The sequence below is a fragment of the Pseudomonas sp. IT-P218 genome (assembly GCF_949767605.1).
Taxonomy (GTDB): domain Bacteria; phylum Pseudomonadota; class Gammaproteobacteria; order Pseudomonadales; family Pseudomonadaceae; genus Aquipseudomonas; species Aquipseudomonas putida_AE.
In genome coordinates, this window is the sequence record NZ_CATKQQ010000001.1 from 56,153 (window position 1) to 227,081 (window position 170,929).

Sequence of the window (170,929 nt, forward strand, 5' to 3'; positions counted from 1 at the left end):
ACGGTGAATTCTTCGTAGGCGAACTGGTCCTGGCGCAATTTACCCAGGCGCACGTTCGGTTCCAGCATGACCTGGCCGCCGGACGGATCAAGGTCGCTACCGAGGATTTTCATGAAGGTCGACTTGCCGCAACCGTTGGCGCCGATCAGGCCGTAGCGGTTGCCCGCGCCGAATTTGACCGACACGTTTTCGAATAGCGGCTTGGCGCCGAACTGCATCGTGATGTTAGCTGTAGAAATCAAAGGTTTTTCCTGCGAAGCATTCAGAGTAGCTAGGGTTGCGGCAGTACCGAATCAGTACCCGTTTCCGTCATTCGGATCACGGGAAATGCATCCCGGTCAGAAGCGGAAGATCCATCTGGCAATAAGTGGACAGCAGCATATGGAGCGCTTGGCCCGAGTCGAAGTGCGCTGAGGCCGGGATCGTTCCCGTCATCAACCAAGGGGGGCGCGTAAAGTTTGGCGGCGATTGTACTGGTCTGGCTCTTTAAACGATAGGGCAATAAGGCCGCACCGACGCATTGCCGGTATCAACGGACAGATTTTCACATTTGAAAGCTAACAATTGGTTACAGACGATGGCTAAAATGCCATCTTTCACTTGATGCCGAACGTCGGCATCGGCTCAAGGACGGGTCATCGGGCCCGCTGTTTGGTTTTCAGACGCTGCACAAGCCCCACAGGCCATTGGCCGCCAGGGGGCGCAGTTTGTTCACCTCTGACGTGTGACGATTTCCGTGAAGCTCATCATTGCCGCTGTGTACCTTGTTTCCATCGCCTATGTCCACCTGCGCGGTCGCGTGCGCCACAAACTGGGCCGTCAACTGAGCGACCACTCGACGTTCCTGGCGCCGATCAATTGCTTCCTTTATCTGTTCTCGAAGATCCCCAACAGGCCGTTTCTCAACCCGGCGGATTTTCCCGACCTGACGCCGCTGCAGACCCACTGGGAAGAAATTCGCGCCGAAGGCCAGAATTTGCTGAAGGCGGGGGAAATCAAGCGCTCCAACGATTACGACGACGTTGGTTTCAACTCCTTCTTCAAGACCGGATGGAAGCGCTTCTACCTCAAGTGGTACGGCGACAGCCACCCGTCGGCGATGAAACTCTGCCCGCGCACCACCGAACTGGTGCAGGGCATCGGCTCGATCAAGGCGGCGATGTTCGCCGAGTTGCCGCCGGGGTCGAAACTGGTTCGCCATCGCGATCCGTATGCCGGTTCCTATCGTTACCACCTGGGCCTGGAAACGCCCAATGATGCCGGTTGCTACATCAATGTCGATGGCGAGAACTATCACTGGCGCGATGGTGAGGCGGTGATGTTCGACGAAACGTTTATTCATTACGCGGAAAACACCACCGGGCAGAACCGCATCATCCTGTTCTGCGACGTTGAGCGACCGATGAAATACCGCTGGGCGGCGGCGTTCAATGGCTGGTTCAGCCGCAATGTCATGTCGGCTGCCGGTGCGCCGAACGAGGCGGGGGACAAGACGGGTGGGATCAACCGGCTGTTTGGCAAGATCTACAAGGTTCGCCTGCACGGCAAGGCGTTGAAGAAGCGCAATCGCAAGCTGTATTACCTGCAGAAGTGGGCGTTTTTTGGTGGGTTGCTGGCGATTTTTGTTGTGATCTGAGGACGCCTTCGCTGGCAAGCCAGCTCCTACAGAGATTGGCGGTGCACACAAAACCTGTAGGAGCTGGCTTGCCAGCGAAGAGGCCGGAACATCCAACACATCACTTGCTGACTTTCTTCCTCGCCGCCGGCTTGGTAGTCGACTTGGGCTTGGCAGGCGCCTTGGCCGCCCCCTTGCCCCCCAGGCTTCGCTTGAGCAACTCGGTCAAATCAATCACATCCGCCGTCTTGCGCTCCTCTTCGCCCGTGGCCGTTTCAACATCCTCGATCTTGCCTTCATGGGCTTTCTTGTCCACCAGGGCCATGATCTTGTCTTCGAATTCGTCCCGGTAATCCTCCGGCGACCACTCGACACTCATGTCCTGCACCAGGCGCTTGGCCATGTCCAGTTCGCCCTTGGCCAGCTCGGCCTTTGTCACATCGGGGCCCAATGCCAGTTCGTCCAGGCTGCGAACCTCCGCCGGCCAGCGCAGTTTGACCAGGACCATGGCCTTTTCCAGCGGCATCAAGGCCGCCAGGTACTGGCGGGTATGCAGCACCACGCGGGCGAGCGCGACTTTGTTGGTCTTGGTCAGGGTTTCGCGTAACAGGGCGTAGACTTTGCCTCCGCGTTTGTCCGGTGCCAGATAATAGGGCGTGTCGATGTTCTGCAGCGGGATCTGCTCGGCGTCGACAAAGGCAAAGATATCGATGGTCTGGGTCGACAGGGGATGCGCCGAGCGAATTTCTTCTTCGCTGAGCACCACGTATCGGCCTTTTTCGTACTGCACGCCTTTGACGATGTGCTCCTTGGTGACTTCCTTGCCGGTGACCTTGTTGACGCGCTTATAGCCCACCGGGTCCATGCTGCGGCTGTCTAGCCAGTCGAAATCCACCCCTTGGGAGGACGTCGCCGAGACCAGCGCCACAGGAATATGCACCAGCCCGAAACTGATCGCGCCTTTCCAGATTGCCCGTGCCATGGTCGTCTTCCCGAAAGTGATGATCAGGTGACCTTGGGCTCTGCGCAAAAGTTTCAGCGGCCTGCGGCCCGGTCCTGGCCACGCATCAACTTCGTGTTACATCTTGCCGGCAAGGTTTGTGTTAACAAATCCGAACCCCAGGCGTAGCGTGCTATCGAAGACTTTATTCACGCACAGGTCGAGAGGCATCCCATGAATCAATACGTACCTGGCCTTATCGTGCTGGCATTGAGCGGCGTACTCGGTCATGCGGCACAGGCCGACGTCGCTTCGCCCGGCGCTCCGTTGCAGGTGGCGCAAAACCTTCCGGGCAGCACCAACAATAATCCCTACAACAGCCCGATCCGCCGGGCCAATCCAAACAGCATGCAGGGCACGCAACCCAATGCCCCTGCCATCCATGGGCCGAATACCGTGCCGGTGCCACGTCCGCCCACCCTCGACAACGGTGGCATCGGCAATCGCTACCCCCAAGGCTCGGCCCCCACCAGTGCCCCGAAGTTCATCCCCAATCCACCTCCCCGCAGCCCTTGAAAGAGAGGCAGCTGCCTGTATCCCATGACAAAAGGAATCGTGCATGTTGCGTAAAACCCTCCTGGCCACTTTCTGCGCCAGCACCTTGTTCGCCGTCAGCCTGCCTGTTCTCGCAGCGACTGCCCGGGACATGCAAAGCGAGCAGGGCACCCTTGAGCTCACGCCGATCGCGACCGGACTTGAGCATCCCTGGTCATTGGCCTTTCTGCCTGATCGCCAGGGCATGCTGGTCACCGAACGTCCGGGCAACCTGCGCGTGGTAACGGCCGAGGGCAAATTGTCGGCGCCACTCAATGGCGTGCCCAAGGTCTGGGCCAAGGGGCAGGGCGGCTTGCTGGATGTGGCGCTGTCACCCGACTTCAAGCAAGACCGGATGATCTACCTGTCCTATGCCGAAGGTGGCGGTCAGGGTGACAAGGCCGGTACCGCGGTCGGTCGCGGACGGTTGTCCGAAGACCTGACGACGCTGAAGGATTTCCGGGTGATCTTCCGCCAGGAGCCCAAGCTCTCGGTCGGCAACCATTTTGGTTCGCGGCTGGTGTTCGACCGGGATGGCTATCTGTTCATTACCCTGGGGGAAAACAACGACCGGCCCACCGCTCAGGACCTCGACAAGTTGCAGGGCAAGGTCGTCAGGATCTATCCGGACGGCAAGGTGCCCGAGGACAACCCCTTTGTCGGACAAGCCGGCGTGCGCCCGGAAATATGGGCCTACGGTGTGCGTAACCCGCAAGGGGCGGCGCTCAACCCCTGGACCGGCACGCTCTGGGAAAACGAACACGGTCCGCAGGGCGGTGATGAGGTCAACATCATCGAGCGCGGCAAGAACTACGGCTGGCCGCTGGCCACCCACGGCATCAATTACTCGGGTCAGCCAATCCCGGAAGCCAACGGCAAGATCGCCGAAGGCACCGTCGGGCCGCACCATGTCTGGGAAAAATCCCCTGGCCTGAGCGGCCTGGCCTTCTACGACGGCGACCGCTTCAAGGCCTGGCAGCACAACGCGTTTATTGGCGCGCTGGTCACCCGGGAGCTGATTCGCCTGCAGTTCGACGGCGACAAGGTGGTTCACGAAGAGCGCTTGCTGGGCGAACTCGACAAGCGCATCCGTGATGTCCGACAGGGCCCGGATGGATATTTGTATGTACTGACCGATGAAGAGGATGGTGGCCTGTACAGGGTGGGATTGAAGTAAAGGCATGGCTCCCACATTCGACCGAGATCAAGTGTGGGAGCGAGCTTGCTCGCGATGGCTATCTTGAAATCGAACCATTGACTTGCCATCCACGCCCGGATATTTTCCGGACATGACTTCCACCGTATTGCGCTGCCAGCCAAGCATTATTACCGCCATTCCTCATTTGGCGGGCTAGCTCACGACTGCAGCACCCAACCCGCCCTTGAGGCGGGTTTTCATTTTCTGTCTCGGGGCTCTGATCAATGTCAGGAGACGATCATGACCAGTGTGCCCGCCCAACAAACCCTGCTTGAGCATTACGTCAAGAAAATCCTTGCCGCGCCGGTCTATGAACTGGCGGTGCGCACTCCCTTGCAACCAGCTCCGGCGCTGTCCGCCGCCTTGGGTAATCAGATCCTGCTTAAACGCGAAGATTTGCAACCGACCTTTTCCTTCAAGATCCGGGGTGCCTACAACAAGCTCGTACAATTGAGTGCTGAGCAACAGGCGCGGGGCGTGGTGACGGCTTCGGCAGGCAATCACGCCCAGGGGGTGGCGTTGGCGGCGCGTGAGCTGGGGATCGAAGCGACAATTGTGATGCCCGCGACGACACCGGAATTGAAGGTGCTCGGAGTGAGCAGTCGTGGCGCACAGGCGTTGTTGCACGGCGAGAGTTTTCCGTTTGCCCTGGCCTATGCGCTGGATCTGGCGGAAAAAACCGGCAAGACCTTTGTTTCGCCCTTCGACGACCCTGATGTGATTGCGGGGCAGGGCACCGTGGCCATGGAGATCCTGCGCCAGCACCAGGGCCCGCTGGATGCGATTTTTGTACCGGTGGGTGGTGGCGGTCTGATCGCCGGCATCGCGGCGTACATCAAATACCTGCGGCCAGAAGTGCGCATCATCGGCGTCGAGTCGGAGCATTCCGCTTGCTTGAAAGCGGCGCTGGAGGCCGATCAACGTGTCGTCCTGCCTCACGTCGGCACTTTCGCCGATGGGGTGGCAGTGGCCCAGATCGGTGCTCATGGATTCGAAGTGTGCCGGTTTTGCGTCGATGAGGTGCTGACGGTCAGCAACGATGAGCTCTGCGCTGCAATCAAGAATATCTATGACGATACCCGCTCGATCGCCGAACCTTCCGGTGCGTTGGCGGTGGCTGGCATCAAGAAGTACGTGGCGAGAAGCAATACCCGTGGCCAGACGTTCATCGCCATCGAGTCGGGTGCCAATATCAATTTCGACAGTTTGCGCCATGTCGCCGAGCGTGCCGCGTTGTGCGACACGCTCGCTTGATGCATGTAAGGCCTACTCCGCGACGGCTTTATCGACCTTGCTGGAGGCTGACCAGACCCGGTAGCGCACCTCGATGTCCTTGGGGACGTAGAGCACGATCGGCAGCTTGCTGTTGTAGCGCAGCATGAAACCGTCGCCGACCACCGGCACGAACGCCTGCGTGCTCTTGCCATCGGGGCAGGCCATCAGGGTGCTCATCGGGCCGATGACTTTGTCCAGGCGATAGAACGGATAGCCCCAGCCTTCGAGGTTCTTTTCTTCGAGAATGCCGCCCAGGCGCTGGCGATTGCAGTCGACTGCCAGGGTCTTGCCGGCAAGGATCTCGATCTGGAAATCGTCTTCACGGGTTTGTGGCGTGAGGTGGATGACCTGGCGGGTGAAACCGCTGTCCGGTTTCGGGAAGGGCGCGACGTCTTCGAGTTTTGCCCCGTGGACGATGCCGGACAGCGTGACGGCAATCAGCCCGACGGTGGTACTGATGGTCGATGAACCCATGATGCCTCCTTGCGAATGTGTGGGGTGAGCGGATACTGGATCGGCTGGCGGCCATTCTCGACGGCGCCGGCGGTCAATGCAAATCCTTCGCCCAGCGTGCAAATTGCAGGGCCGGCACAAGCCGTTTTTTGCAGATTGCACGACCATTTTTACGAGACCTTACAATAAGCCCTTGATTTACCGATGAGCTGCACAGCGAAATTCAGGGCATGTTTTATGCTGTAGCTGTTCTCAAGCTGACCGGGATTCCATATGAGTCAGCGTCGATAGTTAATTGGCAGTCTCACAACGGAGAGGGTCGCCATGTTTCTTTCTGCCTTGGAACTTCGCAATATCATTGAAAGCAGTTTTCTACCAAAACGCTGTCAATGCACGCTGTCGCCGGACTTGTCCATGACTGTAAAAGTGTTTGCCGATGGTGAAACCGATCAACTCGATCTTCTGAAAACCGGTATCGACGCCCAGCAACTCAATGGCTGTCGGGAAATAAACGAACTGATCGCCGTTCTGCGTTCCGATCTCCAAAACCATTACACGGAACCCGGGCATAGCCAGGGCATGCGCAAAGCACTTTAAGCAGTTGTTTCAAATTCTGCCGATTCGCGCCGGGTCTGGAAAAACGCCAGGCCCAGCGCCAGTTCAACCCCGACTGCCAGCAGGATGCCCGGTCCGGCATGGCCATTGAGCCATTCGCCGAAACCCAGTATCGCCAGCCCCCAGCAGCCCACCACAAAGCCAATGGCCAATGCCTGGCGAGACGCGGAGGGCGCCTGGTTGCGCACCAGATAGAACATCACCCCCAACGCTGCGAACAGTACTGCTATGCGTCGTGCAATGAGGCCTGCGGTCGGCGAGTATTCAATATCCCAAGTGGCCAGCAGCCACTCGGGCATGACGCCCCAGGCCAGTGCCAGCAGCAAACACAAAGCGGCGGTTGATGTCGATAACGTACGAAACGACAACTGCATGGCGAATCCTTGCGGCAGTGAGGAAGCGCCTGAGCATAGCGCCTGAAATTCCCCACGAGTACCGCAAGGCGTTAAATCAGAATTTTCCTTCAGTTCTGATAACTGCAAGCGTCAGACAGTTTTCGGTAGGCGACTTCTGCAGGCTGGCCCGATTGTGAGTCGATGTACTTCATCGTCGCCGTAATCACTTCGCAGTCCAGGGTCGTGGGTTCGCTCAGCGCAATCACTTTGCCCACGTGCAACGGCATGCCGTAGTGATAGGAGGGCACGTTTTGTGTGGCGGGGTCATTGGCCTGGGCAATGCCGGTCGATGCGGCACAGACAAGGGCGATTGAAACGAGCAGGGCGCGCGAGTTCATGGGGTGATCTCCAGTGCAGGTGCAAGTGAGCTCGACGTATCGTCGAGCCTGCCGCACTGGGCGTCAGAGGACTCTGAGGGCGTGCGGTCCAGTAGAGTGTTGGACTGCGCGATTAAGCATTGGTTAAAGCCAGTTGAATGCCGCCTGTCGTCAAACCACTACCGTTCGGCGAAAAACAATACGGTCACTTTTCAGACTAAAGTCGTCTGCAGCAAGAAAAAGCGTTCTGCCATCATTGTCGTTCACCCCGCGTTTCACTTCAGCCCGGTCTGTTACCTGACCGGATGAAGGCTATTTCTGGCTGATTGCGCCCTGGCGCAAACGCTGCATTGTTGGAGCTTTTTAATGCGTCCCCCCTTTACGTTCATCTTCGTGCGCCAGTCATTCGGCTTCGGCGCCCTGGTGCTGTGCGCCGGTTTTACCGGGCCGGCCCAGGCGAGCGGCTTTATCGACGACACCACGGCGAACATCGAATCACGCACGGTGTATTTCAACCGCGACTTCCGTGACGGCCACACCTCCAACGAGCAGGGCGCGTCCAAACGCGAAGAGTCGGCCCAGGGTTTCATTCTCAATCTGCAATCGGGGTTCACCGAAGGCACACTGGGTCTTGGTGTCGATGCATTGGGCATGGCGGGGTTCAAGCTCGACTCCAGTCCCGACAGCAGTAACAGCGGCCTGCTGCCGTCCAGCGGCAGTAACCCGCGGGGTTCGGCGGACGAATACACCAAGCTCGGCCTGACCGCCAAGGTGCGCGTGTCGCAGAGCGTACTAAAGTACGGCGCGCTGCTGCCGGATGTGCCGCTGCTCAAGTACAACGATGGCCGCCTGCTGCCGACGATGTTCAATGGCGCGATGCTCACGTCCAGGGAAGTGAAGGACCTGAATGTCATGGCCGCGCGCCTGGACAAGTACACCGCCCGGGACTCCACTGATTCCCAGGACATTCGCGTGCACTGCAAGAACAAGCGTTATGCCTGCAACATCACCGCCGATCATTTCGACATGTACGGCTTCGACTACAAGATCAACGATCGGCTGACGGGGCAGTACCACTATGCCGAACTGGAAGACATCTACCGACAGCACTTCCTCGGCTTGCTGGCCAACCAGCCGCTGGCTGGCGGCGTGCTCAAGGCCGATCTGCGTTTGCTCAAGAGTGCCGACAGCGGAGAGGCCCGCGCCGGTTCCATCGACAACCGCGCCCTGAGCACCTTGCTCGCCTACGCCATCAGCGGCCATACGTTCAGCGCTGGCTGGCAGCGCATGAACGGCGATAACTCGATGCCGTACCTCGATGGCAGCAATCCGTACCTGGTCAACTACGTGCAGGTCAACGACTTCGCCGCGGCGCAGGAACGCTCGTGGCAGTTGCGCTACGACTATGACTTCAAGGCCATCGGCCTCAACGGCCTGACGTTCCTGACCCGCTATGTCAACGGAGATCACATCAAGGTGCCGGGTAGCGATCAGGAAGGCAAGGAGTGGGAGCGCGACAGCGAGCTCAAGTATGTGGTGCAGGGCGGGACGTTCAAGGATGTCAGCCTGCGGTTGCGCAATGCGACCTATCGCAGCAATTACGCGCAGTACGCCCGGGATGTGGACGAGACGCGGTTGATCGTCAGCTACAACTTCTCGGTGTTGTGACCTTGAGTTTGGCGGTGTGAGGTATACCGCTTTCGCGAGCAAGCCCGCTCCCACATTGGATATCGGTGGACACGAATTTGTGTTCAACAACGATCCATTGTGGGAGCGGGCTTGCTCGCGAAGGGGCCGTCACATTCAATGCAAATCCAGCTGATGCCGATATGGCAAATCCGGCCCGGTCTTGCTGCATGTCAATGCCGCCGCCTGCACCGCAAACCTCAGCATCGCCTCGATCTGCTGGCGACTCAATTGCCTCACCCCCTCGACCGAGTCCAGCCGCTGCTCGGTCAGCCAGCTGATCAATGCGGCCTGGAAGGTATCGCCGGCACCCACGGTGTCGGCAATCTTCACGGCACAGGCCGGCACCGACCACGAACCGTGGACCCGACTGAACACCGTCGCACCTTCGCCACCACGGGTGAGGAACACCAGTTGGCAGCGGTGTTGCAACCAGCCCTCGATCACCCGCGCCGGGTCCTGTTCGGGGTACAGCAGGCTCAGGTCCTCATCACTGACCTTGATCAGGTCGGCATGTTCGACCAGAGTGGCCACCCGCGAACGCCACAGCGCGATGTTCGGCTCAGGGTTGAGCCGCACGTTCGGATCAAGGCTGATCAGGCGCTTGCCGCTTTCCCGGCGTACCAGCTCCAGCAGCGTGTCGCCGATCGGTTGCACCACCAGGGAAAACGAACCGATGTGCAAACCCCGCACTTCAGGTCCCAACGCCGGCAAGTGCCCGGGCTGAAGTTGTCGATCGGCGCAGCCTTCGCCGCGGAAACTGTAGTGCGGCGAGCCATTGGCCCCCACGGCGACCATCGCCAGGGTGGTCGGTGCGGCGAAATCCACCAGATAGTCCGTGCATACGCCTTCCTCCTCCAGCACCTGGAGCAAACGCCGGCCGAGGTAGTCGGTGGACAACCCGGCAAACAGCGCAGCGTCCACGCCCAGGCGGCACAAACCCACCGCAACGTTGAACGGCGAGCCGCCGGCAATTGCCTTGAAATTCACTTTTGAAGCCAGGCCGCTGACCTCGTTTTCACTGAAGAAATCGAACAGCGCTTCGCCACACACCAGATACATAGTTGATCGCTCTTTAAAGGGTTGCGACATGCCGTTGATAGCGTTCGTAGGCCAACTGGGAGGCGGCCACGTTTTCTGCAATGGGCCAGGTTTCACTGGCCGGATCGAGCCTCACGCAGCGTTCGCACAGATCCGCCAGACTGTCCTCATGCCCGTTTGCCGAGGACGTGCACCACGCCGCCTGGATCGCCGCGCCCAGGGCGGCGGCTTCGCTTTGCTCGGGGCAGACGACGGGCATGTTCAGGGTGTCGGCGACGATCTGCCGCCACACCGCGCTTTTCGAGCCGCCACCGATCAGGCAGATGCGCAGGCTTTGTAAGCCATTGTGGTGCAGCAGGTCCAGCCCATGACGCAAACCGAAGGTCGTGCCCTCGACCACGGAGCGACACAGATTGGCCCTTGTCAGGTTGCCCATGGTCAGGCCCAGCACGCTACCGGTGGCGTGGGGCAGCGCGGGGACACGTTCGCCGTTGAGGAACGGCAGCATGCTGACCCCTTCGGCGCCAATGGGGGCCTGGGCAACGAGGGCGTTGAAAGTTTCGATATCCAGTTCGAGCAGCTCGCGAACAGCCGTGGTGGCGTTTGTCAGGTTCATGGTGCAGATCAACGGCAACCAACCGCCGCTGGAGGAACAGAACGTAGCGACGGTCGTGTCCGGGCTGATCTTCGGTTGCTCGGCGTAGGCATACACCGTGCCGGACGATCCGAGGCTCATGGTGATGGCGCCAGGCTTGATGTTGCCGGTGCCGATGGCGCCCATCATGTTGTCGCCACCGCCGCTCGATACCAGCGCATGCGGGTTGATGCCCAGGTGTTCGGCGATCCCCGGCAGCACCGTGCCCACCGCGTGATGGGCATCGATCAGTTCCGGCAGCGCGGCTTGCAGACGCCCGGTGGGATCGATGTCGCGCAGCAGCTGCAAATCCCACTGGCGGGTGCGCACATTGAAATAGCCGGTGCCCGAGGCATCGCCGTACTCGCTGCAACGGCGACCGGTGAGCCAGAAATTCAGGTAGTCGTGGGGCAGCAGAATGTGTGCGATTCGGGCAAATACCTCGGGGTGCTGCTCTTTGGTCCAGAGCAATTTTGACACCGTGTAGCCCGGCGCAATGACCACGCCGAGGCGTTCCAGCGAGCCTTTTTCGCCGCCCAGATGCTTGAGCAGTCGATCGTTCTCTGCTGTGGTTTCGGTGTCGCACCAGAGCTTGGCCGGGCGCAGGGCCTGGCCTTGATCGTCGAGCAGTACCAGGCCATGTTGCTGGCCGGAAACGCCGATGCCGAGGATGTCCTGGCCGTCGACCTGCGCCGCCAGCAACGCACGACGGGTGGCGAGGGTGAAAGCGTCCAGCCACTGCGCCGTGTCCTGTTCGCGGCGACCGTTGGCGCCGCTGATCAGTTCATGCGCGGCGGCACCCTGGCCCAGCACCTGGCCGCTGAGCGCATCGAGAATGATGGCTTTGGTGCCTTGGGTGCCGCAGTCGATGCCGAGGAATAATTGTTGGTTTGCCATGGCAGGTCCTTGGTGTGTCAGGTTGATCTCGGTTAGCCCGATCGCGAGCAAGCTTGCTCCTACAAGTTTTGTGTCGATCATTGCTAAGTGGCACGACACAAAACCTGTAGGAGCAAGCTTGCTCGCGATGACGGCAGTCAATTCACCGCTGAGCTCAGACCAGAATCCGCTCCAACGTCCGCGTCACCCCAACCTCGCGCAAACTGTTGCAACACCACTCAAACGCCGCCACAAACTCCGGCGAGCGCGGAATCGCCTTACCAAAAATCTCCTCAACCGCCAACAATCGTTGGGTAATCAATACATCATCCACCACCAGCGCCTGACAGAACGCCGCCCGCGGGTCCGCAATGGCGTAGGTATCGCCATTCTCATCCACCCCCTTCAGATACAAGGCCCACGCCGCCACCACCAGCGCCGCTCGCCGGGTGTCCCTGCCATCGGCCAGCAAGCGGTTGATGGTCGGTACGGTGAATTTGGCAAACTTCGACGAGCCGTCCGAACACACGCGCTCCAGTTGATCGGCAATCGCCTGGTTGGAGAAGCGCACCACCAGGGTGTTCTTGTACTCGGTCAGGTCGATGCCCGGCACCGGCGACAGTTGCGGCGTGACGTCCAGGTCCATGTAGGCACGCATGTAGCGCACGAACAGCGGGTCATTCATGGTCTCGTGGACGAAGCGGTAACCCTTGAGAAAACCCAGATAGGTCAGGGCCAGGTGACTGCCGTTGAGCAGCTTGATCTTCATCTCTTCATAGGGCGTGACGTCGTTGGTGAACTGCACGCCGACCTTTTCCCAGGCCGGGCGACCGTTGACGAACTTGTCCTCCAGCACCCACTGCACGAACGGTTCGCAGACCACCGGCCAGGCGTCGTCCACTCCGTGCTGGTCGGCCAGTTGCAGGCGGTGTTGGGTGCTGGTCATCGGCGTGATGCGATCGACCATGGCGTTGGGGAAGCTCACGTGGCCCTCGATCCAGTCGCGCAGATCGCAATCGCGCAGGGCAGCGAAGGCCAGCAGGGCCTTGCGGGTGACCGCCCCGTTGTGCGGCAGGTTATCGCAGGACATCAAGGTGAAGGCGGGTGTGCCTGCCGCGCGGCGTTTGGCCAGTGCGGCGCACAGGAAGCCGAACACGGTTGTCGGCGCATTCGGGTGCGCCAGGTCGTGCTGGATCTGCGGCAGGTGGGCCATGAACTCGCCGTTGCTGTCATCGATACAGTAGCCGCCTTCGGTGATGGTCAGTGAAACGATGCGGATCTCGGGGCTGGCGAGTTTGTCGATCAGCGCCTGGGCATCGTCTTCGGCCAGCAGCATGTCGCGGATCGCACCGATGACGCGCACTTGGGTGTCGTCGCTGTCGCCGAGTTCGAACAGGGTGAACAGGTAGTCCTGTTCCCGCAGGTCATCCCGGGCGCGACGATCTTCGCTGCGCAAGCCGATGCCGCAGATGGCCCAGTCCAGTCCAACGCCGGTGTTCATCAGCGCATCGGTGTAATACGCCTGGTGGGCGCGGTGGAAACCGCCGACGCCGATGTGCGCAATGCCCTGGCGGGTGTCACTCAGGGCGTAGGCGGGCAGGACCACCTCGGGGGCGAGGCGCTGCAGGTGGTTTTTATCGAGTTTCATCACAGGCTCTCTGAGTCAGGCGGCGACGCGCAACGGGCGGGTCAGCGCCACGCCGTCGGCATCGAACAAATGGCAGTGGCTGGCGTCCAGGTGCAGGCTCAGGGTCTCGCCGTAGCGGCTGGCCAGGTCGCCGCGAACGCGCAGGGTCAGCGCTTCGCCGGACGCGGTGCGCACGTGGCAGAAGGTGTCGCTGCCCAGGCGTTCGCTGACGTCGGCGGTGACTTGCAGCGTGCAGTCACCGGGCGTGGCCAGTTGCAGGTGTTCCGGGCGAATGCCCAGGGTGACTGCGCCGCCGACCCTCAGGCTCGCGCCGCTGAGCGGCAGGCTGATGCGGGTGCCGGCGTCCAGTTGCACGTCGCAGCCCTGGCCGTCGATCCGGCTGACCTGGCCCTTGAGGAAGCCCATTTTCGGTGTGCCGAGAAAGCCTGCGACAAACAGGTTGGCCGGCTGGTGATAGAGGTCCAGTGGCGAGCCGACCTGTTCGATTCTGCCGCCATTGAGCACCACGACCTTGTCGGCCATGGTCATCGCTTCGACCTGGTCGTGGGTCACGTAGATCATCGTCGCTTGCAGGTCCTTGTGCAGGCGCAGCAGTTCAAGGCGCATCTGCACCCGCAGCGCGGCGTCGAGGTTGGACAGGGGTTCGTCGAACAGGAAAATCTTCGGGTTGCGCACGATCGCCCGGCCGATCGCCACGCGCTGACGTTGTCCGCCGGACAGTTGCTTGGGCTTGCGTTCGAGCATCGGCCCGAGTTCAAGGATGCGCGCCGCCTCACCGACTTTTTTCTCGACCTCGGCTTTTGGCACTCCGGCCAGGTCGAGGGCAAACGACATGTTCTTGCGCACGCTCATGTGCGGGTACAGGGCGTAGGTCTGGAACACCATCGCCAGGTCGCGTTTGGCCGGGCTGACTTCAGTGATGTCGCGGCCGTCGAGTTCGATGGTGCCGCCGCTGACTTCCTCCAGCCCCGCGATCAGGCGCAGCAGGGTGGATTTGCCGCAACCTGACGGGCCGACGAATACCACGAATTCCTTGTCGTTCACTTCAAGGTCGATGCCCTTGATGATGGAAAAGCCTTCGAAGCCTTTTTGCAGATTCTTGATTTTCAGGTTGGCCATGATCATGGGCCTCCGATTGTTGTTATTCGTTACACCGGACGGTTTTCTGTAGGAGCGAGCTTGCTCGCGAAAAACATCCAGACAATGAGTTCTTTCAGGCAGCGCGCGTCATCGTTCACGCCCATCGCGAGCAAGCTCGCTCCTACAGGGGATCGCGTGGGGCCGGCAAATCGCGTTATTTCACGGCGCCAAACGACAGCCCGCGGACCAATTGTTTCTGGCTGATCCAGCCGAAGATCAGGATCGGTGCACAGGCCAGGGTCGACACTGCCGACAACTTGGCCCAGAACAAGCCTTCGGGACTTGAGTACGAGGCGATCAACGCGGTCAGGGGCGCGGCTTTCGAGGAGGTCAGGTTCAGCGACCAGAAGGCCTCGTTCCAGCACAGGATCAGCGACAGCAGCACGGTCGAGGCCAGGCCACCCTTGGCGATCGGCAGCAGGACCCGGAGCATTTCCTGCGCCAGCGTTGCGCCATCCAGTCGAGCGGCTTCGAGGATGTCCCTGGGGATGTCCTTGAAGTAGGTGTAAACCATCCAGACCACGATCGGCAGGTTGATCAGGGTGTAGATCACGATCAGCGCGATGCGCGTATCGAGCAGGCCGAAACTCTTGGCCAGCAGGTAGATCGGCATCAGCACACCCACCGGCGGCAGCATCTTGGTGGAGAGCATCCACAGCAGCGTGCCCTTGGTGCGCTGGTTTTCGTAGAACGCCATGGAGTAGGCTGCCGGTACCGCGATCAGCAGGCACAGCGCCGTGGCGCTGAAGGAAATCACCACCGAGTTCCAGGCGAAACTGAAGTAGTCGCTGCGCTCGTTGATGTGCAGGTAGTTCTCCAGGGTTGGGGTGAAGATGAACTGCGGCGGCGTGGCAAAGGCATCGATTTCAGTCTTGAAACTGGTCAGCACCATCCAGAAGATCGGGAAGAAGACCAGGATCGCGATAGCCCAGGCCAGGGTGCCCAGCAGCAGGCTCTGCAGGCGACGGGATTGTTGAAGGGTCATGGCGCGGGCCTCAGGCTTTGTCAGTCAGGTTTTTGCCGATCATCCGGATCAGGACGATGGCCGCGATGTTGGCGATCACCACGGCGATCAGCCCGCCCGCGGACGCCATGCCGACGTCGAACTGCACCAGCGCCTGGTTGTAGATCAGGTAGGCGAGGTTGGTCGAGGCGTAGCCGGGGCCGCCGTTGGTGGTGGTGAAGATTTCGGCGAACACCGACAGCAGGAAGATGGTTTCGATCATCACCACCACCGCAATCGGTCGCGCCAGGTGCGGCAGGGTCAGGTGCCAGAAGATCGCGATCGGCCCGGCGCCATCGAGGCGCGCGGCTTCCTTTTGTTCCTGGTCGAGGGACTGCATTGCCGTCATCAGGATCAGGATCGCGAAGGGCAGCCATTGCCACGCGACAATGATGATGATCGACAGCAGTGGGTAGTGCGCCAGCCAGTCCACCGGTTGCGCGCCGAACAGCTTCCAGACGTAGGCGAGAATCCCCGACACCGAATGGAAAATCAGGTTCTTCCAGATCAGCGCGCCGACCGTGGGCATGATGAAAAACGGCGAGATCAGCATGACCCGCACGATGCCTCGACCGAGAAACTCACTGGCCTCCAGCAGGGCACTGATCAATACGCCGAGCACCACACTGATCAGCAGCACGCTGCCCACTAGCAGCAAGGTATTGGTAGCCCCGGGCATGAAGCCCGAGTCGGTCAGGAAGTAGCTGAAGTTTTCCAGCCCGACGAACTCGTTTTCACCTGGATTGAGCAGGTTGTAGCGAATCAGCGAAAAGTACAGGGTCATGCCCAGCGGCACGATCATCCACAACAGCAGCAACGCTACCGATGGGCTGACGAGGAACCAGCCGGGGTTTGCCAACCGGCTTTTGCGCAGTGGCTGAGGTATTTCCATGTGAGCTTTGGCAGTAGACGTATTCATGGTGATCACAACCGATTAATGGCAGGCATATGAAGATCAACTGTGGGAGCGGGCTTGCTCGCGAAAGCAACATTCCAGACGCTGAAGATGCATCGGATGTACCGGCCTCTTCGCGAGCAAGCCCGCTCCCACATTGAATACGGGGTTACTTCGGATAACCCGCGCGCTTCATCTCGCGTTCAGTGGTTTGCTGGGCCGCTGCCAGCGCCTGGTCAACGGTGGTCTGGCCGATCAGCGCCGCCGAGAACGCTTTGCCCACCTGGGTGCCGATGCCCTGGAACTCCGGGATGGTCACCAACTGAATGCCGATGTAGGGCGCCGGTTTCAGGGTCGGCTTGCCCGGGTCCGCCGCCTTGAGCGATTCCAGCGTGACTTTGGCAAAGGGCGCGGCGCTCAGGTAGGCCTCGCTGTAAGTGGACGCCCGGGTGCCTGGCGGCACGTTGGCGATGCCGTCTTTTTCCGCGACCAGTGCCCCGTATTCCTTTGAAGTGGCCCACGCACTGAAGGTCTTTGCCGCTTCCTTGGCCTTGGAACTGGTGGGGATCGCCAGTGCCCAGGAATACAGCCAGGCCGAGCCTTTGTCGGTGACCTCATGGGGCGCGTAGGTGAAACCGACGTGGTCGCTGACCTTGCTCTGGGTCTTGTCGGTGACGAACGAGCCGGCAACGCTGGCATCGACCCAGATCGCGCACTTGCCGCTGTTGAACAGCGCCAGGTTTTCGTTGAAACCGTTGCTCGACGCACCCGGCGGGCCGGACTTCTGCATGGTGCCGACGTAGAAGTTCAGCGCATTTTTCCATTCAGGGCCGTTGAATTCCGGCTTCCACTGCTCGTCGAACCAGCGCGCACCATAGGCATTGGCCACGGTGGTGATCAGGGCCATGTTCTCGCCCCAGCCGGCCTTGCCGCGCAGGCAGATGCCGTACTGTTCTTTGTCCTTGTGGGTGAGTTTGGCGGCGAACTCGGCTATCTGAGTCCAGGTCGGGCGCTCGGGCATGGTCAGGCCGGCGTCCTTGAACAGGTCGGTGCGGTAATAGGTGATCGAGCTTTCAGCGTAGAACGGCAAGGCATACAGCGAACCGTTCACCGACAATCCTTCGCGCACGGATGGGAACACATCGTCCAGATCGTAAGTGGCGGGCAAGTCCTTCATGGGTTCCAGCCAGCCCTTGGCGCCCCACAGTGCCGCTTCGTACATGCCGATGGTCAGCACGTCGAACTGCCCACCCTCGGTCGCGATGTCGGTGGTCAGGCGCTGACGCAGGACGTTTTCCTCGAGCACCACCCAGTTCAGCTTGATGTCCGGATGCTCTGCCTCGAAAGTTTTCGACAGCTTTTGCATGCGAATCATGTCGCTGTTGTTGACGGTGGCGATGGTCAGGGTCTGGGCGCCAAGGCTGACGCTACTGAGGGTCATGCAGGTGAGGGCGAGCAGGGCTTTTACAGAAGGTTGCATCGTGCACTCCTTTTCTGCACCTGGAGGGCCACAGAAGGACAGTTATTGTTTTTGTGTCTTCCGAAGGTTGGAAGAATGTGCAGCGATTACAGCCTTGAATGGCGGGCGAGACAAATCATCCATCGCACTTGGACTGATACTATTTTGCACCTGCAAAAGCAAAAATCGCAGCCTGCGGCAGCTCCTACAGGGGAATGCATTCCAATGTAGGAGCTGCCGAAGGCTGCGATCTTTTGATCTTTGCGCTATCCCTGATTCTGCTCGGTCAACCGCTGCACCACCAACCGCCGATAATGCGAAGGGGTCATGCCCTTTAGCTGCTGAAAACGCCGGTTGAAGTTGGAAATATTGTTGAAGCCCGATTCGAAGCACACATCGGTCACGGGTTTGTCGCCATCGGCCAGCAGCTCACAGGACTTGCTGATGCGCAGTCGATTGACGAACTCGATGAAGCAGCGCCCGGTGGCCTGCTTGAACACGCGACTGAAGTAGGTCGGCTTCATGCCAAGATGCCCGGCAACTTCCTCAAGCGGCAACTCGCGGGCGTAGTGGGCGAAGATGTAATCCACCGCGCGGTTGGTGCGGTCGATGCTGTGCTCGTCGGCCAGCTGCGGCGTCGTGGCGCCGGACAGCAACTGGTAATCGTCAGAAGCGGCCAGCAGTTCCAGCAGAATGAAAAAGTGCCCGAGGCGGGTCACGCCCTGGGTGTCGGCGATGCGCTGCATCAGCTCCATCGCCTTGCCGATCGTGTGCTTGCAGCGAAACTCGATGCCGTACTGCGCGCGCTCCAGCAGGGGCGCCAGGGTCTTGAGCTCGGCAAATACCTCATAGCCACTGTCGAACAGCTCGTCGGTGAAGTTGACCAGCATGTCGCGCTTGGGCACCACTTCATCTTCGGCCACCTGGCTGATCCAGTTATGGGGCAGGTTGGGGCCGGTGAGGAACAGGGTTTGCGGGTGGAAGTTACCGATGTAGTCGCCGATGAACACCTTGCCTGAACTGGCGACGATCAGGTGCAGCTCGTACTCCTTGTGAAAATGCCAGCGTACCAGGGGACACGGGAATCCGTGCTGGCGATAGATGATGGACAACCCGTTATGGTCGTCCATCAGTTCATAGGAAGGGTCGGTAACGCGGGTGGCTCGGCTCATGTCGGGGCGCTTATATTGTTATCGCACCTCGATCATGCCTCTTTCACGGGCGAATAGGCCAGGGCGTTATGTGGATAGAGGTCGCGACAACAGGGCGCTGCCATAAACGGCCTTCATGCTCGTGGCACTCCAGCAATAACGCACGATGTTGGACTCTTCGAAGAAGTCGAGGTTGATGATGCTGCAGCGTGTGACCCAGTCGCGTGTTGGGTTGAACCAGTCGTTGATCTCGTCCTTGATCTTCTGCGGCCCGCCCAAAAAGCCATAGCTGGTGGCTGACAACGACCAGAGGAAGGATGTGAAAGGTACGGATGCCAGCGTGCTGGAGATGTGGCGCTTCAGGTCCCGGGTATCGGCAAAGGACATGCCGCTCCACTTGTGGGTGATGGAAGGCCAGAAATAATCATCGTCCAGCTCGCGGACGACAGGTGCAGCCAATATCAACCTGCGTCGAGTGCTGGTGCGCATGAGCTCGGCCACCGTTTTAGTGGCGTCGCCAGGGGGGATGATGCGTTGTCCGAGACGCCTTATCAGCAGGTCACTCAGCTTTTTATGGGCAAAATACTTCTGGCCGTCGCCCAACTGATGAAAGTCAAACACGATGAACTCGTCAGGATTCTGATCAAGGAAAGCTGTTGTTGCGTCGATCAATTCATCGAGGGTGCGATGGGACTGGTGACCATTGTGATGGAAGTAGAAGACAGGTTGGTCGAGACCTTCGGTATAGCCAAGTCGAATATCAAACACCCGCGCGCCTTTTGACAATTGCCAGGCAAACGAATCGTTTTGGCAAGTGGTCCAGTTGCCGACGACGACTTCGTAGTTGGGGGCTTGTTTGTCCATGCCGGCGTTATGGGCGCCTGGCCAGACAATGTCAGTCAGTTTCAGGCGTTCGATTTCGAGGCAGTTACTCATCCATCTGTTGGTGTCCAGAGCCCCTCTTTCAGATTGTGTCATTGTCATTCCTTGCGGTTTATTCCACCCCTGCCTTGGGGTGGAGAATAATAAATGGCAGCCATTTATAACCATGTTCAACGGCTGCAACCAACCAAGGCTTGATGCAAGAAATGTCTTTTGCTGTCAGCTATCTGCCTTGTGGCGATTCTTGGCTTCAATCCATTGCGCCATGTATTGGGTACTCTTGTGCTGATGATGACGCAGCATACTGCCGGTAAAGTTGTCTCTTCTGATGGCCGCCAGGTGTCGGCGGCAATCTTCGAGCCGTGCGATCAGTGCCGGGCCATGAATACGTGGCTGATAACGACTCGCCAGCAAGTCCAGGCCCAGGGCCTGGGCGCTGAGCCACTGCGCCTTGTCCTGGTAAAGCTCAACGGCACTGTCGGCAAACGACCGGGCAGTGCGGGTGATCGCCCCCGGCCAGGGTTCGTCTGCGTGCATGGCTTCGGCGCCGACGGGTGTGGTGACATTTGGCGTGCCACAGAGCATTGCATCGACAATCTTGCCTTTGATGCCCGCGCCAAAACGCAACGGCGCCATGCACACCCGCGCCGCCGACATCACTTGCAAGGCGTCTTCAGCCCAGTTCATCACATGAAACCCCTGTGCCGCGTTATGCAGCGCGGTGGCCTTGGGCGGTGTGTAGGCGCCGTAGATGTGCAGCTGTGCAGCGGGTAAATGCTGGCGAATCATTGGCCAAATGGTGGTTTTCAACCAGAGCACCGCATCCCAATTGGGGGCATGGCGAAAATTGCCGATGTGAATAAAGTGCGCCCGGTCTTCGAACGGCGCAGGCGCATGGGTGGGCAGGTCCACCATCAGCGGGCACCAATGCAGCAAGCTGCGCGGCAGCTTGAAGTGCTCGACCAGCAACTCGATCTCCACTTCGGAGATCATCAGGTTCAAGTCGCAACGATAGATCGCGGCGATTTCCCGCTTGGCCACGTCGGTCACGGCCATGAATTCGAACTCCTGGCGCAGCGCCGGCGCGAACAGATCGTTGAAGTCATTGTCATCGTCGCTGCCCTTCAACCGATCCTTGAGCCGTTGATGACGGGCATGGCGCAGGCTTTGCAAATCCTGGGTCCCCAGCACGCGCAAGGCATTCGGGCAGTGCGTTTCGACCCGCCAGCCGAATTGTTCTTCCATCATGAATTGTTCGAACAGCACGATATCCGGGGCCAGTTCGCTGATGAATCGGTCGAAACTGCTGTCGTTCAGCTCGATCGGTACTTCACGAATGCCCAGCACCGTCAGGTCTTCCTGATGCTCGCCAGCCCCGGCGGGGCTGCTGAAGGTGACGTCCCAGCCCTGTTGCAGGAAAGCCCCGAGCAGTTGCATCACATACCCACCGGCCGCAGAAGAGCGAGGCTCGGGCCAGACGTAACCAATGACCAGGATTTTGGTTGCGCGGGGCTGATCCATGATTGCGAATTCCTTGATGCGGCCAGGGGCGGGGGAAAAAACGCGCGCATTAAACCACAGCCGGCGAACAGGAGACGGATAGCTGAGCTGACGAAGGGCAGCGCCCTTGATGTGCACCGCCCGTCGACGTCGCTGTTGGGTCAAGTCAAACGTATTGACTCACTCCGCTTATCTCCCGGAAATTGGTGATCTTCCCGCCTCTGGCCCGATTGGAATTAAGTGAGAGTTGGTACCAGTTGTTCGCTGTGTTGCAGATCAGTACATCCGTTGCTTGAGAAAGCTCGCCAATATCCCCCAGGCGGGCAGCTTTCACATCTGCAATATTCAAGGACTTTGCCGCGTTAAATGCATCGAGCGTTCCGCTTACGGATCGAATTTGTCGGGTGGCTTTGCCGGAGGTCTTGATGCCTTGACCCGTGATGAGCAACACGCCATTTTTGCTAATCTTCCCGCCCTTTTTCAAGAGGCTCGGGATGCCATCCAGTGGGTTAATCAGACTCAACGCAAAATTGCCACTGAGCCTGACCAGTTTTACCGATTTTGAAAGAAGGCTACCCGACTTCAAAGCGACGCTGGCAAATTTAGAGGCGACGCCTGCTACAGAGCCAACAACCGCCAGCGCGTCCAGTGCGCATCCAAAAATTCCGGATGCTTCACGGTCAGGGTCAGCCGAAGTCAGATCTTCGATACAGCCCTTGAACGGAATAATCAAATTGAGAACCAGGTCTATATTGTCTTTTGTATTCTTTCGCGCAGCTTCAAGGGGAGCTATGCCATAACCGGCATCGAAAAGTTCATTGTATGTGGCCGGTGGGAAGTGTGAAAGTATTCGCGCTACAGTGCTGCTTGTTCTTTGCGAAAAGAAAGTTTCAAGTTGGCTCCTGGTTTGCGGGGCGTGTTGTGGGGTTTCGTTGGATTCCCATAATTTCTCGACCACCAATTTACCGGAGGCGTTTTTAACGGGTGCCGTGCCCTTGATATAGGCGTTTATATCCAAAGGCCAATCAAGGGCTTGCGTCTGCCATTGCAATCGGTCTTTATCAGTATTGATGCTAGGCTCGAAATATTCAATGGAAGTAGTCAGGAAAATATCGCCAAGATCCTGTCGGCTGTAGCATTCGGCTCGCAGGGTAAATAGTTCATAATAATATTTTTGAAAGTCGTGTTCAGCGCAGATGATCACGCCATAGCGCCCTCTGTGTTTGTCTCTCAATCGTTGTGTCTCATGTGTTGCGTGATCGGAGAATTTTTCGCGGACTGTATAAAAGGTCAGGGCACCATATTCCAGGCGAATTCGATCTGTCTCGGGGATTTTTGATAAGGCGAGCTTTAATGCTGTGGATGTTCCTTGTTGTATTTTTTTGAAGTAGTCGTCGAATGTCTTGGCGTATAGAGTCTGGATGTTTTGAAGCATGTAAAAATAAGGTTGGGCTAATTTCAGTCCGTCATGGTAGTCAAGAGTAAAGATGTCTGCGGACATATGGGTTCCAGTCCAGCCCTTATGCATCAAGTCTCCCGACATAAACAACTCATGAATCGATATTGCCTTGCTCCTTGGAAGGTCCTTGTGACCGTAACGTTTGTCGGTCAGGTATTCACCATCCGGCAAGGCTCTTTTAAGTTCGGCCAAGGCGACTTCTTCGCGCGTAGGAAGGGGGGTATTTATGGCATTGCTGCATTGCTCCAGGGCCTCGGTGTATTGGTTGTAATGAGTCTCGGCGGTGCAGAAGTTTTCAACGGTGTATTCACCGTCAGGACTGTAGGGAAAAAGGCCGTTCACTGCGCCCCAATTAAGCATGTGTGTTATCACGCCGAGCCCGAACAGTTGCTCGAGTTGCTGATCGAAGGGCCCCAGGTCGGCGTAAGACTGTATTTGGTCATAGGTCATGCCCCGCGATGAACCTGGGGCAATGATCTCAACTTTTGCGACAGCAAAGGTATGCATGACCCACGCCGGTGAGCTGATTGTCATGCTGTCCGGAATTTCGTTTACCAGGAATTCAGGTGCCTCGTCAGCGACTAGAATATACGCGGCGAGGGGCGATGCTTTAGCAAGAACAATATTATTGGCAACAAGATGCTCTTCCAGGTTCAGCAAGATTTGAGTGGGGTGTAGATCCGCATTGGCCGGTTGGTAAAGCTCGTAGCCCTGCACACGACCTTTGCTTTCAATTTCACCTATATTCGGATCGATGTTCAGTATGATAGCTGCGATGAGGAGTTGTCGGAGATCCTCATGGCTGGAGAGTTCATCCGAGTCGGTGCCGTACCACTCTAACGCTACAAGGCAGTCTTGCGCGAGATTCATGCCGATCATGCCTTCCATGAACTCGTTGATGTATCGGTCCGGGTCGACTTTCAAATCGACTTGTGAATTTTTGTTTTGCTCGACCAGGCTGTTGAGTAATTGGCCTGTTTCACTTAGTTCATACGTTGCCGTTGTGTTTATGATTTTTTCGCGCTGGACAAGAGATAATGCAGTTGGGGAAATTTCCGGGTCTTTTAGAATCTCATAATAGTTTCCTGTGCCTGATAATGCAGGGCGTTCTTTGTTGAAAAAGTCCGTGAGGTTTGCAAGTTGCTGCGCCGTGGACGGCAGAGGATGCCCATAAAATCTGATCCACTGCTCTACGTTGATTTCGTCGGAACTGTAAATGAAGCCGCCCGCGTTTTTCGCGTATTCACTGAGCTCCTCCAGGTGTCGATTGAGGATTTCATTCTCCTTGAGAAGGTCATCGATCTGCATGGGGGTGTCGTCAATCATTACGTGTAGCTCTTTGTTCGAGTTGCACACGTAGATGGCGGATTCGGGCAGGCTCGATAATTCATTCAGGCGATTGAATTCGTCGCTGTTCAATAAATCGTTCAGTTTCGCTTGCCCCGCACGTTGAGCTATTTCTAAAGAGCTTCCAGGGGTGGCAGGGATAAGCAAGTTGCAGAGTTTGAACTCGGCGTTTGCATCGGGAAGGTCATTCACATAACCCTCCAGCGACTCAGTGATGAAATTTTTTTCCAGTTTGTTTACCGTCATTAAGGCATCGATATCGGATTTTAAATTATCAATAGTCGATGTTTTGCGGAAGTCGTATTCAAGGGTGTTCATCAATAAATCCTTTTTTTGATGATTTCACAACAGGGCGCGAGTCTGTGAAGATAGCTGGGTAATTGTTTTGCAGGAGGTTTTGGGGTTTCGATGCTCAAAGGGTCAGCTGGATATTCATCTGCGAGGGGCTTTAAGTCGATCAGCAAGTACGCCTTTGACCTTGTCGAGCAACTGGTCGATGGGCACCAGGTCGGTATAAGACTGTACTTGGTCATAGGTCATGTCCCGCGATGATCCCGGGGAAATGATTTCGATTTTTGCGACAGTAATACTATGCGCGACCCATCCAGGCGAGCTGATGGTCATACTGCCCGGAATATTTTTCACAAGGAATTCAGGTGCCTCGTCAGCCATTAGAATAAAGGCGGCAAGGGGCGCTGCTTTAGCGAGAATAAGATTAGTGGCGACAAGATGCTCTTCCAGGTTCAGCAAGATTTGAGTGGGGTGCAGGTCCGCATTTTTGGGTTGGTAAATTTCATAACCCTGCACGCGACCTTCGCTTTGCATCTCACCCATGTTCGGATCAATATTCAAAACGATCGCTGCCATGAGGAGTTGTTGCAGATCCTCTTTGCAGGGTGGCTCATCCACGTCGCTGCCGTACCACCCTAACGCTTCAATGCAGTCCTGCGCGACATTCATACCGATCATGCCTTTCATGAACGCGTCAATACATTCAGCCAAGTCCAGTTTCTCGTTGACCAGCGTGTTCTGGTAATGTACGAAAAGGCTATTCAAGAGTTGGCCTGTGCCACCCAGCCCAAACGCTGTCGTTATGTTCCTGATTGTTTCGCGCTGAACGAGAGACAATGCAGTCGGGGAGATTTGCGGGTCCTTGAGTATCTCGTAATATTTTCCCGTTCCAGATAATGCAGGGCGTCCTTTCTGGAAAACAACCATCAGGTGGGCAAGTTGCTGGGCCGTGGAGGGCAGAGGATACCCATAAAATCTGATCCACTGCTCTACGTTGATCTTGCCCGCGCTGTAAATGGAGCCACCCGCGTTGTTCGCGTATTCACTGAGTTCATCCAGGTGTCGGTTGAGAGTTTCATTCTCCTTGAGAAGGTCATCGATTTGCATGGGCGTGTCGTCAATCACGACGTGAAGCTCTTTGTTCGAGTTGCACACGTAGCTGGCGGATTCGGGAAGGCTGGATAACTCCTCCAGGCTCATGAACTCGTTGCTTTCCAGCAGGTCGTTCAGTTTGGCTTGGCCCGCACGTTGAGCTAACTCCAGAGCGCTTCCAGGGGTGGTAGAAATAAGCAGGTTGCTTAGTTTGAATTCGACGTTTGCATCGGGGAGGTCATTGACATATCCCTCCAGCGACTCAATGATGAGGTTTTTTTCTAACCTGTTTGCCTCCAGCAAGGCATCGATGTCGGATTTTAAATTTTCAATAGTCGATGTCTTGCGAAAATCATATTTAAGAGTATTCATCAATAAATCCTTTTGTTGATGATCTCGCAGGCGAGCGCGAGTCTGTGGAGATAACCGGGTAGGACGGTTTGCAGGGTGTTTGTGATTGTTCAGTTGCAGAGTAGGGCCGGCGATATTGAATTTGCCAGAGGGTATGTTGTGCTTTTTGTTTCTTGCGGGGAGTTGGTTTTCAAGGCGGCCAGGTTTCTGGCCGGCTATGGCAATGATTATAAATAAATGGGGTATTCATTTGGGCAGGGTTGTAAGCGGCTCAGCCAGTATACCTTTAACCTTGTCGCGCAACTGATCGATGGAAAAGGGTTTGCCAATCAGGTGCATGCCATCCGGAACATCGATATTTTCTGCGTAACCACTGGCGAACAGGATGGGCAGGGCGGGGCGCAGGGTACGCGTTTCAACGGCCAGCTCGCGGCCGTCCATGCCCGGAAGACCGACATCGGTCATCATCAGGTCAATGTGCTGGCCCATGTCCTTGATCAGCTCCAGCGCCTGTTCGCTGCCATCTGCTTCAAGCACCTTGAACTCCAGCTCCTCCAGCACGTCGACAATCAACATGCGCACGATGGCATCGTCTTCGACGACCAGGATGGTGGGGGCGTTGGTGATCATGATGGCGCTCTCGAAAGGGTGGTTAGGTTTTCGGCCGATCAAAATCGCCGGCTCTCTTGCATGAGTAAGTGACGGATCCCGACAAGTTCCCCATGCGCTATAAAAAGAATGGCGGCATACGCCTGGGCAAAGGATAACCGCTGTGCAGGCGCGGCAGCAGTGGAATGTGGGATTTTGCGCCCATCGCTGTGAGAAAATTCGATCATTACGTCAGTTTTGGGGCAAACTCCTTGGTTTTCATCGGTTCAACAAGGCTTAACTATGACCTCTGAGTCTTCGGTTGATGAGCAGCGATTCCGTAAGCTCCTGAGTCGCAACATCAGCCTGCCGCTGGGCGTCGGCGCCATCAGTGCGGTTTTCTTCGTGTCGCTGATCACCTATCTGCTGTCGACCATCCAGTGGGTCGAACACACGGACCGGGTGATCAATAACGCCAATGAGGCGGTCAAGCTGACGGTCGATCTGGAAACCGGCATGCGCGGTTTCCTGCTCACCAGCGATGACAAGTTCCTTGAACCCTATGAAACGGCCAAGCCGCGCATCGAGGTCGTGCTCAAGACCCTGCTCGAGCTGACCGCCGACAACCCGGTCCAGACTGACCGCTTGCACAGGCTGGAGTCCTTGCAGCAGGAGTGGGCCGGTTACGCGCAATCGATGATCGAACTGCAGCGCGCCAACGGTGACTACCGCGGGGCGGTCAGGACCGGGAAAGGCAAGCGCCTGACCGATGAGATCCGCAAGCAGTACGAAGACGTGATCGACATGGAGCAGCAGTTGCGCGCCACGCGCAACGAGGAAGTGCGTCGTACCACGATCTGGAGCATCACCCTTTATCTGTTGTTCATTGCCGCTATCAGCGCATTGCTGGCGTACATCGGTCGTCGCGATCTGGTCAATCTGTCGCAAAGCTTCGCGGCGACCCTGGCGGCGCAACAGGCCAGTGCCCACCGGCTGGAGCAACAGGCCTGGCTGCGCAACGGCCAGACCCAACTGGCCGAACAAGTGCTGGGGCAACTGTCGCTGAACCTGCTGGGGCGCAACATCCTGCAGTTCTGCGCGCAGTACCTGGGCACTGCCGTGGCGGCCATTTATGTACGCGAAGAACACGGCGGTCTGCGCCGCGTGGCGTCCTATGGGTTTTCCCGTGAGCAGCAGGAGCGTGAGCAGCAGATCTACAGCGACGAAGGCATTGTCGGCCAGGTGGCGCAACAGGGCCGCCTGATTCGCCTGGACGATGTGCCCAGCGACTATTTCAAGGTCAGTTCCGGTCTCGGCGAAGGCTTGCCGCGCAGCGTGCTGGTGGTGCCGACCAGCGACGACGACCGGATCAACGGCGTGATCGAATTGGGCTTCCTGCGCCCGCTGACCGAGCGGGACATCGATCTGCTGGAGCTCATCGCCGGCAATATCGGCACCTCAATCGAGGCCGCGCGTTATCGCCAGCGCTTGCAGGAGGTGTTGGCCGAAACCCAGCAGCTCAACGAAGAACTGCAGGTGCAGCAGGAAGAACTCAAGACCGCCAACGAAGAGCTTGAAGAGCAGTCAAGGATTCTCAAGGAATCCCAGGCCCATCTGGAAACCCAGCAGGTCGAGCTGGAACAGACCAACGAACAGCTCGCCGAACAGGCGCAGGTGCTGGCCGACCAACGCGACGCCATGGACCTGAAGAATACCGAGCTCAATCAGGCCCAGACCCAGCTCGAAGAGCGTGCCGAAGAATTGCAGCGTTCGAGCAAGTACAAGTCCGAATTCCTTGCCAACATGTCCCACGAGCTGCGCACGCCGTTGAACAGCTCGCTGATCCTGGCCAAGTTGCTGGCGGAAAACCCGCAGGAAAACCTCAGTGCCGAACAGGTCAAGTTCGCCGAGTCGATCTACTCGGCCGGCAACGACTTGCTTAACCTGATCAACGACATTCTCGATATTTCCAAGGTCGAAGCCGGCAAACTGGAGATACGCCCGGAAAACACCAGCGTTGCGCGCCTGGTGGACGGCTTGCGCGGCATGTTCCAGCCCCTGGCGGCGGACAAGCAACTGGAGTTTGCGGTCGAGTTGCAGGACGGCGCGCCATTGATGATGTATACCGACCGCCAGCGCGTGGAGCAGGTGATCAAGAATCTGCTCTCAAACGCCGTGAAGTTCACTGAGCGAGGCCGAGTCAGCCTGACCGTGAGCGCGGCGCCGAACAACGGCATAGCCTTTATTGTCAGCGATTCGGGGATCGGCATTGCCGACGATCAACAGGAAATCATTTTCGAAGCCTTTCGCCAGGCCGACGGCACCACCAATCGTCGTTATGGCGGGACAGGCCTGGGCCTGTCGATTTCCCGCGACCTGGCCGCGCTGCTCGGCGGCTCGATCAACGTCACCAGCACGCCGGGGCAGGGCAGCGCGTTCAGCCTGATCCTGCCGCTGCAATATGTCGAACCGGGCGAGGAGCCCGTCGAGCCGATGCGTGCCTCGCCGACCCACACAAGCACCCGGGTTGCGCCCGTCGCGATAGCGCAGGCACCGGTCCAGGAGATCGCGCGTTTCAACGATGACCGTCTCAAGGCACCTTTCGACGTGCGCTGTATCCTGGTGGTGGAGGACGAGCCGAATTTTGCCCACATCCTCTATGACCTCGCCCATGAACTGGGTTACCAGTGCCTGGTGGCCCACGGCGCCGACGAAGGCTACGACCTGGCCCGGCAATTCGTTCCGGATGCCATCCTGCTGGACATGCGCCTGCCGGACCATTCCGGGCTGACCGTGTTGCAACGCCTCAAGGAGCACGCCGAGACCCGGCATATTCCGGTGCATGTGATTTCCGTCGAAGACCGGGTCGAAGCCGCGATGCACATGGGGGCCATCGGTTATGCGGTCAAGCCGACCACCCGCGAAGAACTCAAGGAGGTGTTTGGGCGCCTGGAAGCCAAGCTGACCCAGAAGGTCAAGCGTGTGTTGCTGGTCGAGGACGACGATCTGCAACGCGACAGCATCTCCCGGCTGATCGGCGATGAAGACATAGAGATCACCGCCGTTGGCCTGGCGCAGGATGCCCTGGCACTGCTGCGCACCACCGTGTTCGATTGCATGATCATCGACCTCAAGCTGCCGGACATGCTCGGCAACGATCTGCTCAAGCGCATGTCCACCGAGGACATCTGCTCGTTCCCGCCGGTGATTGTCTATACCGGGCGCAACCTGACCCGGGACGAAGAGGCCGAACTGCGCAAGTATTCGCGCTCGATCATCATCAAGGGCGCGCGTTCCCCCGAGCGCCTGCTGGACGAAGTGACACTTTTTCTGCACAAAGTCGAATCACGGTTGTCCCATGACCGGCAGAAGATGCTCAAGACCGCCCGCAGTCGCGACAAGGTGTTCGAGGGGCGCAAGGTGCTGCTGGTGGACGACGATGTTCGCAACATCTTTGCCCTCACCAGTGCGCTGGAGCAAAAGGGCGCCGTCGTGGTGATCGGCCGAAACGGCCGTGAAGCGATCGAGCGATTGAATGAATTCGAAGACATCGATCTGGTGTTGATGGACGTGATGATGCCGGAAATGGATGGTTTCGAAGCCACCACCTTGATCCGCAAAGAGCCGCGCTGGCGCAAGCTGCCGATCATCGCGGTGACGGCCAAGGCCATGAAGGACGATCAGGAGCGCTGCCTGCAGGCCGGCGCCAACGATTACCTGGCCAAGCCCATCGACCTCGATCGCCTGTTTTCGCTTATTCGTGTGTGGTTACCGAAGATGGAACGCATTTAGTGGAGCGTGATTATTCAGGGGAGCGCAGCAGCGAAATCGAACTGCGCTTGTTGATCGAGGCGATCTACCTCAAGTACAGCTACGATTTTCGCGATTACTCCGGCGCATCGATCAAGCGTCGGGTGGCGCACGCGTTGAGCCAGTTCGAGTGCAACACCATCTCGGCGTTGCAGGAAAAAGTCCTGCACGACCCGACGGCGTTCATGCAGCTGCTGCAACTGCTGACGATCCCGGTCAGTGAAATGTTTCGCGACCCGTCGCACTTCCTGGCGATCCGCCGCGAGGTGGTGCCGCTGCTCAAGACCTATCCGTCGATCAAGATCTGGATCGCCGGGTGCAGCACCGGCGAAGAAGTCTATTCGATGGCCATCCTGCTGCGCGAAGAAGGCCTGCTCGAACGCACCATCATCTACGCCACCGACATCAATCCGCGCTCGCTGGAAAAAGCCAAGCAGGGGATTTTCTCCATGGAGAATGTCCGCGCCTACACTTCCAACTACCAGCAGGCCGGGGGCCAGTGCTCCTTCGCCGACTACTACACGGCGGCCTATGGGTACGCGATTTTCGACAAGTCGTTGTGCGAAAACGTCACCTTCGCCGATCACAGCCTGGCGACGGACAGTGTGTTTTCAGAAACTCAATTAATTTCATGTCGCAATGTATTGATTTACTTCAATAAAAAACTACAGGATCGCGCTTTCGGGTTGTTTCATGAGTCGCTTTGTCACCGTGGTTTCCTGGTGCTGGGCAGCAAGGAAACCCCGGATTTTTCGGCCTTCGGCAACCAGTTCGAGCCGTTGGTCAAACAAGAACGGATCTATCGCAAAACATGAACAGCGCAACGGGCTTACCTTCCATTGAAGCGATTGTGATCGGTGCGTCGGCCGGCGGGGTAGAGGCGCTGCTGAACATCCTCGGACCCCTGCGTGAGGGGTTCGCATTGCCGATCATCGTGGTCCTGCACCTGCCGGACGAGCGCCGCAGCCATTTGGCGGAAGTTTTCGCCCGGCGTGTGTCGCTGCCGGTCCTGGAAGCCCGGGACAAGACCCCGGTCGAAGCCGGGACCCTGTATTTCGCCACGCCCGGGTATCACTTGTCGGTTGAACGGGACCGCAGCTTTTCCTTGAGCCTGGAGGACCGAGTGCATTATTCGCGGCCAGCCATCGATTATCTGTTCGAATCGTCCGCCGATGCCTACGGTCCGACCCTGGCCGCGGTGTTGCTGACAGGCGCCAACCAGGATGGCGCACGAGGCTTGTCCCAGGTCAAGCAGCGTGGCGGGCTGACCATCGTCCAGGACCCGGAGGACGCCCAGGTCGCGACCATGCCCCAGGCGGCGCTGGATATCCTGCAACCCGACCACATACTCACCCTACGCGGCATCGGCCGTTTGCTTGTCGAGCTGGAAAGAATCGCATGCTAAGTAATATTCAGGCCAAACTGCTGATCGTCGACGATCTGCCGGAAAATCTGCTGGCGCTCGAAGCGCTGATCGCCCGTGAAGACCGTCTGGTCTACAAGGCGCTGTCTGCCGATGAGGCCTTGTCGCTGCTGTTGCAACACGAATTCGCGATGGCCATCCTCGACGTGCAGATGCCCGGCATGAATGGCTTCGAGCTGGCCGAGTTGATGCGCGGTACGGAAAAGACCCGAAACATCCCGATCGTGTTCGTCAGCGCCGCCGGTCGCGAACTGAACTACGCGTTCAAGGGCTACGAAAGCGGCGCCGTCGACTTCCTGCACAAACCCCTGGATATCCAGGCGGTCAAGAGCAAGGTCAACGTCTTCGTCGACCTTTACCGCCAGAGCAAGGCCATGAAACAACAGGTCGAAGCGCTGGAGCGCAGCCGCCGCGAGCAGGAAGCGCTGCTCCAGCAGTTGCAGAGTACCCAGCTGGAGCTGGAGCAGGCGGTGCGCATGCGCGATGATTTCATGTCCATCGTTGCCCATGAGGTGCGCACGCCGCTCAATGGCCTGATTCTCGAAACCCAGTTGCGCAAGATGCACCTGGCCCGGGACAACGCCGCGGCGTTTACCCTCGACAAGATGCACGCCATGGTCGATCGCGACGAACGGCAAATCAAGAGCCTTATCCGCCTGATCGAAGACATGCTGGATGTGTCACGCATCCGCACCGGCAAGTTGTCGATCCGCCCCACACACTTCGACCTGGCGGCGCTGGCTCGGGGTTTGGTACAGAATTTCGCCCCGCAGATCGAGGCCGCCGAGGCGTCGGTCAGCCTTGACGCCGAGCAACCGGTGATGGGCGATTGGGATGAATTTCGCATTGAACAGGTGATTTCCAACCTGCTGACCAACGCCTTGCGTTATGGCGCCAAGAGCCCGATCAGCCTTAAGGTGTACAGTGAGAACGGTGAGGCACGGGTCGAAGTCCGTGATAGCGGAATCGGCATCAGTGAAGAGAACCAACAGCGAATTTTCCAGCAATTCGAGCGCGTCTCGGCCAACCATGTTGCCGCCGGGCTGGGCCTGGGGTTGTTTATTTCCGAACAGATAGTTGCCGCCCATGGCGGCACCATTACCGTCGAAAGCCGGATTGGCGAAGGCGCCCTGTTTCGCGTTTGTCTGCCGCTGTAGGAAAACAGCCAGATAAACGCAACCTCTGATCGACCCCACGGTCGTATCAGCAGCTATTGACCGAACAAAGGCTTCCCATGAGTGAAGATGCACAAGATGTAGTCCTCGTCGTCGAGGACGATCCCTCTATCCTGATGGTGCTCTCGGCCTACCTGTCGGGGGAGGGCTACCGGGTCCTGCAGGCCGAGAACGGCGAGCAGGCCTTTGAGATCCTCGCCAGCAAGCCGCACCTGGACATGATGATCACCGACTTCCGCCTGCCGGGCGGGATCTCCGGCGTGCAGATCGCCGAGCCCGCGGTGAAGCTGCGGCCCGAGCTCAAGGTGATTTTCATCAGCGGCTACGCCCAGGAAATCCGCGAGACGGACAGCCCGATCACGCGCAAGGCACCGATTCTGGAGAAGCCCTTCGATCTCGACCGATTGCAGGAAATGATGCAGGAAATGCTGTCGTAGGAGCTGCCGAAGGCTGCGATCTTTTGACCTTGCTTTTTTATAGATCAAGATCAAAAGATCGCAGCCTGCGGCAGCTCCTACACAGGGAGTGGTGTGTTCTGAACGGGATCAGGCGCGAATCATCTCCTGCACCTTGGCCGTCAACAGGTCGAAGGTGAATGGCTTGGTGATCATCTGCATGCCCGGATCGAGGAACCCGCCGCGCACCGCCGCGTGCTCGGCATACCCGGTGATGAACAGGACCCTCAGGTCCGGCCGCAGCTGCCGGCCGATTTCCGCCAGTTGCCGACCATTCATGCCGGGCAGGCCGACGTCGCTGATCAACAGGTCGATACGCTGGGCCGAGTCGAGGATCGGCATCGCCGTGTCGGCATCGCAGGCCTCGACGAAGGCATAGCCCAAGTCGCCCAGCACGTTGCTGACCAATTGCCGCACCGCCGGATCGTCCTCGACGATCAGCACGGTCTCGCCGTTTTGCGCGTAGGGAGGATGTTCCGTGTCGATCGGCTGGTCCTCGGGCAGGTCTCCGCCAAAACGCGGCAGATACAGGTTAACCGTGGTGCCTGTGCCGACTTCGCTATGAATGGCGACATGCCCGCCCGATTGTTTGCTGAAGCCATAGATCATCGATAAGCCCAGGCCGGTGCCCTGGCCGATGGGCTTGGTGGTAAAGAACGGGTCGAAGGCTCGATTGATCGTACTTTGCGGCATGCCGCAGCCATTGTCGGTGACGCTCAGTACCACGTAGTCGCCGGGCTTGAGGTTGCCGTGGGGCTGGGTGAATTCGGCGTCCAGGTGGCGGTTGGAGGTCTGCACCAGCAGTTTTCCGCCATTGGGCATGGCGTCGCGGGCATTGATGACCAGGTTGAGCAGGGCGCTTTCCAGTTGATTGGGGTCGGCTTCGGCGACCCACAGCTGCTCGTCCAACTGCATGTCCAGGTGAATGCTTTCGTTGATGCTGCGCTGCAACAGTTCGCCCATGGACACCACCAGGGTGTTCATCTGCACGGGCTTGGAATCGAGCGACTGGCGCCGGGAAAAGGCCAGCAGCCGGTGGGTCAGGCTCGCGGCGCGGTTGGCCGAAGTCACGCCGAGGTCGATCAGGCTGTCGAGATCCTCGGTGCGCCCCCGGGCCAGGCGTCGGCGCAACAGTTCCAGGCTGCCGATGATGCCGGTCAGCATGTTGTTGAAGTCATGGGCGATGCCACCGGTGAGTTGGCCGACCGCTTCCATTTTTTGCGACTGACGCAACACTTCCTCGTTGTGGCGCAGTTGTGCGGTGCGCTCTTCGACCTGCTGCTCCAGGGTCTCGAGGGTGTTTTGCAGGCGCAGCTCGCTTTGGCTCAGGTCCACCAGCCGATCCCTGGCTTCATATTGTCGTCGGCGTCCGCGCAGGGCGGCGGCGACCATGCTGATCAAGGTTTCCGGGTGGAAGGGCCGTTCCAGGTACGTGACATTGCCCAGGAGGGGGCCAAAGCGTGACGCCGGATTTTGTTCCGGGCCACCGTGGTGGGTCAGCAGCACGATCGGCAAATCGGACCAGGCCGGTTGTTGCTCGATCAGCGCGAGCAGCGGCTCAAGGTCGCTGTGCAGCAAGGCTTCGCTGGACATGAGCAACAAGCCGGCGCCTTGCTCCAGTTCCTGGCAAAGCCCCGGCAGGTCGTTGCTGACGACTCCGGCGAAGCCTGCCTCGTTGAGCAGCATCATGGCGATCTGACTGTCGCGCCCGAGCGGTGCAAGAATGATCGCTCGCTCGGACGTCGCTTCATGGACGATCACGGGCTTTCATCCCCGAGCAGGGGATTGCTCGCGCCCAGGTAGGTTGGCACACCGCGCAACACGCCCTGGAAGGTTTCCAGCGGCTCGCCGATGGTCATGCCGTTGCCATTGATCTTGTATTCGCGGATGGTCGATTCATGGCTGCCGGTGCGTTTCTTGATGATCGAAATGGCTCGCCGTACCTTGCCCAGGGCTTCGAAATAGCGCAACAGGATGACCGTGTCGGCGAGGTAAGTAATGTCCACCGGGGCCTGCATGTCACCGACCAGGCCATGCTGGGCGACCGTCATGAAAGTCGCCGCGCCTTTGCGATTGAGGTACAGCAGCAGCTCGTGCATGTGCAGCACCAGGGCGTTTTCTTCGGGCATCGCCGCTTGATAGCCGTTGATGCTGTCGATCACCACGGTCTTGATGTCGCCCTCGTCGACGCAGCGCCGCACCCGGTGGGAAAACTCGCCAGGAGAGAGTTCGGCAGCATCCACTTGCTCGATCAGCAAATTGCCGGTGTCTTGTAAGACTTTCAAGTCGATGCCGATGTTCTTCATGCGTGCGAACAGCAGGCCCAGTTCTTCATCGAAGATGAACAGGGCCGCTTTCTCGCCTCGGGAGACGGCAGCGGCGGCAAAAATCATCGAGATCAACGACTTGCCAGTGCCGGCCGGGCCGAGGATCAGCGTACTTGAGCCGGTCTCGATGCCGCCGCCGAGCAGCGCATCCATTTCGCGGATGCCGCTGGTCAACTGTTGACGCAGGTAGTCCCCGCGATGCTCGGCGGCCACCAGGCGCGGGAACACGTGGACGCCATCGCCCATGATGGTGAAGTCGTGATAACCGCCGCGGTATTTCTGGCCACGGTACTTCACCACGCGAACCCGGCGGCGCTCGGCGCCATAGTTGGGCGTCAGCTCCTCCAGGCGAACCACCCCGTGGGCCACGCTGTGCACGGTCTTGTCCAGGGATTCGGTGGTCAGGTCGTCGAGCAGCAGCACCGTGGCCTCGTAGCGCACGAAGTAGTGCTTGATGGCGAGGATCTGCCGGCGGTAACGCAGCGAGCTTTGCGCCAGCAGGCGAATCTCGGAGAGGCTGTCGAGCACCACGCGGGTTGGCCTGACGCGTTCGACCACTTCAAAAATCTGTTTGGTGGCCTCGCCCAGTTCCAGGTCCGAGGAATACAGCAGCGATTGCTGGTGCTCGGCCGTCAGCAGGCTTTCGGGGGGCGTCAGTTCGAAGATATGGACATTGTCGTCCAGCTCCCAGCCATGGGAGCGCGCACCCTGGCGCAATTCGCGTTCGGTTTCCGACAGGGTGATGTACAACGAGCGTTCGCCGGCTTTGGCGCCGGCCAACAAAAAGTGCAGGGCGACCGTGGTCTTGCCGGTACCGGGTTCTCCCTCAAGCAAAAACACGTGGCCGCGGGACAGTCCGCCATTGAGGATGTCATCGAGACCATCAATCCCTGTGGCGGCTTTTACGCTGATCAACTCGTTGGATGTAGACAAAAAATGCCCTCTCATGACTAGGGGAAGCGAGGCAGCACGTAAAGCATAGTCGGCTACCTGTTCACTTGACCTTTGGCGGCAATGAGCGTTCAACTTTTTGTAAGGAGAAGGCGTTGGGTGTTCGCAACCATTGTAGGAGCCGGCTTGCCGGCGAAGGCGATCTCAAGGACGCCTTCGCCGGCAAGCCGGGCTCCTACAGAAGCGCGCAGAAACATGGCATGGCGTTGTGTATTGGATCTTCTAGAGCCCTTGCTGCAACGCCGGATCATCCGGATTCATCTGTTCCAGCTGCGCCAACAATATCTGCACGTTCTGCAACTGCCCGCTTTCCTTCCAGTAATTGATCAGCAGCACCCGTGCCCGACGATCGTTCGGATGCCGCTGAACGATTTCCTGCAGCTGTTTCTGCGCCGCTTCCAGCTCCTGTTCGTCATGCAGCATCGTGGCCAGGTCGTAGCGGTAATCCCTGTTGTTCGGCTCCAGCTCCACCGCCTTGGACAAACCCAGCAGGGCGAACTCGTTTTGGCCGTGATGCAGCAACCACATCCCCAGCGCATGTTGCAGATAGGCCGAATCGGGTTGGGCCTTGAGTTGTTTGGCCAACAGTTGGCGGGCGGCGTCGACCTGGCCCAGTTTGTCCAGGACCTCGATCTGCATCACCAGTGCCGGCAGGTTGTCTGGCGCAAGGCGCAAGGTATGCTCAAGGGCCTGCTGGGCCTCCTTGAATTCGGCATTGTGCAGGTACAACCGGGCCAGCTGATATTGGTTGTCGGCGCTTTCCGGGGCGCTTTTCAGTACCTGTTGCCAGGCATCGATGGCCTGCTCCAGCGGGCCAAAATACAGGCCAAGATCATCGGGCGACAAGCCCAGCAGCGCATTGACGGCGGCGAAGCGCACGCTCTGCTCGCCGTCATCGAGCAACGGCCCCAGCAACAGGCTGCGTTGACCGCTGGGCACCAGCCCGCTGATGCTCCTGATCGCCGCGACACGGACCTGCGGCGCCTCATTCTGCAAGTCTGCATCCGCCAGTTTCAGCGCCACGGAACTGGGGTAGTTGGGCAGTTCGGCATGCAGCCAGACGCGCCGCTTGGGCGAAATGTCCGGGCGGGCCAATTGCTGGTAGAGCACCCGCGCGGCCCCCGGTTGGCCATTGCGGGCCGCCGTCAGCGCTTCGCTGTAGCCGCGCTTGATCGCTTCGGGCACCACCGGGGCGCTGCTGCGCAGGAACATCCAGGCAAGGCCGACGGCAAACAGGACACAGAGGCTGATGAGCAGATAGCGGCGGGACTGGGGCATGCAAAATCCGGAAGCTGGCAGGCTTGGGCAAAGCTGTCAGCTTCGGTCAGGCACGGCCTGGAGTCAAACCCTGACTGCGATACTCAAACCTGTCGAGACTGCGCCGCAGTGACTACGCTTGCTGGATTGGACTGGACAGGCGTGCCCATGCAAGCGCTGTTGTTATACTTCAAGGCAATGCTCAACCCCGGGCGCGGCGTGCTGCTGTTCGCCCTGCGCACCATCGCGGCCGGGCTGTTGACCCTGTACCTGGCGTTCGTATTCGATCTCGAGCAGCCCAAGTGGTCGATCATGGCCGTGGTCATCATCAGCCAACCCTTGGCCGGCATGGTGCTGGCGCGCAGTTTCGGCCAGGTCATCGGCACCACCCTGGGGGCGGCGGTGGCCGTGGTGATCATGGCGATCTTCCCCCAGGCGCCGCTGCCTTTCCTCATCACCTTGTCCCTGTGGCTGGCGCTGTGCACCGCCGGTGGCACCTTGTTGCGCTACACCAGCTCCCAGGCTTTTGTCCTCAGCGGCTACACGGCGGTGGTCGTGGGCCTGCTGGCGGTCCCCGACCAGGACGGCACCTTCATGCTCGCCGTTACCCGCGTGACCGAGACGCTGCTGGCGGTGGCCTGCGTCTGCGTCGTCAGCCTGCTGACCGCGCGCCCGGAGGCGGTGGCCAAGGAGTATTTCGACAGGATCGATCAGGTCATCAAGCTGCTGGCAACCCATGCCAGTGCCGTCATCCGCACCGAGGAAAGCGAGGCCGACTTCCACCGTCGGCAAATGCAGCTGCTGGGGCAAATCAGTGCGCTGGAGGGGGTACGCCGGCATCTGTATTACGACGCGCCGCGACTGCGCAGCGCCGACGACCTGGTGCAATTGCTCGGCAACCAACTGTTGCTGCTGACCGCCCGACTCACCGCCTTGCGCCACCAGCGCGAGTTGCTGCTGGAGCGCTGGGAAGGCGAGATCCCGAGCGAAATACAGCATTTGCTCGGCGAAGAACTGGTGTTCCTCGATGAACTGGCCCGCCAGGGACGTGCGCTGCCGGCTGAGCAGCGGCGCCAGTTTGCAGCGTTGCAGCAGCGTTTCGATGCGCTGGCCTACCGCTCCGAGCAACTGACCGAGCCTTTGAAGGCGACCTTGCGCTCACTGTCCTGGTCATTGCGTTGGGAACAGGCGCGAATGCTCGAGCAGCTGGAAACGATTCTGGAGCTAAGCGACGTGATCCAGAGCGGACGCAAGGCCAGCAGCGTGTTTCGCGGCCAGGCCAATCCGCTGCACCTGGATTTCACCCTGGCGACGATGAATGCCATCCGCGCCTGGTGCGCCCTGATGGTCGCCGGCCTGATCTGGATCGAAACCGGTTGGGACGGGGCGCGGGGCGGGATGGTGGTGACGGGGATCCTGTGCTCGCTAATGGCGACGTTTCCCCGGCCGTTGCTGGCTGTGCAGAGCTATGCCCGGGGGCTGGGCCTGGCGCTGGTGGTGTCGTCGGTGCTGCAGTTCGCGCTGGTGCCGATGATCAGCAGTTTCGAACTGCTGGCCCTGCTGCTGGTGCCGTTGCTCTATGCCGTCGCGGTGGGGTTGTCCAGCCCGCCGACCACGGGCACGGGGATTGGCCTGGGGTTGACGACTTTCCTGTTGCTGGGCCCGGCAAACACCGGTCTGGGGCAAAACACCGCGATCCAGTGGTTCGAGTTTGCCGGTGCCTACACCTGCGCCGCCGCGCTGGCATTGAGTGTGTATGCCTTGATCTTTCCGTTCCGGCCGGTCCTGCGCCTGCGCCGGTTGCATCAGGAGAATTGCGAGCAGGTCTACGCGTTGTTGAAATCCCCGCCCACCGATAAAAACCAGTTCGCCTTCGAAAGCCGCATCGTCGACCGCCTGACCACGATGCTCGGCCTGCTGCCGGCCATCCAGGACAAGCCAACAAAGGACCTGTTCGAAGTCAGTCTCGGTTGCATGGCGTTGGGCATCGCCTTGAACCAGCTCCGGCAGCAGGGGCAGGGCAACGCGCTGCTGAGTCCCGAGACGCAGGGTCGACTGTCCGCCACCGTGCGCGAAACCGGTCGGCTGGTCGCCGGGCGGCCCGGCATCGAAGTCGATCGCGTGCTCGACAGCCTGCACGGCCTGGGCGATGAACTGGACGCGCTGCACTGCAGTGTCCATGAACAGCTGTGGTCAGTGTTTCGCATGCGCGTGGCGCTGTTGATCGTGGTGTCGTTCCTGGAACGCCACCGTGCTCACTTCGAGCCCGAACCCTCGCCAGGAGTACCTGAACTTGCCCATTGATGTGGAAATAGGCGGTGTCTACCTGCCGCCGATCGCCCAGGCGCTATTGCTGGGGCTGCCGATTTTCCTGGTGCTGGATTGGCTGCTGCGGCGCCTCGGTGTGTTGCAGTTCGTCTGGCATGAAGCCTTGTTCGAAGGCGCGTTGTACGCCTGCGTGTGCGCGACGCTGATCCTGGTGATGGGAGCCTGATGCCGTGAAGAAGATCCTTGCCCATCTCACCACGCTGGCGGTGGTACTGCTGGCCTTCGTGCTCGGCTGGTTTGCCTGGGAGCATTACACCCGCGCCCCCTGGACCCGCGACGCACGGGTGCGGGCTGATGTGGTGACCCTGTCCGCCGATGTCGCCGGACGCATCGTCAAACTTGCCGTGCACGATAACCAGCATGTGGAGAAGGGCCAGTTGCTGCTGGAAATCGATCCCTCGCGTTATGCCCTGGCGGTGGAACACGGCAAGCGCGCGGTGGAAGTGTCGAAGGCCTCGTTGGGGCAGTCGCAGGCGACCATTGTCGCCAGCCAGGCGTTGCTCAGGCAGCGGCAAAGCGAGGAGCGTCGCCGGCGGACGCTCAAGGAGCGTTCGGCGATCTCCGGCGAAGAGTGGGAAAAAGCCAGTACCGATGTGGCGGTGGCCGAGGCTGATCTGCTGCGCAACCAGGCCAACCTGGGGTTTGCCCAGGCCAATGTGCAACTGGCGAGCGCCGCATTGGCCGAAGCCGAACACGACCTGGAACGCACCCGGGTCGAATCGCCCATCAGCGGCTACGTCACCAACCTGCTGACCCGCCAGGGCGACTACGCCACCGCAGGCGGTCCCTTGGTGGCACTGGTAGACAGCGATTCGTTTTATGTCAGCGGCTACTTCGAAGAAACCAAGCTGCCGCGCATCGAGGAGGGTGATCGGGTCGACATCGAGTTGATGAGCGGCGAACGTTTCGGTGGCACCGTGCAAAGCATCGCCTTCGCCATCGCCGACCGGGAAAACCTGCCGGGTGGACGCTTGCTGGCGAACATCAACCCCAGCTACACCTGGGTCAAGCTGGCGCAACGGGTGCCGGTAAGGATCAGGATCGATGATGACTATGCCGGTAAAGCGAAATTACGGGCGGGAACAACAGCGACCGTCACCGTCCAGGAAAAACACTAACCCTGTAGGAGCTGGCTTGCCAGCGAATGCGGTGGTTCAGTCACCTCAATGGTGAATGTGCCTCCGTCTTCGCTGGCAAGCCAGCTCCTACAGGGGGTGTTGTGGATTCAATACCGCGCACGCAAAAAAAGCCCCGCGACCGAATGAGACGCGGGGCCAAAAAATTGGTTGGTTGCGGCCAACCAAAGGAGCTCTGTAGAAAATCGTGTTACTTGCTGGCGACCGTCTCCGGCTGCCAGCCGCCACCAAGGGCCTTGTAGATCGCGACAATGCCGCGGTACAGGTCGACTTCAGCCTGGGCCTGGGTGTCTTCCGCGGCCAGGCGCTCACGCTGGGCATCGAGCAGCACGAGGAAGTCGGCGGTGCCTTCGCGGTAGCGGATCTCGGCGAGGTCGGCAGCCGAGCGGCTCGATTCGCTTTGACGGATCAGCGAAATCAGCCGCTGCTGACGTTTACCGTAATCGCTGAAGGCGTTTTCCGACTCTTCCAGTGCCAGCAATACCTGCTGCTCGTAAGTGGCGAGAGCGCCTTCGGCATCGGCATCGGCGCCGCGCAAACGGGCGCGCACGCTGCCCAGATCAAAGGCCGCCCAGGTGATGCTCGGGCCCAGTGCCCAGGCATTGGCCGCCGAGGAACCGATCTGCGAGCCGCGCCCGGCGGTAAAACCAAGGAAGCCACTGAGGCTGACGCGCGGGAACAGATCCGCCTTGGCCACACCGATCCGTGCCGTGGCCGATGCGAGTTGGCGTTCGGCACTGCGAATGTCCGGACGGCGTTGCAGCAGCTCGCCCGGATCTCCGATCGGCAGGGCCTTGGCAATGGCCGGCAAGTCCTTCGGACGCAAGTCGACCGTGAGCTTGTCCGGACGCTCACCCAGCAGGGTCGCGATGCGGTTTTTCTGCCGCACCTGCTCGGCCTGCAATTGCGGCACGCTGGCTTCGACCGAGGCCAGGCGTGCGTCGGCGCGTTCCACGTCGAGCTGATCGCCGACGCCGGCATCGCGCAGGCTGATGGTGATCTTGCGCGACTCCTGCTGGTTCTGCAGGTTGGCCAGGGCGATTTTCTCACGCAGCTGCGCACCCCGCAGTTGGCCGTAGGCATCGACCAATTCGGCAATCATGGTCACTTGCAGTTGGTACAGGTCGGCTTCGAACGCCTGTTGCTCGGCGTTGGCCGATTCCAGGTTGCGCTGGATGCGGCCGAACAGGTCGATCTCCCAGGCCATGTCCAGGCCCAGGTCGTAGCGCTCCTGATTGACCCGGTCGGTGGTTTCGCCCGGAATCTGCCCTTTGCCAATGTCACTGCTGACGCGGCTGGTGATGGTCGGCATGGCGTCATTGCTGACGTCATCGCGAATCGCCCGTGCCGCTTTCCAGCGGGCAAACGCGACGCGCAAGTCGCGGTTGCCTTTCAGGGATTCGGTCACCAACTGGTTGAGCGTCGGGTCTTCGAACTGCTGCCACCAGATACCTTCGAATCGCGAGCGGTCGAAGTTCTTCTGCCCGGCAGCGCCGTCAGTGGCCGTGGTGATGTGGGCCGGTTCAGTGGCTGGGGTCTGGTAGTCCGGGCCCACGGCACAGGCGCTCAGCGCCAATGCCAGCAGGCTCGGCAGGAAAGCTTTCAAACTCATCAGTGCGACTCCAGCTTCAAGTTGGCCTTGGCTGCTTTGCGCGCTTGGCCGCGTTCGACAAAGTTGCGAATCAGTACGTAGAACACCGGCGTCAGCAACAGACCGAAGAAGGTCACCCCGAGCATCCCGGAGAACACCGCCACACCCATGGCGTGACGCATCTCGGCACCGGCACCGCTGGAGAACACCAGGGGCACCACACCCATGATGAACGCGAAGGAAGTCATCAGGATCGGCCGCAGACGCAGGCGGCAGGCTTCCAGGACCGCGGCCAGCGGGTTCATGCCTTCTAGCTGTTTGTCCTTGGCGAACTCGACGATCAGGATCGCGTTCTTACACGCAAGCCCCACCAGTACGATCAAGCCGATCTGGGTGAAGATGTTGTTGTCGCCGCCCGAAGCAATCACCCCGGTAATGGCCGACAGCAGGGTCATCGGCACGATCAGGATCACCGCCAGTGGCAGGCTCCAGCTTTCGTACTGCGCCGCGAGCACCAGGAACGCCAACAGTACGCAGAGCGGGAACACGAACAGCGCGGTGTTGCCGGACAGGATCTGCTGGTAGGTCAGGTCGGTCCATTCGTAGGTCATGCCGTTAGGCAGTTCTTCCTTGAGCAGTTTCTCGATGGCTTTTTCCGCCTGGCCGGAGCTGTAGCCGGGGGCTGCGGCACCGTTGATTTCCGCGGTGACGAAACCGTTGTAATGGGAGACGCGATCCGGGCCCGAGGTGTCGCTGACCTTGATGAAGGTCGCCAACGGGATCATCTCGCCCTTGTTGTTGCGCACTTTCAACTGGCCGATCTGGTCGGACTCGAGACGGAACTGCTGCTCAGCCTGGACGTTGACCTGATAGGTGCGGCCGAAGCGGTTGAAGTCGTTGGCATACAGCGAACCCAGGTAGATCTGCAGGGTGTCGAAGATGTCGCTGACGGCCACGCCGTGGGTCTTGGCTTTTTCCCGGTCGATGGCGGCATCGACCTGCGGCACGTTCACCGTGTAGCTGGTGAACAGGCCCGCCAGTTCCGGAACACTGTGGCTCTTGGCGATGATGTTCATGGTTTCCTTGTACAGCTCTTCGTAGCCCAGGTTGCCCCGGTCTTCGATCTGCAGGCGGAAACCACCGATGGTGCCCAGGCCTTGTACCGGCGGCGGCGGGAAGATCGCCATGTAGGCTTCCTGGATGTCCGCGTACTGGCCGTTCAAGGCACCGGCAATCGCACCGGCGGACATGCTCGGGTCTTTACGCTCATCGAACGGTTTCAAGGTCACGAACACGATGCCGGCGTTCGGGCTGTTGGTGAAACCGTTGATCGACAGGCCAGGGAAGGCCACCGCGCTTTCCACGCCTGGCTGTTTCAGGGCCAGGTCGGACATGCGCTTGATCACGTCTTCGGTGCGGTCCAGGCTCGAGGCATCCGGCAGTTGCGCGAAGGCCACCAGGTATTGCTTGTCCTGGCCGGGTACGAAACCGGTCGGGGTGCTGGAGAAACCGAAGAAGGTCAGCACCATCAGGCCGGCGTACAGCAACAGGGCGATGCCGCTCGAGCGGATAACCCGGGCAACGGTGCCGACATAACCATGGCTGGCCTTTTCAAAGAAGCGGTTGAACGGACGGAACAACCAGCCGCCAAACAGTTTGTCCAGCACCTTGGAGAAACGGTCTTTGGGTGCGTCATGACCTTTGAGCAACACGGCAGCCAGGGCCGGCGACAGGGTCAGGGAGTTGAAGGCCGAGATCACCGTCGAAATGGCAATGGTCAGGGCGAACTGCTTGTAGAACTGCCCGGTGAGGCCGGAGATGAACGCGGCCGGTACAAATACCGCACAGAGCACCAGCGCCGTGGCAATGATCGGGCCGGTCACCTCACGCATGGCGCGCTTGGTGGCTTCAACCGGTGTGAGTCCAAGTTCGATGTTGCGCTCGACGTTCTCCACCACCACGATCGCATCATCCACCACGATACCGATCGCCAGTACCAGGCCGAACAGCGACAGGGCGTTCAACGAGAAGCCGAACAGATGCATCACGGCAAAGGTACCGATCAGCGAGACCGGCACCGCCACCAACGGAATGATCGAGGCGCGCCAGGTCTGCAGGAACAGGATCACGACCAGGACCACCAGGATCAGCGCTTCGAACAGGGTGTGAACCACCGCCTCGATGGAGCCGCGCACGAAGATGGTCGGGTCGTAGACGATGCTGAAGTCCATGCCTTCGGGGAAGCCCTTTTTCAGTTCGGCCATTTTCGCCCGGACTTCATTGGAGATCTCGATGGCGTTGGAGCCAGGGCGCTGGAAGATCGGGATCGCCACCGCCGGCTGGTTGTTCAGCAGGGAACGCAAGGCGTACTGGCTGGAACCCAGCTCGACGCGGGCGATGTCCTTGAGGCGAGTGATTTCACCGTTTTCGCCAGAGCGAATGATGATGTTCTCGAACTCTTCCTCTGATACCAGACGGCCCTGGGTGTTGACCGACAACTGGAAGCTTTGCGCATTCGGGGCAGGGGGCGCGCCCAGTGCACCCGCGGCCACTTGACGGTTCTGCTCACGAATGGCGGTTACAACATCAGTTGCAGTCAGGTTGCGCGAAGCGGTCTTGTTCGGATCGAGCCAGACACGCAGCGAATAGTCGCCCATGCCGAACAGCTGCACATCACCGACACCGCCCAGGCGCGCCAGCTCGTCCTTGATGTTGAGGATCGCGTAGTTGGACAGGTACAGCATGTCGTAGCGTTTGTCCGGCGAGGTCAAGTGCACCACCATCGTCAGGTCGGGCGACGCCTTGTCCACGGTGATACCGATGCGCGTCACTTCCTCGGGAAGTTTCGGCTCGGTGCGGGTCACGCGGTTCTGCACCTGTACCTGAGCGTTGTCCAGGTCCGTGCCCAACGCGAAGGTGATGGTCAGGGTGATCTTGCCGTCGGCGGTCGACTGCGAGGACATGTACAGCATGTTCTCGACGCCGGTGATCGCCTGCTCCAGGGGAGCGGCTACGGTTTCACCGATGACTTTCGGGTTGGCACCCGGGAAGTTGGCGCGCACGACAACGGTCGGCGGTACCACTTCCGGGTATTCGCTGATCGGCAATTGGAACAGCGAGATGGCACCGGCGATCAGGATCAGCAATGACAGCACCGCTGCGAAGATCGGCCGTGAAATGAAGAATTGGGAAAAATTCATCGGAGTCGTTATCCCTTAACCGCGTGGAGTCGCGGCAGCCACTTTCACAACCGTACCCGGTGCGACCTTGGCAGGCGCGACTTGGGGCAGGTTGCTGGCTTCCAGCGCTTGTCGTTGTTGGGCCAGGGCCGCGAGGGTTTGCTCCGTGGCCATCGGGATCACTTCAGGGGTGACTGGCGAGCCCGGGCGTACCCGCTGCAGACCCTTGACGATGATGGTGTCGTCCTTGTTCAGGCCGTTGCGCACGATGCGCAGGCCTTCGATTTTCGGACCCAGCTCCACGGCGCGATAAGCCGTCTTGTTGTCGGCATCCATCACCAGCACGAATTTCTTGCCCAGGTCCGTACCCACCGCCTCATCGTTGATCAACATGGCGTTGTAGGTACCGCTGCCCACCAGTTTCAGGCGCGCGTAAAGGCCCGGGGTGTAGCTGCCGTCGCTGTTGTCGAACACGGCGCGACCGCGGATGGTGCCGGTTTTCGGGTTGACCTGGTTGTCGACGAAGTTCATCACACCCTGGTGCGGGTTGCCGTCTTCGTTGGACAGGCCCATGTACACCGGGGTGGTGGCGCCGCGTTTGCCCTGGCGGGCGAGCTGGGTGTACTTGAGGAACACACGCTCGTCGGCATCGAAGTAGGCGTAGACCTTGTCGGTGGAGACCACACTGGTCAGCGGGGTGGTATCGGCAGTCACCAGGTTGCCGGCGGTGATTTCCGCACGGCTGACTCGACCGCTGATGGGCGCGGTGACACGGGTGAAGCTCAGGTTCAGTTTGGCCAGGTCGAGCTGTGCTTGCAGGGCACCAACGGCGGCGCGGGCTTCCTGGGCAGCGCTGGTGCGCGAGTCGGCCAGTTCGGCAGAAATCGCATTGCTGGTGCGCAGGCGTTCGCCACGCTGGGCTTCGTTTTCGCTGCGGGTGGCGTTGGCGCGGGACTGGGCGACCAGCGCTTCGAGGCGACGGACCTCAGCCTGGAACGGACGCGGGTCGATCTGGAACAGCAGGTCGCCTTTCTTGACCAGGGCGCCTTCAGTGAAGGCCACTTCATCGATCTGGCCCGAGACCCGTGGACGAATCTCCACGGTTTCCGGTGCTTCGAGGCGTCCGGTGAATTCGTCCCACTCGTTGACCGGTTGCTCCAGCACCTTGGCCACGCTGACCTTGGCTGCGGGCAGGCTGGCGGCAGTCTCTGGCGCCTTGCCGCAGGCGCTCATCACCACGACGGCCAACAGGGCCAACGGCAAGCGCAAATGTTTGAATGACTGTTCCATGGATGCATCCGCCAATGTATTAAGATTGGCGAATGATGCTCGGCAGGGTGGTATCGCACGAATCGAATGGGGCGAAGGTAACTATCATTCGGAATGATAGGAGAGGCCTGGGCAGCTCTCTAGCCTGCGCCTTGCGTCAGGAGGCAATCAACCCGGTTGATGGAAATTGTGTGTTTCCGGATTCGCAATGGTCCCCTGTACCAATCCCCTCACGACTGTACCCGATCTACTGTAGGAGCGAGCTTGCTCGCGATGGAGGTCAACGATGACGCGGGTCGCCTGACCCCCCGCGGTGATCTCAGGTTTTTCGCGAGCAATCGAGCGTCGACCGGCTGCTCCTACACGGAGCTCAATCTATGGGCATCCTCAACAATCAGATCGACCGCCAATTGAGCGATGGGCGCAAGCGTTCGCCCCGCATGGCACACCACGGCGTTCCTGATCGTCAGCAAATCCGCCGGCCAGCCCGGCTGTATGAAAGGCATCAGGTCCACCAGGCGGCCGTCGCGCAGGTCCTTGTCGAGCCAGGAGCGCCAGGTCATCAGCAGCGAATCACTGGTGAGTGTGGTTTCGCGCAGCAGATCCAGATCGTTTGAGCTGAGTGTCCAGGGCAGCAGGGTGCCTGGCTCCAGGTCGAACAAGGCGTACACCGATGCCTCGGTGGAGGCGACGACACCGCTCCACGGATACTCCAGGATCTGTGCACGTGAAACCGGTTGGCGCTGTTGCGCCAAGGGGTGGTCGCGACGGCAGAAGATCGACGCCGGTTGCGGCGGCAGATGAGTAATGGACAAGCGCGGATCAAACTCCTGATCAGCCCTTAAGGTTGCCACCACAAACTCCAGCCGATTGGTTTCCAGCTGATGGGACAGATGCTCCCAGAAGTTGACCTGGACGTTCAACACCAGCCGGGGGATTTCCTGCCTTAGCTTGACCAGCACGCTGGTCGTGTTGAGGTTGGCGGCCATGGGGGTCACGCCAAAACTCAACTCCCCACCTTCCGCGCCGGACAGGTCATTGGCCTGCGCCAACATCTTACTGGCACAACTGAGCAGCTCATGAGCCCGCCCGATCAGTTGCTGTCCCGCAGTGGTGAGCCGCACCGTGCGCGTATCCCGATCGAACAACCGAACCCCCAGATCCGCCTCCAGCGACTGAATGCTGCGGCTGAAGGCAGTCTGTGACAAGTGCGCTCGCGCGGCCGCCCGGGAGAAGTGCAGTTCTTCACTCAGGTAGACCAGATGGCGAACCCGTTTCAAATCGATTGAGTCGTTCATTGCATAAATAGCCGCTCACCTTTGCATTGGACACTCTTATCACGCTGCCAGAAGATTCACCAGCGCCAACATCGCCCGGCAGGCGACAGGCACTGCCAGTAATAATAAAAACGATGGGAAAGCTTATGGCAGACCAGTTCCAGTTCGATCGGCTTCAGTCTTTGACCTTGACCACGCTCCTTGCGGTCGGTGTTTGCACCCAGGCCCAGGCCGTCGCTTTCAACGTCGGCGAAGTCCAGGGGCATTTCGATTCTTCGTTATCCATCGGCACCAGTTGGGCGCTGCGCAATGCAGACCCGAGTTTCGTCGGTACCTGGAATGGCGGTCACGCCTCCAGCCAAAGTGCTGACGATGGCCGCATGAACTTTCGCAAGGGTGAAACCTTTTCGAAGATCTTCAAGGGTGTGCACGACCTGCAACTCAGCTATGGCGAAACCGGTGTGTTCCTGCGGGGCAAGTACTGGTACGACTTCGAACTCAAGGATGAAACCCGGCGTTACCTGCAGATCAGCGACGACAATCGCAAAGAAGCGGCCAAGTCGTCCGGCGCGCAAGTGCTCGACGCCTTCGTCTACCACAACTACTTCATTGCCGATCAGCCGGGGAATGCGCGGTTGGGCAAGCAAGTGGTCAGTTGGGGGGAGAGCACCTTCATCGGCAACGGCATCAACGTGATCAACCCCACGGATGTCGCCGCGTTTCGCCGGCCGGGCGCGGAGATCAAAGAGGGGCTGATCCCCGTCAACATGGTGTATGTGTCTCAGGGCCTGGGCGAGAGCCTGTCTGCCGAGGTTTTCTATCAACTGGAGTGGGATCAGACGGTTGTCGACAACTGCGGCACGTTCTTCGGCTCGGACGTGCTGGCAGACGGCTGTGACACCCGCATGGGCTTTTCGCCACCCTCGGACCCCAACGGCCAGTACCACTTCACCCGCCGCAGTGATCGTGACGCTCGTGACAGCGGCCAGTTCGGTATTGCCCTGCGCTGGCAAGTCGAGGCGCTGGACAACACCGAGTTCGGCGCCTATGCGCTGAACTATCACAGCCGCGCGCCTTACATGGGTGGCAAGGTGGGGGTGAGCCCCTTTGCCATCAAGCCGGGCACCCATGCGGCGACGGCTGAGTACTTTCTCGAGTACCCGGAGGATATCCGGCTTTACGGCCTGAGCTTTTCGACGACGGCAGGGGCGATCGCCGTGGCGGGCGAAATCAGCTACCGGCCCAACATGCCGTTGGCCCTCAACAGTAGCGATGTGACCATTTCTGCGCTCGCCGGCTCGATGGCGGCGGCCCTCGGCAGCCCGATTTTTACCAGCGGGTTCGCCCAGCCCCGGCCCGGCGAGGAATTCCACGGCTATGTGCGCAAGCCGGTGAGCCAGGCTCAAGTAACCGTCACACAATTTTTCGATCAGGTGTTGGCGGCCGAGCGGCTGACCCTGGTTTCCGAAGTTGGCTTCAACCATCTGGGCGATATCGACGGCAGCGCCCTGCGATTCGGACGCGACAGCATCTTTGGTAACGGCGAACTGCCCGATAACCGTAATTGCACGACCATCGCCAACCCGGTCAACCCGCAAAACTGCGACGACAAAGGTTTCTACACCGCCAATTCATGGGGCTACCGGGCCCGCGCCAATCTCGATTACCCGAATGTGTTCGCCGGGGTGAATCTCAAGCCCAGCGTGGCCTGGTCCCACGATGTGGACGGGTACGGACCCAACTTCAACGAGGGCAGCAAGGCCGTCAGCGTGGGACTCGATGCCGACCTCAGGAATACCTACAGCGCGAGCCTCTCGTACACCGATTTTTTCGATGGCACCTACAACACTTCGACGGATCGCGACTTCGTTGCGCTCAGCGTCGGCGTGAGCTTTTGAACCCGCAATCAGAACAGGGAAGCAAGTGATGAGATTTTCGAACTCGGTTTTTCATGGCGGTGCGTTCACCTTACTGTTCAGTACCTGCGCGTTGGCGGCGGTCCCGCCCGAGGAAGCCGCCAAGCTGGGCACCACATTGACCCCGATAGGGGCCGAGCGGGGCGCCAATGCCGATGGCTCGATACCAGCCTGGGCTGGGGGATTGCCGAAAAACGCCGCGGCCATCGACAGTAAAGGCTTCCTGGCTGATCCCTTCGCCAACGAGCGTCCGTTATTCACCATTACCGCGCAGAGCGCTGACCAGTACAAAAACCGCTTGTCCCCAGGCCAACTGGCCATGTTCAAGCGCTACCCCGAATACACGATGAACGTGTATCCCACCCACCGTAGCGCCAACGTGCCGCCGGGCATCGTCGAGGCCGCGCAAAAAAATGCCCTGAATACCCGCTTGGTCGCCGGCGGCAATGGCCTGGAGAACTTCACCAAGGCGTTTCCATTCCCCATTCCCAAGGACGGCCTTGAAGTGATCTGGAATCACCTCGCTCGCTATCGTGGCGACAGCATGAAGCGCCAGATGGTGCAGATTGTCCCGGACGTCAGGGGTGTCGGGACACCGGTGACCTTCGACCATCAATACGTACTGCGTGAAAGCCTGGCCGATTACGACCCGTCCCAAGCGAGCAATGTGCTGTTCTACAACAAGCAGACGGTGACCGCCCCGGCGCGCCTTGCGGGTAACGTCGAACTGGTCCACGAGACCCTCGATCAGGTCAGGGAACCTCGCCAAGCCTGGATCTACAACGCCGGGCAACGCCGTGTACGCCGGGCACCGCAGGTGGCCTATGACGGGCCGGCCGCCAGCACCGATGGCCAGCGCGTGGTGGACAACTACGACATGTTCAACGGTGCCCCGGACCGCTACGACTGGCAATTGGTGGGCAAACAGGAGCTGTTCATTCCCTACAACAGCTACAAGCTCGACGCTCCCACGCTCAAATACGCCGACATCACCAAAGCCGGCCATATCGATCAGGCGCTGGCGCGTTATGAGCTTCACCGCGTATGGCATGTGGTCGCGACGTTGAAACCGGGCCAGCGCCACGTGTACGCCAAGCGCGACTTCTACATCGACGAAGACTCGTGGCAGGCCGCCGTCATCGATCACTACGACGGGCGCAACACCCTGTGGCGCGTCGCCGAAGCCCATCAGCAGTCCTACTACAACCACCAGGTGCCGTTCTACACCGCCGAGACCTTGAATGACATGGTCAGCGGCAGGTACCTGGTGTTGGGCCTGAAAAATGAAGAGAAGAGCAGCTTCCAGTTTGACGTCAAGGCGGTGGAGGCCGAGTTCACCCCGAATGCCTTGCGCCAGGCCGGGGTGCGTTGAGCCTGCGTGTTTTTTGTCACTCGCCACTTTTTTGGGACGTATTCATGAAAAGCACATCGGCTCCTTCCTCGTCGTTTGATTACGCACCCGCAGACCTTGCCGCACCGCCTAGCGGCAAGATGCGCCGTGTGGTGGTGGCTTCGTCACTGGGCAACGGCCTGGAGATCTACGACTTCACCGTCTACAGTTTTTTCGCCGTGATCATCGGCCAGCTGTTTTTCCCGGCCAACTCGACCCTGGCATCCTTGATGATGTCGCTGGTGACGTTCGCCCTGGGATTTCTGGTCAGGCCCCTGGGAGCGGTAGTGATCGGGCGCTTTGCCGACCGCTACGGACGTAAGCAAGCCTTGTCCCTGACCATCAGCCTGATGACCGTTGGCACAGGCATCATCGCGTTTGCGCCGACGTATTCCAGCATCGGGATCTTCGCCACTTTGTTGCTGGTGTTGGGGCGCTTGCTGCAGGGCTTTTCCGCCGGCGGTGAAGTGGGGGCGGCGTCGGCTTTTCTCATGGAGTCCGGGCGCACTGACAATCGCTGCTTCATGGTCAGTTGGCAGGGGGCCAGTCAAGGAGCCGCTGCCTTGCTGGGTGCACTGACCGGGCTGGTGCTGACCACTGTCCTGTCCCAGGAGGCGCTGCACAGCTGGGGCTGGCGAGTGCCGTTCATCATCGGTTTGCTGATCGGCCCAGTGGGTTGGTACATCCGCAAGCACCTGGATGAAACCCACGAGAAGATCGACCACCCACAGCCATTTCGCGACTTCGTGAAAACCCATGCCAGGACGTTGGGGCTGGGCATGTTGCTGATGGCAAGTTCCACGGTAACCTCCTACGTGGTGGTGTTCTACATGCCGACGTACCTGACCCGGACCTTGCACTACCCCGGCAATTTCGCCTACGCGTTGGTGGCCTTGGCCTGTGTGCTGCTGGCCGTCATTCCGCCCCTGGCGTCGCGCTTCGCCGATCGCCTGCTGCGGCGCAAGCCGTTGTTGTACTGGTTGGGCGGCTTGCAACTGGTGTTCGCCTATCCGGCCTTCATGTTGCTCGACCAGCAAAACACCCTGCTGTGCCTGCTTGCCGTGGTGCTGCTGATTGCGCCAATGGCCGCCGGTGGCGGTGCAGGCCTGGCGCTGATGATGGAAGCCTTTCCCCGAGATGAGCGAGTCACGGGCCTGTCGATCGTCTACAGCTTCGGCGTGACCTTGTTCGGCGGATTTTCTCCGTTGATCGTGACCTGGCTGATTGCTGTGACGGGCAGCGCGCTCGTCCCTGCCTGGTATCTGTGCGCCGCCATCGTGTTGAGTGGTGTAGCGCTGTGGTTCTACCCCGAACACCCCGGGCGTGCCTGAGCACGCCGTTTCTTCTGCCCTGAATCCAAGAACAAGGAATGCGCCATGAACCAAGCCCTTCTGCAAACCCGACTGCACGCCAGCACCGAACGTTTTGTCTCGATTCGCCGCGATATTCACGCCCAGCCTGAACTCGGGCAAAACACCCGCGACACTGCCGCGCTGGTGGCGGGCCTCCTTGAAGACTGGGGTTACGAGGTGCATACCCACATCGGCGGCAGTGGTGTGGTAGGGGTGCTGCGCCGAGGCAACGGCACGAAAACCCTGGGCCTGCGGGCGGACATGGATGCCTTGCCGATCCTGGAAAGAAACGGACTGCCCTGGGCCAGCCGGCGCGAGGGCGTCATGCACGCCTGTGGCCACGATGGACATACCGCAACCCTGTTGGCCGCCGCCGAGCAACTGGCGTTGCACGCGCAGTTCGACGGCACCCTGAACCTGATTTTCCAGCCAGACGAAGAAGGCTTGACCGGGGCCAAGGCCATGATGGAAGACGGGCTCTTCCGCCGTTTTCCCTGTGATGCGGTGTATGCCTTTCACAACATGCCGGGGTTTCCCGTGGGGCAGGCGATCATCAAGAGCGGCGCCGTCATGGCTTCATCCGAGCGTGTTTGCATCACGCTCACCGGACGCGGCGGGCACGGGGCGATGCCGGAGCGCAGCATTGACCCGATTCCGGCGTTGGCCGGCATTATCAGCGCCCTGCAAACCGTGGTCTCGCGCAACATCGGGGTCAACGATTCGGCGGTCGTCAGTATTGGCCAGGTGCATGCCGGGACCGCAGTCAACATCATCCCGGAGACGGCCACGCTGGAGTTGAGCGTGCGCACGCTCGACCCCCAGTTGCGTGATTTCGTCGAGCAAAGGATTCGCACCCTGGTCGAATGCCAGGCCGCTTCGTTCGGTGTGACGGCGACGATCGATTACCAGTTGCTGGCGCCGGTCCTGGTGAACACGGTCACCGAGACACAACACCTGCTCAATGCGGCCCGGTCAGCGCTGGGCAGTGCCAATATCATGGACGCAGTCGGACTCAAGGCCATGGGCAGTGAAGACTTCGCCTGGATGCTGCACGAAGTGCCTGGCTGCTACTTCGGACTGGGCAACGGCACCGGTGAGTTCAATGGCTGCTCGGTGCATAACGATCATTATGACTTCAACGATGAGTTGATTCCGTTGGGGGCTGCCTGCTGGGTGGCGCTGGTCGAAGATTACCTGTCCTGACATCACTGACTGGCGAGGGCAGGGGGCTGTCCCCCTGCTGCGCAACACAAGGATCATTGCCATGACACAGGCTACTGCCATTGCGGACATGAGCGCCGTCGAGCTGCTCGCGCATTACCGTGCCAAACGACTGTCGCCGGTGGAGGTTGCCGAAGACACACTGGCCCGCATCGAGCGCTTCAATCCGCAGGTTAACGCGTATTGCTACACCGATCCGAAAGGCGCACTCGAGGCGGCACGCGGTGCCGAACAACGCTGGCTCAAGGGTGAGCCTTGCGGTGCCCTGGACGGTTTGCCCATTTCGATAAAGGAGTTGACGGCCACCTGTGGCATGCCCACCCGCAAAGCATCGTTGCTGATTGGCGAGGAAGGGCCGTGGGATGTCGACGCGCCCATCACCGGCTTTCTACGTGAAGCAGGCGCCGTCATCGTGGGCAAGACCACCAGCCCTGAGTTCGGCTGGAAAGGTGTGACCGACAGCCCGATCTACGGCATTACACGCAACCCCTGGGACACCCGCATGACCTCGGGTGGCTCTTCGGGTGGCGCGGCTGTCGCGGCCTCGCTCAATCTGGGTGTGTTGCACCAGGGCAGCGACGCAGGTGGCTCGATTCGCATACCCAGCAGTTTCACCGGCACCTTCGGCTTCAAGCCGACATTTGGCTATATTCCCCAGTGGCCGGCCAGCGCCACCACCCTGGTGTCCCACCTGGGACCCATGACCCGCACCGTAGAGGATGCGGTGCTGTTCCTGCAGACCGTCGCTCGTCCTGATCCGAGAGATGCCCTGTTGGGGGCTCCACGGCATACGCCATGGTTAGCGCAAAACACCGACCTGCGTGGCCTGCGCATCGCCTACAGTGCGGATTTCGGCTATGTGGACGTCGATCCACAGGTGGCGCGAGTGGTCGATCAGGCGGTTGAAAGGCTGGCGCAATTGGGCGCACAGGTCGAGGCGGTCGATCCAGGCTTCAGTAACCCGTTTGAACTGTTCAAGACGGTGGTCCATGCGGGTTCCGTCGGTTTGGCCGGGCAACTGAGCGAGGCCCAGAAGCACTTGCTCGACCCGGGCCTGCTGCGCTTTACCGAACAATGCCAACACACCACCCTGGCGCATTTCACCGCCGCCCAGCAAGCACGTGCCGAGCTGATGGCGCACATGAACGCCTTTCACGCCCGTTACGATCTGCTGGTGTGCCCGATGATGCCGATTACCGCATTCGAGGCCGGTCACGATGTACCGCCAGGCTCCGGGCTTGATGACTGGATGAAGTGGTCGCCCTTCAGCTATCCCTTCAACCTGACCCAGCAACCTGCCGCTTCAGTGCCCTGTGGGTTTTCCAGCGAAGGTTTGCCCATCGGGTTACAGGTGGTTGGCGCGCGGTTTAACGATGATCAGGTGCTGCGGGTATGCCGGGCCTTTGAGCAGGCGTTTCCAACCACGCATCCGCCGGCGCCAATAATCAGGAACTGACCTAAGCTGGCTGACACCCGCGGACCTTCATTGACGGAACGACAAGACCATGACCGCACCTGTATCTCTCGCCCGGCTGATTGATATCGAAGCCCTGGAACAACAACAGCCACTGGCACAGCGCGACCTGCCTTCCAGCACCTATGAACTGTTGCAACGTTCGGCACGCCGCTACGCCGAGCTGCCCGCCCTGAGCTTTTTGCCGACCGGCAGTATCGAGGACCAGCCCTGGACTATCAGTTACGCCGAGCTGTTCGCCAAGGTCACGCAAACCGCCAATGCCCTGCATCGCCTGGGTGTGCGTCCAGGCAAGGCGGTGTCCTTTCTGCTACCCAACCTGCCACACACCCACTTTGTCATCTGGGGTGGCGAAGCGGCCGGGATCGTCAATGCCATCAATCCGCTGCTGGAGCCGCAACACATCGCCGAACTGATCCGCGCTTCCAATACCACGGTGCTGGTCACCCTGGCGCCGTTCCCCGGTGCTGACCTGTGGCAGAAGGTCGCCACGTTGCGCGAGAGCCTGCCAGAGCTGGCGACTATCGTGACCGTCGATCTGGCGAACCTGCTGCCAGAGCCGCAACGCAGTGCCGTGAAGGCCCAGCGCCCGGCCATGCCGGAAGGTGTGCTGGACTTCGACGAACTGCTGGCTGCCTGCCCCGATGACCATCTGGAAAGCGCGCGAGTGATCCGCCCGGACGACATCGCCTCCTACTTCCACACGGGCGGCACCACGGGTACGCCGAAGCTGGCACCCCACAGCCATGCAAACGAGGTGGCGATGGCCGAGATCATTGGCCTGCACGGTCGCTATGTGCCCGATGACGTGCTGCTATGCGGGCTGCCGTTGTTTCATGTCAATGGGGTGATGGTCTCCGGGCTCGCCGTCTTTGCCTATGGCGCCCAAGTCTTGCTCGCCGGTCCGCAGGGCTATCGCAATCCGACCCTCATCAAGGATTTCTGGAAGCTGGTGGAGCGATACCGGGTCAGCAGTTTCAGCGGCGTCCCTACCATCTATGCGGCACTGGCCCAGATCCCCAACGACGGCATCGATGTCTCGAGCTTGCGCTTTGCCCTGTGCGGGGCGGCCCCCATGCCCGTGGAACTGATCCGTCAGTTCGAATCCCGCACGGGACTGAAAATCATCGAAGGCTACGGCTTGACTGAAGGCACCTGCGCCACAGCGTGCAACCCCAGCGACGGAGAGCGCCGGCCCGGCTCCATTGGCCTGCGCCTGCCGTATTGCCAGGTCAAGATCGTCGTGCTCGATGGTGACGGCCATTACCTGCGTGACGCCGCGACGGATGAGGCCGGCACCTTGTGCCTGCGCGGCCCTACGGTATTCAAGGGCTACCTGCAAGCGGACAAGAACCAGGGTCTGTGGCTCGACGGCGACTGGTTCAACACGGGCGATCTGGGGCGCATCGACCGCGATGGCTACATCTGGTTGACCGGTCGCAGCAAGGACTTGATCATCCGCGGCGGCCACAACATCGACCCGCAGGTGATCGAGGAAGCCCTGCATCACCACCCCTCGGTCGCGCTGGCCGCTGCGGTGGGCAAGCCTGACATCAAGGCCGGCGAACTGCCGGTGGTCTACGTCCAGCTCAAGGCCGGTGAGCAGGTGGGCGAAGCCGAGTTGATGGAGCACGCCATACAACACATTCACGAGCGTGCCGCGCTCCCCAAGAATATCTGGCTGATCGACCAGATCCCGTTGACGGCCGTGGGCAAGACCTTCAAGCCCGCCTTGCGCCTGGATGCGATCCGCCGGGTGTTCGAGGAGGAGGTCTGGCAGGTGGCAGCCGATGGCCAAGTGGAAGTGCTTAGTGATGATCGCCATGGGCAGCGGGTGGATATTCGAGTGCCCGGTCTGGATGCTGGGCGGCGCGAACAGCTGGAGCAACGGCTTGGAGGCTACTCCGTGCACTATGTGCTGCATTCGGCGTGAGCCATTCGGCAGGGTGAACCCAAATTAATATTAATTCCTGAATTGTGTGGTTTATCCGGTTCATTAGAAAATAAGCCACAATTAAAGGGAATTATGTTTCTTGAATTCGATGGATGATAATTCTATAATTTTGGGTATTAAGTGGCGTAAATCGACGGAAGACCCGTTATGTTGGATTTAAGCTTCAGTAAGCCGAATGAGATCGTCAAGCGGCTCTGCGAGCGCCTGCGCACGGAGCGGCTGGCTCAGCAGATGACACAAGCCGATGTGGCCGGTCGCGCCGGTATCGGCACCAATACCGTGTCGAACCTCGAAGCCGGGCGCAATGTCGGGTTGGAGAACGTGATTCGTGTGGCCATGGTCCTTGGACGAACCAAGGAGCTCGAAGCACTGTTCTTGCCAAAGCTGGACAGCATTGAAGACATTCGCCGCTACGAGAACACCGTCAATCGTCATCGGATCAAAAGGAAGACCGACCATGCTTGAGCAGGTTGACGTCTACTACGATGGTTGGGGTGAGCGTTGGTTGTGGGGCACGCTCGTGTCTACGACTGCCATCACCGGTCGCCCACAGATTGTGTTTGAGTACAGCAATGAAGCGAAGACTAGAGGCCTGGAGCTTTCGTCCTACACGCTTCCATTGGCGGGACCCCAGTTGCGTCGAGGCTTTGCGTCCCACCAGCTGGCACTGCCAGGGCCAGTTTATGACTCACTGCCTGACGGCTGGGGCATGTTGCTGATGGACCGGTTGATCCGGCGCCGCGGCCTCAATACGGCACGCATAGGACCTCTGGAGCGGCTGGCTTTTATTGGCAACAACGCCATGGGGGCAATGTCGTTCGAGCCCCTAGCGCCCGAGGGGCAGCAGCCGCAAGCGCATATCCCCCTTGAGTTGCTGGCGGCTGAAGTTCAGGAAGTTCTCAAGGGTGAAGGCGGGGAATTCCTGCAGACATTGCTTCTGGTGGGGGGCTCGCCACAAGGCGCAAGGCCAAAGGCGTTGGTCTATCGCAATCCTCAAACGGGGGCTTTTACCACCGCCGCCAAGCCGGACCTCGAAGCCTGGCTGATCAAGTTCCCGGCAAAGGAAGAGCATCCTGAAGTCTGTGCTATCGAAATGGTCTATGCCGAGTGCCTGCGCAGGTGCGGCATCCAGACCCCGGACACGCAGCACTTCAATCTGCCCAATGGGCTGGCAGCCTTCGCGAGTAAACGCTTTGATCGCCTGGACGGCCAGCGCGTGCCCATGCAAAGCCTTGCAGCCTTTACCGGGGCTGACTACAGGTCGCCGGGGGCCCTGGACTATGTCAACTTCTTGCGGGCGACACAGATGTGCACCAACGACGTACGAGAGAAAGCCATCGCCTTCAAGCGTGCCGTCTTCAATGTCGCGTTCAACAACCGGGACGACCACCCCAAAAATTTTGCCTATGTCATGTCGCGGTCCGGTGCTTGGCAGCTGGCGCCAGCCTACGACGTGACGTTCTGCGAGGGACCGGGCGGTTATCACCAGATGGACGTGATGGGCGAGGCGATGGCGATTGATCGAGGTGCGATGATCAGGCTTGCAGATGAGGCAGAGGTCTCAGTGGAGATTGCTGGCGGCATCATTGACAGCATTTGCCGCGTCGCGAGCCAGTTCGTTGCCATCGCCCAGGACATGTACCCGCGCGATATTACCCAGGACACCCTTGATACCATTCAAGGCCGAATCGACGAGAACGTCGAGTTGCTGAGCTAACGCCGTTTTAATTCGGCCAGCGTCACGGGTGACGCTCAGGCGCCTACGCCAGGCTATCCGGATCCCCAAAAAACATCTGAATCCGCGACCGCAACCAACGCTCCCCCGGATCATTATCCTGGGACCCACGCCACGCCATGTGCAATTCAAAGCTGCGCACCGGCAACGGCGGGTCCTCAGCCCGCACCCCGCCAGCCGCCGTCAGCGCATCGGCCGTATAGTCCGGCACGGTGGCGACGATATCGGTACCGCTCAACAGGGTACTCAAGCCGTTGAACTGCGGCACCGCCAGCACCACGTGACGTTTGCGCCCGAGCTTTTCCAGCTCTTCGTCAATAAAGCCACTGAGGTCGCCGGCGAACGACACCAGCGCATGGGGGCGCGTGCAGAAGTCATCCAGGCTCAATGGGCCAGGCACGGTGTCGGCTCGCAACAGTTTTGGCATGCTGCGGCGCAACACTTTGCGCTTGGCATTGGCGGGCAGGTCGGTGGTGTAGCTGACGCCGATGGAAATTTCGCCGGAGGCCAGCAAGCCGGGCATCAGGATGTAGTTGACCCGTCGCACCACCAGCACAATGCCCGGCGATTCGGCGCGCAGGCGCTTGAGCAGCATGGGCAGCAGGGCGAATTCGACGTCGTCCGACAGGCCGATGCGAAACACCGCGGTGCTGGTGGCCGGGTCGAACTCGGCGGCACGGCTGACGGCGGTGGAAATCGAATCCAGCGCCGGAGAGAGCAGGGCGAAGATCTCGACCGCCCGCGCGGACGGTTCCATGCTGCGACCGGTGCGCACGAACAACGGGTCGTCGAACAGCCCGCGCAGGCGCGAGAGCGCCGCACTGATGGCCGGCTGGCCGAGGAACAGCTTCTCCGCGGCGCGGGTCACGCTGCGTTCGTGCATCAGGGTTTCGAATACGATCAACAGGTTCAGGTCGACACGACGCAGGTCATTACGATTCATCTTGAGTCCTGGCAGAGTCAGCAAACTTGACGTGAGCGGCCATATGGGAACAATGGCCAGCAGGAATATTACGGGCAAAGGCTGGTACTCTGCACCGGGTAATTCAGTTTTCCCAAAAAGGCTGCTTCGGTTTCTTGCGACATTTGACGATGTCGCCGCAGCTGCGGAATCAATGACAGGCATGTCGACTATTAATAGCCACTGATAGTGTTGGGTTGAAAGCCCAGCTAGAGTTCAAGGCATTAGAGGTTCAATTGGCGAGGTTTGCGATGTCCCGCACGATCCGTTTTCACAAGTTTGGTTCAGCCGAGGTGCTCAAATGCGAAGAGCATGCGGCGGCCCTGCCTGCACCGGGCGAAGTGCAGGTGCGCGTCGAAGCCATTGGCATCAGCTGGTACGACACGCTCTGGCGGCAGAACCTGGCGTCGTCACACGCTCGCTTGCCAGCCGGTATTGGCCAGGAAATGGCCGGTATCGTCACCGCTGTCGGTGAGGGTGTCGATGACCTTGCGGTCGGTGACAAGGTCGCCAGTTTCCCGGCCCAGAGCCCGAACGATTATCCGGTCTACGGCGAGCTGATCGTGCTGCCGCGCTCGTCGCTGTCGCGTTACCCGGACGTGCTCAGCCCGATCGAAGCCAGCGTGCATTACACGCCGCTGTTGATTGCCTATTTTGGCTACGTTGATCTGGCGCGGGTCAAACCCGGGCAATTTGCCCTGGTCACCGACGCCAGTCACTGCGCCGGCCCTTCGTTCGTACAATTGGGCAAGGCCCTGGGTGTTCGAGTGATCGCCGCGACCAAGACCGCGGACGAGCGTGAATACCTGCTGTCGCTGGGTGCCGAGAAAGTCATCGTCACCGAGGAAGAAGACCTGCTGATGCGGATCAACAAGATCACCGACAACCGCGGCGTCGACGTGGTGTTCGATGGTTTGGGTGGCCCTCAGATGTCCCTGCTCGGCGACGTACTGGCGCCTCGCGGCAGCCTGGTGCTGTACGGCCTGCAAGGCGGCAACCAGACGCCATTCCCGGCGTGTGCGGCGTTCCAGAAGAACATTCAGTTCTTCGTGCACTGCATCGGTAACTTCACCGGCAAGCCGGAATTGGGCATCATCCAGGATCAGGTCGCACTGCAACGTGCCTTGCGCGACATCAACCAGATGACTGCCGATCGCGTATTGCTGCCGCTCAAGACCCGGGTCTTCCCGTTTGCCGAGTTTGTCGAGGCGCACCGCTACATGGACGAATGCCCATGCCGGGAAAGGGTTGCCCTGCAAGTCGAACCTGCCTGATCCCCCCTCAAAGAGTCCGTGCCTGCACGGACTCTTGCGTTTGAGCGCCTTTCCCCCCGACATGAGACGTCCCACCAGCCTGAAGGTGGGTCGGTTCAGCAACTGAACCGGTTTTTGCTCTCGATCTGTAGCTTCTAATCAACATCCAAGTACTGATAATTGCATGATTACTTTCATCTCAAGGAATGAGTCATGGCCAGGTATCTAGCCGAAACTTTTCAATGCGCGTCGTTGACCCATGTTCGACAACTAGTGAATCGTTGTGCGGTCGCCACATTATTTCGAGAAGCTTCTTTCCTCATTATTTGTATTAAATGTCTGTGGGACGCTGTCAGACATTTCCTAGGATGCCGAAGGCAATCGTCACAAGCTGCGGCCAAGAGCCTGCGCGCAAGCCATTGCGTGGCTGTCTCGCTTCTGGCGATCAATTATTTCAAATGTTGACCAAAAACTTTAGCGTTAGCATTTGGTAATAAAGTCCAGTAATTAATCCCCATTCAGGCATCCCTTTGCGCTGTGCGTGCAGTTGTTTGCGCTGTGTCGAACTTACGAATATCAGGTAAATAGAAAATGACCCATATCCATGATCAGGCGATGAACTATGTCTATCAACAAGTGCTGCAACGACTGCTGAGTTTTTTTTCCCGTGCCGAGCGCACGGCATTGCAGTTGTTGATACAGCGCCTGGCTGTCGCCGCCGGAGGAATGGATCGGATCGGTGGCTTCAAGGTATTGGCCATCCAGTGTGGCTCGCGTGACAGTTGCTACACCTTGGCACTGCTGCGTGCCGCGCAGCTGACGATCGCCAGTCGGGCGCCCGCGACATTCCAGTTGCGGGTCGCGACCCTGCGGCTCAATGGCATGAGCCAATTGGCGCTGGATAACATCCATCGCAGCTACAGCGCTTTGTTCCTCTACGACGATCCCCGAGTCGAAGTGTTGATGGTGGATAACCGTGAGGTAATGCCGTTCGATCACCAGGCACCGGTGACCAGCGCCGGGCGTGAAGCCAATCGGACGAACCTGCTGATGATCGGCCATCGTCGTGCCGTGGACGGGCCTCTTGATCTGTTGGACGACGGGTATCTGGCCACGGGCGAGTTCCATGGACAGATCGCCCGCTGGAACCATGGCGTCGATGCCTTGGTCAGTGGCGACTCGCCGCGCCAGCAGAAGCGCTTTATCGAAGGGCTCAAGCGCGCGGCCGCCAAGGCAGGTCTCGAGACGTCGAACCGTCACGAGGCGGATTACGGCGGGTTGTTCATGCTGCTCGATGAATTGGGCAGTGACTGTTACCAGGCGTTTTATGCCGACTACGGCCAGGAGACCTGGCGTCCGGCTGAACAGTTTGAAGCCTGTCGTCGTACTACCTACATCGATATTCACGACGTACTGGTCAGCCACCTTGAAGATCGTTGGCCGTTGCTGACCGAGTTTCTCGGTTTCCAGGCCGATGAACTGGCGGTTCATCTTGGCGAAAACCAGTTCGTCAGCGTGGCTGTCTCGGCGCACCTGCGCGGGTTGCAAGCCGGCTTCGTCCAGGGCGGCACCTATGAGGCAGGTGTTGCTCACTACCTGCAGCGCGCCCTGGTGATGATGCGTCGTAACCAACTGGAGGAATACTTGTACGAACGGGCAGAGGAGGCGTACGGCAACCCGGCGATCCTGGCCGGCCAGCGCGCACGCATCGCCGAGGAGGCGCAGCAGAACTTTGGCCTGAACGAGGCGCAATGGGTGTGCCTGCTGTTTGCCCCTTTTGTCGAGCAGGGCGCGGCCCTCGAGCGCTTCCTGCGTCTATGTCACCCGGGCATGCTCGTGGCCTTGCCCGAGTTGCACCGGGCCATGCAGGGGCATCCGGTCGCGGAGCAGATCCTGCAGTGGATGGTCGATGTCAGCGGCTTGCCTGTGAGCCTGATCGGCAGGTTGTATCGCATGGGGCCGGTGGCAGAACAGGGCAGGTCGATGAACCCGCCCGCGAGCGAGGCCTCGGTGCCAGTGCAGGCAAGCGACGAGGCGTCGATGACCGCTCAATGGTCGGCAGGACGTTGATCATGCGCATGTTGCCGGCCCTTTCGAATGTGCGTGGCGGCCACCGCCACGGATGGGGCCCCCTGTCATGAAAGGACAGCGTGAAACCGATTTCGCCTACCAGGCGGTCTACCGTTACCTGACCTGCCTGATCAGCGAACCCGTGAGCGACAGTCGCGTACGCCTGCCATCCTTGCGTGAGCTGTCCGAGCGCCTGGGCGTGTCGATCTCGACCATCCAGTACGCTTATTCGCTTCTGGAAAAGGAGGGGCGGGTCTATTCGGTGGCCAAGTCCGGTTATTACGCGCTACCGGTCGCGCCCAGCAGCATGCTGTACGATGGCAATGACTTGCTCGAGAGCGTCTATGTCAACGCCCGTCTTCCCGCCATGCTGGTCCTCAGCGCGGATGAACCGGCCTTGCTGCAACCGCTCGACAGCCCGCTGTTGCTGCTGGAAAGGGAGCTGCTGCGCCAATACCCGCGCCAGCCGCAGCCGTCTGCGCAGCCCTGCGGCGAACTGGAGCTGCGTACCGCGTTGGCGGCGCGCTATACCACCTCGCCGGTGCGCTGCTGGCATGCCGATGATGTCTACATCGGCGCCGATCTACGCGGTGTGCTGGAAATACTGATCGTCGTATTGGCTCTCAAGGACGCGACGGTGGTGGTCGAGTCGCCGTGTGACTGGGCGATTCTGCGCCTGTTCCAGGCAGCCGGCGTGAAGGTGATCGAATGGCCGCTGCTGGGCGACGGTGGCCTGGACTGCAAGCGCCTCAGAGACCTGCTGGAAGAGCAGCCGGTGCGATTGGTGATGGTGTCGTCCGGGCTGAACATGCCCCGGGGCAGCAAGGCACCCGATGATAACCGGCAAGCGATCGCGCAATTGCTGGGCCGACATGACACTTGGGTGCTGGAAAACGATAGTTATGGCGAACTCGGGTTTGAGCCCGATCTACTGCGATTTCGCGAGCTGTTGGCCCCGGAGCGCCTGATGGTGTTTTCCGCATTCGAAAAGATCATCGGCCCGGAAGCGCCTTACGGTTATCTGCTGTCTCGCCATATGAGCGGCGAGCTGCAGCGGCAATTTCTATTACGAGCCTTTCGCCTGTCGCCGATTCGCCAGAAAGCCATCGCTCGCCTGTACAGCAACGGACGCATCGATCAACACCTGCAGGTATTGCGTCGGCGCCTCAAGGACGGCAAGGACCAGATGACCCGGCTGCTCCAGGAGCGACTGGGCGACGCCTTGCAGTACGTCGAGCCCCAGGGCGGCGCGACGATCTGGTTGCGTTCGCTGCGCCGGGTCGATATGAGCCGGGTGTTCCAGCGTTTGCTCAGGCAACAGGTGGTGGTTGCGCCCGGCGAGCTGTTCAGTCTGCAAGGCTTGCATGGGCAACACTTGCGTTTGAGCCATGGCGTTGGCAGCGATCAGGACCTGGCCGCCGCGCTGGGCTTGCTGGGGGACGCCTTGCGCCTGGAAGCCATTGATTGAGCCCAGGTAAAATCATGCCGATGGATCGATTCCATCGCGCTTAGGTCAAACTGCCAGTAAACTCCGTTCCAATTCCTGAACTCTATCTCAGAGGTTGCGCATGACACTCAGTCCTTTTGCGGGCAAGCCGGCATCGGCAGAATTGTTGGTAGACATCCCGCGACTGGTCACGGCCTATTACACCGGCCAGCCCGATGCCGCCATCTCGACCCAGCGAGTGGCCTTCGGCACCTCCGGGCACCGGGGCAGCTCGTTCGATTTGAGTTTCAACGAATGGCACGTCCTGGCGATCAGCCAGGCCATCTGCCTGTATCGCGAGGCCCAGGGCATCGATGGCCCCTTGTTCGTCGGCATCGACACCCACGCCTTGTCCACGCCGGCCGGCGCCAGCGCCCTGGAAGTACTGGCTGCCAATGGCGTGACAGTGATGATCGCCGAAGGTGACGAATACACGCCGACCCCAGCCGTTTCCCATGCGATCCTGTGCTACAACCGCGGGCGTACCTCGGGCCTGGCGGATGGCATCGTCATCACCCCGTCCCACAACCCGCCGCAAAGCGGGGGCTACAAATACAACCCGACCAATGGCGGCCCGGCCGATACCCACATCACCAAGTGGATCGAAGCCAAGGCCAATGAGCTGTTGGCGAACAAACTCGCCGGGGTCAAGCGCATCAGCTACGAGCAGGCGCTGAAGGCCAGTACCACCCATCGTCACGACTACCTCAACACCTATGTCGCCGACCTGATCAATGTGATCGATTTCGACGCCATCCGTGATGCCAAGCTGCGCCTGGGCGTCGATCCGCTGGGAGGCGCAGGCGTGCGCTACTGGTCGGCGATCGCCGAGCACTACCGTCTGGACCTGGACGTGGTGAACAAGCAGGTCGACTCGACCTTCCGCTTCATGACCGTCGACTGGGATGGCCAGATCCGAATGGACCCATCGTCCAGCCACGCAATGCAGGGGCTGATCGGCCTCAAGGAACGCTTCGACGTGGCCTTCGCCTGTGACCCGGATCACGACCGTCATGGCATCGTGACCCCCTCTGGCGGTCTGCTGGCGCCGAACAACTACCTGGCCGTGTCTATCGATTACCTGTTCCAGAACCGCCCGCACTGGCGAGCAGATGCCGCGTTGGGCAAGACCGTGGTCAGCAGCGGCTTGATCGACCGCGTGGCCAAGCGCCTGGGACGCCGCCTGTACGAAGTGCCGGTGGGCTTCAAGTGGTTTGCCGATGGCCTGTTCGACGGCTCCCTGGGATTTGGTGGCGAAGAAAGCGCGGGGGCTTCGTTCCTGCGCAAGGACGGTAGCGTCTGGTGCACCGACAAGGACGGGCTGATCCCGGCCTTGCTGGCGGCTGAAATGACCGCCCGTACCGGTCGCGACCCAAGCCAGGCTTATCGTGCCCTGACCGATGAACTGGGCGAGCCGTTCTCGGTGCGGGTAGACGCCAAGGCCAACCCGGAACAAAAGGCACTGCTGAGCAAGCTGTCGCCGGATCAGGTCACCTCGACCGAGCTGGCGGGCGAACCGATCCAGGCCATCCTCAGCCACGCCCCGGGGAATGACCAGGCCATTGGCGGCCTGAAGGTCATGACCGAAAACGGCTGGTTCGCGGCGCGTCCGTCGGGCACCGAAGACATCTACAAGATCTATGCGGAAAGCTTCGTGAGCGACGACCACCTCAAGCAGTTGGTGGCTGAGGCCCAGACCCTGGTGGATGGCGCTATATCTTCGAAATAAATGATGGCCCCTTCGCTGGCAAGCCAGCTCCTACAGGATTGAGGCAACCTTGTAGGAGCTGGCTTGCCAGCGAAGACGGTAGTCCAGGCACCAACGGTGCTTAGGATTTACCGAATCAAGCCAGATCCACCAACACAATCTCACTGTCCTCAATCGCCGTCACCCGCAACACCTGCTCCTGGGCAATCGCAACACCGTCTCGAGCTTGTGCTCGCAAGCCATTGACTTCAATGACCCCCGTGGCCGGAACAAGGTAAGCGCGACGGCCGTTGTCCAAGTGATATTCCGCCGTTTCACCAGACTTCAGGTTCGCCGCCACCAGTCGCGCATCTGCGCGGATTCGCAGGCTTTGATCGTCCCCGGCCTTGCCGCTGGCCAAGGTCACGAACCCTTCGCGCTGGCCTTTGGGAAACGGCTTGGCGCCCCAGGAGGGTGCCAGGCCGGATTCGTTCGGGATGATCCAGATCTGGAAAATCCGCGTCGGTGTCGCTTCCAGGTTGTATTCGCTATGGGCGATCCCGGTGCCAGCACTCATGACCTGAACGTCACCGGCTTCAGTGCGACCCTTGTTGCCCAGGTTGTCCTGGTGGGTAATCGCCCCTTCACGGACATAAGTGATGATTTCCATGTCCCGGTGCGGGTGCTGCGGGAAACCGGTGCCCGGGGCGATCACGTCATCGTTCCATACCCGCAGGTTGCCCCAGTTCATGCGCTTGGGGTCATGGTATTCGGCGAACGAAAAGTGGTGATGGGCATCCAACCAGCCATGGTGAGCGCCGCCGAGCGAGTTGAAAGGTCTGAGTTCAAGCATGATCGTCTCCTGTAAGGTTCGTCATGGGGCGCAAGGGCCTGGCCACGAATCGAGACCGGTGGTTGATGACGGGCATCATCCATCAGGCAATAATCGATAAAAAGCGTAAAAAGTGCCTCATAATCATCGAATAGTTTGATAGGAAGTTACCTCAAATGGATCTTATACAACCTTCAATATCGCGCATAAGTCGATGAGTCCTAAGCATTTCACTAGAACTGAACGGCAAATACAGACACCATAGCCCTCAACAGCCTCACACCCTGGAGTCCGTCCGCGTGCCGCAACACACCCCCGATCTTCCGCCTGAACTTCGCCCCCTGGCTGAAATGCCACTGCTCAAACGCCTGGCCGCGCGCTTTTTTGGTCATGGCCTGACACGCCTGCGCGCGCAGCACCGCGCGTCCTGGTTGCATGGCCAGGCAGACGGTTTTCGCAGTGGGCATATCGCCGGGGTGGATTACGGATATAAGGAAGGCAAGCTCGAAGGACTCGAAGAGGGCCGGCAGGTCCTGCTGATTCGCGACTCGCGCAGCACCGAGCACCGGCCACCGAACATCGATGAGCATCTGTTCGACGATTGGCGCCTGCCATTGAGCGCCGAATTGAAGAAGCGCGTGAAGGCCGACGTCGCCCGGCTGCTGCCGGCATATGCCCAGCCCAGCGCCGCGCAGTGGAAGATGATCTTCAGTGACACGCCTTCGACCTCCGTGATTGCCGGAGCGGGCGCGGGCAAGTCGACGACGTTGGTCCTGCGCATTTTGCTGCTCCACCACTACCTGGGATTCGAGCTGGGCTCGATGACCGTGGTGACCTTTACCCGCGAGTCGCGCAAGGATTTCATCAATAAACTGATCGAGCTGTTCGCGCTCTGGGGGCGGGTAATCAGCTTCAGGGACGCGCGTGACCTGGTGCGCACCTTCCACTCGCGGATCCTGCCGATGGTTCGCAGCCTGCCGGGCTTCGAACGGCTGCAAGCCTTCGAAAACCTCAGTCACCGCGCCCAAGGCGCGGATGACGAAGTGGACAGCAACCCGTTCGACCTGCGTATCAATGACGCCCAGCGTCAGCAACTCAACGCCTGTTATCACGCCTTGCACAGCCGCGATCAGCGTTTTCGCGAGCTGATCCAGCCGTTGTCGCGCCACGCCTTGCAACTCAAGGAGCTGGAGCGCGACCACCCCGATGTGCAGAAACGCGTGGCCGTCACCGAGTTGGCGGCCAAACGCGATGAAGAACTCTGCGACCTGGTGGAAGACCTGTGGTTCCGCGCCGGCGCCTGGCCGATCAAGGGTATCGAACCCAACCGCCAGGCTTTTGATATCAATGGCAGCGCCTTTCATTGCCACGGTTACATTCCGTCGCTTGATGCTTGGGTGGTGCTGGGTTTCGACCCTGGGGAAAATCCACAACTGACCCGGCCCAACGCCAAGCTGACACTGCGTGCGGAATCGGCGGTGAAGCGAACCCTGTTTCAAGCTTTCTGTCGTAAGCCATTGATATGGTTGGATAGTTACGAATCGTCGAGGCGTGTCCTGGCCTCCCTTGGCGGCGACGCCAGCGCCGGGCCTGGCTTCGATTACAAGGTCAAGGGAGAGCTTGCGTCTGCGCCGTTGCTGGACTGTTTTGTCGCCGCCGCCGGGTTCATCGAAAACCTCGGCCTGGATGTGCCGACGGCGGTGGGCCAGATGAGCTTTGCCAAGGATGACCCGGACCGGTTTTTCTTCGAGGCCCTGAGCCTGTACTGGCGAGCCCTGGAAGATCACTTGCTCGACCAGAAACCGCCGGTCATGACCTACAACCGCATGTTCGCGTTGTTCAGCGAACATTCACCGGAGAACCTCAAACTGCTCAGCGACGAGCTGTTGCGGCCGCTGTCGCACTTGATGATCGACGAGTTTCAGGATGTCTCGCCGCAAATCGTCTCGTGGATCCGCGCCAGCCTGGTCGAGATCCGCAGCCGCGGCCCGGCCATGCACACAGGACGCGGCGCCCAGCACTCGTCATTGCTGTGCGTGGGGGATGACTGGCAGTCGATCTACGGTTGGCGCGGCAGTTCGCCCACCTATTTCATGGAATTCAACAAGACGTTCTCGTCGCCCAGCACCACCAAGGTCATGCTCAGCGACAACTATCGCAGCCACCAGCACATCATCGACGCCGCCGAACACATCGTGCGGGCCGCGCCGGCGATTGCCGGCAAGAAGGCCAAGGCCAGCGGCGAGCCGAAGACTTTGCTGCCGGTCAATGTGCTGGACCGGGACGACCAAGGCATGGCCCAGCGCCTGATGGAGCACTACCGCAAGGGTGATTCAATCTTGATGCTTTATCGAAAAAGCAGTGATAAGTCATTGATTGAGCAGCATATTCAATCCGTAGTTAATGTGGATTCTAGCTTGCCGTATGAAGCCCGGCGCCTTAAGCAACTGACCTATCACAGCGCCAAGGGGCTTCAGGCGGACGCGGTGTTCCTGCTTGGCGATTGCCAGCACCTGACCCGTTCACCGTACAAGAACCAGGTATACCGCATGGCGGGCCTGGGCAAGGCTGGCGATAGCGAGCCTTACGACAATGCGCAGAAAGACGAGATCCTGCGCCTGGCCTACGTGGGCATTACCCGGGCCGTGAGCCATTGTTATTGGTATGTAGACGCGCAGGACACCCAGGCGGTGAACATGCCCAAGGCGTCGGATCGGATCAGCCAGGGCAAGGCGTTCTTTGCCGATCATCGACAGGCCAAGACCCCGGCGTAATCCATTCAATCTCCCGCGGCCGTACCCGATCTCCTGTAGGAGCTGGCTTGTCGGGTCGCCGCATCGCAGCGATGGTCGACAACGATGACGCGTGCCGTCTGAATGAATGCGTTGTACAGATGAGCCCGCTCCCACAGTTGATCGGGTACATCCGCGAGTGATGGTTCGGCTGTGAGGCCGCCTTCGCTGGCAAGCCAGCTCCTACAGTTGATCCTCGGGAGACGGTCTGCACCCCAATCCATAATTCTGTAAAAAACAAAAAAGCCCACCATATCGTGGGCTTTTGGATGGGGAAGGCCTGCCTTCAGGCATAACTCCTGAGGGCCACCGGAGGAATGAACGCTTCAAGCTCATCCTCCACGGCTTCGATTATTCGCTCGACGTCGGCGGCATTCATGACCGTCGAACAGGGGATACCGGCGATGGCGATCATGGTCTCGCCACTGGCCCGATCAAACAAACGGGCAATCATGCTGCCCGGGGCGTCCATGCTTGCCTCGAAACCCATGGGATGGAAATGCCAGCGCATCAGCTGGCAGGCATTTGGAAAAGTGACCTTGCTGAACCCTCTATTCATGTGTTGCCCGCCTTCTTTATCGAGCGCTTCCGTTAGCTCACGTTAGGTGGGAAGAGCCTTCATTGGCTCAACCAGTGACAGTCTTTAAAAGTAGCAGCTGGATGTGAAAAAAATGTGTTTTTTTCAGGCCGTTTGGCAATTGCTGCGATTCTTTTGATGCAGGTCACGTGCGCCAACGTTTGCGCAATGGCCAGCCACTGTTAGCCATTGAAGGCGCGGGCAAACTTGGGCAAGCTCGGCACTTTTTAACGAGACTTACCATGCATGCCGAGGATGATGGCCCGCTGCAAACCCAGGCCACGGGCGAGACGGTCATGCGTTATCACTTGCGCTGGAAACACCGCGATCTGGACGGGGTCATGGCGCTGTATCACCCCGAAGTCCAGTACAGCGATTTTTTCCAGAACCGGGTGATGGGGCTGGCTGAGTTGCGGGACTATGTGCACAGCAGCATGCCCCGTGACCCGGACGAAGCCCTGGAACACACGGACCGCATCCGCCTGGACGGCAACACTGCGTTCATCCAGTACCGCATCACCCTGCGCGGCGGTGAGGGGTTGGTGTCGTTTCGCGCCAGTGAAGCGATTACCGTGAAGGACGGGCTGATCTGGCGGGTCAACGAATACGCTTCGCTGGTTCACGAACAGCCAACCGGTAAAAACACCGCCAGCCAGCGCCCGGCGGTCAGTCGACTGGGCCTGTCGCCGCGGCAGTTGAGCTTCATGGCCGACGACCTGCAACAGTACTTCCAACGCCAGCAGCCTTATCTCGACCCTGAGCTCGACCTGCAGCGGGTGGCGCAGGAGTGCGGGTACAGTCGCAACCAGATTTCCTATCTGCTCAACCAGGTGCTGGGGCAGAGCTTCTATCGCTACGTCAACCAGGCACGGCTGCAGCACCTGCTCAGCGCCCTGGACAATGCCACGCCACCGGTGCGTATCGACGAGCTGGCGTTCGCTGCCGGGTTCAATTCCCTGTCGGCGTTCTACAGCTGTTTCCGCCAGCACACAGGCCTGTCGCCCAAGGCCTACGTCAAACAGATTTCCTTGCGTGCACGCGCGCAAGACAGTGTCTGAGCCCGAGCATTAGGATCAACGCCATCGAAGTCTGAGTGGCGGAGTCTTGCATGTCGGCGTGGCGCACTATCAGTTTGTGGATGGACCAGCTCGACGAGCCCCTGGTGGCGCGTGCGGCGCTGGAACAGGATCTGGACGTCGACGTCGCCATTATCGGCGCGGGGTATACCGGGCTCTGGACCGCGTACTACCTCAAGCGCCAGGCGCCCGACCTGAACATCGTCATCATCGAGGCGCAAACCGCCGGTTTTGGCGCCTCCGGGCGCAATGGCGGGTGGTTGATGGGCAATCTGCTGGGCGAAGACCGGCTGCTTGCCGCCTCGTCACCCGAGCAACGTCGCGCCTCTTACGATTTGCTTCATGGCATTCCCGATGAAGTGAAAAACGTCATCGATCGTGAAGGCATCGACTGCGATTATCGCAAGGGTGGCGCGCTTTATTGCGCAGCCCGCTATCCCGAGCAGGAGGCCAGCCTGCGCCAGTACCTGGACAAGCTGTACAGCCAGGGGCTCAACGAGAACGATTACCGCTGGTTGAGCCCGGAACAGTTGGCGCAACAGATCCGCGTGGCCAAACCTTACGGTGGTATCTACGCGCCACACGTCGCGACCCTGCACCCGGCGAAACTGGTCCGCGGGCTGGCGCGAGCGGTCGAGCGCCTGGGCGTCAGGATCTACGAGAACAGCCCGGTGAATCATTGGCAGTCCGGCAGCCTGCGAACGGCCCGGGCCTCGGTGCGCAGCCGCTGGGTGGTGCCGGCGGTCGAAGGCTATTCGGTGACCTTGCCGCCGTTGGGGCGTTATCAGTTACCGGTGCAAAGCCTGATCGTGGCCACCGAGCCATTGTCGGCCGCCACCTGGGACGAAATCGGCCTGAGTCGTGGCCAGGCTTTCAGCGAAAGCAGTCGCCAGGTCACCTACGGCCAACGCACGGCAGACAACCGGTTGATCTTCGGCGCCCGTGGCGGCTACCAGTTTGCCGGCAGGCTGCGCCATGACTTCGACCTGACGCACAGCGAAATCGAATTGCGCCGGTATCTGTTCGGCGAACTCTTCCCACAGCTGCGCAATGTGCAGATCACCCATGGCTGGGGCGGCAACCTGGGCATGTCGCGGCATTTCAAGCCACACATGCTGTGCGACCAGGCCAGCGGCATCGCCGTGTCCGGCGGTTATGGCGGGGAGGGCGTCGGCGCCAGCAACCTGGGCGGCAGGACCCTGGCCGACCTGATCCTGCAACGCGACACCGAGCGGGTCCGGCAGCCTTGGGTGTTAACCCGGGGTGGACTGAACGCACTCAAGGCCTGGGAGCCCGAACCCTGCCGCTGGCTCGGCTACAACGCGATCATCCGCAGCTTCGTCCATGAAGACCAGACCCTGGCCAACCCAACCAGCGCGCCCTGGCGGCGAAAGCTCGCCAGCGGGGTTGCAGGGTTCATGGAAGGTTTCATGCACTAAACAGCGTTTTCTTCACTGACAGGTACTCCCATGCGCATCACTCAATTCAAGAACACCGCCACCCTGCAACTGCAAGAGTCGAACCCGGTCGCCGTGCCTTTGGGCACGCCGGTGGCGGTGGCTTCGACCACCAGCGTCGAACGCGACGACGGCGTCGAGACCGGCGTCTGGGAATGCACCCCGGGACGCTGGCGGCGGCAGATCGTCGCCCAGGAATTCTGTCACTTCATCCAGGGGCGTTGCACCTTCACCCCGGACGAGGGTGAAACCCTGCACATCGAAGCGGGCGACGCCCTGATGTTGCCGGCCAACAGCCTCGGCGTCTGGGATATCCAGGAAACCGTGCGCAAGACGTACGTCCTGATTTTCTGAACGCAGGCCCCTTGATTGCCTGCCGAACTCCAACAACAAAAACAGCCCCACAGGAATCGACCCATGTCCCCAAAGTCACTAGTCCTGGCGCCGCTGATGCTGTGCGCTGCCATCAGCCAGGCGGCCGAGACCGTCAAGATCTACAACTGGTCGGACTACATCGCGCCGGACACCACGAAGAACTTCCAGAAAGAGACCGGCGTTGCCTTCACCTACGACGTCTACGACAGCAATGAAACCCTCGATGGCAAGTTGATGACCGGAAGGTCAGGGTACGACGTGGTGTTCCCGTCCAACCACTTCATGGCGCGGCAAATTGAAGGCGGCGCCCTGAAAAAGTTCGACAAGGCGCAGTTGCCCAACTGGAACAACCTCAACCCGGTGTTACTCAAGGCGTTGCAGGGCAACGATCCGGGGAACGAACACGGTTTCCCTTACCTGTGGGGCAGTACCGGCATTGGCTACAACATAGCCAAGGTCAAGGCGGTCCTTGGCGAAAACGCGCCAGTGGACTCCTGGGACCTGATCTTCAAACCCGAGAACATGCAGAAGCTGCAGAAGTGCGGCGTGGCGATCCTCGACAATGGCCCGGAACTACTCCCTGCGGCACTTAACTACCTGGGTCTGCCACACCACAGCAAAAACCCGGAAGACTACAAGAAAGCCGAAGCGCTGCTGCTCAAAGTGCGGCCTTATGTCAGCTATTTCCACTCGTCCAAGTACACCAGTGACCTTGCCAACGGTGATGTCTGCGTGGCGGTCGGTTTCTCCGGCGACATCCTGCAAGCGGAAAACCGCGCCAGGGAAGCCAACAACGGCATAGAGATCGGCTACGCGATTCCCAGGGAAGGCGCCGCCATCTGGTTCGATATGGTTGCCATGCCCGTGGACGCCCCGGATGAAAAGGCCGGTTACGCCTTCATGAACTACCTGCTGCGGCCAGACGTCATGGCCAGCATCAGTAACCATGTGCACTACGCCAACGGCAACGAACAGGCCGACAGCCTGATCGACCCGGACATCAAGAATGACACCAAGGTTTATCCGAGCCCGGACATGATGGGGAAACTGTTTGCGCTTGAGGCGATGCCGTTGAACATCGACCGCATTCGCACCCGGGTCTGGAACAAGATCCGCACTGGCAGCTGAAAACTGACCCTGGCCATCGGGACAGGACGTCCCGGTTGCCTTTTATTCAAGCGCGACGCAGATCAAGCTGCCGGATCGACCGTACAAGTCATTGCTCCAGCGCCCGGCATTTGTAAAAGGGTCTCACTGCCGTTTTGCCAGAAGCTGTAGTCGCCGCGGAAGTCCTTGCCCTTGTACTGGTTGCCGGAATAGTTCGACACCTGGTCAAGGATGACTGAGGCGTTCGCCCATTTCAGGTAGACGACGCCCGGCCCTGCATTGAAGAAGGTCGCGGTGAGCACCCCGTTGAATCCGGTGCAGCGATAGGCGACCGGGCCTTCAGTGAGTCTGCTGGGATCCTTGGTCCGCGCAATCGCCGAGCCTTGACGCAGCTGGTGCGCGCGCTCGGCATAGCTGCGGACCACGCACGCCTTGGCTTGTGCCCCGGCACACTGATTACGGGCGTGGACCCAGAACTGCTGATCAAGCTCGACTTTGTCCGGGGGCGGTACCGAATGTGCATCCGTGAGCGCCAGCAGATAAAGGCGTTGCAGCTCCCTGTCCATTTGCGCCAGTTGGCTATCGCGACAAATCAACTTTTCAATGGGCTCCCTGGCCGAGGCGCAATCGAAGCTGGTGTTGAAGGTTCGCGCGGGCGTCGCGGCATTTGCACAAAGACACGTGGAAGCCCAGGCGCCGACCGCGAGGAGGGAAGTCAAAAGTGGCGTGACCATGTTCATTTCGACACCATCATCCGGTCGCACTGGGTCTATCGCAGTGTAAGGCAGTGCTCGAAACCTGCCACACCAGCAGAGCAGAGCAAAAATGATTCGCGGACTCAGTCTTCCTCTCGAACCGTGGCCACTTCATCAGCCCTGACCTTCACCGTCGCCCCGGAAATATCCTCGAACTCGTAGAAGCCGTCCTTGCTCTTGGTTTTCGGCATGTCCTTGGTCAGGTACTGGGTGCCGTTCTGCAGGGTAACCACCGTGGGTGTCGAGCAGCCAGCCAGGGTAAAAAAGGCTGCTACCGCCAGGGGAAAACCCAGAGTCTTGATGTTCATAGTCACCTCTCATTGTTCATTGAAACCGGACGGCTGCCGCAAGCGAGTGCAGCTCCATGGCGATTGGTGCGATGGAACGGCGGAAAGTTCGCTGCCCGGGATAAAAAACCCTTACAGCGCCGCCGCTTATCCTTTTCCGTTTGCATGGGGCAGGGCGTTACTGGTATCTGTATGCATAACCAGTGCTCGCACTACATGGCCCTTTTTCCCGTGACTGCAAATCCTCTCGACGATCCGTTCTACTATCTCAACAACTTCATGCAAGTGCTTGATTGGCTTGAGCATCGCTATGCCGACGTGTTGAGCGACGAAGAGCATCGCTTCATTCGCGACTTCAATGGCTTGCCCCGCGAGTCCCGTGCGCTGCTGGTCAGGATGGTCATGCGCAAGGGAGTTCATTTCAGGGCCAGCAAGCTGTATTACGCCGAGATCGGTGACATCCCCAGCGCCGCCCAGCCATTGCTGGCGCTGGGTTGGCTCGACGACCGCCAGCCGTTACCGGTAGAGGCGTTGTTTGAAGTGTTGCTCAAGGCGGAAATACTGCAATGCCTGGGCAACGCGATTGTTAAACCCAAGGGTAAAAAGACCGACTGGCTGCCGGATTTGTGCGCGCAGTTTCCTCAAGCGCAGCCCTTCGACGACTGGTGTCCGGCGCTGAACGACCGCTTGTTCAGCCTGACCATCATGGGCCTGTGCGATCGCCTGCGCTTGATGTTTTTCGGCAATGTCTACCAGGACTGGTCCGAATTCGTCCTCGCGGACCTGGGTATCTTTACCTATGAAAAAGTGGAGTTTAGCGACGATTCCCGGGGCTTGCGCAGTCGTGAGGACGTCGATGCCTGCCTGTTCCTCTACCAGTGCCAGCAGCTGTTCGAGGCTGGCGAGGCGGTGGCCGACATCGCCGTGCAGATCAACGGCCTGGCGCTGAGCAATCCCTGGCTGCAGAGGCGCCGCGACAAGCAGTTGTTCCAGATGGGCCAGGAGTGCGAGCGCGTCGGTGATTTCCCTGCCGCGTTGAGCCTGTACCGTGACTGCGCGTATCCCGGCGCGCGGGTGCGCATGATCCGGGTGCTGGAGCGTTGCGGCGAGTACCAGATGGCCCTGGACCTGGCTTGTATGGCCGAACAGTCACCGCAAAACGCCGCGGAGCAGCAGCACCTGTTGCGTGTCCTGCCCAGGCTGCGGCGCAAGCTGGGCGGGCCGGCGGTCAAGCGTGTGGCTCCCCGGGAGATGTTGCGCCTGGACCTGCAACTGAGCAGGATCGACCCTTTGTTGTCGGTCGAGGACCATGTACAGGCGCACCTGGGCGAAGAGTCGGCACCGGTTCATTACGTCGAAAACAGCCTGATCAACTCGCTGTTCGGCCTGCTGTGCTGGCCGGCGATTTTTGCCCCGCTGCCGGGGGCGTTTTTCCATCCGTTCCAGCGCGGTCCGGTGGACCTGTTGAGCGAAGACTTCCATGGCCGCCGGGCCGAGTTGTTCCAGGCCTGCCTCGGCGAACTCGACGACGGGCGCTATCGTGCAACCATTCGCGCGCGTTATGCCGAAAAATGGGGGGTACAGTCGCCCTTCGTGTTCTGGGGCGCACTCAACGAGGCGTTGCTGGAGCAGGCGTTGGACTGCTTGCCGGCCGAGCACCTCAAGCACTGGTTCAACCGCTTGTTGCTCGACATCAAGGCTAATCGCGCGGGCATGCCGGACCTGATCCAGTTCTGGCCGCAGGAAAAAACCTACCGCATGATCGAAGTCAAGGGACCGGGGGATCGCCTGCAGGATAACCAGCTGCGCTGGCTGGCGTTCTGTCATGAGCACCGGATGCCGATTGCCGTGTGTTATGTGCAATGGGCGGAGCAGGGCGCTTGAGCTACAGCATCGCGGTACGGGCGTTGTGTGAGTTCACCGCCAAGGTCGGAGACCTCGACTTGCGTTTCACCCCGTCGCCGACCGCGCTTGAAGGTATCGTCGGGCACCGCACGGTGGCGTCACGGCGCAGTGATGGCTACCAGAGTGAAGTCGCTCTCGAAGGTTCGTTTCAGGGCCTGACGGTCAGGGGCAGGGCGGATGGCTACGAGCCCGGGCAAAACTGCCTGGAAGAGGTCAAGACCTACCGCGGCGACTTGAGCAAGCAACCGGCCAACCACCGTCAACTGCACTGGGCACAGGCTAAAATCTATGGCTGGCTGATGTGCCGCAAACTCGACCTGGCGCAGATCAACCTGGCGCTGGTGTATTTCGATATCGTCAGCGAAAAGGAAACCTGTCTGGTCGAGGCCTTCGACGCCGCCGAACTCGGGCAGTTCTTCGAACACCATTGTGGCCTGTTCCTGCACTGGGCCGAACAGGAAACGGTCCATCGCCAGGGGCGTAACCAGGCGGCGCAAGAGCTGGCGTTTCCCCATGCCGACTTTCGCCCGGGGCAGCGTCACCTGGCCGAATCGGTGTTCAAGGCCGTCAGCACCGGCCGCTGCCTGATGGCCCAGGCCCCCACGGGGATTGGCAAGACCATCGGCACCCTGTTTCCGCTGCTCAAGGCCCTGGCGCCACAGCAACTGGACAAGGTGTTCTTTCTCACGGCGAAAACCCCTGGACGCAAGCTGGCCCTGGACGCCGCGCAGGTGATCCTGGCGCGCGCCGATGCGCCGCCCCTGCGGGTGCTGGAGATGATCGCCCGGGACAAGGCCTGTGAACACCCTGACAAGGCCTGCCACGGTGAATCCTGCCCGTTGGCCCAGGGCTTCTATGATCGCTTGCCGGCGGCGCGCCAGGCCGCCAGCGAGCTGAGCCTGCTGGACCAGAGCGCATTGCGCCAGGTCGCCCTTGAGCATGAGGTCTGCCCGTATTACCTGAGCCAGGAAATGGCCCGCTGGGCCGACGTGGTGGTAGCCGATTACAACTATTACTTCGATTTCAGTGCGCTGTTGTTTGGCCTGGCCCAGGCCAATACCTGGAACGTCGCCGTGCTGGTCGACGAAGCCCACAACCTGGTGGAGCGCGGTCGGCAGATGTACAGCGCCAGCCTCGATCAATCGACCCTCGATAGCGTACGAACAACCGCCCCCGAGGCTTTGAAAAAGCCGCTGCAGCGGGTCAACCGCGAATGGAATGCCCTGCATAACCAGCAACTCGGTGCCTATCAGGCCTACGACAAACCGCCGGAAAAACTGCTCCAGGCCTTGTCGTCTTGCAGCGCCAGCATCGGTGATTACCTGAACGATCATCCCCAGGGGCTGGACAGTGCATTACAGAGCTTCTACTTCGAGGTGCTGCAGTTCTGTCGGGTGGGCGAGCTGTTCGACCAGCAGTACCTGTTCGACATCAGCAAGCGCGACCTCGAACGCAAGCGCAACCTTTCGCAACTGTGCCTGCGCAATGTGGTGCCCGCCGGCTTCATCGGGCCGCGCCTGAGCGCTGCACGCAGCACCGTGCTGTTCTCGGCGACCCTCAGCCCTCGCCACTATTACGCCGATTTGCTGGGTACCCCGGCGAATACCGTGTGCATCGACGTCGAGTCACCCTTTCATGCCGATCAGTTGCACGTGCAGATCGTCAACCAGATCTCCACGCGCTTTGTTCATCGCCAGGCCTCCCTGGGGCCGATCGTCGAGTTGATCGCCCAGCAGTTCCGGCAGCGCCCCGGCAACTACCTGGCGTTCTTCAGCAGCTTCGATTACCTGCAGCAAGTGGCGCAGTTGCTGGCCGAGCGCTATCCCGCAATCAACCTGTGGTCACAGTCCCGGGGCATGGCGGAGGCGCAGCGCCAGGAATTCCTCGACCGCTTCACCGCCGAAAGCCAGGGTGTGGGCTTCGCGGTGCTGGGTGGGGCGTTTGGCGAAGGCATCGATTTGCCAGGCGCACGCTTGATCGGCGCGTTCATCGCCACCCTGGGGCTGGCGCAGCTCAACCCGGTCAACGAGCAATTCAAGCGACGCATGGCAGCCCTGTTCGGCGCAGGCTACGACTACACCTACCTGTACCCCGGCGTGCAAAAAGTGGTGCAAGCCGCAGGCAGGGTGATTCGTACCCAGCAGGACCAGGGCGTGGTGATGTTGATCGATGACCGGTTTGGCGAGAGCAAGGTCAAGCACTTGTTGCCGCGCTGGTGGTCAATTGCACCGGCGACTGTTCAAATGGACGGTTTATCGCATACTTCAGAAAAACAGCAGTGGATGTGAGGGATCAATGAGCGAAGTTCGAACCCAGGCCGAGATCAACGAAGACAGGCGCCTGCGCCTGCTGATCGATGCAGTGGTGGACTATGCGATCTACATGATTGATCTGGATGGCATCATTACCAGCTGGAACGCAGGGGCCCGGCGTTTCAAGGGTTATGAGGAAGCGGAGATTCTCGGCCAGCATTTCTCGCGCTTCTATACCGATGAAGATCGTCGTGCCGGCTTGCCCCAGCGGGCGCTGGACACGGCCATCCGCGAGGGGCGTTTCGAAGGCGAAGGCTGGCGCGTGCGCAAGGACGGCACGCATTTCTGGTCCCACGTGGTGATCGATCCGATCTACGACCCGACGGGCACGCTCCTGGGGTTTGCCAAGATCACCCGTGACCTGACTGACCGCAAGATGGCCGAAGAGACCCTCAAGCAGAGCGAGCAACAGTTTCGGTTGCTGGTGCAGAGCGTCACCGACTATGCCATCTACATGCTTGCCCCGGATGGCCGTGTGACCAACTGGAACCTGGGGGCCCAACGCATCAAGGGTTATTTGCCCGAAGAAGTCATCGGCCAGCATTTTTCCATGTTCTACACCCCCGAAGACCAGGCTGCCGGCTTGCCAGCTTGGGCACTGGAGATTGCGACGCGCGAGGGACGCTTCGAGAACAAGGGTTGGCGGGTGCGCAAGGATGGCACGAGGTTCCTGGCCCATGTCGTGGTCGACCCGATCCGGGGAGACACCGGTACCTTGCTCGGGTTTGCCAAGATCACCCGCGACATCACCGAAGCGACCGAGGCGCAGCAGGCGCTCGAGCAAACCCGCGAAGCACTGTTCCAGGCGCAGAAGATGCAAGCCATCGGCCAGCTCAGCGGCGGGATTGCCCACGACTTCAATAATCTGCTGACCGTCATTCTTGGCAACCTGGAAATTGTGCGCAAACGCCTGGCCGACGACCCGAAAATAGTCCGTTTGCTCGACAACGCCACCCAGGGTGCTTTGCGCGGCGTGTCCCTGACCCAGCGCATGCTGGCCTTTGCCAGGAAACAGGAGCTCAAGACGGAACCTGTGGATCTCGCCGATCTGGTGCAAGGGATTTCCGGGCTGCTGCGCAGCTCTCTCGGGCCTTCGGTGGCATTGGAAGCCCGTTTTCCAGCGCAGCTCGAGCCGGTCATGGCCGACGTCAATCAGCTCGAACTGGCGGTGCTGAACCTGGCCACCAACGCCCGCGATGCCATGCCCAATGGCGGCAGAATCGTCATCAGTGCCCGGGTCGAAACCATCCCTGTTCAAAATAGGTCTTTCCCGAAGTCGGGACGTTATGTGTGCCTGAGTGTCACTGACACCGGCGAGGGGATGGATGAAGCGACACTGGCCTCGGCGATGGATCCGTTTTTCACCACCAAAGGGCTTGGCAAGGGCACAGGACTGGGCTTGTCGATGGTCCATGGCTTCATCGAGCAATTGGGTGGGCGATTCATTTTGAAGAGCCAGAAAAACCAGGGCACTACCGCGGAGTTGTGGTTGCCAGTGGCCTCGGCAAACGCCGTGATGGCGCCCGTTATCGAAGAGCCGGCAGAGCCGGAAGTTCCTCGGTTGTGCATACTGGTGGTGGATGACGACAGCCTGGTGCTGACCAGCACCTGCCTGTTGCTTGAAGACCTCGGCCACCGCGTGATCACCGCGACGTCCGGTGTACAGGGCCTGGAGCAATTCGAGAACAATCCGGCCATCGATCTTGTCATCACCGACATGGCCATGCCGCACATGAGCGGCGCGCAGCTGGCGGATGCGATCCGAACGCTTAAACCCGATATGCCGATTATCCTGGCTACCGGTTATGCCGATCGGCTGGAAGGCTTTGCTTCCGGGCTGCCGCGATTATCCAAGCCGTTTACCCAGCTGAACCTGGTGGAGATCATCGCGACGGCCCTGTAGGAGCCCGGCTTTCCGGCGAAGGCGTCGCTGAACATGGCGTTGGTCTCAAGGACGCCTTCGCCGGCAAGCCGGGCTCCTACAGGTATGGGCTGCCGCCGTTACAACACACCATCATCAAGCAGCCATATGCGAAGCCGCCATTTCCTTTTTCAGGCGGGCCTTCAAAGCCTCCATTTTTTCCCCAAGCTCATCCAGAGTCGCTTTCCCCAGCAACTTTTTAGCCTGGGGAAACATCTCGGTCTCTTCCTCTTCAATGTGGTGTTCGAGCAATTCCTTGACCACTTTGACGCGACCGGCGAATTCAGGTGTAGACGGGTCGGTGACTTTCAGGTCCGGCAGTACCAGGGAATCCACGGTGCGGTGTTCTTCCTTGGCTTCGTAATACATGATGTCCTGCTCCTTGCCGCCGGCTTCCTTGTAGGCCGGGTACAGGATGTCTTCTTCCAGGCGGGTATGGATGGAGATTTCCATTTCCAGCTTTTGAAGGAGATCGGTGCGCTTTTTCAGGCCGCGCTCGGTGGACTCGCTCAGTTGGCTGAGGATGCCTTTTACGCGTTCATGGTCGGCTTTCAACAGGTCTATGGCGTTCATGGTCAGGTCTCTCAAGTTGAGGGCAGCGCGAACGGTTTGTACCGCAGGTCACTCATCGTTGTAGAGCATTTGTCGTGCCGCTTTAGCTGCCTCAATAAAGTGTTTTGAAATCAATGGATTATTCGCGCTAATGGCCAATTGGGGCCATGCAGGCTGCATGAGGCAGGGCTTTGACTCATGCACTTCGCCACGGCAAAAGGATCCATCAGGCCGGTGGCGGCTTGTGCCGTTCATAGTGAGCGAGGATCGGTTGGGTACTGATCCCGTGAATCAGGATGCTCAGCGCCACCACCGAGAGCGTGAGGTCGGTGCACAGGGTCGCCATCGACGGCGCGAGGTCGTGGTTCAAGGCGTAGAACAGGTAATAGAAGCTGCCGATGCCGCGAATGCCGAACCAGCCGATCAACAGCCGTTGCTTGCCGTCCAGCAGATTGCCCCAGGGCGCCAACCCTACAATCAGCGGCCGGATCACGCAGAACAGCGCCAGCGCAATCGCCAGCGCGCGCCAGTCCCAATGACCCACCAGCACCACCCCGAGCAGCGTCACCAGAAACACCTCCATGGCCCGCTCGACCAGGCTGCCAAATGACAACATGTCGCCCATCATGATCCCGGCCGCCACCTGCGCGTCCTCCAGATTCGTCACATCGCCATGCACGGCGGCATCGGGTTCGACGTTCTGATGACCGACCACCGGCTGCACCAGGTGTTCGGCCGGCACCTGTGAATGCCCCATCGACTTGACTTCGGCCCGACGCAAGCCCAGGGCCGCCGCGAACACCGACAGGAATCCGTAGCCGTGCACCGCCTCGGCGGCGACATAGGCCAGGGCGATCAGGGCAAAGGTCAGGTAGTCGTTGGGCGACAGGGTGCTGTCGGCATTCCTGATGCGCATGGACAACGTCAGGCGCCCAATGACACGGCCCATGATGTAGCCGACCAGCAAGCCGGCGGGCACCGCCCACAGCAGCCGCTTGAGCGCCCAGTCATCGAGCCAGGCGGTCGAATCACCGCCGCCTTGCTGGATAAACAGCAACCCCAGGATCACAAAAGGAAACGCTATGCCATCGTTGAGCCCGGCCTCCCCGGACAGACCGAAGCGCACGGCGTCGTCGTCCTTGGCATCGTTGACCTGCACCAGCGAGGCCAGTACCGGGTCGGTAGGGGCCAGAATCGCGCCGATCAGCAGGGACGGCCCCCACGGCAGGTCGAAGGCGTAATGCAGCAACAGGCAGACACCAATGATGGTCAGGACCATCACCGGTCCCGCGAGCCCGAAGGCCACGCGCCATTTGCGGTCCCTGAGGGGCAGGCGCAGCTTGAGTCCACAGACGAACAACGAAAAGAGCACCGCGACTTCCGTCAGGTGCTCCATCCAATAGGCGGCATCCTTGATGTCCAGCCTCAGCCAGCCCAGACCTGCCGGCCCGATGGCCACCCCGAGTGTCAGGCACACGGCCGAGGTGGTCACCGGCATCCAGCGCAGGAATGACGAGGTCAGTGCCAGCGTCAGCAGCACGGCGCCCAGCACCGCGACCCAGACAATGAAGCTCATGGCCCGGGGGTCATTGAGTGACGGTAGCGCGCAAGTACTCCGGCGTCAGTACGTTGAACCACAGCAGGATCATGCTCACCAGAATGGTGACCAGGACCAGCAAGCCGACGCCCCAGACGCAAACGGCATTGAGCACGCCTTGCTCCTTGCGCTCGTGCATGAAGGTCGGCAATCCGACAAACAGCAGGAATGTCGAGTAAGCCGAAGCCGCCGCCAGCACCAGGATCGCCAGCCAGCGACTCGGGTACAGGCCGGCAATGCCCGCCAGGAAAAACGGCGTGACCGTGTAGGCGGCAAAACCGATGCACTGGTTGAGCGTCGGGCGTGAGTCGAAGGTGCGCGACATCCAGCGGATGAACACCCCCATGACGGCGACTCCAGCGAGCGTGCACAGATACAGCAAGGCGCACAGGTGCAGCGCGCTACGGTGGCTGAGGCGGACTGTTTCGTTTTCCGCCAGGCTCCAGCCGACGTAGGTGGTGCCAATGAACAGGCAGACGGCGGGGATCAAGGCCAGCAGGATCAAGTGTGCAAGGTAGTGGCGAGGATGCGCTTCTTCTTCCTTGCGAATATCCGTCCACGCGAAGTTCGGCTGAGTGAACAGTTTGACGATAGGTGCGGACATGACGACCTCCAGGTATCGAAAGGCCCGCCGGGGAGGGCCCATGAAGAGTGGAGCGCTGGAGGCCTCGCCAGGTTCCATTTTTAAGGTGCGCTGTGCATCACAGGATCGGTTTGCCCCCGGTTACCCCGAAACGCTGGCCGGTGATGTAGCTGCCTTCGTCCGAGGCCAGCAGCACGTAGATCGGCGCCACTTCCACCGGCTGGCCCGGACGGCCGAGCGGGGTATTGGCGCCGAAATTCTGTACCGTATCCTCGGGCATGGTCGAGACGATCAGCGGCGTCCAGATCGGTCCCGGCGCCACGCTGTTGACCCGGATACCCTTTGGCCCGAGCATCTGCGCCAGGCCAGCGGTGAAGTTGGCGATCGCGCCCTTGGTAGTGGCATAGGCCAGCAGGGTGGGGTTGGGCATGTCGGAGTTGACCGAACTGGTGTTGATGATCGAGCTACCGGGCTGCATGTGCTTGAGCGCCGCCTGGCAGATCCGGAAAATGGCGGTGATGTTGACGTCGAAGGTCATCACCCATTCTTCGTCGGAGATGTCCTCGAGGTTTTCGTGGGTCATCTGGAATGCCGCGTTGTTGACCAGGATGTCGATGCGGCCGAACCGCTCGACCGTTTTCTCCACCAGTGCCTGGCAATGCACCTTGTGCGCCAGGTCACCCGGCAGCAGCAGGCATTGGCGGCCGGCTTGTTCAACCCAGCGTGCGGTTTCCTCTGCATCTTCCTGCTCGTCGAGATAGGCAACGGCCACGTCGGCACCTTCACGGGCGAAGGCAATGGCCACCGCGCGGCCGATGCCGCTATCGCCCCCGGTGATCAGGGCGATCTTGCCGGTCAAGCGACCGGAACCCTTGTAGCTCTGCTCACCGCAGTCCGGATAGGGATCCATTTTGCGTTGGGAGCCCGGGACGGGTTGCTGTTGTTTGGGGAAGGGTGGTTTTGGGTAGTCGTTCATCATCGATCTCCGGGTTCAAGGATGGGGGAGTCATAGGGTTGACCCTGGCCTTTTGTGCGGAGTTCGGTTGGATAGTGTCCTGATGACGGGTGAAAACCTTGTAGGAGCTGGCTTGCCAGCGAAGGCGCCCGAAAAGACCAACGCAATGTTCAAGGACACCTTCGCCGGCAAGCCGGGCTCCTACAGGTATCTGCGCCGACCGGGCGGCTGCGCTAATATGCCCACCACTCAAACAAGAACAAGGCTCGCCTCGCGCAATGTCGGAAAAAGACACCATTTCCATTCAACTGGTGCGTGAAGCGCTGTTGCAAAGTTGCGCCCCGGGCGCGGCCACCGATGAGGTGTTGGGCAAGGTCGGCATTGATCCGGCGTTGCTCGGCAGTAGTGACGCGCGGGTTCCCGCCAGTGCTTATGCGCGCCTGTGGCGCTTGCTGGCCCGGCGAGGGGATGACGAGTTCTTTGGCATGGACCCGCGCAAGCTCAAGTCCGGCAGCCTGGAGTTCCTCTGTCGCTGTGCCATGGTCCAGCCGAGCCTGGCGGCCGGGCTCGGCAGCGGCCTGGGTTTCCTGTCGTTGATGCTCGAACGCATGCCCGCCGAGCTTGTGCATCAGCAAAGCCTGGCGGAAATCGTCTTGCTCGAAGACGACCACGAGCCGCGCCGGGCCTTCACGTACTTCACCTACTGGATGATCGTGCACGGCGTGGCCTGTTGGCTGGCCGGACGGCGAATTCCGATCCTGGCGATCGAGCTGCGCTGTGCCCAGCCGGATTTCTGCGATGATTATCAGGTGATGTTCTCCGAGAACCTGCGCTTCGACCGACCGCGCACGCGGATGATCTTTTCCGCGGACTGCCTGGGTTTGCCGATCAAGCGCAGCGTCGAAGAGCTGCGGCGCTTCCTGGCCCATGCGCCGGCCAACATCCTGGTCAAGTACCGCGATCCGCAAAGCCTGGCCAGCCGGATCAAGCAGGACTTGCGGCAACTGCCCGCGGAGCACTGGCCGGAGACCGAAACCCTGGCGCAACGCCTGTGCATGTCGGCCTCGACCCTGCGCCGGCGCCTGGCCGAGGAGGGGCAGACGTACCAGGGGCTAAAGGACAGCGTGCGCAAGGAGCTGGCCATCGCCTGGCTGGCCGAACCGGCCATCAGCTTCGCCGAAATCGCCACCCGCCTGGGGTTTGCCGATGCAAGCTCGTTCTACAAGGCGTTTCGTAAATGGTCGGGGTCCAATCCCGGGCATTACCGCAGTTTGATTCTCAACGAAGCCAGTTGATCTGGATTTCTGGTCGTATGGGCGGGCCTCTTCGCCTGTAGCAGCGAGCTTGCTCGCGATGGTCGTGAACGATGACCCTGGGAGCCTGATGCCCCGCGGTGTTCTCACGCCCATCGCGAGCAAGCTCGCTCCTGCAGCCTTGGCCAAACCAGTCAGACAACTTGATAACTTTGACCATTGCCCGACACCCCGCGCAGAGCGAGTATTTCCCTGTTGGTTACGGTTCCCCCCACCTAACAAAAAATACAGAGGGATTCTGGCAATGCGCGATTACTTGTCTGCCGTTTCACAGTTCAATTATCAGCACACCGTCGATGCCGCACTCGCCGGCAATCTGACCGCCCTCAACGCCTGCATCGAATGTTGCGACCGGCATGCGCTGCCGGGGCGTATCGCGCTGTTCTGGGAAGGCCGTGATGGCTCCAGCGCGACCTACACCTTCAACGACCTGCAGGACAAGGCCGCGCGTTTTGCCAACTTCCTGTTGTCCCAGGGCGTGAAGAAAGGCGACAAGGTCGCCGGTCTCCTGCCACGCAACATCGAATTGCTGATCACCGTGTTCGCCACCTGGCGCATCGGCGCGGTCTATCAACCCTTGTTTACCGCCTTCGGTCCCAAGGCCATCGAACATCGCCTGGGCAGTTCCGGGGCGAAAGTGGTGGTCACCGACGCGGTCAATCGCTCGAAACTGGCGGAAGTCGCCGACTGCCCGACCATCGTCACAGTCGCCGGCCCCAAAGGGCAGGGCATAGTCCGTGGGGACTACAGCTTCTGGGCCGAACTGGCCAACCACTCCCATGTCTGCGAACCGGTGCTGTTGACCGGCGAAGACCCGTTCCTGCTGATGTTCACCTCGGGTACCACCGGCCCTTCGAAAGCCCTGTCGGTACCGCTCAAGGCCATCGTCGCCTTCCAGAGCTACACCCGTGACGCGGTGGACCTGCGCCCTGAGGACGCCTTCTGGAACTTGGCCGACCCGGGCTGGGCCTACGGCATCTATTTCGGCGTCACCGGCCCCCTGTCCATGGGCCACCCGATCACCTTCTACGATGGCCCGTTTACCCTGGAAAGCACCTGCCGGGTGATCAACAAATACGGGATCACCAACCTCACCGGCTCACCAACCGCGTATCGCCTGCTGATCGCCGGTGGCGACGAATTCGCCCGGTCGATCAAGGGCAAGCTGCGCATCGTCAGCAGCGCCGGCGAGCCGCTGAACCCGGAAGTGATCCGCTGGTTCGCCGATAACCTGGACGTGGTCATCCATGACCATTACGGCCAGACCGAACTGGGCATGGTGCTGTGCAACCACCATGGCCTGGAGCACTCGATCCACATGGGAGCCGCCGGTTTTGCTTCGCCGGGCCACCGCATCGTGGTGCTGGACGACGATCACCAGGAACTGGGCGTTGGCCAACCGGGCATCCTGGCCATCGACCGCACCCAGTCGCCGATGTGCTGGTTCGCCGGCTACGAAGGCGCACCGACCAAGGCCTTTGTCGGCAATTACTATTTGAGCGGCGACACGGTGGAGTGGAACCCGGACGGCAGCATCAGCTTCGTTGGCCGCAGTGACGATGTGATCACCACCTCCGGGTACCGCGTCGGCCCTTTCGATGTGGAAAGCGCTCTGATCGAGCACCCGGCGGTGGTCGAAGCCGCGGTGATCGGCAAACCCGATCCGGAGCGAACCGAACTGGTCAAGGCCTTCGTCGTGCTCAGCGCGCAATACCGTGCCGCGCCAGAGTTGGCCGAAGAGCTGCGCCAACACGTGCGCAAGCGCCTGGCGGCTCACTCCTATCCCCGGGAAATAGAATTTGTCAGCGAGTTGCCGAAAACCCCAAGCGGCAAATTGCAGCGCTTTATCTTGCGCAACCAGGAAATCGCCAAGGCTCAAGAGGCCGCCGCGAAGAACGTTTCAGCTTGAATCGAAGGACACAATGATGCAGATCGAAAACAAGGTTTTTCTCGTCACCGGCGGTGCTTCCGGCCTCGGTGCGGCCACCGCTGAAATGCTGGTCGCAGCCGGCGCCAAGGTGATGCTGGTGGACATGAACGCCGAAGCCGTCGCGGCCCAGGCCCAGCGCCTGGGCGCGCAAAGCGTGGTCGCCGACATCAGCAACGAAGCGGCGGCAGAAGCGGCGGTGCAGGCAACGGTCAAGGCATTCGGTGGCCTCAACGGGCTGGTCAACTGTGCCGGCATCGTGCGTGGCGAGAAGATCCTCGGCAAGAACGGTCCGCACGCGCTGGCAAGCTTCAGCCAGGTGATCAACGTCAACCTGATCGGCAGCTTCAACATGCTGCGCCTGGCGTCGGCGGCGATTGCCGAAACCGAAGCGGACGCCGATGGCGAGCGCGGCGTGATCATCAACACCGCCTCGGCGGCGGCCTATGACGGCCAGATCGGCCAGGCGGCCTACGCCGCGTCGAAAGGCGCCATCGTCAGCCTGACCTTGCCGGCCGCCCGTGAACTGGCGCGCTTCGGCATCCGCGTGATGACCATCGCCCCGGGCATTTTCGAAACGCCGATGATGGCCGGCATGACCCAGGAAGTGCGCGACTCCCTGGCCGCTGGCGTGCCGTTTCCGCCGCGCCTGGGCAAACCTGCCGAATATGCCCGGCTGGTAAGGCATATCATTGAAAACAGCATGCTCAATGGCGAGGTGATCCGTCTCGACGGTGCCTTGCGCATGGCCGCCAAGTAAGGAGGATTTGTCATGACCCTTTCCAACGATCCGATTGTTATCGTCAGCGCCGTGCGCACCCCGATGGGTGGTTTCCAGGGCGAACTGAAAAGCCTCACGGCGCCGCAACTCGGTGCCGCCGCGATCAAGGCCGCGGTGGAGCGTGCTGGCGTTGCCAGTGATGGCGTCGACGAAGTGTTGTTCGGCTGCGTACTGCCGGCCGGCCAGGGCCAGGCCCCTGCACGTCAGGCGGCGCTCGGCGCCGGGCTGGATAAATCGACCCGTTGCACCACCCTCAACAAGATGTGCGGCTCGGGCATGGAAGCGGCCATCCTGGCCCACGACATGCTGGTGGCTGGCAGCGCCGAGGTGGTGGTCGCCGGTGGCATGGAAAGCATGTCCAACGCACCATACCTGCTGGACCGCGCCCGCAGCGGCTACCGCATGGGGCACGGCCGGGTACTGGATTCGATGTTCCTCGACGGCCTCGAAGACGCCTACGACAAGGGGCGCCTGATGGGCACCTTCGCCGAAGACTGCGCCGAAACCAACGGCTTCAGTCGTGAGGCCCAGGATGCGTTCGCGGTGGCTTCGACCACCCGCGCCCAGCAGGCGATCAAGGACGGCAGCTTCAAGGACGAGATCGTGCCCTTGACCGTCACCGTCGGCAAAGAGCAGGTGACGATCAGCCATGACGAGCAGCCGCCAAAAGCCCGACTGGACAAGATCGCTTCGCTGAAACCGGCGTTCCGTGATGGCGGTACCGTGACGGCGGCCAACTCCAGTTCGATCTCCGACGGTGCGGCGGCACTGGTGCTGATGCGCCGTTCCGAGGCCGACAAGCGTGGCCTCAAGCCGCTGGCGGTGATCCATGGCCACGCGGCCTTCGCCGATACCCCGAGCCTGTTCCCGGTGGCACCGGTGGGCGCGATCGAAAAACTGATGAAGAAAACCGGTTGGTCGCTGAACGAAGTCGATCTGGTGGAAGTCAACGAAGCCTTCGCCGTGGTCAGCCTGGTGACCATGACCAAGCTGGAAATCCCCCACGAAAAACTCAACGTGCACGGCGGCGCGTGCGCTCTCGGCCACCCGATCGGGGCGTCCGGCGCGCGGATCCTCGTGACCCTGCTCTCGGCCCTGCGCCAGAAAGGCTTGAAGCGTGGCGTTGCAGCGATCTGCATCGGTGGCGGCGAAGCCACGGCGATGGCCGTGGAATGCCTTTACTAGGCCAACCCCACCCCTGTGGGAGCCAGCCTGCTGGCGATGACGGTGTGTCATGAAAGTAGATATTGACTGACACGACGCCATCGCCAGCAGGCTGGCTCCCACAGGGTTTTGTGTCGTACCCCGGATTCTAAGGATTCACCATGATCCCCAATGACGAACAACAGCAGATACGCGACGCGGCCCGGGACTTTGCCCAGGAACGCCTGAAACCCTTCGCCGCCGAATGGGACCGTGAACACCGCTTCCCCAAGGAAGCCATCGCCGAAATGGGCGAGCTGGGCTTCTTCGGCATGCTGGTGCCGGAGCAGTGGGGCGGTTGCGAGACCGGTTACCTGGCCTACGCCATGGCCCTGGAAGAAATCGCCGCGGGCGACGGAGCCTGCTCGACCATCATGAGCGTACACAACTCGGTCGGTTGCGTGCCTATCCTCAATTACGGCAATGCCGACCAGAAAGAGCGCTTCCTCAAGCCCCTGGCCAGTGGCGCCATGCTCGGTGCTTTCGCGCTGACCGAACCCCAGGCCGGTTCCGATGCCAGCGGCTTGAAAACCCGTGCCCGTTTGGACGGCGATCACTACGTGCTCAACGGCTGCAAACAATTCATCACCTCGGGGCAGAACGCCGGGATCGTGATCGTGTTCGCCGTGACCGACCCGACTGCCGGCAAACGCGGCATCACCGCATTCATCGTGCCCACCGATTCGCCGGGCTACAAAGTCGCCCGGGTCGAGGACAAGCTTGGCCAGCACGCCTCGGACACCTGCCAGATTCTCTTCGAAGACGTGAAAGTGCCGGTAGCCAACCGTTTGGGCGAAGAGGGTGAAGGCTACAAGATCGCCCTGGCCAACCTCGAAGGCGGGCGCGTCGGCATTGCCTCGCAATCGGTGGGCATGGCCCGCGCCGCATTCGAAGCGGCCCGCGACTACGCCCGCGAGCGCGAGAGCTTCGGCAAGCCGATCATCGAGCACCAGGCCGTGGCGTTCCGCCTGGCGGACATGGCGACCCAGATCGCCGTGGCGCGGCAGATGGTGCATTACGCGGCGGCCTTGAGAGACAGCGGCAAGCCGGCGTTGGTGGAAGCCTCGATGGCCAAGCTGTTCGCCTCGGAAATGGCCGAGAAGGTATGCTCCTCGGCGCTGCAAACCCTTGGCGGTTACGGTTACCTGAACGACTTCCCGCTGGAGCGGATCTACCGCGACGTGCGGGTCTGCCAGATCTACGAAGGCACCAGCGATATTCAACGCATGGTCATTTCACGCAACCTCTAAAATGGAACCCCTGTAGGAGCTGCCGCAGGCTGCGATCTTTTGATCTTGATCGTTAAAATCAAAAGATCGCAGCCTGCGGCAGCTCCTACAGGGATCGAGTGCTTAGCAGGAGTCATTTACATGAGTTATGAAACGATTTTGCTGGAAACCCACGGCCGTGTGGGTCTGATTACTTTGAACCGCCCACAGGCGCTGAACGCGTTGAACGCGCAGATCGTCAGGGAACTGAACCAGGCCCTCGACGGCTTCGAGGCGGACTCGAACATCGGCTGCATCGTCCTGACCGGTTCGAAAAAGGCCTTTGCCGCCGGTGCCGACATCAAGGAAATGGCCGAGCTGACCTATCCGCAGATCTATATCGACGACCTGTTCAGCGACAGCGACCGCGTGGCCAACCGCCGCAAGCCGATCATCGCCGCCGTCAACGGTTTCGCCCTGGGCGGCGGCTGTGAACTGGCGCTGATGTGCGATTTCATCCTGGCTGGCGACAACGCCAGGTTCGGCCAACCGGAAATCAACCTCGGCGTATTGCCGGGCATGGGCGGCACCCAGCGCCTGACCCGTGCCGTGGGCAAGGCCAAGGCCATGGAAATGTGCCTGAGCGGGCGCTTGATCGATGCCGTGGAAGCGGAACGTTGCGGCATCGTGGCGCGCATCGTGCCGAGCGATGAGTTGCTGGATGAAGCGCTGAAAGTCGCGGCGCTGATCGCTAAAAAGTCCCTGCCGATCGCGATGATGGTCAAGGAAAGCGTCAACCGGGCTTTTGAAGTGAGCCTGTCGGAAGGCGTGCGCTTTGAGCGTCGGGTGTTCCATGCGGCGTTCGCGACGCAGGATCAGAAGGAAGGGATGGCGGCGTTTATTGCCAAGCGTGAGGCCGAGTTCCAAGGTAAGTAATGTAGCGTTATTGCGTGCCTCTTCGCTGGCAAGCCAGCTCCTACAGGTTTCGGTGTGTACACAATATGTGTGACCGACCGAGAACCCTGTAGGAGCTGGCTTGCCAGCGAAGCTTTTAAGGCTTCAGACCAGATAGTTCTTCAGTTCACGGGCAATCACCATCCGCTGAATCTCGCTCGACCCTTCATAGATCTGCGTGATCCGCGCATCCCGGTAATACTTCTCGACCGGGTAATCCTCCAGATACCCATACCCGCCATGAATCTGAATCGCTGAGGAGCAGACTTTCTCGGCCATTTCCGAGGCAAACAGCTTGGCCTGCGAGGCCTCCGACAGACACGGCTTGCCCGCCGTGCGCAGGCGAGCGGCGTGAAGGATCATCAACCGCGCGGCGTTCAACTGCATGTGCATGTCGGCCAGCAGGTTGGCGATGCTCTGGTGTTCATTGATGGTTTTGCCAAACTGCACACGATCGCGGGAATAGGCCAGCGCCGCTTCGAACGCCGCGCGAGCAATGCCCAGCGCCTGGGCGGCGATGCCGATGCGGCCGCCTTCGAGGTTGGACAGGGCAATGGCCAGGCCCTTGCCGCGCTCGCCGAGCAGATTGGCCTCGGGGATGGTGCAGTTGTTCAGGGTGACCGCACAGGTATCGGAGGCGCGGATGCCCATCTTGTGTTCGGTGCGGTCGACGACGAAGCCAGGGGTGTCGGTTGGCACCAGGAACGCCGAGATTCCGCGCTTGCCCAGGTCCGGGTCGGTCACCGCAAACACGATCGCCAGCTTGGCCCGCTTGCCGTTGCTGACGAACTGCTTGGCGCCATTGATCACCCACTGACCGTCGCGCAATTCGGCGCGGGTGCGCAGGTTGTGCGCTTCGGAGCCGGCTTGGGGTTCGGTCAGGCAGAAGCAACCGATGACCTGGCCGCTGGCGAGGTCCGCCAGCCAGGTCTGTTTCTGTTCTTCGCTGCCGTAGTTGAGCACCGGCCCGCAGCCCACAGAGTTGTGGATGCTCATGAACGCGCCGGTGGCGCCGTCGCCGGCCGAGATCTCTTCCACCGCCAGGGCATAAGCGACGTAGTCGACATAAGTGCCGCCCCATTCCTCGGGCACCACCATGCCCAGCAGGCCCAATTCACCCATCTTCGCCACCAGGGCGTCGTCGATCCAGCCGGCCTTTTCCCAAGCCTGGGCGTGGGGCGCGATTTCGCCACGGGCAAAGTCCCGGGCCATGTCGCGGATCATGACCTGTTCTTCGGTCAATTCGAGATCGTGCATGGTTCAGCTCCCGCTCTCATCGAAACCGTTGAAGAAGCTCGCCACGTGTTCGGCGTCCAGCGCCTGCAGGGTAGGCGGGTTCCAGCGCGGGTTCTTGTCTTTGTCGATCAGCAAGGCGCGCACGCCTTCGATCAGGTCGCCGCGCTCGAACCACTGGCGGTCCAGGTGCAGCTCAAGGGCAAAACACTGTTCAAGGCTCAGGTGCCGACCGCGCCGGAGCATTTCCAGGGTTACGCCCATGGCCAGGGGCGAGCGGGTCTGCAGCAGGTCGGCGGTGCTCAACGCCCACTCATGGCTGTCGGCGACCGTGACCTCGCGCAGTTGCTCCACAATACTCGGCACATCGGGCAAGGCGAAGAAGTGGTCGATAGCCGGGCGCAAGGCGGCCAGCGGTGCATCGGGCAACTGTTGCACGGCGAGTTTCGCCAGCAGGCCCTGAAGATCCTTCAGGGGCGTGTCACGCCATTGCAGTTGATCGAGTTTTTCATCCAGCGTGGCGAGTTTGCCGCTGTCCAGGTACCAGTCGGCCAGCCCGCAGTACAGCGCATCGGCCGCGCGGATCTGCACGCCGCTGACGCCCAGGTAGATCCCCAGTTCACCGGGGATGCGTGGCAGGAAGTAGCTGCCGCCCACATCCGGGAAATAACCGATGCCGACTTCAGGCATCGCCAGGCGACTTTTCTCGGTGACCACCCGCAGGTCGGCGCCTTGCACCAGGCCCATGCCGCCACCCAGGACAAAACCGTCCATCAAGGCCAGCACCGGTTTGCGGTAATGATGAATCGCGAGGTCGAGGGCGTATTCCTCGACGAAGAAATCTTCGTGCAGCGTATCGCCGCCCTTGAAGCTGTCGTACAGCGAGCGAATGTCGCCACCGGCACAAAAGGCTTTTTCGCCGGCACCGCGCAGCACCACCGCATGCACCTGTTCATCCTGTGCCCAGGCGTCCAGCTGACGCTGCAGGTTGCGCACCATCTCGAGGGTGATGGCGTTAAGGCCGGCGGGGCGGTTGAGGGTCAGGTGACCGATGTGGTTGCGAACCTCGGCCAGCACTTCGTTTTGCGTGGCATCCATTGACGAAGTCGCTGGAGAAGAAACCTGAGCAGTCATCACTAACTCCCTGCTTTTATTGTTCTTTATTAAGAAGCTCGCGCGCGAGCGATGCTGGATCGTACCAGTGCAAATTTGCCTTGTACAACCGGGATATGTGCAGGTGCTGTCTGCATTTTTGCAGCGGCTTTTGTAGGAGCGAGCTTGCTCGCGATGGTCGTGAACGATAACGCGTAAACCATTGGTGCAGCGGTGCCTTGATGTTTTTCGCGAGCAAGCTCGCTCCAACAGATGAGCCGATTCAGGCGCTACGGCTCAACACCTCACCAATACTGCGACGCCTGGCCTGCAACTCAGTGGCATGGATCAGCTGTTCAAGATCTTCGGGTGTGACGTCGATGAAGGCTTCCATTTGCGCCAGGGCCAATTTCAGATCCTGGGCGGTGATTGCCTGGCTGTCGATTGGAGGGTGGTCAGCCGGGACCACGGCGACCGGCTCGCTGGCACGCTTGGGATATCGAATGCGCGTCAGGTTGTTATAGGCCAGGGCGCTGAGCAGCATGGTCGATGCGGCCAGCATCACCGGACCCAGGGCTTTCCAGTCCATGGCAATGGTCGCCGGGTCCGCCAGGACCATTAGCAAAGCCAGCGCCCCGGCCGGTGGATGCAGGCAGCGCAGCCAGCACATCAGGATCAGCGCCATGCCCGCCGCCAGGCAGGCGCTGCCCAGGGTCCGGCCCAGCACGTGGGCCACCAGCAGCGCGACCACTGCGGCGCTCAAGTAACCGCCGAGTATCGACCAGGGTTGCGCGAGCGCACCGGAAGATACCGCAAACAGCAACACCGCCGAGGCACCCAGCGGGCCCACCAGGTGCTGCGCCACTGGCATGCCGAATACCTGGGCGCACAGCCAGACGCTGAACATCGTCCCCAGCGCCATGCCGATGGCAGCACGACTCCATTCTGAAGGGCGGGTGTTGACGGCGGCGGGCAACCAGCGAGCTAGCATGATGAACAGCGTTCCTTTGAAAACCTGAGGAAAAAAAAAGGCTTGTCTGGGAAATCCAGAAAGCCCTTGAAGTCGTTCCAACTATTGGGGGAGGAACGACGACAGTGTGCCGATCATTGCCGATGATGACAAATTCATATTAATGAAGCTTCAGTTCATTATTTCTGATGTATCGCCACACGCCGTCCACTCATGAAACACAGGAACCCGCCCAGGGCCGTCAGCGCGCTCAAGGCATAGAACATGGTCGGGGCCGGGGTGTGCATCAACAGGAAACCGCAGATCACCGGGCTCAGCGCGCCACCGAGGGCGGCCAGGTTCTGCGCGCCGTAGTAGCTGCCGCGCAGTTCTTCCGGGGCCAGGGTGTCGACGAAGAGGAATTCGGCCGGGTAGATGATCATTTCGCCGAGGGTGAAGATGAACATCGCCACGCACCAACTGACCATGCTGTCGGCCACGCTGAAGCCGATCAATCCGAGGATGAACAGACCGGTGCCGCCGGCAATCCAGAAGCGCAGTTTTTCACGGTTGAGGAACCGACCGATTTGGTACTGCAACAGGATCACGCTTATGGCGTTGCAGGCCAGCAGTGCCGCCATGATCTCCAAAGTGCGCCTGGAATCCTGGGTCACCAGCAGGTATTGCGATAGGTACAGGGTGAAACGCCCGTGCACCACGGTGCTGAGCAGGCAGCCGCAGGTGAACATGATCAGGGTGCGGTCGTTCTTCAGGGTGACCAGGGTCTTGAGGAAGCTCTGCGGTTGGCCGATGGTCGGTGCCTGCGCCGAATCCCTGGGGATGCCCAGCATCAGGAAGATGCTGGTGAAGGCGATACCGCCTGCGATCAGGAAGGGTGCGATCGGATAGACCCCGGCCATCACCACGCCGAACATTGGGCCGGTGGCGTAGCCGATGTTGGTCAGGGTATAACGCAGCGAAAACGCCTTGGCGCGCTGGCCCACGGGCAGGTTTTCGCTCAGGATCGCCTTGGAGCCGATGAGGAACAACGCCGAGGCCGTTTCGGAAATGACCAGCGTCAGGGTGGCCAGGTAAAGGTTTTCGGCAAAGGCCAGCAACACGAAGCCGATGGCGCTGGAGAGCATCGTGAGGATCAGCAGCCGGCGTTTTTCCAGACGGTCGATGACGTAGCCGCCGTACAGGGCGAGCAGGGTGGCGATGAACACCGCGATACCCAGCAGCAGGCCGACGTCCTGTTGGTTGAGGCCCAGTTTGTCGCTTAGAAACAGGGTGAGCAGCGGACTGATGATGGCGCGGCTGACAACGATGGTCAGCGAAACGATCATCAGCCGGCGAACAACGAGCGAGTAGGTGGCCACGGTGGGGTAAATGTCCTTATTCAGATGGCAGCTTCCGTGCTTGCCATCCTCAGGCAGATGCGGGCTCACTTCAAGGCGAATTCACACTATCCCTGTAGGAGCTGCCGCAGGCTGCGATCCTTTGATTTTTTGAAAGCAAGATCAAGAGATCGCGGCCTGCGGCAGCTCCGACAGGGGGATTAGGCGACCACCTGCGCCGCAGGCCATTGCTGATACGGAATCGGCAACTTGCGCGACTCGCCGCGGCCCATCGGGAAGTACATGAAACCATTGCGCGCCAGGCGCTCGGCATCGTACAGGTTGCGGCCATCGAAGATCACCGGCGCATTGAGGCGCTGGCGGATCAGATCGAAATCCGGCGCCTTGAATTGTTGCCACTCGGTGCAGATGATCAGCGCGTCCGCACCGTTGAGCACCGATTCCGGCGTGCCCATGAGCATCAACCGGGTTTCATCGGGATACAACTGCTGGGTTTGCTGCATGGCTTCAGGGTCGAATGCCCGCACATTGGCACCGGCGGCCCATAACGACTCGAGCAACAGGCGGCTCGGTGCATTGCGCATGTCGTCGGTGTTGGGCTTGAAGGCCAGGCCCCAGACGGCGAAGGTCTTGCCCCGCAGCTCGCCTTTGTAGAAGGCCTTGAGGCGCTCGAACAGCTTGTGTTTCTGCCGCTGGTTGATGGCTTCCACCGCTTGCAGCAGGTCGCTGGAACAATGGGCCTGTTCGGCGCTGTGAATCAGGGCGCGCATGTCCTTGGGGAAGCAGGAGCCGCCATAACCGCAGCCGGGGTAGATGAAGTGGTAGCCGATGCGCGAGTCGGCGCCGATGCCCAGGCGCACCGATTCGATGTCGGCACCCAGGTGTTCGGCCAGCTCGGCGATCTGGTTGATGAAGCTGATCTTGGTCGCCAGCATGCAGTTGGCGGCGTATTTGGTCAGCTCGGCGCTGCGCAAATCCATAAACATGATGCGTTCATGGTTGCGGTTGAACGGCGCGTACAGGTCACGCATCACCTCACGCACTTCTTCGCGTTCACAGCCCACGACGATACGGTCCGGGCGCCGGCAATCGGCCACGGCCGAGCCTTCCTTGAGAAACTCGGGATTGGAGACGATATCGAACTGCAACAGGCGTCCGACCTTGATCAGGCACTTGTCGATATGCGCGCGCAGGGCATCGCCGGTGCCCACCGGCACCGTGGACTTCTCCACCAGGATCAGCGGTTGTTCACGGTGCCGTGCCACCGCTTCGCCCACCGCCATCACCTGGCTCAGGTCAGCCGAGCCATCGTCCCGGGACGGTGTGCCGACCGCGATGAACAGCACCTGGCCATGTTGCACCGCGAGTTTCTCATCGCTGGTGAACTGTAACCGTCGGGCATCCAGGCCTTCGCGTACCAGGCTGGCCAGCCCCGGTTCGAAAATGCTCACGTGGCCCTGTTGCAGGCATTCGACCTTTTTCTCGTCGACGTCCATGCAGACCACGTCGTGGCCGACTTCAGCCAATACCGCCGCTTGCACCAGGCCTACATAACCGCTACCGAACACACTGATTCTCATGGTTTGCTCCTGCCCCGATCGAGTCCGGTCAAGGTTTAGCAATGCCATGTTTCAATTCGGCTATCGGCGTCACACCGGCCGTTGGTCGGCAGGGCATTTGACTTTCCCAGCCGTGACCGGCAGCGTAGCGGCCATTCCTGTCGCCATGGCGTTTTCTGTTTCCTCTTTATCCAAGGCCGTTTCGTTTGACTGACTTACCCGATACTGATCCAAGTGCCCTCAGACCCAATCCGCTAACCCTGTATCTCGCACGACTGGCGCCCTCCAGCCAACTGACCATGCGTTATGTCCTGCAGGACGCCGCCGATCGCCTGGGCTTCGAAGAAATGAATGTCGAGGAGATCGCCTGGCACGACCTGCAACCCGAAGATGTCATCGCCCTGGTCGCCGCCTTGCGCACCGACGGTTATGCGCCCAACACGTCGTCGTTGTACGTCAATGCGGTGCGCGGGGTAATGAACGAAGCGTGGCGCATGAGCCTGATCAGCCAGGAGCACTTGTTGAAAATGCGCTCGGTCAAGGGCATCGCCGGTACGCGCCTGTCCCAGGGGCGCAACCTGCGGCGCTCATTGATCCAGGAACTGATGGAGGTTTGCGCCGCTGATCCTCGGCCACAGGGCAAGCGGGACGCCGCCGTTATCGCGATCCTGTACGGTTCGGGCATGCGTAAATCGGAGTCGGTGAATCTCGACCTCAATCAGCTCGACTTCAATGAGCGCAGCCTGCGCGTCACTGCCAAGGGCAACAAGCAGTTGATCAAGTACGCCCCGGCCTGGGCGTTCGCCAAGCTCGATGCCTGGCTGGAACTGCGCCGCTCGATGCTCAAGGAAGGCGAAGAGGACGACCCGTTCCTGTTCAATCGTATCCGCCGTGGCAGTCACATCACCCGCGAGCGCATCACCAAGCACGCGATCTATTACATCGCCCGGCAGCGGGGCGCGCAGGTGGGGGTGAAAATCATGCCGCATGATTTTCGCCGCTCGTTCATCACCCGGGTGATCGAAGAACACGACCTGTCCATCGCGCAAAAACTGGCCCATCACAGCAACATCCAGACCACCGCCAACTACGATGTGCGCGACGACAACGAGCGCCGTCGTGCGGTGGATCGCTTCGATCTTTGACGGCCATGCTCCAGGTTCGAGGGATCAGGGCTCGCTCAGCACATGCGCGTGGCCGATGGTCGAGACCTGCACGGCGCTGCCGGCAGGCGGTGCATACAGGCCGGAGCTGCGTACCAGCAATGATCGGCCTATGGGCTGATCGGCGGTGCGCGAATGCAACTCCACGGTCAAGGTGCAGGTGTTGCCGCTGAAATCCCGGTCGACCACCTTGGCACGACAGCCCGTGACACCCGTGGCGTCGGGCAGCACGCTGGTCAGTTGCAACTGTTCGGGCCGTAGCATGATCTGCGCCGAGTGGTTGTTGCGGTGATTGTTGACCGGTATCCGGCCCAGGTCGCAATGGGCCCAGCCAGCCTCGATCCGCGCTGGCATGACCACGGCGTCGCCGAGAAACAGCGCGGTCTGTTCGTCGTCGGGGTAGCGATAGAGGTCCAGCGGATGGCCTGACTGCACCAGCCGGCCGTGGCGCATCACCGCCAGTTGATCGGCGAAGGACAAGGCTTCGCTCTGGTCATGGGTGACCAGGATGGTGGTGACCCCCGCGTCGGCCAGCAGGCGCGCGACCATCTTGCGCATGACCGCGCGCAAGCCGGTATCGAGTGCCGAAAACGGCTCGTCCAGCAACATCAGCTGCGGCTGCTGCGCCAGCGCCCGTGCCAGCGCCACACGCTGCTGCTGGCCGCCGGACAATTCATGGGGCCAGCGCATCGCCATGTTCGCATCCAGTGCCACGCTGTCCATCAATTGCGCGACACGCTCGCGCTTTTCGCGGCCCTTGATCGACAGGCCGAAGCCGATGTTGTCGGCCACCGTCATGTGCGGGAACAAGGCGCCGTCCTGTGGGACGTAGCCAATCAAACGTTGGTGCGCCGGCACTTCATGGGTGCTGTCGACCAGGGTCTGGCCATTGAGCGACAGGCGGCCGGAGTCAGGAAACTCGAAGCCGGCAATCATCCGCAGCAAGGTGGTCTTGCCTGAGCCCGAGGGGCCGACAATGACCGTACGGCTGCCGCTGGGCACCGACAGGCTGACGTTATCCAGAGCTCGCTGGGAACCGTAGGCTTTGTTCAGTGAATGCAGTTCAAGAGTGTTCATCGGCCAGCCGTTTTTTTCGATTGGTGATACAGGAGCCCGGTCAACGGCAGCGACAACAGGATCATCAGCAGGGCATAGGGCGCCGCCGCGACATAGTCGATTTCGCTGGTCATGGCCCAGAACCCGGTCGCCAGGGTCCGTGTGCCATTGGGCGCGAGCAACAGGGTGGCGGTCAGTTCATTGGTGATCGCCAGGAACACCAGCGCCGCACCGGCAGCCGCACCCGGAGCGGCCAGGCGCAGGGTGATCAGCCATAACGCGCGGGCAGGGGAGCGGCCCAGGCTGCGGGCCATGTTTTCCAGCTCCACCGGTGCCTGAGCGATGCCGGCGCGCAGGCTCACCAGCGCCCGGGGCAGGAACATCAGCAGGTACGCCAGCAGCACGGTGACGGTGGTCTGGTAGATCGGCCGGGCAAAATGAATGGTGACGGTCACCAGTGCCAGCGCAACGACGATGCCCGGCAATGAACTGGTGATGTAGTTGCAGCTTTCCAGCAGCCGCTGCAGGCGTCCGGGATGGCGGATCGACAGCCAGGCAATCGGAATGGCGGCGCAGGTGGTCAGGGCAGCCCCCGCCACGCCCAGCATCAGGGTCTGTTGCAGCGCCGGCAGCAGCTCGCCCAGGTTCCAGGCCTGCACGCCGCCGGCGATCAGCCAGCCGCCCAGGGTGATCAAGGGCACACCCAGCGCCAGGGCGCAGGTGGTGCTCTGCAACGCCAGTGCGAGCACCCTGGCCGGGGTTTTCAGGCCCACGATCCGTTGCTCACGGGCACTCCCGGAGCCCACGCGGGCGTAGCGCGCATGGCCCCGTGCGGCGGATTCCACGGTCAGCATCACCAGGCAGCACAGGGCGAGCACGCTGGCCAGCATGTGGGCGGCAGGCCCGTTGAAGGTGGATTTGAACTGATCGAAGATCGCGGTGGTGAAGGTGTCGAAGCGGATCATCGCGTACAGGCCATATTCGGCCAGCAGGTGCAGGCCGACCAGCAACGCGCCACCGCAAATGGCCAGGCGCAACTGCGGCAGCACCACGCGAAAAAACACCGCCCACGGCTTGAGCCCCAGCGATTCGGCGACATCTTCGATGGCCGGGTCGAGGCGCCGCAAGGTCGCGGCAATCGGCAGGTACAGGAACGGGAAGTAGGCAATCACCGACACCAGCACCCCGGCGAACAAGCCGTGAATCGGCGGCACCAGGCTGACCCAGGCATAACTGTGGACGAAGGCCGGCACCGCCAGGGGCGCCGTGGCCAGCAACGACCACCAGCGACGCCCCGGCAGATCCGTGCGCTCGGTCAGCCAGGCCAGTGTCACACCCAGCGCGATACAGAGGGGAATCGTCAGCACCACCAGCAACACGGTGTTGATCAACAACTCGCCCACCCGTGGCCGGAACACCAGGGTCACCACCGTGGACCAGCCGGTCTGCAGGGACACGCCGATGACGTAGGCAATCGGCAGCAGCGCCAGCAACGACACCAGCACCGACAAACCGACCACCCACGCGCCACCGCGGCTCGCGAACACGCCGCGCGATCGTCTACGCAAATTGGCGGGTAGCGCTTGGGCGGTACCCGCGGGCAGGATTTCAGGCATCAATTAAAGCAGTCCTGCCTGAGTCATCAGCTCCACGGCTTTTTTACTGTCGAGTTTCGAGGCGTCGACGGATGGGGCGTCGAGCTGCTGCAAAGGCACCAGTTTAGGGTTGGATTCGGCGTTCTTGCCCACGGCGTATTCAAACGATTTGCCATCCTTGAGGATGGCCTGGCCGTCCTTGCCGGTGATCCACTTGAGGAACGCCTGGGCTTGTTCCTTGTGCTTGCTGGAGGCCAGGACGCCGCCTCCGGAAATGCTGACAAACGCCCCCGGATCCTTGTGCTTGAAGTAGTGCAGGGCGGTGTTCTTGCTGTTTTCGCCGGTCTTGGCCTGATCGACGAAGCTGTAATAGTGGTAGATCACGCCGCTGTCGATCTGCCCGGCATTCACCGCCTTGAGCACCGAACTGTTGCCCCGGTAGGCCGTGAAGTTGGTCTTCATCGCCTTGAGCCAGTCCAGGGTCGCGGCTTCGCCTTTCTGTTCGAGGATGGCGGCGACGATGGCCTGGAAGTCGGCACCACCGGGCGAGGCGCCCCAGCGGCCTTTCCACTCTGGCGCGGCGAGGTCCATGATCGACTTGGGCAACTTGTCCTGGGGCAGTTTGCTCGGGTTGTAGACGAACACCGTGGAACGCGCCGCGATCCCCACCCATTTGCCGTGGGCCGGGCGGTAGGCCGGGTCGACCTGCTCCAGGGTGGCCTTGTCCACGGGGGCAAACAAGCCTGCGCCGTCGACCAGGACCATCGCCGGGGAGTTTTCGGTGAGGAACACATCCGCCGGCGAGTCGGCCCCTTCCTGTACGATCTGGTTGCCCATTTCGGTGTCGTCGCCGTTGCGCATCGTCACCGGAATGCCGGTTTCCTGGGTAAACCCTTCGACCCAGGATTTGGTCAGGCTTTCGTGCTGGGCGTTGTAGACCACGATGCCGACGGTATCGGCGGCGTATAGGTGACCTGCGCTCACCAGGGCGGTGACCAGCAAGGCTTTTTTGAGGTACGAAGGGATCGTTGACTTCATGCGGCGTCAGCTCCTGTTATTGTTGGTCTTGCAGGCTGATACGAGCGAATCGACAAAAGAAGGTCGTCAATTATTCTAGATCAATACGAATCATTTGCAGCCTGTGGGAGCGAGTTTGCTCGCTCCCACAGGGGGATGGTGTTATGGGCTGGTACTTGCGGATGGACAACCTTTTTGCGTGGAGGCCGCTGCCTGGTTGATCAGTGCCGCCAGGCGCCTGACGTTGTTCTGCTGCGCCGCCACCAGCTCATCGATGGACGGTCCCGACGGTGTCTGCAGGGTGCTGCGGCAGGTGTCCATGAGGCTTTCACTGCCATTGTTGGTACGCAGGCGCCATTTCACGTCGAGCAACCCATACTGGCCGGGAATCGAATCAAAGCGCTGCACCTCCAGCCGCACCGATACCCTGCGTTGCGGATTGTTGTTGATCATCTGGTCGGTCAGGGCACTGCGCAACTCGTCCACCAGGCTGGCCCCCCACCACTCGGTTTCCAGGATCGCCATGCCGGTATTGCCCTCGCGCACGACGATCTGCGGGCGATCGACCTGGGGCGGTACGGTGAGCATTTCAATCTGGATACCGGCGGTACTGCGTGAATTGACCGCCGGCTGGGCCGGGGTCAGGGTGTGAAACTGGATCGGATCGCTGCGACAGGCAGCGAGTAACGACAACGCCGCGACCAACGTGATTTTCAGCGGAAAAGCCATGAATGTTGCTCCTGTGGTCATTTGCTCGGCGGCCCTTGCATATCCATCGGCGCGGCATTATCCGGGCGTCCACGAATCAGCGATTCCGGATGCCGGCCAAGGTAATCCGCCAGGTCACGCAGCGAGCGCGAGGTGCGTCCGAGTTCGTCCAGGGTCTGCCCGAGTTTTTCCCGCTGCGGCGAGTCTTCGGCCAGAGTCGAGTTGGCCGATTGCAGGGTCTTGCTCACATCGGTCAAGGTGGTTGACACGCCAGGCAGGGTCTTGGCATTGAATTGCACCAGGCCTTTGCGCAGTTCGACGAGGTTGCTGTCCAGATTGGCGGCAATGCGGTCGATAGGCAGTTGGTTGATCTTGTTGACCATGCCCTCGAGTTTTTCCTGCAATTGTTCGAGGCTGCCTGGAACGGTCGGAATGCTGACTGGACGGGCGCTTTGATCAAATACGACTTTTTCCGCCTTAGGGTAGAAGTCCAGGGAAATGTACAGCTGGCCGGTCAGCAGGTTGCCGGTGCGAGCCTGGGCGCGCAGGCCGTTGTCGATAAAGGTACCGATCACGCGTACGGCGGCGGCTTCATCCTTGGGATCGTGATTGAGGGTCTGGAGCATCTTCGTGTGCGCTCGGCCCAGGCGCTGCGGATAAATCATGATGCCGACGTTGACCGGGAAGGTGCGTTTTTTCGCGTCGAAATCCAGATTGACCGACACCACCTTGCCGATTTCGATGCCGAGGAATTCCACCGGGGCATCGACCTTGAGGCCGCGCAAGGCCTGGTCGAAACGCAAGGTCATGAACTGTCCCTTGCCACTGGGCGGGGCGAGGGCCGTTTGCTGGTCCTGGAACAGTTCGTAGGCATATTCCTCCGGGGCCGGTTTGTCGTCGGGGCTGTATTCCGGCGCACGGAACGCAACGCCGCCCACCAGCAAGGACGACAGGGACTCGGTCTTGACCGCAAAACCATTAGCACCGACGCTCACGTCCACACCGCTGGCGTTCCAGAATCGGGTGTTCTCGGTGACGTACTTGTCGTTGGGTGCGTGGATGAACAGTTCGATGTTCACCCCCTTGCCATCGGGGTCCAGCGCGTAGGCCACGACCTGGCCGACCGGAATCTTGCGGTAGTAGACCGGCGAGCCGATATCCAGTGAACCGAGGTCCTGGGTATGCAAGGTGAAGCGTTTGCCCGGTTCGCCATAGGTGATGGCTGGCGGGTTTTCCAGGCCTTCAAAGTTCTTCGCGCGGGCATTGTCCTGGCCGATATCGGCGCCGATGTAATCCCCTGACAACAGGGTATCGATTCCCGAAACCCCGCCAGCGCCGATCCGCGGCCGGACCACCCAGAACTGCGAGTCCTTGCGGGTAAAGCTTTCAGCCTGTTTCACCAGCTTGATCGTCGCATCGACGCTCTTCTGGTCGTTGCTCAACGCCACGTCCGACACATGGCCGATCACCACGTTGCGGTATTTCACCTCGGTCTTGTTGGCGGTCAGGCCGCTGCCGGTCTTGAACTTGACGGTGATGGTCGGCCCCTCCTGCAAGATGCTGTGGACCACCAGCGATATCCCTACCAGCACCGCGACAATCGGCACGATCCACACCATCGAAAAGCTGAAACGGCGGGTCTTGATCGGAGCCTGCCCCGGGACCAGCGGCCCGTCAGTGGCTTGTGACTTCATCCGTGACCTCCTCATTTTGTGGTTGTTGCCGCTCTTTATCCCAGATCAGTCGCGGATCGAAACTCATCGCCGCGAGCATGGTGAACACCACCACCAGACCAAAGAACAGGATGCCCGGGCGCGGTTCGATATCGGCCAGGGCCTGGAATTTCACCAGCGAGGCCACCAGGGCGACCACGATGACGTCGAGCATTGACCAGTAACCGATAAGTTCGACGAACCGATACATTTGCGAGCGCTGCCTGAGCGCCCATTGACTGTCGCGTTGAACGGTCACCAGCAGCAGCGTCAGGGCGACGAACTTGACGCCCGGTACCGCAATACTGGCGATGAAAATGATCAGGGCAATGTCCCAGGCGCCGTGCTGCCAGAACTCGATCACGCCGCTCATGATCGTGCTGTCGGCACCGTCGCCGACCATCTTGGTGTTCATCACCGGCAACAGGTTGGCCGGCACATAAAACACCAGGGCGGTGATCATGTAAGCCCAGGTTCGGGTCAGTGAGTTGGTTTTACGCCGATGCAGAGGGGCACCGCAGCGCTCGCATTCGTGGGGATCACCGGTCATGTCGCAGGCCAGGCCGCAGCTGTGGCACAGGCACAGGTTGAGGTCGCGGGCAAAGGGAGGCATGGTCATACGAGGTCCCACAGTTCACGAATATCGCGACCGGCAATGCGGATCATCATCAGGCTGAGGACGGCCAGGGCGAACAGACCGATGCCGGGCAGCACATCCAGCAACCCGGCGAGCTTGATCACCGCAACCATCGCGCCCAGCAGGCAGACCTCCAGCATGCTCCAGGGCCGCAGGGTTTCCAGCCAGCGCATGCAGAAGCTGAAACCCGGCGCGCGCTGGTGCCTGAGGGCGAAGCCCAGCACCCAGATCAGCAGCAACAACTGAAAGATCGGTGCGATGATCATGGCGATCGCCGCCACCAGGGCAATGAAGGTGATGGGCCCCAGGCTGAGCGCCACCACCGAATCCCAAAGCGTTGCACTGTTTTTCAGGCCTTTGAGGCTGATGCTCATGACCGGATAGAAGTTGGCAAAAATCCACAGCATCAACGCGGCGAAAGTCAACGCCAGGCGTTGCTCCACGGTCAGGCCGTTATAACGCTGAAGCACGCCGCCGCAGCGGGTGCACAGGGTTTTCTGGTGTTTGGCGAGCGTCACTTTTTCGTACACGCTGTCGCAGTGCTCGCAGATGATCAGCTGATCAGTAATTGCCATGGGCCAGGCTCAACAGGAGGCAGGAAATTCAGAGCACCCCCTCAATATAGAAGTGACTCGCAATTGAGCAAATCGAAAGGCTAAACAGAGAGATGGGGAAGGACGTATCGTTGATACCCTGTAGGAGCTGCCGCAGGCTGCGATCTTTTGATTTTGCTTTCAAAAAAACAAGATCAAAAGATCGCAGCCTGCGGCAGCTCCTACAGGGGCGGTCAGCCGAGGAGTTCGCGCATGCGGTACCAGAGCATGCCCAGGGCCAGCAGCGGCGAACGCAGGGCGCGGCCACCAGGAAAGGTCATGTGCGGCACGGCACTGAATACGTCGAAGCCTTTGCTGTGACCGGCATGGATCGCTTCGCCCAACAATTTCGCGCACCAGTGGGTCACGTTGACGCCATGGCCGGAGTAACCCTGGGCGTAGAACACGTTCGGGTATTGGCTCAGGCGCCCGACCTGGGGGAAGCGATTGGCGGTGATGCCGATCTTGCCGCCCCATTGGTAGTCGATGCGCACATTCGCCAGTTGCGGGAAGACCTTGAGCATCTGCGGGCGCATGTAGGCGCTGATATCCGCCGGATCACGCCCGGAATAATGGCAGGCTCCGCCAAACAGCAGGCGCCGGTCGGCCGAGAGCCGGTAATAGTCCAGGCCGACTTTCTGGTCGCACAGCGCCAGGTTGTGCGGGATCAACTGTGCGGCAAGCTGCGCCGACAAGGGTTCGGTGGCGATGATGTAGCTGCCCGCCGGGAGCACTTTTCCGCTGAGTTTCGGTTCAAGTTCTTCCAGATGCGCATTGCAGCCCAGGACCAGACTGCTGGCGCGTACCGTGCCACTTGCACAACGAATTTGAACAGTACTGCCATGGATCAACTCCAGTACCGGGCTTTGCTCGAAAATCCGCACACCAAGGGATAACGCGAGTTTCGCTTCGCCAAGCACCAGGTTCAGCGGGTGCAGGTGCCCCGAACCCATGTCGACCAGGCCACCGGCATACACGCTGGAATTCACCACCTGCTCACGGATCTGCGCAGATTCGACCAGACGGGTTTCATGGGCGTAACCGGATTCCTTGAGCGCAGCGTGTTCAGCCTGCAACCCGGCGAACTGCGACGGGGTGTTGGCCAGCTCGCAGAAACCCCAGCGCAGGTCGCAATCGATACCGTGCTCACGAATGCGGTTGCCCACCAGTTGCACCGATTCAGTCCCGGCATGCTCCAGGTAGCGCACACCTTCAACCCCGACATGCTTGGCGAAACCGCTGACGTCATGGCCGATGCCACGAATCAGCTGCCCGCCGTTGCGCCCGCTGGCACCCCAGCCGATCCGCCGGCCTTCCAGCAGGACCACCGAGAGCCCGCGTTGGGCCAGTTCGATGGCCGTGTTGACGCCGGTAAAACCGCCGCCAATCACGCAGACATCTGCCACCAGGTCTTCGGTCAGCGTGGGGTAGGGCACCATGCCATTGGCCGACGCGGAGTAATAGGAATGGGCGTGTTCGTGGGTGTACTGGTTCATTGGTTGGACTTCACTTTGCTCCAGGAACGCGTCATCAAGCGCATGATCGACTGCGGCGGCGTGGTCGAGATGTACAGCTTGTCGAGCACTTCCTGCGGCGGGTAAACCTCAGGGTTGTTCACCAGTTCCGGATCCATGTATTGCTTGGCGGCCGGGTTCGGGTTGGCATAACCGACCGAGGCGCTGACCTTGGCGATCACTTGCGGGTCGAGCAGGTAATTGATGAAGGCGTGGGCTTCTTTCGGGTTGCCGGCGTCCGCCGGGATGGCCAGCAGGTCAAACCACAGGTTCGCGCCTTCCTTGGGAATGGCATAGGCAATGTTCACGTTGTTCTTGGCTTCCTTGGCGCGGTTGGCAGCCTGGAACACGTCACCGGAGTAACCGAACGCCACGCAGATGTCGCCGTTGGCCAGGTCCGAGACATACTTGGAGGAGTGGAAATAGGTGATGTACGGACGGATGCTCAGCAGCTTGGCTTCGGCCTTTTTGAAGTCATCGGGATTCTCGCTGCGCGGGTCCATGCCCATGTAGTTGAGCACCGCGGGGAACACTTCATCCGCCGAGTCCATCATCGATACGCCGCAGGCGCTCAGCTTCTTGATGTTTTCCGGTTCGAACAGCACGGCCCAGGAATCGATGTGGTCAATGCCCAGCACCTGCTTGACCTTGTCGACGTTGTAGCCGATGCCATTGGTACCCCACAGGTACGGCACCGAGTGCGCGTTACCCGGGTCGTTTTTTTCCAGCAGGGCCAGCAGTTTCGGGTCCAGGTTCTTGAAGTTCGGCAGTTGCTCGCGGTCGAGCTTGAGGAACGCGCCGGCCTTCACCTGGCGGGCGAGGAAGTGGTTGGACGGCACGACCACGTCATACCCGGTACGCCCGGCAAGCAGTTTGCCTTCCAGGGTTTCGTTGGAATCGAAAACGTCGTAGATCACCTTGATCCCGGTTTTGGCCTGGAAGTCGGCGAGGGTGGTCTCGCCGATGTAGTCGGTCCAGTTGTAGACACTGACCTGTGGCTGAGCCTGGGCAACGGCGCTGAACAAGACCGCGAGCGCGGCCGGGACCATGGATTTCAACAGACGCATAACGATACCTTCTTGGAATTATTGGATTCTTCAGGTGGTTTTCTAGGGTACTGGCGGCCGTCATCGCCAGCAGGCTGGCTCCCACAGGGGGAATGCATTCCAAGTGTGGGAGCCAGCCTGCTGGCGATAAGGTCGTTACAGACAGCGAAGGGGTCAGACGCTCAGCAACAGGAACTCGCGCTCCCACGAACTGATCACGCGCTTGAAGTTCTCGTGCTCGGCACGCTTGACTGCGACATAGCCACGCACGAACTTGTCGCCCAGGTAGCGGCTCACGGTGTCGCATTCTTCCATCTGCGTCAGCGCGTCTTCGATGGTGATCGGCAACCGCAGGTTGCGCCGCTCATAAGCCCGACCCTGTACCGCGGCGCTTGGTTCAATGCGCTCGACCATGCCCAGGTACCCACACAGCAGGCTGGCGGCGATGGCCAGGTAAGGGTTGGCATCGGCCCCCGGCAAGCGGTTTTCCACGCGCATGGCATCGGGGCTCGAGGTCGGCACGCGCAGGCCGACGGTACGGTTTTCTTCGCCCCATTCGACGTTCACCGGTGCCGAAGTGTCCGGCAGGAAGCGGCGGAACGAGTTGACGTTCGGCGCGAACATCGGCAGCACTTTGGGGATGTACTTCTGCAAGCCACCGATGTGGTGCAGGAACAACTCGCTCATGTTGCCGTCGGCATCGGCAAAGATCGGCTGGCCGGTGGCGATGTCCACCACGCTCTGGTGAATGTGCATGGCGCTGCCCGGCTCATCGCCGACCGGCTTGGCCATGAAGGTCGCCGCGACGTTGTGCTTGAGCGCCGCCTCGCGCATGGTGCGCTTGAACACGGTGATCTGGTCGGCCAGGTCCAGGGCGTCGCCATGGCGGAAGTTGATTTCCATCTGCGCCGGGCCGTCTTCGTGGATCAGCGTGTCGAGGTCCAGGCCCTGGAGTTCGCACCAGTCGTAGACATCTTCGAACAGCGGGTCGAATTCGTTGGCGGCGTCGATGGAGAACGACTGGCGACCGCTTTCGGCGCGACCGGAGCGGCCCATCGGGGCCTTGAGTGGCAAGTCCGGGTCTTCGCAGCGCTGGGTCAGGTAAAACTCCATTTCCGGCGCGACGATCGGCCGCCAGCCTTTGTCGGTGTACAGCTGCAGGACTTTCTTGAGCACGTTGCGCGGCGACAATTCGATCGGGTTGCCGAACTTGTCAAAGGTGTCGTGAATCACGATGGCGGTCGGCTCGATCGCCCATGGCACCACGTACACCGCATCGGACACCGGCTTGCAGACCATGTCGATATCGGCAGGATCGAGCAGGTCGTAGTAGATGTCGTCGTCGACAAAGTCCCCGGTTACCGTTTGCAACAGCACACTTTCCGGCAGGCGCATGCCTCGCTCATGCAGGAACTTGTTGGTGGGTGCGATTTTGCCGCGTGCAATGCCGGTCAGGTCGCTGACGACGCACTCGACTTCGGTAATCTTGTGATCTTTCAGCCAAGTGAACAGCTGATCGAAAGGGGCATTCATAAAGACCTCGTTATTGGTTTTGTTAACGCGGGAGAAAGTCGATTCATCTGTAGGACGCTTCCCCTGTAGCGCGTTGACGTCTATCTTGGGCGAGGCTTACGGTTCCATCTATCCACTTTTAGCAATACAAAACGCACCAAAAGAGTGCGTAAGGTCACCCATGACAGCTTGCAATTCGTTACAGGTCCAAGCATTCAGTACCGTCGATGTCGCCGAGCAAATCCGCGCCACACCGGGCTGGGTCCAGCATTACCAACAGATGTCGCCGGGACATTTCGCAGGATTGGTGCGCTATCTGGATCTACAGGGCGTCGAGATCTACGAGGAACAGATGAACACCCGGGTCGAGCAGAATTTCAGTGCGCCGCAAGGTTCGCTGGCGTTCTGTTTCGATCGCAGTGATAACGCGCTGTACGTGTTGAACGGTGAAAGCCGCAACATCTGGATCACCCCGGAGAACTACCAGGAAATCGCCGTGGTGTTCGGCCCGGACTTCGTCAAGCGCCATGGGCTGGACGTCGCGCGGCTGGAGGGGTTGTTCCTGGCGCCGCTAAACTCGCAGCAGAATGCCTTGTTCAGTCGCTGGCTCAGCGCAACCCTGACCCAGCTGTCGCAGACCTACGACCCGCCCAGCCGCGAAGCCTTGACCCAACAGTTGTTGGAGGACTGTCTGTTCATCCTCGACAACGCCTGCGTGCGCCTCGACCAGGGCGCCCTGCAGCGTCGGGCCGGGGAGCGGGCGATCATGCAGCGGGTAGGGGAATGGGCGGCGGACAGCCCGGAGGAGCAGCTCAACCTGCTGGAGTTGTCCCGGGTCGCCGGGGTTTCGCTGCGCCAGCTGCAACACGCGTTCAAGACCTACACCGGCATGGCGCCGACCCAGTGGCTGCGCCTGCGCCGCCTCAACAGTGCCCGCCGCGAACTGCTCAGCCGCACGCCGACGCAAACCACCGTGGCCGAAGTGGCCATGCACTGGTCGTTCTGGCATCTGGGACGGTTTTCCAGCAGCTATCGCGCGCTGTTCAAGGAACTGCCGAGCGACACCCTCAAGCGTGCATGTGTCGCTCAGGCAAGCGGGCGCGGCCGGCGTTAGAAGGTCGGCGGGGTGATCACCCAGATCACCACGGCATCCACCTCGCCAGGGTTACCGTAGCGGTGCGGCTCCTGGCTGGAGAAACTGAAACTGTCGCCTTCATTGAGCTGGAAGTAGCGCTCGCCGACCCACAACTCGAAGCTGCCCGACAGCAGGTAACCGGCTTCTTCGCCGTCGTGGCTGTAGCTTTGCTGGCTGTAGGTGCCGGGCGGGAAACGCGAGTGGAGCATTTCCAGCTGGCGGTTGACTTGCGGGGTCAACAGCTGATCGACGATGCCGTCTTCGTAATGCACGTTCAGGCGGCTGTGCTTGCGCACGACAATACCGTCGTCTTCAGGATCGGTGATCGCCTCGCTGGCGAAGAACCACTGGATAGTCACGCCGAGACTGCGGGCGATGTTGAACAGCGCCGGGATCGACGGATAGGCGAGGTTGCGTTCCAGCTGGCTGATGTAGCCGGCGGTCAGTTCGCTCTGTTGCGCCAATTCCGCCAGGGTCATGCCCCGACGTTTGCGCAGGCCGCGGATGCGCGTGCCGAGGAAATGCGGTTCGGCGCTACCTGATGCGGCCTGGGTCTTGCTGCTGTTGCTCATGGCGAATTCCAAACCGGGTAGAACGTGAACCCTTGTAGGAGCTGGCTTGCCAGCGATGGTCGTGAACGATAACGCGTGCTTACCGGATAATCGCGGTGTTATCGACTCCATCGCTGGCAAGCCAGCTCCTACAAGGGTGTTTCAAAGCCCCGGAGTATAAACAGGCTTAAAGCTCCCACGCGACTTTCAACCCTTCGTAAATCGCTTCTTCGGCGGTACGCGGCGCCAGGCAGTCGCCGATGCGGCGAAATTCCACCAGGCCTTGCAACTCTGCACCCAGGGTATCCACCGGTTGATGGCCCTGGCACAGCACCAGCGTATCGATATTTTCCAGCAACATCGGCTCACCGCTGGCGGTGTGTTGCAGGTAGACCGTGTTGTCGTCGCAGCCGTACAACCGGGCGTAGGGGATGATGGGAATGGCGAGCTTGTGCAGCTCGCCAGCCAGTTGATCGCGCACGTACAGTGGCAGGTTCTCCCCGCAATGGGTGCCATTGACCGCCAGTTGCACCTGATGCCCGGCCCGGGTCAGGCGCTCGGCAATGCCGGGGCCGATCCAGTCGCAGCGCCAGTCGACCACCACCACGGAACGGCCGATCTGCACCTCTTCACGCAGCACTTGCCAGGCATCCACCACCTGCAATTCACCGCCGCGTTCGAAGGGCGGCCAATAGGGCTCGGCACCGGTGGCGACGATCACCATGTCCGGTTTTTCCTGCTCCACCAGGGTGCGGTCGACGCGGGTATTGCGCTCCACACGCACCCCGGCCAGTTCCATTTCCCGCTGCAGGTTGGTGCTGGCGCCGCCGAACTCGCTGCGCCGTGGCAGCAATTGCGCCAGCAACACCTGGCCGCCCAGTTGCGAACTGGCCTCGTACAATGTCACGTCATGCCCGCGCTGGGCGGCGACGGCGGCGGCCTTCATGCCAGCCGGGCCACCGCCGGCGATCATGATGCGTTTGCGTTTTGCAGTTGGTTGGCGCTGACCAAAAGTCAGTTCACGGCCGGTTTCCGGGTGCTGGATGCAGGAGATCGGCAAGCCCTTGTGGAAGTGCCCGATGCACGCCTGATTGCAGGCAATGCAGGCGCGCACATCTTCGACGTGGCCGGTGTCGGTCTTGTTGGGCATCTGCGGGTCACAGATCAGCGCCCGGGTCATGCCGCACACATCGGCCTGGCCCCGGGCCAGAATCAACTCGGCCTCCTGGGGCTGGTTGATGCGCCCGGTGACGAACAAGGGAATGTTCAAGCCAGCCTTGAAGGTGCCGGCCTCCTTGGCCAGGTACGCCGCTTCGATCGCCATCGGCGGCACGATGTGCACCGCACCACCGAGGGATGCCGAAGTACCGGCGACGATGTGCACGTAATCCAGCTGCCCTTGCAGCGATTGTACGGCGGTCAATGATTCGTCTTCGGTCAGCCCTTCAGGATCGCGCTCATCGGCGGAGATGCGCAGCCCGATGATGAATTGCTCATCAGTCGCCGCGCGCACGGCGGCAATGACTTCGCGCAGGAAACGCAAACGCTGTTCCAGCTCACCGTTGTAGCCATCGGTACGGCGGTTGACCCGCGGGTTGATGAATTGCGCCGGCAGGTAACCGTGACTGGCGACCACTTCCACGCCATCGATGCCGGCCTGGTGCAGGCGTCGGGCAGCAGCGGCATAACCGGCGACGATCTCGTCGATCATCGCCTGGTCCAGCGCCCGTGGCATCACCCGGAAACGCTCGTTGGGCACCGCCGACGCCGAGTAGGCCACCGCCAGCAGGCCATCGCTGGACTCCATGATTTCCCGCCCCGGATGGAACACTTGCGACAGCACCACCGTGCCGTGGGCATGGCAGGTTTGCGCGAGTTTGCGGTAGCCCTCGATGCATTCATCGTCGGTGGCCATCAGCACATGGGAGGTGTAGCGCGCACTGTCATGCACCCCGGCCACTTGCAGCACGATCAGCCCGGCACCGCCTTCGGCACGCGCCTTGTGATAGGCAATCAGTTGCTCGTTGACCAGGTTGTCGGTGGGCATCGAGGTGTCGTGACCGCTGGACATGATGCGGTTTTTCAGGCGCTTGCCACGGATCTGCAAGGGTTCGAACAGGTGCGCGAAGGCAGGGGACGGGCTCGGCATGGTGCGGTTACTCCGGCGGCTGACCTGTAGGAGCAAGCTTGCTCGCGATGGACGTTAACGATGACGCGTGTTGTCTGGATAAACGCATCGCCCTCAAGTCCATCGCGAGCAAGCTCGCTCCTACAGAGGCATCAGGTTTTCGTTGTTGTTGTTTGGTCTATAGAAATTTACCTTCAGTAAAAAATCAACTTGTTTTTTTACTGGGCCTTGAGTAGTTTCGTTTCGAGCCCGCTCCTGGGGCGACCCTCACCAACAATAAAAAAGGGCCATGCCGACCTGCAGTCGCCTGGCACCTGCACGAGGAACCACTGATGAAATCGAATACGCTCAAGCACGGTTTTTATCCCTTGGCGTTGACCTTGGCCATGGGCCTGGGCAGCGCACAGGCAGCATCGGAGATGGTGGTGGTCGGTTACGGCGGCGCCGGACAAAAAGCCCAGGACGTGGCGTTCTTCCAGCCTTTTGCCGCCGTGGATCAGAGCAAGGTGATCCAGAGTGAATACAACGGCGAGATGGCGAAAATCAAAGTCATGGTCGACACCGGCAACGTCGACTGGGACGTGGTGCAGATCGAAGGCCCGGACCTGATGCGCGGTTGCGAGGAAGGCATGTACGAGCGGCTGGACTGGACCCGTCTGGGGCAAGCCGACCAGTTGATCCCCGAGGCGGCGCAGGAATGCGGTTCCGCCGCGCTGGTGTGGAGCGTGGCCATTGCCTACGACACCGACAAACTGGCCCAGGCCCCGACCTCCTGGGCAGACTTCTGGGACGTGAAGAAAACCCCCGGCAAGCGTGGGCTGCGTAAACGCGCGGTGTACAACCTGGAGTTCGCCTTGCTGGCGGACGGGGTCAAGGTCGATGAGGTGTACAAGGTGCTTGGCACCCCGCAGGGCGTGGACCGGGCATTTGCCAAACTCACGGAACTCAAGCCATACATCCAGTGGTGGGAGGCGGGCGCGCAACCGCCGCAATGGCTGACCGCCGGCGATGTGGTGATGACCTCGACCTACAGCGGGCGCATTGCCGACGCCGCGCAGAAAGGTAGCCACCTGGGTCTGGTCTGGCCCGGCAGCCTGTACGGCATGGACTACTGGGCGATCATCAAGGGCTCCCGGCACGTCGACCAGGCCAAGCGTTTCATCGCCTTCGCCAACCAGCCGGATGCCCAGGTGAAATACGTCGAGCAGATCCCCTACGGCCCGACCAACATCCAGGCTGCCGCGCGTCTCGATGACAAACTGGCACAGTGGGTGCCCACGGCGCCGCAGAACCTCAAGGGCGCGTTGTCGATGAACGTCGAATTCTGGGTCGACCATGGCGAAGAACTGGAAGAGCGCTTCAACGCCTGGGCCAGCAAATAAGTCGCGAGGATGGCTGGACGTGTCGAAGCGTCCAGTCTTACTGTCTGCCCAGCCGAACTGCCTGGAGAATCCGCCCGATGAACAACATCGCCACACCCCTGACCACCCCTGAATGCAGCGTGACCGAACAGCGCCTGCGCGAAGAACTGGCGGCCTGTTATCGCCTGATTGCGCACTTTCGCATGACCGACCTGATCTTCACCCACATCTCGGTGCGTATTCCGGGACCTGAGCATCACTTCCTGATCAATCCCTACGGGCTGATGTTCGACGAAATCACCGCGTCCAACCTGGTCAAGATCGACCTCGATGGCCGCGCCGTCGAGCCGTCGCCGTACCCGGTGAACCCGGCCGGGTTCGTGATCCACAGCGCCATTCACGGCGCCCGGGAAGATGCGCAGTGCGTGCTGCACACCCACACCAAGTCCGGTTGTGCGGTGGCGGCGCTCAAGTGCGGGTTGTTGCCGGTGAACCAGATTTCCATGGAGTTCTATGGCCGGGTTGCCTACCACGACTACGAAGGCGTGGCGCTGGACATGAGTGAGCAGCAACGGTTGGTGGCGGACATGGGCGACAAGCCGGTATTGATGCTGCGTAACCACGGCCTGCTGACCGTGGGCGAAACCGTCAGCCAGGCATTTTTGCGCATGTATTACCTGGAAAAGGCTTGCGAAATCCAGCTGGCGGCGCAGGCGGCTGGCGAGGTGGTGTTGCCACCGGATGAGGTTTGTGCGCATACCGAGCGGCAGTTCAATGATCCGGGGCGGCCGCTTGAGGAGGGGGAGTTGAGCGATCCGGATGCGATGCAATTGGCTTGGGCGGCGTTGTTGAGGTTGTTGGAGCGGGTGGCGCCGGGGTATCGGGATTGATCTGAATGCTCGGTTGTACGGGCTGGCCTCATCGCTGGCAAGCCAGCTCCTACAGGGGTAATGGGTGTACGCAGAATCCGTGACCAACGCGTAACCTGTAGGAGCTGGCTTGCCAGCGATGGCGGCGGACCTGCCAACTTCACAACCCTGGCCTGGCCCCAAGGCACGCGTGTTTCAACCCTTGATTGTCTTGCGGCAACGAAAATGTAGCGGTCAGTGGTTTCCCGCCTGTTTTCGCCGGGGCCAACGAAAGTTTCAGCGGCTGTCCGCGCGAAGCATCGCTCAGCCAATACTCCAGCTCAGACGGTGCAATGTCCGTACTGATCGAAAACAAGTCCCCTACCTGGAAAGCCCCGCCAGCGGTCCAGCTGCCGGAAACCCGATGCTCGACGCTGGGACGTGTTCCCGTGGTGATCTGCAGGGGCCCATCGGCGGTTGCATCGGGACCTTCAAAGGGATCGCTGTCAAAACCCAGGGATGCCGGTGCGATCTGCAGGGTCAAACGGGCTGTTTGGGAACAACTGATCTGCAACGTGGCATTGACGCGATAATCCCCATAGGCACTGTCCCCGAAGGTCCGTGCGGTGAGCAGGGCATTCCCGGCGTAGGGTTGTTCCAGCAACCACACCGGGTGCACCGGTTGGATCACCTCGATCCCGGCAGCGGCGAAGGGTGACAGGCACAGGGCAGCCAATGCGGTATTGCGAAGTGAGCAAATCATGAAGGTGTATTAAATGGCGAGGCGGACGGTGAGGGTAATACGCAATCTAATGTAGGAGCCAGGCTTGCCTGCGAAGAACGATTACACGATGTGGCAGCCAAACCGCCTCTTGCTGTACAGTCGTTCAACGATGGACAAACCAGGAGCGTCGCCCATGAACCAGGAAGCCCGTTTTTCTCGCATGGAACCGGAGTTGCGCAAAGCCAACCTGATCGAGGCGACGCTGGTGTGCCTCAAGCGCCATGGCTTCCAGGGCGCGTCGATCCGCAAGATTTCCGCCGAGGCGGGTGTGTCGGTGGGGCTGATCAGCCATCACTATTCGGGCAAGGACGAACTGGTGGCCGAGGCCTACATGGCGATCACCGGGCGCGTCATGACCCTGCTGCGCGATGCCATGGAGCAAGCGGCGCCCAATGCCCGCGAGCGCCTGTCGGCGTTTTTCCGCGGTTCGTTCTCCGCCGAATTGCTCGACCCGCAGCTGATCGACGCCTGGCTCGCCTTCTGGGGCGCGGTGAAAACCGCCGAGGCGATCAATCAGGCCCACGATCATTCCTATGGCGAGTACCGCGCGATCCTGGGCAAGGTGCTCAGGGAATTGGCGCAGGAGGAGGGCTGGGAGAATTTCGATGCCGATCTGGCCGCGATCAGCCTCAGCGCACTGCTCGATGGCCTGTGGCTGGAGTCCGGGCTCAACCCCGGGACCTTTACCCCCGAGCAGGGCATGCAGATTTGCGAGGCCTGGGTCGATGGTTTGCAGGCCGGCGGCCGCCAGCGTTTTTGCCTGCAGACGAGCAGCTGTTGATCACCCGTTCAGCAGTGGCTACTCTCTGCCGCTGATGCAGTCCCCCTAATAAGAAACAAGCAGGACACCCAGCAATGACTCCTCGGGTACTGATCGTCGATGACGATCCGCTGATTCGCGAACTGTTGCATGCCTACCTGTCCCAGGAAGGCTACGACGTGCATTGCGCCGCCACGGCGGAACTGGCCGAAACCTTCCTGGCCAACCAGGCGGTCGACCTGGTCATGCTCGATATCCGCCTGCCGGGCAAGGACGGCCTGACCCTGACCCGCGAACTGCGGGTGCGCTCGGAAGTCGGGATCATCCTGATCACCGGTCGCAACGACGAAATCGACCGCATCGTCGGCCTCGAATGCGGCGCTGACGACTACGTGATCAAGCCCCTCAACCCGCGGGAACTGGTGTCCCGGGCAAAAAACCTGATTCGCCGGGTCCGCCATGCGCAAACGCCACAGCCGGTCGCCGCCGTCGCCAAACCGGTCAAACAGTTCGCCGGCTGGGCACTGGACACCGACCGCCGACGCCTGATCGACCCGGCCGGCTGCGAGACCTTGCTGACCCACGGCGAATACCAGTTGCTCAGCGTGTTCTTGCGCAACAGCGGCCACACCCTCAGCCGCGACCAGTTGATGGACCAGATCCGCAACCGCGAATGGGTGCCCAACGACCGCTCGATCGACGTGCTGGTCGGGCGCCTGCGCCGCAAGTTGCACGACGATCCCGCCGAACCGCAGCTGATCATCACCATCCACGGCGCCGGGTACCTGTTCACTGCCAGCCTGGCGGCGTGACGGCAGTGAGGCGCTGGCTCTGGGTAGTGCTGGTGTTGTCGGCGGGCACGGTGCAGGCCGCGGAAAAAATCCGCTACTGCGATTACCCGGTGTATCCGCCGATTTCCTGGAGCGACGGCAAGCAGGTCCGCGGTCTGGCGCCGAGCGTGGTCAAGCAGTTGTTCAGCCAGCTCGGCTACGAGGTCGAGGTCGTGGTGTTGGGCAACTGGAAACGCTGCCTGCTCGACGCCGCCGAAGGCCGGGTCGATGTGGTGCTGGCCTACAGCACCGCGCAACGGGAACAGAGCATGCTGTTTTCCAGCGTACCGGTGCTGCGCGAAGAAGTGGCGTTGTTCATCAATCGCCAGCATCCGGTGAAGTTCGAACACCTGCAGGACCTGGCCCATTACCGTGGCGGCCTGCTGTTCGGTGAAAGCTACGGCGTGGCGTTCGATCGCATGGTCGCGCAGCACAACAACATCGAATGGGTCGCCAGCAGCCGGCAGAACTTCGGCAAGCTGATTCGCGGGCGCATCGATTTCATCACCCAGGAGCGCCGCACCGGCGAGCTGTACGTGGAAAACCTGCCCGGCGCCGAGGACATCGTCGCCTTGCCCAAGGCCCTGAGCGTGGACTACCTGCGGGTCGCCGTTTCCCGCCGCTCGCCACTGGCCGCACAGATGCCGCAGATCGATGCGCAGTTGCAGCGCATGGTCGATGCCGGTGATGTCGAGCGCCTGCTCAATGAAAGCGAAGTCACCTACCGCGACATGATCAACCTGCCGGCGGACGCGCAATGATTCGCGCGCGTCCCGGCGGACTGTTGCGGCGCCTGCTGCTGTTCATTCTGCTGTTCAGCCTGTGTTTTACCGTGCTGGCCAGCAGCGTGCAGCTGTACATCGAGTATCGCCGGGAAATGCGCGAGATCGACTCGCGCATGGAGCTGATCCGCGCCGGTTACCTGGCCAGCCTGGAGCGCAGCCTCTGGGATCTGGACGAGGAGCAGTTGAAGGTGCAGTTGCGCGGTCTGGTGGATTTCTCCGACGTCGCCAGGGTGCATTTGACCGGTGCCGATTTCGACCTGGTGCAAGGCAACCCCGCGCCTGCAGGGCCGTTGCGTATCGAGCGTTTTGCCCTGGATTACCAACCGCCTTCCGGCCCGTTGCGTCATCTCGGCGAACTGCAGGTCAGCACCGATTTGGGGGCGGTGTATCAACGCCTGTATGCCACCGGCCTGACCAACCTGTTGTGGATGGCGGTGTTTTTCTGCGGCCTGTCGGTGGCGCTGTCGGGCCTGTTCTATCGGCTGGTGACCCGCCACCTGAAAGTCATGGCCGAATTTGCCCGGCGCATTGCCGCCGGGCAATGGCACGAGCCGTTGCGCCTGGACAAGCGGCGCAGCGCGCAGAACGACGAGATCGACACCGTGGCCCATGCCCTCGACGACATGCGCAGGGCGATCCTCAGTGACATCGACCGCCGGGAAACCGACCGCCTGGCCCTGCAGGACAACCGCGATGAATTGCTACGAATGGTCGAGCGCCGCACCGCCAGCCTGATGCGCGCCAAGGACGAAGCCGAAGCGGCCAACCTCGCCAAGTCGCGGTTCCTGGCGACCATGAGCCACGAACTGCGCACGCCGCTCAACGGTATCCTGGGCATGGCCGAATTATTGCGTGGTGCCCGTCTCGAACCGCAGGACGGCAAGCGCCTGGATGCGCTGCACAAGGCCGGCGAGGGTCTGCTGACCATCCTCAACGAAGTGCTGTATTTCGCCAAGCTGGAGGAGGGGACCAGCCTGCCTGAACCGGTAAATTTCTCCATTCGCCAATTGCTCGACGAAGTCCTCACGTTGCTCGAACCCAAGGCGCTGGACAACGACACGGTCCTCAATTGCCGGGTCGATCAGCAGGTCGCCGAGCATCACCACGGCGCCGAGCAATACTTGCGGCAAGTGTTGAGCAACCTGTTGGCCAACGCGATCAAGTTCACTGAAGGCGGCGACGTCAGTGTCGAAGTGGCGTTGCTTGCGCCCGGCCAACGTTTGCGGGTGAGTGTCACGGACAATGGCATTGGCATTGCCCCGGCGATGCAGGCGAAGATCTTCGAACGCTTCACCCAGGCCAGCGAAGAAGTCGCCCAGCGTTATGGCGGCACGGGATTGGGCTTGGCCATCTGCAAACACCTGGTGGAGAAGATCGGCGGTTGCATCGGCGTCAGCAGCGAAATCGGGCGCGGTAGTTGTTTCTGGTTCGAAGTGACGCTGCAGCCGGCGATCGCTGCTGTGAACCCGGCACCGACCCAGATGGCGGGCCCGGCGCTGGACATCCTGGTGGTCGAGGACGTGGCGCTCAACCGTGAAGTCGCCGAGGGCCTGCTGCGACGGGACGGGCATGGGGTCTGGCTGGCTATCGATGCTGAACAGGCTTTGGTGCAATGCGCGGCGCGGACGTTCGACCTGATTTTGCTGGATGTGCACCTGCCGGGGATGAGTGGCGTCCAGTTGTGCCAACAGATCCGTAGCGACGACGGACCGAACCGGCAAACACGTATCTTTGCCCTGACCGCCAGCGTGCAACCGGCGCTGGTGCGCGGTTACCTGGATGCCGGCATGGATGGCATCCTGGCCAAACCCTTGAAGCTGGAAAACCTGCGACAGGTGCTGGCGGGGCAGGCTACTCCCGCCCCGTCGCCGGTAGACGATGAAGCGATGGACTGGCCCTTGCTGCAAACCCATCGCACCTTGCTCGGCGAACAGAAAGTACAGGGCCTGCTGGCCGTGCTGCGCGATTCGATCCTGCAACACCGTGAGGCACTGGGCGAAGCCATCGAAGCCGACGATTGCACCGAAGTTGCACAGCTTGCCCACCGTTTGGCCGGCAGCAGCGATTCCCTGGGGTTTCGGGCATTTGCCTCGGTATTACGCACATTGGAAGAGGCGGCGCTGGGCAATGATGAACCGACGATTCGAGCGCTGGTGCCCGCCGTCGAAGTACAACTGCAACGTTCACTGCATACCCTCAAAGGCCTGTTGCAGAGCTGACGTACATTTTTGTTACGACTTTCTACAACTTCGATCTTTACGTACAACGCGACCTTACATGGCTTTCCAATAATCGACGCAACCGCCGCAGCGCGGTCTTCGAAGCTTATTGGAGATAATAATAATGAATTGCCGTAAAGCTCCTTCCTCCCTGCGCCGTGACGACCTGTCATGCGCTGTCCGTGCCACCGACTCGAGGTGCCGGGCATGAACGAATCCACTGATCGTAAAGGCATCCAACTGACCCGCGCCCTGAAAAGCCGGCACATTTTCATGCTGTCCCTGGGCGGCGTGATCGGCACCGGGCTGTTCATGGGGTCCGGGGTGACCATCAACCAGGGCGGGCCGGTGGGGGCGATCCTGGCGTACCTGGTTGCCGGTTTCCTGATGTACCTGGTGATGGTCTGCCTGGGCGAACTGTCGGTGCAGATGCCGGTGTCCGGTTCGTTCCAGACCCACGCCACCAAATTCATCGGCCCGGCCACCGGCTTCATGATTGGCTGGGTGTACTGGATGAGCTGGGCCACCACCGTGGGCCTGGAATTCACCGCCGCCGGGATGCTGATGACCCGCTGGTTCCCGGCGGTGCCGATCTGGTACTGGTCGGCGCTGTTCGTGGTGGTGCTGTTCGGTATCAATGCCCTGGCGACCCGTGCCTTCGGTGAAGCGGAATACTGGTTCTCCGGGATCAAGGTCGCGGCGATTCTCGGGTTCATCGTGGTCGGCGTGCTGGTGATCTTCGGTGTGATGCCGCTGAGCAGTGGCGCACCGGCGCCGATGGCAACCAATCTGATCGGTGATTCGCTGTTCCCCAACGGCCTGTCCGCGGTGTTCGCGGTGATGATGACCGTAGTCTATGCCTTCCAGGGCTGCGAGATAATGGGTGTGGCGGCGGGTGAAACCGATCAGCCGGAAAAAAGCATTCCCCGTGCAGTGCGCAACGTGGTGTTCCGTGTACTGATCTTTTACGTGCTGGCTATTATCGTCTTGTCGGCGATCGTGCCGTGGCAGCAGGCGGGGCTGATGGAAAGCCCGTTCGTGCAGGTGTTCGACATGGTCGGCATTCCCTACGCCGCCGACCTGATGAACTTCGTGATCCTCACGGCGATCCTGTCGGTGGGCAACTCCGGCCTGTATGCCTCGACGCGCATCCTGTGGGCCATGTCGAAAACCGGCATGGCGCCGAAAAGTCTTTCGCCATTGAGCAAGCGCGGCGTGCCGTTGCGCGCCTTGAGCATCACCCTGTGCTTTGCGCTGGTGTCGCTGATGACCAGTTTCGTCGCCGCCGACACCTTGTTCATGGTGTTGATGGCAGTGAGCGGGATGTCGGGCACCGTGACCTGGATTGTCATCGCACTGGCGCAGTACAAGTTCCGCAAGGCCTACCTGCGTGACGGCGGCCAACTCAGCGACCTGAAATACCGCGCACCGTGGTTCCCGGTGTTGCCGCTGATGTGCATCGCACTGTGCTGCTCGCTGTTCGTGTTCCTGGCACTGGATGAAACCCAGCGGCCATCGCTGTATTGGGGCTTTGGATTCATTGCGCTGTGTTATGGCGCGTACTTCCTGATCCATCGCAAGCGCGGGGCGGTGCTGGCGCCGAGCCTGCCGACTGTTTAACTCCTTCTATCACACACATTCCCTGTGGGAGCGGGCTTGCTCGCGAAAGCGCTGTGTCAGTCACCAATAATGTTGACTGACAGGGCCTCTTCGCGAGCAAGCCCGCTCCCACATTGGTTTTGTGGTGGGCAATAGATCTGCGTCCTGTCGCCAGTTGTTCGAAGTTGTAACAGCAGCAGAGGCGCATCCCTCGAAATCTGAAAAAAAACTAATAAAACCAATGTGTTATTGAATATTCGAGCGTGTTACAGCCCATTTCTCCACCGATTGCCGCCTTACTGAACACTCGTTTAGTATGGCCTCAAGTCGCATCACCTCAGACCAATCACAATAATTCGAGGACTCGCATGACTACTCATGATTCGCTGCTCAGTCAGGTCGAAGCCGGCGTCGCCTGGATCACCCTCAATCGCACCGCCCAGCGCAATGCGCTGGACATTCCGACCTTGAAAAACCTGCACGCCTTGCTCGACACCTTCAACGCCGATCCGGCGGTGCGCGTGGTGGTCTTGACCGGCAGCGGTCGCAGCTTCTGCGCCGGCGCCGACCTGGCGGAATGGGCCGAAGCCGAAGCCCGTGGCGCCCTGGAAACCTACGGCTGGACCGAAACCGCCCACGCCCTGATGACCCGCCTGCACAGCCTGGAAAAACCGACCATCGCCGCGATCAACGGCACCGCCGTCGGCGCCGGGATGGACCTGACCCTGTGCTGCGACCTGCGCATCGCCGGGCAATCGGCTCGGTTCAAGGCCGGCTACACCAGCATGGCGTACTCGCCGGACGCCGGCGCCAGTTGGCACTTGCCACGGCTGATCGGCACCGAGCAAGCCAAGCGCTTGCTGTTCCTCGACGAATTGTGGGGCGCCGACCGCGCCCTGGCCGCCGGGCTGGTCGGCGAAGTCTGCGCCGACGAGCAGCTGCTGAGCGTCACTGGCGAACTCGCCGCACGCCTGGCCGCCGGGCCGACCTTTGCTTTCGCCCAGACCAAAAAGCTCATGCGCGAAGGCGCCGAGCGCAACTTGCCCGAGCAACTGCAAGCGGAACTGGCCGCCGGCCTGCTTTGTGGGCGCAGTGAAGACGGCAACGAAGCCCTGCGCGCCGCCACGGAAAAACGCCCGGCACGTTTTATCGGTCGCTAAATCTCGGCAAACCTCTCATTGCACACGAACAACAGGTAGCAGCATGAATTTCCAACTGACCCAAGAACAAGAAATGTTGGTGGACTCGGTACGCAGCTTCGTCGAGAAGGAACTGCTGCCCTATGAAACCGAGGTCGACCGCGCCGACGAAGTCTCCCCGCAGCTGGCCGCGCAGATCCGCGGCAAGGCGATCGCCGCCGGTTTCTATGCCTTCAACATGCCGGAGGAGGTGGGCGGTGGTGGCCTGGACTACCTGTCCCAGGCACTGATCGAACGTGAGCTTTCCAAGGTTTCCTGGGCGCTGCACGTTTTCGTTGCGCGGCCGTCGAAAATCCTCATGGCCTGCACCGGCGAGCAGATCAACGACTACCTGTTGCCGTGTATCCAGGGTGAGAAAATCGACTGCTTCGCGCTGACCGAACCGGGCGCCGGCTCCGACGCCAACGCGATCAAGACCCGCGCTGTGCGTGAGGGCGACGACTTCGTGCTCAACGGCAGCAAGCACTTCATCAGCCACGCCGGCCACGCCGATTTCGCCATCGTCTTCGCCGTCACTGACACTTACGAACACAACGGCCGCAAGCGCAACGCCGTGACCTCGTTCCTGGTCGACCGCAACACCCCGGGCATGACCATCCGCCGGGGTCCCAAGTGCGTGAGCAACCGCGGTTACCACACCTTCGAAATGTTCTTCGACGACTGCCGCGTGCCGGCCAATAAAGTCCTGGGCGAAGTCGGCAAGGGTTGGGACGTGGCCAACGCCTGGCTCACCGCCGGCCGGGTCATGGTCGCCGCCAACTGCGTGGGCCAGGCGCAACGGGCGCTGGACGTGTCGCTGCAATGGGCGGCGGATCGCAAACAGTTCGGCCAGGCCATCGGCAACTTCCAGGGCGTGTCGTTCAAGCTGGCTGACATGGCCACGCAGATTCGCGCTGCCGAGCTGCTGACCCTGCACACCGCCTGGAAAATGGACCAGGGCACCATGACCGACGGCGAGGCCGGCATGGCCAAGCTGTTCGCCAGCGAAGTGCTCGGTCGCGCGGCCGACGAGGCGGTGCAGATTTTTGGCGGCATGGGCCTGATGGACGAAAGTCCGGTGGAACGCATCTGGCGTAACGCGCGGATCGAGCGGGTCTGGGAAGGCACCTCGGAAATCCAGCGGCACATCATTTCCCGCGAACTGCTGCGGCCGCTGCTGCGCTGATCGGCCCGGAGAATTCCCATGTCCCAGACCATTCGTGACAACCTCAAGCGCATGCTCGCGCCCCGGCATGTGGCCTTTGTCGGCGGCCGCAGCATGGCCCGCGCCCTCAAGCGCTGCGCCGAGGGCGGCTACCCAGGACAGATGTGGCTGGTCAACCCGCAGCACGACAGCCTCGAAGGCGTGCCGTGCGTGCGCAGCGTTGCCGACCTGCCGTGCGGGCCCGACGCGGTGTTCATCGCCACCAACCGTGACCTGACCCTGACCTGCGTCGCGGAGCTTGCGGCCATCGGCACCGGCGGCGCGATCTGCTACGCCTCGGGTTTCGCCGAGACCGGCGCCGAAGGCCAGGCCCTGCAACAGCAATTGCTCGAAGCCGCGGGCGAGATGGCCTTGCTCGGCCCCAACTGCTACGGCCTGCTCGACTACCTGCACAGCAGCGCGCTGTGGCCGGTGGCCCATGGCGGCAAAGCGGTGGAGAAGGGCGTGGCGGTGCTGACCCAGAGCGGCAACTTCGCCTACAACCTGTCCATGAGCGACCGCTCGCTGCCGGTGGCCTACATGGCCTCGGTGGGCAACCAGGCGCAACTGGGCGTGGCCGAACTGATGGACGTTCTGCTCGACGAGCCGCGTGTCACCGCCATCGGCCTGCACCTGGAAGGCCTGAAGAACGTCCCGGGATTCGCCCGCGCCGCGCACAAGGCGCTGGAGAAGGGCATCCCGATCATCGCACTGAAAACCGGCGTGTCGCAGATCGGCGCTGAACTGGCCCTGAGTCACACCAGTTCGCTGTCCGGTTCCGATGCGTTGTACGACGCGCTGTTCGATCGCCTCGGGGTGATTCGCGTCAGCGGCCCGGTGAGCTTCGTCGAAACCCTGAAAGCGGCGGCCTGCGGCAACTTGCCGGCGGGCAACAGCCTGATCGCGCTGGCCTGTTCCGGTGGCGATGCTGGTTTGATCGCCGACTACGCGGAACGCAATGAACTGGCTTTGCCCAAGCTCGATGCCGGGCAAGTCGGCGAACTGGCCGAGGTGCTGCCCAGCTACGCCAACCTGGTCAACCCGCTGGATTTCACCACGGCGATCTGGGGCGACGGCGAGGCGCTGAACCGCATGCTCGACAGCGCCCTGCGCACCGAAGCCGATGCGGCGATGCTGGTGCTCGACTATCCGGCGGAGTTTACCGGCGAGCGCAAGGAGTGCGACCTGCTGCTGGACCTGTACTGCAAGGCGCTGGTGCGGCATGGCAAGACCGGATTCGTCACCTCGGCATTCCCGGAACTGTTGCCGGCCCACGCCCGCGAGCAGTTGCATGCCCAAGGTGTGGCGGCATTGCAAGGCGTGGAAGACGGCTTGGCTGCCTGGGGCCGCATCGCCGGTTATCAGCGCAACCGCCAGGCGTTGCTGGCGCTGGGCGAATCGGCCCTCGTGCCACTCTGCCCGCAAGCGCTGGAAGGCGAAGGACAGCTGCTCAATGAGTGGGACTCGAAACAGGCGTTGCGTGCGTTCGGTCTACCGACACCCAATGGTGTATTGAGCAACCCGGACAACGCGCTGAACGATGCCCAGGCACTGGGTTATCCGCTGGTATTGAAAGCCGTGAGTGCACAGTTGCCGCACAAGACTGAAGCCGGCGCCGTGGCCCTGAACCTCGAGGACAGCGCCGCCCTGAGCGCTGCCCTGGAAAACATGCGGGCGAACATTGCCGCGTACGCGCCGGACGTGCCCTTCGATCAAGTGCTGCTGGAGCCGATGGCCAAGCCACCGCTGGCCGAACTGATCGTCGGCATCAAGCGCGAAAACGATTTTGGCCTGGCGCTGGTGATTGGCGCGGGCGGGATTCTGGTGGAGTTGCTCAAGGACAGTCGCAGCCTGTTGCTGCCGACCACCGACGGCGCAATTCGCCAGGCCTTGCTGAGCCTGCGCAGCGCCCCGTTGCTGCAAGGTTTTCGTGGGCGCGAAGTGGCGGACCTGGACGCACTGGTGGCGGCGATCCGCGCCGTGGCCGACTACGCCTGCGAAAACGCCGCGCAGTTGCTGGAACTCGATGTGAACCCATTGTTGGTCGGCGCCCATGGCACGACCGCGGTCGATGCGTTGATTCGCATCGCTCATGCGTGAGGACCTGAACATGCAAGACAAAACCTTGACCGGTGGCCAGGCGCTGGTGCGTCTGCTGGCCAACTACGGTGTCGATACCGTGTTCGGCATTCCCGGCGTGCACACCCTTGAGCTGTATCGCGGCCTGCCCGGTAGCGGCATTCGCCACGTGCTGACCCGCCATGAACAGGGCGCCAGTTTCATGGCCGACGGCTATGCCCGGGTCAGTGGCAAACCCGGCGTGTGCTTCGTCATCACCGGCCCCGGCGTGACCAACGCCGCCACCGGTATCGGCCAGGCCTATGCCGACTCTATTCCGATGCTGGTGATTTCCAGCGTCAACCACACCGCCAGCCTCGGCAAGGGCTGGGGCATCCTGCACGAGTGCCAGGACCAGCGCGCCATGACCGCGCCGATCACCGCGTTCTCCGCCGTCGCCTTGTCCGCCGAAGACCTGCCGCAATTGATCGCCCGTGCCTATGCGGTGTTCGACAGCGAGCGTCCACGGCCGGTGCATATTTCGGTGCCGCTGGACGTGTTGTCGGCACCCGTGGCGCGAGACTGGAGCAATGACGTGGTGCGTCGTCCGGGGCGTGGTCCGGCGTCCGCCACTGCACTGGATCAAGCCGTGGCCAAGCTCAACGGCGCAAAGCGTCCGATGATCATCGCCGGTGGTGGTGCCTTGAATGCGGCGAAAGAACTGAATGAACTCAGCACTCGACTGGCCGCGCCGCTGTTCACCAGCGTTGCCGGCAAGGGCCTGTTGCCACCCGACGCGTCGCTCAATGCCGGTTCGTCCCTGTGCGTAGAGCCGGGCTGGAACTTGATCGCCGAAGCCGACGTGGTGCTGGCGGTCGGCACCGAAATGGCCGATACCGATTACTGGCGTGAACGCCTGCCGCTCAACGCTGAACTCCTGCGTGTGGATATCGATCCGCGCAAATTCAACGATTTCTACCCCTGTACGGTGGCGTTGCAGGGTGATGCCCAACAAACCCTCAGCGGTTTGCTGGAGCGTCTGCCAAACGATGTACGGGATGCCAGCGCAGCGGTTGCCTCGGTCGCCGCATTGCATGAAGCGGTCAAGGCCAGCCATGGCTCGTTGCAGTTGATCCATCAAGCCATCCTTGATCGCATCGCTGCCGAACTGCCGCAAGACGCCTTCATCAGTACCGACATGACCCAGCTGGCCTACACCGGCAACTACGCCTTCGCCAGCCAGGCCACCCGCAGCTGGTTGCATCCGACCGGTTACGGCACCTTGGGCTACGGCTTGCCGGCCGGTATCGGCGCCAAGTTCGGTGCACCGCAACGGCCAGGCCTGGTGCTGGTGGGCGATGGCGGTTTCCTCTACACCGCGCAAGAACTGGCCACTGCGGTCGAGGAGCTGGATAGCCCGCTGGTGGTGCTGCTGTGGAACAACGACGCCCTGGGGCAGATCCGCGACGACATGCTTGGCCTGGACATCGAGCCGATCGGCGTACTGCCGCGTAATCCGGATTTCGCCGCCCTTGGCCGTGCCTTCGGTTGCTCCGTAACCCAGCCGCAGAACCTCGCGGAACTGCAAACCGACCTGCGCCTGGGCTTCAAGCGCAACGGGGTCACCCTGATCGAACTCAAGCACGCATGCGTTCGCTGACGTTCAACTTTTTAGAGGGAGTAGGGCCATGCGCTTTTCCGATCTGACGCAACGAATCGCCGGTGACGGCGCCGCCGCCTGGGATATTCACTACCGCGCGCTGGCATTGCGCGAGCAGGGCGAAGACATCCTGCTGCTGTCCGTGGGCGACCCGGATTTCGACACGCCACAACCCATCGTCCAGGGGGCGATCGATAGCCTGCTGGCCGGCAACACCCATTACGCTGATGTACGCGGCAAGCGCGCTTTGCGCGAAGCCATCGCCCGGCGTCATCAGAAGCGCAGCGGCCAGGTCGTTTCGGCCGATGAGGTCACGGTGCTGGCCGGGGCGCAATGCGCGTTGTTCTGCGTCGCCCAGTGCGTGCTCAATCCCGGCGATGAAGTGATAGTCGCCGAGCCGATGTACGTCACTTACGAAGCGGTGTTCGGCGCATGCGGTGCCAAGGTCGTGCCGGTGCCGGTGCGTTCCGAGAACGGTTTCCGGGTACTGCCGGAAGACGTCGCCGCCCGCATCACCCCGCGTACCCGTGCACTGGCGCTGAACAGTCCGCACAACCCGTCGGGCGCGAGCCTGCCGCGCAGCACCTGGCAAGCCTTGGCGGAACTGTGCATCGCCCACGACCTGTGGCTGATTTCCGATGAGGTCTACAGCGAGCTGCTGTTCGAGGGCGAACACGTCAGCCCGGCGAGCCTGCCGGGCATGGCCGAGCGCACCGCGACCCTCAACAGCCTGTCGAAATCCCACGCCATGACCGGTTGGCGCGTCGGTTGGGTGGTGGCGTCGCCGTCCCTGACCGCGCACCTGGAAAACCTCGCGCTGTGCATGCTCTATGGTTCGCCGGACTTCGTTCAGGACGCTGCCGTGGTGGCGCTGGAAAGCAACTTGCCGGAACTGGACGCCATGCGCGAAGCCTATCGCCAGCGCCGCGACCTGGTGTGTGAATCCCTGGCCGATTGCCCGGGCGTACGTGCCCTGAAGCCCGACGGCGGGATGTTCGTGATGGTCGATATCCGCGAAACCGGGCTCAGCGCCCAGGCATTTGCCGACCGTCTGCTCGATCGCCACGGTGTTTCGGTACTGGCCGGTGAAGCCTTCGGGCCGAGTGCGGCCGGGCACATTCGCCTCGGCCTGGTGGTCGGCGCCGGTCCGCTGCGCGATGCCTGTCAGCGCATCGCCCGTTGTGCCCATGAACTGATGGAGGCCCAGCTGCATGCTTAACCACAAGGCACTGTTTATCGATGGCCGCTGGATTACCCCGTCGGGCCAGGGCATCGCCGAGGTGATCAACCCGGCCACCGAAGAAGTCGCCGGCAGCGTGCCCCTGGGCGACGAATGCGATGTCGACAACGCCGTGGCCGCCGCACGCAAGGCCTTTGGTCCATGGTCGCGCACGCCGTCGAGCGTGCGTGCCGGCTACATCCGCGCGCTGGCAGAACAACTGCGCGCCCGCGCCGATGAAATGGCCGCGGTGATCACCACTGAGCTGGGCATGCCGGTGCAATGGTGCCGTTCGGTGCAGGTGGACGGGCCGATCGTTGGCCTGGAGCAGTACGTCGAACTCGCCGGCCTGATGGACGAAGTGCGCGAGGTCGGCAACTCGCTGGTGATTCGTGAGGCGGTGGGTGTCTGTGCGTTCATCAATCCGTGGAATTACCCGCTGCACCAGTTGATCGGCAAACTCGCTCCGGCCCTGGCTGCCGGGTGCACGGTGGTGGTCAAGCCGAGTCAGGAAACGCCGCTGCATGCCTTCCTGCTGGCGCAGATGATCGAGGCCATCGGCCTGCCGGCCGGGGTGTTCAACCTGGTCAGCGGGCCCGGTTCGAAAGTTGGCGAAGCGTTGGCCAAACACCCGGATGTGGACATGGTGTCGTTCACCGGTTCCACCGGCGCCGGGGTGCGGGTCGCGCAAGCGGCGGCACCTTCGGTCAAGCGGGTGTGCCTGGAACTGGGCGGCAAGTCGCCGCTGCTGATTGCCGAGGACGCCGACCTGGCTGCCGCCGTGCGTTATGGCGTGCAGGACGTGATGATCAACTCCGGCCAGACCTGCACGGCGCTGACGCGCATGCTGCTGCCGGCCAGTCGGTATGCCGAGGCCGTCGAACTGGCGTTGGCAGAAACCTTGAGCCTGCGCATGGGCGATCCCCTCGACCCGCAAAGTTTTCTCGGCCCGATGTGTTCGGCCGGCCAGCGCCGTACCGTGCTCGATTACATCAAGGTCGGCCAGGAGGAAGGCGCGCGGCTGCTGTGCGGCGGCGATTCGTCCGCGGCATTCGAACGGGGCTATTACGTCAGCCCGACGCTGTTCGCCGATGTCGACAACCGCATGCGCATCGCGCAGGAAGAGATCTTCGGCCCGGTACTGTGCCTGATCCCCTATGCCGATGAGGCGCAGGCGATCCAGCTCGCCAACGACTCGCCGTTCGGCCTGTCCAGCGGCGTCTGGGCCGGCAGTGCCGAACGAGCCCTGCAATTGGGCCGGCAACTGCGGGCGGGCCAGTGCTTTGTCAATGGCGCGGCATTCAATTACCAGGCGCCTTTCGGCGGCTACAAACAATCCGGTAACGGACGTGAATGGGGGGAAGAGGGGCTCAACGAATTCGTCGAAGTGAAGGCGATCCAGGTGTGACTGTTGGCGATTCAAAGGTTATGCGCACCGGGCCTTGGCCCGGTGTCTTGCGTGGTGTTGAACCGGTATTCCATTAGTTTTTGATCAGGGGCAATGCAATGAGCGATAACAAAAACAAGATTACTCAAGCGAACCAAGAATTCAGTTTCCCGCGCAGAGACTTCCTGAAGTACAGCGCGGCAGCTGCGGCGGTGGCCGGAGCGTTCTCCATGGGCCTGCCGTTTGGCGCCATGGCTGCAGAGGCGACACCGAAACCCGGCGGCGTGCTGCGCCTGGGCCTGGCGGGTGCCAGCACCACCGACTCGAAAGACCCTGGCTCCTGGGTCGACACCTTCACCTTTGTCGGCTTCTCGGCGATCTATAACACCCTGACTGAAATCGCCGTAGACGGCTCGGCCATCCCCGAACTGGCTGAAAGCTGGACCTCAACCCCCGACGCACGCGTCTGGACCTTCAAGTTGCGCCAGGGTGTGACCTTCCACAACGGCAAGACCCTGACCGCCGACGATGTGGTCGCCTCGATCCAGCATCACCTCGGAGAAAAATCCAGCTCGGCGGCCAAGACCGTGTTGGGCGATGTGGCCAAGGTCAGCGCCAACGGCAGTGACAGCGTGGTGTTCGAGCTGCATTCGGGCAATGCCGACTTCACCTACGTGGTCGCCGATTACCATCTGGTGATCATGCCGAGCAAGGACGGCGTGCCGGACTGGCAAGCCGGCGTCGGCACCGGCGGTTATCGTCTCAAGGACTTCGAGCCGGGTGTGCGCATGACCCTGGAACGCAGCCCGGATTACTGGAAAGCCGGGCGGGCGCACTTCGCTGGCGCCGAGCTGGTCGCGATCGGCGATGGCGCCGCGCGAATCAACGCGTTGGTCACGGGCCAGGTAGACGTGATCAACAAGGTCGACCTCAAGACCGTGGCGCTGCTCAAGCGCAACCCGAACCTGGTGATCGAAGAAACCAAAGGCGCCCAGCACTACACCTTCCCGATGCTCACCGATAGCCAGGTGTTCCAGAACAACGATGTGCGCCTGGCGATGAAGCACGCGATCAACCGCGAAACCCTGCTGGCGTCGGTGCTGTACGGCTATGGCCTGGTGGGCAACGATCACCCGATCCAGCCCGGCAGCCGCTTCATCAACACGGCGCTGGAGCAACGTACCTACGATCCGGACAAGGCGCGCTTTCACCTGAAGCAGGCCGGCCTGGATTCGCTCAAGGTCCGCCTGCAGGCCTCCGACGCGGCGTACAGCGGGGCAGTCGATGCCTCGGTGCTGTTCAAGGAGCAGGCGCGGGCGGCGGGGATCGACATCGACGTGGTGCGCGAGCCGGCCGACGGTTTCTTCTCCAACGTCTGGATGAAGCAACCCTTCACCACCTCGTTCTGGTACAGCAGCCTGACCGCCGACCGCATGTTCAGCATCGGCTACGCCAAGGGCGCGGCATGGAACGAAACCCATTGGGACAACCCGCGTTTCAACCAACTGCTCAACGCCGCCCGGGGCGAAATGAACGAGCCGCTGCGCCGCGAGATGTACAACGAAATGCAGGCGCTGTGCCGCGATGACGGCGGGGCGATCGTGCCGTTGTTCGCAAGCTCGGTGGCGGCGCGTTCGAACAAGGTGGCACACGGCGGACAGACCGCGCCTTACGGTGAACTCGACGGTTTGCGCGTCATCGAGCGCTGGTGGCAGGCGTAATTCCAAGATCCCTGTAGGAGCTGGCTTGCCAGCGAAGGCGTCGGCACAGGCAACATTGATGTTGGATGACCTACCGCTTTCGCTGGCAAGCCAGCTCCTACAGGGGTAATTCGCTGCTTTCAAAGACGTGCCCATTTCAAGGAACCGCACGATGAGAAGTATTTTCAAGCTATTAGGGCAGCGCCTGGCATTAGGCTTGCTGTCCCTGTTCGCCGTTTCAGTCATCATCTTCCTCGCCGTAGGACTGCTCCCGGGCGATATCGCCCAGGCCATGCTCGGCCAGTCCGCCACCCCGGAAACCGTGGCGGCCTACCGTGCGCAACTGGGCCTGGACCTGCCGCCCCTGACCCGTTTCGGTCACTGGATCTGGCAATTGCTGCACGGTGACCTGGGCGTGTCACTGGCCAACCAGCGGCCGATCGCCGATCTGGTCGGCAATCGCCTGGGCAACACCTTCAGCCTGGCCTTGCTGGCGGCCATGGTCTCGGTGCCGCTGGCCTTATTGCTGGGGATGCTCGCAGCCTTGTATCGCAACAGCTGGTTCGACCGCCTGCTCAACACCTCGGCCCTGAGCGCGGTGTCGTTCCCCGAGTTCTTCGTCGCCTACATCCTGATCCTGGTGTTCGCGGTGAAGCTCAACTGGTTCCCGAGCATTTCCAATCTCTCGCCGAACGCCTCGCTGGGCGAGGTACTGGAGCGCTCGGTGCTGCCGGTGGCGACCCTGAGCCTGGTGGTGATCGCGCAGATGATGCGCATGACCCGCGCCTCGCTGATCAACCTGCTGGCCAGCCCCTACATCGAAATGGCCCGGCTCAAGGGCATCAGCCAGTCGCGGATCATTTTCCGCCATGCCTTGCCCAATGCGCTGGCACCGATCGTCAACGTGGTGGCGCTGAACCTGGCGTACCTGGTGGTCGGCGTGGTGGTGGTCGAGGTGGTGTTTGTCTATCCGGGCCTCGGCCAGTTGCTGGTGGACTCGGTGGCCAAGCGCGACATCCCGGTGGTGCAGGCCTGCAGCCTGATCTTTGCCGCGACTTACATCCTGCTCAATACCAGCGCCGACGTGCTGTCGATTGCCAGCAACCCGCGTCTGATGCATCCAAAGGGGTAGACCATGAGCCTGCTTAAAACTTTGCACCGGGCGCCGCTGAGTGCGCAGTTCGGTTTGCTGGTGATCGTTGTGTACATCCTGGTGGCGTTGTTTGCCGAGGTCCTCGCACCGTTTGGCGAAACCCAGGTGGTGGGCGAGGGCTTCGCGCCGTGGGGCGGGCAGTTCCTGTTGGGCACCGATAACCTGGGACGCGACATGTTCAGCCGCCTGGTCTATGGCGCGCGCAACACCTTGGGCATTGCCTTCCTGACCACGGTGCTGGCGTTCCTGTTGGGCGGCACCTGCGGCCTGATTGCGGCGATCAAGGGCGGTGCGATCGACCAGGGGCTGTCGCGGGTGGTGGACATCCTGATGGCCATTCCACAACTGATTTTTGCCTTGCTGATTCTCAGTGTGGTCGGCACCAACGCGACATCGCTGGTGCTGGTGATCGCGCTGCTGGATGCGACCCGGGTGTTTCGCCTGTCCCGGGCGGTAGCGATGAACGTGGTGGTGCAGGACTTCGTCGAGGCTGCGCGCCTGCGCGGTGAAGGCCTGTACTGGCTGGTGACCCGCGAGGTACTGCCCAACGCGGCGGCGCCGCTGATTGCCGAATTCGGCCTGCGGTTCTGCTTCGTGTTCCTGTTCATCAGTGCGCTGTCGTTCCTCGGCCTGGGCATCCAGCCGCCCACCGCCGACTGGGGCAGCATGGTGCGCGACAACGCCGTGCTGATCACTTTCGGCGACATCAGTCCATTACTGCCCGCCCTGGCCGTGGCGCTGATCACGGTCAGCGTCAACTTCGTCGTCGACTGGATGCTGCACAAATCCAGCGGCCTCAAGGAATGCTGAACATGACGACCTCCAAACCCTTGCTGGAAATCCGCAACCTGCACATCGAAGGCCACTACGAGGACGCCTGGCATCCGTTGATCAAGGGCATCGACCTGACCCTGCAACGCGGTGAGGTGCTGGGGCTGATCGGCGAATCGGGGGCGGGCAAATCGACCCTCGGCCTGTCCGCCATGGGCTATACCCGCGACGGCTGCAAGATTACCGGCGGTACCGTGCATTTCGACGGCATCGACCTGCTCAAGGCCAGGCCCGAAGCCCTGCGTAAGCTGCGCGGTTTGCGCATCGCCTACGTCGCGCAAAGTGCCGCGGCTTCGTTCAATCCGGCTCACCGCCTGATCGATCAACATGTCGAGACGGCGGTGAAAAACGGCGGCATCAGCCGCGAACAGGCCATGCGCGAGGCTGTGGAGTTGTATCGCGTGCTGCGCTTGCCCAACCCCGAACAGATCGGCCAGCGTTACCCGCATCAGGTCTCCGGCGGCCAGTTGCAGCGGGTCATGACTGCCATGGCGATGGCCTGCCACCCGGACCTGATCATCTTCGACGAACCGACCACCGCCCTCGACGTCACGACCCAGATCGAGGTGCTGGCAGCGATTCGCGATGCGGTGAAGACCTACGGCAGTGCGGCGATCTACATCAGCCACGACCTCGCGGTGGTGGCGCAGATGGCCGACCGCATCATGGTGCTGCGCCATGGCAAGCTGGTGGAAGAGGCCGAGACCCGCAAGATGCTCGGTGACCCGCAGGAGGACTACACCAAGTCGTTATGGGCGGTGCGCAGTTTCCGCACCGAACCCAAGGCGTTGCCACAGCAGGAGCAACCGCTTCTGGAGTTGCGCCAGAGTTGCGCCAGTTACGGTCATCAACCGGTGCTGCACGACGTTTCCTTGAAGCTGTATCGTGGCCAGACCCTGGCGGTCATCGGCGAATCCGGCAGCGGCAAAAGCTCCACCGCGCGACTGATTACCGGCTTGCTGCCGCCTACTTACGGCGAGGTGCTGTATGACGGCCAACTGCTGCCAGCGGACTTCCGCCAACGCAGCAAGGAGCAACTGCGGCGCATCCAGATGATTTATCAGATCCCCGACACGGCGCTGAACCCACGCCAGCGCATCGTCGACATCATCGGCCGGCCGCTGACCTTTTATCTCGGGCTCAAGGGCAAAGCCATGCGTGCGCGGGTCGCCGAGCTGCTGGAAATGATTGAGCTGGACCCGGCGACCTTCATGGAGCGTCAGCCCCGTGAATTGTCCGGCGGGCAGAAACAGCGGATCTGCATTGCCCGGGCCCTGGCGGCCGATCCGCAGCTGATCATCTGCGACGAAGTCACCTCGGCCCTCGATCAGCTGGTGGCCGAAGGCGTGCTCAAGCTGCTCAACCGCATTCAGCAACAGCTCGGCGTGGCCTACCTGTTCATCACCCATGACGTCGCCACCGTGCGGGCGATCGCCGACGAAGTGCTGGTGATGCAACGGGGCAGGGTGGTGGATCATGGCTCGCGCAGTGCTATTTTCACCCCACCGCATCAGGACTACACCGGATTGCTGTTTTCCTCCGAACCGCAAATGGACCCCGACTGGCTCGACCGCTTGCTGGCCAGCCGTGCTACCCCGAATTCAAACCCTACGCTGGAAAAAGTCTAAGGAATTACCATGAAAGTACTGATTGTCCACGCTCACCCAGAGCCCCAATCGTTCACCGCCGCCTTGCGCGACCAGGCGATTGCCACCCTCCAAGCCCAGGGCCACGAAGTGCAGGTCAGCGACCTGTACAAGATGAACTGGAACCCGGTGGCCAGCGCCGATGACTTCTCGTCCCGGGAAAATCCCGAGTACCTGGTCTACGCCCTGGAACAACGCCTGGGGGTGAAAAGCCAGTCCCTGGCCGCGGACATCCAGGCGGAACTGGACAAGCTGCTGTGGGCCGACCTGCTGATCCTCAACTTCCCGATCTTCTGGTTCTCCACCCCGGCGATACTCAAGGGCTGGATTGACCGGGTACTGGTATCCGGGATTTGCTATGGCGGCAAGCGTTTCTATGATCAGGGCGGGCTCGCCGGCAAAAAAGCGTTGGTCACAGTGACCTTGGGTGGCCGTGAACACATGTTCGGTGAAGAGGCGATCCATGGTCCGTTGGAGGACATGCTGCGGCCGATCCTGCGCGGGACGTTGGCCTATGTTGGCTTCGACGTGCTGGAACCATTCGTGGCCTGGCATGTGCCGTACATCAGCGACGAGGCGCGCCAGCAATTCCTTGCCGATTACGACCAGCGCCTGCAACAACTGAGCGACGATCAGCCCCTGGTGTTTCCGAAACTGTCGCAGTTCGACGAACAGCTGTATCCGCTGCCGTCGAAAGCCTGATCAGCGCCACAATACCTGTAGGAGCAAGCTTGCTCGCGATGAGGCCATCAGCTTCACCACCTGAGTTGACTGACCCGACGCCATCGCCAGCAGGCTGGCTCCCACAGTTTGATCTCCGTCGTACGCAAATCCTGCAGCCACCACAGATCCCCTGTGGGAGCCAGCCTGCTGGCGATGAGGTCATCAGCTTCACCACCTGAGTTGACTGACCCGACGCCATCGCCAGCAGGCTGGCTCCTACAGTTCGGTTGCGTTGGGTTCAAATCCCCGCAGCATTGTTCTGAATACGCAAACACTGAAGTCGCCGAGAATGGAATTGTTGGTGCAGTGGCGGGCTTGTAGCCTCCATTACGCCGAACACCACGATCCGCCAACGACCGGGTGGAGCTCCAGCCAGGGCTCATCAAGACGTCATACCTTGCTTTCGGCCTTACGCCCCTTCGGGGGGTTGGCTCCTATAAAAATAAGGAAGGCAGGTATGAGTATTCGTGCATGGGTCTGCGCAGCGACCCTGTTCGCGCCCGTTCCGGGTGGCGGCGTTTTGTTTCCCGCGACAGCCTTGGCGGCGGACGATCCGATGGGTTCGTTGGTACGCGGGGTGTTCGGTGACAGCCTTGAGCGCGAGCATGGCATCAAGATCTATGGCTGGGGCCAGGTCGGAGCGATCTACAACAACAACGGCACGGATGACGTCAGCAAGCAGAGCTTCTTCAATACCGACGAAGGCGTGAACCTCAATCAGTTCGCCCTTGCCGTGGAGAAGAAACCCAAGAGCAACGTGGTCGGCCGTGTGGGACCGTTTCCCGGGCCGATGCCGCAAGAGGCGGACTGGGGTTTCAACGTCACGGCGCTGTATGGCAAGGACGCACGCTTCTTCAAGACCTACGGCTGGGACGAAGATCTCAGCGTCAACCGCGATAACAAGGCCGAGGACGAAGCCTTCACATTCGCTCAAGCGTACGTCGACTTCTACTTCCCGGTGCTGGGCGGTTCGGACCTGATGATCGGGATCTTCCACACTCCGCTGGAAAACGAAATCGGCTTCGCCTTGCCGTCGCCTGCGCCGACCGACTTCTACTCGCACACCTATTCGTTCATGCACGGTCCAGCCAAACATGCCGGCGCGCTGTACTCGTTCAAACTGCCCTCGGAGCCGGGGCAAAGCATGCTGGGTTTCGAGCTCGGTGTGGTGCAAGGCTGGAACAACCTGCAGGACCCCAACCACGACCCGGACGTGATCGCCAACGTACGCTGGCGTTCGGCGGACTTCGGCACCTGGATAGACTGGGAAAACATCTACGGCAACGGCGCCGGCGACAGCTTCGCCGAATGCAGTTGTGGTTCGCCGCTGCCGGCCGGGACCAAGGATGACGACTACAAGCGCCTGGCGTCTTACTTGACCTTGTCGCAGGTGCTCGACCCGAACAACCGCGTGGCGCTGGAGCTGAATTACGGCACACAGGAGCAGGGCGCCTTCGCCGGGTTCGCCAACAAAGACGATGCAACCTGGTACGGCACCGACATTAACTGGTATCACAAAATCAGCGAAACCCTGATGTGGAACAGTCGCGCCGAATGGTTCTACACCGACGCCCCGGTGCACGTGATGATGGCCAACATCGACCCGGACACCGGGATTCCCGATCCGACCTGGGGCAGTTTCTACGGCGTTACCACCAACCTGGCGTGGACGCCGACACCGAATGTGCGCCTGCGTCCGGAACTGCGCTACGACATCCATTCCGGCCCCGGTCGCGATGCCTACGCCGATGGGGAAAAGGACTCGCAAGTGGTGGCGTCCTTCGACGTCAGCTTCTTCTTCTAAACCGACTCTTTCGCTTGACCCTGACCCCTGCGTGATGGCTCTGCCCCCACGCTGCGACCCTGTTCGTCCGGGCTTTTGGAGTTCTACATGACAGACAACAACGATAAAAACCTGTTTGGCCGCGACTTTTCCCGCCGTGCTTTCCTGCGCAGCACCGGTATTGCCGCCGGTGGTGTGGCCTTGGCCAGTATGCCGTTCAACTTCGCCATCGGCAGTGAGCGGGTGATCAAGCTCGGCTACGTCAGCCCGCAGACCGGTCCGCTGGCACCGTTTGCCGCCGCCGACAACTACATCATCGAATCGCTCAAGCAAGTGTTGAAGAACACGGTCAATGTGGGCGGCAAGGCGTACCGGTTGGAAGTTATCGTCAAGGACAGCCAGTCCAACCCCAACCGTGCGGCGGAGGTGGCGAGCGAGCTGATCCTGTCCGATCAGGTCGACTTGATGCTGGTGTCGTCAACCCCGGAAACCACCAATCCCGTGTCCGATCAATGCGAAATCAACGAGATTCCGTGTATTTCCACGGTGGCGCCATGGCAGCCGTGGTTTTTCACCCGGGGTGGCAAGCCTGATCAGGGCTTCGAGTGGACCTACCACTTTTTCTGGGGCCTTGAAGATGTGATCGGCGCCTACAGTTCGATGTGGGGCGCGATGCCGTCGAACAAAGTGGTCGGCGGCCTGTTTCCCAATGATGGCGACGGCAATGCCTGGGGCGACCAGAAGCTCGGCTTCCCACCGGTGCTGGCGCAAAAGGGTTTCCAACTGGTTGATCCCGGTCGCTTCCAGAGCCTGACCGACGACTTCTCGGCGCAGATCGCCGCGTTCAAAAAAGCTGATGTCGAGATAATCACCGGGGTGGTGATTCCACCGGACCTCAGCACCTTCTGGACCCAGGCACGCCAGCAGGGCTTCAAGCCCAAAGCGGTCTCGGTGGGCAAGGCGTTGCTGTTTCCCACCGCGGTCGATGCGCTGGGCAAGGCCGGCAACAACCTGTCGACGGAAATCTGGTGGAGCCCGACGCACCCGTTCAGCTCTTCATTGACCGGTGCCAGTGCCGGACAACTGGCCCAAGGGTTCACCCAGGCCACCGGCAAACAATGGACGCAACCGCTGGGCTTCGTGCATGCATTGTTCGAACTGGCGGTGGACATCCTCAAGCGCACCGAGGAAGTCGGTAACGCACATGCCGTTCGTGATGCCTTGCTCAAGACCAATCTCAATACCGTGGTCGGGCCGATCAACTGGAACGGCGGGCCGGTGAAGAACGTCGCCAAGACGCCGCTGGTCAGCGGCCAATGGCGCCTGGGCAACGACAACAAATACGACCTGATCGTGACCAGCAATGCCACTGCGCCGGCGATCCCGCTGGGCGGCGAGATGCAGGCCATTACGTATTGATCGCGGTAAAAGCAACGGGTGCACCATGCAACAACCACTTCTGCAAATGACCGATGTGCACAAAAGCTACGGCTCGGTGAAGGTCACGGACGCCATGGACCTGACCCTGCAACCGGGAGAAGCCCTGGGCATCATCGGCCCCAACGGCGCGGGTAAAAGCACGCTGTTCAACCTGATCGCCGGTGGCGTGGCAGCCGATAAGGGCACGATCCATTTCGAAGGCCGCAACGTCACCCGGGTACCGGTGTTCAAGCGTTGCCAACAGGGCATTGGCCGTTCCCACCAGATCCCGCACCCGTTCGTGAAAATGACCGTGTTCGAGAACCTGCTGGTGGGTGCGACCTTTGGCGCGCAGTTGCGTGACAAGGCGGCCAGCCAATGGTGCGCGCAAACGCTGGAACTGACGGGCTTGATGCGCAAGGCCAACGTGCTGGCCGGTTCGCTGACACTGCTGGACCGCAAACGCCTGGAAATGGCCCGCGCCTTGTCGACGCAGCCACGCCTGTTGTTGCTGGATGAAATCGCTGGCGGCCTGACCGAACCGGAATGCCTGGCACTGGTGGAAACCATCCAGGGCATCCACAAATCCGGGGTCGCCATTATCTGGATCGAGCACATCGTGCATGCCTTGCTCGCGGTGGTCAGTCGCCTGACCGTGATCAACTTCGGCGCCAAACTGGCCGAAGGCGAGCCGCGCAGCGTGATGGCCGACCCTCGGGTCCAGGAGATCTACATGGGTATCGGGAGTTGACGCATGCTGACCATTGAAAAACTCTGCGCCGGCTACGGCGACTTTCAAGCGCTGTTCGACATCAGCCTGACCCTGGAGCAGGGGGAAACCGTGGCGATCATCGGTTCCAACGGCGCCGGCAAATCGACGTTCCTGCGCTCGCTGGCGGGGCTGATCAAAAACCAGCCCGGCGCCATCACCTTCAAGGGGCAGGCCATTGGTGACATGGCGGCCAATCAGGTGCTGGAGCGCGGCATTGCCCTGGTGCCGGAAGGACGCAAGCTGTTCCCGTCGCTGAGCGTCGAAGAAAACCTGTTGATCGGCGCCTACAGCAAACGCCCGGGACCGTGGACGCTGAAGCGCATCTATCAGCTGTTCCCGGTGCTGGAAAAATTGCGCAAGCGTCCAGGCACAGCGTTGTCCGGCGGTCAGCAGCAAATGGTCGCGATCGGCCGGGGCTTGATGGCCAACCCGCACTTGCTGTTGTGCGACGAGATCAGCCTGGGCCTGGCGCCGACCACGATCAAGGACATCTACGCCGCGCTGCCGTCGATCAAGGCCGACGGCACCACGGTGATTCTCGTCGAGCAGGACATCAATCAGGCATTGAGTGTCTGCGATCGCTTCTATTGCTTCCAGGAAGGGCGCGTGTCCCTGACCGGGCGCCCAGGGGATGCGGACAAAGCGCAAATCAAAGCCGCGTATTTCGGGATCTAGATATGGAATGGCTCAATACTTTGCTGCAAGGCATGTTGCTCGGCGGACTGTACGCGATGTTCGCGGTGGGGCTGTCGTTGATGTTCGGCATCATGCGCCTGGTCAATATCGCCCACGGTGACTTCATCGTTCTCGCGTCGTACCTGGCGCTGGTGGTGGTCAACCATCTGGGCTTCAGCCCGCTGGCGAGCCTGCTGATCGTGGTGCCGCTGATGTTCTGTTTCGGTTATCTGCTGCAACGGCTGTTGCTCAACCGCACCCTGGGCACGGACATCCTGCCGCCCCTGCTGGTGACCTTTGGCTTGTCGATCATCGTGCAGAACCTGCTGCTGGAATTTTTCAGCGCCGACAGCCAGAAACTGTCCCAGGGCGAACTGGAAGTCGCCAGTGTCGGTTTCGGCAGCCTGAGCGTGGGCGTCATGCCGCTGATCGTGTTTGGCAGTGCCTTGCTGATCATTGGCGGCCTGCAATTGCTGTTCTACAAAACCGCACTGGGCCGGGCGTTCCGGGCCACCTCCGATGACCAGCACACCGCACGGCTGATGGGCGTCAACAACGCGCATATCTTCGGTCTGGCCATGGCGCTGGCGATGGCGGTGGTGTCTATTGCCGGGGTGTTCCTGGCGATCCGTACCAGTTTCGACCCGACGGTGGGGCCGGCGCGGCTGTTATACGGTTTCGAAGCGGTGATCATCGGCGGGTTGGGCAGCTTGTGGGGCACCCTGGCCGGCGGGGTGATTCTCGGTGTGGCCCAGGCCGTGGGCGCCAAAATCGATCCGGGCTGGCAGATCCTTGCCGGTCACCTGGTGTTTCTGCTGATCCTGGTCGTGCGTCCGCGTGGCCTGTTTCCACGGAGTGTCGACTGATGAATGCCTTGAATAATCCGGCGCTGGCCTGGCGCGTGCAACGCACCACCACCAGCAGCACGATTGGTTTGTCCTTGCTGGGGCTGTGTGTGCTGGTGCTGTTCAGTGCGCCACTTTGGGCGGATCGCGCCAGCCTGCGTCTGGTGGTGGAGTTCGCGTATTACCTGGCGCTGGCGCAGATGTGGAACCTGTTGGCGGGTTACGCCGGCATGGTCTCGGTCGGGCAGCAGGCGTTCGTCGGCTTGGGGGGCTATCTGTTGTTCATGCTCGCCAGCCAGTTCGGTGTTCCGCCATTGTTCGCGGTTTTGCTCTCCGGGGTACTGGTGGCGCTGCTGGCAATTCCCACGGCGCTGATCGTGTTTCGCCTGCGTGGTGCCTATTTCGCCATTGGCACTTGGGTGGTAGCTGAAGTGTTTCGCCTGGGGCTGGCGCAGATGAGCAGTCTTGGCGGCGGCTCGGGGCAAAGTCTGCCGGCGGCGATCGTGCGGCAGATCGGCAATGACCGGGACGGTCGCGAGACGCTGATCTACTTCACCGCACTGGCAATTGCGATTGCCGCCATGGCGGTGGTGTTCTTCCTGCTGCGTTCGCGACAGGGGTTGGCACTGGCGTCGATCCGCGATTCCGAGCCGGCATCCGGCAGCCTTGGGGTCGATACGTTCCGCACCAAGCTGATGGTGTACGTGCTGGCCGCTGGTTGTACGGGGGTGGTCGGCGCGCTGATCTTCCTGCAAAAACTGCGGATTTCCCCGGACGCCGCGTTCAACCTGCAGGACTGGACCGCGGTGGTGATTTTCATTGTGATCATCGGCGGCATCGGCACTCTGGAAGGGCCTTTGATCGGCACGCTGATCTATTTTGCGTTGCGCGGATGCCTGGCGCAGTACGGCGCGGTGTACATGATTATTCTCGGGGTGGTTGCGGTGGTGATGATGCTCAAGGCTCCGCAAGGAGTGTGGGGATTGATCAGCGAACGCCTGGGCTGGCAGGTTTTCCCGATGCAGCGACGGTTGACCGTGCAATCCCGGCCATAGCGTGCAGTCCGGAGTGTGGAGTGCGAGGTACCGACAGGCTAACCTCGCTGTTCCTATAAGAACAATTTCTGTAGGCATTCTCCAGGAACCATGCCCCATGGATCGTTTACTCAGTGTCGAAGCCTTCGTGCGGGTTGCCGAAACCGGCAACTTCGCCAGGGCGGCCCAGCAGCTGGGCGTGACCCGTTCGGTCATCACCCATCGCATCCAGCAGCTGGAGCAGTTCATCAATGCGCCGCTGTTCCATCGCAGCACCCGCCATGTACGGCTCTCCGAAGTGGGGGAGACGTACTACAAGGAGTGCGCGGACATGGTCGCGAGTTTCAACTCGCTGACCGAGCACATGCGCGAACTGCGCGCCAAACCCACCGGCAAGCTGCGGGTGCAGATGCTGCCCGGTTTTGCCATCGGCCATTTTGGCCGCATGCTGGCCGAGTTCACGCGGCTTTACCCGGACATTGAAGTAGACGTCATCGTCAACGACCGGGTGGTGGACCCGATCGAAGAAGGCTTTGATGTGGCGTTCCAGATGTTCCCGCCGATGGCGGAAACCCTGATCGAGCGCAAATTGTTCAGCGTTCGCCGCTTGTTCTGCATGTCCCCCGATTACGCCAGCGAGTTCGGCGTGCCGACCCATCCCCAGGAACTGCTGCAACACAAGATCGCCCTGTATGAGGGTTATCCGTCGCGCAACCGCTGGCTGTTCAACCGCGAAGACGAGCAGGTGGAACTGAGCCTGCCGGGTCAGGTGCGCTCAAACTCGGTGCATCTGTTGCGTGATTACGCCCAGACTGGCGTGTGTATTGTCTGCTTGCCGACGCTGGTGGCCAGTGACGACCTGCTCAGCGGGCGGCTGATTCCGGTGCTGCCCGAATACGCGTTGTCCTCCTTCAATTTCTCCGCGGTGTATCCCGCCACCCAACGCCGGGCCTTGAAAGTCCGTACGTTGATCGACTTCCTGGTGGAGAACTTCGGCGATGAGCCATGCTGGGACAAGCCCTTGCTCGAACGCGGCTGGATCCGTTGAGTCACACCAAACCTGTGGGAGCGAGCTTGCTCCCACAATGACCCCAGTGTTTGCGTTTCGCGAACACTGTTGTCGCTGACTCTCTAATTGTTCCCGCAAGGCCTCAGACGTACTGTTGCCTCACTGTTACTACAACAACAAAACGGTGAAAACCATGAGTAGCGCGGCAATCGAAACGGTCTTCGGCTCGCTGGACAAGTACACCAAGGGATCGGTTGAAATCATCAGCGGCCAGGCCAGTCACTACGCCTTTTCCAACGTGTTCGAAGTGGCGGAACAATCCCGGCCTTATGAAAAGGTCGTGGTGGGTCTCAACCTCGGCTACGTCATCGAAACCCTGCGCGCGGAAGGCCAGTCGCCCTGGTACACCGCTGCGCACGACGAATTCGCCATCGTCATGGACGGTGAAGTGCGGGTGGATTTCCTCAAGCTCGATGCGCCATTGATGGCAGGCGAGGGCACGCAACTGGCCGGTGATGTGCCGGCGGGCAAACCCATGGGTTACGTCCTGCTCAAGCGCGGCCATCAGTGCCTGCTGCCGGTGGGCACGGCCTATCGCTTCGAAGCCAGTCGCCCGGGCGTGATCCTGCAGCAGACGATCAAGGGCCCGTTGTCGGTCGAGAAGTGGGCCGACATCTGCCTGAAGTGATCTGCCCAGCCGACCCCGCCAACAAAAACAAGAGGAACTCTGTCATGGCCATGCTTGAAACCGCAGCCCTTACCCCACTGTTTGCCGATGAAGACGTCCAGGCCAGCGCCGCCGACGTCGTCACCGGCTACCGCGCTTTCAAACTCGGCGCCTTCGAGCTGTCGCGCGACGAGTATTTCGCCCGTATCACCTGGCCCGCCAAAGGTCAGACCCGTTCCCATCTGATTCCGGTCGATGCCTTCCTGCGAGCCTTGATGCGCGACGTGGCCTGGGGCTTTTTCTACGGCTGGGTCAACTTCGACCACGTCATCGGCACCCGCAACTACTACGGCAAGGTCGACCTGTACGCCGGCACCTTCAATGGAACGCTCAAGGCGGCAGGGGTCAACTACACAGAAAACTTCGAGACGCCGCTGATCATGGCGACGTTCAAGGCGATCCTGCGCGACTGGACCAACGCCACCTTCGACCCGTTCGCCGCCCCGGAAGAAACCGGCAGCGCCTTCGGTCGCAAGAACGGCAACAACATCGAAGCCATCGAACGCTTTCGCATCGCCACCAAACGCATGCCCGGCCTGCCGGATGACTCGCCGCTGCGCAACGATCTGCCGGTCAACCGCCAGTTCATCGACGTGCCCCAGGACGAGCCGGAAATCCACGCCGCCGAAGGTTTCGAAGGCCAGCTGCATGCCTTCAACCTGCACAAGTACCTGTCGCGCTCCGACGTGACCTGGAACCCCTCGGTGACCTCGGTGTGCAAGGCCAGCCTGTTCTGCCCGACCACCGAAGAATTCATCCTGCCGGTGTTCCATGGCAATGACCGGATCGAGTGGTTCCTGCAGCTGTCGGACGAGATCATCTGGGATGTCGGCGACAAGGACGACGGCAACCCCCGTGCGCGCATCACCATGCGGGCCGGCGACATCTGCGCCATGCCCGCCGACATTCGCCACCAGGGCTATTCGACCAAGCGCTCGATGCTGCTGGTCTGGGAAAACGCCACGCCGAACCTGCCGCAACGCTACGAAAGCGGCGAGCTCAAGCCGTACCCGATCGAATTCTAAGACCTCGTGCGTGGCCCGGCATCGCCCCGGGCCACGCGCTCAGCCATCCAGTCAGCCACTGCGCCTTAGGCGCGGTGCGAGGAAACCCTTATGCAAAATCAGCTCTATATCGATGGCCGCTTCGTTGATGCGCTCGCCGGCGGCACCATCGACGTCGTGTCGCCCCATGACGGCTCGTTGATCACCCGCATCGCCGCCGCCGAAACCGCCGACGTCGACCTCGCGGTGGCCGCCGCCAAACGCGCGTTCCCGGCGTGGTCGGCGCTGGGCGCTGCCGAGCGTGGACGCCTGTTGCTGAAACTGGCGGACAGGATCGAGGAATGCAGCGAAGAACTGGCGCAGCTGGAATCCCTCAACACTGGGCACCCGATCCGCGATTCCCGTGGCCTGGATGTACCGCGCACCGCTGCGTGCTTCCGCTACTTCGGTGGCATGGCCGACAAGATCGAAGGCACGGTGATTCCGGTCGAAGCCGGGTTCCTCAATTACGTGCAGCGCAAGCCGATTGGCGTGGTCGGGCAGATCGTGCCGTGGAATTTTCCGCTGATGTTCACCAGCTGGAAGATGGGCCCGGCGCTGGCGGCGGGGAACACCGTCGTCATCAAGCCCTCGGAAATCACACCGCTGTCGACCTTGCGCATTGTCGAGTTGATGACCGAGGTCGGCTTCCCCAAAGGCGTCGTCAACGTCGTGCCGGGCTACGGCCATACCGCGGGCCAGGCGTTGGCGGAACACCTCGACGTCGGCAAGATTGCCTTTACCGGCTCGACCGCGACCGGTCGGCGCATTGTCGAAGCCTCCAAAGGCAACCTCAAGCGCATCCAGTTGGAGCTGGGCGGCAAGGGGGCGAACATTGTGTTTGCAGACGCCAATCTGGAAGCGGCGGTCAACGGCGCTGCCTGGGCGATCTTCCACAACCAGGGCCAGGCCTGCATCGCCGGTTCGCGGCTGATTCTGCACAAAGACATCGCGGACCAGTTCCTCGAGCGTTTCATCGCCCTGGCCAAGTCGATTCGCCTGGGCGACCCGATGGACCCGGACACCGAAATGGGCCCTCTGACTTCGGCCCTGCACCGCGACCGTGTCATGGCGTACATCGACATCGCCATCGAACAGGGCGGCAAGGTTCTCGCTGGCGGCAAGGCACCGGACGACCCGGCGCTGGCCAAGGGCTTTTATGTCGAGCCGACCGTGGTCGAGGCCAAGCCCGGTGATCGCGTGTGCCAGGAAGAAGTCTTCGGCCCGTTCGTTACCGTGGTGCGTTTCAGCACCGACGAAGAAGCGCTGGCCATCGCCAACAGCACCGAGTACGGACTGGGCAGTGGCCTGTGGACACAGAACCTGAGCCGTGCGCACAAGATGGCCGACGCCATCCATGCCGGCATGTGCTGGATCAACTGCTACAAACGCGTCAGCCCGGGCAGCCCGTTCGGCGGCGTCGGCCAATCCGGTTATGGCCGGGAAATGGGTTTCGAAGCGATCCACGACTACACCGAAGCACGCTCGGTATGGGTCAACGTCGACGCAAAAATCCCGCCACATTTCAAGCGTTGAGGCCGGCCATGAATCCTTTTGTCTACCAAAGCCTGCCGACCCGTGTGGTGTTCGGCTGGGGCAAGCTCTCGGCGCTGGCTGAAGAAATCGAACGGCTGGGAGCCCGTCGGGCGCTGATCCTCACCACGCCGGAACAGCACGGCCTGGGCGAGCGCGTCGCGGCGTTGCTCGGTGATCGCGCCGCGGGTGTTTATCCGCATGCGGTGATGCACGTGCCGCTGGAAGTGGCGCAAGCGGCACGCGTCGAAGCGGCGCGCCTGGATGCCGATTGCTGCGTGGCCATTGGCGGTGGCTCGACCATTGGCCTGGGCAAGGCGATTGCCATGGATTCGGGGCTGCCGATCGTTGCGGTGCCGACCACCTACGCAGGCTCCGAGATGACGCCGATCTACGGCCTGACCGAAAATCGCCTGAAGAAAACCGGACGCGACCCTCGGGTCCTGCCGAAAACCGTGATCTACGACCCGCAATTGACCCTAACCCTGCCGGCGCAGATCTCCGCCTGTTCGGGCATGAACGCCATGGCCCACGCGGTGGAAGCGCTGTACGCCGAGGACGCCAATCCGATCGTCGGTTTCATGGCCGAGGAGTCCATCCGCTCGCTGGCCCAGGCCTTGCCCGGCGTGGTCAATGATCCCAACGATCCTCACGCTCGCAGCCAAGCCTTGTATGGCGCCTGGCTGGCGGGCATTTGCCTGGGCTCGGTGGGCATGGCCTTGCACCACAAGCTCTGCCACACCCTGGGCGGCACCTTCAATCTGCCCCACGCCCAGGCCCACGCCATCGTGCTGCCCCATGCCGCGCATTACAACCGCGAAGCGGCCGCCGAGCCGTTGCAACGCGCCGCGCGCGCCCTGGGTGGTAGCTCGGCCAGTGAGGTGGGTGCATTGTTGTATGCACTCAACCAGAAGCTGGGCATTCCATTGGCACTGGCGGACATCGGCCTACCGCCAAACGGTCCGGCCGAGGCTGCAAAAATTGCCTGTGCCAGCCCTTATTACAATCCACGGCCGTTTGAACAAGGCCCGATCGAAGCACTGCTGACCCGCGCATTGAATGGCCAGGCGCCAGCCTGACCCCAGCAGCGCAGCCAGCCCATGTCGGAACAAGAACAATGACCGATCAAGACAAAGTGGTAGAAAAACTGATTTCCGAGCAGGCCGTGAACAGCTTCGCCGACGCCCCGGATGCCCGCTACAAACAGATCATGCAAAGCCTGGTCCGGCACCTGCACGCATTTGTCAGCGAGGTCGAACTGACCGAACAGGAGTGGTTCGAGGGCATTCGCTTCCTGACTGCAACCGGCCAAAAATGCGATGGCCTGGTGCGCCAGGAATTCATTCTGTTGTCGGATACCCTCGGCGTGTCGATGCTGGTCGACGCGATCAACCATCGACACAGCGCCACTGCCACCGAAACCACGGTGTTCGGGCCGTTCTACATCGAAGGCATGCCCGAGCGCGCATTCGGCGAAAACATGGCCTTCACCCCGGGCGAGACGGCGCTGGTGCGCGGTCGGGTGGTCGACACCCAGGGCAATGCCTTGGCCGGTGCGGTGCTGGACGTGTGGCAGACCGCCGAAAACGGCATGTATTCGGGCCAGGACAGCGAACAGCCGTTCGGCAACCTGCGCGGTCGTTATCGTACCGACGCTGACGGCTGCTTTGCGATTCGCACCATTGTCCCGGTGGCCTACCCGATCCCCACCGATGGCCCGGTTGGACGCATGCTCAATGCCGCTAATCGGCATGCCTGGCGACCGGCGCACCTGCATTTCATGGTCGAGGTGCCGGGGTATCGCAAACTGGTGACCCACCTCTTCAATCACGACGATCCGTACTTGGGGTCCGACGCGGTGTTCGGCGTGAAGCAGTCATTGCAAGTGATCTATGAAGACCGCACCGCTCACGATGAAGTGTCCGCACGCCTGGGTATGCCATTGCCGTTCAAGCGCGCGTGTTATGAATTCGTCATGGAAGCCGGGTGAAGCATGGGCCAGTTTTTTGCGGTATTCGCCACCGACCACCCGGATTCCCTGGCCTTGCGCCAGCGCCTGCGGCCCAGCCACCAGGCGCATCTGCGGGCGACCGATACCCACCGGGTGGTGGTACGCCTGGGCGGTCCGACCCTCGATGATGTCGGCGCGGCAATGAACGGCACGCTGCTGGTGATCGAAGCCGGCAGCCTGGCGGAGGTGGAAGCCTTCATCAAGGACGATCCCTACGTCCAGGCCGGGCTTTTCGCGAGCATCCAGATACGCCCCTGGCACTGGAGCCTCGGCAACCCGGAACTGCGTGGCTGACCATGACCCTCATCACCTTGTGCCAACGGGAAGACATCGCCGACTGTGGCGCCCTGGGCCTGCCTCAGCACCAGCACCTGCATCCCGCCGGCCTCGTTGCGGTGCGCCAGGGCGAGCAGGTGTGGGTGTACATCAACCGCTGCCCGCATTTTTCCGTGCCGCTGGACTATCGCCCGCAGGAGTTCTGCACCTATCGCGGCAAGGTGCTGATGTGCGCGCATCACAGCGCGATGTTTCGATTTGAAGACGGGCACTGTATCGATGGACCGTGTAAAGGTGCGAGGCTGGAACCGGTACCGGTGCGCTGGGTGGAAAACAGCCTGGTCATGGAGGTGGACGAGGAGGGCTGAACTACACTCTTTCGGGTGAATCACGCCCATCAGGAGATCATCATGAAAAGGTTGTCACCCATCGGCCTGTGCGTCGCACTGTCGTTATTCAGTGCCCAGGGATGGACCCAGACGGTAGTACCGCTGAAGGGCCAGACTTCGCAACAGACCCAACTGGATATCAATGAATGCAACAGCATCGCCGCCAGTAGTGCATCGACCACCTCGACACCCTCGGGCGGACGGTTGAAGGGCGCCGCGGTGGGCGCTGCGGCCGGTGCGGCCGGGGCCCAGGTGCGCGGGCGTCAGCATGACGAGTTTTATGATCGAGTCGATGACGATAACAAGCAGGACTACCGACAGGACCGCGCCAAGCAAACGGCGGCGGCAGGTGTTGTGGTCGGCGGTTCGCGCCAGCGCCAGGAGCGCCGGGAGCAGGAGAAAACCAACGCCGCGACCACTTCGACGGCGTATACCAGTTGCTTGCAGGGCAAGGGGTATCAGGTGAATCCCTGAATCTGGTTCCTATCAATTTTCATCAAAAATGCAAAACCCTGTGGGAGCGAGCTTGCTCCGGGCGGCGTTTCGACGATAGCGGACTGTCAGTTATCGCAGTGTTAACTGTGCCACCGTCATCGCGAGCAAGCTCGCTCCCACAAGGGTCGCTTTATATGATCGGCACTGGCCCCTGCGACTGGTTTTTCTCCCGCTGATCCAGCAAATACACCATCAGGCAGGCATACAGCGTCACGGCGATGAACAACCCCATGCGCACCGCAAAGGCGGTGTAGACGTCCTTGCCCGCCAGGCTGTCCTGCACCGATTGCCCGAGCAGGATAATCAGGGTGACCAAGGTGTTGAGCCAGAAGCCCGGGCTAAACCGCCCCGGGCTCAAGCCATAGAGCTTGCGCGCCAGGATCAGGGCGAACAGCAGCATCCACAGGAAGAACATCCACAGGTGCACAAAGACCGTCAGTGCGCTCCAGAACGCAATGGCCAACAGGCCGCCCAGCAAGGTCGAGCCAATCAGCTCGCGGGCGGCATCGCGGGCGTTGGTGGTGGAGCTCTGCTGGCCCAGGCTCACGGCCTTGAGCACGATCGGCATGTAGCTGGCGGGGTCGATCAGGGCCAGCAGAAACGTCGGCATTACGATCAGGGTTGCGCGTAACGCCACCCGGTCGACGTTTTCAGTGGATAGAGCCGGGGCGGGTGGGGGCGTCGGGGTATTGGCCGGTTCGGGGAACAGCCAGTGACTCACCCTACCGATCAGGACCGCCAGGAGCAAGCCGCTGGTCAGCGCCTTGATCACCGTCGCCGCCAGGCCGAAGTCGGCGACTCCGGCTGCGGGGATCATGGTCAGGCCGATCACCAGGAAGGTCACCACCAGGTTGTTGCCGCCCCGTTGGCCGTAGCGAAAGACCATCAGCAGGCCGAGGCCGATCAACAGCACGCCGCTGAAGGCGTAATAACGCAGCAGGGGGATCAGCAGCAGGCCGATGCCGGTGGTCAGCATCGCAGTCAGTGCAAGCACCAGGGTGGCCTTGAACGGCAACGGGCGATTGATGCTGACCAGCAACAATGCCCCCAGCACCGGTGCCAGGAACGGGATCGGCATCCCCAGGCCAAAACTCACTGCCAGGCACAGCGCAGTGCCACAGGCCAGGCGCAGCGCGCGCTGCACCCTCGGCGAACGCTTAGTAGGCATACGACAGCCAGCTCATCAGCCACAGGAACAACCGGCCCAGTGGATTGAGCACGTTGCCTTCGGAAGGGAAGGCCATGACTTCGGCCTGGCCACCGGAGCGGATCGCGCGGTTGTCCTTGAGCATCGACAAGGATTCGGCCGAGAACTCGATGATCACCGGAAAACGCTGGGCGGGGCGCAGCCAATCACGGCTGTTCTGCACCGTCGGCAGGCTGCCGGGAGCGGCCGGGGTGCCCACGCTGACCCCGTAGCCGACGCTGCGCACGCGGCCCTGGAACACTTCGCCGGGCAGCGCATCGAGGGCAATGGACACCGGGGTCTCGGGCCTGACCAGGGCGAGGTTGTTCTCGGTCATGTCGGCGCTGATCCACACATCGTGGATTGCAATCAGGGTCATGACCGGGTTGCCGGCCGCGGCGAACTGGCCGACGTCGGTGCGCAGGTCGGTGATCAACCCGGCCGAACGGGCGCGGATCTGCGTGTTGGAAAGATCCAGTTCGGCTTTCGACAGGGCAGTGGCGGCGCTGCGCAGCAGGGCGTTGTCCTCCTCTTTGCCACCTTCCTGCTCCTTCGCACGCTGGACTTCAGCGCGGGCAGCGGCGACCTGGCTGGTGGCCGCTTCGCGGGCGGCGCGGGAAACCTCCAGCAGGCGCACGGAAACGGTCCCGGGGTCTTCACGGTACAAGCCTTCAAGCCGCTGGTTATCCTGCTTCGCCTTGAGTTCGTTGGCTTGTGCCGCGCGCAGACTGGCTTGGGCCGAGGCGATACCGGCGGTGCTGGCACCGATCTGCCGGCGGGTGGATTCCAAGTCGGCACGCGCACGGTCAACGGCGATCTGGTAGGGCTGCGGGTCCACCTCGAAAATCACCTCGCCAGCCTTCACGTCCTGGTTATTGCGCACATTGACGCGGATCACCCGGCCGGCGACTTCCGCCGCCACCGGAATCACGAACGCGCCCACCCGTGCCTGCTGGGTGTACGGTGTGAAACGGTCAGCCAACAGGTACCAGGCCAGGCTGAAAACGATCAGCAGTAACACCCACTTGATGCCTTTTTTCGCGGGATCGGCGGCAGGCTGCGCTGGCTGAGGGGAGGGCGCGGCTTCAGTCATGGTTTTTTCACCTGATTGGGCAAGGGGGAGGCAGGCTGCTCAGCCGGTGGATCGTTGAGCAGGTCGCCCCAGTCAGTCCGTTGTTCCATTTGCTGGCGCGTGGCGGCATCGACCCTGGGCTGGGCGCTGTACCAACCGCCGCCCAACGCCTTGTACAGGGCAATCACATTGCTCACCGCATCGCCACGGCTGACCAGGTAATTGTCCTGGAGTTCGAGCAGCGCGCGCTGGGCGTCCAGCACCCGCTGGAAGTCCGAATAACCTTCGCGGTACAGCGTGTTGGCCAGGGCCAGCGAACGTTGTGCGGCGCTTTCGGCCTCGCGCAGGATGCGTTCGCGCTGCAGGGAGCGGGTCAGGCCGTTGGCGGCGTCATCCGCTTCGCGTGCAGCCTGGCGCACCTTGTCGCGATAGGCTTCGATCAATTGCTGCAAGCGCGCATCCTGCACGCGTATGTTGTTGGCGATGCGGCCATAGTCGAACACGTTCCAGCGCAGGCTCGGCCCGCCAATCAGGTCGAGGCTGCGGGAGGTTGCGCTCAAGGAGTCGGTGGACCAGACGATGCTGCCCAGCAACGTCAGGGCCGGGTAGTAATCGGTTTCGGCCACCCCGACCAGCGCCGACTGCGCCGCGACATTCAGCTCGGCTGCGCGCACATCGGGCCGGCGCAGCAGCAGGTTGGCCGGCACATCCTGCAGCACGGCGCGATCCACCAGCGGGATCAACCGGGTGTTGTCGACCACCAGTGGCAGCGCACCGGGCGCCTGGCCGATCAACACGGCCAACGCATTGCGGGTGCGATGGAGCTGATCTTCCAGAAGGGGGATGGTGCTCAACGTGCCCAGGTATTGGGTCTTGGCTTGTTGCAGGTCGAGTTCGGCGTTCTGGCCGCTGTTGAACAGCTTCTCGGTGATCTCGTAGTTGCGATGTTGCTGCTTGGCGTTTGCATTGGCGACGCGCAGGCGCGCCTCGGTGGTGCGCAGGAAAAAATAGCTGTCGGCGACTTGCGCCCGCAGCAGGACCAGCACGTCGTCGTAGTTGGCTTCAGACGCGAAATAGCTGGCATCGGCGGCTTCGATGGCACGGGCGAAGCGACCCCAGAAGTCCAGCTCCCAACCGACATCGAACCCGGCGCTGTGTTGCCATAAATGGCTGTCCACCGGGTTATCCCCGCCGGACTGATGGCGGTCGATGTACACGCTGTCAGCGGCGATCTGTTGCAGCTGCGGGTAGCGCCCGCTCTCGGCGATGCCCAATTGTGCGCGGGCTTCCATCACCCGCAGGCCGGCGATCTTCAGGCTGGAGTTGTGCGCGTCCGACTCGGCAATCAGGCGGTCGAGCACCGGGTCGGCGAAGATCTGCCACCACTGGCGGATGTCCGGGTACTGCGCGCGTTGACTGGCGTGTTCAAGGGCCGGGGTGTTCCAGTGGTCGACCCAGGGTTCGCCGGGCGGCTGGAAGTCCGGACCCAGCCGAACGCACCCGCCAAGGACCGCTACCCCAAGCAGCAGCAGTCGACCATGCCGCATCCGTGTGGATGTACCTGATTGCATTGGGTGTTTTCCAACCAAAGGACATCACAGCAGCATAGCCGTCTGTATGCCTTCTGCATGGGCCTGGAGAGTCGGTACGCAAAAACGTCGCGACTGTCGCAAAAACGACCTGTTTACGCTGAACGCGAACCTTCAACAGTTTTCTGTTGAACGAGTGTTCAGCTTGGACTATGTTCGTTCCACCTTCTCTCCCGGCTGGTTGCGGGCTTGCGTTTCTTCATATTGAACGAGGCACTGGCATGCGGTTTTCACCCTTTGTTGAGCGGACGCCCGGTGTTGGCACCGCGGATTTCATCACCGATGCCGCTCTTGATGTGCCTGCTGAAGGTGACACACACAACAGCGAATCTACCGACCGACTTGCCTTGCGCGAAGCGCTTGCCGACCACTACGGCAAGCAGCTCAATCGAGAGCCGAAGACCGCGAGCGTGATCACGCTGGACGGGGCGCAGAACGCCTTGTTTGTCACGTCGATGTGCCTGCTGGCCGCAGGTGACGAGGTGATTGTCCTCGATCCGATGGTCCTGACCTGTGAGGCGTCGCTCAAGGCCTGCGGCGTCAAGCTGGTGCAGGTGGCGATCTCGGCGGAAGCCACAGCGCTGGCCAAGGCGATTACCCCGCGGACCCGGGCGATTTTCCTGTCCGGCCCGAAGCGCAACCCTGAAGCCTTGCAAGCCATCGCCGGACTCGCCATCGCCCATGACCTGTGGGTGGTGATCGACGAGGTCCATGACGACCTGACGCTGCAGCACCCGCATCTGAGTCTCGCGGCAGCGCCGGGCATGGCCGAGCGTTGCGTGGTGATCGGCAGCCTGGCGAAATCCCACCCGATGGCCGATTGGGCCATGGCCTGGATCGTCGCTGATCCCGCCCTGGTCGCGCATGCCGAGTCCCTGGTATTGGCCAAGGCCTCCCAGCGTATCCGCGATTTTGTCCAGGCGTTGCAAGCGCCAGCACCCAAGCCTGTGATCAGCCGCGTGTCGAGCGAACCGGTCAGGGAGCCGGTCACTGCGCGAACCATGATCGAAGTCGACCGCCTGCACAAACGTTTTGGCAACATCGAGGTGCTCAAGGGCGTGTCCCTGACGGCCCGCGAAGGCGAGGTGATCTCGCTGATCGGCGCCAGCGGCTCGGGCAAAAGCACGTTGCTGCGCTGCATCAACATGCTCGAAGTGCCGGACCAGGGGCGCATCCTGGTGGACGGCGAAAGCATTCACCTGAACCACACCCGCCCCGGCGCACCGCTGGTGGCTGACGCCAAACAGCTGGTGCGCATCCGCTCGAGCCTGGGCATGGTATTCCAGAACTTCAACCTCTGGCCCCATCGCACGGTGCTGGAAAACCTCATCGAAGCGCCGACCCAGGTCCTTCGTGAGAGCAAGGCGGAGGCCACCGAACGTGCCGAAGCCTTGCTCGATCGGGTGGGCCTTGCGGCCAAGCGCAACGAATATCCGGCGTTTCTCTCCGGGGGACAGCAACAACGGGTGGCCATCGCCCGGGCCCTGGCCATGCGGCCCAAGGTCATGCTGTTCGATGAACCCACCTCGGCACTCGACCCGGAACTGGTCGGGGAAGTGCTGCGGGTGATCCGCTCTCTCGCCGAAGAAGGTCGGACCATGATCCTGGTAACCCATGAAATGGCCTTTGCCCGCGATGTCTCGTCCAAAGTCGCCTTTCTGCATCAAGGGTTGATCGAGGAAACCGGTTCGCCGGACGAAGTGTTCGTACACCCACGCAGCGAGCGTTGCCGGCAATTCGTCAACGCTCATCAAACTCGCTAACACCAATAAAAAGACGGGAAAACACCATGGGAAATCGACGTTTTGCACACTGGTTGACCGGCGCCGGCTGTTTGCTGCTGGCCGCCATGAGTTCGGCACAAGCCCAGCCGATCCGCTTCGCGGTCGCCGCCGAACCCTATCCGCCGTACACCGAGAAACAGGCCAACGGCGAGTGGAAGGGCTTTGAAGTGGACCTGATCCACAAGCTGTGCAGCGAAATGAAAGCCGAGTGCGAGATCAAGGAAGTGGCGTGGGACGGGATCATTCCGTCGCTGCTGGCGAAGAAGATCGACGTGATCTTTTCCTCGATGTCGGTGACCCAGGAGCGGGAAAAACAGATCGCCTTCAGCAAGGCGTACTACGACTCGGTCATCGCCGTGGTCGGTCCCAAGGACGCTTCGGTGAAGAAGTACCCGGACGACCTCAAGGGCAAGACCATCGGCGTGCAGAACTCCACGGTCAGCGCCAGCTACCTGAAGACCTACTACGAAAAAATCGCCGACGTGAAGTACTACGACACCCAGGACTCGGCCAACGCCGACCTGATCGCCGGGCGCCTCGACCTGATGATGGCCGACGGCACCGCCATGGCCGCCTTCGTCAAGACCCCCGACGCCAAGGACCTGGCCTACCTCGGCGCCGTGCCGTACGACCCGATCTTCGGCAAGGGCGTGGGTGCCGGCCTGCGCAAGGATGACACCGAGCTCAAGGCCAAACTCGACAAGGCCATCCAGGAGCTGCTGGCGAGCAAGGACTATGACGATCTGTCCCAGAGCTACTTCGGCACGAGCGTGAAGCCGGCGTTCTGATTTGCCGGATCTGTACACAGACCCTGTGGGAGCCAGCCTGCTGGCGATGAGGGCATTACAGTCGACATCGATGTTGACTGAACCACCGCTATCGCGAGCAGGCTCGCTCCCACAAGGGATCGCGTGCGCCACTGGAGACTCAAATGCCAGCAATGTTCGATTTGATCAGTTTCAGCGAGCAGGGATGGGGCACGGCGCTGCTCAAGGGCCTGTGGATGACCCTGCAGATCTCCGCCGGGGCCTTCGTGGTCGGGCTGGCCATCGGCCTGGTGGTGGCCTGTCTCAAGTTGGGCGGACCAAGACCCGTTGCAGCGCTGGCTCGCGGCTACACGACCTTGTTCCGCGCGGTGCCGGAGCTGTTGCTGATCCTGTTGCTGTACTACGTCGGCTCCATGCTGCTCAACTCGCTGATGGCAACCCTGGGTTACGACGCGGTGAATGTCAGCGGGCCGCTGGCGGCGATCGTGGTGCTGGGCCTGGTACAGGGCGCCTACGCGTCGGAGATTTTCCGGGCGGCGATCCAGGCCATTCCCTTCGGCCAGATCGAAGCGGCGAAAGCCTTCGGCCTGCACGGTTTCGGCCTGTTTCGGCGCGTCACGCTGCCGATCATGGCGCCCTACGCGATGGCGGGGATGGCCAACCTGTGGATCAACCTGATCAAGGACAGCGCCCTGATCAGCGTGGTCGGCACCAACGAGCTGTTGTACACCGCCCGGCAAGGGGCGGGTTCGACGCGTCATTACCTGTTGTTCTACCTCACGACCGCGGCGCTGTACTACGCGGTGACGCTGGCGTCCAACTACCTGTCGGGACGGCTCGAGCGACGCATTCGTCGCTGGATGCCTCTTGCTGACTAAATCGGCAGAGAGAATGAAATGATTCCAGCGTGGATAGTTGAATACGCGTCGCTGCTGGTCCGAGGGCTGCAGACGACCCTTTTGATCCTGGTGATTTCCAGTGTGTTCGGTTTTGTCCTGGCGGTGCTGGTGGCGCTGGCGCGGATCTCGAAGAACAAGGTCATCGCCAAGCTCAGCCTGTTCTACACCAGCGTGACCCGCGGCACCCCCTTGCTGATCCAGATCTACATTTTCTACTACGGCCTGGGCAGCCTGTTTGCGCAGTTCCCGCTGATTCGCGGCAGTTTCCTCTGGCCGTACCTGCGTGACGGCTATTGGTACATCGTGTTCGCCCTGGTGGTGTCGGTGGGGGCCTATGTCGGCGAAGTGATCCGCGGTGGCCTGCTGGCGGTGCCCAAAGGCGAAATGGAAGCGGCTTCGGCGTTTGGCATGACCCCGCGCCAGACCCTGTTGCGGGTGCGCTTGCCCCGGGCACTGCGCCTGCTGTTGCCGACGCTGGCCGGGGAAACCGTGATGCTGCTCAAATCCACGGCCCTGGCCTCGACCATTGCCGTGATCGATCTGTTGGGCGCGGCCAACGTGGTGCGCGCGCAAACCCTGCAAGTGTATGAGCCGTTGCTGCTGGTGGCCGGTGTCTACGTGTGCCTGACGTTCCTGATCGAGGCGCTGTTCGCCTTCTTCGAGCGCCGTGGCACCCCGGTTCGCAGGTCCGCCTGATGAAAAGCACGCCAATGGTTGACCGCTCCTTGCAAGGCATTGGCCTGTGCACCCTGGGCTACGCGTTCCTGTCCTTGCAGGACGCCGGCATCAAGTGGCTGGTGGCCGATTATTCGGTGTTCACCATCCTGTTCTGGCGCGCCCTGGTGGTGGTGCTCGCCTGTTTGCTGATCGGGCGCCTGCAACTGGTGCGGCGTGCCTGGCGCTCGTCCAGCCGGCGGCTGCTGGTGGTGCGCGGCCTACTGTCGATCGCGGCCTGGCTGCTGTACTACACGGCGGCCCGCGACCTGACCCTGGCGGAGATGACCACCCTGTATTTCTCGGCGCCAATCATGGTCACGGTGCTGGCGACGGCGATTCTCAAGGAACGGGTCAACGGCTGGCAGTGGTTCACCCTGATCATCGGGTTTATCGGGGTGGTGATCGCCTGTCGCCCGAGCAACATGGCCGATCCGCTGCCCATTGTCCTGACGCTGCTGGCGGCGATGTGCTGGGCGTTCACCTATATCCAGTTGCGCCAGGTCGATGAGCAGACCTCGGTGCTGGAGCAGATGCTGATCACCAATGTGGTGTTTGTGATTTGCATGGCGCTGGCGTTGCCCTGGACCCACACCCCGGCACCGGTTCCAGCCTGGCTGGGCATGCTCGGCGCCGGCCTGATGGGCGGCATCGGCCAGTTCCTGCTGTTCGCCAGTTTCCAGCGCGCCACCGCGACCGTGCTGGCGCCGTTCGAGTACACCGGGCTGATCTGGGCCTTCCTGCTGTCGAGCCTGATCTGGGGCACGCTGATGGATGTGTCGTTGATGATCGGCGCCGGGTTGATCGCAGTCAGCGGCACCCTGGCGATGATTTTCGGTCGGCACCCGTCGCAGGACGTCGTCGGCGCCGAATGTTCCGTGTCGCAACCCCTTTATCCCGAAGCGGACGAGATCAAGCCCGATGGCGGCCGGACGGGTGTCGCGGATCAATGACAGGAGGACAAACGGATGGCACAGGATATTTCGTTCAGCGTTCGCAACAACAATGGCGATCCGGTGCAGGTCGGAGTCTGGCGCTTCGAGGGTTCCGAAGGTGGACCGAAGGTGCACTTGCAGGCCGGGGTGCATGCCGATGAAATCGCCGGCATGCTGGTGCTGCATCTGTTGATGCAACGCCTTGAAGCGGCTGAGTCGCAAGGCCGGCTCAAGGGCAGTGTGACGGTGGTGCCACAGGCCAACCCGCTGGGCATCGGCCAGTTTCGCCAGGGGCGGATTCTTGGGCGCTATCACGATGCAACCGGGCATAACTTCAACCGGGGTTTCGATCAGTCGGCCGCGATGCAGCGACCTTCGACCGCTGTCCAGGTGTGGCAACAGAAACTGGTGCAACTGGCGGCGCCGGCGGATGTGGTGCTGGACCTGCACACCGACGACGAGGCGCTGCCCTACCTTTATGTGCACCGCAGTTTCTGGCCCCGTGGCCGTGAACTGGCGGCGGCGCTGCGCATGGACGTGGCGATCATCTGGGATGACGGCGACGACGGCTCCTTCGAGGAAACCATCATTGCCCCGTGGCTGCGCGAGGGCACGACCGCGCAACGCATGGCCGCGACCCTGGAGCTGCGCGGGCAGGGCGACGTCAGCGACCGTTTCGCCGCACAGGATGCCCAGGGGCTTTACGCCTGGCTCTGTGGCCAGGGGGTCATCGAGGATACGGTGGCGCCCGCCGACTGGCCGGTCGAGGCGGTGGAGATGGGCCACATGGAGACCGTTCTTGCGCCGCAGCCTGGGGTGCTGATCTTCGAGAAGGAGCTGGGCGATCGGGTCGAGCAAGGTCAGCGCTTCGCACGCATCCTGCGCCGCCCCGGCGATCCGTCCTCCGAGGTGGTGCTGTATGCCGAGCAGACCGGGCGCCTGGTCACACGCTATCGCGATCGCCTGATCGCCCAGGACATGGGGGTGGCGAAGTTCACCGGCAGCCGCCCGTCGCGCAACTGGAGCGGTGGGTTACTCGACCCCAACTGAGTGGCGCCTATCTGACAACCGCTCATCGCTGGACTACGCTGCGATACGTACCCTTGTCCAGAACCTGTGACGTAAGGAAACCGATGCATGCGGAGCAGGCTCCTCACCCCATTGATCGTCATGTTCGCGATGTGTTGGTCGATACTGCTGTGGGCCGAGGATGCGGCGAAACCGCTGGATCCTGCACCTACGCCAGCGGAACTGAAGATCGCCAATCGAAGCATCATGGTGTTTCGCGGCGCGCTGCTGGGTGAAACGCCGCAGACCCGGGTCAAGCGGGCCAGGACAGCGATCAACGAAGCACTGGATGACGAGGACGACCTGCGGGTCACCCTCGATGCCATCCAGGACAGCTACCTGGTGCTGCTGGGTGCCAAGCGCGCCTTTATCGTGTCCCCAAAGGATGTCGATGCCAGCGAGTTCGAATCGGTCAGGCAGGCGGCAGAAAGTGCCGCCGACAAACTGCGCCAGGTGGTGGCGGAAACCGGGGAAGCCCGCAGCCTGCATCTGATTTTCCGGTCACTGGCGGGCGCAGCGATTGCCACCGGTATTTATGTCGCCTTGCTCTGGGGCATGGCCTACCTGCGCCGCCGCTTGCTGAAGAAACTGCCGGACCTGATGCACCGACACACCCAGGCCCTGAAAGTAGGGCGGGTGCAGGTGATCGATGCGAACTACCTGTATCCGCTAGTCAGCCGCTTGCTGGGGTTACTGCGCTGGCTGGTCGTGCTGCTGCTGACCTACGAATGGCTGGGTTTTGTCCTGTCGCGGTTTCCTTACACCCGGCCCTGGGGTGAAAGCCTCAACAACTACCTGCTGGAAGTCGCAGGTTACTTGTTCGAGGGTATCGTCGGCGCCATACCGGGACTGGGCGTGGCCCTGGCAATCTTCTTCATTGCCCGGGGCACCACGGCCTTTGCCCGACGGATCCTGCGGCGCATGGCCACGCCCGGCACCTTCAGCTGGTTGAACCAGGAAACCTTGCAACCGACCCAACGGCTGACGTCGCTGGCCATCTGGCTGTTCGCCCTGGCGATGGCCTATCCCTACCTGCCGGGCGCTGGCACCGATGCGTTCAAGGGGCTGTCGGTGCTGATCGGCCTGATGATTTCCCTGGGCGCTACCAGTGTGGTCGGGCAGGCGGCGGCCGGTTTGATCCTGACCTACACCCGCACCTTGCGCCCCGGCGAGTTCGTGCGCATTGGCGAATACGAAGGCACGGTGACTGAACTGGGCATGTTCACCACGCGCATTCGTACCGGCCTGGGGGAGGTGCTGACGCTGCCCAATTCAATGATCACCGCCACCGTCACCAAGAACTATTCGCGCACCGTGCAAGGCCCGGGTTACGTGGTCGACACTGTGGTGACCATCGGCTACGACACGCCGTGGCGCCAGGTCGAAGCGATGCTGCTGGAAGCGGCCCGGCGCACCCCCGGCGTCCTCACTGATCCACCGGCGCAGGTGTTCCAGACGGCCCTGTCGGATTTCTATCCCGAATACCGCCTCGTGGCCCAGGCCATCCCCAGCCAGCCACGCCCGCGCGCGTTGTTGTTGAGCATGTTGCACGCCAATATCCAGGATGTGTTCAATGAGTACGAGGTGCAGATCATGTCGCCGCACTATCTGGGCGACCCGGACTTTGAGAAGCGGGTGCCCAGGGACCAGTGGTATGCCGCCCCGGCGCAGAAAGAAGGGCAGCGCTGAGGTGGGCCGCGAGTGACCAGACGCCACCGTGCTTTCGCCGGTTTCATTCTCCTGGCCGTAGGCCTGATGGGCATGTCTGCGCTGTTGTTGCTCAAGTCCGAGACGCAACGGCGGGAAACGCGTTTTTCCGAATACGTGCAGAACATTTCCGGCATCGTGCGCAATCAGCTCGACACCAACGAAGCGGTACTGGCCGGGTTTTCCGCTTTTCTCCAGGCGGTCGACCAAAGCGACACCGAAGCGGCGGCGCGTTATGCCGCCGCGGTGATGTCGGCGTACCCGCATCTGTACATGCTCGAAGCGGCACGCGCGGTGCCGGTGGCCGAGCAGGCAGCTTTCGAAGCGCTGCTGCGCCGCACCTGGCGACCGGACTTCACCCTCAAGGATTTTCCCACCCTGACTCGGCAACCCGCCCGGCACCAGGCCTTTCTGCGCGAGACCTGGCCGGTGCTGTTCATGTACCCGGTGCTGTCGGAGGCCAATGCGATCTACGGCGTCAGGCTGGAAACCGTCGGTTATCTGTCCCATGCGCTGGCCCGCACCTACAACAATCCCAAGCCGGTGGTCTCGCCGGTGTTCTCCATGTACGAGGGCGGCGATGCGTTCATTCTGATGCAATCGGTCAACCGGCCTGAACGAGTGCGCGAAAGCTCCCGACCGAATTTCTTCGGCAGCACCATGGTCGCCTTGCTGTTGATCAGGACCGGCTCGCTGCTGGATGCTGTGATTCATGCCAACGTCGACTCGCGGGTGCACATTCGCGCGGTGCTGCAGACCGCCGCCGGCACGGAAAGCCATGTCTTCGCCACGGGGACCTCGGATGCCGGATTGATCGATGGTTTTTTCCTGCCCCTGCTTGAAGAACGGGTGGAGATTCACAGTGCCTCGCAGCCGATGACGTTGCTGTTCGAGCGTCAGTTGCGCCTGGCCGACGTCCTGACCGGGCAAGCCTTGGCACTCCTGGCGATACTGGGTGCGGCGTTCGTGCTGATCCCGCTGCTGCTGATCCGGCATTTCAAGGCGCTCGAGCGGGCAGACGCCGAGCACCAGCGCTCGGCTTACCTGGCCACCCATGATGTGCTCACCGATCTGCCCAACCGCTACCTGTTTGCCGAACGCTTCGAGCAGGCGCTGTCCCGCTGGAAGGGCGACCGGGTGCCGTTTGCGGTGCTGTTGATCGATCTGGATCATTTCAAGGACATCAATGATCGGTATGGCCATGAGGTCGGCGATCAGGTCTTGCGCGCGCTGGCCAGTCGCATGCTGGGGGCCACGCGTACGGGGGACACGGTTGCCCGCTATGGCGGCGATGAGTTCGTGGTGCTGGTCACCGACCTGGCCGATCCGGATATGGCCGAGGTCAAGGCTTCGAAGATGTTCGAGGCGATTGGTCAGTCAATCGTTACCAGTGCGGGGGAGATTTCACTCTCGTGCAGTATCGGCATTGCCCTGTGTCCGTTGCATGGGCAGACGCTCGACACCTTGCTCAAGGCGGCTGACCAGGCGATGTATGGGGTCAAGCAACTGGGACGAAAGGGCATTGCCGTGACCAGGGCCCTGTAAGAGCTGGCTTGCCAGCGAAGGCGGCCTCCCACGGGGGCACCCCGGTCAAGCTGTAGGAGCTGGCTTGCCAGCAATGGTCGTCAACGATGACGCGAACTGTCTGAATGACTGCGTTGTCCAGACGTTTTTCGCGAGCAAGCTCGCTCCTACAGGAGCGAACGCCGCCAGATCAATGCCTGCACTCCGACAACACCACCTGGCAGGTACGGGGTGTGCCACCCGACCGGCCGGCATAACGGATGCAGTTATTCAAGGATTTCTGCCGCGCGATGCTCAAGGTGTTGCCCCAGGCGAGACCACCCTCGCCGGCAGTGGGCAGTGCCTTGGCATAGCAGCTTGAGCCCATGTTCGAGGCCGAGTAGCGGGCCGTGGAGGACTTGCCTGAACATCCCGCCGTCAGCACCAGGTTGATGGCGATAAGGGAGGGCAGGACCCATGACATGCATTGGCTCGCGGTGATTGCGGTCATCCCGTTTCCCCTGGATCAGGCGGCTGTAAACCTGTGGTGTGCCTGATCAGTCTAGACGGCCGGGGCCCCGGCGGGCGTGCGGCCGATCAACAGTCATGGCGCCCTTGTCGCATGGATTTGAAATGCACGGCATTACCCGCCAGAATCGCCTCCGTTTCGGCCAAAGGTGCCGGACGTTCGCGGTGAAAAAGGGGCTGCAGTTGAACGAACAGACATTGTCCATGCGCCTGGAGCGCGTGGCGGCGCATGTGCCCGTCGGGGCGCGCCTGGCCGATATCGGCTCGGATCACGGCTACCTGCCGGTGGCGTTGCTGCGCCGTGGCGCCATCGCGGCGGCGGTGGCCGGCGAGGTGGCGTTGACGCCGTTCCACGCGGCCGAACGCACCGTGCGCGAGAGTGGCCAGGCGCAACGGATCACCGTACGCCTGGCCAATGGCTTGGCCGCGATCGAGCCGGGAGACGGGATCACGGCGATCACCCTGTGCGGCATGGGTGGCGAGACGATCCGCGACATCCTCGACAGCGGCAAAGCACACCTGAGCGGCCAGGAACGCCTGATCCTGCAACCCAATGGCGGCGAACAGCCCCTGCGGCAATGGCTGATGGACAATGGCTATCGCATCCTCTGCGAGGAAGTGCTGCGGGAAAATCGCTTCGACTACGAAATCATCGTCGCCGAGCGTACCGGACCGGTGGTGTATAGCGCCGAGGAGCTGTACTTCGGCCCGCTGCAGATACAGGCCCGCAGCCCGGCGTTCCTGGTCAAGTGGCAGCGAATGCTGCGCGTGAAGCAAAAGACCCTGAGCCATTTCGGCCGGGCGCGGCAGGCGGTGCCTGAGGACAAGGTGCAGGAGATTGCACGGCAGGCCCGGTGGATCACCGAGCGGCTGGCTTGAGCCTAGTACCGCGTGCTTTCACGCAACTGCGCCGGACTCACGCCAAGGCGCTGCTTGAAAGCGGTCGTCATGTGCGCCTGGGAGTTGAAACCGCAGGCGTGGGCGATCTCCGCCAGCCGCGCGGTCGAGTCGCGCATCAGGGTCCGCGCCTTGGCGAGGCGGCGGTCGATCAGGTAACTGTGGGGGCTTCTACCCGTCGCGGTCTTGAAGGCCCGCATGAAATAGCCTTCGGACAATCCGAGCAACTGCGCCATCGCCTGTACACCCAGCGGACCGCCGAGGCCGGCGTCGATGAATTCATCGAGCAAGCGCATGCGGCTGGCGGTTATCGAGCCCTGCAGCGGTGCCGATAGCGCTTCGTTACCCTGGGCCCGTTCAGCCAATGCGAGGGCCCAGGCTTCCCAATCGTCTGCCACTCTGGGCTGTAACAGCGCGCGGCGCATCCGCAAGGCGAGGGCGGTAGCCTGTGGATCGATGCGGTTATTAAAGGCACGATCCCCCGGAAGCGCCAAACCGTCGGTGCGCAGCACCCGCAGGTACTCACCGCCCGTGGGCGATTCGGACAACACATCACACCCTTCGGGGACAAACGCCAGGCCGTTGGGCATGGCCACGAAGGGCTGCACCCGATCGCTGCCGATGGCGTGTCGGCCGCGCTGGCTGTCGAAAGCAAAGCCAATTGCCGACTGGGTCGCTACATAGCGGGTCGCGTAGGCGCTGCCGGGTAGCAATTCGATCGCCCAGGGCCCGGCCTCGATGCGGCGCACCGGTTCAGACGGGAAGGGCGGTTGCTGGCGGTTGTGACGGTTCATGAACACCATAGTAGAGAAAAGAGGCCGCAAAAGTCAGGTCGGTTTTCTGAAAGCCGGCCAGTGGCGCCCGTGTCTACACTGGGCAACACCTCAGGGAGACGCCTCATGTACAGACTGACTCGCGACGATATCGAACAAGCTGCCGGCCTGGTCTACCAGGTAATGCCTGCCACCGCGCAGTACGCCTGGCCCTTGCTGGCCGAGCGGTTGGGTTGCACGGTGTGGGTCAAGCACGAAAACCACACGCCTACCGGTGCCTTCAAGGTGCGAGGCGGCATTACTTTCATGCACTGGCTAAAGCGCACCCATCCCGAGGCGCAGGGCATTGTCACCGCTACCCGCGGCAACCATGGCCAGAGCCTGGCACTGGCGGCGACCGCACTGGGTTTGCGCTCGCTGATTGTCGTGCCGCAGGGAAACTCGCTGGAGAAGAACAATGCCATGCGCGGCTTTGGCGGTGAAGTGGTCGAGTATGGCCGCGATTTCGATGAGGCCCGGGAAGAGGCCGCCCGCCTGGCGAGCGCCCATGGCCTCTACCTGGTGCCGCCGTTCCACACCGAGCTGGTCAAAGGCGTGGCCACCTATGCGCTTGAGCTGTTCAAGGCCGCGCCGGACCTGGATACCGTCTACGTGCCGATTGGCTGTGGCTCGGGCATCTGCGCGGTCATCGCCGCCCGCGATGCGCTGGGCCTGAAAACCGAGGTGGTGGGTGTGGTCTCCAGCGAAGCGGCGGCCGCGAAACTTTCCTTTGAAGCGGGTGCAATATGCGAAACCGCGTCAGCCGATACCTTTGCCGACGGCCTGGCCGTGCGCAAGCCCATTGCTGAAGCCTTTGCCGTCTACGCGCGAGGTGCGGCGCGGATCGTGTCGGTCACAGACGCGCAGATTGCCGAGGCCATGCGCGTGTATTACACCGATACCCACAATCTCGCCGAAGGAGCAGGCGCGGCGGCCCTGGCAGCGCTTATACAGGAGCGTGAAACGATGGGGGGCAAAAGGGTGGGTGTGATTCTGTCCGGGGGGAACATCGACAGATCAGTGTATGCGCGAGTGATTGGGTGACGGCAATTGGCGTCGTACACAAATGCCATGCCTGGCACATCCCCTGTCTGGGGCGTCCTACTGCCATCGCCGGCAGGCCGGCTCCCACAATTGGTCGGCGTCGTTCACCAATTCCGTGCTTGGCGAAGATCTCGGGTCTGACGAAGATCCCCTGTAGGAGCTGGCTTGCCAGCGAAAGCGGTCTGACATCCAACATCGATGTCGACTGACACGGCGCCTTCGCTGGCAAGCCAGCTCCTACAGTTGATCGGCGTTGTACACAAATGCCGTGCCTGGCACATCCCCTGTCTGGGGCGTCCTACTGCCATCGCCGGCAGGC

At 61.2% G+C, this 170,929-nt stretch carries 142 protein-coding genes and 1 pseudogene (1 of these 143 only partly in view); 86 read left to right on the top strand and 57 right to left on the bottom strand.

What is annotated here, in order from left to right; translation table 11 throughout:
• Positions 1 to 242: the beginning of an ABC-F family ATPase gene (locus ACM6I6_RS00260; RefSeq protein ID WP_274075840.1), read on the bottom strand. Its footprint begins 1,345 nt before the window's first position; 242 of the gene's 1,587 nt are visible here — the first part of the coding sequence; it begins with the start codon at positions 240 to 242; its stop codon lies beyond the left edge, outside the window.
• A 494-nt stretch (positions 243 to 736) separates the two neighbouring features.
• Here ACM6I6_RS00260 and lpxO point away from each other — a divergent pair, with 494 nt between their 5' ends.
• Complete coding sequence (gene lpxO, locus ACM6I6_RS00265) at positions 737 to 1,636, top strand: lipid A hydroxylase LpxO (RefSeq protein ID WP_323607883.1); 900 nt, start codon at positions 737 to 739, stop codon at positions 1,634 to 1,636.
• A 100-nt stretch (positions 1,637 to 1,736) separates the two neighbouring features.
• Here the strand turns inward: lpxO and ACM6I6_RS00270 are convergent, their stop codons facing one another.
• Entirely contained in the window at positions 1,737 to 2,597 is an 861-nt protein-coding gene (locus tag ACM6I6_RS00270) for a Ku protein (protein WP_274075838.1), read from the bottom strand.
• A gap of 192 nt (positions 2,598 to 2,789) precedes the next feature.
• On the opposite strand from ACM6I6_RS00270, the gene ACM6I6_RS00275 reads away from it, so the two are divergent.
• From ACM6I6_RS00275 to ilvA, 3 genes are all read left to right on the top strand, one after another.
• Entirely contained in the window at positions 2,790 to 3,131 is a 342-nt protein-coding gene (locus tag ACM6I6_RS00275; RefSeq protein ID WP_414919201.1) for a hypothetical protein, read from the top strand.
• A 43-nt stretch (positions 3,132 to 3,174) separates the two neighbouring features.
• Entirely contained in the window at positions 3,175 to 4,326 is a 1,152-nt protein-coding gene (locus ACM6I6_RS00280; RefSeq protein ID WP_414919202.1) for a PQQ-dependent sugar dehydrogenase, read from the top strand.
• 261 nt (positions 4,327 to 4,587) lie between these two features.
• On the top strand, positions 4,588 to 5,601 hold the full coding sequence (gene ilvA / locus ACM6I6_RS00285; RefSeq protein WP_323607886.1) for a threonine ammonia-lyase, biosynthetic: 1,014 nt from the start codon (positions 4,588 to 4,590) through the stop codon (positions 5,599 to 5,601).
• 12 nt (positions 5,602 to 5,613) lie between these two features.
• On the opposite strand, the gene eco is transcribed toward ilvA, so the two are convergent.
• Positions 5,614 to 6,096 carry a serine protease inhibitor ecotin gene (eco, locus tag ACM6I6_RS00290; RefSeq protein ID WP_414919203.1) on the bottom strand — a complete coding sequence of 161 codons (483 nt, stop codon included), beginning with the start codon at positions 6,094 to 6,096 and terminating at the stop codon, positions 5,614 to 5,616.
• Between the two features lie 303 nt (positions 6,097 to 6,399).
• Here eco and ACM6I6_RS00295 point away from each other — a divergent pair, with 303 nt between their 5' ends.
• Complete coding sequence (locus ACM6I6_RS00295) at positions 6,400 to 6,672, top strand: DUF1652 domain-containing protein (protein ID WP_046819995.1); 273 nt, start codon at positions 6,400 to 6,402, stop codon at positions 6,670 to 6,672.
• Here the strand turns inward: ACM6I6_RS00295 and ACM6I6_RS00300 are convergent.
• Both ACM6I6_RS00300 and ACM6I6_RS00305 read right to left on the bottom strand, forming a co-directional pair.
• A complete protein-coding gene (locus ACM6I6_RS00300; RefSeq protein ID WP_323607888.1) occupies positions 6,669 to 7,064 on the bottom strand; it encodes a hypothetical protein in 396 nt (131 codons plus the stop codon). The two genes, ACM6I6_RS00295 and ACM6I6_RS00300, sit on opposite strands and share 4 nt — an antisense overlap.
• Positions 7,065 to 7,153: 89 nt before the next feature.
• Positions 7,154 to 7,423 carry a DUF2790 domain-containing protein gene (locus ACM6I6_RS00305; protein ID WP_274075831.1) on the bottom strand — a complete coding sequence of 90 codons (270 nt, stop codon included), beginning with the start codon at positions 7,421 to 7,423 and terminating at the stop codon, positions 7,154 to 7,156.
• 345 nt (positions 7,424 to 7,768) lie between these two features.
• Here ACM6I6_RS00305 and ACM6I6_RS00310 point away from each other — a divergent pair, with 345 nt between their 5' ends.
• On the top strand, positions 7,769 to 9,070 hold the full coding sequence (locus tag ACM6I6_RS00310; protein WP_414919204.1) for an OprD family porin: 1,302 nt from the start codon (positions 7,769 to 7,771) through the stop codon (positions 9,068 to 9,070).
• Positions 9,071 to 9,205: 135 nt separating this feature from the next.
• On the opposite strand, the gene ACM6I6_RS00315 is transcribed toward ACM6I6_RS00310, so the two are convergent.
• The 13 genes from ACM6I6_RS00315 to ACM6I6_RS00375 form a co-directional block, all read right to left on the bottom strand.
• The gene (locus ACM6I6_RS00315; protein ID WP_414919205.1) at positions 9,206 to 10,150 is read right to left on the bottom strand and encodes a carbohydrate kinase family protein; all 945 of its coding nucleotides are present in this window, start codon (positions 10,148 to 10,150) and stop codon (positions 9,206 to 9,208) included.
• Positions 10,151 to 10,163: 13 nt separating this feature from the next.
• Entirely contained in the window at positions 10,164 to 11,660 is a 1,497-nt protein-coding gene (gene xylB, locus ACM6I6_RS00320) for a xylulokinase (protein ID WP_414919206.1), read from the bottom strand.
• 154 nt (positions 11,661 to 11,814) lie between these two features.
• The gene (locus ACM6I6_RS00325) at positions 11,815 to 13,287 is read right to left on the bottom strand and encodes a mannitol dehydrogenase family protein (RefSeq protein ID WP_414919207.1); all 1,473 of its coding nucleotides are present in this window, start codon (positions 13,285 to 13,287) and stop codon (positions 11,815 to 11,817) included.
• Positions 13,288 to 13,302: 15 nt separating this feature from the next.
• Positions 13,303 to 14,406 carry an ABC transporter ATP-binding protein gene (locus tag ACM6I6_RS00330; RefSeq protein WP_414919208.1) on the bottom strand — a complete coding sequence of 368 codons (1,104 nt, stop codon included), beginning with the start codon at positions 14,404 to 14,406 and terminating at the stop codon, positions 13,303 to 13,305.
• A gap of 175 nt (positions 14,407 to 14,581) precedes the next feature.
• Complete coding sequence (locus ACM6I6_RS00335) at positions 14,582 to 15,412, bottom strand: carbohydrate ABC transporter permease (RefSeq protein WP_414919209.1); 831 nt, start codon at positions 15,410 to 15,412, stop codon at positions 14,582 to 14,584.
• 10 nt (positions 15,413 to 15,422) lie between these two features.
• Positions 15,423 to 16,322, bottom strand: coding sequence for a carbohydrate ABC transporter permease (locus ACM6I6_RS00340; protein WP_414919257.1), 900 nt, complete (start codon positions 16,320 to 16,322; stop codon positions 15,423 to 15,425).
• 172 nt (positions 16,323 to 16,494) lie between these two features.
• Entirely contained in the window at positions 16,495 to 17,805 is a 1,311-nt protein-coding gene (locus ACM6I6_RS00345; protein ID WP_414919210.1) for an ABC transporter substrate-binding protein, read from the bottom strand.
• 245 nt (positions 17,806 to 18,050) lie between these two features.
• A complete protein-coding gene (locus ACM6I6_RS00350; protein ID WP_414919211.1) occupies positions 18,051 to 18,956 on the bottom strand; it encodes an AraC family transcriptional regulator in 906 nt (301 codons plus the stop codon).
• A gap of 66 nt (positions 18,957 to 19,022) precedes the next feature.
• Positions 19,023 to 19,913 carry a phospholipase gene (locus ACM6I6_RS00355; protein WP_414919212.1) on the bottom strand — a complete coding sequence of 297 codons (891 nt, stop codon included), beginning with the start codon at positions 19,911 to 19,913 and terminating at the stop codon, positions 19,023 to 19,025.
• 123 nt (positions 19,914 to 20,036) lie between these two features.
• Entirely contained in the window at positions 20,037 to 21,338 is a 1,302-nt protein-coding gene (locus ACM6I6_RS00360) for a glycosyltransferase (protein WP_414919213.1), read from the bottom strand.
• A 145-nt stretch (positions 21,339 to 21,483) separates the two neighbouring features.
• The gene (locus tag ACM6I6_RS00365) at positions 21,484 to 24,441 is read right to left on the bottom strand and encodes a hypothetical protein (RefSeq protein WP_414919214.1); all 2,958 of its coding nucleotides are present in this window, start codon (positions 24,439 to 24,441) and stop codon (positions 21,484 to 21,486) included.
• 114 nt (positions 24,442 to 24,555) lie between these two features.
• A complete protein-coding gene (locus ACM6I6_RS00370; protein ID WP_414919215.1) occupies positions 24,556 to 25,878 on the bottom strand; it encodes a hypothetical protein in 1,323 nt (440 codons plus the stop codon).
• A gap of 225 nt (positions 25,879 to 26,103) precedes the next feature.
• Positions 26,104 to 26,487, bottom strand: coding sequence for a response regulator (locus ACM6I6_RS00375; RefSeq protein WP_414919216.1), 384 nt, complete (start codon positions 26,485 to 26,487; stop codon positions 26,104 to 26,106).
• Positions 26,488 to 26,748: 261 nt separating this feature from the next.
• On the opposite strand from ACM6I6_RS00375, the gene ACM6I6_RS00380 reads away from it, so the two are divergent.
• The 5 genes from ACM6I6_RS00380 to ACM6I6_RS00400 all read left to right on the top strand — a co-directional run bounded on the left by ACM6I6_RS00380 (position 26,749) and on the right by ACM6I6_RS00400 (position 33,290).
• Positions 26,749 to 30,237: a response regulator gene (locus tag ACM6I6_RS00380; protein ID WP_414919217.1), complete on the top strand. Its 3,489-nt coding sequence runs from the start codon at positions 26,749 to 26,751 to the stop codon at positions 30,235 to 30,237.
• Entirely contained in the window at positions 30,237 to 31,070 is an 834-nt protein-coding gene (locus ACM6I6_RS00385) for a CheR family methyltransferase (RefSeq protein ID WP_274075816.1), read from the top strand. Before ACM6I6_RS00380 ends, ACM6I6_RS00385 begins: the two co-directional genes overlap by 1 nt.
• Positions 31,067 to 31,660 (top strand): chemotaxis protein CheB, encoded by a 594-nt coding sequence (locus ACM6I6_RS00390; protein ID WP_274075815.1) that lies wholly within the window; start codon positions 31,067 to 31,069, stop codon positions 31,658 to 31,660. Before ACM6I6_RS00385 ends, ACM6I6_RS00390 begins: the two co-directional genes overlap by 4 nt.
• Positions 31,654 to 32,835: a hybrid sensor histidine kinase/response regulator gene (locus ACM6I6_RS00395; RefSeq protein ID WP_274075814.1), complete on the top strand. Its 1,182-nt coding sequence runs from the start codon at positions 31,654 to 31,656 to the stop codon at positions 32,833 to 32,835. Before ACM6I6_RS00390 ends, ACM6I6_RS00395 begins: the two co-directional genes overlap by 7 nt.
• A 77-nt stretch (positions 32,836 to 32,912) precedes the next feature.
• Entirely contained in the window at positions 32,913 to 33,290 is a 378-nt protein-coding gene (locus ACM6I6_RS00400) for a response regulator (RefSeq protein WP_274075813.1), read from the top strand.
• 108 nt (positions 33,291 to 33,398) lie between these two features.
• Here the strand turns inward: ACM6I6_RS00400 and ACM6I6_RS00405 are convergent, their stop codons facing one another.
• The 3 genes from ACM6I6_RS00405 to ACM6I6_RS00415 form a co-directional block, all read right to left on the bottom strand.
• A complete protein-coding gene (locus ACM6I6_RS00405; RefSeq protein WP_414919218.1) occupies positions 33,399 to 35,069 on the bottom strand; it encodes a response regulator in 1,671 nt (556 codons plus the stop codon).
• Positions 35,066 to 36,568: an ATPase domain-containing protein gene (locus ACM6I6_RS00410; protein WP_274075811.1), complete on the bottom strand. Its 1,503-nt coding sequence runs from the start codon at positions 36,566 to 36,568 to the stop codon at positions 35,066 to 35,068. Before ACM6I6_RS00410 ends, ACM6I6_RS00405 begins: the two co-directional genes overlap by 4 nt.
• A gap of 240 nt (positions 36,569 to 36,808) precedes the next feature.
• A complete protein-coding gene (locus tag ACM6I6_RS00415; RefSeq protein WP_274075810.1) occupies positions 36,809 to 37,864 on the bottom strand; it encodes a tetratricopeptide repeat protein in 1,056 nt (351 codons plus the stop codon).
• 147 nt (positions 37,865 to 38,011) lie between these two features.
• Here ACM6I6_RS00415 and ACM6I6_RS00420 point away from each other — a divergent pair, with 147 nt between their 5' ends.
• Genes ACM6I6_RS00420 through ACM6I6_RS00430 form a run of 3 tightly spaced genes read left to right on the top strand, consistent with a single transcriptional unit; the run spans position 38,012 to position 41,289 of the window.
• On the top strand, positions 38,012 to 40,147 hold the full coding sequence (locus ACM6I6_RS00420) for an FUSC family protein (protein ID WP_414919219.1): 2,136 nt from the start codon (positions 38,012 to 38,014) through the stop codon (positions 40,145 to 40,147).
• Entirely contained in the window at positions 40,137 to 40,337 is a 201-nt protein-coding gene (locus ACM6I6_RS00425; protein ID WP_274075808.1) for a DUF1656 domain-containing protein, read from the top strand. Before ACM6I6_RS00420 ends, ACM6I6_RS00425 begins: the two co-directional genes overlap by 11 nt.
• 4 nt (positions 40,338 to 40,341) lie before the next feature.
• Positions 40,342 to 41,289, top strand: coding sequence for an efflux RND transporter periplasmic adaptor subunit (locus ACM6I6_RS00430; protein WP_414919220.1), 948 nt, complete (start codon positions 40,342 to 40,344; stop codon positions 41,287 to 41,289).
• A 208-nt stretch (positions 41,290 to 41,497) separates the two neighbouring features.
• On the opposite strand, the gene ACM6I6_RS00435 is transcribed toward ACM6I6_RS00430, so the two are convergent.
• The 4 genes from ACM6I6_RS00435 to ACM6I6_RS00450 all read right to left on the bottom strand — a co-directional run bounded on the left by ACM6I6_RS00435 (position 41,498) and on the right by ACM6I6_RS00450 (position 48,644).
• Complete coding sequence (locus tag ACM6I6_RS00435; RefSeq protein WP_323607902.1) at positions 41,498 to 42,919, bottom strand: TolC family protein; 1,422 nt, start codon at positions 42,917 to 42,919, stop codon at positions 41,498 to 41,500.
• On the bottom strand, positions 42,919 to 46,098 hold the full coding sequence (locus ACM6I6_RS00440) for an efflux RND transporter permease subunit (protein WP_323607903.1): 3,180 nt from the start codon (positions 46,096 to 46,098) through the stop codon (positions 42,919 to 42,921). Before ACM6I6_RS00440 ends, ACM6I6_RS00435 begins: the two co-directional genes overlap by 1 nt.
• Before the next feature lie 15 nt (positions 46,099 to 46,113).
• Positions 46,114 to 47,367 carry a multidrug efflux RND transporter periplasmic adaptor subunit MexE gene (gene mexE / locus ACM6I6_RS00445; protein ID WP_274075804.1) on the bottom strand — a complete coding sequence of 418 codons (1,254 nt, stop codon included), beginning with the start codon at positions 47,365 to 47,367 and terminating at the stop codon, positions 46,114 to 46,116.
• Between the two features lie 338 nt (positions 47,368 to 47,705).
• Complete coding sequence (locus tag ACM6I6_RS00450) at positions 47,706 to 48,644, bottom strand: LysR family transcriptional regulator (protein ID WP_323607904.1); 939 nt, start codon at positions 48,642 to 48,644, stop codon at positions 47,706 to 47,708.
• Between the two features lie 125 nt (positions 48,645 to 48,769).
• Here ACM6I6_RS00450 and ACM6I6_RS00455 point away from each other — a divergent pair, with 125 nt between their 5' ends.
• The 8 genes from ACM6I6_RS00455 (at position 48,770) to ACM6I6_RS00490 (ending at position 59,647) form a co-directional block, all read left to right on the top strand.
• Positions 48,770 to 50,521 carry a DUF1302 domain-containing protein gene (locus ACM6I6_RS00455; RefSeq protein WP_323607905.1) on the top strand — a complete coding sequence of 584 codons (1,752 nt, stop codon included), beginning with the start codon at positions 48,770 to 48,772 and terminating at the stop codon, positions 50,519 to 50,521.
• 28 nt (positions 50,522 to 50,549) lie between these two features.
• On the top strand, positions 50,550 to 51,911 hold the full coding sequence (locus tag ACM6I6_RS00460; RefSeq protein ID WP_323607906.1) for a DUF1329 domain-containing protein: 1,362 nt from the start codon (positions 50,550 to 50,552) through the stop codon (positions 51,909 to 51,911).
• Between the two features lie 44 nt (positions 51,912 to 51,955).
• Positions 51,956 to 53,260: an MFS transporter gene (locus tag ACM6I6_RS00465; RefSeq protein ID WP_323607907.1), complete on the top strand. Its 1,305-nt coding sequence runs from the start codon at positions 51,956 to 51,958 to the stop codon at positions 53,258 to 53,260.
• Between the two features lie 45 nt (positions 53,261 to 53,305).
• Positions 53,306 to 54,484: a M20 aminoacylase family protein gene (locus ACM6I6_RS00470; protein ID WP_323607908.1), complete on the top strand. Its 1,179-nt coding sequence runs from the start codon at positions 53,306 to 53,308 to the stop codon at positions 54,482 to 54,484.
• Between the two features lie 61 nt (positions 54,485 to 54,545).
• Positions 54,546 to 55,958 (top strand): amidase, encoded by a 1,413-nt coding sequence (locus ACM6I6_RS00475; RefSeq protein WP_323607909.1) that lies wholly within the window; start codon positions 54,546 to 54,548, stop codon positions 55,956 to 55,958.
• 49 nt (positions 55,959 to 56,007) lie between these two features.
• On the top strand, positions 56,008 to 57,909 hold the full coding sequence (locus ACM6I6_RS00480) for an acyl-CoA synthetase (RefSeq protein ID WP_414919221.1): 1,902 nt from the start codon (positions 56,008 to 56,010) through the stop codon (positions 57,907 to 57,909).
• Positions 57,910 to 58,077: 168 nt separating this feature from the next.
• Positions 58,078 to 58,395 carry a helix-turn-helix domain-containing protein gene (locus ACM6I6_RS00485; protein ID WP_274075802.1) on the top strand — a complete coding sequence of 106 codons (318 nt, stop codon included), beginning with the start codon at positions 58,078 to 58,080 and terminating at the stop codon, positions 58,393 to 58,395.
• Entirely contained in the window at positions 58,388 to 59,647 is a 1,260-nt protein-coding gene (locus tag ACM6I6_RS00490; RefSeq protein ID WP_414919222.1) for a type II toxin-antitoxin system HipA family toxin, read from the top strand. The genes ACM6I6_RS00485 and ACM6I6_RS00490 overlap by 8 nt, the downstream gene beginning before the upstream one ends.
• Before the next feature lie 43 nt (positions 59,648 to 59,690).
• Here the strand turns inward: ACM6I6_RS00490 and ACM6I6_RS00495 are convergent, their stop codons facing one another.
• On the bottom strand, positions 59,691 to 60,608 hold the full coding sequence (locus ACM6I6_RS00495; RefSeq protein WP_414919223.1) for a LysR family transcriptional regulator: 918 nt from the start codon (positions 60,606 to 60,608) through the stop codon (positions 59,691 to 59,693).
• Positions 60,609 to 60,877: 269 nt separating this feature from the next.
• On the opposite strand from ACM6I6_RS00495, the gene ACM6I6_RS00500 reads away from it, so the two are divergent.
• From ACM6I6_RS00500 to pgm, 4 genes are all read left to right on the top strand, one after another.
• On the top strand, positions 60,878 to 61,900 hold the full coding sequence (locus ACM6I6_RS00500; protein WP_274075799.1) for a zinc-dependent alcohol dehydrogenase family protein: 1,023 nt from the start codon (positions 60,878 to 60,880) through the stop codon (positions 61,898 to 61,900).
• Between the two features lie 570 nt (positions 61,901 to 62,470).
• Positions 62,471 to 63,949: a hypothetical protein gene (locus ACM6I6_RS00505; protein WP_414919224.1), complete on the top strand. Its 1,479-nt coding sequence runs from the start codon at positions 62,471 to 62,473 to the stop codon at positions 63,947 to 63,949.
• Between the two features lie 67 nt (positions 63,950 to 64,016).
• Entirely contained in the window at positions 64,017 to 65,417 is a 1,401-nt protein-coding gene (locus ACM6I6_RS00510) for a PLP-dependent aminotransferase family protein (RefSeq protein WP_414919225.1), read from the top strand.
• A 100-nt stretch (positions 65,418 to 65,517) separates the two neighbouring features.
• On the top strand, positions 65,518 to 67,164 hold the full coding sequence (pgm, locus tag ACM6I6_RS00515; RefSeq protein ID WP_414919226.1) for a phosphoglucomutase (alpha-D-glucose-1,6-bisphosphate-dependent): 1,647 nt from the start codon (positions 65,518 to 65,520) through the stop codon (positions 67,162 to 67,164).
• 115 nt (positions 67,165 to 67,279) lie between these two features.
• On the opposite strand, the gene ACM6I6_RS00520 is transcribed toward pgm, so the two are convergent.
• A complete protein-coding gene (locus tag ACM6I6_RS00520; protein ID WP_406591513.1) occupies positions 67,280 to 67,975 on the bottom strand; it encodes a pirin family protein in 696 nt (231 codons plus the stop codon).
• 278 nt (positions 67,976 to 68,253) lie between these two features.
• On the opposite strand from ACM6I6_RS00520, the gene ACM6I6_RS00525 reads away from it, so the two are divergent.
• The gene (locus ACM6I6_RS00525; RefSeq protein WP_414919227.1) at positions 68,254 to 70,728 is read left to right on the top strand and encodes a UvrD-helicase domain-containing protein; all 2,475 of its coding nucleotides are present in this window, start codon (positions 68,254 to 68,256) and stop codon (positions 70,726 to 70,728) included.
• 304 nt (positions 70,729 to 71,032) lie between these two features.
• Here ACM6I6_RS00525 and ACM6I6_RS00530 read toward each other — a convergent pair whose 3' ends face one another.
• Positions 71,033 to 71,305, bottom strand: coding sequence for a DUF1652 domain-containing protein (locus ACM6I6_RS00530; RefSeq protein WP_274075793.1), 273 nt, complete (start codon positions 71,303 to 71,305; stop codon positions 71,033 to 71,035).
• Between the two features lie 260 nt (positions 71,306 to 71,565).
• Between ACM6I6_RS00530 and ACM6I6_RS00535 the strand changes: the two genes are divergently transcribed.
• The 4 genes from ACM6I6_RS00535 (at position 71,566) to ACM6I6_RS00550 (ending at position 75,359) form a co-directional block, all read left to right on the top strand.
• Entirely contained in the window at positions 71,566 to 72,381 is an 816-nt protein-coding gene (locus ACM6I6_RS00535; protein WP_323626894.1) for a helix-turn-helix domain-containing protein, read from the top strand.
• 50 nt (positions 72,382 to 72,431) lie between these two features.
• The gene (locus tag ACM6I6_RS00540; protein ID WP_323626893.1) at positions 72,432 to 73,838 is read left to right on the top strand and encodes an FAD-binding oxidoreductase; all 1,407 of its coding nucleotides are present in this window, start codon (positions 72,432 to 72,434) and stop codon (positions 73,836 to 73,838) included.
• A 30-nt stretch (positions 73,839 to 73,868) separates the two neighbouring features.
• Complete coding sequence (locus ACM6I6_RS00545; RefSeq protein WP_274075790.1) at positions 73,869 to 74,210, top strand: cupin domain-containing protein; 342 nt, start codon at positions 73,869 to 73,871, stop codon at positions 74,208 to 74,210.
• A 63-nt stretch (positions 74,211 to 74,273) separates the two neighbouring features.
• Positions 74,274 to 75,359, top strand: a complete 1,086-nt coding sequence (locus tag ACM6I6_RS00550) for a polyamine ABC transporter substrate-binding protein (protein ID WP_414919228.1) — start codon at positions 74,274 to 74,276, stop codon at positions 75,357 to 75,359.
• 62 nt (positions 75,360 to 75,421) lie between these two features.
• Here the strand turns inward: ACM6I6_RS00550 and ACM6I6_RS00555 are convergent, their stop codons facing one another.
• Entirely contained in the window at positions 75,422 to 76,078 is a 657-nt protein-coding gene (locus tag ACM6I6_RS00555; protein WP_414919229.1) for an MliC family protein, read from the bottom strand.
• A gap of 98 nt (positions 76,079 to 76,176) precedes the next feature.
• A complete protein-coding gene (locus tag ACM6I6_RS00560) occupies positions 76,177 to 76,401 on the bottom strand; it encodes a YgdI/YgdR family lipoprotein (RefSeq protein ID WP_414919230.1) in 225 nt (74 codons plus the stop codon).
• A 195-nt stretch (positions 76,402 to 76,596) separates the two neighbouring features.
• Here ACM6I6_RS00560 and ACM6I6_RS00565 point away from each other — a divergent pair, with 195 nt between their 5' ends.
• Genes ACM6I6_RS00565 through ACM6I6_RS00575 form a run of 3 tightly spaced genes read left to right on the top strand, consistent with a single transcriptional unit; the run spans position 76,597 to position 82,500 of the window.
• Positions 76,597 to 78,264: a VRR-NUC domain-containing protein gene (locus ACM6I6_RS00565; RefSeq protein WP_414919231.1), complete on the top strand. Its 1,668-nt coding sequence runs from the start codon at positions 76,597 to 76,599 to the stop codon at positions 78,262 to 78,264.
• A complete protein-coding gene (locus tag ACM6I6_RS00570; RefSeq protein ID WP_414919232.1) occupies positions 78,261 to 80,573 on the top strand; it encodes an ATP-dependent DNA helicase in 2,313 nt (770 codons plus the stop codon). The genes ACM6I6_RS00565 and ACM6I6_RS00570 overlap by 4 nt, the downstream gene beginning before the upstream one ends.
• Before the next feature lie 7 nt (positions 80,574 to 80,580).
• Positions 80,581 to 82,500, top strand: a complete 1,920-nt coding sequence (locus ACM6I6_RS00575) for a PAS domain S-box protein (protein WP_414919233.1) — start codon at positions 80,581 to 80,583, stop codon at positions 82,498 to 82,500.
• 114 nt (positions 82,501 to 82,614) lie between these two features.
• Here the strand turns inward: ACM6I6_RS00575 and ACM6I6_RS00580 are convergent, their stop codons facing one another.
• The 4 genes from ACM6I6_RS00580 to ACM6I6_RS00595 form a co-directional block, all read right to left on the bottom strand.
• Complete coding sequence (locus tag ACM6I6_RS00580) at positions 82,615 to 83,091, bottom strand: hemerythrin domain-containing protein (protein WP_274075783.1); 477 nt, start codon at positions 83,089 to 83,091, stop codon at positions 82,615 to 82,617.
• 205 nt (positions 83,092 to 83,296) lie between these two features.
• A complete protein-coding gene (locus ACM6I6_RS00585) occupies positions 83,297 to 84,646 on the bottom strand; it encodes a cation:proton antiporter (protein WP_414919234.1) in 1,350 nt (449 codons plus the stop codon).
• A 10-nt stretch (positions 84,647 to 84,656) separates the two neighbouring features.
• Positions 84,657 to 85,271 (bottom strand): Yip1 family protein, encoded by a 615-nt coding sequence (locus tag ACM6I6_RS00590; protein ID WP_274075781.1) that lies wholly within the window; start codon positions 85,269 to 85,271, stop codon positions 84,657 to 84,659.
• Positions 85,272 to 85,368: 97 nt separating this feature from the next.
• Entirely contained in the window at positions 85,369 to 86,226 is an 858-nt protein-coding gene (locus tag ACM6I6_RS00595) for an SDR family oxidoreductase (RefSeq protein ID WP_408596201.1), read from the bottom strand.
• Between the two features lie 257 nt (positions 86,227 to 86,483).
• Between ACM6I6_RS00595 and ACM6I6_RS00600 the strand changes: the two genes are divergently transcribed.
• The 6 genes from ACM6I6_RS00600 (at position 86,484) to ACM6I6_RS00625 (ending at position 93,573) form a co-directional block, all read left to right on the top strand.
• Positions 86,484 to 87,500, top strand: a complete 1,017-nt coding sequence (locus ACM6I6_RS00600) for an AraC family transcriptional regulator (protein ID WP_406590818.1) — start codon at positions 86,484 to 86,486, stop codon at positions 87,498 to 87,500.
• Between the two features lie 262 nt (positions 87,501 to 87,762).
• Positions 87,763 to 89,427, top strand: coding sequence for an AMP-binding protein (locus ACM6I6_RS00605; protein ID WP_323607326.1), 1,665 nt, complete (start codon positions 87,763 to 87,765; stop codon positions 89,425 to 89,427).
• A gap of 16 nt (positions 89,428 to 89,443) precedes the next feature.
• Positions 89,444 to 90,205: an SDR family NAD(P)-dependent oxidoreductase gene (locus ACM6I6_RS00610; protein ID WP_274075777.1), complete on the top strand. Its 762-nt coding sequence runs from the start codon at positions 89,444 to 89,446 to the stop codon at positions 90,203 to 90,205.
• A gap of 12 nt (positions 90,206 to 90,217) precedes the next feature.
• Complete coding sequence (locus tag ACM6I6_RS00615) at positions 90,218 to 91,411, top strand: acetyl-CoA C-acyltransferase (RefSeq protein ID WP_414919235.1); 1,194 nt, start codon at positions 90,218 to 90,220, stop codon at positions 91,409 to 91,411.
• Positions 91,412 to 91,551: 140 nt separating this feature from the next.
• A complete protein-coding gene (locus tag ACM6I6_RS00620) occupies positions 91,552 to 92,679 on the top strand; it encodes an acyl-CoA dehydrogenase (protein ID WP_323626880.1) in 1,128 nt (375 codons plus the stop codon).
• Between the two features lie 120 nt (positions 92,680 to 92,799).
• Entirely contained in the window at positions 92,800 to 93,573 is a 774-nt protein-coding gene (locus tag ACM6I6_RS00625; protein WP_414919236.1) for an enoyl-CoA hydratase, read from the top strand.
• Between the two features lie 123 nt (positions 93,574 to 93,696).
• Here the strand turns inward: ACM6I6_RS00625 and ACM6I6_RS00630 are convergent, their stop codons facing one another.
• The 5 genes from ACM6I6_RS00630 to ACM6I6_RS00650 all read right to left on the bottom strand — a co-directional run bounded on the left by ACM6I6_RS00630 (position 93,697) and on the right by ACM6I6_RS00650 (position 99,803).
• Positions 93,697 to 94,848, bottom strand: a complete 1,152-nt coding sequence (locus ACM6I6_RS00630) for an acyl-CoA dehydrogenase family protein (RefSeq protein ID WP_414919237.1) — start codon at positions 94,846 to 94,848, stop codon at positions 93,697 to 93,699.
• 3 nt (positions 94,849 to 94,851) lie between these two features.
• A complete protein-coding gene (locus ACM6I6_RS00635; RefSeq protein ID WP_274075772.1) occupies positions 94,852 to 95,958 on the bottom strand; it encodes an enoyl-CoA hydratase/isomerase family protein in 1,107 nt (368 codons plus the stop codon).
• Positions 95,959 to 96,199: 241 nt separating this feature from the next.
• Positions 96,200 to 96,907 (bottom strand): HPP family protein, encoded by a 708-nt coding sequence (locus ACM6I6_RS00640; RefSeq protein WP_323607320.1) that lies wholly within the window; start codon positions 96,905 to 96,907, stop codon positions 96,200 to 96,202.
• Between the two features lie 158 nt (positions 96,908 to 97,065).
• Positions 97,066 to 98,244 (bottom strand): MFS transporter, encoded by a 1,179-nt coding sequence (locus ACM6I6_RS00645; RefSeq protein ID WP_274075770.1) that lies wholly within the window; start codon positions 98,242 to 98,244, stop codon positions 97,066 to 97,068.
• 179 nt (positions 98,245 to 98,423) lie between these two features.
• A complete protein-coding gene (locus tag ACM6I6_RS00650) occupies positions 98,424 to 99,803 on the bottom strand; it encodes a UDP-glucose dehydrogenase family protein (RefSeq protein WP_414919238.1) in 1,380 nt (459 codons plus the stop codon).
• Positions 99,804 to 99,988: 185 nt separating this feature from the next.
• On the opposite strand from ACM6I6_RS00650, the gene xerC reads away from it, so the two are divergent.
• The gene (xerC, locus tag ACM6I6_RS00655; RefSeq protein ID WP_414919239.1) at positions 99,989 to 100,927 is read left to right on the top strand and encodes a site-specific integrase; all 939 of its coding nucleotides are present in this window, start codon (positions 99,989 to 99,991) and stop codon (positions 100,925 to 100,927) included.
• Between the two features lie 24 nt (positions 100,928 to 100,951).
• On the opposite strand, the gene ACM6I6_RS00660 is transcribed toward xerC, so the two are convergent.
• The 10 genes from ACM6I6_RS00660 to ACM6I6_RS00705 form a co-directional block, all read right to left on the bottom strand.
• Entirely contained in the window at positions 100,952 to 102,022 is a 1,071-nt protein-coding gene (locus tag ACM6I6_RS00660) for an ABC transporter ATP-binding protein (RefSeq protein WP_274075768.1), read from the bottom strand.
• Positions 102,019 to 103,617: an ABC transporter permease gene (locus ACM6I6_RS00665; protein ID WP_274075767.1), complete on the bottom strand. Its 1,599-nt coding sequence runs from the start codon at positions 103,615 to 103,617 to the stop codon at positions 102,019 to 102,021. Before ACM6I6_RS00665 ends, ACM6I6_RS00660 begins: the two co-directional genes overlap by 4 nt.
• Positions 103,618 to 103,620: 3 nt before the next feature.
• Positions 103,621 to 104,634 (bottom strand): iron ABC transporter substrate-binding protein, encoded by a 1,014-nt coding sequence (locus ACM6I6_RS00670; protein WP_414919240.1) that lies wholly within the window; start codon positions 104,632 to 104,634, stop codon positions 103,621 to 103,623.
• Positions 104,635 to 104,775: 141 nt separating this feature from the next.
• Complete coding sequence (locus tag ACM6I6_RS00675; protein ID WP_414919241.1) at positions 104,776 to 105,342, bottom strand: membrane integrity-associated transporter subunit PqiC; 567 nt, start codon at positions 105,340 to 105,342, stop codon at positions 104,776 to 104,778.
• A gap of 17 nt (positions 105,343 to 105,359) precedes the next feature.
• On the bottom strand, positions 105,360 to 107,015 hold the full coding sequence (locus tag ACM6I6_RS00680; protein ID WP_274075764.1) for an intermembrane transport protein PqiB: 1,656 nt from the start codon (positions 107,013 to 107,015) through the stop codon (positions 105,360 to 105,362).
• Complete coding sequence (locus tag ACM6I6_RS00685; RefSeq protein ID WP_274075763.1) at positions 106,996 to 107,652, bottom strand: paraquat-inducible protein A; 657 nt, start codon at positions 107,650 to 107,652, stop codon at positions 106,996 to 106,998. The genes ACM6I6_RS00680 and ACM6I6_RS00685 overlap by 20 nt, the downstream gene beginning before the upstream one ends.
• Positions 107,649 to 108,245, bottom strand: a complete 597-nt coding sequence (locus tag ACM6I6_RS00690; RefSeq protein ID WP_323626866.1) for a paraquat-inducible protein A — start codon at positions 108,243 to 108,245, stop codon at positions 107,649 to 107,651. Before ACM6I6_RS00690 ends, ACM6I6_RS00685 begins: the two co-directional genes overlap by 4 nt.
• A 212-nt stretch (positions 108,246 to 108,457) precedes the next feature.
• The gene (locus tag ACM6I6_RS00695; protein ID WP_414919242.1) at positions 108,458 to 109,759 is read right to left on the bottom strand and encodes an NAD(P)/FAD-dependent oxidoreductase; all 1,302 of its coding nucleotides are present in this window, start codon (positions 109,757 to 109,759) and stop codon (positions 108,458 to 108,460) included.
• On the bottom strand, positions 109,756 to 110,844 hold the full coding sequence (locus ACM6I6_RS00700) for a polyamine ABC transporter substrate-binding protein (RefSeq protein ID WP_406590808.1): 1,089 nt from the start codon (positions 110,842 to 110,844) through the stop codon (positions 109,756 to 109,758). Before ACM6I6_RS00700 ends, ACM6I6_RS00695 begins: the two co-directional genes overlap by 4 nt.
• Before the next feature lie 153 nt (positions 110,845 to 110,997).
• Positions 110,998 to 112,356, bottom strand: a complete 1,359-nt coding sequence (locus ACM6I6_RS00705) for a glutamine synthetase family protein (protein ID WP_274075759.1) — start codon at positions 112,354 to 112,356, stop codon at positions 110,998 to 111,000.
• 160 nt (positions 112,357 to 112,516) lie between these two features.
• Between ACM6I6_RS00705 and ACM6I6_RS00710 the strand changes: the two genes are divergently transcribed.
• Positions 112,517 to 113,449, top strand: a complete 933-nt coding sequence (locus ACM6I6_RS00710; protein WP_274075758.1) for a helix-turn-helix domain-containing protein — start codon at positions 112,517 to 112,519, stop codon at positions 113,447 to 113,449.
• Here ACM6I6_RS00710 and ACM6I6_RS00715 read toward each other — a convergent pair.
• Both ACM6I6_RS00715 and ACM6I6_RS00720 read right to left on the bottom strand, forming a co-directional pair.
• Positions 113,446 to 114,042 carry a cupin domain-containing protein gene (locus ACM6I6_RS00715; protein WP_274075757.1) on the bottom strand — a complete coding sequence of 199 codons (597 nt, stop codon included), beginning with the start codon at positions 114,040 to 114,042 and terminating at the stop codon, positions 113,446 to 113,448. The genes ACM6I6_RS00710 and ACM6I6_RS00715 overlap by 4 nt on opposite strands.
• A 166-nt stretch (positions 114,043 to 114,208) precedes the next feature.
• On the bottom strand, positions 114,209 to 116,170 hold the full coding sequence (locus ACM6I6_RS00720) for an FAD-dependent oxidoreductase (RefSeq protein ID WP_414919243.1): 1,962 nt from the start codon (positions 116,168 to 116,170) through the stop codon (positions 114,209 to 114,211).
• Positions 116,171 to 116,481: 311 nt separating this feature from the next.
• On the opposite strand from ACM6I6_RS00720, the gene ACM6I6_RS00725 reads away from it, so the two are divergent.
• Both ACM6I6_RS00725 and ACM6I6_RS00730 read left to right on the top strand, forming a co-directional pair.
• Complete coding sequence (locus ACM6I6_RS00725; RefSeq protein ID WP_323607311.1) at positions 116,482 to 117,531, top strand: ABC transporter substrate-binding protein; 1,050 nt, start codon at positions 116,482 to 116,484, stop codon at positions 117,529 to 117,531.
• Between the two features lie 77 nt (positions 117,532 to 117,608).
• A complete protein-coding gene (locus ACM6I6_RS00730) occupies positions 117,609 to 118,400 on the top strand; it encodes a class II aldolase/adducin family protein (RefSeq protein WP_323607310.1) in 792 nt (263 codons plus the stop codon).
• Positions 118,401 to 118,539: 139 nt separating this feature from the next.
• Here ACM6I6_RS00730 and ACM6I6_RS00735 read toward each other — a convergent pair whose 3' ends face one another.
• Entirely contained in the window at positions 118,540 to 119,121 is a 582-nt protein-coding gene (locus ACM6I6_RS00735; RefSeq protein WP_323607309.1) for a hypothetical protein, read from the bottom strand.
• 154 nt (positions 119,122 to 119,275) lie between these two features.
• Between ACM6I6_RS00735 and ACM6I6_RS00740 the strand changes: the two genes are divergently transcribed.
• From ACM6I6_RS00740 to ACM6I6_RS00890, 31 genes are all read left to right on the top strand, one after another.
• Positions 119,276 to 119,923: a TetR family transcriptional regulator C-terminal domain-containing protein gene (locus tag ACM6I6_RS00740; RefSeq protein ID WP_323607308.1), complete on the top strand. Its 648-nt coding sequence runs from the start codon at positions 119,276 to 119,278 to the stop codon at positions 119,921 to 119,923.
• A gap of 74 nt (positions 119,924 to 119,997) precedes the next feature.
• On the top strand, positions 119,998 to 120,714 hold the full coding sequence (locus tag ACM6I6_RS00745) for a response regulator (protein ID WP_274075751.1): 717 nt from the start codon (positions 119,998 to 120,000) through the stop codon (positions 120,712 to 120,714).
• A 5-nt stretch (positions 120,715 to 120,719) separates the two neighbouring features.
• The gene (locus tag ACM6I6_RS00750; protein ID WP_323607307.1) at positions 120,720 to 121,493 is read left to right on the top strand and encodes a substrate-binding periplasmic protein; all 774 of its coding nucleotides are present in this window, start codon (positions 120,720 to 120,722) and stop codon (positions 121,491 to 121,493) included.
• Complete coding sequence (locus ACM6I6_RS00755) at positions 121,490 to 123,736, top strand: ATP-binding protein (protein WP_323607306.1); 2,247 nt, start codon at positions 121,490 to 121,492, stop codon at positions 123,734 to 123,736. Before ACM6I6_RS00750 ends, ACM6I6_RS00755 begins: the two co-directional genes overlap by 4 nt.
• Positions 123,737 to 123,943: 207 nt before the next feature.
• On the top strand, positions 123,944 to 125,356 hold the full coding sequence (locus tag ACM6I6_RS00760; protein WP_323607305.1) for an amino acid permease: 1,413 nt from the start codon (positions 123,944 to 123,946) through the stop codon (positions 125,354 to 125,356).
• A gap of 347 nt (positions 125,357 to 125,703) precedes the next feature.
• Positions 125,704 to 126,495, top strand: coding sequence for an enoyl-CoA hydratase/isomerase family protein (locus tag ACM6I6_RS00765; protein ID WP_406590806.1), 792 nt, complete (start codon positions 125,704 to 125,706; stop codon positions 126,493 to 126,495).
• Between the two features lie 43 nt (positions 126,496 to 126,538).
• Complete coding sequence (locus tag ACM6I6_RS00770; RefSeq protein ID WP_274075746.1) at positions 126,539 to 127,699, top strand: acyl-CoA dehydrogenase family protein; 1,161 nt, start codon at positions 126,539 to 126,541, stop codon at positions 127,697 to 127,699.
• Between the two features lie 18 nt (positions 127,700 to 127,717).
• Positions 127,718 to 129,817 carry an acetate--CoA ligase family protein gene (locus tag ACM6I6_RS00775; RefSeq protein WP_323607303.1) on the top strand — a complete coding sequence of 700 codons (2,100 nt, stop codon included), beginning with the start codon at positions 127,718 to 127,720 and terminating at the stop codon, positions 129,815 to 129,817.
• Positions 129,818 to 129,827: 10 nt separating this feature from the next.
• Positions 129,828 to 131,435, top strand: a complete 1,608-nt coding sequence (locus tag ACM6I6_RS00780; protein WP_323607302.1) for a 5-guanidino-2-oxopentanoate decarboxylase — start codon at positions 129,828 to 129,830, stop codon at positions 131,433 to 131,435.
• A 28-nt stretch (positions 131,436 to 131,463) separates the two neighbouring features.
• Positions 131,464 to 132,654 carry a pyridoxal phosphate-dependent aminotransferase gene (locus tag ACM6I6_RS00785; RefSeq protein ID WP_414919244.1) on the top strand — a complete coding sequence of 397 codons (1,191 nt, stop codon included), beginning with the start codon at positions 131,464 to 131,466 and terminating at the stop codon, positions 132,652 to 132,654.
• Positions 132,647 to 134,062, top strand: coding sequence for an aldehyde dehydrogenase family protein (locus ACM6I6_RS00790; protein WP_414919245.1), 1,416 nt, complete (start codon positions 132,647 to 132,649; stop codon positions 134,060 to 134,062). The genes ACM6I6_RS00785 and ACM6I6_RS00790 overlap by 8 nt, the downstream gene beginning before the upstream one ends.
• 98 nt (positions 134,063 to 134,160) lie before the next feature.
• A complete protein-coding gene (locus ACM6I6_RS00795) occupies positions 134,161 to 135,762 on the top strand; it encodes an ABC transporter substrate-binding protein (protein WP_414919246.1) in 1,602 nt (533 codons plus the stop codon).
• Positions 135,763 to 135,913: 151 nt separating this feature from the next.
• Entirely contained in the window at positions 135,914 to 136,873 is a 960-nt protein-coding gene (locus ACM6I6_RS00800) for an ABC transporter permease (protein ID WP_274075740.1), read from the top strand.
• Positions 136,874 to 136,876: 3 nt separating this feature from the next.
• Positions 136,877 to 137,704 carry an ABC transporter permease gene (locus tag ACM6I6_RS00805; RefSeq protein ID WP_414919247.1) on the top strand — a complete coding sequence of 276 codons (828 nt, stop codon included), beginning with the start codon at positions 136,877 to 136,879 and terminating at the stop codon, positions 137,702 to 137,704.
• 2 nt (positions 137,705 to 137,706) lie between these two features.
• On the top strand, positions 137,707 to 139,353 hold the full coding sequence (locus ACM6I6_RS00810) for an ABC transporter ATP-binding protein (protein ID WP_274075738.1): 1,647 nt from the start codon (positions 137,707 to 137,709) through the stop codon (positions 139,351 to 139,353).
• Between the two features lie 9 nt (positions 139,354 to 139,362).
• Positions 139,363 to 140,073 (top strand): NAD(P)H-dependent oxidoreductase, encoded by a 711-nt coding sequence (locus ACM6I6_RS00815; RefSeq protein ID WP_274075737.1) that lies wholly within the window; start codon positions 139,363 to 139,365, stop codon positions 140,071 to 140,073.
• A gap of 478 nt (positions 140,074 to 140,551) precedes the next feature.
• Positions 140,552 to 141,898, top strand: coding sequence for an outer membrane beta-barrel protein (locus ACM6I6_RS00820; protein ID WP_323609014.1), 1,347 nt, complete (start codon positions 140,552 to 140,554; stop codon positions 141,896 to 141,898).
• An 87-nt stretch (positions 141,899 to 141,985) separates the two neighbouring features.
• Positions 141,986 to 143,296, top strand: coding sequence for an ABC transporter substrate-binding protein (locus ACM6I6_RS00825; protein WP_323626844.1), 1,311 nt, complete (start codon positions 141,986 to 141,988; stop codon positions 143,294 to 143,296).
• Positions 143,297 to 143,321: 25 nt separating this feature from the next.
• On the top strand, positions 143,322 to 144,047 hold the full coding sequence (locus ACM6I6_RS00830) for an ABC transporter ATP-binding protein (RefSeq protein WP_323609012.1): 726 nt from the start codon (positions 143,322 to 143,324) through the stop codon (positions 144,045 to 144,047).
• 3 nt (positions 144,048 to 144,050) lie between these two features.
• A complete protein-coding gene (locus tag ACM6I6_RS00835; RefSeq protein ID WP_323609011.1) occupies positions 144,051 to 144,743 on the top strand; it encodes an ABC transporter ATP-binding protein in 693 nt (230 codons plus the stop codon).
• Positions 144,744 to 144,745: 2 nt separating this feature from the next.
• A complete protein-coding gene (locus ACM6I6_RS00840) occupies positions 144,746 to 145,609 on the top strand; it encodes a branched-chain amino acid ABC transporter permease (RefSeq protein ID WP_323609010.1) in 864 nt (287 codons plus the stop codon).
• Positions 145,609 to 146,643 carry a branched-chain amino acid ABC transporter permease gene (locus ACM6I6_RS00845; RefSeq protein WP_406590796.1) on the top strand — a complete coding sequence of 345 codons (1,035 nt, stop codon included), beginning with the start codon at positions 145,609 to 145,611 and terminating at the stop codon, positions 146,641 to 146,643. The genes ACM6I6_RS00840 and ACM6I6_RS00845 overlap by 1 nt, the downstream gene beginning before the upstream one ends.
• Before the next feature lie 97 nt (positions 146,644 to 146,740).
• On the top strand, positions 146,741 to 147,670 hold the full coding sequence (locus ACM6I6_RS00850; protein ID WP_323609007.1) for a LysR family transcriptional regulator: 930 nt from the start codon (positions 146,741 to 146,743) through the stop codon (positions 147,668 to 147,670).
• Between the two features lie 154 nt (positions 147,671 to 147,824).
• The gene (locus ACM6I6_RS00855) at positions 147,825 to 148,319 is read left to right on the top strand and encodes a hydroxyquinol 1,2-dioxygenase (protein ID WP_323609006.1); all 495 of its coding nucleotides are present in this window, start codon (positions 147,825 to 147,827) and stop codon (positions 148,317 to 148,319) included.
• A gap of 44 nt (positions 148,320 to 148,363) precedes the next feature.
• Entirely contained in the window at positions 148,364 to 149,383 is a 1,020-nt protein-coding gene (locus ACM6I6_RS00860) for a hydroxyquinol 1,2-dioxygenase (RefSeq protein ID WP_323609005.1), read from the top strand.
• A gap of 90 nt (positions 149,384 to 149,473) precedes the next feature.
• Positions 149,474 to 150,937, top strand: coding sequence for an aldehyde dehydrogenase family protein (locus ACM6I6_RS00865; RefSeq protein ID WP_406590794.1), 1,464 nt, complete (start codon positions 149,474 to 149,476; stop codon positions 150,935 to 150,937).
• A gap of 8 nt (positions 150,938 to 150,945) precedes the next feature.
• A complete protein-coding gene (locus ACM6I6_RS00870; RefSeq protein WP_414919248.1) occupies positions 150,946 to 152,013 on the top strand; it encodes a maleylacetate reductase in 1,068 nt (355 codons plus the stop codon).
• A gap of 38 nt (positions 152,014 to 152,051) precedes the next feature.
• Positions 152,052 to 152,924 carry a dioxygenase gene (locus ACM6I6_RS00875; protein ID WP_414919249.1) on the top strand — a complete coding sequence of 291 codons (873 nt, stop codon included), beginning with the start codon at positions 152,052 to 152,054 and terminating at the stop codon, positions 152,922 to 152,924.
• A gap of 3 nt (positions 152,925 to 152,927) precedes the next feature.
• Positions 152,928 to 153,239 carry a YciI family protein gene (locus ACM6I6_RS00880; protein ID WP_414919250.1) on the top strand — a complete coding sequence of 104 codons (312 nt, stop codon included), beginning with the start codon at positions 152,928 to 152,930 and terminating at the stop codon, positions 153,237 to 153,239.
• A gap of 2 nt (positions 153,240 to 153,241) precedes the next feature.
• Positions 153,242 to 153,589: a Rieske (2Fe-2S) protein gene (locus ACM6I6_RS00885; RefSeq protein ID WP_414919251.1), complete on the top strand. Its 348-nt coding sequence runs from the start codon at positions 153,242 to 153,244 to the stop codon at positions 153,587 to 153,589.
• 42 nt (positions 153,590 to 153,631) lie between these two features.
• Positions 153,632 to 154,084 carry a hypothetical protein gene (locus ACM6I6_RS00890; protein ID WP_323626822.1) on the top strand — a complete coding sequence of 151 codons (453 nt, stop codon included), beginning with the start codon at positions 153,632 to 153,634 and terminating at the stop codon, positions 154,082 to 154,084.
• Between the two features lie 151 nt (positions 154,085 to 154,235).
• Here ACM6I6_RS00890 and ACM6I6_RS00895 read toward each other — a convergent pair whose 3' ends face one another.
• Genes ACM6I6_RS00895 through ACM6I6_RS00905 form a run of 3 tightly spaced genes read right to left on the bottom strand, consistent with a single transcriptional unit; the run spans position 154,236 to position 157,934 of the window.
• Positions 154,236 to 155,273, bottom strand: a complete 1,038-nt coding sequence (locus ACM6I6_RS00895; RefSeq protein ID WP_414919252.1) for a DUF2955 domain-containing protein — start codon at positions 155,271 to 155,273, stop codon at positions 154,236 to 154,238.
• Positions 155,263 to 156,384, bottom strand: coding sequence for an HlyD family secretion protein (locus ACM6I6_RS00900; RefSeq protein ID WP_274075733.1), 1,122 nt, complete (start codon positions 156,382 to 156,384; stop codon positions 155,263 to 155,265). Before ACM6I6_RS00900 ends, ACM6I6_RS00895 begins: the two co-directional genes overlap by 11 nt.
• On the bottom strand, positions 156,381 to 157,934 hold the full coding sequence (locus ACM6I6_RS00905; protein ID WP_414919253.1) for an efflux transporter outer membrane subunit: 1,554 nt from the start codon (positions 157,932 to 157,934) through the stop codon (positions 156,381 to 156,383). Before ACM6I6_RS00905 ends, ACM6I6_RS00900 begins: the two co-directional genes overlap by 4 nt.
• Before the next feature lie 239 nt (positions 157,935 to 158,173).
• Between ACM6I6_RS00905 and ACM6I6_RS00910 the strand changes: the two are divergent.
• The 9 genes and pseudogenes from ACM6I6_RS00910 to ACM6I6_RS00950 all read left to right on the top strand — a co-directional run.
• Positions 158,174 to 158,821, top strand: a pseudogene (locus ACM6I6_RS00910) (aminotransferase class I/II-fold pyridoxal phosphate-dependent enzyme); the annotation flags it as partial.
• Positions 158,822 to 158,953: 132 nt separating this feature from the next.
• Positions 158,954 to 159,715 (top strand): ABC transporter ATP-binding protein, encoded by a 762-nt coding sequence (locus ACM6I6_RS00915; protein WP_414919258.1) that lies wholly within the window; start codon positions 158,954 to 158,956, stop codon positions 159,713 to 159,715.
• 26 nt (positions 159,716 to 159,741) lie between these two features.
• On the top strand, positions 159,742 to 160,524 hold the full coding sequence (locus tag ACM6I6_RS00920; protein WP_274075730.1) for a transporter substrate-binding domain-containing protein: 783 nt from the start codon (positions 159,742 to 159,744) through the stop codon (positions 160,522 to 160,524).
• A 143-nt stretch (positions 160,525 to 160,667) separates the two neighbouring features.
• Positions 160,668 to 161,381, top strand: a complete 714-nt coding sequence (locus ACM6I6_RS00925; RefSeq protein ID WP_414919254.1) for an ABC transporter permease — start codon at positions 160,668 to 160,670, stop codon at positions 161,379 to 161,381.
• Positions 161,382 to 161,399: 18 nt separating this feature from the next.
• Positions 161,400 to 162,098, top strand: coding sequence for an ABC transporter permease (locus tag ACM6I6_RS00930; protein WP_323608995.1), 699 nt, complete (start codon positions 161,400 to 161,402; stop codon positions 162,096 to 162,098).
• Positions 162,098 to 163,069, top strand: coding sequence for a DMT family transporter (locus ACM6I6_RS00935; RefSeq protein WP_274075727.1), 972 nt, complete (start codon positions 162,098 to 162,100; stop codon positions 163,067 to 163,069). The genes ACM6I6_RS00930 and ACM6I6_RS00935 overlap by 1 nt, the downstream gene beginning before the upstream one ends.
• A gap of 15 nt (positions 163,070 to 163,084) precedes the next feature.
• A complete protein-coding gene (locus ACM6I6_RS00940) occupies positions 163,085 to 164,101 on the top strand; it encodes a succinylglutamate desuccinylase/aspartoacylase family protein (protein ID WP_414919255.1) in 1,017 nt (338 codons plus the stop codon).
• Positions 164,102 to 164,188: 87 nt separating this feature from the next.
• Entirely contained in the window at positions 164,189 to 165,808 is a 1,620-nt protein-coding gene (locus ACM6I6_RS00945; RefSeq protein ID WP_414919256.1) for a mechanosensitive ion channel family protein, read from the top strand.
• Between the two features lie 66 nt (positions 165,809 to 165,874).
• Positions 165,875 to 167,371, top strand: a complete 1,497-nt coding sequence (locus ACM6I6_RS00950) for a diguanylate cyclase domain-containing protein (protein ID WP_414919259.1) — start codon at positions 165,875 to 165,877, stop codon at positions 167,369 to 167,371.
• Between the two features lie 169 nt (positions 167,372 to 167,540).
• On the opposite strand, the gene ACM6I6_RS00955 is transcribed toward ACM6I6_RS00950, so the two are convergent.
• Positions 167,541 to 167,840, bottom strand: coding sequence for a hypothetical protein (locus tag ACM6I6_RS00955; RefSeq protein ID WP_274075723.1), 300 nt, complete (start codon positions 167,838 to 167,840; stop codon positions 167,541 to 167,543).
• 200 nt (positions 167,841 to 168,040) lie between these two features.
• Here ACM6I6_RS00955 and ACM6I6_RS00960 point away from each other — a divergent pair, with 200 nt between their 5' ends.
• Complete coding sequence (locus ACM6I6_RS00960) at positions 168,041 to 168,736, top strand: tRNA (adenine(22)-N(1))-methyltransferase (RefSeq protein ID WP_323608990.1); 696 nt, start codon at positions 168,041 to 168,043, stop codon at positions 168,734 to 168,736.
• Positions 168,737 to 168,738: 2 nt separating this feature from the next.
• Here the strand turns inward: ACM6I6_RS00960 and ACM6I6_RS00965 are convergent, their stop codons facing one another.
• Positions 168,739 to 169,557 (bottom strand): AraC family transcriptional regulator, encoded by an 819-nt coding sequence (locus ACM6I6_RS00965; protein ID WP_323609015.1) that lies wholly within the window; start codon positions 169,555 to 169,557, stop codon positions 168,739 to 168,741.
• Positions 169,558 to 169,653: 96 nt separating this feature from the next.
• Here ACM6I6_RS00965 and ACM6I6_RS00970 point away from each other — a divergent pair, with 96 nt between their 5' ends.
• Positions 169,654 to 170,610 (top strand): threonine dehydratase, encoded by a 957-nt coding sequence (locus ACM6I6_RS00970; protein ID WP_323608989.1) that lies wholly within the window; start codon positions 169,654 to 169,656, stop codon positions 170,608 to 170,610.
• The last annotated feature ends 319 nt before the right edge of the window (positions 170,611 to 170,929 follow it).

Bases quoted from the DNA above. Each gene is read 5' to 3' on its own strand.
- ACM6I6_RS00690 (WP_323626866.1), bottom strand. From the start codon at position 108,245: ATGGCAATTACTGATCAGCTGATCATCTGCGAGCACTGCGACAGCGTG.
- ACM6I6_RS00855 (WP_323609006.1), top strand. From the start codon at position 147,825: ATGAGTAGCGCGGCAATCGAAACGGTCTTCGGCTCGCTGGACAAGTAC.
- ACM6I6_RS00395 (WP_274075814.1), top strand. From the start codon at position 31,654: ATGCTAAGTAATATTCAGGCCAAACTGCTGATCGTCGACGATCTGCCG.
- ACM6I6_RS00560 (WP_414919230.1), bottom strand. From the start codon at position 76,401: ATGAACATCAAGACTCTGGGTTTTCCCCTGGCGGTAGCAGCCTTTTTT.
- ACM6I6_RS00860 (WP_323609005.1), top strand. From the start codon at position 148,364: ATGGCCATGCTTGAAACCGCAGCCCTTACCCCACTGTTTGCCGATGAA.
- ACM6I6_RS00930 (WP_323608995.1), top strand. From the start codon at position 161,400: ATGATTCCAGCGTGGATAGTTGAATACGCGTCGCTGCTGGTCCGAGGG.
- ACM6I6_RS00565 (WP_414919231.1), top strand. From the start codon at position 76,597: ATGGCCCTTTTTCCCGTGACTGCAAATCCTCTCGACGATCCGTTCTAC.
- ACM6I6_RS00280 (WP_414919202.1), top strand. From the start codon at position 3,175: ATGTTGCGTAAAACCCTCCTGGCCACTTTCTGCGCCAGCACCTTGTTC.
- ACM6I6_RS00805 (WP_414919247.1), top strand. From the start codon at position 136,877: ATGAGCCTGCTTAAAACTTTGCACCGGGCGCCGCTGAGTGCGCAGTTC.
- ACM6I6_RS00315 (WP_414919205.1), bottom strand. From the start codon at position 10,150: ATGTATCTGGTGTGTGGCGAAGCGCTGTTCGATTTCTTCAGTGAAAAC.
- ACM6I6_RS00815 (WP_274075737.1), top strand. From the start codon at position 139,363: ATGAAAGTACTGATTGTCCACGCTCACCCAGAGCCCCAATCGTTCACC.
- ACM6I6_RS00760 (WP_323607305.1), top strand. From the start codon at position 123,944: ATGAACGAATCCACTGATCGTAAAGGCATCCAACTGACCCGCGCCCTG.
- ACM6I6_RS00695 (WP_414919242.1), bottom strand. From the start codon at position 109,759: ATGAACCAGTACACCCACGAACACGCCCATTCCTATTACTCCGCGTCG.
- ACM6I6_RS00440 (WP_323607903.1), bottom strand. From the start codon at position 46,098: ATGAATTTTTCCCAATTCTTCATTTCACGGCCGATCTTCGCAGCGGTG.
- ACM6I6_RS00585 (WP_414919234.1), bottom strand. From the start codon at position 84,646: ATGAGCTTCATTGTCTGGGTCGCGGTGCTGGGCGCCGTGCTGCTGACG.
- ACM6I6_RS00905 (WP_414919253.1), bottom strand. From the start codon at position 157,934: ATGCAATCAGGTACATCCACACGGATGCGGCATGGTCGACTGCTGCTG.
- ACM6I6_RS00835 (WP_323609011.1), top strand. From the start codon at position 144,051: ATGCTGACCATTGAAAAACTCTGCGCCGGCTACGGCGACTTTCAAGCG.
- ACM6I6_RS00450 (WP_323607904.1), bottom strand. From the start codon at position 48,644: ATGAACGACTCAATCGATTTGAAACGGGTTCGCCATCTGGTCTACCTG.
- ACM6I6_RS00640 (WP_323607320.1), bottom strand. From the start codon at position 96,907: ATGCTAGCTCGCTGGTTGCCCGCCGCCGTCAACACCCGCCCTTCAGAA.
- ACM6I6_RS00355 (WP_414919212.1), bottom strand. From the start codon at position 19,913: ATGACACAATCTGAAAGAGGGGCTCTGGACACCAACAGATGGATGAGT.
- ACM6I6_RS00675 (WP_414919241.1), bottom strand. From the start codon at position 105,342: ATGGCTTTTCCGCTGAAAATCACGTTGGTCGCGGCGTTGTCGTTACTC.
- ACM6I6_RS00435 (WP_323607902.1), bottom strand. From the start codon at position 42,919: ATGAGTTTGAAAGCTTTCCTGCCGAGCCTGCTGGCATTGGCGCTGAGC.
- ACM6I6_RS00380 (WP_414919217.1), top strand. From the start codon at position 26,749: ATGACCTCTGAGTCTTCGGTTGATGAGCAGCGATTCCGTAAGCTCCTG.
- ACM6I6_RS00390 (WP_274075815.1), top strand. From the start codon at position 31,067: ATGAACAGCGCAACGGGCTTACCTTCCATTGAAGCGATTGTGATCGGT.
- ACM6I6_RS00825 (WP_323626844.1), top strand. From the start codon at position 141,986: ATGACAGACAACAACGATAAAAACCTGTTTGGCCGCGACTTTTCCCGC.
- ACM6I6_RS00480 (WP_414919221.1), top strand. From the start codon at position 56,008: ATGACCGCACCTGTATCTCTCGCCCGGCTGATTGATATCGAAGCCCTG.
- ACM6I6_RS00610 (WP_274075777.1), top strand. From the start codon at position 89,444: ATGCAGATCGAAAACAAGGTTTTTCTCGTCACCGGCGGTGCTTCCGGC.
- ACM6I6_RS00885 (WP_414919251.1), top strand. From the start codon at position 153,242: ATGACCCTCATCACCTTGTGCCAACGGGAAGACATCGCCGACTGTGGC.
- ACM6I6_RS00555 (WP_414919229.1), bottom strand. From the start codon at position 76,078: ATGAACATGGTCACGCCACTTTTGACTTCCCTCCTCGCGGTCGGCGCC.
- ACM6I6_RS00970 (WP_323608989.1), top strand. From the start codon at position 169,654: ATGTACAGACTGACTCGCGACGATATCGAACAAGCTGCCGGCCTGGTC.
- ACM6I6_RS00900 (WP_274075733.1), bottom strand. From the start codon at position 156,384: ATGACTGAAGCCGCGCCCTCCCCTCAGCCAGCGCAGCCTGCCGCCGAT.
- ACM6I6_RS00880 (WP_414919250.1), top strand. From the start codon at position 152,928: ATGGGCCAGTTTTTTGCGGTATTCGCCACCGACCACCCGGATTCCCTG.
- ACM6I6_RS00455 (WP_323607905.1), top strand. From the start codon at position 48,770: ATGGCAGACCAGTTCCAGTTCGATCGGCTTCAGTCTTTGACCTTGACC.
- ACM6I6_RS00660 (WP_274075768.1), bottom strand. From the start codon at position 102,022: ATGAACACTCTTGAACTGCATTCACTGAACAAAGCCTACGGTTCCCAG.
- ACM6I6_RS00310 (WP_414919204.1), top strand. From the start codon at position 7,769: ATGCGTCCCCCCTTTACGTTCATCTTCGTGCGCCAGTCATTCGGCTTC.
- ACM6I6_RS00915 (WP_414919258.1), top strand. From the start codon at position 158,954: ATGATCGAAGTCGACCGCCTGCACAAACGTTTTGGCAACATCGAGGTG.
- ACM6I6_RS00780 (WP_323607302.1), top strand. From the start codon at position 129,828: ATGCAAGACAAAACCTTGACCGGTGGCCAGGCGCTGGTGCGTCTGCTG.
- ACM6I6_RS00470 (WP_323607908.1), top strand. From the start codon at position 53,306: ATGAACCAAGCCCTTCTGCAAACCCGACTGCACGCCAGCACCGAACGT.
- ACM6I6_RS00735 (WP_323607309.1), bottom strand. From the start codon at position 119,121: ATGATTTGCTCACTTCGCAATACCGCATTGGCTGCCCTGTGCCTGTCA.
- ACM6I6_RS00895 (WP_414919252.1), bottom strand. From the start codon at position 155,273: ATGCCTACTAAGCGTTCGCCGAGGGTGCAGCGCGCGCTGCGCCTGGCC.
- ACM6I6_RS00550 (WP_414919228.1), top strand. From the start codon at position 74,274: ATGTCCCCAAAGTCACTAGTCCTGGCGCCGCTGATGCTGTGCGCTGCC.
- ACM6I6_RS00775 (WP_323607303.1), top strand. From the start codon at position 127,718: ATGTCCCAGACCATTCGTGACAACCTCAAGCGCATGCTCGCGCCCCGG.
- ACM6I6_RS00670 (WP_414919240.1), bottom strand. From the start codon at position 104,634: ATGAAGTCAACGATCCCTTCGTACCTCAAAAAAGCCTTGCTGGTCACC.
- ACM6I6_RS00810 (WP_274075738.1), top strand. From the start codon at position 137,707: ATGACGACCTCCAAACCCTTGCTGGAAATCCGCAACCTGCACATCGAA.
- ACM6I6_RS00495 (WP_414919223.1), bottom strand. From the start codon at position 60,608: ATGAATCGTAATGACCTGCGTCGTGTCGACCTGAACCTGTTGATCGTA.
- ACM6I6_RS00730 (WP_323607310.1), top strand. From the start codon at position 117,609: ATGAACAACATCGCCACACCCCTGACCACCCCTGAATGCAGCGTGACC.
- mexE (WP_274075804.1), bottom strand. From the start codon at position 47,367: ATGGAACAGTCATTCAAACATTTGCGCTTGCCGTTGGCCCTGTTGGCC.
- ACM6I6_RS00705 (WP_274075759.1), bottom strand. From the start codon at position 112,356: ATGAATGCCCCTTTCGATCAGCTGTTCACTTGGCTGAAAGATCACAAG.
- ACM6I6_RS00400 (WP_274075813.1), top strand. From the start codon at position 32,913: ATGAGTGAAGATGCACAAGATGTAGTCCTCGTCGTCGAGGACGATCCC.
- ACM6I6_RS00950 (WP_414919259.1), top strand. From the start codon at position 165,875: ATGGGCATGTCTGCGCTGTTGTTGCTCAAGTCCGAGACGCAACGGCGG.
- ACM6I6_RS00940 (WP_414919255.1), top strand. From the start codon at position 163,085: ATGGCACAGGATATTTCGTTCAGCGTTCGCAACAACAATGGCGATCCG.
- ACM6I6_RS00330 (WP_414919208.1), bottom strand. From the start codon at position 14,406: ATGGCCAACCTGAAAATCAAGAATCTGCAAAAAGGCTTCGAAGGCTTT.
- ACM6I6_RS00305 (WP_274075831.1), bottom strand. From the start codon at position 7,423: ATGAACTCGCGCGCCCTGCTCGTTTCAATCGCCCTTGTCTGTGCCGCA.
- xylB (WP_414919206.1), bottom strand. From the start codon at position 11,660: ATGGCAAACCAACAATTATTCCTCGGCATCGACTGCGGCACCCAAGGC.
- ACM6I6_RS00800 (WP_274075740.1), top strand. From the start codon at position 135,914: ATGAGAAGTATTTTCAAGCTATTAGGGCAGCGCCTGGCATTAGGCTTG.
- ACM6I6_RS00725 (WP_323607311.1), top strand. From the start codon at position 116,482: ATGAAATCGAATACGCTCAAGCACGGTTTTTATCCCTTGGCGTTGACC.
- ACM6I6_RS00770 (WP_274075746.1), top strand. From the start codon at position 126,539: ATGAATTTCCAACTGACCCAAGAACAAGAAATGTTGGTGGACTCGGTA.
- ACM6I6_RS00925 (WP_414919254.1), top strand. From the start codon at position 160,668: ATGCCAGCAATGTTCGATTTGATCAGTTTCAGCGAGCAGGGATGGGGC.
- ACM6I6_RS00295 (WP_046819995.1), top strand. From the start codon at position 6,400: ATGTTTCTTTCTGCCTTGGAACTTCGCAATATCATTGAAAGCAGTTTT.
- ACM6I6_RS00665 (WP_274075767.1), bottom strand. From the start codon at position 103,617: ATGCCTGAAATCCTGCCCGCGGGTACCGCCCAAGCGCTACCCGCCAAT.
- pgm (WP_414919226.1), top strand. From the start codon at position 65,518: ATGACACTCAGTCCTTTTGCGGGCAAGCCGGCATCGGCAGAATTGTTG.
- ACM6I6_RS00870 (WP_414919248.1), top strand. From the start codon at position 150,946: ATGAATCCTTTTGTCTACCAAAGCCTGCCGACCCGTGTGGTGTTCGGC.
- ACM6I6_RS00790 (WP_414919245.1), top strand. From the start codon at position 132,647: ATGCTTAACCACAAGGCACTGTTTATCGATGGCCGCTGGATTACCCCG.
- ACM6I6_RS00715 (WP_274075757.1), bottom strand. From the start codon at position 114,042: ATGAGCAACAGCAGCAAGACCCAGGCCGCATCAGGTAGCGCCGAACCG.
- ACM6I6_RS00270 (WP_274075838.1), bottom strand. From the start codon at position 2,597: ATGGCACGGGCAATCTGGAAAGGCGCGATCAGTTTCGGGCTGGTGCAT.
- ACM6I6_RS00685 (WP_274075763.1), bottom strand. From the start codon at position 107,652: ATGACCATGCCTCCCTTTGCCCGCGACCTCAACCTGTGCCTGTGCCAC.
- ACM6I6_RS00605 (WP_323607326.1), top strand. From the start codon at position 87,763: ATGCGCGATTACTTGTCTGCCGTTTCACAGTTCAATTATCAGCACACC.
- ACM6I6_RS00700 (WP_406590808.1), bottom strand. From the start codon at position 110,844: ATGCGTCTGTTGAAATCCATGGTCCCGGCCGCGCTCGCGGTCTTGTTC.
- ACM6I6_RS00720 (WP_414919243.1), bottom strand. From the start codon at position 116,170: ATGCCGAGCCCGTCCCCTGCCTTCGCGCACCTGTTCGAACCCTTGCAG.
- ACM6I6_RS00575 (WP_414919233.1), top strand. From the start codon at position 80,581: ATGAGCGAAGTTCGAACCCAGGCCGAGATCAACGAAGACAGGCGCCTG.
- ACM6I6_RS00965 (WP_323609015.1), bottom strand. From the start codon at position 169,557: ATGGTGTTCATGAACCGTCACAACCGCCAGCAACCGCCCTTCCCGTCT.
- ACM6I6_RS00845 (WP_406590796.1), top strand. From the start codon at position 145,609: ATGAATGCCTTGAATAATCCGGCGCTGGCCTGGCGCGTGCAACGCACC.
- ACM6I6_RS00875 (WP_414919249.1), top strand. From the start codon at position 152,052: ATGACCGATCAAGACAAAGTGGTAGAAAAACTGATTTCCGAGCAGGCC.
- ACM6I6_RS00375 (WP_414919216.1), bottom strand. From the start codon at position 26,487: ATGATCACCAACGCCCCCACCATCCTGGTCGTCGAAGACGATGCCATC.
- ACM6I6_RS00625 (WP_414919236.1), top strand. From the start codon at position 92,800: ATGAGTTATGAAACGATTTTGCTGGAAACCCACGGCCGTGTGGGTCTG.
- ACM6I6_RS00765 (WP_406590806.1), top strand. From the start codon at position 125,704: ATGACTACTCATGATTCGCTGCTCAGTCAGGTCGAAGCCGGCGTCGCC.
- ACM6I6_RS00595 (WP_408596201.1), bottom strand. From the start codon at position 86,226: ATGAACGACTACCCAAAACCACCCTTCCCCAAACAACAGCAACCCGTC.
- ACM6I6_RS00460 (WP_323607906.1), top strand. From the start codon at position 50,550: ATGAGATTTTCGAACTCGGTTTTTCATGGCGGTGCGTTCACCTTACTG.
- ACM6I6_RS00545 (WP_274075790.1), top strand. From the start codon at position 73,869: ATGCGCATCACTCAATTCAAGAACACCGCCACCCTGCAACTGCAAGAG.
- ACM6I6_RS00415 (WP_274075810.1), bottom strand. From the start codon at position 37,864: ATGCCCCAGTCCCGCCGCTATCTGCTCATCAGCCTCTGTGTCCTGTTT.
- ACM6I6_RS00620 (WP_323626880.1), top strand. From the start codon at position 91,552: ATGATCCCCAATGACGAACAACAGCAGATACGCGACGCGGCCCGGGAC.
- ACM6I6_RS00510 (WP_414919225.1), top strand. From the start codon at position 64,017: ATGAAAGGACAGCGTGAAACCGATTTCGCCTACCAGGCGGTCTACCGT.
- ACM6I6_RS00540 (WP_323626893.1), top strand. From the start codon at position 72,432: ATGTCGGCGTGGCGCACTATCAGTTTGTGGATGGACCAGCTCGACGAG.
- ACM6I6_RS00755 (WP_323607306.1), top strand. From the start codon at position 121,490: ATGATTCGCGCGCGTCCCGGCGGACTGTTGCGGCGCCTGCTGCTGTTC.
- ilvA (WP_323607886.1), top strand. From the start codon at position 4,588: ATGACCAGTGTGCCCGCCCAACAAACCCTGCTTGAGCATTACGTCAAG.
- ACM6I6_RS00635 (WP_274075772.1), bottom strand. From the start codon at position 95,958: ATGACTGCTCAGGTTTCTTCTCCAGCGACTTCGTCAATGGATGCCACG.
- eco (WP_414919203.1), bottom strand. From the start codon at position 6,096: ATGGGTTCATCGACCATCAGTACCACCGTCGGGCTGATTGCCGTCACG.
- ACM6I6_RS00325 (WP_414919207.1), bottom strand. From the start codon at position 13,287: ATGAAACTCGATAAAAACCACCTGCAGCGCCTCGCCCCCGAGGTGGTC.
- ACM6I6_RS00520 (WP_406591513.1), bottom strand. From the start codon at position 67,975: ATGCTTGAACTCAGACCTTTCAACTCGCTCGGCGGCGCTCACCATGGC.
- ACM6I6_RS00485 (WP_274075802.1), top strand. From the start codon at position 58,078: ATGTTGGATTTAAGCTTCAGTAAGCCGAATGAGATCGTCAAGCGGCTC.
- ACM6I6_RS00615 (WP_414919235.1), top strand. From the start codon at position 90,218: ATGACCCTTTCCAACGATCCGATTGTTATCGTCAGCGCCGTGCGCACC.
- ACM6I6_RS00830 (WP_323609012.1), top strand. From the start codon at position 143,322: ATGCAACAACCACTTCTGCAAATGACCGATGTGCACAAAAGCTACGGC.
- ACM6I6_RS00490 (WP_414919222.1), top strand. From the start codon at position 58,388: ATGCTTGAGCAGGTTGACGTCTACTACGATGGTTGGGGTGAGCGTTGG.
- ACM6I6_RS00360 (WP_414919213.1), bottom strand. From the start codon at position 21,338: ATGGATCAGCCCCGCGCAACCAAAATCCTGGTCATTGGTTACGTCTGG.
- ACM6I6_RS00465 (WP_323607907.1), top strand. From the start codon at position 51,956: ATGAAAAGCACATCGGCTCCTTCCTCGTCGTTTGATTACGCACCCGCA.
- ACM6I6_RS00590 (WP_274075781.1), bottom strand. From the start codon at position 85,271: ATGTCCGCACCTATCGTCAAACTGTTCACTCAGCCGAACTTCGCGTGG.
- ACM6I6_RS00840 (WP_323609010.1), top strand. From the start codon at position 144,746: ATGGAATGGCTCAATACTTTGCTGCAAGGCATGTTGCTCGGCGGACTG.
- ACM6I6_RS00275 (WP_414919201.1), top strand. From the start codon at position 2,790: ATGAATCAATACGTACCTGGCCTTATCGTGCTGGCATTGAGCGGCGTA.
- ACM6I6_RS00955 (WP_274075723.1), bottom strand. From the start codon at position 167,840: ATGACCGCAATCACCGCGAGCCAATGCATGTCATGGGTCCTGCCCTCC.
- ACM6I6_RS00945 (WP_414919256.1), top strand. From the start codon at position 164,189: ATGCGGAGCAGGCTCCTCACCCCATTGATCGTCATGTTCGCGATGTGT.
- ACM6I6_RS00475 (WP_323607909.1), top strand. From the start codon at position 54,546: ATGACACAGGCTACTGCCATTGCGGACATGAGCGCCGTCGAGCTGCTC.
- ACM6I6_RS00820 (WP_323609014.1), top strand. From the start codon at position 140,552: ATGAGTATTCGTGCATGGGTCTGCGCAGCGACCCTGTTCGCGCCCGTT.
- ACM6I6_RS00335 (WP_414919209.1), bottom strand. From the start codon at position 15,412: ATGACCCTTCAACAATCCCGTCGCCTGCAGAGCCTGCTGCTGGGCACC.
- ACM6I6_RS00785 (WP_414919244.1), top strand. From the start codon at position 131,464: ATGCGCTTTTCCGATCTGACGCAACGAATCGCCGGTGACGGCGCCGCC.
- ACM6I6_RS00865 (WP_406590794.1), top strand. From the start codon at position 149,474: ATGCAAAATCAGCTCTATATCGATGGCCGCTTCGTTGATGCGCTCGCC.
- ACM6I6_RS00935 (WP_274075727.1), top strand. From the start codon at position 162,098: ATGAAAAGCACGCCAATGGTTGACCGCTCCTTGCAAGGCATTGGCCTG.
- ACM6I6_RS00710 (WP_274075758.1), top strand. From the start codon at position 112,517: ATGACAGCTTGCAATTCGTTACAGGTCCAAGCATTCAGTACCGTCGAT.
- ACM6I6_RS00745 (WP_274075751.1), top strand. From the start codon at position 119,998: ATGACTCCTCGGGTACTGATCGTCGATGACGATCCGCTGATTCGCGAA.
- ACM6I6_RS00650 (WP_414919238.1), bottom strand. From the start codon at position 99,803: ATGAGAATCAGTGTGTTCGGTAGCGGTTATGTAGGCCTGGTGCAAGCG.
- ACM6I6_RS00535 (WP_323626894.1), top strand. From the start codon at position 71,566: ATGCATGCCGAGGATGATGGCCCGCTGCAAACCCAGGCCACGGGCGAG.
- ACM6I6_RS00300 (WP_323607888.1), bottom strand. From the start codon at position 7,064: ATGCAGTTGTCGTTTCGTACGTTATCGACATCAACCGCCGCTTTGTGT.
- ACM6I6_RS00350 (WP_414919211.1), bottom strand. From the start codon at position 18,956: ATGAGCCGAGCCACCCGCGTTACCGACCCTTCCTATGAACTGATGGAC.
- ACM6I6_RS00850 (WP_323609007.1), top strand. From the start codon at position 146,741: ATGGATCGTTTACTCAGTGTCGAAGCCTTCGTGCGGGTTGCCGAAACC.
- ACM6I6_RS00340 (WP_414919257.1), bottom strand. From the start codon at position 16,322: ATGGAAATACCTCAGCCACTGCGCAAAAGCCGGTTGGCAAACCCCGGC.
- ACM6I6_RS00420 (WP_414919219.1), top strand. From the start codon at position 38,012: ATGCAAGCGCTGTTGTTATACTTCAAGGCAATGCTCAACCCCGGGCGC.
- ACM6I6_RS00345 (WP_414919210.1), bottom strand. From the start codon at position 17,805: ATGCAACCTTCTGTAAAAGCCCTGCTCGCCCTCACCTGCATGACCCTC.
- ACM6I6_RS00370 (WP_414919215.1), bottom strand. From the start codon at position 25,878: ATGAATACTCTTAAATATGATTTTCGCAAGACATCGACTATTGAAAAT.
- ACM6I6_RS00500 (WP_274075799.1), top strand. From the start codon at position 60,878: ATGTCCCGCACGATCCGTTTTCACAAGTTTGGTTCAGCCGAGGTGCTC.
- ACM6I6_RS00680 (WP_274075764.1), bottom strand. From the start codon at position 107,015: ATGAAGTCACAAGCCACTGACGGGCCGCTGGTCCCGGGGCAGGCTCCG.
- ACM6I6_RS00740 (WP_323607308.1), top strand. From the start codon at position 119,276: ATGAACCAGGAAGCCCGTTTTTCTCGCATGGAACCGGAGTTGCGCAAA.
- ACM6I6_RS00530 (WP_274075793.1), bottom strand. From the start codon at position 71,305: ATGAATAGAGGGTTCAGCAAGGTCACTTTTCCAAATGCCTGCCAGCTG.
- ACM6I6_RS00795 (WP_414919246.1), top strand. From the start codon at position 134,161: ATGAGCGATAACAAAAACAAGATTACTCAAGCGAACCAAGAATTCAGT.
- ACM6I6_RS00365 (WP_414919214.1), bottom strand. From the start codon at position 24,441: ATGAACACCCTTGAATACGACTTCCGCAAAACATCGACTATTGATAAT.
- ACM6I6_RS00630 (WP_414919237.1), bottom strand. From the start codon at position 94,848: ATGCACGATCTCGAATTGACCGAAGAACAGGTCATGATCCGCGACATG.
- ACM6I6_RS00600 (WP_406590818.1), top strand. From the start codon at position 86,484: ATGTCGGAAAAAGACACCATTTCCATTCAACTGGTGCGTGAAGCGCTG.
- ACM6I6_RS00505 (WP_414919224.1), top strand. From the start codon at position 62,471: ATGACCCATATCCATGATCAGGCGATGAACTATGTCTATCAACAAGTG.
- ACM6I6_RS00890 (WP_323626822.1), top strand. From the start codon at position 153,632: ATGAAAAGGTTGTCACCCATCGGCCTGTGCGTCGCACTGTCGTTATTC.
- ACM6I6_RS00920 (WP_274075730.1), top strand. From the start codon at position 159,742: ATGGGAAATCGACGTTTTGCACACTGGTTGACCGGCGCCGGCTGTTTG.
- ACM6I6_RS00580 (WP_274075783.1), bottom strand. From the start codon at position 83,091: ATGAACGCCATAGACCTGTTGAAAGCCGACCATGAACGCGTAAAAGGC.